Origin of the sequence: Vibrio tubiashii ATCC 19109 (genome assembly GCF_000772105.1) — a bacterium.
In the GTDB taxonomy this organism is placed as follows: Bacteria; Pseudomonadota; Gammaproteobacteria; order Enterobacterales; family Vibrionaceae; genus Vibrio; species Vibrio tubiashii.
The window spans coordinates 2,881,167-3,111,852 of the sequence record NZ_CP009354.1 but is presented as its reverse complement, the minus strand read 5'-3'; the positions used below and the strand labels follow the sequence as shown (position 1 = coordinate 3,111,852).

The following is a 230,686-nucleotide window of genomic DNA, read 5'->3' as shown; positions in this document are numbered from 1 at the left end:
GCGGTGACAAGGCACGTAGACGATCTCGTGGCCATCTTGCGCCAGTTTACGTACCGTAGCGGCATTGGTGATATTCAAGCCTTGGTAAATACGATTCCACAACCAGCCGAGTAGGCGTTCGCCATTCTTTATCAAGGAGTAAGAGAAGTTTGCTGCAATCTCATCCATGATAGCGTGCGCTTCTTTGCGCACTTTTTCAATTGGCACACCTTTAGACTTTGCTTCGTCTTCGATAACTTTTTCAATCGCTTTTGATTTCATCAGACGATTAAATAGTGCTTGTCGACTTGGCAAATTTGGCCCTGAAGCGGCTAGCTTCTGACGAGAAAAGTGGATACGTGCCACGCGTGCCAACTTATGAGCAATCGAAGCATCGGTGCCATGTGAATCCGCCATGTAACGCAGAGAAACCACAGGGCTAATACGCACTAAACAGTCACGACCAGAGAGCAAAACAGCTTTGGCTTTTTGTGGACCGTTTAAAGACTGTAGATAAGGCTTTTGCTGCGATTCTTTACCTGGCTTACGTCCCCAAAGGACCGTTGCAGGGATCATTTGCACATCGAGTTCTGAATCAAACTTGTGCAGTTCAAGCAGATCAGAGAAAAGCGTCACTGATGTGCTAGGTACATCTTGATCGCTGTCCATTACGGTTTGGCGAGCAGAAGTAAAGACGTAGCGGTTAAGTGCTTTGCCGTTGATTTCGACTGGCTCTAGCGGGTCGGGTAAACCAAGTGCAATGACTTGTTTTTGCAGCGCGAGGAGATCAACAGCTGAGCGATATGGCAGAGCGTAAATAATGGGCTTGTTTATATCAATGCTATGATCTTCAATAGGATTTGAAGGAATTGTGGTCCCTTTAACTAACACTGACATAGGCAGTTTTAGTAAGGTGCGCGATAACATTCGTCCAGAAGACATAAGGTTCTTAGCCTCAAAAATAGATGGTTTGCATAAGCACATTTCCATTTCTCTAACTATAGAACTGGGAATGCGCCCAAGCGTGTATTTTTATAGCGGGCAAGGATAACAGAAACTGGTCGAACCTTTTACTTATTATTGATTAGGAAAACGTCAATTTTTAAGTCATCAAGCTATCGAGATAATTAATAAAGAGAAATTAACTTGCCAGACAAAACACTCCATGGATTTAAACGGATTAAAAACGCAACGCAGTACTCCTGCCAAGGTCTCAAGGCTGCATTTAAACATGAACCGGCCTTTCAAGAAGAAGTCGTGTTAGCCGCGATCATGATTCCGGCGGCTTTATTTATTGGTGACAGCCAGTGGGAGAGAATATTGCTGATCGCGACAGTGGTGTTGGTATTGATCGCTGAACTGTTTAATAGTGCGATTGAAGCAGTTGTTGACCGAGTTGGAACGGAGCACCACGAGCTTGCCGGACGGGCGAAAGATATTGGCTCGGCTGCTGTGATGGTGACCATGCTATTAACCGGTTATGTCTGGCTAGAGATCCTGTTTTTTTAACGCGATCGACGTGTAAATTGCTAACTCGCTAAAAAACAAGCAATTGGCTTTTCATTTGAACAATTACTGGATATACTCACAGTTAACTGTATAAAAAGACAGGTGACTTATGAAGCCGTTAACGCCCCGCCAACAACAAGTTTTTGATCTGATCAAAAGCAAAATCGAAGATACTGGTATGCCACCAACACGTGCTGAAATTGCACGCGAACTTGGCTTCCGTTCAGCAAATGCTGCTGAAGAACACCTTAAAGCCCTTGCACGTAAGCAAGCGATTGAAATTATTCCTGGTGCCTCTCGTGGAATCCGTATTCTACTTGAAGATGCTGCCAATGATGATGAAGGACTGCCTCTTATCGGCCAAGTTGCGGCGGGTGAGCCAATCCTTGCTCAGGAGCATGTCGAGACTCATTACCAAGTTGACCCGGGTATGTTCAAGCCTCAAGCTGACTTCTTACTGCGTGTAAATGGCGAAAGTATGAAAGACATCGGTATTATGGATGGCGACTTGCTTGCAGTGCATAAAACTCAAGATGTACGTGATGGTCAGGTTGTCGTTGCACGTGTTGACGATGACGTAACGGTTAAACGTCTAGAGCGTAAAGGTTCGACAGTACTGCTTCATGCTGAGAACGAAGAGTTTGAGCCAATTAAAGTGGATCTGACTAGTCAGCACCTAGCGATTGAAGGTCTAGCGGTAGGCATTATTCGCAACACAGATTGGATGTAACCGACTCTGTTTGAGATTCATTCTCACTTGTTGATTTTGTAACTGATATTCATTATCATCTTTACTCTGGCTACGGAAGGAAGATGATAATGGCCGTCGATCACACATCAGCTAAACATCGCTATCAAATCCCTGCTAATTTATTGCAACCATTATGGCTTCGTAGCCGAGAAAGTTTAGTTGATAATGGATTAGTCTACGACCCGATTGCAGCGCGTGCCTGTCAGCGCTGCCATTTAGCACCAGAATGTCTTTCTGGTGATATTGACCAAAAACAACTCCTTCACGTTACGCTTACTCAGCTGTGCGATCAGCAGGTTTCTGCTTTTATCAAACGTAATCCAGATGGTTGGATCGTCAATGTTGGTGCAGGGTTGGATACGCGTTTTTATCGTGTTGATAACGGCCGATGCAACTGGTTAGAACTCGATGTGACAGAAAATTTGCTCTGGCGTCAGAAACTGTTTCACAGTAGTGAGCGTTATCACCATGTTTGCGGTAGCGTTGATGATGTCAGTTGGTTAGAGCAGTTACCTATTCCAGAAAAAACGCCTGTGATGATAGTGTGTGAGCACGCTTTGCTTGATTGTAGTCAGCAGCAAGTGGCCAAATTCATTCAAGCGCTAGGTTGCCACTTTGACTCAGCACGAGCTTGCGTTGTATTAGCAGGCGATCTCAGTCATTCCAAGCTAGGGCAGAAAATGGGCGCGGGGCAATATGCTCACGGGTACAGCGCACCGGGCGATGCTATGTTAGGCTATTTACCTTGGGCACGCTGGGCGAAAACCTATTCTCCGCTTGATCGCGATTGTGGTCGCTGGAAACTATGGCAACGCTGGCTGACTAAGATGAACTTTTTAAAGCAAAGATTAACGCCGTTATTGGTTCAGCTTCGCTGGTAATCTCGTTACACTTGTCACTCAATTCTAGTCAGAGTGACAACGTGCAAATTCTTCAAACCCTTTCTAACCGCACTGTGCATAAGCAAGTCTTGTTGCTTGCTATTCCTATGGTGCTTTCCAACATCACAGTGCCATTACTTGGACTGGTGGATGCAGCAGTCATCGGTCACCTCGAACATGCGTGGTATCTGGGCGGTGTTGCGCTAGGCAGTACTATGATCAGCGTGACATTTTGGCTGCTAGGCTTTTTGCGTATGTCGACCACTGGGCTTGCTGCCCAATCTTATGGCGCAGAGAGCAAACATCAACTTGGGTTGGTCTTCACCCAAGGCATGACAATGGCTCTTGGTTTTGCTGCCGTTTTTCTTCTCTTCCATCAATCTATTGCGCAGTGGGTATTTAGCTTTAGTGACGCCAGTGAACAGGTAAAGCACTATGGCGCGCAGTACTTCGCTATCCGAGCTTGGAGTGCGCCTGCCGCCTTGGCTAATTTCGTCTTGCTCGGTTGGTTATTAGGTACGCAAAACGCCAAAGCACCGATGTGGATGGTGATCATCGCTAACGTGACCAACATCGTTCTCGACGTACTATTTGTGATCGGATTAGGTTGGAAAGTCGAGGGCGCGGCATTGGCTTCTGTGATTGCTGATTACACCGGAATGAGCTTTGGTCTTATTTGCGTATGGCGTAAATGGACCCGGGATAGCCTACCGCCAGTGTTGAACTTGATTAAAGACACCACCAACGGATTGAGTCGCTTTGTTAAGCTCAATCGAGATATCTTTCTACGTTCACTTTGCTTGCAAGCCACATTTACCTTTATGACCTTTCAAGGAGCGAGTTTCGGCGACGAAATCGTTGCTGCGAATGCTGTGTTGATGAGCTTTCTGATGATGATTTCTTACGGCATGGATGGATTCGCTTACGCGATGGAAGCCATGGTCGGTAAAGCCATTGGCGCGAAAGACCGAGAGCAGCTCAATCAATCGCTGATTGGTACTTTTTTCTGGAGCTTGGTCATCTGTGGATTACTGACTTTAGCATTTGGTCTGATGGGATCGAATCTGATCGGATTGATCACTGATATTGAGGCAGTTCATGTATTGGCGATGGAGTATTTGCCTTGGTTGATTGCCATGCCGCTAGTGTCGATGTGGTGCTTTCTATTTGATGGCATCTTTGTTGGTGCAACAAAAGGTAAAGAGATGCGCAACAGCATGTTCTTATCAACCTGTGCCTTTTTTTCGATTTTCTATTTATCGATGGATTTAGGTAATCACGCTCTGTGGCTAGCAATGTTGAGTTTCATGGCCATGCGCGGTTTAACCTTAGCGATAATCTTAACTCTCCAGTGGCGGAGAAACACTTTTCTCGCCTAAGTAAAAGATACCAGCCGAGTCAACGCACTCGGCTTTTTTAAATCTTCATTTACATTATTACGTATATGTAAAAATGATTTTCAAAAAGGTGGGATTATCAAATTTATATTAGCGCCTAAAATACTCAGCAACAAAACGACGCAGCGCAGTGTGAGTTCCTCAACTACGCTTATGACGTCCCTATATACATAAAATATAAAGGAAGCATCCAATGGCGCTTGAAATCAACCCTGGTCAAACTCACATTAAATCAAAAGCAATGGTGGCGTGGGCTGCTGGTGAACCACTTAAAATGGAAGAGGTTGATGTACAACTTCCTAAAGCTGGAGAAGTGCTAGTACGCATCGTAGCTACTGGTGTTTGTCACACTGACGCATTCACCCTATCTGGTGATGATCCAGAAGGTATCTTCCCTTCAATTCTGGGTCATGAAGGTGGCGGTATCGTCGAAATGGTTGGCGAAGGTGTCACTAGCGTTGAAGTTGGCGATCACGTAATCCCACTTTACACGGCAGAATGTGGCGAATGTAAGTTCTGTAAGTCGGGTAAAACTAACCTATGTCAGGCCGTTCGCGAAACCCAAGGTAAAGGTCTAATGCCAGACGGCACAAGCCGCTTCTCTATTAACGGTGAGACCATCTTCCACTACATGGGCTGCTCTACTTTCTCTGAGTACACGGTTCTTCCAGAGATCTCGCTAGCGAAAGTAAATAAAGAAGCTCCGCTTGAAGAAGTTTGTCTTCTAGGTTGTGGTGTCACAACTGGCATGGGAGCAGTGCTTAACACAGCAAAAGTAGAACAAGGCGACACTGTTGCGGTATTTGGTCTAGGTGGAATCGGCCTATCTGCCATCATTGGCGCGCGTATGGCGGGTGCAAGTCGTATCATTGGCGTTGATATCAACGAGAGTAAATTTGACCTAGCCAAACAACTGGGCGCAACAGATGTTATCAACCCACAGAAATTCGATAAGCCAATCCAAGAAGTTATCGTTGAAATGACAGACGGCGGTGTAGATTACTCATTTGAGTGTATCGGTAACGTTAATGTAATGCGTCAAGCACTTGAGTGTTGTCACAAAGGTTGGGGTGAATCAGTGATCATCGGTGTTGCCGGTGCTGGCCAAGAGATCTCAACTCGTCCATTCCAACTCGTAACTGGTCGTGTATGGCGTGGTAGCGCTTTCGGTGGTGTTAAAGGTCGTTCTGAGCTACCAGAAATCGTAAACCGTTACATGGCGGGTGAATTCGGTCTGCAAGAGTTCATTACTCATACTATGGGTCTGCAAGATGTAAATGAAGCGTTTGAGTTGATGCACAAAGGTGAATCAATCCGTACTGTTCTTCATATGGATAAGTAACTGAGCTAAATAGATAAACACAACGCCCTGATACAAGGGCGTTGTTGTCTTCTGAATTTTTAATCTGGGGTGGTTATGACCATTGAAAACGTAAGCCAAGCCAAAGTATTTGGTGGTTGGCACAAACAGTACACGCATGATTCTAACGTTCTAAACTGCAACATGCGTTTCGCAATTTTTTTGCCACCTAATGCGACCAAAGCCAAACCCGTTCCTGTGCTTTACTGGTTATCTGGTCTAACTTGCACCGACGAAAACTTTATGCAAAAGGCAGGGGCGTTTCGCCGGGCTGCTGAGTTAGGTATTGCCATCGTTGCGCCAGATACTAGCCCTAGAGGTGAAGAGGTCGCAGATGATGAAGGTTACGATCTAGGACAAGGTGCGGGGTTTTATCTTAATGCAACCCAAGAGCCTTGGTCTCGTCACTATCATATGTATGACTATGTCACCCAAGAGCTACCATCTTTGATTGAAGCTAACTTCCCAGTTTCGTCGATTAAGTCCATTGCAGGGCATAGTATGGGCGGACACGGCGCGCTGACTATAGGGCTGAAAAACTCACAGCAGTACCGCTCAATTTCTGCCTTTAGTCCGATCACTAATCCTATGCAGTGTCCTTGGGGGCAAAAAGCGTTTAATGCCTACCTGGGTAATGACTTTGAGGCTTGGCGAGAGTATGACGCCAGTGAGTTATTAAAGCAGGCGCAAGCAAAGCTGCCAATTTTAGTCGACCAAGGCGATGCGGATAACTTTCTGGTTGAGCAACTCAAACCACAAGCATTGATTGCCGCAGCGCAAACCCATGATTCTGACGTTGAAGTGAGAATGCAGTCAGGTTATGACCACAGCTACTATTTCATTTCGAGCTTTATTGATCAGCATCTTGAGTTTCATGCTACTTACCTGAATCAATAATTGATGAAACTAAAAAGCCGCAACTTAATTGAGTTGCGGCTTTTTTCTATTTAGCTGGTGGCTTATTTAAAACAAACGGTTAAGCCCATTAAGTGCAGCTACGCGATAAGCCTCTGCCATAGTTGGGTAGTTGAAAGTGGTGTTGACGAAATACTCGATGGTATTCGCTTCTCCTTTCTGTTCCATAATGGCTTGACCGATGTGGATGATTTCCGCCGCACGCTCACCAAAACAATGAATACCGAGGATCTCTTTCGTTTCGCGGTGGAAGAGAATCTTCAAACTACCAATATCTTTACCCGCGATCTGAGCGCGAGCTAAGTGTTTGAAAGAAGAGCGCCCAACTTCATACGGCACTTTTGCGGCTGTTAACTCTTGCTCTGTTTTGCCCACAGAACTGATCTCTGGAATGGTGTAGATGCCAGTTGGAATATCTTCAATAAGATTGCCGTCCGCTTTGCCTTTGGTGATCGCCTGAGCAACAAAGCGTCCTTGGTCATAAGCGGCACTTGCTAGGCTTGGGTAGCCAATTACGTCACCGACAGCATAAACATGTTCAACTTCGGTTTGATAGTTACCATCGACTTTTAATTGTCCACGAGAATCTGCCTCTAACCCAACCGCTGTGAGGTTCAGTTTATCTGTGTTGCCTGTACGCCCATTGGCGTAGAGGATACAGTCGGCACGCATTTTCTTACCGGATTCAAGATGAACAATGACACCATCTTCTGTTCCTTCAATCTTCTCAAATGTTTCATCGTTGCGAATCACAACGCCACTGTTCCAGAAGTGGTAAGACAAAGCATCTGACACTTCATTATCTAAGAAGGCAAGTAGGCGATCTCGGGTATTGATTAGGTCTGTTTTGACCCCTAAGCCGCGGAAAATCGATGCATACTCACAGCCGATAACACCTGCACCGTAAATGATGATATGACGAGGGTCGTGCTTAAGGCTCAGTATCGAGTCACTGTCATAAATACGCTCGTGCATAAAGTCGACATTGTCTGGTTGGTATGGGCGAGATCCTGTCGCGATAACAAAGCGGTCGGCGCTGTAGGTCTCTTCTGTGCCATCACTTTGCATCACGGCAATGGTATATTTATCGATAAAGCGAGCCGTACCAAAAATCAACGAGCATTGGTTGCGATCATAGAAGCCTTGACGAAGCCTCGTCTGCTTATCAATCACCGATTTGGCATGACCGAGAATGTTGGAAAACGTTGAATGTAGGCTAGTGTTGTTGTGACAAAACAGAGGGTTGTTATTGAACTCAATGATTCGGCTTACTGCGTGACGCAAAGCCTTTGAAGGGATGGTGCCCCAGTGAGTACAGCCACCACCGACACTGCTTTCCTTTTCTACAATGGCAACATTTAAGCCCGCTTTGGTTAATCCCATCGCTGCCCCTTCGCCTCCGGGACCACTACCAATAACGATTACATCAAAGTGGTTGCTCTGGGCCATAGTTTCTTCCTTGTTATAGATTCTTAACATTGCTTTAGCGAGATTTTAACTGATTCCGTTCGGGCGTACACCTAAAGCATACTAGACAGTCGGCGAGATCACGGAGAATCAAGCAAATAGATTAAAGGGTATGTCGTATGTCTCTTATTAGGGTGGAAAAGATTGAATTCTCAACTCAACTCGGTTTAATTGCCACTCGGTCAGCAAAGCACAAGATTATGGCTTATCTCCTTAAGGCAATCGTTGTATATTAATGGCTATCGAAGTTAGAAAAATAGAAAAATAACTATGAAATCCATGGGAATCCGTGCTCAGCAGAAAGAGAAAACGCGTCGCTCTTTGATTGATGCTGCATTCAGTCAGTTAAGTGCTGACCGAAGCTTTTCCAACCTGAGCTTGCGTGAAGTCGCACGAGAGGCGGGTATCGCTCCAACTTCATTCTATCGTCACTTTAAAGATATGGATGAACTAGGTTTGACCATGGTTGATGAAGGGGGCTTGTTGCTGCGTCAGCTAATGCGTCAAGCTCGCCAACGCATCGTCAAAGAGGGCAGTGTGATTCGCACTTCGGTAGAGACCTTTATGGAGTTTATCGAAAGTAGCCCCAACGTTTTCCGACTATTATTACGTGAACGTTCGGGAACCTCATTTGAATTTCGTACTGCCGTTGCTCGTGAGATGCAACACTTTGTCGCCGAGATGACAGAATACCTAATCAGTACTGGTATGGCCCGAGATGAAGCTTTCACTCAAGCAGAGGCGTCGGTCACATTGGTATTCAGCTCTGGCGCGGAAGCTTTAGATTTAAATCGACGTGAACGCGATGAACTTGCCGAACGTCTAATTATGCAATTGCGAATGATAGCCAAAGGGGCTTTCTGGTATCGCAAAGAACGTGAACGTAACCGATTAAAAGGTGGGATAGATTAATGTCGAATGAAACAAACCAAGTTAATCATGGTTCTGAGAAGAAAACACTGGTACTGGCTCTAATTGCGGGTATGTGTGGTGATGCTATGTTGTCATGGCTAACCATGAGTGATGTGCCTTTCTCAATTTTTCCACTGATTGCGCTTGTGCTGTCAGTGCAAGCACTTTACCGAGAGTACCTAAGTAACCCTGTGTCGGAAGATATTCCGCTAGTCGGTCTAGCGTGTTTCTTCGTCGGTGCATTTGGTCACTCAGCATTTGTTAAAGCTCAGTACCCAGATTCTGGCTCTAACATGCTAGCAATCTTTATTACGCTTGGTTTGCTGCTTTGGGTAGCGAAGAAGCTTGGCTTCCTAACAGCGCCAGCGAAGCCAAAAACTGAGTCGTAATGTCAGCTTAGTTAAAGGATACAAAAAACGAGCCTATTGGCTCGTTTTTTTATTTCGTACCTGCGGTTAAGCTTTACGTTCCAGTAGCACACCGGCTTCCATATGGTGGGTGTATGGGAACTGATCGAATAGAGCAAAGCGCGTCACCTTGTGAGTCTCGCACAGCACATCTAAGTTTTCTTTCAGTGTCTCTGGGTTGCACGAGATGTACATAATGCGCTCGTAGCCTTGCACCATCTTACAGGTATCGATATCCATACCTGCACGTGGTGGGTCAACGAAAATGGTATTGCAGTTGTAGCTCTTAAGGTCGACACCCGCATCCTGCAGGCGACGGAACTCGCGCTTGCCTTCAATCGCTTCAGTAAACTCCTCTGCTGAAAGGCGTAGGATCTGCACGTTATCAATCTTGTTGGCTGCAATATTGTATTGCGCTGATACAACAGAAGGTTTAGCCAGCTCTGTTGCGAGTACGCGATCAAAGTTTTGTGCCAGAGCAAGCGAGAAGTTTCCGTTACCACAATAAAGCTCAAGTAGATCACCCGTGCTGTCTTGAGTGCAGTCTACCGCCCACTCCAGCATCTTCTCGGCAACCTTACCATTTGGTTGAGTAAAGCTGTTTTCTACTTGCTGGTAAATGTATGGCTTACCGTTAACATCGAGCTTTTCAATCACGTAGTCGCGATCGAGAACAATCTTCATCTTGCGTGCGCGACCGATAATGTTGAGGTTAAAGCCTTCATCATTCAAACGTTGCTTTAACGCTTTCGCATTGTCAGTCCATTCCTCATCAAGCTGACGATGGTAAAGCAGCGACACTAAGATTTCTCCGCTTAGCGTAGAAAGGAAGTCAACTTGGAATAGCTTACGGCGCAATGAGTCATTGTCTTTCATTGCATCAACAAGCAATGGCATTAAGTCATTAATTAAACGGCTTGCCGCAGGGAACTGATCGACACGGTACTTCTCGCGAGTCTCTTGGTTGAACATGATGTAATAAAGGTCTTCACCTTCATGCCAAACGCGAAATTCTGCACGCATACGGTAGTGTTGCTCTGGAGATTCAAATACTTCCAACTCAGGTACTTGGTAAGGCGCGAACATCTCATTGAGACGGTCGATCTTCTCAGCCAGTTGTTCTTGGTAGCGTTGCGGGTTTACATCAAGAGTCGCCATGATTATTGCCTTAGGTTGGAACCTGTCGAGGTTGTATTTAATTTAAGAGCGCAGATTTTATTCAATCTCAGCGCTATGTCCAGTCTTGTCCCACCAATGCCTTAAAGATAGTGTGTAAATCGCACTTTGGTGGTGCAACTCGCTATATCATATAGATATAAATCCCAAATCTGCTCTGGACAAATAATCCATAGCTTAATAACATCTGCGCCTAGCTGGTGCTTTCTAGATGTATAGATGGCTGAAAAGGGAATCTGGTGTAAATCCAGAACTGACGCGCAGCGGTAAAAGAGAACGAAAACTCAAATGACACTGCATAGAGGACTATGTGGGAAGTCGAGTGAGTAGGTGGCAATGCCGAGCTCTTAAGTCCGAAGACCTGCCAGCAGCTGAGCAGTGGTACTGGAAGCAAGCGCTCCATGCTCGGTAGGACTTACGCGATTTAGGATTATAAAAATGAACCGATCTATTCTAGCGATTGCCGTGGCATCGCTACTTCCGCACGCCTCCCTTTCTTACGCCCAAGAAGCATCTTCTGATGAAACTATGGTGGTCACTGCAAACCGCTTTGAGCAGTCTGTAGATTCAGTACTAGCACCAGTGAGTGTTGTGACACGTGAAGAAATTGAACAACTTCAAGCGAAGAGCTTGATTGATGTACTGAAACGTTTACCTGGCATCGAATACCAACAGTATGGTGGGCGAGGTCAAAGTGCTTCAATTTTTATTCGCGGAACCAATAGTAACCACGCTCTTGTGCTCCTAGATGGTGTTCGTATCAACTCATCTGCTGGTGGAGTGACGCTTAACAAACTACCAATTGGTATTGTTGAAAGATTAGAGGTGCTACGTGGTCCACAAGCAGCTCGCTATGGCTCGGATGCGGTTGGTGGTGTTATCAATATTATTACTCGGGTCTCTGATGTTGAAGAACGTCAAAGTGTCAATGTTGGGGCCGGTAGTAACAATTACAAAGAAGCAAGTGGTTCAGTAAAAACAAAAATTTCTGATTCGTCGAGTTTAATGTTAGGTGGTGCTTTTGAGAGCTCGGATGGCTACGCGTTCAAACCTACGACCAATGATAGTTATGGATACGAAGGCAAAAACATTATTGCTGGGTACGAGAAAATAATTAACGATTCTCTAAAGGCCTATGTATCAGCACTATGGTTTGACAGTCATGCTGAGTATGATTCATTTGGTACCAAGAAAAACTCATTTACAGATAACCAGAACGTAGCAGCGACATTAGAATACAATTCTGGCGCACTTCAATCATCTATACTAGCAAATCATCAAGTTACTAAAAGCTATGACTATTCAAATAGTGAAGGTAAGAATGGTGCGAAAACGCAATCTATTGTTGATTTAACAACAGCTCAATGGGCGAACCTTTATCAACTAAATGAGACAACTTCACTCGGTGGTGGTATTGATTGGCGACGTGAGCACATGCGCGATGGCGCCCTTTATCAATACGGTACCAATGGAAAAAACGATTTTGCTGGTGAAACCCGTGATACTACAGGGCTCTATGCTTCTGGATCTCACTCGTTTGGGAAAGCTGTAGTTGAGGCAAATGCGCGTGTAGATAAGCATGATCGTTACGGTAACCAAAGTACTTGGTCTATCGCAGGGGGGTATCATTTAACAGAGCAATATCTTGTGAAAGCAAGCTATGGCACCGCATTTAAAGCGCCGAGTTATACTTCTCTTGGAGAAAACTCATCATTGAACCCCGAAGAGTCCAAAAATGCCGAAATTGGCTTCGTTGCAAGCTACGATACTTGGCGCTGGAATGCTTCGGTTTATGACAACAAGGTAGATAACTTAATCATTTGGTATCAAGATATTAGCTCACAAAATGTAGATGCTCGTATTCGAGGTATTGAGTTTGATGCTCAGTTTGAGACCGGCTTTCTTTCTCATAACCTAGTTCTAGAGTACAAGAAGCATGAAGACGAAAAAGGTGTTCAATTAGCTCGCCGTGCTAAAGAAAATGTGAAGTGGATTGGTCAGGCTTCGTTTGGTGATGTCGATGCTTCATTGACATATATGTACCTAGGCAAGCGCTTAAATCTACCTACTACAGTCAGCTCTAATGAAGAGTATCTGCCAGCCGTAAATCTGTGGGATCTAGCTATGACCTATTGGGTTTCAGATACACTTCAGCTTAAAGGGCGAGTTGACAACCTGTTTGATGAAAAATATGAAACAGCGAAAGATTATACCGCTCCCGGTCGTACGGTGTACGTAAGTATGAGCTACAAATTCTAGTAGCTTTCTCAAACCGCCTTCGGGCGGTTTTTATTTATCTATATAAGCAAACTATGAAAAAGAACATCATTATTAGCTGGTCGAGCGGCAAAGATTCGACTTTGACCCTAGAAAGGTTGATTGAAAGCGAAGAGTATCAAGTGGTGGGTCTATATACGACCTATGTCAAAGATGAAGTCCCTTTTCAAGCGACCCCTGTTCCTGTGCTTGATATGCAGGCGGAGCTACTTGGGTTACCGTTAATTAAGATCGAAATGCCGCAAGCTTTTCCATCCAATGAAGTTTATCAATCGACGATTATTAAGGCGTTAAAAGAGAGCGGCCTTGCGATTGATGGCGTCGCGTTTGGCGATATGTTCTGTAATGGGATTGAAGCCTATCGTCGTAGCTTTATAGAGCCTGCCGGATGGGAGTGTGTGTTTCCTCTATTAGGGCAGCGAAGTGAAGACTTAGCGCAAGAGATTCTCCAACGAGGAATTAAAACCTTGGTTGTGACAACAGATGGTAATGCATTAACGTCTGACTACTGTGGCAAGTGGTATAGCCAATCCTTTCTCGATAGCTTACCAAATGGTGTTGACCTTTGTGGTGAAGATGGAGAGTTCCATACACTGGTAACAGAGACTCGCAGCTATAAAGGTAAGATTGAGCTAAAGCTAACTCATCAGGAGCGAGGAGAGCGTTTTACTCATCAACGTTATCAAGCGCAATGTTTGCCAAAATAGCCACAGCGAGTATCATTGCCAAGTCGTAAAGTAATGAGCAAATCAAGTGTCCAAGCAACAAGCAAAAATCTTAATCTTTGACTCTGGTGTCGGTGGTCTGTCTGTGTATAAAGAGATACAGGCAAAATTACCTCAGCTTGATTACCTCTATATCTTTGACAACGCCGCTTATCCTTATGGTGAGCTAGAACATGAGACGCTTATTGCTCGTGTTAATACGTTGGTTTCCTCTTTAGTTGAAGAGCATCAAATCGATTTGGTTGTAATTGCCTGCAATACTGCCAGTACCATTGTTCTACCCACGCTACGTGCCAAGCTATCCGTTCCCGTTGTTGGAGTGGTACCTGCCATTAAGCCCGCGTCGAGTCTTGCTAACAAAGCAGTTGGGCTGATTGCCACTCCGGCGACGATAACTCGTCCTTATACCCATGACTTGATCCGTGATTTCTCGCAAAGCAAGCCTGTAGAGCTACTAGGTTCTACTCGTTTGGTGGATATGGCTGAAGAAAAGCTGCGTGGTAAACCGATCGATCTTGCGGAGTTAAAGCAAATTCTCACTCCAATCGACAACAAGGTTGATGTCGCCGTATTAGGCTGTACCCATTTTCCCCTGATTAAACAAGAAATACAGCAGGTGCTTTCTGGCAATGTGGCGCTGGTGGATTCAGGAGAGGCGATTGCTCGTCGAGTGATGGACTTGTTGAAAGATAAAGTGAGTGCAGGGTTAGATGGGAGCGGAACAAGAGAGATTTTCTCAAGTGCTCCCCCTTGGGAAGAGGGAGCGCTGAACATCGCATTACATGAACTTGGTTTTAGCCCTGTTCAATATTATCCGATTGAGATTTAGGATCGTTAGCGATACGAACTTTCAATGTGCGCTGCATATAATCCTTTTCATTAAGTGCCTCTATTGCAGGTTGCGCGTCCGCAGCGGCCATCACAACAAAACCAAAGCCTCTTCTTTTACCTGTTCGTTTATCTTTCATTAAGCGAACAGCAAAAACTTCACCGTGTTTGGCAAACAGCTCTTTCACGTGAGATTCATTAGCCTTATAAGGCAAGTTACCTACATAAAGTGTTTTAGTTGATGGATCGTTTGATTGGTCTTGCTCAATATTGGTGTTGGAAAGTTTAAGAATAAAAGCGGAAGCAAAAACACCCAGAACAAAACTTAAAGCAGGAGAGATTGCTACCTGCGAAAAGATGATTCCGCCCAAAACAGCTAAGGCGACAATCATTAAGGTCGATTTGTTTGAACTCATATTGGAATACAACTTTTAGGTTTAAGAAAAAATAGGTCTACCGTTAACAAAATAGACACATGGATCTTACGTATATGGTTGTAGTTTTTCCAACGTATTGGTGTGACATGACTCAAATGTTGAAATTTTATTCTATTTTCAGGGTTTTGATTTGTTTTTAACCAAACAGAAATTAATTTCAAAAAAAACACTTGTCTTCCTCTCAGACCTCCCTATAATGCCGCCTCACCGACACGGAGTGAGACAAACATCACACGCCGAGTTGGAAAGAGAGAAAAGAAAGTTTGAAAAAATGCTTGACTCTCAAAACGGGAAGCGTAAGATACGCACCCCTAACGACGTGGTGCTGAGCGCAACGGAAGTTAGGAAAAGCTCTTTAAAAATATAGACCTATCAATCTGTGTGGGCACTCGTTGATGATAATCCAAATAGATACTTCGGTATCAATTTAGGTTTCAATGATACGAAGTGACCATTGAATCTTCGGATTCAGCACAGTCAATTCAAACATTACTTATGTAATGTTCAGTATTCATTGAGCCGAACAAAATCTTAAATTGAAGAGTTTGATCATGGCTCAGATTGAACGCTGGCGGCAGGCCTAACACATGCAAGTCGAGCGGAAACGAGTTAACTGAACCTTCGGGGAACGTTAACGGCGTCGAGCGGCGGACGGGTGAGTAATGCCTGGGAAATTGCCCTGATGTGGGGGATAACCATTGGAAACGATGGCTAATACCGCATAATAGCTTCGGCTCAAAGAGGGGGACCTTCGGGCCTCTCGCGTCAGGATATGCCCAGGTGGGATTAGCTAGTTGGTGAGGTAAGGGCTCACCAAGGCGACGATCCCTAGCTGGTCTGAGAGGATGATCAGCCACACTGGAACTGAGACACGGTCCAGACTCCTACGGGAGGCAGCAGTGGGGAATATTGCACAATGGGCGCAAGCCTGATGCAGCCATGCCGCGTGTATGAAGAAGGCCTTCGGGTTGTAAAGTACTTTCAGCAGTGAGGAAGGTGGTAGTGTTAATAGCACTATCATTTGACGTTAGCTGCAGAAGAAGCACCGGCTAACTCCGTGCCAGCAGCCGCGGTAATACGGAGGGTGCGAGCGTTAATCGGAATTACTGGGCGTAAAGCGCATGCAGGTGGTTTGTTAAGTCAGATGTGAAAGCCCGGGGCTCAACCTCGGAATTGCATTTGAAACTGGCAGGCTAGAGTACTGTAGAGGGGGGTAGAATTTCAGGTGTAGCGGTGAAATGCGTAGAGATCTGAAGGAATACCGGTGGCGAAGGCGGCCCCCTGGACAGATACTGACACTCAGATGCGAAAGCGTGGGGAGCAAACAGGATTAGATACCCTGGTAGTCCACGCCGTAAACGATGTCTACTTGGAGGTTGTGGCCTTGAGCCGTGGCTTTCGGAGCTAACGCGTTAAGTAGACCGCCTGGGGAGTACGGTCGCAAGATTAAAACTCAAATGAATTGACGGGGGCCCGCACAAGCGGTGGAGCATGTGGTTTAATTCGATGCAACGCGAAGAACCTTACCTACTCTTGACATCCAGAGAACTTTCCAGAGATGGATTGGTGCCTTCGGGAACTCTGAGACAGGTGCTGCATGGCTGTCGTCAGCTCGTGTTGTGAAATGTTGGGTTAAGTCCCGCAACGAGCGCAACCCTTATCCTTGTTTGCCAGCGAGTAATGTCGGGAACTCCAGGGAGACTGCCGGTGATAAACCGGAGGAAGGTGGGGACGACGTCAAGTCATCATGGCCCTTACGAGTAGGGCTACACACGTGCTACAATGGCGCATACAGAGGGCGGCCAACTTGCGAAAGTGAGCGAATCCCAAAAAGTGCGTCGTAGTCCGGATCGGAGTCTGCAACTCGACTCCGTGAAGTCGGAATCGCTAGTAATCGTGGATCAGAATGCCACGGTGAATACGTTCCCGGGCCTTGTACACACCGCCCGTCACACCATGGGAGTGGGCTGCAAAAGAAGTGGGTAGTTTAACCTTCGGGGGGACGCTCACCACTTTGTGGTTCATGACTGGGGTGAAGTCGTAACAAGGTAGCCCTAGGGGAACCTGGGGCTGGATCACCTCCTTATACGATGATTACTCACGATGAGTGTCCACACAGATTGATATGTCTTATTAAGAGCCCTTATTAGTGTCCCGTTCGTCTAGAGGCCTAGGACACCGCCCTTTCACGGCGGTAACAGGGGTTCGACTCCCCTACGGGATACCATCTTTAAGCGTACTTAGTTAAGTACTTTTAAAAATGGTTACCTCATTGAGGTGATTTGCTCTTTAACAATTTGGAAAGCTGACGAATAACAACAATCCCCATCTCTATGAGATGCGTTGTTATTCAATTAAAAGTTCTCAAATCCTAAAACTATGTTTTAGGTACCAACACACATTCAAGTGTTCTTGGAAATTTGAGTCCGGCAAAATCGTGTCTGCACATGTATAAAAATGCAGACAACTTTGGTTGTTTAAACAGAGACCCTTTGGGGTTGTATGGTTAAGTGACTAAGCGTACACGGTGGATGCCTTGGCAGTCAGAGGCGATGAAAGACGTAGTAACTTGCGATAAGCCCAGATTAGGTAGTAACAACCATTTGAGTCTGGGATTTCTGAATGGGGAAACCCATCTGCATAAGCAGATACTGTTAACTGAATACATAGGTTAACAGGGCGAACCGGGGGAACTGAAACATCTAAGTACCCCGAGGAAAAGAAATCAACCGAGATTCCGAAAGTAGCGGCGAGCGAAATTGGACTAGCCCTTAAGCTTTTAATGAGACAGGTGAATGAGCTGGAAAGCTCAGCGATACAGGGTGATAGCCCCGTAACCGACATCTCATCATCAGTGAAATCGAGTAGGGCGGGACACGTGATATCCTGTCTGAATATGGGGGGACCATCCTCCAAGGCTAAATACTACTGACTGACCGATAGTGAACCAGTACCGTGAGGGAAAGGCGAAAAGAACCCCTGTGAGGGGAGTGAAATAGAACCTGAAACCGTGTACGTACAAGCAGTAGGAGCACCTTCGTGGTGTGACTGCGTACCTTTTGTATAATGGGTCAGCGACTTATATTCAGTAGCAAGGTTAACCATCTAGGGGAGCCGTAGAGAAATCGAGTCTTAACTGGGCGTCGAGTTGCTGGATATAGACCCGAAACCAGGTGATCTAGCCATGGGCAGGTTGAAGGTTGAGTAACATCAACTGGAGGACCGAACCGACTAATGTTGAAAAATTAGCGGATGACTTGTGGCTAGGGGTGAAAGGCCAATCAAACCTGGAGATAGCTGGTTCTCCCCGAAATCTATTTAGGTAGAGCCTCGGACGAATACTACTGGGGGTAGAGCACTGTTAAGGCTAGGGGGTCATCCCGACTTACCAACCCTTTGCAAACTCCGAATACCAGTAAGTACTATCCGGGAGACACACGGCGGGTGCTAACGTCCGTCGTGGAGAGGGAAACAACCCAGACCGCCAGCTAAGGTCCCAAATTATAGCTAAGTGGGAAACGATGTGGGAAGGCTTAGACAGCTAGGATGTTGGCTTAGAAGCAGCCATCATTTAAAGAAAGCGTAATAGCTCACTAGTCGAGTCGGCCTGCGCGGAAGATGTAACGGGGCTAAGCTATAAACCGAAGCTGCGGCAATGCGATTTATCGTATTGGGTAGGGGAGCGTTCTGTAAGCCGTTGAAGGTGGATTGTAAAGTCTGCTGGAGGTATCAGAAGTGCGAATGCTGACATGAGTAACGATAAAGGGGGTGAAAAACCTCCTCGCCGGAAGACCAAGGGTTCCTGTCCAACGTTAATCGGGGCAGGGTAAGTCGACCCCTAAGGCGAGGCCGAAAGGCGTAGTCGATGGGAAACGGGTTAATATTCCCGTACTTCTTACAATTGCGATGGGGGGACGGAGAAGGCTAGGTGGGCCTGGCGACGGTTGTCCAGGTTCAAGTGCGTAGGCTTGAGAGTTAGGTAAATCCGGCTCTCTTTAAGGCTGAGACACGATGTCGAGCTACTACGGTAGTGAAGTCATTGATGCCATGCTTCCAGGAAAAGCCTCTAAGCTTCAGATTGTAAGGAATCGTACCCCAAACCGACACAGGTGGTCGGGTAGAGAATACCAAGGCGCTTGAGAGAACTCGGGTGAAGGAACTAGGCAAAATGGTACCGTAACTTCGGGAGAAGGTACGCTCTTGACGGTGAAGTCCCTTGCGGATGGAGCTATTGAGAGTCGCAGATACCAGGTGGCTGCAACTGTTTATTAAAAACACAGCACTGTGCAAAATCGTAAGATGACGTATACGGTGTGACGCCTGCCCGGTGCCGGAAGGTTAATTGATGGGGTTAGACGTAAGTCGAAGCTCTTGATCGAAGCCCCGGTAAACGGCGGCCGTAACTATAACGGTCCTAAGGTAGCGAAATTCCTTGTCGGGTAAGTTCCGACCTGCACGAATGGCGTAATGATGGCCACGCTGTCTCCACCCGAGACTCAGTGAAATTGAAATCGCTGTGAAGATGCAGTGTACCCGCGGCTAGACGGAAAGACCCCGTGAACCTTTACTACAGCTTGGCACTGAACATTGACCCTACATGTGTAGGATAGGTGGGAGGCTTTGAAACCGGTACGCCAGTATCGGCGGAGCCGTCCTTGAAATACCACCCTTGTAGTGTTGATGTTCTAACTTAGACCCGTTATCCGGGTTGAGGACAGTGCCTGGTGGGTAGTTTGACTGGGGCGGTCTCCTCCCAAAGAGTAACGGAGGAGCACGAAGGTGGGCTAATCACGGTTGGACATCGTGAGGTTAGTGCAATGGCATAAGCCCGCTTGACTGCGAGAATGACAATTCGAGCAGGTGCGAAAGCAGGTCATAGTGATCCGGTGGTTCTGTATGGAAGGGCCATCGCTCAACGGATAAAAGGTACTCCGGGGATAACAGGCTGATACCGCCCAAGAGTTCATATCGACGGCGGTGTTTGGCACCTCGATGTCGGCTCATCACATCCTGGGGCTGAAGTCGGTCCCAAGGGTATGGCTGTTCGCCATTTAAAGTGGTACGCGAGCTGGGTTTAGAACGTCGTGAGACAGTTCGGTCCCTATCTGCCGTGGGCGTTGGAAGATTGAAGGGGGCTGCTCCTAGTACGAGAGGACCGGAGTGGACGAACCTCTGGTGTTCGGGTTGTGTCGCCAGACGCATTGCCCGGTAGCTAAGTTCGGAATCGATAACCGCTGAAAGCATCTAAGCGGGAAGCGAGCCCTGAGATGAGTCTTCCCTGACCCCTTGAGGGTCCTAAAGGGTTGTTCGAGACTAGAACGTTGATAGGCAGGGTGTGTAAGCGTTGTGAGGCGTTGAGCTAACCTGTACTAATTGCCCGTGAGGCTTAACCATACAACACCCAAAGGGTTTTGATGGACTCAAAGCAAGAACTTTGAATGTGTAACTACAGAACTTAAAACAGCTTTCCGAATTAAGAATTTGCTTGGCGACCATAGCGATTTGGACCCACCTGATTCCATGCCGAACTCAGAAGTGAAACGAATTAGCGCCGATGGTAGTGTGGGGCTTCCCCATGTGAGAGTAGGACATCGCCAGGCTCCTATTTATTTTCACTTTTTTAAAAAGTGAAGACAAAAGGTTCGACTTTGTCTGCTTTGTAGACAAGTCACCATAAATCTTTAAGTTTTCTTAGAGTTTTATGTTGACTTACCGAGTCAATAGCGTATTATACGCGTCCTGCTTAAGTGCTAAGGCACTGAAAGCAAAGCTCTTTAACAATATAAACCTATCAATCTGTGTGGGCACTCGTTGATGATAATCCAATTAGAAACTTCGGTTTCAAATTAGGTTTCAATGATACGAAGTGACCATTGAATCTTCGGATTCAGCACAGTCAATTCAAACATTACTTATGTAATGTTCAGTATTCATTGAGCCGACAAAATCTTAAATTGAAGAGTTTGATCATGGCTCAGATTGAACGCTGGCGGCAGGCCTAACACATGCAAGTCGAGCGGAAACGAGTTAACTGAACCTTCGGGGAACGTTAACGGCGTCGAGCGGCGGACGGGTGAGTAATGCCTGGGAAATTGCCCTGATGTGGGGGATAACCATTGGAAACGATGGCTAATACCGCATAATAGCTTCGGCTCAAAGAGGGGGACCTTCGGGCCTCTCGCGTCAGGATATGCCCAGGTGGGATTAGCTAGTTGGTGAGGTAAAGGCTCACCAAGGCGACGATCCCTAGCTGGTCTGAGAGGATGATCAGCCACACTGGAACTGAGACACGGTCCAGACTCCTACGGGAGGCAGCAGTGGGGAATATTGCACAATGGGCGCAAGCCTGATGCAGCCATGCCGCGTGTATGAAGAAGGCCTTCGGGTTGTAAAGTACTTTCAGCAGTGAGGAAGGTTCATGCGTTAATAGCGTATGGATTTGACGTTAGCTGCAGAAGAAGCACCGGCTAACTCCGTGCCAGCAGCCGCGGTAATACGGAGGGTGCGAGCGTTAATCGGAATTACTGGGCGTAAAGCGCATGCAGGTGGTTTGTTAAGTCAGATGTGAAAGCCCGGGGCTCAACCTCGGAATTGCATTTGAAACTGGCAGACTAGAGTACTGTAGAGGGGGGTAGAATTTCAGGTGTAGCGGTGAAATGCGTAGAGATCTGAAGGAATACCGGTGGCGAAGGCGGCCCCCTGGACAGATACTGACACTCAGATGCGAAAGCGTGGGGAGCAAACAGGATTAGATACCCTGGTAGTCCACGCCGTAAACGATGTCTACTTGGAGGTTGTGGCCTTGAGCCGTGGCTTTCGGAGCTAACGCGTTAAGTAGACCGCCTGGGGAGTACGGTCGCAAGATTAAAACTCAAATGAATTGACGGGGGCCCGCACAAGCGGTGGAGCATGTGGTTTAATTCGATGCAACGCGAAGAACCTTACCTACTCTTGACATCCAGAGAACTTTCCAGAGATGGATTGGTGCCTTCGGGAACTCTGAGACAGGTGCTGCATGGCTGTCGTCAGCTCGTGTTGTGAAATGTTGGGTTAAGTCCCGCAACGAGCGCAACCCTTATCCTTGTTTGCCAGCGAGTAATGTCGGGAACTCCAGGGAGACTGCCGGTGATAAACCGGAGGAAGGTGGGGACGACGTCAAGTCATCATGGCCCTTACGAGTAGGGCTACACACGTGCTACAATGGCGCATACAGAGGGCGGCCAACTTGCGAAAGTGAGCGAATCCCAAAAAGTGCGTCGTAGTCCGGATCGGAGTCTGCAACTCGACTCCGTGAAGTCGGAATCGCTAGTAATCGTGGATCAGAATGCCACGGTGAATACGTTCCCGGGCCTTGTACACACCGCCCGTCACACCATGGGAGTGGGCTGCAAAAGAAGTGGGTAGTTTAACCTTCGGGAGGACGCTCACCACTTTGTGGTTCATGACTGGGGTGAAGTCGTAACAAGGTAGCCCTAGGGGAACCTGGGGCTGGATCACCTCCTTATACGATGATTATTGCGATGAGTGTTCACACAGATTGATATGTTTATACACGTTAAGAGACGATACTGGGTCTGTAGCTCAGGTGGTTAGAGCGTTCGCCTGATAAGCGAGAGGTCGGTGGTTCAAGTCCACTCAGACCCACCAATCTTCCTCCCAGAAGAATTGGCACACAGTATCAACACCTGATGGGGCTATAGCTCAGCTGGGAGAGCGCCTGCCTTGCACGCAGGAGGTCAGCAGTTCGATCCTGCTTAGCTCCACCATCTTTAAGCGCATTTGCGTAAGTGTTCTTAAAAATGGTTTCGAAAGAAATCTAGCTCTTTAACAATTTGGAAAGCTGACGAATAACAACAATCCCCATCTCTTTGAGATGCGTTGTTATTCAAATTAAAAGTTCTCAAATCCTAATTCTATGAATTAGGTACCAACACACATTCAAGTGTTCTTGGAAACATCCTTGCGATGTTTAATATTTGAGTCCGGCAAAATCGTGTCTGCACATGTATAAAAATGCAGACAACTTTGGTTGTTTAAACAGAGACCCTTTGGGGTTGTATGGTTAAGTGACTAAGCGTACACGGTGGATGCCTTGGCAGTCAGAGGCGATGAAAGACGTAGTAACTTGCGATAAGCCCAGATTAGGTAGTAACAACCATTTGAGTCTGGGATTTCTGAATGGGGAAACCCAACTGCATAAGCAGTTACTGTTAACTGAATACATAGGTTAACAGGGCGAACCGGGGGAACTGAAACATCTAAGTACCCCGAGGAAAAGAAATCAACCGAGATTCCGAAAGTAGCGGCGAGCGAAATTGGACTAGCCCTTAAGCTTTTAATGAGACAGGTGAATGAGCTGGAAAGCTCAGCGATACAGGGTGATAGCCCCGTAACCGACATCTCATCATCAGTGAAATCGAGTAGGGCGGGACACGTGATATCCTGTCTGAATATGGGGGGACCATCCTCCAAGGCTAAATACTACTGACTGACCGATAGTGAACCAGTACCGTGAGGGAAAGGCGAAAAGAACCCCTGTGAGGGGAGTGAAATAGAACCTGAAACCGTGTACGTACAAGCAGTAGGAGCACCTTCGTGGTGTGACTGCGTACCTTTTGTATAATGGGTCAGCGACTTATATTCAGTAGCAAGGTTAACCATCTAGGGGAGCCGTAGAGAAATCGAGTCTTAACTGGGCGTCGAGTTGCTGGATATAGACCCGAAACCAGGTGATCTAGCCATGGGCAGGTTGAAGGTTGAGTAACATCAACTGGAGGACCGAACCGACTAATGTTGAAAAATTAGCGGATGACTTGTGGCTAGGGGTGAAAGGCCAATCAAACCTGGAGATAGCTGGTTCTCCCCGAAATCTATTTAGGTAGAGCCTCGGACGAATACTACTGGGGGTAGAGCACTGTTAAGGCTAGGGGGTCATCCCGACTTACCAACCCTTTGCAAACTCCGAATACCAGTAAGTACTATCCGGGAGACACACGGCGGGTGCTAACGTCCGTCGTGGAGAGGGAAACAACCCAGACCGCCAGCTAAGGTCCCAAATTATAGCTAAGTGGGAAACGATGTGGGAAGGCTTAGACAGCTAGGATGTTGGCTTAGAAGCAGCCATCATTTAAAGAAAGCGTAATAGCTCACTAGTCGAGTCGGCCTGCGCGGAAGATGTAACGGGGCTAAGCTATAAACCGAAGCTGCGGCAATGCGATTTATCGTATTGGGTAGGGGAGCGTTCTGTAAGCCGTTGAAGGTGGATTGTAAAGTCTGCTGGAGGTATCAGAAGTGCGAATGCTGACATGAGTAACGATAAAGGGGGTGAAAAACCTCCTCGCCGGAAGACCAAGGGTTCCTGTCCAACGTTAATCGGGGCAGGGTAAGTCGACCCCTAAGGCGAGGCCGAAAGGCGTAGTCGATGGGAAACGGGTTAATATTCCCGTACTTCTTACAATTGCGATGGGGGGACGGAGAAGGCTAGGTGGGCCTGGCGACGGTTGTCCAGGTTCAAGTGCGTAGGCTTGAGAGTTAGGTAAATCCGGCTCTCTTTAAGGCTGAGACACGATGTCGAGCTACTACGGTAGTGAAGTCATTGATGCCATGCTTCCAGGAAAAGCCTCTAAGCTTCAGATTGTAAGGAATCGTACCCCAAACCGACACAGGTGGTCGGGTAGAGAATACCAAGGCGCTTGAGAGAACTCGGGTGAAGGAACTAGGCAAAATGGTACCGTAACTTCGGGAGAAGGTACGCTCTTGACGGTGAAGTCCCTTGCGGATGGAGCTATTGAGAGTCGCAGATACCAGGTGGCTGCAACTGTTTATTAAAAACACAGCACTGTGCAAAATCGTAAGATGACGTATACGGTGTGACGCCTGCCCGGTGCCGGAAGGTTAATTGATGGGGTTAGACGTAAGTCGAAGCTCTTGATCGAAGCCCCGGTAAACGGCGGCCGTAACTATAACGGTCCTAAGGTAGCGAAATTCCTTGTCGGGTAAGTTCCGACCTGCACGAATGGCGTAATGATGGCCACGCTGTCTCCACCCGAGACTCAGTGAAATTGAAATCGCTGTGAAGATGCAGTGTACCCGCGGCTAGACGGAAAGACCCCGTGAACCTTTACTACAGCTTGGCACTGAACATTGACCCTACATGTGTAGGATAGGTGGGAGGCTTTGAAACCGGTACGCCAGTATCGGTGGAGCCGTCCTTGAAATACCACCCTTGTAGTGTTGATGTTCTAACTTAGACCCGTTATCCGGGTTGAGGACAGTGCCTGGTGGGTAGTTTGACTGGGGCGGTCTCCTCCCAAAGAGTAACGGAGGAGCACGAAGGTGGGCTAATCACGGTTGGACATCGTGAGGTTAGTGCAATGGCATAAGCCCGCTTGACTGCGAGAATGACAATTCGAGCAGGTGCGAAAGCAGGTCATAGTGATCCGGTGGTTCTGTATGGAAGGGCCATCGCTCAACGGATAAAAGGTACTCCGGGGATAACAGGCTGATACCGCCCAAGAGTTCATATCGACGGCGGTGTTTGGCACCTCGATGTCGGCTCATCACATCCTGGGGCTGAAGTCGGTCCCAAGGGTATGGCTGTTCGCCATTTAAAGTGGTACGCGAGCTGGGTTTAGAACGTCGTGAGACAGTTCGGTCCCTATCTGCCGTGGGCGTTGGAAGATTGAAGGGGGCTGCTCCTAGTACGAGAGGACCGGAGTGGACGAACCTCTGGTGTTCGGGTTGTGTCGCCAGACGCATTGCCCGGTAGCTAAGTTCGGAATCGATAACCGCTGAAAGCATCTAAGCGGGAAGCGAGCCCTGAGATGAGTCTTCCCTGACCCCTTGAGGGTCCTAAAGGGTTGTTCGAGACTAGAACGTTGATAGGCAGGGTGTGTAAGCGTTGTGAGGCGTTGAGCTAACCTGTACTAATTGCCCGTGAGGCTTAACCATACAACACCCAAAGGGTTTTGATGGACTCAAAGCAAGAACTTTGAATGTGTAATTACAGAACTTAAAACAGCTTTCCGAATTAAGAATTTGCTTGGCGACCATAGCGATTTGGACCCACCTGATTCCATGCCGAACTCAGAAGTGAAACGAATTAGCGCCGATGGTAGTGTGGGGCTTCCCCATGTGAGAGTAGGACATCGCCAGGCTTTAAATTTAGACTTAGAGTCTAACCAGTGCGGAGCGGTAGTTCAGTTGGTTAGAATACCGGCCTGTCACGCCGGGGGTCGCGGGTTCGAGTCCCGTCCGCTCCGCCACTTATTCTAGACCTCAGCAGCAATGCTGAGGTCTTTTTGTATCTACGGGATTATTTTGCTCTGCGACCAACGAGTCCCGCTTGCCCGCAAGCCCGGCCGTCAGCCACTTATTTAGAAAGCCTAGTCTTACGACTAGGCTTTCGTCGTTTTAGAAGCCCGTTGCTGACGCAACGGGCTTCTTGCGTTTAGTGGAAAGTGGAACGGGCTACGCCCTATGGAACACTTCGTTTCGGGAAAACGGGAGCGGGCTTCGCCCTGCGAGAGGTGAGTGTTGATACTAAGTTGGTAGAGCCGATGGTTTAGAAGGCGTTGACAGGACTCGTCCCCTAAAAGACACAATCCTCCAGTTCTCCAGTTCTCCAGTTCTCCAGTTCTCCAGTTCTCCAGTTCTCCAGTTCTCCAGTTCTCCAGTTCTCCAGTTCTCCAGTTCTCCAGTTCTCCAGTTCTTCGTAGGACGAACTCCGTTCCCACCTCCTGCTTCTTTACCAAACAAAAAAGGCCAGCAGCTGCTGACCTTCTATGATTTTGATGTTCACCTGTTAAAGAATAATATCTCTTACTTCAGGATCTTTACGCTCTAGGTAGTGAGTCGATTTAATACGACGAATAGTACGGCATCGACCACGAATTAACAGAGTTTCAGTCGTAGCGATATTACCTTGGCGAGAGATACCCTCTAGTAGGTCTCCTTTAGTAATGCCTGTTGCAGAGAATACAACGTTATCGCTACGTGCCATATCTTCCATCTTAAGTACGACATTAGCTTTTACGCCCATTTCTTCACAGCGTTTAAGTTCTGCAGCGCCATAGATGCGGTTTTCTTCACTATCACCTTTCACTTCATGGCGAGGCAGTAGTTGACCATGCATATCACCATCCAGTGCACGAATGACAGCCGCTGAAACAACACCTTCAGGAGCACCACCGATACAGTACATAACGTCCACTTCGCTATCAGGCATACAAGTTAGGATAGAAGCAGCAACATCGCCATCTGGCACAGCAAAGACGCGAACACCCATTGCCTGCATTTCTGCGATCACAGCATCATGACGAGGCTTTGCAAGGGTAATGACCACCAGTGTATCTAAAGTCTTGTTCAGCGCTTGCGCGATGTTCTCTAGGTTCTCTTTGAGTGGTTTATTGAGGTCGATACAGCCTTTTGCACCAGGGCCAACAACTAACTTTTCCATGTACATATCAGGAGCTTTAAGGAAGCTGCCTTTTTCACCAGCTGCAAGTACTGCTAGAGCATTAGATTGACCCATTGCAGTCATACGTGTGCCTTCAATAGGATCAACCGCGATGTCTACCTCATCTCCACCAGTACCTACGTTCTCACCAATGTACAGCATTGGCGCATCGTCGATTTCGCCCTCACCGATCACGATCTCTCCACTGATCTCGGTTTTATTAAGTAAGCTGCGCATGACCTCAACCGCAGCGCCATCTGCTGCGTTCTTATCGCCGCGGCCAAGCCACTTGTAACCTGCTAAAGCTGCACCCTCGGTAACTCGAGAAAATGACATTGCTAAATCGCGTTTCATGAAGACTCCAAAGTGTTAGGAAAGAGAGAAAAACAAAAGCGGCAGGATCTTATCATATCAGAAAGGAAACGTTTGCCTTTTTGCTCGAACAGGCATTGAACTGGATCAATCTAACAGGTTAAATTAACAAATAGATGTCGCTCGCTTGAGGGATGTAAGACCATTGTCAATTTACGCTGTTTTTTTAATCGAATGGCAAAAAAACTACAATATAGGGCGTGTTTATCCGCTCTCGGCTGAGTAGAATGGTTGCAAATGGTTTTGGAACATAGGTGACCAAAACCTTCTCCGAATAATAGATAGGTAGGCTAAGATGTCTTTTGAAGTATTAGAACAACTAGAAGCAAAAATCCAAACTGCAGTAGATACAATTGCTCTTCTACAAATGGAAGTTGAAGAACTGAAAGAAGAGAAAGAAAAGCTAGCGACTGAAGCAAACGAACTACGTAGTAACCGTGAAGAGCTAGAACAAAAAGCTCAGCAAATGCAGCAAGAGCACTCTGCTTGGCAAGAGCGCATCCGTAACCTACTTGGTAAAATGGATGAAGTAGAGTAATCACTACTCGTATTTAAAAAGGCTGAACTCTGGTTCAGCCTTTTTGCTTTCTGGGGACAACAATGACCAAGCAGTAATTGGTCATTTTGGAATACTACCTATGCTTTAGGACGAACGCCTAAAGTGTGGCACAGGGCGTAAGTCATTTCCGCACGGTTGAGGGTGTAGAAATGGAAATCCTTAACCCCTTCACGGCTCAATGTACGCACCATGTCAATTGCTTGGCTTGCTCCAACAAGCTGCCTTGTTGTTGGATCATCATCCAAACCTTCAAACTGCTTAGCCATCCATCCCGGAACTTTAACGTTGTTCTGCGCTGCAAAGCGAGAAGCTTGCTTGAAGTTCGAAACTGGTAAAATACCTGGAACGATTTCTACATCAATGCCTGCCGCCACGCAGCGGTCACGGAATCGCAAGTAACTCTCTACGTCAAAGAAGAACTGAGTGATAGCTCGGTTCGCACCGGCATCTACCTTACGTTTTAAGTTAAGTAGGTCAGCTTGAGCGCTTTTTGCTTCAGGGTGAACTTCAGGGAAAGCAGCAACTGAGATATCGAAGTCATGGCGCTCTTTTAGCAAAGTGACGAGGTCAGAAGCGTACATTTCAGGCTTACCACCACCTGGGGGAATATCACCACGCAGCGCGACAATACTTTGAATACCATTTGCCCAGTAGTCATCAGCGATTCGGACAAGCTCTTCACGTGATGCATCAATACAGGTTAAGTGCGGCGCGGCAACTAGACCTGTTTGATCTTTGATCTCTTTGATAATCGAGTGTGTTCTATCTCGCTCACCGGAGTTAGCACCATAGGTAACCGAAACAAATTTTGGTTGTAGAGTCTTAAGGCGGTGCACAGAGTTCCAAAGTGTTTCTTCCATCTTTTCGCTACTAGGTGGAAAAAACTCAAATGACACATTGATATTGTCAGACAGTTCGGCGATATTCTGATTTAAGGCGTCGATATGACCTGCGTGCGTGTATCCCATCTTACTCTCCCTGTGGCCACTCCGTGCCATAAAACTCTAAAATTCCAAATCGACGTTTAGACGTCTATATGTCTACAGAATGTATTGAATACGATTTAATGTCAATAATGTGATTATGAATATTTTTCAACTTAATCATGAGCTGGCTTCAAGTTTAGTTGAAGTAAATTGATATGGGATTGAAAGAGAATAAAGTAAAAAGGCGCCGAGGAGATCAGCGCCTTTGTGAGTTAGAGTAAACTTGAGAGGAGGTTCAAATCAGATTGAATCGCACCTGCGGTGACTTCTCTGCCTGCGCCAGGGCCTCTGATAACAAGTGGATTGTCTTTATACCACTTACTCTCGATAGCGAATATATTGTCACATGGCAGTAAGTTCGCTAGAGCATGCTCTTTGCTTAGCGCTTCAACACCTACCGTTGCAGTACCATTTTTCTCTAATCTTGCGACATAACGAAGCACTTTGTCTTCGCGCTGAGCTTTCTCAAGGCGCTCTGCGAGCAGTTCACTTAATAGCGCACTCTTATCAAGAAATTCATCTAGGGATAGCTCAGCGAGCTCTGTAGGTACCAAACTTTCAACTTTTACCGCTTCTGGTTCCAATGTAAGGCCTGACTCGCGCGCTAGGATGACGAGTTTACGCATAACGTCTGAACCGTCTAGGTCGCTGCGAGGGTCGGGCTCAGTTAAGCCTTGCTGCCACGCTAGGTCTACCAGCTCAGCAAAAGGAACGCTGCCATCGTATTGCTGGAATAGCCACGAGAGGGTGCCTGAGAAAATACCTGATAATGCGATAATGTCATCGCCGCTTTCTCGTAGGTCTCGAACTGTGTGGTTAATTGGCAGCCCTGCACCAACGGTAGCGTTGTAAAGCCAGTGACGATTGATCTTTGCGAAGGCGTCTTGAACCTGATGGTAGTATTGGCTAGAAGCTGACCCCGCGACTTTATTTGCCGAGATCAAGTGCATGCCTTGCTCCGCAATTTCTAAGTAGCGTTGGGCTAAGGTTTGACTGGCAGTCACATCCAACACAACAAGATCATCATAGCCTTGAATAGCACCGAGTTTTTCAATCCAGTCGTTTCCTTCGTGGCTAATCGCTTCGTCATCGAAATGAGCACCAACTTGGCTTGCATCAATTCCTTTCGGGTCGAACCAATAAGTTTGGCTATCAATCACAGCCACTAACTCAAAGTTCATACCATGACGCTTTTCAAGTTCGCTCTTTTGCTCGGTGAACAGTTCTAACCAGCTTGAGCCGATATTGCCTTTACCACACAGGGCAATAGCGACACGTTTCTGGGCTTGGAACAATTGGCTATGAATAGCTTTAACCAAGGGTTTAGTATCGGTTGTGCGTAAAACGGCAACTAAGCTAAGCCCGGACAATGATTCTGAAATAAACTCGACAGGTGAAGATTTCAGTTGCTGGTAGAAACCATAGCAATGGTTGGCATTCTTGGTTACGCCAGCTCCTACCGCTGCTACCATCGAATAACCTTCTTTAAGCTTAATCTCCGCTTCAATTGCCGCATCTTGTAGATACTCTAAAGCGCCGCCCACTATTTCACTTGTGTAAGCGAGACGTAAGCAATGTTGGTCTGCTTGAGCTTCATAAGTCAGTGGTTCAAGCTGTGCTCGCTTGAGGCTTGCAAGTACCTCATTTTCGACTCGTTGGAAATCATGACCAGAGGTGAAATTGAGTTGAATTAATAGCACTTCATCTAGTGATGAGATGATTTTTGCACCGCGACCAGAGGCAAGCACACGTTCTATGCGTGTAGAACCAGATTCTGGTTGGTAGCTGCAACGAAGATGTAGATCCATCGCACTTTGAGCGACGGGTTGTAACGTACGGCTATGCAGTACAGGGGCAGCAAGTCTAGCAAGCTCACTGGCCTCATCTAAGCGTAATAACGGTAGAAGACAGGCATCTGATACTAACCTTGGGTCCGCGCTGTATACACCTGCTACATCACTCCAAATCGTTACGCGTTTCGCTTCTGCCAGCGCGCCGATAACGGTTGCTGAATAGTCAGAACCATTACGCCCTAGTAACACCGTATGCCCTTGGCTATCTTGAGCCATAAAGCCAGTGATCACCACTCTATGATGAGCGTGTTGCACTAATACTTCTTTAGTGAGCGGGTAAGAAGCACCAAAGTCGACTTCAGGCTGAGTGCCCGCTTCAGCACGTAAAAATGCGCGAGCATCCTGAGCCACAGCAGGTAGAGAGTGTTGATTGAGCAGCGCTGCCAATAGGCGTGAAGACCACACTTCGCCATGACCTAAAACGGCTGCTTTCTCTGCTTCGTTGAGCGGATAAGTCAACTCGCCCAAGGTACTGAACTCATCATTTAAAGTAGCGAGTAGCTGCTGTTTTACTTCTCCTTCAATAAGCGTTTCAATCAGCTCGGTTTGAAACTGGCGCAGTGCTTGAAGTTCTTCGTGAGCAATACGGCCATCTTTGCTGAGGGCTTCGAGAAATGCAATCAGGCGGTTGGTGGTTTTGCCTGCGGCAGAAACAACGATCAGATCTTCTGGTTGTGAGTATTCTTTTAAGATACCGACGACACGGCGGTAGCACTCAGGGTCGGCAAGGCTGCTACCACCAAACTTATGGAGTTGACGTTGAATAGTAGACATTAGAAGGCTTCCTTAGCTTTTGCGAAAGCTTGTTCAAGGTCAGCAATTAAATCTTCTGCATCTTCAAGCCCAACCGACAGGCGCAGCAGTTGTTGGGAAACACCAGCCTCTGCAAGTGCTTCCTCTCCCATTGCCCTATGTGTCATTGAAGCAGGGTGACAGATTAGGCTCTCTACACCGCCGAGAGATTCAGCAAGTGAGAAAAGCTCTAGTTCACCAACAAAGAATTTAAGTTGTTCAAAGCTACCCGCGAATTCGAAGCTGAGCATAGAACCAAAGCCAGTTTGCTGCTTTTTAGCAATCTCATGGCCTGGATGCTCAGGCAGGCTAGGATGATAGATGTTACCGACTAAGTCTTGGGTCTGTAAGAAGTCTAAAATTTGGCGAGAGCTCTCCTCATGCACCTTCATACGTGCCCCCAGAGTACGGATGCCGCGCAATGTCATGTAGCTATCAAATGGTGTGCCTGTTGCACCAATACAGTTACCCCACCAAGCTAGTTCTTCCGCGTGTTCTTCGGTTTTGGTAATGACAACACCGCCAATAACATCAGAGTGGCCATTGATATACTTGGTGGTCGAGTGAATAACAAAGTCGGCGCCAAGGTCTAAAGGCTTTTGGAACACAGGTGTCAAAAAGGTATTGTCGACAGCCACTAGAGCGCCAACTTGTTTAGCTTTCTCACATACGTCCGCGATATCGACGACACGAACTAGCGGGTTAGATGGTGTTTCCAATAGGATCAGTTTAGGCTTTTTAGCTAGGGCTTCGGCAAAAGCTTGTTCGTTAGATTGATCAACAAATAGAACTTTGAAATCACCTTTATTTGCGCGGGTATTGAATAGACGGTAAGTACCACCGTAGCAATCGTGCGGTGCGACGATAAGGTCATCTGGGCCAAGGAAAGCGGATACCCATAGATTAAGTGCCGAAGTACCACAGTTGGTCACGACCGCGCCCTTACCTGACTCAAGTTCAAACAGAGCAGTTTCGAGTAGTCCGCGGTTTGGGTTGCCTGAGCGGGTGTAATCGTACTTTGGTACATCACCAAAGGCAGGAAAGCCATAATTTGTCGAGAGGTAAATAGGTGGAACAACTGCGTGATGTTGAGTGTCGGACTCGATACCAGTACGTACCGCGATTGTGGCTGGTTTGCGGGTGCTCATAAGTGTTTCCTTTCGAACTTTAGTGACTTCTATTTGGGAATACGCTATACCTTTATCTTGTTAGATATATGTTATTCCAATCCCATACCTTTCCACTTTACTTATCATTTTTGTGGACGTCAACACTTCTAGACGTCTATATGTCTTTGCTTGTGGCTATAAATACCGCTAAAATTAGGGATTCTATTTTCAACCATAAAAAATAACGAAAGGTGCGCAATGGCAGATTGGAATGGCGAATACATTAGCCCATATGCTGAGCATGGAAAGAAAAGCGAACAAGTAAAGAAGATTACAGTTTCTATTCCATTGAAAGTATTAAAGGTTTTGACTGATGAGCGTACCCGCCGCCAGATTAATAACCTGCGCCACGCAACAAACAGCGAGCTATTGTGTGAAGCTTTTTTGCATGCATATACCGGGCAGCCACTGCCGACCGATGAAGATTTACGTAAAGACCGCCCAGACGATCTTCCTGCTGAAGTGAAAAAACTGATGACAGAGATGGGAATTGAGTTCGAATCTTTCGACGAATAATAAAAATAGTCGCACCTAATTTTCGCACGCTGACGAAACTGAAATTAAAAAAAACCGCTGTCTTAACAGCGGTTTTTTCGTTCTTGAAGAGATTACTCAGCCAATTTATTCGGCCATGTAGTTTTCTGGCATTTCAATGCGAGCAACACCTGAGTCAACAGCGGCCTGAGCAACGGCTTTAGCAACACGAGGTAGTAGACGCGAATCCATTGGTTTTGGAATGATATAGCCAGGACCAAACGACAGAGCATCAACGCCAGCAGCTGCTAGGACTTCAGCTGGCACTTCTTCTTTCGCTAGTTGGCGAATAGCGTCAACCGCTGCCAGTTTCATCTCATCGTTAATTTCACTTGCGCGCACGTCTAGCGCACCGCGGAAGATGAATGGGAAACACAGCACGTTATTCACTTGGTTAGGGTAATCACTACGACCAGTACCCATGATCAGATCACTACGTACATCGTGAGCAAGTTCAGGTTTGATCTCTGGATCTGGGTTAGAACACGCAAAGACCACAGGTTTGTCTGCCATCAACTGAAGAGCTTCTGGTGAGAGTAGGTTAGGGCCTGATACACCAAGGAACAGGTCAGCACCTTCGATAACGTCTTCTAGTGTGCGCTTATCGGTGTTGTTGGCGAATAGCTGTTTGTATTCGTTAAGATCGTCACGACGAGTGTGGATAACACCTTTACGGTCAAGCATGTAGATTTTCTCACGCATCGCGCCACACTTAATCAGTAGCTCCATACATGCTACTGCTGCTGCACCTGCACCGAGACACACAATCGTTGCGTCTTCTAACTTCTTCCCTTGAAGTTCAATGGCATTAAGCATACCTGCCGCGGTAACAATCGCCGTACCGTGCTGGTCATCGTGGAAAACAGGTACATCACAACGCTCAATCAACTGCTTTTCGATTTCGAAACAGTCTGGCGCTTTGATGTCTTCTAAGTTAATACCGCCAAAAGTATCGGCGATGTTAGCAACGGTATCGACAAACTCTTCGATAGTACGGTGCTTTACTTCAATATCAATTGAATCTAAGCCCGCAAAGCGTTTGAAAAGCAGCGATTTACCTTCCATTACAGGTTTAGATGCTAGAGGACCTAAGTTGCCAAGACCAAGAATCGCCGTACCATTTGAGATAACAGCAACCATGTTGCCTTTTGATGTGTACTTGTAGACGTTGTCAGCGTTTTGTGCGATTTCACGTACAGGCTCTGCTACACCAGGGCTATAGGCTAGAGCAAGATCTTTAGCCGTTTCTGCTGGTGTTGTTAGTGCGACTGCAATTTTACCTGGAGTTGGGTAAGCATGATAATCCAAAGCTTGCTGACGAAATTGTTCTTCTGGGGATACTTCTTGGCGATTGTCGTCTGACATAGGTGTAGGTACTCATTAATAATTATATGGAATGGGGAAATCCATTCTAGAGTAACTAAGTCAAGCTGCCTAGGTCAGAATGCGAGCCGAAGCAATAAAAAGTAGTAAATGACTGGAGATAAGACCAGATGAACAGAGATATGGCTAGAGAATATTAAAATTAATAATAGATTACTCTGCAAAATGGATATTGCGTGAGTGACAGATAACAAAAAAGGACGCCTGAGCGTCCTTTTTAGATTCGGCTAAGAAGAAATTATTTCTTGCTTGATAGAGCACCGAAACGCTTGTTGAAGCGATCAACACGGCCGCCTGTATCAACGATACGTTGCTTACCAGTGTAGAATGGGTGACATTTGTCACATACGTCTAGGTGGATAGACTCTTTAGCTAGAGTTGAGTTGAACTCAAAAGAGTTACCGCAAGAACAAGTCGCTTTTACTGCTTTGTATTCTGGGTGGATACCAGCTTTCATGGGAGAACCTCTAAATATAGGCCGTGTCGCTATCCGATTCTAAGCCGGACACCACACGTAGTTAATAAAAAACCTTTTCGGATACCGCTGCTGTAAAGCTAGCCATATCACTAAGGCGCGATATAGTAATGAATACCTGACTTAGGATCAACCAGTTTAGACCCGAAATCGCTACTTTTTTAGCCTAAGTTATTCTTGATGCTTGAATCACGCTCTCTTTCCACTGCTAGGCTTTTCCCTTAGACTAGCCTACGTAACCTCTCACTTAGCTGTATAGCCTATTATGCGACCAACAATTGCGCGCGTGGCATTGCCTGTGCCTCTCGACAAACAGTTTGATTATCAGATCCCTAACCACCTATTTCCTATCATAGGTGGGCGTGTCTCTGTCCCTTTTGGTCGTCAAACTCTGGTTGGCATTGTCACCGCGTTGGTGAATGAGTCAGAGTTCAGCCTTGATAAGCTTAAGCCGATTAAGCATGTGTTGGATAACCAGCCTGTGTGGCCTGAAAAGCTCTACTCCTTACTCTTTTGGTGTAGTCAGTTTTACCAGTATCCGCTTGGTGACACTTTGTTTAATGCCATGCCAAGTGCACTGCGAAAAGGTAAAGACGCTGATTTCGCGACGCTGGTGGAATGGCAGCTCACCGCGAGTGGTCGCGACCAATTGATGGCGGGTTTCGGCCGCGCGGTTAAACAAGCCAAAGTGATGCATATGCTGGAGTCAGGCTCGATTCCGCATCAGCGTTTTGTCGATGAAGAGATCAGTTCATCTGTGCTAAAGACCTTAGCGGAAAAAGGCTGGATTGAATCGATAGAAAAAAGACCAGTGATTCGTGAGTGGAAACATGACGTTGAAGCTGATGTCGATAAGCCAAAGCTAAACTCTGAGCAGGCGGTGGCGATTGCGACAGTGAATAGTAATGAAGGTTTCGCTTGTTACCTGTTAGAGGGGGTAACGGGATCTGGTAAAACGGAAGTGTACCTCAACCTGATTAAGCCTGTGCTTGAGCAAGGCAGGCAAGCGCTAGTTCTTGTGCCCGAGATAGGGTTAACGCCGCAAACCATTAACCGGTTTAGAAAACGTTTTAATGTTCCAGTTGAGGTAGTGCACTCTGGTTTAAATGATACAGAGCGACTTAACGCTTGGCTTAGCGCGCGTGATAACGCCGCTGGCATTGTGATTGGTACTCGCTCTGCACTGCTCACGCCTTTTGCCAACCTTGGCATTATCATTGTTGATGAAGAGCATGATGCTTCGTATAAGCAGCAAGATAGTCTGCGCTACCATGCGCGTGATGTGGCAGTGATGCGTGCCAACAAAGAGCAGATCCCCATTGTACTTGGCTCAGCCACGCCAGCTTTAGAAACTCTACATAACGCCTTGAGTGGTAAGTACCATCATTTAGTGCTTTCTTCCCGAGCGGGAGCGGCGACGCCAACGACCAACAAAGTGCTCGATGTTAAAGGGCTATATCTAGAAAGTGGTCTTTCTGCGCCACTCATCGCCGAAATGCGCCGCCATTTAAAGGCAGGCAACCAAGTGATGCTGTTTTTAAACCGACGCGGCTTTTCTCCAGCGTTGATGTGTCATGAATGTGGTTGGATTGCGGAATGTAAGCGCTGTGATGCTTACTATACCTATCACCAGAACAGCAATGAAATTCGCTGCCACCACTGTGGCTCACAGCAACCGATTATTCATCAATGTCAGGGCTGTGGTTCCACGCACTTGGTGACAGTAGGTGTGGGAACCGAGCAGTTAGAAAAACAGCTTGCTGAACTCTTTCCTGAGTTTAAAACCATTCGAATTGATCGAGACAGCACTCGCCGAAAAGGCAGCTTAGAGAATGCGCTAGGTGCGATTCGTAATGGTGAGTATCAGATCTTGATTGGTACGCAAATGTTGGCTAAAGGTCATCACTTCCCAGACGTTACTCTGGTAGCACTATTAGATGTGGATGGTTCTCTTTACAGCAGTGATTTCCGTGCGTCTGAGCGTCTGGCACAATTGTTTATACAGGTAGCGGGACGGGCAGGGCGCGCAAGCAAGCCGGGAGAGGTGGTGCTGCAAACCCACCACCCAGAACATAGCCTACTGCAAGCGTTATTAACTAAGAGTTATCGCCACTTCGCCGAAACGGCTTTGCAAGAGAGAAAGCTAGCGCAGTTACCACCGTATTCGTTTCTGACTCTGTTTAAAGCGGAAGCTAACCACTCTCAGCCCGTCGAGGAGTTTCTTCGCCAGGTTCGCCATACACTAGAGGCGCATCCTCTGTTTGATGATTATTGCCAAGTGCTTGGTCCGACACCTGCACCGCTAGCAAAACGCGCGGGTAAGTATCGTTGGCAACTGCTGCTGCAAACCCAAAGCCGCCCTGTGATGCAAAAGTTACTTGCAAGCGCTAAGCCTGCAATCCAAATGTTGCCGAATGCGAAGAAAGTGCGCTGGAGTTTAGATATTGAGCCACAAGATCTGAGCTAATTACATGGTAATTTACCCCCATTTTTTGCGACTTCCTGCGACGGGTAGCTATTGAGTTTCTTCATATTCACACCTTTTTCATTTATTTGTGATTCAGGTCTCCTATTGCCTGCCGATTTTGTTAAATCTCCCGTAACTTTGTGTTTTGAAATGAATAAACTAGGTCTTGTGCAATATGTTGCTCTCAGGCCATAGTGTGTGAGTTAAACGTTTGCTCAGTGCAAATAAATGAGAAGATAGGTATTTTAGCCTACAAGTCGACATCAATTTGGCCGTTCAACCGATGAGATGCATTTCAACTAGAGGCTTAGGTGGCGTTTGAGCTGCCAATTTGGAAATGAAGAGGGTTAATTAAATATGGCGACAATGAAGGATGTTGCCCAGCTTGCGGGAGTTTCAACAGCGACAGTGTCTAGAGCGCTAATGAATCCAGAAAAGGTATCGTCAGCGACAAGGAAAAGAGTCGAAGATGCTGTTTTAGAAGCTGGTTATTCACCAAACTCGTTGGCGCGCAACTTGCGTCGTAACGAATCAAAAACAATCATCGCAATCATTCCAGATATTTGTGATCCCTACTACACCGAGATCATTCGAGGAATTGAAGATGCGGCAATGGAGCACGGATACATCGTTTTGCTTGGCGATAGTGGGCAGCAGAAGAAGCGTGAAAGCTCATTTGTAAACCTAGTATTTACTAAGCAAGCGGATGGTATGTTGCTGCTTGGTACCGATCTTCCTTTTGATGTCAGTAAACCTGAACAAAAGAACTTACCGCCTATGGTAATGGCTTGTGAGTTTGCACCTGAATTAGAACTACCTACTGTACATATCGACAACCTAACTTCTGCCTTTGAAGCGGTTAACTACCTAACGCAGATGGGTCATAAGCGAATTGCACAAATCTCAGGCCCTGAAACAGCGGTACTATGTCAGTTCCGTCATCAAGGTTATCAGCAGGCCCTTAGACGTGCAGGGATCACCATGAACCCGAATTACTGCACTTCCGGTGATTTCACCTTTGAGGCTGGAGCGAAAGCAATCCGCCAATTGCTAGCATTACCAGATGCGCCGACAGCGGTGTTCTGTCATAACGATGCAATGGCGATTGGGGCGATTCAAGAGGCGAAGAAGCTAGGTCTGCGTGTTCCGCAAGACCTCTCCATTGTAGGGTTTGATGATATTCACTTTGCTCAATACTGCGATCCACCGTTAACGACCATTTCTCAGCCTCGCTATGAAATTGGCCGTCAAGCAATGCTTATGATGCTTGAGCTGCTGCGTGGGCATGATGTTCGCGCAGGGTCGAGATTGCTTGAAACCAAGCTGGTGGTACGTGAAAGCGCTGCGCCACCAAGAGTGCTTTAGAGTCCAACCTTTGCAAGCGGCGCATTTTTGATGCGCCGCTTCCATTTCTACTCTGTCATAACTGCACAATCTGCTTTAACATATCGGCAGTGGTAATTGATGGTATTGATGTTTACTAGTGGCGAATCGAGATTACGTAAAAAGAGGCCGTGGCGGAAGTAGCCGCAAGCCTGCAAAGAAAAAGTCTGCCCCACGACGCAAACCTTGGCGAAGTGGTTTACTTGCCATTCTATTGGCGAGCGTATTTGGCTATGGGTTGTATGTTCTGAGTACCGATCCAGAACCGCCTGCACCTGTAGCAGAGTCGGTAAAACCTAAGCCTAAACCAAAACCTCAAGCGAAGTTACCACCTCCTCCGGAAGAGAAATGGGATTACGTCGATACCTTGCCAAGTCGTGAAGTTGAGGTAAAAGCGAAAGAGCAAGTAGTGTCGGAGATTCCATACATAATGCAGTGTGGCGCCTATAAGACTGCTCAGCAGGCTGAAGCGCGTAAGCTGGATATCGCTTTCCAAGGTATTAACAGCAAAATTCGTAAGAAGGAAGGCAGCAGTTGGTATCGTGTGGTGCTTGGCCCATACAAGTTTAAGCGTGATGCTGAACGCGATAAGCACAAACTTCAGCGCGCCAAAATCGAGCCTTGTGCAATCTGGAAAGAAGCGCAGTAAAGATATTAAAGCGAACCCTGATGGGTTCGTTTTTTGGTGTGGATAGCTGGAACGGGCTGCGCCCTACAGAAAACTCGATCGGGCTCCGCCCTGCTAGATAGCTAGGTTAACTCTTTATTGAAGTGTGGCTCAACGTTAGTTATCCATTTATCCAAAATGAAAAAGGATTGAAGCAATACGCCAGTCCTTTAAGATTCTCTAGCTCTCTAGCTCTCTAGCTCTCTAGCTCTCTAGCTCTCTAGCTCTCTAGCTCTCTAGCTCTCTAGCTCCATTACCCCTTGAATTCCTCTTGCTATAACCTCATATAATCTTTAACACTGAGATTAAAACAACTATGAGGCCCTACTCGTGACTACCATTGTATCTGTACGTCGTAACAACAAAGTCGTCATCGCTGGTGATGGACAAGTATCTCTGGGTAACACAGTAATGAAGGGTAATGCTCGTAAAGTGCGTCGCCTGTACAACAATAAGGTGCTCGCTGGCTTTGCTGGTGGTACGGCAGATGCCTTCACGCTGTTTGAAAAGTTTGAAAGCAAACTGCAAATGCACCAAGGTCACTTGACTAAGGCGGCAGTAGAGTTAGCTAAAGACTGGCGTAGTGACCGTGCTTTACGCAAGTTAGAAGCACTATTGGCCGTGGCTGATGAAACTGCATCATTGATCATTACTGGTAACGGTGATGTGGTACAGCCTGAAAACGATCTGATTGCCATTGGCTCTGGCGGTAACTTTGCCCAAGCCGCTGCTACTGCACTATTAGAAAATACCGAATTAGATGCACGTGAAGTCGCAGAAAAATCACTCAAAATTGCCGGTGATATCTGTGTGTTCACCAACCATCACCACACTATCGAAGAACTAGAAATCCCAGCCTCTCAAGCTGAGTAAACGGCTGAACAAGCAAAGATAGTGGCTATAAGAATTTAAGGAAACTGACTATGTCTGAAATGACCCCTCGCGAAATTGTCCATGAGCTTAACCGTCATATTATCGGCCAAGAGAATGCAAAGCGCTCTGTGGCGATTGCGCTGCGTAACCGCTGGCGTCGTATGCAGCTTGAAGAGAGCTTGCGTGTTGAAGTGACACCAAAAAACATTCTCATGATCGGTCCGACCGGTGTGGGCAAAACTGAAATTGCTCGCCGCCTAGCGAAACTAGCGAATGCACCGTTTATCAAGGTTGAAGCGACGAAGTTTACCGAAGTAGGCTACGTAGGTAAGGAAGTGGAAACAATTATCCGCGACCTTACTGATGTTGCAATTAAGATGACTCATCAGCAGGCAATGGAAAAAGTTAAATTCCGCGCTGAAGAGCAAGCTGAAGAGCGTATTCTTGATGCTCTACTACCGCCAGCTCGCGATGCTTGGGGTCAAAACGAGCAGCAAGACGATAGCGCTTCTAATACACGTCAAATCTTCCGCAAGAAGCTTCGTGAAGGCAAGTTAGACGACAAAGAGATCGAAATCGATGTTGCGGCTCCGCAAATGGGTGTCGAGATCATGGCTCCTCCGGGCATGGAAGAGATGACTAACCAGCTTCAAGGTATGTTCCAAAACCTAGCGGGTGATACTAAGAAGAAGCGCAAACTGAAGATCAAAGATGCCTTCAAAGCACTAACCGAAGAAGAAGCGGCTAAGCTTGTGAACCAAGAAGAGCTGAAAGAACAGGCGATCTTTAACGTTGAGAACAACGGTATCGTATTTATCGATGAGATTGATAAGATTTGTAAGCGTGGTGAAAGTTCTGGTCCTGATGTCTCTCGTGAAGGTGTGCAACGTGACCTACTACCACTGATTGAAGGTAGCACAGTTTCAACTAAGCACGGAATGGTGAAAACAGACCACATTCTATTTGTTGCGTCTGGTGCATTCCAAGTGGCTAAGCCATCGGATCTTATCCCTGAGCTGCAAGGCCGCCTACCGATTCGTGTCGAACTAGAAGCGCTTTCAAGTCATGATTTCAAACGTATCCTGACTGAGCCTAAAGCATCACTGACAGAGCAATACGTTGCGCTAATGAAGACAGAAGATGTCGATGTTGAGTTTACTGAAGATGGTATCACTCAAATCGCAGAAGCGGCTTGGACAGTGAATGAGACAACAGAAAACATTGGTGCTCGCCGCTTACACACAGTAATGGAGCGCTTAATGGACGAGATTTCATTCGAAGCCACAGACAAGTCTGGTTCTAAGTTAACCATTGATGCTGCATACGTGAAAGGAAAACTAGGCGATACTATTGAAGATGAAGATCTAAGCCGTTTTATTCTTTAGATCTCCAATAGCTTGTTTAGCCCGCTCAATACGAGCGGGCTTTTTTATATCTAACTCTATGTTTGAATGAGTGTTCTCCCATATCGCTGTTCGAGGTTTGAGCGTATAAGCTGCTGCATCTACCACGGACTTGTATATAAAAGCATCGACTTGAGGTGTCAATTTAGTTTTATTGTCTGTATGATGGCGCGCTTTTATGATCGTCCTCACATTCTAATGCAACTGTTGAGGTAAATTCGTCTACCCGAGTTATTCGGGCAGCAAAAGCGAGACTTACATGTCTAGAGCCAGTTTGGCAGCAGGTGACCCCTGCACTTCTAATGTCGATGATTCGACCTCTTCATATTCTCTATCGAATAAATCAAAAATTGCCGCTCAACTTGAGCTATTTAATCCAGTGTTATGGCTTAGCGGTGGTTTCCTAACCTTGTTTGTCATGCTTGCGCTGATAGATACCCAGTTACTTACGTCTCTGGTGAACAGTGGCTTTGGTTATGCCACGCAGTACTTTGGCGGATATTGGCAGATTCTGATGCTGGCAAACTTTCTCATCGGTTTATATCTAGCTTTTGGTCAAACAGGCTATGTGCGCTTAGGGTCTTTACCCCGCCCTGAGATAGGCACGTTTAAATGGCTATCAATTTTACTTTGTACCTTATTGGCGGGCGGCGGCGTGTTTTGGGCTGCGGCTGAGCCAATTGCTCACTATGTATCTGCGCCGCCGATTTTTGGTCAAGCTCAACCTCGTGATATGGCAATCAATGCGTTATCGCAATCCTTTATGCACTGGGGCTTTCTTGCTTGGGCAATTTTAGGCTCGCTTTCTTCAATTGTTCTAATGCATCTTCATTATGACGAAGGACTGCCGCTCAAACCGCGCACCTTGCTTTACCCAATATTTGGCCAGCGAGTGATTGATGGCAAGCTGGGTAATTTAGTGGATGCTTTAAGTATCATCGCGGTTGCCGCGGGTACCATCGGCCCTATTGGCTTTCTGGGTTTGCAAATTAGCTACGCGGTGAACGAGCTGTTTGGCATCCCAGATGGATTGATGACTCAAACTATTGTCGTTGTACTGGCAATGGCAACGTATACCTTGTCGGCACTGAGTGGCTTAAGCAGGGGGATTCAGATTGTCAGCCGTTACAACATCATCCTGTCATTGGCATTAGTCGTCTTTATCCTGTTTGCTGGACCAACTAGCTTTATCATTGATGGCTATATCCAAGGTATAGGCAATTTGGCAGACAACTTTGTCGCCATGGCGCTCTATCGCGGTGATACAAATTGGTTGAGCTGGTGGACAGTGTTTTTCTGGGGTTGGTTTATCGGCTACGCGCCTATGATGGCGATCTTTATTGCGCGAATTTCCCGTGGCCGTACCATTCGCCAGTTGATTCTAGCGATCAGCATTGCAGCACCATTGATTACCTGTTTCTGGTTTAGCATTGTTGGTGGTAGTGGTTTAGCATTTGAGTTGGCGAACCCAGGCAGTATGAAAGCTGGATTTGAAGGTTTTAATCTTCCTGGCGCGTTGCTAGCCATGACTCAGCAACTGCCTTTCCCTACCTTGATTTCCATTCTATTTTTGATTTTGACCACTACCTTTATCGTCACTACTGGCGATTCAATGACGTATACCATTAGCATGGTTATGACGGGTAACAGCCAACCGAATGCGTTAATTCGTACGTTTTGGGGGCTGGTCATGGGGGCGATTGCGATTGTGCTGATCTCTATGGGAGAAGGTGGTATCTCAGCACTGCAATCCTTTATTGTTATTACCGCTGTGCCAGCTTCATTTATTATTTTGCCCTCACTCTGGGCGGCGCCGCAGTTAGCGCACGAAATGGCCAAGCAACAGAATTTAGTTTAATACCAACCAGATATTTATCCCGATTGGTACGATAAAAAAATCCCTCGCCTTAGCGAGGGATTTTTATTGGTCGTAGCCAAATTAAATCATAAAGATAAAGATGACTGCTAGAGCAGAGATTAATCCTGCAAATGCATAACAGGCGATTTTACCAACCAAACCAGTATGGAACTTTAGGTCATGCATACCATGATGTACACGGTGCATTGCATGCCACATCGGTAGCGCTAGCGTACCAATGATAAATAGAGCGCCAATGATGCTTGTTGCAAAATCAACCACTCGCTCGTAGCTTAGAGTTTCTGCATTGATGATGCCTAGTGGCGCAAGTACACCAAGAACCAGAATCGTCACTGGGGTAATCATGGCAAACCAAGTACCGCCAGCGCCAAACAACCCCCACCAAATTGGTTCATCAGAACGTTTAGGGGCTCTATCTACAGAAAAATTTGGTTTCATAGTCATAGCTCCTTAAACGATTACCAGCACAATAAGAGAAATAAATGCCACGGCTGCCCATTGAGTAAGCACAATGATTTTCTTATCCACTGGCTTACCTTTTAAGCGAATCGGCATTACCTGCGGCATCATGCTGAAGAACGTTTGAGCATGCAGTAGGCTACCCGCAAGCGCAACGATGTTAATCGCTACGACCACTGGATTAGCCATAAACTCAAGCCAGCCTTGCCATGCTTCAGGACCTTTCACTAGTGAACCTAAACCGAAAGTTAGGAAGACAGTAAATAAGATCAGAGGCAGTACAGTCGCTTCGCGAAGCATGTAGAAACGGTAAAAAGGATGATCTTTCCACCAAGTACGTTTTACTTCACGAACGTAAGGTTTACGGTTACTCATTCTTATGCCTCCTCTGCTGTTTTTGCTGGTGTGCCGTCAGGCTTCAGCATAGCAATCACGAAGTCCATAGAAGACTCGACTTTACCTTGGTTTACTGCGGCCGCCGGATCGACGTTCTTCGGACACACTTCAGAACAGTAACCCACGAAGGTACAGCCCCATGCGCCGTTTTCACCATTGATCATCGCCATACGCTCTGCTTTACCATTGTCACGACTATCGAGGTTGTAACGATGGGCAAGAGTCAGTGCAGCAGGGCCGATAAACTCAGGGTTTAGACCAAACTGCGGACACGCTGCGTAACATAGACCACAGTTGATACAACCTGCGAACTGCTTGTACTTAGCCATTTGCTCTGGCGTTTGTAGGTTAGTGCCATCTTCAGGTTTACGATCGTTACCGATGATGTAAGGCTTGATAGCTTCAAGGCGCTCAATGAACGGTGTCATGTCGACAATCAGGTCTTTCTCGATTGGGAAGTTCGCCAGTGGCTCGATCTTCACACCGTTTGGGTAATCGCGCAGGAAGCTTTTACACGCTAGCTTTGGCACGCCGTTAACCATGATGCCGCATGAACCACAGATAGCCATACGACAAGACCAACGGTAAGACAGGTCTTTATCTAGGTTATCCTTGATGTAGCCAAGTGCATCAAGGGTCGACATGGTTTCGTCGAATGGTACTTCAAAGGCTTGGAAATGCGGTTCTGCGTCTTTCTCGGGGTCATAACGCAGAATCTCTACTTTTTGGATGCGATTTGCTGACATTATGCTTGCTCCTCTGCGTTCTTCTGTGCCGCTTTTGCTGCTTCTTCAGCGGCTGCTTTCTCTGCGGCTTCACCGTATAGACGAGCTTTAGGCTGTGACTTAGTGATAGTCACCTTGCTGTAGTCGATAGTTGGCGCTGCATCTGGTTGGAAGAAAGCCAAAGAGTGTTTGAGGAACTCCACGTCATCACGCTCGGTACAACCATCATCTAGACGCTGGTGGGCGCCACGAGACTCTTTACGTAGAATTGCAGAGTGAACCATTGCTTCTGCGACTTCTAGGCCGTAACCGACTTCGATAGCGTACAGAAGGTCAGTGTTGAACACTTTGCCTTTGTCTTTGATGTGGATGCGCTTGTAACGCTCTTTCAACTCAGTGATTTTATCAATGGTGGCTTGCATCAAATCTTCTTGGCGGTAGATACCACAGCCCGCTTCCATGGTATGACCCATTTCAGTGCGGATATCTGCCCAGTTTTCATCGCCTTCTTGGTTCATTAACGCGGCGATACGCTGCTCAACATCTTTAACTTGAGCCGCGATAGACTCTTCGTTCCAGCCTTTGAACTCCGCTGCACGTTTCACCGCTTGTTCACCTGCAACACGGCCGAATACCACAAACTCCGCCAGCGAGTTAGAGCCTAGACGGTTTGCACCGTGCAGACCAACTGACGCACATTCACCGACGGCAAAAAGGCCCTTAATGCGCGTTTCACATTCGCCGTTGGTTTCAATACCACCCATGGTGTAGTGAACAGTAGGACGAATTGGAATCGGCTCTTTTGCAGGATCAACGTTGACGTAAGCTTTCGCTAGCTCACAGATAAACGGTAGACGCTCTTGCAGGTACTCTTCACCAAGGTGGCGAAGGTCTAGATGAACCACATCACCTAGAGGATGTTTGATGGTGTTGCCTTTCTGCTGTTCGTGCCAGAAAGCTTGTGAAACCTTGTCGCGAGGACCAAGTTCCATGTATTTGTTCTTTGGTTGGCCAACTGGAGTTTCAGGACCCATGCCGTAATCTTGTAGGTAACGGTAGCCATTCTTGTTAACGATGATACCGCCTTCACCACGACAACCTTCGGTCATCAGGATACCAGTACCTGGAAGACCAGTTGGGTGGTACTGAACGAATTCCATATCACGTAGAGGTACGCCATGACGATAAGCCATTGCCATACCATCACCTGTTACGATACCACCGTTAGTATTACAGTGGTAAACACGACCTGCGCCACCTGTTGCTAAAACAACAGATTTGGCTTTAATCGTAACGAGTTCACCTTCTGACATATGGATAGCGATAAGACCTTGCACTTCGCCTTCATCGACAAGCAGATCTACCACAAAGTACTCATCAAAGCGTTTGATGTTGTCGTACTTCATTGATGTCTGGAATAGGGTGTGAAGCATATGGAAGCCAGTTTTATCAGCCGCAAACCATGTGCGCTCAACCTTCATACCACCGAATCGGCGTACGTTGACTTCACCGTTTTCTTTACGACTCCATGGGCAGCCCCACTGCTCCATTTGGATCATTTCGCGAGTCGCGTTTTCTACAAAATATTCAACAACGTCCTGTTCACATAGCCAGTCGCCACCGCCAACAGTGTCGTTGAAGTGGTTGTCTAGGCTATCTTCATCCTTGATAACTGCTGCCGAGCCACCCTCCGCTGCGACCGTGTGAGAACGCATTGGATAAACTTTAGAAATCAGTGCGACTTCTAAATCAGGGTTTGCTTCAGCTGCTGCAATAGCAGTGCGAAGACCAGCGCCGCCTGCGCCGATGACTGCGATATCTGTGGTGATAGTTTGCACAGTTATCCTCCAGTGTGAATTTGCGGAGTGTTCCGCTTGTTATAGTTAAATGGGGTAATTCCCCAAAAGTGGTAGGGTTAGTGTAGAAGAGCTAATTTGCAGAAAAATTGATGTATTTAGGTTTTTGCTCCAGTAATGCATTCAAGAGCATAAAAAATATAGGTTATGTGATTGCTATCACGGCAAGAAATGATTGATAGAACAGTAGACAGTAGTGGTTTGTTAAAGCGCTGTTACATGACATTAGCTTGGGCAATATCTAATAGGTGGTCGGTGATATTTTGTGCTGTAATACGTTGAAATCTTGCTTCAGTTAGAAGCTATTTTAGAGGGAGTATTATGCTAGGCAAAGGGCAGTAAACTTGATATTTTCTCAGCCAGATAAAGCAGTGAGATTTTAGTTATGAGTGATCAGTGGCAGCCAACAGCGTCGATAGAGCAACTTAGACAGCGTGCGAACGTGCTTGCGCAAATACGGCGGTTCTTTGCTGAGCGAAACGTGTTGGAGGTTGATACTCCGGCCATAAGCCATGCGACAGTGACGGATATTCACCTACATACTTTTCAGACAGAGTTTATAGGCCCGGGATATGCGGATGGCAGCAAACTCTACTTAATGACTAGCCCTGAATTTCATATGAAGCGATTGCTGGCAGCGGGTAGTGGTTGTATCTATCAGATTAACAAAGCGTTTCGCAACGAAGAGAATGGCCGTTTCCATAACCCAGAGTTCACCATGCTGGAATGGTACCGAGTCGGTTTTGATCACCATAAACTGATGGATGAAATGGACGCTTTACTGCAAGTTGTACTCGAATGTGATCAAGCGGAGCGAATGACCTACCAACAAGCCTTTATCGATGTGCTTGGTGTCTGCCCATTAGAAGGCACAATGGCAGAGTTAAAGCTTGCAGCCGAGAAGCTAGGCTTAAGTGATATTGCGCAGCCAGAGGAAGACCGTGATACCTTGCTTCAACTACTATTTAGTATTGGTGTCGAAGGTAAGATAGGCCAAAGTGCCCCGGCTTTTGTTTACGACTTCCCGGCTTCCCAAGCGGCATTAGCGAAGATCAATAAGCAAGACTCACGTGTTGCTGATCGCTTTGAGGTTTACTTTAAGGGCATAGAATTAGCGAACGGTTTCCATGAGCTTGATGACCCGCAAGAACAACTCAAGCGATTTGAACAAGATAACGCCAAGCGTATTGAGATGGGGCTAAGCCCTCAACCGATCGATCACCATTTAATAGCAGCACTCAAGTCAGGTTTACCTGAATGTGCCGGCGTGGCGCTAGGGGTCGATCGCTTAATCATGCTCGCGATCGGCTGCGATCATATTGATCAGGTCACGGCGTTTCCGTTTCCGATAGCGTAAATAAAAAATGGGCTGCTTGTTAAGAGCAGCCCATTTGATATTAATTCACGCTACTAGGACGCTGATACCAAGGTGATCGCGCATCCGTGCGATCAAACAGGTTGTACTGTTTACGCAGCATTTGCCCACCGTCACGTGTGATCGGCTCCCAAGATATTTGCGCTCGACTCGTGCTTGGTTTGATGGTCATGATGTCCATTGGAATGGAAATATAGAAACCTTTGTTGTAACTCCCCTCACCATACTCTTCTGCGGTGAGATCGGTAAAGGTGGCATAGGCACCAACGATAACGCCGGAGTCGAATTGTTTAGAGAAATCAATTCGCGCACCTACATCTCCACCTAAGAATTTACCGCCACTGACTTTAAACAAGGTGTCCTCAAGTAGCGACCACTGGGGCATGTAGTAGCCTGTAAGGTGGCCCGTGGTACCTTGACTTAACACAAATGCCTGACAGGCAGGTACTGGTTGATTACAAGCTGACTCGTTATAGAAAAAATAATCTTCACTGTATGTGCCAAACCAAGAGTCAGGGTCTCGTTGGCTCACCACGTTTGCATCTAGCCCTATCGCCCAGTTGGCATTCATTGGGCGGTAAAGTACTTCACCACCGACGCCTGCGAACATCATCTCTAGGTATCCGCCATACATTTGGGTATAAACTTCTTCAAAAGGTTGTTCAAACCAAGTGAGCTGGAGGTGATTAAGTCGAACTGGGTTATCGTGTACGTAGGCACGGAACATGGTACGAACACGAGGTGTTGAGTAGTTGCGTACGTGAGGAGAGTTTTCTACGTAGTTAAATTTGTCATAGTTATCAACTAAGTTGAAGTAAACTGAGCCACCAAGCTCAATATTATCTGTTAGCCAGTAATTAGACTTAGCGTTGAGTCCTAGGCTATATAGATAGAATGCTTCAGGGCCGCCAATACTCTGTTTAAGAACAGGATCTATTCCATAATCCCATTGCTCTTTATTGCTCGCTACCGCTGCTTTGGAGATTTCTTCTGGCTCACTATGAGTATAGCTGTCAGTTATTTTGATATCTATAGATTCAAAATTAGCAGCCGCTAAGTACTTTTCTTTGTCGATGGTAGTCTGAGTTAAATCCATACCATCTTGCTGCTCAATGATTTTATATGCTCGAATAGAATCACTAGTGCTGTTTGAGAGAATTGCAGCGGTTCGATCTAAAGCCTCATCTCTGTTGCGATATTTGGTCTGCTGGCCTTTAACAATCACGATGTCATTGTCCAACGAAATCTCGTTGCTATCATAACCCGCATTACTAGCAATTTGCTGCGAGACTTTTTCCCAATCAGTATTTTCATGCTTGACTGGAGCTATGGTTTGCTTAGGTTCATCACGCCAAGTCGCACTGAGGTCATTAAAATTGGTGTAGATATTGAGACCGATTGTGAAGGTATCGCCACGCTGATAACTAAACTTAGCATCCCCCCAATCCCCTAATCGGTAGTTAACGCCGATGTTCCATGGTGTGTGCTGAGGCATTGGTTTATTGCCACGTGTGACAGGGAAATCTTGGCTATAATCATTTCCGTCATATTCAAGCTTTAAACGCAAAGGCTTGTAGGGCGTTTGGTATTCAATGCCACCAAACAAAGCCGCAGGCCCTTTAAACCAACGTTCGTAATCGACATCTCCTCCAGTGCCTTTGAAGTCACCTTCGCGAGTACAATATTTATCGCTGGCTTTACAAAATGGGTTGGTGATATTTCCACTTTGCCCTAAGTACCCCCAGCCTAAGCCAAGAGTGACATCTAAGTTACCAAAACGTTTGGTTGCTGCTATAAATTCACCATCAAAAAGGCCTGTACCACCAAAGTCACGCACACCTACCGAGGTTTCTGGTAGCCAATAACCTTCTTGCCAAAGCCTGAGTTTGAAATCAATGCCTTTATCGGTATACAGGTTATCGCCACTGTAGTTCGGGTCATTACTAAACAGCAAATCAGGTACTCGGGTGTAACGTACCGTTGTTTCTAGCCAACTCATCAGCTGTATTGACGCATTATATTGGTGATAATCTTCGTTAAAGCTTACCCCTATATTGAATTCACCCTCGTCAGCCATTCGACCGCTTGGCATTTGCATTAAGCCAGTGCCACCGAAATCGGTTTGAGACACTTTAAAATCTTGGTTGGCGGAGGCTGAGCTTGAAATGAGACCGAGAGAAATAAAGAGCGAAGTAATAGTGTTCAGTTTCATTATTTATTTCTTCTCCAAGCAAGAAGGGAAACAATATCCTCTTCTAATTGTTTGAGTTGATCTGACGGGTTGTTAAAGCCAAGAAATAGAGTGCTGCCTGATGGGAGTGGGGTCTGCTCGTCGTTCCAATAGGCATAGCCTACTTGCTGGTAATAGCCATCAGGATAAATTATCCAAACAAAGCTATCGCTTGCACTCGAAAGTCGTGGGATGTTTTCTAAGTAGCTGCGAACCGTTTTATTAGGAGCAAGATCGGCCTCTCTAGGTGAGAAGAACAGTCCTTGCATAGCAATCGTGTTAGATTTATCCGAGTATGTGAAAACATACTGCCCTTCTAGTAAAGGGTTCGTTGAAGGCTCAAGCCGTACAACATCGAGATCGAGGGTAAGATTTTCGCGATAGCTAACTTGCCAGCTTTTTACTTGGTCGTTAAGGATCCCTAAACTTTGACGTAATTGCGGCTCGCTACTTTTTAGGTTATGAATCTGATTAAGAACCGCTTGTCGTTTATTATTGGCAATTCTCTGTTTATCCAAGTTATATAGCGCACTGCTTAAGCTGTATGTTCTTGGTGAAGATTGTACGCTGTGTTTATTCGCATCTGTTAGTATTTGCTCTAGACGTACAGGCTTTGCATACTCAAGAGTGGTATTTTCACTGCTGAGCTCTATAGAGGTATTGGCTGCCACTGAAGAAAAACTAAGTAGTGCAGTGAGAAAGATATATTTACTCATTCTGTTCATCCCTTATATGGCTTAAGCACTTCTTGTTCTATGAGTAATTTATTTGGAATTAGCCATTGAGAAGACTTGAATACCTGTCCATTTTTATCGGTCCAGTAGAGACTTTGTGCATTGGTTTTGAGCTGATCAAAAACAAGGTCTTCTGTCCATTTAGTGAGCGTTTTATTCCAAAGAAGAGAAGAGAGTTGTTCTTCTCCTACTCGTTTGGTTGCGATAGTGGCTTGGTAATTAAACTGATAGTTTGGCTGCCAGCTATATACTGCCGACCATTGATAGGACTCTTGGCTAAATTGTCTTATTGAATTAATTTGCTGAATTTCGGCCAAGTTCACATCTGGCAAGTAGAGTGTTTTAACGACACGGCCATTTTCAGTCACGATCATCGCTTGATCGCTTGAAAGCCACTTTAGTTGGGTTTGCTTATTAACTGGATTTTGTTCAACAAAAGCCAACACCATAAATATTTGTGGCCCGCCGTTGATTCGGAAATAACTGCTAGCATAAGGGAGTTTTTCTAGCGCATCTTTTGATAAATGCACATCATCAAAACCCGAAAAAGCTTCGACCAGGGTATCACTAATATCTGTAGTTTTTTGCGCACACCCTAAAAGCAAAATTAAAGTGAGAGTCGAAATTACAATCCGTGTTATTGGCGTCATAATGTGAAGAGGATTCCAAAAAGTATATTGCAAAAAAACACCCTTAGCCTAGCTAAGGGTGTTTGATATAGAGCAGAAGCTATTAGTTAGTTCCGTCTGTACCAGTAGTACCGTCGTTATCTGACGCCGCTACTGCCACTGCTGCTACCGCTACCGCTGCACCAACAGCAATCGCTGTTGTTGTTGCTGCACCGGCTGCTGCAGTGGATGCAGCAGCAGTTGAACCCGCAGCTGAGCCACTAGATGTAGTAGCCGCTGTAGTCTCTTCAGCTGCAGCAAAAGCATTAGTAGAAGCACCCAGTGCAACTAACATAGCTAGAGCAATATTTTTCATGAATAGTTCCTTGTAAATTTACAATTAAACATCGATGTTGAGGTTTGAAAATACTAACCTCATTTAACATTGTATTGGAGATATATTTATCTGTAAAAGGTTATTCTTTGCCTGCCAATACGAGATGGGAAGGATATTGCTAAATTAACACTAACCATTATAATCAGGTTTCTATCACTTCACTCCATTTTAAGTAACTTAAGGTTAATTTATAAAGTGTTCAATACAGGATGTAATAGAATAAAACCATTATGCTTGCCTTTTGTTGCTTTATATTCGTTATCTCATGCTAATATTGGTCAAGCTTCTCCTTGGTTAGAGGCTAACGACCCGTTTATGCGTTCAAGTGTTGTCGCCTTATCTGATGCAGGTATACTCTCTGGCCCAACCAATATTTATCCTTTACGTTGGTCATTAATTAATGATAGGACGGTAACCCCAGATTCGCCTTTAGTGGTTGAACTCTCCCAGTTTCGTTATGGTCAACAAAATGCCCAGCTCAATCGCGGCAATAGACGATTTGCCCTTTCAGGTGGCAACGAACAAACAAGTAACATTTGGTATTCAGATGTAGAGCGAGACAAGTGGGCGGTAGCGGCAAGCTATGAACACCTATCTAACAGCTACGCCTTTCGTCTCAATACAGCCTATTTAAACAGGAATGGGGAGAATGAGTTTTCCTTTCGTGATAGCTATTTCGCTTTTAACGCTGGTGAATTGATGTTGGATGTGGGGTCTACTCCCAGGTGGTGGGGGCAAGGATGGAACCACAACTTAATTTTAGCGACGGATGGTCATGATTTAGACGCCAATGTCAGCTTGATAGGAGAGGCCTCAAACTTTGGTGTTTGGAGTGCTAACCTTTTGTTTTCAAAGTTAGATAACAAAGATTATGACTACCGAGCTTCAGCAAGGTTAGTCAATAAACTCAATTCATGGTTTGAAATAGGTCTTGCGCAGCACTATTGGTTTGAAGTGAAACAACCCCGGGCAGAAGCAAATCCGAACCAACTGGGTTTAGATTTTAAGTTATCTTTGCCTGAGTTTGCAGATGTGTACCATTCAGTCTATGCCGAGTTTGCATCGAGTCAGAAGGCTGAGAGTGATTTCGTCGGTGCAAGTCTATTTGGGTGGAGTGGGCTTAAGGTCATTGGTCGAAATTCTGTACGGTTTTCAATAGAACACCAATCGTTATCCGATCAAGAAAAACGAGCGTTCCAAATGAGCTCGCAGGCACACAACTACTTACAAACAAGTTATCTTATGGATAGTAGTTGGTCTGTGGGTAGCTATATTCAGCTATCAAATGACCACAAACTGTCTCTAGTATATAGTTATCAAAACTTAATCGATAATGCCTTAACAGAGCAGAGTAAATTCCAATTTTCGTATCAATTACCCGCTCTAAGTGGGTTGTTAAAATTTAGCGCAGACGCAGTGTCTCCTGAAGAGCAAAAAACGGACTGGAGCATTTGGTCTAATTATGAGTTCAGGTTTTAACCATTAGCTGTAGCCTTTAATTTAAAAAAGCAAATAGACAGATGAGTAAATCAATAAAATCAATCGGCAAACTAACTGTGCTTGGGCTTATGTCGCTATCTAGCACACTAGTTTCTGCAGCGACACCAACAGCGGCGCAAATCGCTCAATTCCAGTCATTGCCTAAGGCTCAGCAAGAGCAGTTAGCGAGACAAATGGGAGTGGATGTTTCATCATTTACTTCGTCGCAAACAGCGGCCTCAGATGAAAAGTTAAATGAACCTAAAGCGCCGGAACGTGTAACCACAGAGCAGCAGCCTAAACCATTGCCAACTCAATCTACGAAACCAGAAGATTCACTGCCACATTTTGGTTACAACTTTTTTTCAGGTGAAGCGTTAGACTTTACTCCGGTCGATAATCTGCCAGTTCCTCTCAACTATAAAATTGCACCTGGTGATGTTATTCGGCTACAACTGTTTGGTAAATCGTATAATGATTACAAGCTAAAAGTGGACCGCGAAGGAAAAATTACGATTCCAGAGTTTGGCCCTGAATATGTTGCAGGCCAATCATTTGAAGAGCTTAGGAATTATGTCAATTCGTTAACCAAGCGCAAAGCGATCGGGGTTGATGCAGTCGTTTCTCTAAGTGAAATGCGGGCGATTCAGGTATTTGTTACTGGTGATGTGAAACAACCAGGAGCATACAATGTTAATGGCCTAACAACGTTGTCTCAGGTGCTAGTTGCAGCTGGAGGGATAAACCTGTCAGGTAGCTTACGAGATATCCAAGTTAAACACCCTGGTAAGAAGACAATACACTTTGATGCCTATGATTTGATTGTTAGGGGAGACTCAAGCAATGACATACGTCTCCAGTCTGGGGATACAATTCTTATCCCGACTAAGAAATCAAGTGTTTCTATTAGTGGAGAAGTGTTACGCCCAGCTTATTATGAGCTTAAGTCTGACGAAACTTTGCAAGATTTAGTCGAAATTGCAGGTGGTGCACTTCCGACGGCTTACCTGTCAAAAGTGACGATTAAGCGACAAACTGAGACTGGTGTTCAACCTTTAACATTCGATCTTTCTCAGTCAAAAGGCAAAGCCATTAAAATTAAATCTGGCGATGACATTGTTCTATTACCAACCGGTAAGAATATAAAGAATGCAATTGCACTCCGTGGTGAATTGTTTCGTCAAGGGGCTTATCAATATCAATCTGGGTTAAAGATCAGTGATGTCATTAGCCGTGATGACCTAAAGGAAAATGCCGATCTCTCATACTCGCTACTCGTGAGAGAAGTCTCCAATTCAAGTAATATTGAAGTGTGGCAGTTCCAGTTGCAGAACTTAATTGATAACCCGACAGCGCCAGACAATTTTGAATTGCAAAAAGGTGATCAGATTTTTGTCTTCGACAACGGTATAGATGTTAATTATTGGTATCGCGAAGATAAGTCAAATAGCCGTAAAAGAGCTGAATCTCCAAATCGCTTTAAGGACTCTGAGAACTCATCAAAAAGAGTATCTAAGGTAGATGCTCAAACTGGTGCTCTGGTCGAAAAAGAGGTGGCGCAAGAGTTAGCTATTTCTGACATCGATGAATTTGCGGTGGCTGATGAGTTCAAGCTCTCTAGCCGAGAGTCGCTGCTTAAACCGATTATTGAGCGATTAAAGTCTCAAGCGAGCCTAAATGAACAAGCGAAAATTTTCGAAATTTCTGGTGCCGTTAAGTATCCAGGAGTCTACCCTTTAGCAGAAAACTCCAGCTTTGATAGGATAATTGCCGCTACTGGAGGCTTTGCTGAGCAAGCATTTCTATACAGTGCAGAATTGAGTCGTTCTGAAAAGAAGAAAGATGACTATGTGGTCAGCCATATAGAGTTTTCGCCACAAGAAGTGATCGATGGTCAACGCGAGTTAGAGGTTAAACCTCAAGACCGTATAATCGTGAAGACTCAACCAAATTGGCAACGAGGTAATAGCATAGAGTTGCAAGGGGAAGTAGTCTTTCCAGGAACTTATACTTTCCAGAGAGGCGAAACGATCCAAGATGTGATTGAGCGTGCGGGTGGTTTGACTCAATATGCATACCTGCCAGGAGCTGTTTTTAGTCGCGAAAGTTTACGTCGCCAAGAAGAAGAACGATTGAAGTTGCTTAACCTACAGTTAAAGCAAGAGATCGCTAACCTTTCTTTACGTCGTCAAAATGCGAGTGCAACCTATACCACCAGCCCGACTGAGGCTATGAAAATCGCTGATGAACTATCATCTGCAGAAGCAATTGGCAGACTGGTGATTAACTTACCTGAAGCTTTAGCAGGAAACCTCAATGCTGATCTAATGCTGGAGAAAGGGGATAAACTCTATATTCCCGCTAAGCAGCCTATAGTCAGTGTGATGGGAGAAGTGCAGTTTTCTTCCAATCATACATTTACTCCGAACATGACAATTGAAGATTACATATCCTCTGCTGGTGGAACTAAAAAGCAAGCAGATACAGATCGGATCTATGTTGTTCGTGCTGATGGTTCCGTTATGCTACCAAATAGCTCATTCTGGTTTAGCCGTAAATCTCAACCTTTGGAGCCAGGGGATACCATTATAGTCCCTCTGGATACCGATTATCTTGACGGCTTAAGCACATTAACTTCGGCTACCCAAATACTGTATCAAATCGGTGTAGCTTGGAGTGCAGTTAAAAATTAATAGGGATGCTCTCTAATACTAGAGAGCATCGAATGACGAAATAATTATGAACAAACCGATTCTACATGATGGTCATTTTACACAGGTGCAAGACTACCCTGTCGCGCCAGATGAAATAGACCTTAGAGAAATACTTAGTGCTCTATGGCAAGGAAAGTGGACAGTTATTACCACTACTGTGTTGTTTTCTATCGCTGGTGTGTTGTTTGCCTTGTCGAAGCCTAATACTTATCAGGCAACGGCGACATTAGTGGCGGCTAATGGTGAAAAATCAGGTGGTTTGGCCGCAATGGCGAGCCAATTTGGTGGCTTAGCGTCCTTAGCTGGCATCAATGTTGGTGGTGGCAATACAGATGAAAAATCGCTTTCTTTAGCGACACTTGAATCACGGAAGTTTATCAACTCTTTCATCGAAAAGTATGCGATTCTGCCTATTCTTATGGCGTCAGAATCGTGGGATAAAAAAACAAATAAGCTTGTTTTGGACCCTGAGTTATATGATGGAGTTAGTTGGTTGAATGACCCCGATAAACCGGAAGTATCACTCAAACCATCAAATTGGGAAGCATATAAAGCGTTTAGTAAAATTTTGACTGTATCTGAAGCAAAAAATACTGGAATTGTAACGGTTGGTATTACTCATTTATCTCCACATGTTGCCCAACAATGGACACAGTGGTTAGTACAGGAGCTTAATTTGTGGATGAAGCAGGAGTCTTTGTCAGAAACTAACCGTAATATTGAGTATTTAGAACGGCAGTTAGAACGCACTAAAATAGTCGATATGCAGGCGATTTTTTATCAGCTAATCGAGGAGCAAACAAAAACCTTGATGTTAGCTGAAGTAAAAGAAGAGTTTGCGTTTAAAACCATTGACCCTGCTGTTGTACCTGAAGAGAAGGCTGGGCCAAAGCGCGTTCTAATATGTGTATTAGCTACACTGTTGGGAGGAATACTAGGTGTAGCTATAGTTCTGGTTCGCTTCGCTTTTCGCAATAGAGAAAGCGAGTAATATGTACGAATATCGTAAGGTGATTCTCGCCTTGCGATAGTATCCTCGCTATACTTCCAATCTAAATTTTTAGTCTAGAGCTGCTATTCCCTTCATTTTTGAAGCTGCAGCTCTATTATCAAAGAGCACAGGACATGCAAGAGTACATCGCATTTTTTCAAGAGAACATGATTCTTTCTCTGGTATGGGTTGGTTTACTAGTCGCCCTTATCATGAATATCTTTAAATCAACGACAGCTGCATATAAAGAAATCACTGCAGCACAAACTACTCAGCTAATGAACCGTGAAAGTGGTGTTGTTGTTGATATCCGCAGTAAAGATGAGTTCCGTAAAGGTCACATTACCGATGCACTTCACATTTTGCCGTCTGATATCAAAGCAGGTAACTTCGGAAGCCTTGAAAACCACAAATCAGACCCAATCATTGTAGTGTGTAAGACAGGTCAAACGGCTCAAGAGAGCGCTAACCTTCTTGCTAAAGCGGGCTTTGAAAATGTAAGTCTGCTTAAAAATGGTTTGATTGCTTGGAGTGAAGCAAACATGCCTTTAGTTAAAGGTAAGAAGTAATTCAAACACCGAATGCCTTAAACGCTGATTGAAAAATCGGCGTTTGTTTTAGAGAGATGTGAAGAGTTCCACGAAATTCATTGGAACCCTAGTCATAGCAAGCTCTCTCAGTTAGTCTCCAATCAGACTATTTATCGCAGGATTAAAGGATTTTTAAAATGGCTGAAGCAGCACCACAACAAGAAGCACAAAACTTCGCAATTCAACGTATCTTCCTTAAAGACGTATCTTTCGAAGCGCCAAACTCACCAGATATGTTCCAAAAAGAGTGGAATCCAGATGTTAAGCTAGATCTAGACACTCAAAGCCGTGAACTAGGTGAAGGTGTATACGAAGTTGTTCTACGTCTGACTGTAACAGTTAAGAACGCTGAAGAGACTGCGTTCCTATGTGAAGTGCAACAAGGTGGTATCTTTACTGCAGATAAGATGGAAGCTGGGCAACTAGCACATTGCCTAGGTGCATTCTGCCCGAACATCCTATTCCCTTACGCTCGCGAAACTATCTCAAGCCTAGTGGTTAAAGGTACGTTCCCACAACTAAACCTTGCACCAGTTAACTTTGATGCTCTGTTTATGAACTACCTACAGCAGCAAGCTCAGCAAGAAGGTGAAGCTGAAGCGTAATGACTGATTCCTCTGTGTAACAGAGGTGCGGTATAAAATGCACAGAGCGTCTCTATTTGATGCGATGTGCATTTTTTGTTTATAGGATTGGATTCTTGCCACTGATATTTGGTATCGATGCTAAATATCAATGGCAAGATTCTAGTCACCCTAATGACAATCAGGCGGAATAATGAAAGATAAGACCAACAATGCCTACGGGAAAGAAATTGCAATGACCGTACTTGGTGCCGGTTCCTACGGTACTTCGCTTGCTATCTCTTTAGCACGTAATGGTGCCAACGTAGTAATTTGGGGCCATGAACCTGAGCATATGGCTCGTCTGGAAGCAGATCGTGCCAACCACGAGTTTCTACCTGGAATTGAGTTTCCTCAATCATTGATTGTGGAGTCTGACCTTGAGAAGGCAGTGCAAGCAAGTCGTGATCTGCTTGTGGTTGTGCCAAGTCATGTGTTTGGCATTGTGCTAAACAATGTTAAACCGCACTTGAGAGACGACTCGCGTATATGTTGGGCAACCAAAGGGCTAGAGCCAGAAACTGGCCGCCTATTGAAAGAAGTCGCGAATGAAGCGCTAGGTGAAGGCTACTCTCTGGCGGTTTTATCTGGACCTACGTTTGCGAAAGAGCTTGCAATGGGAATGCCGACAGCGATTTCTGTCGCGTCACCAGACAACGACTTTGTGGCTGATCTACAAGAAAAAATCCATTGCAGTAAAACTTTTCGTGTCTACGCAAACAGTGACTTCATTGGTATGCAATTAGGCGGTGCAGTTAAGAACGTGATTGCGATTGGTGCAGGCATGTCTGATGGCATTGGGTTTGGTGCCAATGCGCGTACGGCTTTGATCACTCGCGGTTTAGCAGAGATGACCCGTTTGGGTGCTGCGCTAGGTGCACAGCCAGAGACCTTTATGGGCATGGCAGGATTGGGGGATTTGGTATTAACCTGTACCGATAACCAATCTCGTAACCGTCGCTTTGGTTTAGCTCTCGGTCAGGGTAAAGATGTCGATACTGCGCAAGATGAAATTGGTCAAGTTGTTGAAGGTTATCGCAACACTAAAGAGGTTTACCTATTAGCCGAGCGTATGGGTGTTGAGATGCCAATTGTTGACCAAATATATCAAGTATTGTATCAAGGGAAGGATGCAAACTTAGCGGCGAAAGATTTACTCGCTCGCGATAAGAAAGCGGAAGCATAAAGAACAATAGCAACACTGGACTTTGTATCTAGATACTAGGGATTCAGTACTAGGAAAATTCATGAAACATTGTGAGAAACAGAAGGTTTGGCAAACCATTGTTAAGGAAGCAAGAGAGCTTTCTGAACAAGAGCCAATGTTAGCAAGCTTCTATCATGCCACGATTATTAAGCATGATAGTTTGAGCGCGGCGTTAAGCTATATCTTAGCGAATAAGCTCAATACTGCATCAATGCCAGCGATGGCGGTCAGGGAAGTGGTTGAAGAAGCCCTAAACTCTGACCCTAGCATCAGCGCTGCTGCCGCTTGTGACATATGTGCCACGGTAAACCGAGATCCTGCTGTGGCAATGTATTCAATGCCACTATTGTACTTGAAAGGTTATCACGCCTTGCAAGGCTATCGAGTAGCAAACTGGCTGTGGAAGCAGGGGCGTATTGCGCTCGCTACTTACCTACAAAACCAAATCTCAGTCGCGTGTCAGGTGGATATTCACCCGGCGGCTAAGATTGGTCGCGGTATTATGTTAGACCACGCCACGGGTATCGTGATTGGTGAAACGGCCATTGTAGAGAATGATGTATCTATCCTACAGGACGTGACATTAGGTGGTACTGGTAAAGAGTGCGGCGATCGTCACCCGAAAATCCGTGAAGGTGTGATGATAGGCGCTGGTGCGAAAATTCTCGGTAATATTGAAGTTGGAGAAGGGGCTAAGATTGGCTCTTGTTCCGTGGTACTTCAAGCTGTTCCCGCTCATACCACAGTGGCAGGGGTCCCGGCTAAGATTGTTGGTAGACCTAAGACCGATAAGCCATCTTTGGATATGGACCAACAATTTAATGGTCGTTCACAAAGCTTTATTGGCGGGGATGGGATATAGGAGATAGAACGGACTTCGCCCTGCTAGATAGCTAGGATTGACTCCTTAACTAATTGGCTTAATTTTAGTTATCCAGTTATCCAGTTATCCAGTTATCCAGTTATCCAGTTATCCAGTTATCCAAAACAAAGAGGGTTGGCACTAAGTGCCAACCCTCTATATTTTTCGCTTCTTTTAACCTAGGGCATCAAGCTCAGTTAGAACTTCTTCAGCCCATTCAATCCACGCTTGGCGGATAAGCAGGTTTCTACGTAGCGTTAGGCGCTCTAAACGTTGCTGCTTATCTAGCGTCGCAGTTGTTGAGTAGTACGCGTTTTCGATTTCTTGGTAGTGAGCAACCAGTTTTCGCGATTCTTCAACTAGCTCGGCCAGTTGAGCGCGGTACGGCGCAGATGGCTGTACGGCACAAGCCATAAGCTTGGCTGAAAACTCGTCACGGACGGTTGGGTGAGAGGTTGGTTGGTCAAACCATTCACCTAGTGCAGTGCGACCAGAATCAGTAATAGAGTAAACTTTACGATCTGGTTTACCTTCTTGAGGCTCTAGTACACAGGTTACTAGGTTGTTTTGAGCCATCTTGTTTAACTCGCGATAAACTTGCTGGTGGCTCGCTTTCCAGAAATAGCCGATAGTGGCTGAAAATTCTTTAGTGATATCGTATCCAGTCGCATCGCGTGTGCTTAGAACGGTTAAGATAACGTGTGGTAATGACATGTCTTCAATCCAAATGGTCAATAAACTACTAAATACAACCACTTAATTTCTGTCGTGCTTCTTAATGGCACTGATCATCAGTAGAAAAAGTGGCACCAACAATGTTGGTCATGTCACCTAAAAAAGCCGTTTATCACCTAGGATCGATAGTTAAGGTATCGAAGAGCTGTAGCATGTAGATTTTATATAAGTCGCCACAGCGGTGAAGTAGTATATCTAAATAATAAGCATAAAGTAGAATAGAAGGACAAAATATCCCAAAAAACTGACAAAAATCTCAATAGTGCATCACATTTAGATAATTATTTTGCAGATTGAGTATAAATGTCTCACCTCTGGTTCTACTTCCTATAAGAAATGCTCCGAAAGATATAAAAAAAGGTTGGTGAGTTCACACCAACCTTCTTTATATTCAGCGGAGAATTAGCCTGTATTACGCATACCCGCCGCAATGCCGGCAATGGTAACCATTAAGGCTTCTTCCAGTTCTGGCGCTGCCTGTTCATCTTGGCGAGTACGATAGAGCAGTTCAGCTTGAAGCATGTTCAATGGCTCAACATAGATGTTACGCAGACGAATAGACTCTTGGCCCCATGGGTCGCTTTGCATCAAGTTTTCGTTGTTTTCTACGTTAAGTACTGACTTGATATCTTTTTGCAACTGCTCGCGCAGGCGGTCACCAAGAGGAAGTAAGTTGTTGTCGACCAAGCGCTCATCGTAGTAACGAGAAATCTCTAGATTACACTTGGTGTAAACCATTTCTAGCATACCTAGGCGAGTTGAGAAAAATGGCCACTCACGACACATCTCTTCTAACAGCGCTTGATGCCCTTTATCTACTGAATACTGGATGGCTTCACCGGCACCAAGCCAAGCAGGAAGTACCAGTCGGTTTTGGCTCCATGAGAAGATCCAAGGGATTGCACGTAAGCTTTCTACGCCGCCTTTCGGGTTACGTTTTGCAGGTCTTGAACCTAACGGCAGTTTGCCCAGTTCTAGCTCTGGTGTCGCTTGGCGGAAATAAGGAACAAAGTCTGCTTCACCACGGACCACATTGCGATAAGCTTCACAACTGACTTCAGACAGCACGTTCATCAAGTCACGCCATTCTTGCTTTGGCTCTGGTGGTGGCAGCAGGTTCGCTTCGAGGATCGCACTTGCGTATAAGCTAAAGCTGTTGACCGCCACTTCAGGAAGGCCAAGTTTAAAGCGGATCATCTCACCTTGTTCAGTAACACGTAGACCACCTTTCAAGCTTTTCGGTGGCTGAGATAGTAGTGCCGCGTGTGCAGGAGCACCACCACGACCGATAGTACCGCCACGGCCGTGGAATAGAGTCAGTTCAACGCCTTCTTCTTCGGCTACCTTAACTAGTGATTCCATTGCGTGGTACTGAGCCCAACCTGCCGACATAACGCCCGCATCTTTGGCTGAATCAGAGTAGCCGATCATGACCATTTGATGGTTTTGGATAAAGCCACGGTATAGGTCGATGCCCATCAGCTGCTTGATAACCGACTCAGCATTGTTCAAGTCATCGAGTGTTTCGAACAGAGGACACACGTCCATGCGGTAAGGGCAACCTGATTCTTGCAATAGCAGGTGAACAGCAAGGACATCAGAAGCTGTACGGGCCATTGAGATAACATAAGCACCAAACGCTTCACGTGGCTGAGCAGCAACGATTTTACAAGTATCGAGCACTTCTTTAACCGCTTCTGACGGTTGCCAGTCTCTAGGTAGTAGCGGGCGCTTCGATGCCAATTCATTAGTTAAGAAAGCAACTTTGTCTTGCTCACTCCACTGATCGTAATCGCCAATGCCTAGGTAGCGAGTCAGCTCAGATAGGACATCTGAGTGACGAGTACTCTCTTGGCGAACATCGAGACGAACTAGGTGGACACCGAACGCTTTAATACGGCGCAATGTATCCAGCAGTGAACCGTCAGCAATAATGCCCATGCCACACTCGTGCAGAGATTGGTAACATGCGTATAGCGGTTCCCAAAGCTGCTCGACGCGCTGTAGTGGCGCTTTTACTGCTAGTTTCTGACCGTGGATCTTCGCATCAAGGATCTCTTTGGTTTCATTGAGCAGGGCGCGAAGTTCTTTTAGTACAGCGCGGTAAGGTTCATGCTCATCTTCACCAGCTAGAGAACGCACAGCAGCGTTACACTGAGTCATCGACAGTTCGCTAACCAGCTCATTGATGTCATTTAGGTAAAGGTCAGCCGCCTTCCAGCGTGAAAGAAGCAGAACTTCACGAGTAATGGTATGCGTTACGAATGGGTTGCCATCGCGGTCACCGCCCATCCAAGAAGAAAAATGCACTGGTCGCGCGTCAATCGGCAGACCTTCGCCAAGGTAACCTTCAAGGCGCTGATCAAGTTCGCGCAAAAAGTCAGGTACCGCTTCCCAAAGTGAGTTCTCGACGACAGCAAAGCCCCATTTCGCTTCATCAAGCGGCGTTGGTCGTTGCTTACGAATGGTGTCTGAGTGCCAGCTTTGGGCAATCAATTGCTCTAGGCGGCGTTCTGTTTTCTGACGCTCTTTCGCTGAAAGGTCACCAAGCTCTAACTTAGATAAGCACTTATTGATCTTCACGAGCTTGTGGATCATGGTTCGACGAGTAATTTCGGTCGGGTGCGCTGTCAGTACTAGTTCAATATTAAGCTCGCGCACTGCTTGCGCTGTATCTAACTTGCTAATGTCATTTTGAGCAAGTTTAGAGAATAGGGAGTTAATTGCGTCTGGTTCACAAACATGAGCATCACAGTGGCGAGAGATGGTATGGTACTGCTCTGCCATGTTAGTCAGGTTGAGAAATTGGTTGAATGCGTGAGCAACAGGGGTTAATTGCTCATTTGGCAGGCTTTTAATCTCATCAATCAAGCTATCTCTGTCTTGTTGATTGCCTGCGAGGGCGGACTTAGAAAGTTTACGAATGGTTTCTACTTTCTCTAGAAGTACGTCACCATGTGCATCCTTGATGGTGTTACCGAGCAAGTGTCCTAGCATGCTCACATTGCTTCTGAGCGCAGAGTATTTCTCGTTCATTATCTTCCTGCCTTGTAAAAAAATTACATCCAATGTTCCTTGTTAGGTAGACAATCTAGCGAAAAATATCGCTTCGAGTCAAATACTGTAGGCTAAGTTTGCAATAATTGTGCAAGCTAATGTAACGCTTTGCATGTGATGATAATGACTAAATATGTTGAAATTTTCTTACAGAATGGGAGGGGAACGGACTCCGTCCTATAGAAAACGGGATCGCTACGCTACTGGATAACTGGAGCGGGCTTCGCCGTTCTGGAAAACTAGACTTGATTCTTAACCATAGTGGAGCAACTTTAGTTCTCCAGTTCTCCAGTTCTCCAGTTCTCCAGTTCTCCATAGGGCGTAGCCCGTTCTCGCTCTGTATTTAAAAACAATACTTATGCATCGCTTTCGACAATACATCTATGGTTGGGTCGATAAATTCAAAGGCGAGGAACTCGTCTGGCTGGTGGGCTTGGTCAATGGAGCCAGGGCCTAGAACCAATGTTGGGCACAGCTGCTGCAAGAATGGGGCTTCAGTACAGTAGTTTACTGTTTCAGAACTAGTACCACAGATCTCTTCAACACCACCGATAAATGGATGGTCATGCTGACATTCGTAGCCGGGGATAGGCTCGTGAAGCGGCGTGATCGAGATTCTACCCGGCCACTTGGCTTCGATTTCTTTGAGTGCGCCGCGCAGCATGTTATCTAGTCCATCTAGACTGATTCCCGGCAAAGGACGAACATCGTAATGCAGCTCACAACAGCCACAGATACGGTTAGCGCTGTCACCACCATGAATGTGGCCTAGATTTAACGTCGGGCTAGGAATGGCAAAACCTGGATGATGATACTCTTTAATCAGCTTGACGCGTAGCTGCATTAAGGCAAATAGAACCTCATGCATGATTTCGATAGCATTAACCCCTAAAGCAGGATCAGATGAATGGCCCGATTTGCCGGTTACTCGCACCGCATTGGCGACATGACCTTTATGGCCTCGAATCGGCACTAGGCTAGTTGGTTCGCCGATGATGCAGTAATCCGGTTTAAATGGGGCTGTCTCAGTGAAGTGGCGTGCGCCGAGCATGGTTGTCTCTTCATCACATGTTGCAAGCACATAGAGAGGTTTGGTCTGTTTGCTCCAATCAACTTTTTTAACCGCTTCTATAATAAAGGCAAAAAAGCCTTTCATATCCGCTGTACCCAAGCCATAAAATCGGTTGTTCGCTTCCGTCAACGCGTGAGGCTCGAAATTCCAGCGCCCTTCATCGAACGGTACGGTATCACTGTGCCCTGCCAAAAGCAGTCCGCCTTCACCAGAGCCTTTTTTGGCGATTAGGTTAAATTTGCCCGCTTCTACTTCAGTTAAGTTGACTTCAAAGCCTACGTCTTTCAGCCAAGTCGCTAACTTTTCGATCACTTTTGCGTTGCCTTCATCCCAACTGGAGTCCGTTGAGCTTATAGAAGAGGTAGAAATCAGGCCGCTGTAGACCTCAATAAAACTTGGTAATTGCATATTTAGTTTACATTCCCTGTTGACAGAGTTCGGCTAAGAAGGTAAAACACATATTAAATCACTTTTATTGAATAAAAAACCAATAAGAGCTGAATAATTTAAATTTATAGTCATTATCGAAATGACGTTTTTTACTCGAAATGGATGTCTGAGATGCTCAAAACCACAATCATAGGCGCAAGCGGTTATACCGGAGCAGAGCTTGCTTTGATGGTACATAAACACCCTGAACTTACGCTATCAGGTTTATATGTTTCCGCCAATAGCCTTGATGCAGGTAAAGACATCGCACAGCTTCACGGCAAGCTGGCCGGAATTATTAGTCAACCAGTGCTTCCTCTCAAAGATGTTGAAGCTGTGGCTAATCAAACGGATGTGGTTTTCCTTGCCACTGCGCATGAAGTAAGCCATGACCTAGCGCCGCAGTTTTTAGCGCAAGGTTGTCAGGTCTTTGATTTGTCTGGCGCCTTTCGCGTTAAAAAAGAAGGCTTCTACAGCGAGTTTTATGGTTTTGAACACCAGCATGATGCTTGGTTAGACAACTCAGCCTACGGAATGGCTGAATGGAACGCACAAGCGATTAAACAGAGTCAGCTTATTGCGGTACCAGGCTGTTACCCAACAGCTTCACAGTTAGCGGTTAAGCCTTTACTCGAAGCGGGTTTAGTAGATACGGCTCAATGGCCTGTGATTAATGCCACTAGTGGTGTTTCCGGTGCTGGCAGAAAAGCATCGATGACCAATAGTTTTTGTGAGGTCAGCTTACAGCCATACGGTGTATTTAATCATCGTCATCAGCCGGAAATCGCTAGCCACTTAGGCACAGATGTGATTTTTACCCCGCATCTTGGCAATTTTAAGCGTGGCATTCTCGCCACTATTACGCTCAAGTTGGTGGCTGGTGCATCCGAACAACAAGTTAACACTGCGTTTAACGCGGCTTATGAAAACAAATCGGCAGTGCGTCTATTAGAGTCAGCATTGCCGAATATTCAAGATGTAGAAAATACACCTTTCTGCGATTTAGGTTGGAAGGTTCAAGGCGAGCACGTCATCGTTGTTTCAGCGATCGACAACTTGCTCAAAGGTGCATCAAGTCAAGCGATGCAATGTTTAAACATCCACTACGGATTTCCAGAGCTGACTGCTCTTGTTTAACTGAGCAGAGAAGGAAAAGTAATGACAGATAACAAACTTACTCCATTAGTGATCAAATTAGGCGGTGCTGCACTGTCGTGTTCTGAGACTTTAAGCCAGGTATTCGGTGCTATTGCCCAATACCAAAAGCAAGCTCAGCGACGAATTGTGATCGTTCACGGTGGAGGTTATCTGGTGGACGATCTAATGGCGAAGCTGCAACTTGAGACAATCAAGAAAGAAGGTCTTCGCGTAACCCCTTATGAGCAAATCCCTGTGATTGCAGGCGCGCTAGCCGGAACAGCCAACAAGATGCTGCAAGGCCAAGCGATCAAAGATGGCCTTAATGCAGTTGGTTTGAGTTTAGCGGATGGTGGCTTATGTCATGTCAAAGAGCTAGACCCAGAATTAGGCGCAGTAGGTAAGGCGACGCCAGGAGACTCAACCGTGTTGCAAGCAATTTTGCAAACGGGCGCGCTACCTATCATCAGCTCTATTGGCCTAACCGAGCAAGGCCAGATGATGAATGTCAATGCAGACCAAGCGGCGGTAGCTGTGGCTGGAGCCTTAGATGCTGAACTGGTTCTACTGTCGGATGTTAGCGGTGTACTGGATGGCAAAGGTCATTTAATCAAAAGTCTTGATGAGAAAGAAGCGCAGAACCTCATCAATGGTCATGTGATTACTGACGGCATGATTGTCAAAGTGAACGCGGCACTTGAAGCGGCTAATGACTTGGGTCGACCAATTGAAGTTGCAACATGGCGTTATCCAGAAAAGCTCGCCGAGCTATTTGCCGGACAGAGCATTGGAACCCAGTTTTTACCACAGTAGTTGTTAGTAAAGAATTAGAGCTGAATGCATAGCGCGTTGAGCGATAAAAATAGATTAAACAGGAAGTAACCCGCAGCACTGACCGCCACGCGCAGCGCCGGGATTTGGAGAAAGAAAAATGAGCAAAGTTCAAGTAAATAAAGTAGTTGTCGCATATTCTGGCGGTCTGGATACATCAGTGATCATTCCATGGCTAAAAGAGAATTACGATTGTGAAGTGGTTGCTTTCGTCGCCGATGTCGGTCAAGGCGCGGAAGAGCTAGAAGGCATTGAAGAAAAAGCCAAAGCGTCTGGTGCATCGGAGTGCTACATTGCTGACCTTAAAGAAGAGATGGTGGCAGACTACATCTACCCAACTCTAAAAACAGGTGCTTACTACGAAGGTAAGTACTTACTAGGTACTTCAATGGCTCGTCCAATCATTGCTAAAGCGCAAGTGGAAGTTGCACGTAAGGTTGGTGCTGATGCGCTTTGTCATGGCTGTACCGGTAAAGGTAATGACCAAGTTCGTTTTGAAGGTGCATTTGCGGCACTCGCACCGGACCTACATGTGATTGCCCCTTGGCGTGAGTGGGATCTTGTCAGCCGTGAAGAGTGTCTTGATTACCTAGCTGAGCGTAATATCCCTTGTACTGCATCGTTAACGAAAATTTATTCACGTGATGCGAATGCTTGGCACATCTCGACAGAAGGTGGTGTGTTAGAAGACACTTGGAATGCACCAAACGATGATTGCTGGGCATGGACAGTCGATCCAGAGCAAGCACCTAATGAAGCGGAATTCGTAACGCTAAAAGTTGAAAAAGGCGAAGTGGTAGGTGTTGATGGTGAAAACATGACACCGTACAACGCACTTGTGTACCTGAATGACAAAGGTGTGAAGCATGGTGTTGGACGTATCGATATCGTTGAAAACCGCCTAGTAGGGATGAAGTCTCGTGGTTGTTACGAAACTCCGGGAGGCACTATCATGATGGAAGCGCTTCGCGCAGTAGAGCAGCTTGTGCTAGATAAAACTGCATTTGAGTTCCGTGAAGAGCTTGGTGTAAAAGCTTCTCACCTAGTTTATGACGGTCGTTGGTTTACTCCGCTATGTAAGTCAATTCTGGCGGCATCAGAAGAGCTAGCCCAAGACGTGAATGGTGAAGTCGTGGTTAAGCTATACAAAGGTCAGGCGACAGTGACTCAGAAGCGTTCAGACAACAGCCTTTACTGTGAAGAGTTTGCAACCTTTGGTGAAGATGAAGTTTATGACCAAAGCCACGCTGAAGGCTTTATCCGCCTTTACTCGCTATCAAGTCGTATCCGTGCTCTGAATAGTCAGAAGAAATAATCACTAACGATTAGAAATCTAGAGCCCACTTGGTTAACCAAGTGGGCTTTTTACTTTTCAGAGAAGAGAGTTAGTTTAATAAATTGGTTTTGAATAAATATGTTAAAAAAGTGAATTAATACTTTATTTTTGATTTAATTTGCCGTAACTTTGAACCATCAAACAATACTGAATCTAATTCAGAGTTAACGAAAGCAATTTTACTAACCGGCACGACTAGTGAGCACAGGTAATCAGGAGAAACGCGATGGCATTATGGGGCGGAAGATTTACCCAAGCAGCAGATACGAGATTCAAAGATTTTAACGACTCATTGCGCTTCGATTACCGATTAGCTGAACAAGATATCGTGGGTTCAATCGCTTGGTCAAAGGCTTTACTCTCTGTTGATGTTTTAACGGAACAAGAACAGCAAAAACTAGAGCTTGCTTTGAATGAGCTTAAGCTCGAAGTGATGGAAGACCCACATCAAATCTTGCGTTCAGACGCGGAAGACATCCACTCTTGGGTTGAGCAGCAGTTAATTGGCAAAGTGGGCGATCTTGGTAAAAAGCTTCACACTGGGCGTTCACGTAATGATCAGGTGGCAACCGACCTAAAACTCTGGTGTCGTCAGCAAGGTCAGCAGTTATTGATGGCGCTTGATCGTCTTCAAGCACAAATGGTGTCAGTGGCGAAAGTGCATCAAGACACGGTTTTACCGGGTTACACCCACTTGCAGCGTGCTCAGCCGGTTACATTTGCCCATTGGTGTCTCGCCTATGTAGAAATGTTTGAGCGTGACTACTCACGTTTAGAAGATGCCATTACTCGTCTTGATACGTGTCCTTTAGGTTCTGGAGCCTTGGCGGGTACTGCGTATCCAATCGACCGTGAAAAAGTAGCCCATAACCTTGGCTTCCGTCGTGCGACTCGTAACTCGCTTGATTCAGTGTCAGATCGTGATCATGTGATGGAGCTGATGTCAGTGGCGTCAATCTCAATGTTGCATCTATCTCGTCTTGCTGAAGATATGATCTTCTACAATTCAGGTGAATCCAATTTTATTGAGCTAGCCGATACAGTAACGTCGGGTTCTTCACTGATGCCGCAGAAGAAAAACCCAGATGCTCTTGAGCTTATCCGTGGTAAAACGGGGCGCGTTTATGGCTCTCTAGCTGGCATGATGATGACAGTGAAGGCTTTGCCGCTTGCATACAACAAGGATATGCAAGAAGACAAAGAAGGCTTGTTTGATGCCCTAGATACTTGGAACGACTGTATGGAAATGGCAGCGTTATGTTTCGATGGTATCAAGGTCAACGGTGAGCGTACTCTAGAGGCGGCTAAGCAAGGCTATGCCAATGCCACTGAACTCGCAGATTACCTCGTCGCGAAAAAGATTCCGTTCCGTGAAGCGCACCATATTGTGGGTGTAGCGGTTGTTGGCGCGATAGCTAAAGGTTGTGCACTAGAAGAACTTTCGATTGCTGAGCTAAAAGAGTTCTCACCAGTGATTGAAGAGGATGTCTACGACATATTAACCATCGAGTCTTGCCTGGAAAAACGTAGTGCGCTTGGTGGTGTATCGCCAAAACAGGTTGCTTACGCAGTAGAACAGGCCGAAGGCCGACTGATTAAGCGCGACGCTTCAGCAGTGAATGTGCGTCCGGCTCGTTTAACCGATATCGAATCTTTAGAAGGTATGGTCGCTTATTGGGCGAACATGGGTGAAAATCTACCACGTTCACGTAGTGAGTTAGTGCGTGATATCGGATCTTTTGCCGTGGCAGAGCACAATGGAGAAATTACTGGCTGCGCCTCTTTGTATGTCTATGATTCAGGGTTAGCAGAAGTTCGCTCGTTGGGTGTTGAAGCGGGCTGGCAAGGTCAAGGGCAGGGTAGCGCAATTGTTCAGTATCTGGTTGAGAAGGCGCGTCAGATGGCGATTAAGAAAGTATTCGTTCTTACTCGTACTCCTGAGTTCTTTATGAAGCAATCCTTCTTGCCAACATCGAAGTCCTTGTTACCTGAGAAAGTGCTTAAAGATTGCGACCAGTGCCCAAGACAACACGCATGTGATGAGGTGGCATTAGAAGTGAACCTTGCAGAGCAAGCAATAGCACGGGTAAACGTTGCCTAACTAACTGATTCAGAAAGAACCAAATAAAAGATCAAAAAAGATCGAAGTTTTTGGGAACTATTAAGAAAAAGCCAGGTCTATTAAAGTACCACTGCTTTTTCTTAGAAGAATCTAAGAAGGCCCCAAACCATAATTGGTTTTGGGGCTTTTTTCTTTTTTGCTCTCCATAATCGATGCCATAGCTTCGTTGTCAAAAAAACTCACTGGAATGCCAGCCCAGCTATCAAATAGGCAAGCTATGCTCATAGGATTCGTTTTTTTATCCTCCTTGCTCTGACACCGATTATTTTGAGCAAGTCCGTTTTAACTATTGTTTCTTTTTTTGCGCTTTCGCCAAGGCAAGATGACAAATCGCATCCAGAGATGAAGGAACAGCAAACCGTTGAAGGCAAAGCCTGCCATAATGAGCGCGATAGACTCGATGCTCTGAGGGTTGTCACGAAATGCGAACCACCATACGACCCAACATAACACGGATAAGACAGTGAGCTGATCCATGCAGCGTTGGCATCGGCCTATTTTCTTCCAGAACCAGTCACTATTTTTGCAGTATTTACATGTCATGATTGCGGTTAATTCGGTAACATACGAGGTCTTAGCATATCTCAATTAACCTCAAAGTGATAAACATGATCGAACGTCAACAAACCAAACAACGAATGAGCCGTATTGTAAAGCACAATGGAACTATCTACCTTTGTGGCCAAGTTTGTGCAGACGCAACTAAAGGCATTACTGAACAGACTCAAACCATGCTAGATAAGGTTGAAGAGTTACTGCTAGAAGCGGGCAGTGATAAAGAGCATATGCTTTCAGCGACTATCTACATCAAGGATATGAAAGATTTCCAAGAAATGAATGCTGTTTGGGATGCTTGGGTTCCGGAAGGTCATGCACCTGCTCGCGCATGTGTAACCGCAGATATGGCACGTGAAGCTTTATTGGTTGAAATCTCTGTGATTGCTGCAGAAAAGTAACCGCAAGAACGACGAAAAAAACGAGCTATTTAGCTCGTTTTTTTCTTGAATATTTATTGCTCAGCTACTATTGAGCTAAGTAAGCATCTAGCTCTTCACTGCCACCAATATGCTTACCACCGATAAATACTTGCGGCACTGTTGTGCGGCCAGAAATAGCGCGCAGACTTACTGTTGTCGCATCTTTACCTAGAATGATCTCTTCATATTGAAGGTCGTTGTCAATCAGTGCTTGTTTAGCTTTGACACAGAACGGACAGCCCGGCTTACTAAATACGGTAATCGATTCTTGAGTTTTGAATTCTGGTGCTACGTGTTTAAGCATTGTATCCGCATCAGACACTTTGAACGGGTCGCCCGGCTCGTTTGGTTCAATGAACATCTTATCTACCACACCATTTTTCACTAGCATGCTGTAACGCCATGAGCGTTTGCCAAAGCCTAGGTCATTCTTGTCAACCAACATACCCATGCCGTCAGTGAACTCGCCATTACCATCCGGAATAAAAGTGATGTTTTCTGCTTCTTGGTCTGACTTCCAAGCATTCATTACGAAAGTATCGTTAACAGACATACAGATGATTTCATCAACGCCGTGGTCTTTAAAAACTGAGAACAACTCGTTGTAACGCGGCAGATGGCTAGATGAACAAGTCGGAGTGAAAGCGCCCGGCAAGCTAAACACAATCACGGTTTTATCTTTAAATAGCTCATCACTGGTGACGTTAACCCATGCGTCACCTTGACGAATCGGGAATGTAACTTGCGGTACGTTTTGACCTTCTTTAGATGCAAACATATTGGTTTCCTTAATAGCGGATTATTCTAATTTTATTATGGAGTCTTATCAGTGTAGTGACTGTGCTCTGTCTCGATGGGTTTATTATTGAAGAAATTCTTTGATAGCTCTAATCGTTTAATGTTATGGTTTTGATAGATGATTTCTATCTTAAAGATGGGGAGTAGAGGTAATGAATATTCGTGATTTTGAGTATTTGGTCGCGCTTGCTGAGCACAAACATTTCCGGAAAGCAGCAGAAGCTTGCTTTGTCAGTCAGCCAACACTAAGTGGTCAAATTCGTAAATTGGAAGATGAGCTAGGCACGGCACTTTTAGAGCGTAGTAGTCGCCGAGTACTGTTCACTGATGCGGGCTTACAACTGGTCGATCAAGCTAAGCGTATTCTGTCAGAGGTGAAAACCTTCAAGGATATGGCAAGCGGTCAAGCAGGTGAAATGGTTGGTCCTATGCATATTGGTTTTATTCCAACCGTAGGTCCTTATCTACTGCCGAAAATCATTCCTATGCTCAAAGAAGCTTTTCCTGATCTAGAGCTGTTTTTGCATGAAGCACAAACTCATCAACTGGTTCGTCAGTTAGAAGATGGTAAGTTAGATTGTTTGGTGTTGGCATCGGTTGCGGAAACCGCGCAGTTCAAAGAGATTGAAGTTTACAACGAGCCACTGAGCATCGCAGTGCCTTGTGACCATGAATGGGCCAAGCTAGACCAAGTTGATATGCTCGAGCTCAATGGTAAAACCGTACTGGCGCTTGGAGATGGGCACTGTTTACGCGATCAAGCATTAGGCTTCTGTTTTGCTGCTGGCGCGCAAGACGATGAACGCTTTAAAGCGACCAGCTTAGAAACCCTGCGTAATATGGTGGCCGCAGGCGCGGGCATTACTTTGTTGCCAGAGTTGTCGTTACCGAAAGAAAAAGAGAAAGATGGGGTATGTTATGTCCCAGCTACTAATCCGGTTCCTTCACGCAGTATCGTGTTGGCGTATCGACCAGGCTCTCCGCTAAGGTCTCGCTTTGAACAGTTAGCTCAAGCTATTAAAACTCAGCTTGAAGACAACTGATAAGTTACAGGCAAAAAAAGAGGTTGATGCGAAAACATCAACCTCTTTTCTTTTCGTGCTGTAATACGTTAGAACAGCTCTTCGCCACCATCAGAAGTGTAGATACTGTCAGTAATCTCACTGGTGACGTACTCGGTAGGTTCAGTACCTTCTAAGAAGTATTCAAACATAGAGCTAGAGTCGAACTTATTGGTCAAGAGACCAGAGTCTCGATCAATTCGAACTCGTACTATATTTTGCGGAATCGTTTTGCTTTGCTGAGGAACTCCTGCTAGCGCTGTACGCATAAAGTCGACCCATGCCGGTTGAGCTGTTTTTGCCCCTGCTTCAGCACCGGTAATCTGATCTTTGCCGAGATTACTGTTCGTTTTGGTTCGGCCTAGCTTACGCGTGTGATCATCGAAACCGACCCAAGCGATAGCGACCATTCCTGGGCCATAACCGTTATACCAAGCATCTTTAGAGTCGTTAGTAGTACCGGTTTTACCACCAATGTCGCGACGTTGTAGCTTCTGAGCGCGCCAACCGGTACCGTTCCAACCTGTACCGTCACGCCAGTTACCGCCACCCCAGACATTGCTGTACATCATTTCGCGCATCAAGAATGCAGTTTGCTCTGAGATCACTTGTGGAGCATATTGAGGCTCTTCAGTGACTTCAGTTGTCACATCTTGCTCGGCAAATTCATTGTCACTCGTGACAGCTTGAGTACAGTCTTGATGACAGACGACTTTTGGTGATGCTTCGAATTCTAGGTCACCAAATGGGCCTTCTACCCGGCTGATATAGAAGGGTTCTACATAGTAACCACCATTCGCAAACACTGAGTAGCCTTGAGCCATTTTCATTGGTGTTAAGCTACCCGCTCCAAGAGCAATGGTTTCTGAACGCGGCACTTGGTCTATATCGAAACCAAAGCGTGTTAAGTATTGGCGCGTTTCATCAAGGCCGACTTCACGTAACACGCGCACAGCCATCACGTTCTTCGATTGTGCTAAACCAATACGTAAGCGAGTAGGGCCAATGTAAGTTGGTGGCGAGTTCTTTGGTCGCCAAGCTGTACCTTGACTCTTATCCCATTGGTTAATCGGAGCGTCATTGATCAGGGTCGCGAGTGTTAGCCCCTTATCGATTGCTGCGGCATAAATAAAGGGTTTAATACTTGAACCAACTTGACGTACTGACTGAGTGGCACGGTTAAACTTGTTATGAACAAAGTTAAAACCACCAACTAAAGACAAGACCGCGCCATTTTCAGGGTTCATGGCAACAAATGCGGTGTTCGCATTCGGTACTTGGCTTAGGTGCCAAGCGATGGTTGGCTCTTGGCCTTCAACTGTGCTTTCAACTTCACGCACCCAAATTTGCTCACCTTCAGCTAAGACATCTTTGGCATTGCTTGGTGGTGGGCCCTGGCGATCATCAGTCAGGAATTTACGTGCCCACTTGATGCCATCCCACTCTAACGTGTTGATCCCTTGGTCCTTAACCCAAATGGTTGCTTGTTTGCTATCTACCTTAGTGACAACAGCAGGAACGAGCTGACCATAAGTTGGAACGTTATCGAGCGTTTTATCTATTTTCTGCTCATCAAGGGCTGGTTTGCCTGGCTGCCAGAGAACCTTTTCTGCACCGCGGTAGCCGTGACGCTCATCGTAAGCCAGCAAGTTGTTGATTGCCGATTTGTTTGCGGCTGCTTGAAGCTTTGAATCTACGGTGGTGTAGATGTTCATACCTGAAGTGTACGCTTCTTCCTGACCATAGCGAGCAACCATCCAAGCTCGAGCTAGCTCTGCAACGTATGGAGCACTTAACTCAATTTCTGCACCATGATAGCGAGCAACGATCTCTTCACCACGAGCCTCATCATACTCCGCCTGAGTTATGTATTTCTCGTCAAGCATACGCAGTAGCACGACATTACGACGGTTCGTCGCACGTTCGAGTGAGTAAATAGGGTTCATGGTTGAAGGCGCTTTTGGCATGCCGGCAAGCGTCGCGATTTCACTGAGTGTGAGGTTTTGAAGCTCTTTACCAAAATAGGTTTGCGCTGCGGCACCAAAGCCATAAGAGCGATAGCCTAAGAAGATCTTATTGACGTATAACTCCATGATCTCTTCTTTACTAAGAAGTTGTTCTATATGGATAGCAATAAAGATCTCTTTGATTTTTCGCATGATCTTCTTTTCATTGGAAAGGAAGAAGTTACGAGCTAGCTGCTGAGTAATGGTACTTGCACCTTGCTTGGCCGAGCCTGAAAGAGCAACCACTACGGCCGCACGAGTGATACCGATCGGGTCGATACCTGGGTGATCGTAAAAGCGGCTATCTTCTGTTGCAATTAGCGCCTCGATCAGATGCTGTGGAATATCGTCATAAGCAACGGGGATACGACGTTTCTCACCAAACTGGGAGATCAGTTTACCGTCTTGGCTAAACACCTGCATTGGAGTTTGCAGTTTTACGTCTTTCAATGTGGCTACGTCTGGTAGCTCTGGCTTCACATACAAGTAGAAGCCGAATATCGTACCGACCCCAAGAATTATGCAAATCAATGTGAATATAAGTAGTCGCTTTATGAACTTCACCGGAGATTCCCTGATTGATTGGGTTCACTAAATGTAAACCCTTGTACTTTAAGCTAAAAATCTAGCTCATTTTGTCTATGTGCTTATTTAACCATCAATTTAAGCAAATGAGCTAAGCAAAAAGTACGGAGCTAAGCTGCATGGGTAAATCATTAGTTACAGGCATTGAAATTGGACACCACAGTATTAAAGCGGTGGTTCTCAAGCCAAACAAGGGCACATTTGCTCTTGTCGACTATCGAGAATTGCCAATCGAAGCGGGCATTTTCTCTGATAACCATATGTCAAATTATCAGAAAATTGTAAAGAAACTCAAAGAACTAAGGAAGAGTTTGCCGCGATTTAGTACGAAAGTTGCATTGGCGATACCAGATAATGCGGTAATAAGTAAGGTATTACAGATAGATAGCGGGCTTAGCGACAATGAAATTGAGTATGCTATTTCTGACGCATTTTCCCATCAAACTCCGTTTTCAATTGATGAACTCTACTTAGATTATGTCCCGCTGACCGCGGATAGACAGTCATCGCAAACTCACTACCAAGTATACGCGACGAAAAAAGAGCTGGTTGACCCTAGAGTAGAAGTGTTCAAAAGCGCTGCCTTTCAACCCGTAGTGGTTGATTTACGTGCCCATGCTTTAGTGCATATTTGGCAGCTTGCTGCACGACAACAGGTTAAAGCCGACTGGCTTATGATAGATGTTGGTTTTGACCACGCTTCGTTGTGTATGGACCTTGCTGATAAAGCGCCTTTTTGCAAAGACATCGTTTTGGCAATCCATGAAAAAGAGGTGGATTCAAACCTTTGCTTAAGTCTGGCGCAAAGCCGTGAAGAGTTCACCGCTGAGTTACTAGATAAAATCCAACGCAATTTACAGCTTATTGCTTCAATGCACGGCAAGAGTGTTAAAGGGATTTGGCTGTCAGGTGTAGGGGCTACCATGCCTGCTCTTGCGAATGAAATCAGCACGCGCTTTGCCATTGAGTGTGAGCTTCTTAACCCGCTTACTCTTTTTTCAACAACTAGCCAACAGCCATCCGATAATCTGTTGACCCACGGGCATAGGTTCACATCGGCGGCTGGGATTGCTCTGCGCGCGCTCACTTGGTTGGAGAGTCGTCATGCTGCATAGCATCAATCTATTGCCGTGGCGTGAAGAGCTGCGAGATTATCGCCAAAAGCGCTTTAGACTGCTGATGATGGTTACGCTAATCATTGCTGTGATTATCCAGTGGGGCATCGGCAGTTATATAGAGCAGCAACAGGATCGGCAATCTGAGCGTAATGACTACCTTGTACGTCATGGAGAGCAATTGGACCAACAGCTTAACCAACTGAAAGTCGTCGAACGCGAACATCAAGCTCTACTTACCCGTTTGTCGGTTATTGAGGGGTTGCAGAAAGAGCGCAATAAAACTACAGACTTTATGAATTTATTGCCTGAGCTGATTCCAGCTGGTGTTTACATCGACAAGCTAAAGATCAATGGCCTGCAGGTTGAGCTTGTTGGGATCAGCGATTCAACTTCTCATCTTGCCACCATGCTAGACAACCTCGAAAAATCACCCGCAGTAACTAACGTCGAGATGCATTCCATTGTTCATGGTACGACTCGATTTGCCAGTAAGTACCAATCATATCGTGTCTCTTTTTCTCTTTTAGGAGGTCAGAGTGAATCGCTTTAACCTTGATATTGAAGAGATAGGCGAGTGGCCACTTACTTATCAGCTAGTCGTGATCGCGGTGTTGATGGCGATGTTACAGGGAGGCGGTTATTGGCTTTTGGTTCAGCCTGAGCTTGAACAACTCGATGTTCTTAAACAGCAAGAGCAGCAGCACAAAACCTCAATAGCACTGAAAACGAAAAAAGTGGTGTTGTTACCTAGAATGAAGGCTCAGCTTGATGAGCTGTCACAGCGGTATGACTATCTATCGCGTCAATTACCCGCGCAAAAAGAGCTCGCTTCTATGTTGGCGTCAGTTAATCAGGTCGGCTTACAAAACTCCCTGACTTTTACCCGAATTGATTGGGGACAAAAGCACGATCAAACGTTTCTGTACAAGCTTCCACTCAACATTGAATTGACCGGTGACTATCACGATATCGGCGACTTTTCTGCCGCAATTGCCTCGCTAGCGCGAATGATAAATTTTGATGATGTCTATTGGCACCGTGTCAGTTTAGAAAGTAGCACGCTGCATTTTCGCGTTCGAGCCTACACCTATCAGCTTAAAAGTGAGGTCAAAGATGAAAATTAATCGGCTATTGCCTTTGATTGCTTTGGTGTCTGGCTGCAAGGCAAATCAAGCTCCACTTGAGGAATACTTAGCGCAACTTAAGCGTGATGCTGAAGTGGAGGTGTATGAACTTGCCCCGCTTATAGGTGTTCAAAGCTCCAAATATACTGCCCACCAAGTTAGGCAGCCATTCGAGCTACCCCAAGCTGCACTGTCCATTAACCAGCAAAAGTTAGCAATAGATTGTTGGCAACCTAAACGCAACGCGAGTCAGTTGGCGACTTTTCCGTTGAGCCAATTACGACTAAAAGGCGTGATGAGTCGAGGTGGAAGAAAGTCAGCGCTTATTGAGGCGCCAACCGGTCACTTGGTACAAGTTAACTCAGGCAGTTATCTGGGGCTGAATCATGGTAAGGTCACCAAGGTTACTGATGGCTATGTGTTGGTGCGAGAAGCCATCGCAGACGGTCTCGGATGCTGGCAGTTACGTAATACTAAATTAGCGCTTAAGTAGAGAACGGATAGAGATGAATAGGATAAAAGGATTGGTGGCTTTTACTAGACGCTGTTTGCAATGGCTCACCTTGTTTGTGGTGTTCCTACCCAGTGTTGTTTATGCCCAAGAGCAAAATGACAATCTTCTGCAAGGCTTGGATTTTAAAATCGATGAGCAGCGTAACGCGCAAATTGTCCTAACCTTGTCCGACTCACGTGCTGTGGTCGATATACAAAAAGTGGCGCAGGGGTTAAGTATTACCTTGCCACAAACCCAAGTGACGGAAGCCTTAATTAAGGTATTTGACGTGACCGAGTTTGGTACGGTAGTGCGTGACATTGAAGTCTTTCGCCATCCAGACAAGGTCGAGTTGATAGCGGCAATTAATGGGGACTTTCGTTACCACGATCAACTTGAAGGGACGCGCCTGCAAGTGACCGTGGAAAATAGTAGCGATGGTCAGCAGGTAGACAAAACAAGCCTTCTCGATAAGCCAGGCAAAAAGCTATCACTTAATTTTCAAGATATTCCGGTTAGAAATGTGTTGCAACTGATCGCCCATTACAATGATTTCAACTTGGTTGTTTCCGATTCAGTGACTGGCAATCTGACCTTACGCCTTGAAGAGGTATCATGGCAGAAGGTGCTCGACATCATCTTGCAGGTCAAAGGGTTAGATAAACGTGTTGAAGGAAGCATTGTTTTAGTCGCGCCAAAAGCGGAACTGGATGCTCGTGAGCAGCAGATGCTGGAGAAAGCGCGTTTACAGGAACAGTTAGGGGAACTGTCGTCGGACATCATCCAAGTTAAGTTTGCCAAGGCGGCCGATATTGCTGACTTAATCGATGGGGGCGGAGAGTTTAGCATGCTGTCCCCTCGGGGTTCTTTGAGTGTGGACGAGCGCACCAACACCCTATTGATTCGAGATTTAGAGCAAAATGTCGATGTTATTCGTTCTATTGTCGAATCACTCGATATTCCCGTTAAGCAGGTGCAAATCGAGGCGAGGATTGTCACGGTTAATGAAGGCAACTTGGATGAGCTTGGGGTACGTTGGGGATTTAGTAACACCAACGGCAGTACTTCTACTGGCGCCACTATTGAAGATAACGTATTCGATGTTGTGCCAATCGATGACATGCTTAATGTGAATCTTGGCGCAACTTCTGCCAATGCTTCGACCATCGCATTTCAAGTCGCCAAGCTTGGCTCCGACATGTTGCTTGACCTTGAGTTATCGGCATTACAACGAGAGTCGAAAGCAGAAGTCATCTCAAGTCCGCGTTTGATCACAACCAATAAAAAGCCAGCCTATATTGAGCAGGGCAGCGAGATTCCTTATCTAGAGTCATCTTCAAGTGGGGCAACCAGCGTTTCGTTTAAGAAGGCAGTACTCAGTTTAAAAGTTACGCCACAGATCACCCCTGATAATCGGCTAATTCTGGATTTGAGTGTGACCCAAGATAGGCCAGGTGATGTGGTGAAAACCGGTACCGGAGAAGCGGTGGCGATTAATACCCAAAGAATCGGTACCCAAGTGCTGGTGGAGAATGGAGAAACCGTGGTGCTCGGGGGCATTTTTCAACACAGCGTGACAGATGCGGTCGACAAGGTGCCTTTCTTTGGTGATTTGCCTCTGCTAGGGGCGCTATTTCGTCGTTCTTACCAACAAATGGGCAAAAGCGAACTGTTAATTTTCGTCACCCCAAGGGTAGTGATTGAGTAAGATTTTGGTTAGGGACGAAAATAAATTTGCATTAATGGCACCTTATCTAGATAATTTCGGGTCTTATCACGAATTATCTGTGAGGAATCGGTGCCACAAGCATCTCCATCGCTAGTATCACACTGGCTTTTCTTGTGGCGATGTCATTGAATTAACGTTGTAAATTACTGCTAAACATGGCTGAGAAACGCAATATTTTCCTTGTTGGCCCTATGGGTGCCGGCAAAAGCACAATTGGTAGACACCTAGCTCAACAGCTTCATATGGAGTTTGTTGATTCTGATACCGTTATTGAAGAACGTACTGGCGCAGATATCGCTTGGGTATTTGACGTAGAAGGTGAAGAAGGCTTCCGCGATCGCGAGGAAAAAGTGATTAACGACCTAACGGAAGAGCAAGGTATCGTACTTGCGACCGGTGGTGGTTCAATCAAGAGCAAAGAAAACCGCAATCGTCTTTCTGCACGCGGTATTGTTGTTTACCTTGAAACAACGATTGAAAAGCAGCTTGCTCGCACTAACCGCGACAAGAAGCGACCATTATTACAGACTGATAATCCACGTGACGTGCTTGAATCGCTAGCTGGCGAGCGCAACCCACTTTACGAAGAAATTGCGGATTACACAGTACGTACAGACGATCAAAGTGCAAAAGTGGTAGCCAACCAGATCGTAAAAATGCTAGAAGAACGTTAAGACTTTTTTTAGCAACTGGAGAATACCCATGGAACGGATTACGGTCAGCTTAGATGAGCGTAGCTATCCAATCTCAATTGGTGCCGGATTATTTAATGATCCGGCCCACCTTTCTTTCTTATCGGCAAAACAAAAAGTGGTGGTGATTTCTAATGTCACTGTAGCACCACTGTATGCGGATAAAATCCTCTCTCTTATCGAGCAACAAGGCTGTGAAGCGACAGTTCTTGAGCTGCCTGATGGCGAACAGTACAAATCATTAGACACCTTTAACACCATCATGAGCTTCCTACTTGAAGGCAATTACGCCCGTGATGTGGTGGTAGTTGCGCTCGGTGGTGGCGTGATTGGTGATTTAGTGGGTTTCGCTGCGGCCTGTTACCAGCGCGGTGTCGACTTTATCCAGATCCCGACGACGTTGCTGTCTCAAGTCGACTCATCTGTGGGTGGTAAAACGGCGGTTAACCATAAACTCGGCAAGAACATGATTGGTGCCTTCTACCAACCTAAAGCGGTGGTTATCGATACTGACTGTCTAAAAACTTTACCGCAAAGAGAGTTTGCTGCTGGTATTTCCGAAGTCATCAAGTACGGCATCATCTACGATCAAGACTTCTTTGTCTGGTTAGAAGAAAACCTCGATAAGCTGTATCAACTTGATGAACAAGCTCTGACTTACGCTATTGCTCGCTGCTGTGAGATTAAGGCGGAAGTGGTTGCTCAGGACGAAAAAGAGTCTGGAATTCGCGCATTGCTGAACCTAGGTCATACATTTGGTCATGCGATCGAAGCTGAGTTAGGTTATGGTAATTGGCTACATGGTGAAGCTGTTTCAGCAGGTACGGTGATGGCTGCAAAAACCGCTCAACTTCAAGGCCTTATCAATGAGCAGCAAGTTGAGCGAATTATCTCTATACTGAAAAGAGCCCAGCTACCAGTACATACTCCAGAAACGATGTCATTTGCTGATTTCATGAAGCATATGATGCGTGATAAGAAAGTACTCTCTGGTGAGCTTCGCCTTGTACTCCCTACCAGCATAGGGACTGCTGAAGTAGTTAAAGGTGTTCCAGAATCGATCATTGAACAAGCTATCGACTTCGCGCGCACTGTTTAAATCTTTTTGTTTTGTAGTACCAATCTGACCTTTGCCCCTATGAGGTTAAAGCGTTAGCTTGGTATTACTCGTATTTTCATTGGGATAACGTAATGAGCTTGGCGCATGATCCACGTGTGTTGGAGTTAGATTCACAAACAGAACTGCTAGAACGTTTGCAGCTGTTGACTAATTTTGGCTCGAATTTGGTCACACTTGGTGGTGCATCAGGTGCGGGTAAGACTTGGCTAGCACAATATTATCTAGAAGCTTGGGCGCAAGATAAAAACCAGTCGTTACTGATGTGTTACCCCAACCAAGATGAATCTCAACGTCGCTCAACTATCCTCTCTCAACTTATTTCCGAACCTCTTTTTAATCCGGCTGATTCTCTCGTTGAGTCTTTCACACGCATCATGCAGGGCGAGACCTGTGATGTAGTGATAGCGATCGATGATGCGCATTTGCTGACTGAGTCCTTCGTTTCTGAACTGTGGATGTTGGTACTTGAAGCTCAGGTTAACCCAGGTTGGACTGTGAATGTGCTGTTGTTCGCTCAATCGAACAGTCTAGATGCATTACTGACTCGATTGAGTTATGGTCAAGAACACAAGCCGATTGATCTTGAAATTGAACCACTTAGCCAAGAAGAAGCGGATCGATTCTTTGAACAATTGGTGATTCGGTTTGTCGAAGATGACATGGAAAAGCGCGTTCGAAACGCGTATCGAACGGTTGCTCGTCATCCTGGCGAAATCATGGCTTTAGGGGATCAAAAAGTGGAAAAAAGGATCATTATCCGCTCAATTGTGGGTTCACCAATCAATATTGCACTGTTGGTTATCACGCTACTGGTGTTAATCGGCGGTGGTTACTGGTGGATGATGTCGCAGCCATCGCCAGATGACAAAGCTCAGCAAATCACAGAATCTATCGAACAGACGGCAATACCGACACTATCGGAAGAGAGCGCTAGCCAAGAAAGTACCGCAGCGACAATTGAACCTGAACCTGTGGTTGATCCAACCATGGCGAATGCTGAAGATGACTCGCTCTCGCTACCACCAGATGTGACTGAGCAAATATCGAGTGTTGGCAATACCGATGAGGATCATCAGCGCGTAGTGATTACCTCTGATGTGGTTGATGCACTGATGGAAGGCAAACCTGAGAAGGCGGATACCAGTAAAATCGAACAAGTTGTCGAGCAATCGAAAACTGAGCAGGTTACCGAGCCTCAAGCAGCCGCCTCTTCAGATTCCGCAGCCGTAGCAGAAAGTGCTGCTGAAGAGGAAGTGGCGCCAAGTCCTACCGTAATCAAGTTCTCTTTCACTAAAGATGAGCTGAAAAGCTTTTCTCCACGTAGTTACACTCTCCAGTTAGCGGCAGTGAACTCACTTGAGGAAGTGCAGAATTTTATTGATCGTCACCAGCTCGCCAATCAGGTCTTTATCTATCCAACTCAACGCAATGGGGTGGATTGGTACATAGTGACGTACCAAAACTATCCAACCATTCAAGTGGCACGAGATGCGGTACAAGGGTTGTCTACTGAGCTGCAAAACGTAGAGCCTTGGGCCAAGTCTCTTAGTCAAGTGCAACGAGAGATTGACCGCGGCAATCAAGATAATTAGAAACTGGGTGTAATCCAGAAAATTGTCTGAGATTAATTACAAAATATGTTACATTCCGCAGCCTTAATTTGTGGTTGATAGATAGAGCAGTAGATGAAGAAGCAGCGAGCCTTCCTGAAATGGGCAGGTGGAAAATACGGACTTGTCGAAGATATTCAGCGTCACTTGCCAGAAGCTCGTAAGCTGGTAGAACCGTTCGTAGGTGCTGGGTCTGTATTTCTAAACACTGATTATGATCAGTACTTGCTCGCAGACATCAACCCAGATCTGATAAACTTGTACAACCTCCTCAAAGAAAACCCGCAAGAGTACATTACTGAGGCGAAGCGTTGGTTCTGCCCTGAGAATAATCGCAAAGAGGCTTACCTCGATATTCGCAGCCAGTTCAATGCCACAGATGATGTGATGTATCGTTCTTTGGCTTTCCTGTATATGAACCGCTTTGGTTTTAATGGTTTGTGCCGTTACAACAAAAAAGGCGGCTTTAATGTCCCGTTTGGTTCGTACAAAAAGCCTTATTTCCCGGAAGCTGAGTTAGAGTTCTTTGCCGAAAAAGCGAAGAAAGCGACGTTTGTCTGTGAAGGCTACCACGAGACTTTTAAGCGTGCGCGCAAAGGCAGTGTTGTCTACTGTGATCCGCCGTATGCACCGCTGTCAACGACAGCTAATTTCACCTCGTATGCAGGTAATGGTTTCACTCTCGACGACCAAGCTGCTTTGGCCGATGTGGCTGAGAGAGCGGCGGTTGAGCGTGGAATTCCAGTGCTGATTTCTAACCACGATACCACTTTGACTCGTCGTCTTTATCATGGCGCTGAGCTCAATGTCGTCAAGGTGAAACGCACGATTAGCCGCAATGGTGCAGGGCGTAACAAAGTTGATGAACTTCTTGCGCTATTCAAACCTGTTGAAAGCCAATAATCACATTTCATCACACTTCTCTATCATCTCACCTCTAGCTTAGGTAGAATTGCGCGCAAAGTTTCTTCAGTGTGCAATGATGCCCAATCAATACTAGAGGTCAGGTATGAAAGATTTCCTTATCGCTCCATCAATTCTGTCTGCGGATATGGCTCGCTTAGGCGAAGACGTAGAAAAAGTACTCGCAGCAGGGGCAGATGTGGTTCATTTTGATGTGATGGACAATCACTACGTACCTAACCTAACCTTTGGTGCGCCTATCTGTCAGGCACTGCGTGACTACGGTATTACTGCACCAATCGATGTACACCTTATGGTGAAGCCAGTGGATCGCATTATTCCTGACTTCGCTAAAGCAGGTGCATCTATGATCACTTTCCATATTGAAGCTTCTGAGCACGTTGATCGCACACTTCAGCTTATCAAAGAGCATGGCTGTAAAGCGGGTGTGGTACTCAACCCAGCGACACCGCTGTCTCATCTTGAGTACATCATTGATAAAGTAGACATGATTCTTCTGATGTCAGTGAACCCAGGCTTTGGTGGTCAATCCTTCATTCCAAAAACACTCGATAAGCTACGCGCAGTACGCAAAATGATTGATGAATCTGGTCGCGATATTCGCTTGGAAATTGATGGTGGTGTGAAGGTTGAAAACATCAGAGAGATCGCAGAAGCGGGCGCGGATATGTTCGTCGCAGGTTCGGCTATCTTCAACCAGCCAGATTACAAGCAAGTGATCGATGAAATGCGCGCAGAACTGGCTAAGGTTAACTAATTCAATGAGCAACATTAAGTTAATCGCATTCGATTTAGACGGTACGCTACTTGATAGCGTGCCTGATTTGGCGGTTGCTGCTGACCAAGCGGTACAAGCGCTAGGCTACCCAGCGGTGACAGAAGAGCAAGTGCGTGACTATGTAGGTAACGGCGCTGATGTTCTTATTGGTCGTTCGCTGAGTCGCAGCCTAACGGTCTCACCAGATTTAGACCCTGAATTGCATGCCAAAGCGCGTATTCTGTTTGATGACTACTACGAGCAAAGCGGACACAAGCTCAGCCACCTCTACCCAGCGGTAAAGGAAACCTTGGCAGAGCTGCACGAAGCGGGCTTTACCATGGCGCTAGTGACCAACAAGCCATCGAAGTTTGTCCCTGAGGTTCTGGCGAAGCACGGCATTGATAAGTACTTTGTTGATGTGATAGGTGGCGATACGTTCCCAGAGAAAAAACCTAACCCAATGGCACTAAATTGGCTGCTTGAGAAACATGGCTGTCAGCCACAAGAAATGCTAATGGTGGGTGATTCAAGTAACGATATCAAAGCGGCGAAAAACGCAGGCTGTCACTCGTTTGGTTTGACCTATGGTTACAACCACGGTGAGCCTATTTCTGCTTCTCAACCGAATTATGTCGCAGATACCATCGCAGATTTAGCAGAACTCTTAACGGTTTCAGCTTAATAGCGACAAAAGATCTTTTAAAATACTCGTTAATGAGTACACTGAGTAAACCGTGTGGATAGAAACCACGCGGTTTTTTTCATTATTTAGCATAAGAAGTCAAAGGAATTATTCCCATGAGCAAACCCATCGTATTGAGTGGTGTTCAACCATCAGGTGAACTAAGTATCGGTAACTACTTGGGTGCTCTACGTCAATGGCAGCAGATGCAAGATGATTACGATTGCCAATACTGTGTTGTCGACCTTCACGCAATTACGGTTCGCCAAGATCCGAAAGCGTTACACGAAGCGACTCTAGATGCACTAGCAATCTGTCTTGCAGTTGGTGTTGATCCGCAAAAGAGCACGCTATTTGTTCAGTCACATGTACCAGAGCATGCTCAACTTGGTTGGCTTCTTAACTGTTACACCCAGATGGGTGAACTGGGCCGAATGACTCAGTTTAAAGACAAGTCTGCACGTTATTCGAAAGATGCATCTAGCCAATTTGGTGATGTGAACGTGGGCTTGTTCGACTACCCAGTCTTGATGGCTGCAGATATTCTTCTCTACGGCGCGCACCAAGTGCCTGTCGGTAGTGACCAGAAGCAGCACCTTGAACTAGCGCGTGATATCGCTAACCGCTTCAACAACATCTACTCGCCAGAGCAGCCAATCTTCCAAGTGCCAGAGCCGTACATTCCAACGGTGAATGCACGTGTGATGAGCCTGCAAGATGCAACCAAGAAGATGTCTAAGTCGGACGATAACCGTAAGAACGTGATCACTTTGCTTGAAGAGCCTAAGTCAATCATCAAGAAGATTAACAAAGCTCAAACGGATGCAGAAACGCCACCGCGTATTGCTCATGACTGGGACAACAAAGCCGGTATTTCAAACCTAATGGGTCTTTACTCGGCAGCGACAGGTATGAGCTTTGAAGAGATTGAAGCTAAGTACCAAGGTGTAGAGATGTACGGTCCATTCAAGAAAGATGTCGGTGAAGCGCTCGTTGCAATGCTTGAGCCTATTCAAGCGGAATACCACCGTATCCGCGCTGACCGTGCTTATATGGATCAGGTGATGAAGCAAGGTGCTGAGAAAGCCTCTGCACGCGCAGCAGAAACGCTGAAGAAAGCATACGAAGCAGTAGGTTTCGTGGCACGCCCTTAGGGTAGAGTGGACTTCGTCCTATGGAACGCTGCGCTACTAGAAAACTAGATAGCTAGAGTTGTAAAAGCCGATGCAATAGCATCGGCTTTTTTGAACGATTTGAAATGCTTTACTTTGGGATAACGGAACGGGCTACGCCCTATGGAACGCTTTGCTTAGGGAAAGCGAGATTGAGCATTATCAAAACAAACCGTTGATACTTTAGGGTTGTTGAAAAACGCTAAGTTAGTTATCCAGTTATCCAGTTATCCAGTTATCCAGTTATCCAGTTATCCAGTTATCCAGTTATCCAGCTCTCCGTAGGACGAAGTCCGTTCCCACATCCTGCTTCCGCATTCCGCTTCCCTAACGAAGCGTTCGCTTTGGCTACTGCGCCCCTTCAAAGCCCATTTGGCGCCAAGCTTCAAAAGCGATGATAGCTACGGCATTCGAAAGGTTCAAGCTACGTGCGTCTGGCATCATTGGAATACGAATACGCTGCTCCATTGGCATGCTTTCGATGAGTTCAGCAGGCAAGCCGCGGGTTTCTGGACCGAACAGAAGTACGTCACCTTTCTGGAAGTTGGCATCGACATGATGGCCTGTTGTTTTGGTTGTACAGGCAAAAATTCGGTACTCACCGCGTTCTTTCTCTAGATACTCAACAAATGCTTGGTAGTCTTTATGGCGAGTAACGCGCGCTAGGTCGTGGTAATCCAATCCCGCTCGACGAACTTTCTTCTCTTCCAGATCAAAACCAAGCGGCTCGATAAGGTGAAGGTTGGCACCACAGTTGGCACATAAACGAATAATGTTACCAGTATTCGGGGCAATTTCTGGTTCGTAGAGGGCGATATCAAACATGACTAACTCTTAACGCTGATTGTTCAAAGGCTAGAAAGTATAAGGCGACTCTTGAAAGCCGCCAAGTCTGACGTTATTAGTTTTATATTGTGTATTGCGGTGACTAGGCTAAAGCTGCTGCGTAGTTATCGCTCACGGCATCCCAGTTTACGACATTCCACCAAGCCTCAATGTAGTCAGGGCGGCGGTTTTGGTAGCTGATGTAGTAGGCGTGCTCCCAAACATCGAGCGCCAAAATAGGCTCACCTTGAGCTCCTGCCACGTCCATTAGTGGGTTGTCTTGATTGCTGGTTGACGTAATGACAAGTTGTCCGTCTTTGACGATCAGCCAAGCAAAACCAGAGCCGAAAGTATTAATCGCTGCATCTGTAAATTGCTGTTGGAATGCTTCAAAGCTACCAAAGGTAGACACAATATCCTCGCCGAGTTTTCCTTGAGGAACACCGCCACCATTTGGTTTCATGCAATTCCAATAGAGGATGTGATTGTAGTAACCACCGCCATTATTGCGCACCGCGGGTGGCTGCTGAGAAATGTTGGCAAAGATATCTTTGAGTGTGGTGGACTCTAACTCGGTACCAGAAACTGCAGCGATAAACTTATCAAAATAGGTGCGATGGTGCTTACTGTAGTGCACTTCCATCGTCTTTGCGTCGATGTATGGCTCAAGTGAGTCGTAAGCATAAGGAAGTTCAGGGAAAGTGTGAGACATAGTAAATCCTCCATAATTGAAGGATTTACTTTAAATGATAATGAGATCTATTATCAACTGCCTCTTTTGTAGGGTTATTGCTCCGCACCGAGTGGAAGAGTGATTTCGACTCTTAACCCGCCGAGTTTACTCCGCTTCGCTTCGATGGTTCCGCTATGCTGGCGTATTGCACTTTCCGTGATGGTCAGGCCTAAACCTGTTCCGCCACTGTGTCTATCGCGCGCTGTTGAGACGCGATAAAACGGTCTGAATATCGCATCGAGTTCCTGATCAGGTACGCCTTCACCGTTGTCATCAACCGCAATCATGATTTGTTGGCTAGATTCAGTGAAAGTGACTTCGATGCGGTCTTTACCATAATAGATAGCATTGCGAACAATGTTGTCTAATGCGCTCATCAATAGTTTTGGATTACCTGAAATATTACGTTCAGGAATATCATTGAAGGAGAGGGTTTTAGCCATTTGTTCTGCTTCAAACTGAGCATCCGAGAGGATGGCTTCCCATAAACTCCCCATCGGCTGAGGTTCTCGGGTTAGATGGCTATCAACCTGCATACGAGACAACTCAAGTAGCTCGCCAATCATCTGCTCCAAGCGCTGAGCTTCGGTATCAATACGAACCAGTTCAGGGCTCTCACCTTGTTTTCGAGTCGCGAGGGCATTTGCCATCCGCAGTCGAGTCAGTGGAGAGCGCAGCTCATGGGAAATATCTGATAATAAGCGCTGTTGGCCTGAGATCATTTGATTAACCGCTTCCACCATCTGGTTAAAGCTTGTCCCCGCTTGGCGGAATTCACTGGTGCCTTTTTCAAGAGCAGGGTCAACCACAAATTCCCCTTTGGCGACACGTTTGGCTGCACGTTCCAGTTTACGTGCTGGTTGGCTGAGTGCCCATGCAAGCCACAGTAGCAGAGGAGTGCTGACCAGCATTACTGCAAACAATAACTGGAATGGTCTATCAAACATGCGCAGTAAGAATGGCGGTGGTTGATTCCATTTCACACCGATGTAGAGCAGTAAGTCTTGCTTGGCTAACGTGACAGGCAGTGGACCGGCAAGCATGTAGTGACCATAAAGTTTTTGCTTGGGTTCGCTATCGACTTCGACGCTAGTGATAAAGTTTTGAAGCGCGCGATACTTAAAGTCTTTGTGGTTTTGGGTTGTGAGCAAGTTGCCTTCTAGGTCAGTAACAAAGAAGCGCGGACGAGGATCTCTTGAAGAGCGTTTTCCACCTTCGAGCTTAAACAGAATGCGGGCAAGGTTGGTATCTTTGGCATAGCGCTTCTCGATATTCTGCTTCAGCTCGATCATGCGATCGTAGTGCTCAACTGGAATATCTCGCGCTTTGCGTGGATCGAGATGTGGCAGTGACAGTACCGCCATCAGCACCAAAAACATGGTAAACCAGAATATGGCGAAGATACGCCCATACAAGCTAGTGATCTTAGGTAGGCGCATTAGTCCTCCTCAACCAGTAAGTAGCCGCGTCCACGTAAGGTTTTGATGCGTGATTTGCCATCTTCTCGTTCTGGCAGTTTTTTCCGCAGGTTGGAGACGTGCATATCGATAGCACGATCGAAAGCGGCGAGACGTTTTCCAAGAACATCCAAACTCAACGCTTCTTTGGTTAGGGTTTGCCCAGGATTTTGGATAAAGTGGCTTAACAGAGCGAATTCTGTGGTAGTGAGTTCCATTTGCTCTCCCTGACAGTAAGCTTCCTGTTTACCGGGATACACTTGGATGTCTTGATATTCAATGCAGTCAGAGTTTTTCGAGCTTTTGCTTGCACTATTGCTTTGCGTACGACGTAGGATTGCGCGAATGCGAGCCAGCAGTTCTCTGTCGCTAAAGGGTTTTGGCAGATAATCATCCGCGCCCAGCTCTAAGCCAATGACTCGGTCTATCTCTTCGCCTTTAGCCGTCAGCATTAACACTGGTGTTTCCCAGTTTTCTCGCAGTCTTTTGAGGGTTTCCATTCCGTTGAGCTTAGGCATCATGACATCGAGTAAGATAAGGTCAATCTTGTCATTGAGTTGTGCCAGTCCTTCTTCGCCATTATTTGCCTCAGACACATCAAAGCCTTCAAAGGATAGGACTTCTTTAAGTAAGCTGGTTAGCTCGGTATCGTCGTCAATCAATAAGATATTTGGCATAACAAGGTCTCTACATAAGTTGGATATCTATATATTACTGTTAAATGACCAATTGATTTAGGGTCATTATCGCTCTTTACGATTCTTTACTCTCTCAATACGTTGCTTTACGCAGCAAGTCGTATTCTACACTCAAGCGCTGTGAGAACAGCTCAATCCAATAGACAAAGTGAAAGGTACGATTATGAAAATGACAAAGAAACTAGTAGTAGCGGCAGTTGTTCTTCCTCTAGCACTTGGCACAGCGAGTGCGTTTGCTTTCGGTGGCAAAGATGGTAAGAAAGGTGGTCACGGCGAGTGTGGTGGTGGCTTTGACCGCGGAATCATGCGTCAACTTGACTTAACTGATGCGCAAAAAGACCAGATGAAAGAGATGCGTGAGGCAAGCAAACAGGAAATGAAAGCGGCCTTTAAAGAGAACTTTGAAGCGCGCCATGCAGAGATGCAAGCACAAAAAGAGAAAGTTCAGGCATTGGTTCTAGCGGATAACTTTGACCAAGCGGCGGCAAACGAGCTTGCTAAGTCAATGGTTGAAAAGCAAACGGAACGTAAAGTGAAAATGCTAGAGAAACAGCATCAGATGTTGAGCATCTTAACTCCTGAGCAGAAAACAAAATTTGTTGAGTTGCAACAAGAGCGTTCAGCAAAATGCCAAGAGAAAATGCAAGAGCGTTTTACTCGCTAGAGATAGTATTGAATTAAGGCGGCTTGATAGCCGCCTTTTTTATGCCATTTTTATTCAACAATTGTGAGGTTATACTTAGAAGATGTTTGTTTAATAATCAAAGCACTATGAAACAAGAATATGCTCGCTTAGTCACCATGGCTGCATGGACGGCCACTATTGTTGCGACGCTGCTATTGGTGGTCAAAGTTGGGGCTTGGTGGGTAACGGGTTCAGTCAGCTTACTTGCCTCTTTGATTGACTCGATGCTCGATATCGCGGCATCTCTGGTTAACCTCGTTGTGGTGCGTTACTCCCTTCAGCCTGCTGACCGAGAGCATACCTTCGGCCACGGTAAAGCCGAATCACTAGCAGCGTTGGCACAGGCGATGTTTATTTCTGGCTCCGCTGTATTCCTGATCTTAAATGGTATCGAACGCTTCTTTAGACCGCATGAGTTGCAGTCCCCGGAATACGGCGTTTACGTCAGCTTGTTTGCCATCTTAGTCACCTTTGCCTTGGTTCGTTTCCAAAAGCATGTCGTGAAGAAAACGGGCAGCCAAGCCATAGCTGCAGATTCTCTGCACTATCAATCTGACCTTTATATGAATGCCGCCATTATGCTCGCGCTAGGTTTGAGCTGGTTTGGGGTCACTCAAGCAGACTCAGTTTTTGCCGTCGCAATTGGTGTTTATATCCTCTATAGCGCATTCAAAATGGTGCAAGAGGCGATTCAAACCTTACTCGATCGCAAACTGCCCGACGAAGAGCTGAAAGCAATCCGAGAATGCTGTGTGAAAGTGGAAGGGGTGCTCGGGGTTCATCAACTAAGAACCAGAATGTCAGGGCCAACTCGATTTATTCAGTTGCACTTAGAGTTGGAAGACAATATCCGATTAATTGAAGCGCATCGAATCTCTGACGAAGTCGAAGATAAACTGCTTGAGCTTTATCCACATTCAGATGTACTGATCCATCAGGATCCTTATTCTGTGGTATTAGGGGTAGAAAAAGGACAGAAGTCGCAAGATTGGTAACGCAAAAGTGCCACTTATTGGCTATCTTTTCAGCGATGCTAGTTTTAACTGTGATCCTGATATGTATCAATGATGTCAATGAGCAAAGCTGTAATACTCTTACATAAGTAGAAAAGTTACATAATTTGACGCAAATAAATGTAGTAATCCTAATTAGGAAAGGTAACATATTGCGCAGTTAAAGGAATTAAGTTGGTGGCTTATTGAAAGCGGCTAACGTAAAAATTGAAATAAGATTCCCAAAAATCGAGGGTGAGCATGATTAAGAAGATCGGTGTCTTGACGAGTGGCGGTGACGCACCAGGTATGAACGCGGCAGTTCGCGGTGTGGTTCGCACGGCGTTATCTGAAGGACTAGAAGTTTACGGTGTATTCGATGGTTACTTAGGTCTTTACGAAGATCGTATCGAAAAGCTAGATCGTTCAAGCGTTTCTGATGTAATCAACAAAGGCGGCACGTTCCTAGGCTCTGCGCGTTTCCCTGAGTTCAAAGAAGTGGAAGTGCGTCAGAAAGCGATCGAAAACCTGCAGAAGCATGGTATCGAAGCTTTAGTTGTTGTTGGTGGTGACGGCTCTTACATGGGCGCGAAAAAGCTAACTGAAATGGGTTACCCATGTATCGGTCTACCGGGCACTATCGATAACGATATTGCTGGTACGGATTACACGATTGGCTACCTAACGGCACTGAACACTGTTATCGACGCAATTGACCGTCTACGTGATACTTCATCTTCTCACCAGCGTATCTCGATCGTTGAGATCATGGGTCGTCACTGTGGTGATCTAACGCTAATGTCTGCAATCGCAGGTGGTTGTGAATACATCATCACACCTGAAACGGGTCTGGATAAAGAAAAGCTGATTGGAAATATCCAAGATGGTATCGCTAAAGGTAAGAAGCACGCGATCATTGCTCTGACTGAGCTAATGATGGATGCTAACGAACTAGCGAAAGAGATTGAAGCGGCGACGGGTCGTGAAACTCGCGCTACCGTTCTTGGTCACATCCAACGTGGTGGTCGTCCTACTGCATTTGACCGCGTTCTTGCATCTCGCATGGGTAACTATGCAGTACACCTATTGATGGAAGGTCAAGGTGGTCGTTGTGTGGGTATTCAAAAAGAACAACTTGTTCACCACGATATCATCGACGCTATCGAGAACATGAAACGTCCTGTACGTGAAGACCTATTCAAGGTTGCTGAAGAGCTATTCTAAGCCAGCTTCATATTGAACTAAAAAAGCCAGTTGGGAGACCAACTGGCTTTTTGTTTATTGGTATAAGGCTAGTTGACTAGCATAGTCGATAGCACGTAACCCACTGTCGTTGCGGTAATCACGCCAATAAAGCCTGGCAGCAAGAAGCTGTGGTTGAGCACGTACTTACCAATCTCAGTCGTACCTGAGCGGTCAAAGGTAATCGCCGCAAGATCACTTGGATAGAATGGGAAGAAGAAATACGCATAACAAGCAGGAAGCACACCGATTAGCACTGGTGCTGGAATGCCCATCGCAAAACCCAGTGGCAGCATAATGGTCAGTACCGCTGCTTGGCTCTTCAAGAATACCGACACCACGAACATGGCAATAGCAAACGTCCAAGGATGCGCTGCCACAATATCGCTTACTAGGCTGATCAAGTAGGGCTTGTGGAAACCGATAATGGTGTCACTCATCCACGCAATACCGAAGATAATGATCACCGCGGTCATACCGGCGATAAACACATTACTATGGACGATCTTTTTCGGCTCTACCTTAGTCGTTAACAGAATCAAAGCACCGACGGATAACATCAAGAACTGAATCGCGACCGACATTTTAACGCCGTCTGGTAGCAAGCCGAGATCTTTACCAAACATTGCGACAAAGATAACCGTAGCGATACCGGCTAAGAAGATGCCTAAACCGCGTTTAGCCACTTGTTGGCTGGCAGGTTCACTTTCATCTTGCTGGACTTCATCAATCAGCTGAGCTTTAAACTCGGGGTCTTGGCAACGCTCGATAAAGGCTGGGTCTTGATCCAATTCTTTACCACGTTTCAGGCTCCACAAACAGCCAACCAACACACCAATTAACGTCGCAGGTATGGTCACCAGTAACACGTTCACCAGACTGATATCTAAGTGGTTATCGGCTGCTGTTGCCATTACTACCGCAGCGGCAGCGGCGATCGGGCTAGCCGTAATCCCCATTTGTGATGCAACGGTTGCCATCGCCATCGGGCGCTCAGGACGAATGCCTTTCTTGTAGGCAACATCATAGATAACAGGCAGAAGAGGGTAAACAGAGTGACCCGTGCCGACTAATACCGTCAACGAATAGGTACAAAGTGGACCAAGAAACACGATTTGACTTGGATGCTTACGCAATAATCGCTCAGCAAACTTCACTAACAGCTTGAGGCCACCCGTTGCTTCCAGAGTCGCAGAGGCTGCGACCACAGCGAGAATAATCAGCATAACACTGATCGGTGGTGAACCCGGTGCGACACCAAATACAAACGCGAGAACCGAAACACCTAAGCCCCCGAGCAAACCGAAAGCTATGCCTCCATGGCGGATACCGATAAATATAACCGTCAGAAGCAGGAGCATATGCACGTAAAACATAATCAAACCCTACATTGGTATAAACATAGAGCTATGCTACCCAAAAGTGGTAGATGGAAACGTGACCCTATTTGCTTCTCTTGTTAGAGCAATTGACTATCGAGCTATTCCTTGTTTCGAATCAAAAATTGCACTTTAAACAAAGGCTTTGTGTTGGTTTGCTCGTAGAGATCACGAGTTCAATTTGTTGTCTCTACGTTTTTGGATTTTCTGGTGGACACCACGGCGTAGAGCTTTGATTCGATTTTCCGCTTTATCGACGCCAAGTAGTACGGTGAGTGCAAGTAGCGTGAGTATCACTGATTGTTGCATGTAACCCAGTCCAATCATCATGCCAATGGCAGCCAATACCCATATAACAGCAGCGGAGGTGACACCATGGATTTTGCCATCAAGGGTCATCATTACCCCAGCACCAAGAAATCCTACCCCAGTAATGATCTGACCGAGTACTCGCGCTTGATCTAACGTATTGGGTGAGAGCGAAACTGCCATTGACATAAACAAGTAGGTACCCGAAATCACCAAAATCGAGGTGCGAATTCCAACAGGCTTACCACGTGTTTGCCGTTCAACACCAATAAGAATGCCGTTAACGGCACAACAGAGTAGGGCCCACCAACTGAATGGACCTAGGTCGAGGAATTGTTCGATAGTGGATTGCATGTCTGGTTGCATAGTGACCTCCAAAACGTCGGAGTATGCATAGATTAGACCTGCCTATCGAACAAAAGATTTTTATCTTAAGGACAAAATTAACAACCAGTGGTGGTCAAGTTAATACTGGGTGAGGCGTTTGAGGTTGCTTCGGTATATTGCAGGTAACAGTTAAGAGAAGATTGACGGCGGCTTCCTGGCATGTACAAGATAATTCCATCATTGGCGTTGGTATTACTGAAATACCAATCCGCTCCATCCGCTCCCCATGTTGCGTCATCTATATTCGCATCAAGAATCTTAGACCAAGCATTGGCGTTGTCTGCTTTAGCATAACCATAAACAATACTGACGCTTTCCCCCTCTACAGTGACAGAGCCGCTGGCAGCGGTGTCGAGCCCTGCGATAGCAGAAACGCCAATTAACTGGTCGTTAGCGCCTTGCATTGCCCCTTTTAAACCTTGCAAGGCAGAAGTTCGGGCGTCGCTTTGTAGGTCAAGTAAGCGAGGCAGGGCTGTAACAGCAAGAATACCGAGTACAACGATTACAATGACTAGTTCTATTAGCGTAAAGCCGCGTGTATTTTTCATCATTACTCTAAATGTAGGTCGAGTGGGGTTTTACTTGTGCGCCCACCTATCTCACGAGTTAACTTAGGTACTAGGTAACCTGAGACTCGCTCCATTAGCCCTGCCATGATCGCTTTGGCCTCTTGGTCGGAGATATAAAAGTGTGCAGCGCCTTGTACTTTATCTAGCACGTGAATGTAATAAGGTAAAATGCCAGCATCAAATAAAGCGTTGCTGAGGTCTACCTGAGACTCAATGCTGTCATTGACTCCTTTTAGCATAACACCTTGGTTTAAAAGAGTAACACCTGCTTGCTTAAGGTGGCTTAATCTATCTCTCAGTTCTTGATTTATCTCTTGAGCGTGGTTGATATGCGTGACTAACACCACTTGCAGGCGTGTTTCGTTTAGCATCTGAATCAGCGCTTGAGTGATACGCTCCGGAATGACTACAGGTAAGCGGGAATGAATGCGCAGGCGCTTGATGTGTTTGATATCGGCAATATGATCAATAAGCCACAACAGCTCCTCATCCTTTGCCATTAGCGGGTCACCGCCAGAAAGGATGATTTCATTGATCTCTGGGTGTTGGGCTACATACTCTAAACTTTGCTGCCAAGCCGATTTAGAACCCTTATTTTCGTCATAGGGGAAATGACGGCGAAAACAGTAACGACAGTTAATCGCGCAGCCACCTTTGACGATCATTAACGCGCGGTTGCGGTATTTGTGCAATAAACCTGGGATGGTATTGTTTTGCTCTTCCAGTGGATCATTGGAGTAACCAGGGTGGACTTCAAACTCTTCGCTGAGCGGTAAAACCTGACGTAAAAGCGGGTCGTAAGGATTGCCTTTTTCCATTCTATCAACAAAACTTTGCGGAACACGCTGCGCAAAAAGCTTGCGAGCAGCAAATCCGTCTTGCCATGGCTTAGAATCTATTTCGAGCTGCTCAAGCAGTTTTGCAGGATCAGAGATCCCATTCGCTAGCTGTTTGAGCCAGTTTTGCTCAACAGAAACAACTTTTCGGGTTATGATGTGCGGCATTGAATTTAGCTCTAAGAATGTAAGAGGAAAAAATGGCTACTGTTAGCACCAATGAATTTAAAGGCGGCTTGAAACTAATGCTTGATAACGAGCCTTGCGTTATCTTGGAAAACGAATACGTTAAGCCAGGTAAAGGTCAAGCGTTCAACCGTGTAAAAATTCGTAAGCTTCTTTCTGGTAAAGTGCTAGAGAAAACCTTTAAGTCTGGTGAAACTTGTGAAGTTGCAGACGTAATGGATATCGACCTAGATTATCTATATAACGACGGCGAATTCTACCACTTTATGAACAACGAAACATTTGAGCAGATCGCTGCGGATGTAAAAGCGGTTGGCGAAAACGCTAAGTGGTTGGTAGAAAACAACACTTGTATGCTAACACTATGGAACGGTAACCCAATCGTAGTAACGCCACCAAACTTCGTTGAGCTTGAAGTAACAGATACTGATCCAGGTCTGAAAGGTGATACTCAAGGTACAGGTGGTAAGCCAGCAACACTATCAACAGGTGCTGTTGTTCGCGTTCCTCTATTTATCGCGATTGGCGAAGTGATCAAAGTTGATACTCGCTCTGGTGAGTACGTAGGTCGCGTTAAATAAGCCTAACTTAGGTCAAGTTTTGGAAAAAGGTCACTTCGGTGACCTTTTTTTGTTTTTCACCGATAGGATTGATGTGCCACAATTCTAGTTCAAGTAACTGTGGCTAAACTGGTATCCATGAAACAGTCTCTAACAATATGGCTTGACGCCGCTCGCCCTAAAACCTTGCCTTTGGCTTTGGTCTCTATCTTAACGGGTAGTGTATTGGCGTACTCCACGCATCAGTTTTCACCTGTGGTTGCTTTGCTGGCTTTTCTGACCGCAACGCTGCTACAAATTCTTTCTAACTTAGCCAACGATTATGGCGATGCTGTTAAAGGTACCGATAACGAAAATCGTCTCGGGCCTATGCGTGCGATTCAGTCTGGAGCTGTCACGCAGAAAGACATGAAGCAGGCAATGATCATTAATGTGGTCTTGACTGTGATCGCGGGTCTAACCTTGGTGATGTATGCGCTAGAGAGTCTACAGAGCATTTTAGCTTTCATCGGGCTAGGAGTCTTGGCCATTGTCGCAGCGATCGCATATACCGTGGGTAACAAACCTTATGGTTACGTTGGCTTAGGCGATATTTCCGTGTTTATCTTCTTTGGTTTATTGGGCGTGGCGGGTACTTATTTCCTTCATACCGGCATTGTCGCTCCTCTGCTTATCTTGCCCGCGGTTGGTTGTGGGCTATTGGCTGTCGCTGTACTCAATATCAACAATATGCGCGATATTGAGAATGATGAGGTGTGTGGCAAAAGAACGGTTGCTGTCCGTCTCGGGCAAAAGCGCGCTAAGCAATATCACTTTGCTCTGCTTAGCGGCGCTGTCGTCGCTTTTGCAGCTTACTTAATTCATCAACCGAGCCCAATTTGGATTAGCTTGCCATTTCTACTTAGCCTACTTGTTACCTTTAAACACGGTAAAGCAGTATGGCAGGCCGAAAAGCCAGCGCAAATCGCCCCAATGATGCCGGTGATCGTTAAGTGCTCTATGGTGACTAACTTATTGTTTGCTGGAGTGGTTATAGCTCAAACTCTGGTCAGTTAAATGATACATGTCATTGCAATGACTTAATGACCTTATATACTCGATGGAGATAACGAACGGTATGGGAAGGAATACTATGGAATACAATACCTCTGCCTTGTGCGACATTTATTTAGAGCAAGTAGATGTTGTAGAGCCTATGTTCAGCAACTTTGGTGGTTGTGCATCGTTCGCGGGGCAAATCACGACAGTAAAGTGTTTTGAAGATAATGGCTTGATTCGTGAGATCCTCGAGCAAGACGGTTTGGGCCGTGTGCTGCTTATTGATGGTGGTGGTTCGTTGCGTCGCGCATTGATTGATGCAGAGCTCGCATCGCTTGCGGAAGAAAACGAGTGGGAAGGTATTGTGGTTTATGGCTGTGTTCGTGAAGTCGATGAGCTGGAAGACATGAGTATTGGTATCCAAGCGATTGCTTCTATTCCTGTCGGTGCTATCTCCCAAGGTATTGGAGAAGTGGATGTGCCAGTCAACTTTGGTGGCGTGACCTTCCTTCCTGAAGATTACCTCTACGCTGACAATACCGGCGTGATTCTTTCTCAAGAGCCATTAGATGTAGACTTAGAAGTCGAAGAGGAAGAAGAGATAGCCATCGTCGATTAATCTCTACCTTTCCAGATAGACTGCACCGACTCCAAGAGTCGGTGTTTTGTTTTATGCCGCCGAGGAAAGGTGCTGAGCTCGGAGTTTCAGTGCGTATAAGTAACCACTTGTGCCACCAACAATGTTGCCTACCGCAATACCAATGAATAGCCCTTCAATATCATACAGCTGACCACCCATCCAAGCGCAAGGCAGGGTAAAGAGAAACAGACGCATAAAGCTCCATTGGAATGCCTTAAGCGGTTCATGCAGGGCGTTTAATCCAGAAACCAACATCATCATCACGCCTTGGAAACCATAGCTAAACGGCACGACTAACAAATAGTGCCAAAGCAGATCTTTTACCGCTTGTTCCTGTGAAAACAAAGCTGCGAGTGGAATGCTCAGTGGCACCATCATGATAAAAATGCCGGCCTGAAACACCATCGAGAAACGCATGCTTAAAAACAACCCGGCAAAGCTACGTGCAGGGTTATTGGCGCCCATGTTTTGGGCAATAAATGGTGTTAGGGCTGAAGTTAAAGACATCAAAACCAAGATAAGAATCGATTCGACTCGCTGCGCCGCACCATAAGCGGCGACGGCTGCAGTGCCATGAGTCGAGAGCATCATCATCAAAATCGCCCCCGACAAGGGCGTAAGAGCATTAGACAGAGCAGCCGGTGTGCCGATTTTTAGGATTTGTTGCCAGTCGAGCCAGAGGGTTTTAAAGCAAGGTAGGGCAAGTAATTTCTCTCTTTTAATCAGCACGTAAAGCGAGCCAATTAAGGCGCCGAACCAACTCATTGCACTGGCAATGGCCGCCCCTTGAATGCCCAATTCTGGGAAGGGCCCGTAGCCAAAAATCAATAGCGGATCGAGTACCCCATTGATAAGCCCGGCAAGCATCATGATTTTGGCAGGTGTTTTGGTATCCCCCGTCGCGCGAATGGCACTGTTGCCAGCCATAGGGACGACTAATAGCGGAATCGTTAGGTACCAAATATCCATGTATTGATGAATAAGTGGCAGTAGTGATTGCTCTGCACCAAGAAATAGAAACAGTGGCTCAATGGTAAACAGGCCAAGTGTAGAGGCGAGTGCGACCAGCAATACGGCTAACAGTAAGCCATGAGAAGAAAAGCGCGCAGCGACGATCGATTGACCTTGTCCGAGCAAGCGGCCGATATTGGTCGAGAGCCCCATGCCTATACCCATGGTGATGCAGTTGACTGCAAAGGTCACGGGAAAGGTATAGCTAATCGCAGCGAGCGCTTCGGTACCTAGCAGCGAGATAAAAAACGTATCCACCAAGTTAAACATCAAGATCGCCACCATGCCAAAGGTCATGGGAACGGTCATCTGTCTAAGTACTAGGGGAATCGAACCTGTTAGAAGGCCATGCTTATCCTGCATTCGGTACAACTATCGTTAGTGTGGAAAAGCGTAGGATACTTGATTGATGTGCCAGACACAAAAAAGGCCAGCTTGCGCTGACCTCAATGAGAATTTTTCAAAGTAAGAAGAAAAATTATGCTTTAGCTGCTGCCGCAGCTTTAGCAATTGCTGCGAAGCTCTTAGCATCTAGAGATGCACCACCAACTAGAGCACCGTCGATGTCTGGCTGTGAGAAGTAAGCTTCTGCGTTTTCAGGCTTAACAGAACCACCGTATTGGATGATTACTTGCTCAGCAACTGCTGCATCTTTCTCAGCGATTAGCGCACGGATAGAAGCGTGGATGCGTTGTGCATCTTCAGCTGTTGCTGCTTTACCAGTACCGATAGCCCAGATTGGTTCGTATGCGATGATTGCACCGTTTAGCGCTTCAACACCGTAAGCGTCGATAACTGCATTGATTTGACGTGCACATACTGCTTCAGTTTCGCCTGCTTCGTTTTGAGCTTCAGATTCACCGATACAGAAAACAGGTTTTAGGCCGTTCTCTTTTAGGAAGTTGAATTTCTTAGCGATGAACTCGTCAGATTCGTTGTGGTATTCACGACGCTCAGAGTGACCGATGATGATGTGAGTAGCACCGAAATCTTTTAGCATCTCTGGAGACATATCACCAGTGAATGCACCGCTGTTGTTTAGGTCAGTGTTTTGAGCACCTAGGATGATCTTGTTACCGCCTTTTGCGATTAGCTGTTCAGCTAGATCTAGGTAAAGTGCTGGTGGAGCGACAGCTACGTCAACACCTTCAACGCCTTCAAGTTCAGCGTTAAGACCAGTTAGCAGCTCTTTCACCATTGCTTTGCTGCCGTTAAGCTTCCAGTTACCCATCACTACAGGACGACGCATAGGAATATCTCCGTATTTAATCAATTAATGTAAAAAATCTTCGTAAGAATATAACAGATAAAATAGGGGAGATCATGATTACCGTCATGTCTTATTGGATATCACTCATTGGTTGGAGCTGTGATCGCTCATATCTCACCTTAATCTGCTTTCTATCAGTGATCCATTGAACAGATTGGTGGAAACCCACTCGGAATTCAGCATAGAAATTGGTAATAGTGTTGTGCACTTTTTGTTTATTGTGAAACTCTCTTACATTTGAGGAATACTATGCCGAACCTAGTAATGGAATACTCCAACTCTGTTGACGAACGCGTTAATGTTCAAGGCTTACTTGAAGACTTACATCATGTCGCGTTAACTTGCGGGTTGTTCGATGTGGATTCGGTAAAATCTCGGTCTTTGCGTTGCCATAATTGGCTGGTCGGTGAAGCGGGAGATAGCGTTGACTTTATACATATCAGCTTTGAATTGCTTGATGGCAGAACCGAAGAGCAGAAAAGAGAGTTATCTCGTCAGTTGATGACCGTATTGCAAGATCAGGCGAGTCATGTTCATAGCTTAACGGTTAACATTCGAGATATGGATAAAGCGTGTTTTCAGAAAGTAATTAACTAGTATTTTTGGAGCAAACAGGCTCTAACTTTTTATTTTTTAGGTATAAATGATGTCGATGAAAGATTTACTGTTTTCGTTTCAAGGTCGAATAGGGCGTAAAACCTATTGGATTTGGAACGTGGTTTACTATTTGATGATTGTTGGCTTTGCGATGGGGATGAATGTACTCGCTCCCTCGATCGCACATCTGATTCTACCTGTGTTTCTGATTGTCATTCTGGTTCCTGATCTAGCGATTACCGCTAAACGTTGGCATGACCGTGGTAAATCAAGTTGGTGGCTGCTGCTTAACATCCCACTTGTTATTGGACGAATGACAGTGCCAGTCGGTGATCCTTCACTAGCCGGTCAACCGTCTATGTTGCAAGCCGCGACGTCATTTGCTGCTCTAGTCTGTGGTCTATGGATTTTAGTTGAATGTGGTTTCTTAAAAGGCACGGATGGCGAAAATCAATATGGGCCGGAAGGGAGATAGAACGCTTCGCGTTATGAAAGGACTTCGTCCTCGGGAACGCTTCGCGCCGAGATGCGAGAACGGGCTGCGCCCTATGGATCGCTTCGCTGCTGGAAAACTAGTCTGACAAGCCAGCTTATCCAGTTATTTGTATCCCGCATCCCGTTTCCGTAGCAAGGCGTTCCATACGAAAAGGGTTGACGTTTATCCGCCAACCCTAAACACTCTCCAGCTCTCCAGCTCTCCAGCTCTCCAGCTCTCCAGCTCTCCAGCTCTCCAGCTCTCCAGCTCTCCAGCTCTCCAGCTCTCCAGCTCTCCGTAGGGCGAAGCCCGCTCCCGAATCTTATTTCCCAAGCGCAGCGCTACTTCCTCAGAAAAACTTCTTCCACTTGATGATCCTGACCTTTCTTCAAGATTAAGTGGGCGCGGCCTTTGGTTGGCAGGATATTGGCGTCTAGGTTAACCCCATTGATCGACTGCCAAATACTGTGTGCTTTCTCGATCGCTTTTGGTTCGGTCAACTGCGTGTAGTGACTAAAGTAAGAGCCTGGCTTGGTAAAGGCGCCTTGGCGGAACTTTAAGAAGCGTTCGACATACCACTGCTCTATCACTTCACTTTCTGCGTCGACATAAAGCGAAAAATCCAAGAAATCTGAAACAAAGACGCGATGTGGGTCGTGGGGGTAATCCATCCCGCTTTGCAAGACGTTTAATCCTTCGATGATAAGCACATCAGGTCGGTCGACGGTTTTCAGCTCTTCGGTAATGTCATAGGTGATGTGCGAGTAAACAGGTACTTCGAGGTGTGGTTTTCCGGCCTTAACGTCAGAAACGAACTCGACTAAACGCTTAATATCATAAGATTCAGGGAAGCCTTTGCGATGAAGAATACCGCGTTCATCGAGTACCTTTTTTGGGTAAAGAAACCCGTCAGTAGTCACGAGCTCAACTTTAGGGTGGTTATCCCAGCGTGACAGTAAGGCTTTAAGCAAGCGAGCTGTGGTGCTTTTACCTACCGCGACACTACCGGCAATACCAATGATAAAAGGTGGCGCAGTGCCTTGATTACCGAGGAAGTTATTGAGCACGGAATTACGGCTCTGTCGTGCAGCAACATATAAGTTAAGCAGACGGGCTAAAGGTAAGTAGATCTCTTCTACTTCTTCCATCGTGAGGCTTTCATTCACACCCTGAAGTTCAACCAGATCGGTCTCGGATAATGTCATCGGTACTGAATTGCGTAATTCAGCCCATTGTTGACGATTAAATGAGAGATATGGAGTCATAGTCATCCTAACTTGGTTTCACGATAGAGCAGCGAAAATACAACAACCGAACAAGATTGCAAACGACATCGTCGACATTCGCGTATTTTTTGCCGATAAATTGCGCGAAATTTCAACAAATAAGCCCAATCAGTAGAAAAAGAAGTTTTTTTTTAAATTTACTATTGCAAGGCAGAAAATCATTCAATAGAATGCGCACCACTTATGCCGACTTAGCTCAGTAGGTAGAGCAACTGACTTGTAATCAGTAGGTCACCAGTTCGATTCCGGTAGTCGGCACCATTTTTCCTTTATGAGAAAAGTGGATTGAAAATTTGGAGGGGTTCCCGAGTGGCCAAAGGGATCAGACTGTAAATCTGCTGGCACTGCCTTCGATGGTTCGAATCCGTCCCCCTCCACCATATTCTTAAGGAAATAGCTCACAGAGTTACGTGTTGCGGGCATCGTATAATGGCTATTACCTCAGCCTTCCAAGCTGATGATGCGGGTTCGATTCCCGCTGCCCGCTCCACTCTAATTTGAGTGCTGATATAGCTCAGGTGGTAGAGCGCATCCTTGGTAAGGATGAGGTCGGCAGTTCGAGTCTGCCTATCAGCACCAGCTCTAAGCAATGTTTCCTTTTGATACTTTCTCTTTACTAAACTACGTTTAGTGATTGAGAGAAGTTTATCACCAAGACTTTTTGGTTGCGTGGTCATTCAAGCCACCTAAATCCGTACCTAGAGGGACAACTCATGTCTAAAGAAAAATTTGAACGTACGAAACCGCACGTAAACGTTGGTACTATCGGCCACGTTGACCACGGTAAAACAACTCTAACTGCAGCGATCTGTACTACTCTTTCAAAAGTATACGGCGGTGAAGCGAAAGACTTCGCATCTATCGATAACGCTCCAGAAGAGCGTGAGCGCGGTATCACAATCGCAACTTCTCACGTTGAGTACGACACTCCAACTCGTCACTACGCACACGTAGACTGTCCAGGACACGCGGATTATGTTAAAAACATGATCACAGGTGCTGCACAGATGGACGGTGGTATCCTAGTTGTTGCTGCGACAGATGGCCCAATGCCACAAACTCGTGAGCACATCCTACTAGGCCGTCAGGTTGGTATCCCATACATCATCGTATTCATGAACAAATGTGACATGGTTGACGATGAAGAGCTACTAGAACTAGTAGAAATGGAAGTTCGTGAACTTCTATCTGAGTACGATTTCCCAGGTGATGACCTACCAGTTATCCAAGGTTCTGCACTAGGCGCACTAAACGGCGAAGAGCAGTGGGAAGCGAAGATCGTTGAGCTTGCAGAAGCACTAGATTCTTACATCCCAGAGCCGGAGCGTGCAATCGATCAGCCATTCCTAATGCCTATCGAAGACGTATTCTCTATCCAAGGTCGTGGTACAGTAGTTACTGGTCGTATCGAGCGCGGTATCCTAACTGTAGGTGACGAAGTAGAAATCGTTGGTATCAAAGAGACAACAGTAACGACATGTACTGGTGTTGAAATGTTCCGTAAGCTTCTAGACGAAGGTCGTGCGGGTGAGAACGTTGGTGCACTTCTACGTGGTACTAAGCGTGACGAAGTAGAGCGTGGTCAAGTACTAGCAGCTCCTAAGTCAATCAACCCACACACTAAGTTTGAGTCTGAAGTATACGTACTGTCTAAAGATGAAGGTGGTCGTCACACTCCATTCTTCAAAGGCTACCGTCCACAGTTCTACTTCCGTACAACTGACGTAACTGGTAACATCGAGCTACCAGAAGGCGTAGAAATGGTAATGCCAGGCGATAACATCAAGATGACTGTTGAACTAATCGCTCCAATCGCGATGGACGAAGGTCTACGTTTCGCAATCCGCGAAGGTGGCCGTACAGTTGGTGCTGGTGTTGTTGCTAAGATCTTCGACTAATTCTTCGGAATTAGCTAAAGACTTCGGAAAATCTTTGAATAAGATTTGACGAACCAGTAGCAAAAAGGGCATCATTTGATGCCCTTTTTCTGCACTATACAAAATGTCTGTTGTTTTCTTATTCAGCATGGCATTGAGCAGGATTTTTTGGTTGAGGTGTTGCGTCTCAATCAATAAAAGAGTACGTCAATTTATTTAAATTGTCGTTTCATGGATTTGCCCTGCAACAGCGGGGTTGTTGTCGTCTATATTAAGACTTAGACAGGTTGGTTTTATGAAAGCAAATAATGCTGAAACTCCTGATAGCTCAAATGGCGCAGATATCTTCAAGTGGATTGTCACTTTTGCTCTGCTAGCTGCCGCTGTTGTGGGTAATTACCTGTATGGTGAAATGTCTGTAGTGATTCGCGCTGCAGGTGTTGTTGTACTAATCGCTGCGGCACTTGGTGTTGCTGCTACAACAACTAAGGGTAAAGCTGCGATCGAGTTTGCAAAAGAATCGCGTATGGAAGTACGTAAAGTTGTTTGGCCTACACGCCAAGAAACAATGCAAACGACTTTGATCGTTTTAGCTGTAAGTATTGTAATGGCTCTAGTGCTTTGGGGCATCGACGGCATTATGGTTCGTCTTGTTGCTCTAGCAACTGGGGTATAGAGGGTTTTAATTCATGAGTGAAGCTCCAAAAAAACGCTGGTATGTGGTTCAAGCCTTCTCTGGATTTGAAGGTCGTGTAGCCCAATCTCTTCGTGAGCATATCAAAATGCACAGCATGGAAGAGCTGTTTGGTGAAGTTCTAGTTCCTACTGAAGAAGTAGTGGAAATGCGTGCAGGTCAGCGTCGTAAGTCTGAGCGTAAGTTCTTCCCTGGTTACGTCCTAGTTCAGATGATCATGAACGATGAATCATGGCACTTAGTACGCAGTGTGCCGCGTGTCATGGGCTTCATTGGTGGTACCTCTGATCGTCCAGCTCCTATCACTGATAAAGAAGCTGATGCGATTCTGAACCGTCTTGAGAAAGCGAGCGAAGCACCTCGTCCACGTACTATGTACGAAGCGGGTGAAGTGGTACGCGTTACTGACGGTCCATTTGCTGACTTCAACGGTACTGTTGAAGAAGTGGATTACGATAAGAGCCGCGTGAAGGTGTCTGTATCGATCTTTGGTCGTGCAACACCAGTTGAGCTTGAATTTGGTCAGGTTGAAAAACTTGACTAAGACTCTGTTTTTTAGAGTATAAAAAATCACCTTTTTAGGGTTGTATAAGGCGCGAATTATGACTATAATTTCGCGCCTTATTATTTTGGCTTGTACATAAGTATTGAGCGGAAATAAAAAGTATTTATATCAACGGGGAGCTGATCAGTCGATTAGCGTTTGTACCCAAAATTAGGAATTATCATGGCTAAGAAAGTTGAAGCTTACATCAAGCTACAAGTTGCTGCTGGTATGGCGAACCCGAGTCCACCGGTTGGTCCTGCTCTAGGTCAACACGGTGTGAACATCATGGAATTCTGTAAAGCGTTTAACGCAAAAACAGAATCTGTTGAGAAAGGTCTACCGACTCCAGTTGTTATCACAGTATACAACGACCGTTCTTTCACGTTCGTAACTAAGACTCCACCTGCTGCAGTTCTTCTTAAGAAAGCGGCTGGCGTTAAGTCTGGTTCAGGTCGTCCAAACACTGAAAAAGTGGGTACTGTAACTGACGCTCAGCTTCAGGAAATCGCAGAAACTAAAGCTGCAGATATGACTGGTGCTGACATCGAAGCAATGAAGCGTTCTATCGCTGGTACTGCTCGTTCAATGGGCCTAGTGGTAGAGGGTTAAGATCATGGCAAAACTAACTAAGCGTATGCGCGTTATCCGCGAAAAAGTTGACGTAACTAAAGAATACGAAATCAACGAAGCTGTTGCTCTTCTTCAAGAACTAGCAACTGCTAAATTCGTTGAGTCTGTAGACGTTGCTGTTAACCTAGGCATCGATGCTCGTAAATCTGACCAGAACGTACGTGGTGCAACTGTACTACCTCACGGTACTGGCCGCGAAATCCGCGTTGCAGTGTTCACTCAAGGTGCAAACGCTGAAGCAGCTAAAGAAGCTGGCGCAGACATCGTTGGTATGGAAGATCTTGCTGAGCAAGTTAAGAAAGGCGAAATGAACTTTGACGTAGTTGTTGCTTCTCCAGATGCAATGCGCGTTGTAGGTCAACTAGGTACTATCCTAGGTCCTCGCGGTCTTATGCCAAACCCTAAAGTTGGTACTGTAACTCCTAACGTTGCTGAAGCAGTTAAGAACGCTAAAGCTGGTCAGGTTCGTTACCGTAACGACAAGAACGGCATCATCCACACTACTATCGGTAAAGCAAACTTCTCTGCTGAGCAGATCAAAGAGAACCTAGAAGCTCTTCTAGTTGCTCTGAAGAAAGCTAAGCCGTCTTCTGCTAAGGGTACATTCCTACAGAAGGTTAGCATCTCTACTACAATGGGTGCTGGTGTTGCTGTTGATCAGGCTAGCCTGAACACTCTAGCAAACTAATAAATTTGCTTAGGCGTGGAATTAGTGTATAATTCTGCGCCTAATATTTGTGGTTGGGGCTGAACTTTGGTTCATTAAATTCGTTTGAATTTAGTCTGAATTATGACCCAGTCTCCGTCCAAGACCGTAGGTGTTTGCTTTTTGTAAACTTAATTTCCCTACGTAGATGGTGCCCGAACTGACAGAAAGCTCTATGTAAATAGTTACCTTTCTTCTGGGAAGCACCTCAATAGCTCTCACTGTTGTGATAATAGTGAGTGGTGTAACGACAACCAGGAGTAAATCCAAGATGGCTTTAAACCTTCAAGACAAAAAAGCAATTGTTGCTGAAGTCAACGAAGCTGCCAGCGGTGCACTTTCTGCAGTTGTAGCTGATTCTCGTGGCGTTGAAGTGGGCGCGATGACTTCTCTACGTAAACAAGCTCGTGAAGCGGGTGTTTATGTACGAGTTGTTCGTAACACACTAATGCGTCGTGCGGTAGCTGGTACTGATTACGAGTGTCTAACTGACACTTTCACTGGTCCTACGCTAATCGCATTCTCTAACGAGCACCCAGGTGCTGCAGCGCGTCTTTTCAAAGACTTCGCTAAAGAGAACACTGACTTCGAGATCAAAGCTGCTGCATTTGAAGGCGCGCTAACTGACGCTGAAGTACTAGCGACACTACCAACTTACGACGAAGCAATCGCACGCCTAATGATGTGCATGAAAGAAGCTTCTGCAGGCAAGCTGGTACGTACTATCGCTGCACTACGCGACCAAAAAGAAGAAGCTGCGGCATAAGCCTTGCTTTTTTCTGGTTGCTTAATAAACTTATTGTTGATTTAAAAGAGAATTGTTATGTCTATTACTAACGAGCAAATCCTAGACGCAGTTGCAGAAATGTCTGTAATGCAAGTTGTTGAACTAATCGAAGCGATGGAAGAGAAATTCGGCGTTTCTGCTGCTGCTGCTGTTGTAGCTGGCGGCGCTGCTGGTGGCGAAGCTGCTGCTGAGCAAACTGAGTTCGACGTAATCCTAGAATCTGCTGGCGGCAACAAAGTTGCTGTAATCAAAGCAGTACGTGGCGCAACTGGCCTAGGTCTTAAAGAAGCTAAAGCTCTAGTAGACGGCGCTCCTGCACCTCTTAAAGAAGGCGTAGAGAAAGACGAAGCTGAAGCTCTTAAAGCTCAGCTAGAAGAAGCTGGTGCAAGTGTTACTGTTAAGTAATTATTGCTTAGTTTCTTAGCCTAACGGCTAATGGCTGGTGGTTTTATAACCACCGGCCTTTTTGCGCTGTAGGGGTTGGGTGATTTTTCCGCTGTTTGAGCACCCAGATTCCTAGCAAAAAACATTTCATTAGCTCTTAATGAAATGTCACTACAATCAAACAGATGTTAGTCACTGTCTCATAACTATTGGAGACAGTTTGGGTCACTTATCAGCGAGCTGAGGAACCCCATGGTTTACTCTTATACCGAGAAAAAGCGCATCCGTAAGGACTTTGGTACTCGTCCACAAGTGTTGGACATTCCATACCTGCTATCGATCCAGCTCGATTCGTTCGAAAAATTCATCGAACAGGATCCTGAAGGTCAATACGGTCTTGAAGCTGCTTTCCGTTCTGTATTTCCAATTCAGAGCTACAACGGCAATTCCGAGCTGCAATACGTTAGCTACCGTCTTGGTGAGCCAGTTTTTGACGTTAAAGAATGTCAAATCCGCGGCGTAACTTATTCAAAACCACTACGCGTTAAACTACGCCTAGTTATCTTTGATAAAGACGCGCCAGCAGGTACTGTAAAAGACATTAAAGAACAAGAAGTCTACATGGGCGAAATTCCGCTTATGACAGACAATGGTACCTTCGTAATCAATGGTACCGAGAGGGTTATCGTATCCCAGCTGCACAGAAGCCCAGGTGTATTCTTCGACAGCGATAAGGGTAAGACCCACTCTTCAGGTAAAGTTCTATACAATGCACGCGTAATTCCTTACCGTGGTTCATGGCTTGATTTCGAGTTTGATCCTAAGGATAACCTATACGTACGTATTGACCGCCGTCGTAAGCTACCAGCATCTATCATTCTTCGCGCACTAGGTAAGACGACAGAAGAGATCCTGGACATCTTCTTTGAGAAGGTGAACTTCGAAGTGAAAGATCAAACTCTATTAATGGAGCTTGTTCCTGATCGTCTACGTGGTGAAACTGCGTCATTCGATATTGAAGCAAACGGCAAAACTTACGTTGAAACTGGTCGTCGTGTAACTGCACGCCACATCCGTCAGCTTGAAAAAGATGGCGTTGAGCACATCGAAGTACCTGTCGAGTACATCGTAGGCAAAGTTGCATCGAAAGATTACATCAACGAAGCGACTGGCGAGATCATTGTTGGTGCAAACCAAGAAATCAGCCTAGAAGCTCTAGCTAACCTTTCTCAAGCAGGCCACAAAGCGCTACAGACGTTGTTTACTAACGATCTAGACCACGGTCCGTTCATGTCAGAAACACTACGTATCGACAGCACTGTTGATCGTATTTCTGCATTGGTAGAAATCTACCGCATGATGCGCCCTGGTGAGCCGCCAACGAAAGAAGCTGCTGAAGCACTATTCGAAAGCCTATTCTTCTCAGAAGAGCGTTACGATCTATCGACTGTTGGTCGTATGAAGTTCAACAGCTCTATCGAACGTGAAGATGCTCAAGAGCAAGGCACACTTGACGAAACTGATATCGTTGAAGTGATGAAGAAGCTTATCGCTATCCGTAACGGCATCGGTGAAGTGGACGATATCGACCACCTAGGTAACCGTCGTATCCGTTCTGTTGGCGAAATGGCAGAAAACCAATTCCGCGTTGGTCTAGTACGTGTTGAACGTGCTGTTAAAGAGCGTCTAAGCCTTGGTGATCTTGATGCAATCATGCCTCAAGACCTAATCAACGCTAAGCCTATCTCTGCTGCGGTTAAAGAATTCTTTGGCTCTTCACAGCTGTCACAGTTCATGGACCAAAACAACCCTCTATCAGAAGTAACGCACAAGCGTCGTATCTCTGCATTGGGTCCTGGCGGTCTAACTCGTGAACGTGCTGGCTTCGAAGTACGTGACGTACACGTAACTCACTACGGTCGTCTATGTCCTATCGAAACGCCTGAAGGTCCAAACATCGGTCTGATCAACTCTCTATCTGCGTTTGCGCGTTGTAACGAGTACGGTTTCCTAGAGACTCCATACCGTCGCGTAGTAGATGGCGTAGTAACAGACGAAGTAGATTACCTATCTGCTATTCAGGAAGGTCAGTACGTTATCGCTCAGGCGAACACTGTTCTTACTGAACAAGGCACATTCTCTGAAGAGCTAATCACTGCTCGTCAGAAAGGTGAATCTGGCCTACACCCACGCGAACATGTTGACTACATGGACGTTGCAACTAACCAGGTTGTATCTATCGCTGCATCGCTTATCCCGTTCCTAGAACACGATGATGCGAACCGTGCATTGATGGGTGCGAACATGCAACGTCAGGCAGTTCCAACACTTAAAGCTGACAAGCCTCTAGTTGGTACTGGTATCGAGCGTAACATCGCAGTTGACTCTGGTGTTACAGCGGTAGCGAAACGTGGTGGTGTAATCCAGTCTGTAGATGCTTCTCGTATCGTTGTTAAAGTAAACGAAGACGAGCTGATCCCTGGTGAAGCAGGTATCGATATCTACAACCTAACTAAATACACTCGTTCTAACCAAAATACGTGTATCAACCAGCGTCCATGTGTGATGCCGGGTGAACCAGTTGCACGTGGTGACGTTCTTGCTGATGGTCCTTCAACAGACCTTGGTGAGCTAGCTCTTGGTCAGAACATGCGTATCGCATTCATGCCTTGGAACGGTTACAACTTCGAAGACTCGATCTTAGTATCTGAGCGCGTAGTTCAAGAAGACCGTTTCACTACGATCCACATTCAAGAGCTTTCTTGTGTGGCGCGTGATACTAAGCTTGGTGCTGAAGAAATCACAGCTGACATTCCAAACGTAGGTGAGTCTGCTCTGTCTAAACTAGACGAGTCAGGTATCGTTTACATCGGTGCGGAAGTGAAAGGCGGTGATATCCTTGTAGGTAAAGTAACGCCTAAAGGTGAAACTCAGCTAACTCCTGAAGAGAAGCTTCTACGTGCTATCTTCGGTGAAAAAGCGTCAGACGTTAAAGACACGTCTCTACGCGTACCAAACTCTGTTTCAGGTACAATCATCGACGTTCAAGTATTTACTCGTGACGGTGTTGAAAAAGACAAACGTGCACTTGAAATTGAACAGATGCAGCTTAAAGAAGCGAAGAAAGACCTTACTGAAGAATTCCAGATTCTTGAGGGTGGCCTTCTAAACCGTGTTAAAGCTGTGCTTCTAGACGGTGGTTACACTGAAGCGAAACTAGACGCTATCGATCGTAAGAAGTGGCTAGAGCTAACGCTTGAAGATGATGCTCAACAGACTCAGCTTGAACAGCTAGCAGAGCAGTACGACGAGCTACGTGCTGACTTCGATAAGAAGTTTGAAACTAAGCGTCGTAAGATCACACAAGGTGATGATCTAGCACCTGGCGTACTGAAGATCGTTAAGGTTTACCTAGCGGTTAAACGTCGTATCCAGCCTGGTGATAAGATGGCGGGTCGTCACGGTAACAAGGGTGTAATCTCTAAGATCAACCCTGTTGAAGACATGCCTTACGATGAGAAAGGTCAGCCAGTTGACATCGTACTAAACCCACTGGGTGTACCTTCGCGTATGAACATCGGTCAGATCCTAGAAGTACACTTAGGTCTGGCAGCGAAAGGTATCGGTGACAAGATCAACCAGATGGTGAAAGAGCAGCAAGAGCTAGCTAAGTTCCGTGACTTCCTACAGAAAGTTTACGACCTTGGTGATACTCGTCAGAAAGTAGACGTTGCGTCTCTATCTGATGACGAAGTTCGTACGCTGATCAAGAACCTACGTGGTGGTCTACCGATCGCGACTCCAGTATTTGACGGTGCTTCTGAGCAATCAATCAAAGAGCTATTGAAACTAGGTGACCTACCAGAATCTGGTCAGCTAACGCTGTTTGATGGTCGCACAGGTGATGCGTTTGAGCGTCCTGTAACTGTTGGTTACATGTACATGCTGAAACTGAACCACCTTGTTGATGACAAGATGCACGCTCGTTCAACTGGTTCGTACAGCCTAGTAACTCAGCAACCACTTGGTGGTAAAGCTCAGTTCGGTGGTCAGCGTTTCGGTGAGATGGAAGTATGGGCACTAGAAGCATACGGTGCTGCTTACACGCTTCAAGAAATGCTAACAGTTAAGTCGGATGACGTTAACGGCCGTACTAAGATGTACAAGAACATCGTAGATGGCAACCACAGCATGGAACCTGGCATGCCAGAATCGTTCAACGTACTGTTGAAAGAGATTCGCTCGCTAGGTATCAACATCGAGCTAGAAGACGAAGAGTAATCCCTTCTTTCTTAATTGAGAAAAGCGATTATTTGGTAGAAGGTGCTCACTTTTGCGGGTGAGCCCCTTTTAACTCCTTACAGGAGCTGATTGTGAAAGACTTATTAAACTTTCTAAAAGCGCAGCATAAGACCGAAGAATTTGATGCAATCAAAATCGGTCTATCTTCACCGGACATGATCCGTTCATGGTCTTTCGGTGAAGTTAAAAAACCTGAAACGATCAACTATCGTACGTTCAAGCCTGAGCGTGATGGTCTGTTCTGTGCGCGTATTTTTGGTCCAGTAAAAGACTACGAATGTCTTTGTGGTAAATATAAGCGTCTGAAACACCGTGGTGTTATCTGTGAGAAGTGTGGCGTTGAAGTTACACAAACTAAAGTTCGTCGTGACCGTATGGGCCACATCGAGCTTGCTTCACCAGTTGCTCACATCTGGTTCCTAAAATCACTGCCGTCTCGTATCGGTCTACTAATGGATATCCCTCTACGTGATATCGAACGTGTTCTTTACTTCGAAATGTACGTAGTAACTGAACCGGGTATGACTGATCTAGAAAAATCTCAGATGCTAACTGAAGAAGAGTATCTGGATCGCCTAGAAGAGTGGGGTGATGAGTTCACGGCTAAGATGGGTGCAGAAGCGATCAAAGACCTACTTGCGTCTATGGATCTGCCTGCTGAAATCGAAGAAATGCGTGAAGAGCTTCAGTCTACTAACTCAGAGACTAAGCGTAAGAAGATCACTAAGCGTCTGAAGCTAGTTGAAGCGTTCGTTCAATCTGGTAACAACCCAGAGTGGATGATCCTAACTGTGCTTCCGGTACTTCCGCCAGATCTACGTCCTCTAGTACCACTAGATGGCGGTCGCTTCGCGACTTCTGATCTGAACGATCTATACCGTCGCGTAATCAACCGTAACAACCGTTTGAAGCGTCTACTAGAGCTTGCTGCTCCGGACATCATCGTACGTAACGAAAAGCGTATGCTACAAGAGTCTGTTGATGCACTTCTAGATAACGGTCGTCGCGGTCGCGCGATCACGGGTTCGAACAAGCGTCCTCTGAAATCTCTTGCTGATATGATCAAGGGTAAGCAAGGTCGTTTCCGTCAGAACCTTCTAGGTAAGCGTGTAGACTACTCTGGCCGTTCTGTAATCACAGTAGGTCCATACCTCCGTCTGCACCAGTGTGGTCTTCCTAAGAAGATGGCACTTGAGCTATTCAAACCGTTCATCTACAGCAAGCTAGAGACTCGTGGTCTTGCGACGACAATCAAAGCTGCTAAGAAGATGGTAGAGCGCGAAGAAGCGATCGTTTGGGATATCCTAGACGAAGTAATCCGCGAACACCCAGTACTATTGAACCGTGCACCTACACTTCACCGTCTAGGTATCCAGGCGTTCGAACCAGTACTAATCGAAGGTAAAGCAATTCAGTTACACCCACTTGTGTGTGCGGCGTACAACGCGGACTTCGATGGTGACCAAATGGCGGTACACGTGCCTCTAACTCTAGAAGCACAGCTTGAAGCTCGTACTCTGATGATGTCGACAAACAACATTCTGTCGCCAGCGTCAGGTGATCCGATCATCGTACCTTCACAGGACGTTGTATTGGGTCTTTACTACATGACTCGTGACAAGATCAACGTGAAAGGCGAAGGTATGTACCTTGCTAGCCCAGCTGAGGCTGAGAAGGCATACCGTACTAAGACTGCTGAGCTACACGCTCGCGTTAAAGTTCGTATCACTGAGACTGTTAAAGACGAAGATGGCAACAGCACAACTGAGACTAAGATGGTTGATACAACTATCGGTCGTGCAATGCTATGGCAAATCGTGCCAGCAGGTCTTCCATACAGCATCGTTAACCAAAAGCTAGGTAAGAAGCAGATCTCTCACCTACTTAACGAGGCTTACCGTAAGCTAGGTCTAAAAGACACTGTAATCTTCGCTGACCAAATCATGTACACAGGTTTCGCTTACGCGGCACTTTCTGGTGTATCTGTTGGTATCGACGACATGGTTGTTCCAGCAGCTAAGTACACTGAGATCGAAGAAGCGGAAGCAGAAGTTCGCGAAATCCAAGAGCAGTACCAATCTGGTCTTGTAACTGCGGGTGAGCGCTACAACAAAGTGATCGATATTTGGGCATCGACCAACGATCGCGTAGCTAAGTTGATGATGGAAAACCTATCTTCTGAAACTGTTGTTAACCGCGACGGTGAAGAAGAGCAGCAAGAATCATTCAACAGCATCTACATGATGGCCGACTCGGGCGCACGTGGTTCTGCAGCTCAGATTCGTCAGCTTGCAGGTATGCGTGGTCTGATGGCGCGTCCAGATGGTTCGATCATCGAAACGCCGATCACTGCGAACTTTAAAGAAGGTCTAAACGTACTTCAGTACTTTATCTCAACGCACGGTGCTCGTAAGGGTCTTGCGGATACAGCACTGAAAACAGCGAACTCGGGTTACCTAACTCGTCGTCTAGTAGACGTTGCTCAAGACGTTGTTGTACACGAGCATGACTGTGGCACCCATGAAGGTGTTGACATGATGCCGCACATCGAAGGTGGTGACGTTAAAGTTGCACTTTCTGAGCTGGCTCTTGGTCGTGTAGTTGCAGAAGACGTACTGAAGCCAGGTACTGAAGATGTACTGATCCCACGTAACACTCTAATTGATGAGAAGTGGTGTCAGATCATGGAAGAGAACTCAGTTGACCGCATGAAAGTGCGCTCTGTAGTTACCTGTGATGCAGACTTCGGTTGTTGTGCTCAGTGTTACGGTCGTGACCTAGCACGTGGTCACCTAGTGAACCAAGGTGAAGCAGTGGGCGTTATCGCTGCTCAGTCTATCGGTGAGCCGGGTACACAGCTTACGATGCGTACGTTCCACATCGGTGGTGCGGCATCTACTGCAGCAGCAGAGAACAGCATCCAAGCTAAGACGACTGGTACAGTTAAGCTACACAACGCTAAATTCGTTATCAACAAAGATAAGAAGCTTGTAATCACTTCTCGTGCTTCAGAGCTGACTATCATCGACGAATTTGGTCGTACTAAAGAGAAACACAAACTACCTTACGGTTCTCTACTATCTAAAGGCGACAACGACGCAGTTGAAGCTGGTGAAACAGTAGCGAACTGGGAAGCGCACACTATGCCAATCATCACTGAAGTGGCAGGTCGCATCCAGTTTGTGGACATGATCGATGGCGTTACAGTTTCTCGTCAAACAGATGACCTAACAGGTCTATCTTCAAGCGAAGTAACTGAAGCAGCAGCTCGCCCAGCAGCAGGTAAAGATATGCGTCCAGCTATCAAACTTGTTGATGCGCAAGGTAACGACGTAATGATCCCTGGTACTGAAATGCCAGCTCACTACTTCCTACCTGGTAAAGCGATTGTAAACATCGAAGACGGCGCTGAAGTAGGCGTGGGTGATACTCTATCTCGTATCCCTCAGAAATCTGGCGGTAACAAAGATATCACCGGTGGTCTACCACGCGTAGCTGACCTATTCGAAGCTCGTAAGCCGAAAGAGCCTGCGATTCTTGCTGAGCACACAGGTACTGTAAGCTTCGGTAAAGAAACGAAAGGTAAGCGTCGTCTAGTAATCACTCGTGAAGGCGGTGACGCTTACGAAGAGATGATTCCTAAGCATCGTCAGCTTAACGTATTCGAAGGCGAGAAAGTTGAACGTGGTGACGTGATCGCAGATGGTCCAGAGTCTCCACATGACATTCTACGTCTACGTGGTATCCACGCTGTGACTCAATACATCGCGAACGAAGTTCAAGAAGTATACCGTCTACAAGGCGTTAAGATTAACGATAAGCACATCGAAACTATCGTTCGTCAGATGCTACGTAAGTGTACAATCACGCACGCTGGTGACTCTACAGAGTTCCTAGTGGGTGAGCAGGTTGAATACGCGAACGTTAAGATTGCTAACCGTCAGCTAGAAGCTGAAGGCAAAGAGCTAGTTCGTTTCGAGCGTGAGCTACTTGGTATTACTAAGGCATCTCTAGCGACTGAATCGTTCATCTCTGCGGCATCATTCCAGGAAACAACTCGCGTACTAACAGAAGCTGCGGTTTCTGGTAAGCGTGATGAGCTACGTGGTCTGAAAGAAAACGTAATTGTTGGTCGTCTAATCCCAGCAGGTACAGGTTTCGCTTACCACCAAGATCGTCAAGCTAAGCGTGTAGAAGAGCAAGAAGGTCCTTCAGCTGAACAAGCGACTGACAACCTTGCAGCGCTACTAAACGCAGGTTTCTCTGCAGACGAGTAATCGCTAGCTAAGAAATGACAAAAGGCACCTTCGGGTGCCTTTTTTGTTTTTGGAGAGCGGGAGGCGGGAACGGACTTCGTCCTATGGAAAACGGGATCGGGCTTCGCCCTACGAGAACACTGCGTTCCGAGAATCGAGACCGGACTTCGTCCTTCGAGATTTTAGAACGGACTTCGTCCTATGGATCGCTTCGCTGCTAGAGAACTGGATCGGGCTTCGCCCTTGTGGAAAGAGAGTTGACTCCTCATCCACTACAGAGCAACGTTAGTTATCCAGTTATCCAGTTATCCAGTTATCCAGTTATCCAGTTATCCAGTTATCCAGTTATCCAGTTATCCAGTTATCCAGTTATCCAGTTATCCAGTTATCCAGTTATCCAGTTATCCAGTTATCCAGTTATCCAGTTATCCAAAACGCAAAAGGGTCGACGCAAAACGCCAACCCTTCAAGATTCTCTAGCTCTCTAGCTCTCTAGCTTTTATGCCCCAGGCGGAATCGCCAAGCTATCTGCGATAAGTTGAATCAACTGATCTTCCACTTCAAAGCGCACTTCGAGTAGTTCGCCCACTTTTGACATATCTGCTTCAAAGCTGGGTAGCTCATCATCTGCACTAACGCTGACATACTTATCGTTGAACTCAAGCAAAGGTTCTGTGGTTAAGACGATCTTGGCATAGGTCGCGTCGATTTCGTTGTTAGTCTTAAAACCCGTTGCTTGCCATTTCTTCATCACCATATCGTAGATTTTGAAATGGCCTTCAGAAATGTAATCAACTACATGATCGCAGAATGAACTGATCTGTTTTGGGGAAGGAAGTTCGACGACGTTAGAGTGGCCGTTTGCAGGTTGAAGGGAGCCCAGCTGACAATATTCGACAATCAATGATTGTCTTGTTTCGAGCCAGTGGTCGATGACTTCGCTTGAGCCACCCCATTGTTCTTGTGTTTGTTTGAATTTATTCAGCATGACCATATCCTCATGATCGGATCACTTCTCCGGTGATCATTACGCTTTGACTCCCAAAGCACGTACAGAGTACAACCTCTTGTCCTTACTAGAATTTATAGTCTCAAAATTGACTGACTACAAACTCTGGTATGAATTTAGATTGCCAGTAAAATAGACGAACTGCAAGCGAAGAGGTGAGTCAATGTTGAATAAAAGTGACACAAACCGTACGAAGAATGCTTATTGGTGTGTTGTATCAGGAAGTGATATTTGGCTGCAAAACGGCCAGTTGCCTAAGGGAAGTGCTGAGAGTTTAAACTTACCCTATGAGCAGGCAATTGAAGTCGGAAGATGGGAGAATTACCCGCTGATGTGGCTTAATGAAGCGGATGTGTCTGAGGAGCTTGAGCTGACCTCTTTGCGTGATTGTTTGCATTTTCCAGAGCCGCTATTTCTGTTGATGAGTAAGGCAATTCAGTACGGACATATGAGTCAAAGTCTACGCTTTTGCCCTCAGTGTGGTGGTCGAAATCATCTCAATCACAATCAATTAGCCATGCAGTGTGGTGATTGCCGAACCTTACATTATCCGCGTATCTTCCCTTGTATCATTGTGGCTGTGCGTAACAAGCAGCAAATCTTACTAGCGCAACATCCAAGGCATCGTAATGGGATGTACACCGTCATCGCGGGTTTCCTCGAAGTCGGTGAGACTTTAGAGCAGTGCGTTGCTCGTGAGGTCAAGGAAGAAACCGGAATAGCGGTGACCAACATTCGTTACTTTGGCAGTCAGCCTTGGGCATTTCCGTCGAGCATGATGATGGGCTTTGTCGCCGACTATCAATCGGGTGAGCTAAAACCCGATTACAGTGAGCTTAGCGACGCGCGCTGGTTTGGGATCGAAGAGTTGCCGCCCGTTGCTCCAACCGGAACCATTGCTCGACAATTGATTGAATATACGCTGGATGAGATTAAGCTATCTAGCTGAAATATAGATAAAAAAAACCCTCCAGAAGGAGGGGGTAAGTAAGATGTCGTTATGAGATGCCAAGCACTCTGTGCTCGGTTTATAATTGTAGTTTTCGCTAGCAAACAAATTTTTAACACTGATACTTAGTGGGTGCAAATTAAGCACTGATTTAAAAGTTAATAACTTGATCTAGGTTGCAAAGCACACAGCTTTTGCGAGTCAAACAGTGTTAGAATAGCCGCAACAAAAATGAGCCTAAAAATTGGAAAAACGGAATGACTGAATTAAAGAATGACCGCTATCTTCGTGCGCTACTAAAAGAGCCAGTAGATTACACTCCAGTATGGATGATGCGTCAGGCAGGTCGATACCTTCCAGAGTACAAAGCAACTCGCGCAGAAGCGGGTGACTTTATGTCTTTGTGTAAGAATGCAGAGCTAGCATCAGAAGTAACGCTTCAACCTTTGCGCCGTTTTCCTCTTGATGCCGCGATTCTGTTCTCTGATATCCTAACTATTCCTGACGCAATGGGCCTTGAGCTACGTTTTGCAGCAGGTGAAGGTCCTGTATTTGACAAGCCAATTACCTGTAAAGCGGACGTCGAAAAGATCGGTATCCCAGATCCAGAAGGTGAGCTTAAATACGTAATGAACGCAGTACGTCAGATCCGTAAAGATCTTAATGGTGATGTACCGCTAATCGGTTTCTCTGGCAGCCCATGGACGCTGGCTACTTACATGGTTGAAGGTGGTAGCTCTAAAGCTTTCACTAAGATCAAGAAGATGATGTACGCAGAACCACAAACGCTACACCTGCTATTAGATAAACTAGCAGACAGTGTTATCGAGTACTTAAATGCGCAGATTAAAGCGGGTGCTCAATCTGTTATGGTATTCGATACTTGGGGTGGTGTGCTAACTCCGCGTGACTACAACCTATTCTCACTGCAATACATGCACAAAATCGTAGACGGCCTAATCCGTGAAAACGATGGTCGCCGTGTACCCGTGACTTTATTCACTAAGAACGGTGGTATGTGGCTAGAGCAAATCGCAGCAACGGGTTGTGATGCAGTCGGTCTAGACTGGACAATCAACATCCAAGACGCGGTTAAACGTGTGGGCGATAAAGTGGCACTACAAGGTAACATGGATCCATCTATGCTTTACGCTTCTCCAGAGCGTATCCGTGAAGAAGTCTCAAGCATCCTTGAAGGTTTCGGCGACGCAGGCACGGGTCACGTGTTTAACCTGGGTCACGGCATTCACTTAGATGTGCCGCCAGAAAATGCGGGCGTATTTGTAGAAGCGGTACATGAGTTATCCAAGCCGTACCACAAATAATTGAGTAATTTATGAAAAGCGCCTGATACGACCAGGCGCTTTTTTGTTATAGGTTACACTAGCCGCTATACTGCCGTTAGACATATAGAAAGGAATGCGGATAATTCATGAAAACTCGTGACAAGATAGTGCTAGCTGCACTGGAACAATTTAACCAGCATGGTGAGCGTAATATCACAACCAATCATATTGCCGCACATATCGATATTAGTCCGGGTAACCTGTATTACCACTTCCGTAACAAGCAAGAAATCGTGCGCGAGATCTTCGCTTTATACTCTAATGAACTTCTTGAGCGCTTCACGCCTATTCAAGGTCAGCAAGAGAGCTTAGTTCTTCTCAAGCACTATCTGGATTCGATCTTTACTTTGATGTGGAAGTATCGCTTCTTCTACGCTAATTTGCCGGAGATCCTTCAGCGCGACGAACAGCTACATGAAGAATACATCCAGATTCAAGAAAAGCTACAAACCAATCTCATCAATATCATGCAAGCGTTTGTCGACCTTGAGCTTGTGTCTGTGGAAGATAGTGAGATGAAGTCACTGGTGACCACACTGCATATGATTGCTTCAAGTTGGCTAGGCTACCAAGCTGCTATGTCACCGAAAACAAAGATCACCGAGCAGGTTATCCATCAGGGCATGCTGCAAATGATTTCTGTAGTAAAACCGAAAGCCACGACGCAAGGCTTGGAGCAGCTTCAATTATTGGAAGATGGCGTTAAAGCAATTCATGCTTAGTCATAACTAATTGAAATTGTTCAATCAGTGAGAACCCATTAGAGTATCGAGAGATATTTTAATGGGTTTTGTTTTATGCACTTCGATGTATTCAATGGTGATGCCGATGGGATCATCGCTCTGCTTCAACTCCGCTTAGCTGAACCAAAGGTCGCTGCTTTAGTGACAGGTGTTAAGCGCGATATTCAATTGCTAGATAAGCTAGAGGCGAGCCTTGGTGATTCAGTTACGGTTTTGGATATCTCGATGGAAAAGAACAAGTCCGGCCTAGAAAGACTGTTAGCTATGGGTCTAGACGTGTTCTATGCCGATCACCATAAGTCTGGAGATATTCCGCGTAATGCCAATTTAGACGCCCATATCGACCTAGATGCAAATACCTGTACCGCTTTAATCATTGATGAGTTACTGGATGGACGATATCACGCTTGGGCGATCACGGGAGCCTACGGTGACAATCTGATTGCTAAAGCGGATGCTCTGGCTGACAAAGCGGGTTTGAGTGATGATCAAAAACAACAACTCAAAGAGCTAGGGACACTCATCAACTACAATGGTTACGGTTCAGAGTTAGAAGATCTGCATTTCCATCCTGCAGCACTGTTCCAAGAGCTTTTGGCCTATGATGATCCTTTTGCTGTTATAGCTGATCACAACTCTCCATTTTTATTTTTGCGTGAGGCTTATCAGGCAGATATGGATGGTGCACTGGCGATAAAAGCTAAGTATCGCAGCGCTAAGTTATCTGTCTTTGAATTACCCAATCAGGCGTCATCTCGCAGGATCAGTGGTGTTTATGGTAACCACCTGGCAAATAAAGCGCCAAATTCTGCGCATGCTGTATTAACTGAAAACAGTGATGGAACATATACCGTTTCGCTACGTGCGCCGCTGAACAATAAACAAGGGGCAGGGGATATTTGTACTCAGTTTCCAAGTGGTGGTGGACGAGCAGCCGCTGCAGGAATAAATGCACTACCTAAAGAGCAGTTAAGTGCATTTATTGAGGCGGTTGAGCAATACTATCGCGGGTAAAGTCGTATGGATTGGGCGATCAACGCTAATTGAACGCCACATTGGTTGCTACTAGCGGGTTAGCCAGTTCTTAGGGTTCTGAGTTTTACTGTTACGGCGAATTTCAAAGTAGAGTGATGGGCGTGGTTGGCCTCCGGTATCGCCAGCTAAAGCAATACTTTCACCTGCAATGACTTTATCACCTTCCTTCTTAAGTAGGCTCTGGTTAAAGCCATACAAAGTCATGTCACCCTTACCGTGGTCGAGTAAAACCACTAAGCCGTAGCCGCGTAAGTAGTCAGCAAAGACGACAGTTCCTGAATAAACCGCTTTCACTGATTGACCGTAGTTGGCATTAATTACCATACCTTTCCAATTGATCTGCCCGGTTTGGCGAGAGCCATAGTTGTGCAGAATCTTACCTTTGACCGGCCATGGCAGTTTGCCCTTTTGACGAGCTAGACCATCCATAGGGACGGCGTTGCGCTTAGCGGCTTTAGCTATTTCTGCTTTCAGTCGAGTTTCATTGCGTTGCAGCTCAGAGAGGTAAACCTTGTCATTGGAAATGCTCTTACGTATCTGCGAGACAGTCCCTTTACGTTTAGACTGAGTACTTGCCAGTTGATCGCGTTTGTTGGTCTGCTGTTTTAGCAGGTTGGTGATTTGCTGTTTCTCTAGCTTGAGCTGTTCGCGGCTATCATCTAGCTCATCAACCGTTTTCTCCAGTTCGGCAATGGTAGTCGCTCGTTCCTTAGCAAGGTGTTGGAAATACTGGCTAATTCTATCTTCTTCGACACCTTGGTTAAGAATGTTCGAGGAGGTTTTAGCACGTTGAGTGACGTAATAAGTTTGAATGAGCTCAGCCAACTTATCGCTTTGAGCTTTCTTTTGTTGTTCGAGCTGATCGACTTTAGACTCAAGATTACGGATATTTTTATTCGTATTGGCTAAAGAGGCCTTGGATTCTTTGATCTCTTTCTCTAAACGAGTGATCGTGATTTCTTGAGATTTGAGCGATTTTTGCAGTGAGTCGAGTTTCTTTTGTTGGGAAGACAGTGACTGCTTTTGGCGAGAGATCTCACCGCTGACACCTTTTAGCTCGGAGTTGTTTGCTGCATAGCTAGGAGTGATTGAGTAAGAACAAAGCATCAACCCGAGCGTAAGCCAAACCTTGTTGGTAAACAGAGTCTTTAGTGGGGTGCTAGCCATGTTACAAATTTGCCCTAACTATTTGAGAAGCATCCAGTATACCCAAACCTTTTGATCAGAAGAAAGCGCAATGTCAAAACTTGTTACTGAGCCTCTGAAAACAAAAAGCCCGAGCAATGGCTCGGGCTTTGAAATGCGGGAGTAAAAGTTAATTACTTAACTAGAACTTCACCTGTCATCTCTGCTGGAATTTCCAGACCGACTAGAGAAAGCATTGTTGGAGCTAGGTCAGACAGTTTACCGCCTTCTTTGAACTCAACCTCTTTGTCACCAACGTAGATTAGAGGAACTGGTAGGTTAGTGTGAGCAGTGTGCGTGCCACCTGTCTCTGGGTCTACCATCATTTCCGCGTTACCGTGGTCTGCTGTGATCAGCATTTGGCCACCAACTTCTTCGATAGCAGCCGTTACTTTAGCAACACATGCATCAATTGCTTCGATCGCTTGCTCTGCTGCTTCGTAAACGCCAGTGTGACCAACCATATCTGGGTTAGGGTAGTTACAGATGATAGTGTCGTACTTACCAGATTTGATCGCCGCAACCATCTTCTCTGTGAGTTCTTCTGAGCTCATTTCTGGTTGTAGGTCGTAAGTTGCTACTTTTGGAGAAGCAACAAGTTGACGCTCTTCGCCGTCGAATTCGCTCTCAACACCACCGTTGAAGAAGAACGTAACGTGTGCGTATTTCTCTGTTTCAGAGATACGTAGCTGAGTTTGACCTTGCTTAGATAGCCACTCACCGTAAGTGTTCTCTAGAGACGCTGGTGGGAATGCGATTGCTAGTGGGATGTCAGCTGCGTACTGCGTTAGCATTACGAAGTTGATTGCAGGGAATACAGCGCGCTCGAAGCCGTCGAATGCAGGTACGAAAGTACGTGTGATTTGACGAGCACGGTCAGCACGGTAGTTCATAAAGATTACTGCATCGCCATCTGCGATAACTGCGTCTTCTTGACCTTCAGCTTTGATCGCTGTCGCTTTAACGAACTCATCGTTCTCTTCGCGAGCGTAAGCTGCTTCAAGACCAGCCACTGCTGAGTCAAAAGTAAATTCCGCTTTAGCTTGAGTGAGAAGATCGTAAGCAACTTGTACGCGATCCCAGTTGTTATCACGGTCCATTGCGTAGTAGCGACCTACTAGCGATGCCACGCGGCCTTTGCCTAGTTTAGCGAATAGCTCGTCAAAACGTTTTAGTGAGTTTTCTGCGCTGCGCGGTGGCGTGTCACGACCATCTAGGAAGCAGTGTAGGTAAATCTTCTCTGCGCCACGTGCTGCTGCCATTTCAACGGCTGCGTAGATGTGATCTTCGTGAGAGTGTACGCCACCTGGAGACATTAGGCCCATGATGTGTACTGCTTTTTCAGCTTTAACAGCAGAGTCGATTGCTTCAACTAGAGCAGGAGTCTGTGCAAATTCACCGTCAGCGATAGATTTAGTGATGCGAGTTAGGTCTTGGTATACAACGCGGCCTGCACCGATGTTGGTGTGACCTACTTCAGAGTTACCCATTTGACCATCAGGTAGGCCAACATCCATGCCAGAAGCAGAGATTAGAGTGTTTGGTTTGTTAGCAAACAGGCTATCAAGGAATGGAGTTTTTGCGTTCGCGATCGCGTTGCTTGCTGTATCTTCACGGTGTCCGTAACCGTCAAGAATAACTAGAGCCATAGGCTTCTTAGCTGTCATAGTGATGACCTCGTCAAATTTCAAAGTAACTTTGGAAACTAAATTAGCGTAATTTTACTACACTTTTTAACCAAAACTGTAGGTTAAGATCAAATATTGTTTGTGAAATATTGTTGTTATCTTTCACCTTACTTCCAGTGGGTATTTTCCCAACCACTTATACTAGTCCTTATTTTCTCGCGTAAGGCGAAAATTGACAGTGGGAAATACCTATTACTCTAATAGCCTATGCGACCAAAATTCCTGTCCCTACAACGGCAACGATGGCCCCTATCCATGCAAAGCGGTTAGGGCGCTTACCTGAGTAAATCCAAAGTATAGGTAACAACATAATTGGTGTTGTGGAAGACAAGAGTGCCACCATACCAACATTTCCTTGCTGAAGGGCGTATAGGATCAACGTCATTCCGACCGCCATAGCGAGGAAACCATTGACTGCGGTAATGGAGAAAATTCGCAGGTTCATGGGATGTGTGGCTCGCGCAAGTTTGGCGCCAGTGAGGAAAAACAGACAGTGAGCTGCAAACGCTGTCATCATACGCATGGCCGATGCCGCAACAGGATCGATTGCTGTTTGCATAACAGGTTTAGCAATAATGCCACCGAGTGCTTGGCAAAGTGCTGCTAGTAAACCTAAACCGACCCCGACCCAAATACTGCCTTTGATTGACTCAAGTTGATTATTGGCTTGCCCTTTACGACCAAAAAATATCGCGGTTAACACGCCAGAAAAAACCAAAGCTGATCCCAACAATTCGAGAGATGTCATGGTTTCGCTAAATAGGAAGTAACCTAGTACAGCGGAGAAGACGGCGTGGCAAGAAAAGAGTAGACCAGCTTGTCTTGGTCCCATGCGATTGAGGCAGGCGAATAGGGCAGTATCTCCGATGAAGATACCGATCACGCCAGATAGCATCATGGCGGAAATCGCGCTGGTTTCTACGCTGGCCCAACCGCCAGTAATCAGTGCCATACCCCCTAAAATCACAGAGGTGCAGCCCATACGCCAACGACTATAGGCAAAGGTTCCTAAATGTTGCGCGGGAACAACAGAAAGTAGACTGGCTACCGCCCAAAGAAATGCCGCTGCCAATGCCAGCCATTCATATCCCATTGACACGAAATCCTTGTGAATTTGGAAGAGTAATGGCTGACAATATGCATTAAAAAAAGTTTAAATCATAGGTTAAACCTTAAAGCGTCCCACCTCGCGACGCATGGTTTCTGCAGAGTCACGCATGTTATCGGCACTTTCGCTGCTTTGAAGCGCTTGTGAAGCAAGGACATCAGAAGCATCTTTAATCCCCTGCGTATTGCGACTGATATCTTCACTCACAGCTCGTTGCTCTTCGGCTGCACTCGCAATCTGTAGTGCCATATCATTGATTTCAGTAATCGCGTCAGTGATATGACCCAAGCTATCGGCCGCTTGCTGAGCATAGTCGACACTTGTGTCGGCAAGCGACGTGCTGCTCTGCATGCTGTTAACCGCTAACTGAGTATTGTTTTGCAGCGTCTCGATCATATTGCGGATCTCTTCGGTTGAGCCATGGGTACGCTGGCTCAGCACGCGAACCTCATCCGCAACGACCGCAAAACCGCGCCCTTGCTCACCAGCGCGTGCCGCTTCAATCGCTGCATTAAGCGCCAACAGGTTGGTCTGTTCGGCTATCTCTTGAATAGTAGAAAGGATCTGATTAATGCTTTGAGTGTTACTTTCTAACTCAGAGATCACACCCGCGGCAGCCATTACCTGATCTGCTAGGTCAACGATCGCTTGGCGGTTTTTCTGAATCACTTGTTGGCCGTCCTGACAAGCGGTTGATGAAGTTTGAGAAGCGGCAGCTGTGAGCTCTGCATGGCTTGCGACTTCTGCCGCGGTAGCCGACATCTCATGGATGGCTGTCGCTATCTGGTTAACATCATTTTGTTGCGCCTCAACTTGATGAGAAGCCTGTTGTGATAGTTCATTTGCCTGAACAGCTTGGTTGGCGAGCTTTTCACTGTGGTTGATGATGCCGCTGATCATTGCCTGCATTTGACTCAAGAACTGATTGACATGCTCCGCGACTTCACCGATTTCGTCTCGGCGCTTAATCTCGACGCGCTGGGTCAAATCACCTTCACCTTTAGACAGTTGTGAAAGGGATGCTGACAAGTCTTGTAGCGGTTTAAGCAGTTTAGTAATTGTGTAAGTACTGAATGTGGCAATCACTAAATACAGGATGATGGAAGCGAGTGCCGTAAACTGGATTTGTTCAGTGACGGAAGCGAAGGCGAGATCCTTATCGACCACGATACCTAAAGACCAGTCTGTCGTCGGGACATTGGTAACATAGATAAGCTTGTCACCTTGATCCGGCCAACTAATGGTTGATAGGGCTGATTTGCTGACAAGTTCATTGACCATGTTATGGCTTAGAACAGGGTTTAGAACGGTTAAAGGCTGTTGGCTTAGCTTTTCATCCTGATAGGCAACGATGTTGTTGTTACCATCCACTAAGAAGGTAAAGCCATCGTTATCTAACGTGACATTGAGTACTTCACTGATGATGTTAGTGACGGTTAAATCGGCGGCAAGCACCCCTTTTCTTTCACCGGAAAAGGCTTTGGCAAAACTGACAACAATGCTGCCATCAAAATCCTGATAAGGTTCGGTCAGGATTAGCCCAGAGGCTTTCATGGCATCTTGATACCACGGTCGAGTTCTTGGATCGTAATCGGCAGGCCAGTCTTCGGTTTTATCACCGTAGGCAATGGAGCCGTCATCGAAGCCAGCATAAACGGAAAGAAAATCGCCCGCTCGCTTGGTAATTAGCATTTCACGGTCAGAGTTATCTGACTGGACGATGGTTTTCTCGTTAGCAAGCATCATATCGCTGCGTATGGCTAACCAATCACTAATGTAGCGAGTAGTGGCGTGGCTGACATTGGCCATTTCACTATTTAGGGCTGAGGTGGTTTCTTGTTTTAATTGGCTTACCGAGATCCAAGCTTGAACCCCGCTGACCACTGCGATAACGATTGCAATCGCAATCTGCATTTTTAGTTTTATTGTATTTCTCATTGCCTTTCCTTCATTTACGAGACAATAGATTGAGAAAAGCGGAGTGGAGAGACACTGGGAGAAGGTGTTTGCCATGTGGAGAGCATCAACCGAACCTCGTGGCCACTACCGCCGGATAGAAATCTCACATTGAAAGTGAAATGGATGTTCTTGTTATTATTGAACTGATTTTATAATCCAAAGCGACCAATTTGCTTGATCTATGTACAGGAACACCGACTAACTTACCTATTTAGGGCGAATATTGATTGAACTGTGACCTTCAGTCAATAAATATTAAATGCCATACGGTAATTAAGTAAGTAGCAGTGCTCCGGCATAAACAATTGCTAATCCAATCACACCGATAATTAGCCCGGTTTTGGCCATATCTTTGCTCTCGATAAGACCAGTAGAGTAAGCCAGAGAGTTTGGCGGTGTTGATACTGGTAAAATCATGCCAAGCGATGCAGAGAAGGCGACAACGACCAATAATCCTTGCAGTCCACCGACGCTAGCTAAACTCTCCATGGAAGCCCCAATTGCAGCCGCAATTGGCATTAGCAGGTTAGCAGTCGCGGTGTTGGACATGAAGTTTGCCATTAGCCAGCAGACGATCGACAGAGTAAGAACTACGGCAATTGGCGATAGCGATTCGTAATCAATCGCATGAGCCAGGGCGGCTGCCAATCCGGTTTTATCCAAACCAATACCAATCGCAATACCACCGGCGACTAGCCACAGTACATCCCAGTTAATCAGCTTGAGCTCAGCTTTGCCCATAATGCCAGTGAGCGTGAAAACAGCCAGTGGAATAATGGAAACAACATAGGTGTTCATACCATGCAGTTTGGTCGTCATCCACAATAGGATGGTTGAAGCAAACGTGGCGTAAACCACCATAGCACGCCAGTTCTTTTGGAATTGCCCATCTAATTTAAGCTTCATAGTTTGTTGGGAAGAAGGGAACAGCTTTTGCAGCAGGAACCAAGCGATAGTCAGTTGCACAATCACAAAGGGTAATCCCATCATCATCCAGCTTAAGAAATCGATACTGTTCTCGCCAGTGAGGTACTGAAGTGCGATGGCGTTCGGTGGCGTACCGATTGGAGTCGCAATACCGCCTGTGTTGGCGGCGATTGGGATACACAGTACTAAGGCTTTAATGCCAATATCGCCTTTAGGTGCCGAAGCGACAATTGGGCCAAGTAATGCAAGCATCATTACCGTTGTTGCGGTGTTGGACATAAACATTGAGAACACGGCAGTAATCAACATTAAGCCAAGCATGATGAACTTAGGCTGGTGGCCAAAAGGCTTGAGCAGTACGCGCGCTAAGTTGTTATCGAGCTCATACTTAGAGGCTGCGATCGCAAGGGCAAAACCACCCATAAACAGAATAATGATTGGCGAAGAGAAGGCGCTGAAGATGTCTGTGTAGTTCATCAACTCCCCCAAGTCATGTCCTGCAGGAGGGTTGCGGAATAAATGTAGCCCTTTGTCGGAAATCATTACCAGCTCTAAGGCGATGATCAAAATCGAAGTCGCAAACACTGGGACGGGCTCTAGTACCCAAAGTAGGGCTGCGAGAAGAAAGATGGCCAATAGTCGATGCTGAATCAGGGTCAGATCATCAATAGGGATCCAGTCAATAGGCATAAACAGCACACCGATTGGCAGACCAAAACTGATCAATAGTTTAATGATAATTCCCGATTCTACCTTTGGCATACAATCCTTTACCTCAAAAGTATTAGTGAAGCCACAGATTAGTTCACAATGAATTAAAGGTCTTAGACCAAGTCTAGAATTTTGATAAACAGTTGAAATTGTTGAGGGAGGTTTGCTTTGGGTCAAAAAAAGCCCCGCGATTGCGAGGCTTCAGAGTCGAACGTTGGTGATTATTCCGCTGCTTGTTCTGCTTGAGCGGTATGAGCGTAAGGTGTACCCATTACCGTAGGTTGACCATTTTGCATCGTGTCATCAAATTTCACCGCATCTTTGGCGAATAGGTTGATAACCGTTGAGCCTAGCTTAAAGCGACCCATTTCTTCACCCTTCTTAAGGATTACCGCTTTGTCACCTTCAGCTGGGTAGTCCCATTTGTAAACCGTATTGCCGCGTGGTGGGGTTACTGTGCCAGCCCAAACTTGTTCAATGCTACCAACAATTGTTGCGCCAACAAGCACCTGCGCCATTGGTCCAAACTCTGTATCAAAAATACATACCACACGTTCGTTACGTGCGAACAGGTTTGGTACGTTCTCAGCAGTCAGCGGGTTAACTGAGAATAGATCACCTGGTACATAAATCATCTGACGAAGTGTGCCGTCACATGGCATGTGTACTCGGTGGTAATCACGTGGTGAAAGGTACAGTGTCGCGAATTCACCGTCGGCAAACTCTTGAGCTAATTCTGCATCTCCGCCTAGTAGCTCTTGCGCCGTAAAGTCATGGCCTTTTGCCTGAATCAGTTTGCCATCAGTGATAGGACCAAACTGGCTTACACAAGCGTCTGCTGGGTGCGTGATAACAGTGGCTTCTTCGGTGATTGGGCGTGCGCCATCTTTTAGCTCACGAACAAAAAATTCGTTAAACGTCTTAAAGTGTTTAGGATCAGAATGAAGTGCTTCATCCATGTTAACGTTGTATTGCTTAATAAACCACTTTATGATTGCTGTTGTTAGACCGCCAGCTTTCGCTGAAGCTAGCTTACCCACTAAGCGCGTTAAGCCGTGCTGAGGGATCCAATATTGCAGTCCAACTTTAATCTTATCCATTGTGTTCAATTCCAATGCTATTTTGATGATTGACTATATTCTGGGCGCGAGATGTTACTCAAAATGCGCCCAAAAGTCAGCAGTTGCGAGAGTTTGCTTACAAAATTGCGGTTACAAATCCGCTTTTTTGCTACGAGAGTATTGTCGATTGGCTTTGTTTTCCGCCATGCTTTCGAGGATACGGTGATAGTTTTCAAAGCGTATTTCGTTGATCTCACCATCTTCAACGGCCTGACGCAGTACACATCCTGGGTCGTCATTGTGTTTACAATCACGGAACTTACAGCCACCTAGATAAGGTCTAAATTCAACAAAGGCTTTAGTGACTTCTTCGGCTTCCAAGTGCCACAGACCAAACTCACGAACTCCCGGTGAGTCAATTAGGTCGCCCCCTGTTGGGATATGGTAAAGGCGTGATGCGGTGGTTGTGTGTTGGCCTAGGCCGGAGTTTTCTGAGATCTCGCCTTCCTCAACATTAAATTGAGGCATAAGCGCATTAACTAGACTTGATTTACCGACACCAGACTGACCGACGAAAATATTGATGCGATCTTTCAGCTCAGCTTCGAGCTCTGCAATACCTTCACCGGTTTGCTTACTGACAAACAGCACCTTGTAGCCAATGCGCTCGTATTCGTTTAGCCAAGATTTGTATTCAGCTAGTTGCTCTTGTTCAAGAAGATCGATTTTGTTCAATACTAGCAGCGGTGCAATGCTTAAGGTTTCAGAGGCGACCAAGTAGCGATCAATGATATTGAGCGACAATTCAGGTAAAACTGAAGAAACGATGACCATTTGGTCTACGTTCGCAGCGACAGGTTTTAAACCGTCGTAGTAATCAGGGCGTGTTAAGACTGAAGTTCTTGGCTCGACGGCTTCAACCACACCATTGATGCCTTCCATCGACTCTAGGCCAGGGCGCCAAATAACTTTGTCCCCAGAAACCAGAGATTCGATACCGCGACGAAGATTACAGCGCTGGACTTCTCCGCTTTCGAGATCTTCTATATCTGCGTGTTGTCCAAAACGAGTGATAACCAGGCCTGATTTACTCCCTCCAAGCATAGATTCATCCCACTGGATGGCCTCTTCCTGCTTAAGTTTGCGTTTTTGGTTATGGCGTACACGCCTCACCTGACCTTTGGTTAGCTTTTTCTTTTTAGCCACGTTTCTCTACTTCAGTTGATTAATTTATCGGGTGATACCTGTCTGACAGCGAGTATCTCAATCTATCTTGGGTATCGGAATTTGGGTATAGTACCTCTTTTAGCACAAAACCAATAGGCAACGATTTATGTCCTTTAGCGATCAAAATTTAATTTGGATTGATCTTGAGATGACAGGACTGGACCCAGAAACCCACAAAGTTATCGAAATCGCCACCATAGTGACTGATAGTGAATTGAATATTTTAGCTGAAGGACCTGTACTTGCCATTCATCAGCCAGAAGAAGAGCTGGTTAAAATGGATGAGTGGTGCACAACAACGCATACAGGCAGTGGTTTGGTTAAGCGTGTACGCGAAAGTAAAATCGATGAGCAAGAAGCTATTCGTCAAACGATTGAGTTTTTAGAAAAATGGGTACCTAAAGGTAAATCGCCAATTTGTGGTAACAGTGTTGGTCAAGACAGACGTTTCTTGTACAAGCATATGGCCGAGCTTGAGCAGTATTTCCACTACCGCTACATTGATGTGAGTACGTTGAAAGAACTTACTCGTCGTTGGAAGCCTGAAGTACTCGATGGCTTTTCGAAAACAGGCAGTCACCTTGCGTTAGACGATATTCGAGAGTCGATAGCCGAACTTCAGTACTACCGTAAAACGATTTTCTCAATTTAATCGACTTTAATAACGCCAGCGCATTCGCTGGCGTTTTTGTTTATGGCACGGGGAGGAAAGCAAACTGAGCAACACCATGGACTACCTTGGTAATCCCTCGATTTGTTTTGTCTGCAACGATGAGTGCCATCATATCTTGAATCATGACCATCTTAGTGAATCGGCGGTCAAAGCTGATATCACCGCCATCTTCATCGGTATCATTACTGTAAATCAGCGGGTTTCCATACTGGTCTTTGCGATGATAGAGTCGCCACACGAAGATCTCTATGTTTCGCGCACTGTTATATAAAGACTGCTCATCTAATGAATCGATGATAAAGAACTCTTGCTGGTGGTTGTATGAACGGCGCAGCATCTCTGATAGGCCGACGATAGCGGCAAATACTCGGTCTCCCTGAAAGTTCTCATCAAAACTTAGCAATATTGCATCAATTCCAGTGACGCCATTAAGCTCATCAAAAACTAAAGAGGGAAGTTCGATACTCTCTTCAGAACCAAAAATCTGGGTAATGCGACTTTCTATGGTTGCTTGCGGATTCTTATGCAGTTGAATTGGATTGCGGATGTAGAGTTTTCGTGTCAGCTCCATCATCTGTATCTTTAGCTGTCTCGCATGAACATCCATAACAAAATCAACGTCACTTTTGCCGAGGTTACGCATGGGTTTAGGCATAGAGCCACAACCAACAATTAGCGTAGCGACAAATAAGGGTATGAGCGTTCGAAAAACAATCCTTTGCAACGACATGGACACTGAACCTTAACTAGGAGAAATCTTGTAACCATTGGAACGAGGCTTTTATAGCCAATAGTTATATTAAAATTTGCATTCATCAGCGACATTAAGTCACCAAAATGCAGGTCAATATCCCAATTTGAGCATAGGTGAGGTTACTTTTATGTTATTTAACGAAATGCATTTCGTTTAAATTTCAAGCTGTTTTGATGATTGATGTGCGCTTTTCATCCAAACAGGAAAAAAATGGATTTTTTTTGCATGAAGGACTTGCATCACAAAAAAATGCTCTTATAATTCGCAGCCCTGAACGACGGAAACGTTGTTGATGCGACACTAGCTCAGTTGGTAGAGCGCAACCTTGCCAAGGTTGAGGTCACGAGTTCGAACCTCGTGTGTCGCTCCAAATTTAAAGGCTTTCATCATGCCTTAAATGGTGAATACGGACGCGGGGTGGAGCAGCTTGGTAGCTCGTCGGGCTCATAACCCGAAGGTCGTCGGTTCAAATCCGGCCCCCGCAACCAAATGCGACACTAGCTCAGTTGGTAGAGCGCAACCTTGCCAAGGTTGAGGTCACGAGTTCGAACCTCGTGTGTCGCTCCAAATTTGAAGGCTTTCATCATGCCTTAAATGGTGAATACGGACGCGGGGTGGAGCAGCTTGGTAGCTCGTCGGGCTCATAACCCGAAGGTCGTCGGTTCAAATCCGGCCCCCGCAACCAAATTTTTAGGTGTTGTGATTCGCTAGCTCGTCGGGCTCAGCTATTCATAAAACCTCGCGAAGGTCATCGATTTATATCCGGCCTCGCAACCAAAGCGACACTAGCTCAGTTGGTAGAGCGCAACCTTGCCAAGGTTGAGGTCACGAGTTCGAACCTCGTGTGTCGCTCCAAATTTAAAGCTTTCATTGTGCTTAACAATGATTATGGACGCGGGATGGAGCAGCCTGGTAGCTCGTCGGGCTCATAACCCGAAGGTCGTCGGTTCAAATCCGGCTCCCGCAACCAATTCTCTTATGAGAATATGCGACACTAGCTCAGTTGGTAGAGCGCAACCTTGCCAAGGTTGAGGTCACGAGTTCGAACCTCGTGTGTCGCTCCAAATTTAAAGCTGTCATCGTGCTTAACGGTGAAACAATACGGACGCGGGGTGGAGCAGCTTGGTAGCTCGTCGGGCTCATAACCCGAAGGTCGTCGGTTCAAATCCGGCCCCCGCAACCAAATGCGACACTAGCTCAGTTGGTAGAGCGCAACCTTGCCAAGGTTGAGGTCACGAGTTCGAACCTCGTGTGTCGCTCCAATTTGATAGCCTTCATCGTGCTTAACGGTGACAAAGATGCGACACTAGCTCAGTTGGTAGAGCGCAACCTTGCCAAGGTTGAGGTCACGAGTTCGAACCTCGTGTGTCGCTCCAATTTGATAGCCTTCATCGTGCTTAACGGTGATAAAGATGCAACACCCGCTCAGTTTGATTGAGCGCAACCTTGCCAAGGTTGAGGTCACGCCTTTTTGTTTATGAATAGGGAACCTCGTGTGTCGCTCCAAATCTCCTTCAAATGATTTTCATTTGAATAGACCTTACGGTCACCGCTCTTTAGCTAATGCTGCGAAGCATGAACCCCAAATCAGTAAAAAAAGTCCTCCTAGTTTTTAGGTGGGCATTTTTATGTCTCAATATTAAATCTCAGCACGAGATGTGCTCAGTCAGAATCAATAGCAAGCATTATGTGAGCTAGGGTTTGGCATGTTAGTCAACAGACTTATCCACAGATGTCTAATTGTGGATAACTTGGTGGGTAACCTGATTTTTATTCATGTATAACGCTTGACTAAAACGATCTTTTTGTTTTTGAAACTTTCCTACCTAACTTTAAATTTAATTTAACTTGTTGAATTTTAAGTTATTTTTATGTTTTGCCTAGCTTGGCTTAGTAGGTGTTTACGATCATTAAGTCACTGTTTTTTGATCCTAGTCATTTCTTACCACTGTGATTAACTTCTCCATCTGTAAGAAAATGAGTAATCGTTCTTTCTTTTTTCCACATTTTGGTTTTTGGAGCTAGGTCAAACTCTGAGTGGCTAAGTTCGGCAAGCATTATGCATCGCGTGGTAAGCCTTTTTCGACAATTCTAATCAACCTATTTAGCTTAGTTGATTGTGTTGGGGTTTGAGCTTGTTGTTGTTCTAGAGCCCATTGAATATGTACATCTAAAGTCTCACTCAGGCCGAGGCGATTTTCCAGCGCTTCAATGATGTTGATGGAGTATGGAGCATTTCCCATGGCGACCGACAGGTTTCTTAGCCATTGTAAATGTCCGATACGGCGAATAGCTGAACCTTCCATATTTTTTAAGAAAGTCGCTTCATCCCATTTAAATAGCTCAACGAGATTCGCATTGGTCAATGCCTCTCTACGGTGAAAGTCTGGCTGAGCGGTTAAATCTGAGAAGCGGTTCCAAGGACAAACAAGTTGGCAGTCGTCACAGCCATAGATTCTGTTGCCCATGGCTTTGCGAAACTCTTCTGGGATGACGCCGTCGAATTCAATGGTTAAGTAGGAGATACAGCGCCTTGCGTCGACAATACCATTATCTACGATGGCTTGCGTCGGGCATGAGGTAATACAAGCTTTGCATTTGCCACATTCATCAACGCTGGGTTCGTCGACTGGAAGAGGAAGGTCTATCAGCAACTCACCAAGGAAAAACCATGAGCCACACTCTTTATCTAGAATAAGTGAATGTTTTCCAGTCCAGCCCAATCCGGCTTTCTGCGCCAAAGGCCTTTCAAGTATCGGCGCGGAATCGACAAAAGGTCGGTGGCCAAAGCTGCCAACTTCTTGTTCTATTTTTTGCCCGAGCTTTTTTAACTGGTTGCGGATTAACTTGTGATAATCACGCCCAAGAGAGTAGCGACTTATATAGGCTTGAGTCGGATCCGACAGGTTGGCGGCAAATTGCGCTTCAGGAGGCAGGTAGTTCATACGTACGCTAATGACACGGACAGTACCTGGTAGTAGTTCAGCAGGACGCGCTCTCATCATTCCGTGACGAGCCATCCAGTCCATTTCCCCGTGATAGCCTGCATCAAGCCATTTTTGTAGTTCAGCTTCATGCTCAGAGAGATCTACATCGCAGATGCCAACTTTTTGGAAGCCAAGTTCTTGGCCCCAAATTTTGATCTTGTCTGCGAGCTCTTGGTAGTTCATTCTGATTGCTCCGGGTAAAGGGGGCAGGATCTTAACGGATCTTATATGCAGGATCTAGCCAAGGAAAAGCGAAAAATGGCAAGAAATCGCTGATTTTTCGTTTTACTTACACAAGATCTCTTGTCTCTCAATTCCAACCCAGTTTACTATTCCTGTTCTTTTGATTTTTATATAGTCACAGCGTAGAGATTGATCTTCATGACCACCAAACAATTTGCCCTTAAAGATGAACAAGCAACGATTCAATTAGGGACAGCATTGGCACACTTGTGCTCTCAACAAACCACCATCTACTTACACGGTGATTTGGGTGCAGGTAAAACGACATTTAGTCGTGGTTTTGTTCGCGCGCTTGGTCATGAAGGCAATGTGAAAAGCCCAACTTACACTCTTGTTGAACCTTATCAGCTGGATCAGTGGCAGGTTTACCATTTTGATCTTTACCGTTTAGCGGATCCTGAAGAACTTGAGTTTATGGGGATCCGTGATTACTTCACTTCAGATGCTATCTGTTTGGTGGAGTGGCCTGAGAAAGGACAAGGTCTGCTGCCAGAAGCCGATCTGGATATTGATCTTCGTTATGACGGAGAGGCACGTGTTGTTGTACTGACGGCAAATAATCAGTACGGATGTCAATTATTAGAACAGTTGGAGTTATGTTGAAGAGTACTTTTATAAGAGCTGTTTTCTTTCCATTTCTTCTTGCTCTTACTCTTGCGCCCGGTTTTGCATTCGCAAACGCGCTAGAAGGGATTCGTGTTTGGCCTTCTCCTGATGAGACACGTGTTGTCATCGATCTTTCATCAGAAGCTGACTACAGCTATTTTACGCTCTCTAGTCCAGAGCGTTTAGTCGTTGATTTAAAGAAAACGTCTCTGAGCACTAAGCTGCCTATCAACATCACCGATAGTCCAGTCTTGAAAAAGATCCGTAAAAGCTCTCCGCCCAATAAAGGCACTTATCGTTTGGTGTTTGAGCTAAAACGAAAAGTGACTCCTCAACTGTTTAAGCTTGCACCCACTCCGGGGGGACAGTATGGTCACCGTCTTGTGATCGATATGCCTCATGGCAGTCAGAAGAAAGCAACCTCAACTCCTGCAAAATCAAGCAGCTCAACAACAGTGAGCCGTGATGCTTCTCAGTTGGCCGGAACGGCAGATATCGTGGTGGCGATTGACCCTGGTCATGGTGGTGAAGACCCAGGTTCAATTGGTCCGAGCAAAAAATATGAAAAGCATGCGACCTTAGCAATCTCTAAGAAGATCGTTGCCCAAATCAATGCTGTGCCGGGAATGAAAGCCGTACTGACCCGAGGCGGTGACTACTTTGTCAATTTAAACAAACGTTCAGAGATAGCTCGCCGTAACAAAGCACACTTACTGGTTTCGATTCACGCCGATGGTTTCCATACGCCTCAACCGCGTGGTGGTTCAGTATTTGTCTTGAATACTCGTCGAGCAAACTCGGAGATAGCGCGTTGGGTAGAGAATCATGAGGAACAATCTCAACTACTAGGTGGGGCTGGAGAAGTCCTTTCAAAGAACAATAACGATAGGAATGTCAGTCAGACTCTACTAGATCTACAGTTTAGCCACTCACAAAAAGAAGGTTATAAACTGGCAACGAAGATCCTGCGAGAAATGACGCGAGCGGGTATCAAGCTGCACAAGAAAGATCCGGTTAACGCAAGCTTGGCAGTATTGAAGTCACCAGATATTCCTTCTGTACTCGTTGAGACAGGCTTTATTACTAACCCGACTGAAGAAAGGTTGTTGTTCCAGCGTAGTCACCAAGACAAACTGGCGCGCTCGCTTGCTAAGGCAATTGTCCAGTATTTTGAGGCAAACCCTCCGGAAGGCACTCTGTTTGCTAATCGCGGTAAAACCATCAAGCACAAAGTGGCACGCGGTGAGTCGCTGTCGTTGATAGCCAGCAAGTATGGCACATCGACAAAAGCGATTATGCAGACCAATAAGCTCAAGAGTACCAGTTTAGCCATTGGTCAGATCCTGACGATTCCGGGCTCAAGTAAGTCTATCTCGGTGCCACAAATTAAAAATCCAGTTGAAACTAAGACTCTGACTCACGTAGTACAGCGTGGCGAGTATCTAGGAAAGATCGCAGAGAAGTACAAAGTTTCGGTTGCTGCTATTAAGAAAGAAAATAAGCTCAAGTCCGATACACTAAAACTTGGGCAAAAGTTAAAGATTACTGTGAGTATGAAAGATCAACCACTGCGTAAGCACACAGTTAAGCGTGGTGAGTTCTTGGGTAAAATTGCCAGCAAGTATCAGGTCAGTGTGAACAACATTCGCAAAGCCAATAACTTGCGTTCTGATCAGTTGGCGGTTGGTCAGGTGTTGATCATTCCCCACAACTAGAGTGAGTGCCAGACGTGACGATTAAGATCCTTCCTGCGCGCCTTGCCAACCAAATCGCGGCGGGCGAAGTGGTAGAAAGACCCGCTTCTGTAGTCAAAGAGTTGGTGGAAAATAGCTTAGATTCTGGCGCAACACGCATTGATATTGATATCGAGAAGGGCGGCGCCAAGCTGATCCGTGTGCGCGACAATGGCAAAGGGATCGTCAAAGATGAGTTAAGTCTGGCGTTAAGTCGACATGCGACGTCGAAGATTCACACCCTTGACGATCTGGAAGCGATCATTAGCTTAGGCTTTCGTGGTGAAGCCTTAGCGAGTATCAGTTCTGTTGCTCGTTTAACCATGACCTCACGACCCGCGACGCAAGAGCAAGCATGGTCAGCGTACAGTGAAGGTCGTGAGATGCAGGTTAAGCTTCAGCCTGCTGCTCATCCCATTGGTACCACGGTTGAAGTGCTTGATCTGTTCTTCAATACGCCGGCGAGGCGTAAGTTTCTGCGTACAGAGAAAACTGAATTCACCCATATAGATGAGTTATTGAAACGGATTGCGCTGAGCCGCTTCGACGTCACCATTAATCTCAGACACAACGGCAAACTCATTAAGCAGTATCGCGCGGCGAAAACTGAGGCGCAGGCAGAAAAGCGGATTGCAGCTGTGTGTGGCAACGCCTTTGTGCGTAATATGCTTAAAATAGAGCTAGAGCATCAAGGGCTCAAACTGCATGGTTGGATTACCACGCCAGAGGGCGCTCGTCAGCAAAGCGATCTGCAATACTGTTACGTTAATGGTCGCATGATGCGTGACAAACTGATCAATCACGCGATTCGCCAAAGCTATGAGACTAGCCTGCGCCCTGATCAGTTTGCGACATATGTGCTCTTTATCGAACTCGATCCACATCAAGTCGATGTCAATGTGCACCCTGCCAAGCATGAAGTTCGTTTCCATCAAGCGCGTCTTGTGCATGACTTCATCTACCAAGCGCTGAGTGATGCCTTGGCTCAAAGTGCCCATATTGATAAGCCTGAACAAACCGCGTCTGCATTCCATGTAGAGCAGCCATCAAACCCTACGGATGAGCCAGAGCCCATTTCCGCACCTAGTGAAGTGGCAAATCGTACTTCTCAACAAGAATATCGCGCAATTGAATCAGTGCCTTCTTATCCCGGTAAAGCCGATTATGCCGAAAGTCGAGAGAGTGTGCGTGAAGCGCAGCCAAGAAATGAATGGCAAGAATCTCGCCCGCTAAACAAGCCAAGAGTCACTGAGCGCTATAGCGAACCTGCACCGAGTAAGCAGGAAGTGAAAGCCTATCAGGAATTACTCCAAACGCCGGAGATCGCTGAAGCTGAAGAAGCACAAATTCCAGCGGCAAAGACGAATTCAAATGAACAAGTTGACACTCAGGTTGTCGAATCGTTAGGAAAAGCAATCCATGTCGTACAAGGTCGATATCTTGTGATGGCAGATAAGCAAGGAACGCGTTTAGTTAACCTTGCTAAAGCAGAGTGGCTTAGGGTTAATGGTCAATTGTCGACGCGCGAAGGCAATTTAAAAAGCCAACCGCTGTTAGTTCCATTGTCGGTTAAGTTAGATTACGCTTTGCTGGAAGTTGCGCAAGCGCTTCAGCCAACGCTCGATACATTCGGCATTGAGCTAAAAGCACGCGGTAATAAGGCGCTGATGGTAATGGGGGTGCCCCAACCATTGAGGCAACAAAACTTGCAACAACTGGTGCCAGATCTGCTATCTTACGCGGTCTCGTGCCAAGCCGCTTCACAGCCGCTGTCACATACCCAGTTAGCAAAATGGCTTAGTGATCATATTACTCAGGTAAAAAGTGACTACACTTTGTCGGAAGCCATCCAGATCATTGCTGATGTAGAGCAATTGTGGCAGGGAAGACTTCCACTTAGTGACCAAACCTTTGTTAAGCCAGTAGACTTTTCTGCAACGATTGCAGCGTTAGAATTATGAACAACACAGAATTACCTTTAGCTCTATTTTTAATGGGGCCAACAGCGTCAGGAAAAACGGATCTTGCGATTCGTTTACGCCAGAAATTCCCGGTAGAGATCATTTCAGTTGATTCAGCACTGATCTACAAAGGAATGGATATTGGTACGGCAAAACCTGATGCCGAGGAACAAGCCCAAGCGCCGCATCGCTTGATCGACATTCTTGATCCTAGTGAAGCCTATTCTGCTGCTGATTTTCGTCGTGATGCGCTGAATGAAATGAATAAAATTGTAGAGCAAGGCAAGATCCCACTTCTCGTAGGTGGCACCATGCTTTACTACAAAGCGTTACTGGAAGGGTTATCGCCACTGCCAGCCGCGGATACTGAAATTCGCCAACAGATAGAGCAAGAAGCTTTAGCTTTGGGTTGGGATAAATTACACGATCAGTTAAAAGAAATTGATCCTGTCTCAGCAGAGCGAATCCACCCGAATGATCCACAAAGATTGTCTAGGGCATTGGAAGTTTATCGAATTTCAGGTAAAACTCTTACTGAGTTAACTCAAACTAAGGGCGAAAGCCTGCCGTACCGAGTTAAACAGTTTGCAATAGCTCCCAAGGAAAGGGCAGAGCTCCATCGCCGAATTGAGCTGCGCTACGAGAAGATGATCGAAGCGGGGTTTGAAGATGAAATGCGTGCGCTATATGCTCGCGACGATCTTCACCCAGATCTACCTTCGATTCGTTGTGTAGGTTATAGGCAGATGTGGGACTATTTGGATGGGAACTGCACGTTAGATGAAGCCATTTTTAAGGGCGTCTGTGCAACCCGTCAATTGGCCAAGCGACAAATCACCTGGTTACGCAGCTGGGATGATTTAACTTGGTTAGATAGTGAAAACATTGAACACGCGCTAGAAACTGTCTCAAATGCCATAGCATCTGAAGGTTTTAGCTGTGTATAATGTGATCGCTTTTGCGTGAATGTGCCCTGTAAAGGATCTGTTACTTGAAATTTCGCTTTAAAGCCGTCATAACAAGTAGCGACAGGGTGTTATTTTATTCGTTTAGCTCAGAGCAAAGGCCGCATCTTTTAATGCAGCGCACCACTAGCTAAATAACTAAAACAAAATTACAAAATAAGGAAAATAAAAATGGCTAAGGGGCAATCTCTACAAGACCCATTCTTAAATGCATTACGTCGCGAACGTATTCCAGTATCTATCTACCTTGTAAACGGAATTAAACTACAAGGCCAGATCGAATCATTTGATCAGTTTGTTATCTTGCTGAAAAACACTGTTAACCAAATGGTGTACAAGCACGCTATTTCTACGGTAGTTCCTGCTCGCCCAGTGAGCCACCACAGCGGTGATCGTCCTCAAGGTGATCGTCAGCAAGAGAAATCAGAAGATTAATTCTCTGAATTACCATATTTGTTTGTAAGGAGTTGATTGCTTGTTTGACCGTTATGAAGCCGGTGAGCGAGCCGTACTTGTTCATATCAACTTCACGCAAGAAGGGGAGTGGGAAGATCTCAGCGAATTTGAGATGTTGGTCTCTTCAGCTGGCGTTTCTGCGTTACAAGTTGTAACTGGAAGTCGCCAGTCTCCACACCCTAAATACTATGTCGGAGAGGGTAAGGCTCAAGAGATTGCACAGGCTGTGCAGTTATCTGGCGCTGATATTGTGATTTTTAATCACGCCCTCTCTCCTGCCCAAGAACGTAACCTCGAACAGTTGTGTAAGTGCCGTGTGGTTGACCGTACAGGTCTGATCCTCGATATCTTTGCTCAACGCGCCCGAACTCATGAAGGTAAATTGCAGGTTGAGCTTGCTCAGCTTCGCCATATCTCAACCCGATTGATCCGCGGTTGGACGCACCTTGAAAGACAGAAAGGTGGTATCGGTTTACGTGGTCCAGGTGAAACTCAGTTAGAAACTGACCGACGTCTATTGCGTGATCGTATTAAAGCGATACTGCGCCGTTTAGAGAAAGTAGCTAAACAGCGTGAACAAGGTCGCCGTGCTCGAAATCGAGCGGAAATCCCGACTGTTTCCCTAGTGGGTTATACCAACGCAGGTAAGTCGACCCTATTTAACCGTATTACAGAAGCAGGCGTTTATGCCGCAGACCAGTTGTTTGCTACGCTAGACCCAACTTTACGTAAAATAGAGCTAGCGGATGTTGGCCCGGCAATCTTAGCCGATACGGTAGGGTTTATTCGTCATCTTCCGCACGATCTTGTTGCTGCATTTAAAGCAACACTGCAAGAAACTCAAGAAGCTGACATTTTGTTACATGTTGTAGATGCCAGCGACGACCGTTTTCGTGAGAATATTCAAGCTGTTCATGAAGTGCTAGAAGAGATCGATGCCCACGAGGTACCGTCTCTGGTTGTCATGAACAAGATTGATAATCTAGAAGACCAGAAACCTCGTATAGAACGTGATGAGGAAGGAATTCCTCGCGCAGTTTGGGTTTCTGCAATGGAAGGCATAGGTATTGAGCTGCTGTTTGATGCGTTGACTGAGCGTCTCGCAAGTCAAATGGTTCAGTATCAATTGCGAATCCCGCCACAACATCAAGGGCGAATTCGTAGTACATTCTTCCAGATGAAATGTATTCAACGAGAAGAATATGACCAGGAAGGTAACTTGTTGATTAATGTTCGCATGCAACAAGTGGATTGGTCTAGACTTGAAAAAAGAGAAGGGGCAGTTTTACGTGACTTTATAGTTACTTAAATGACTGCTACAGTATAACGTCATATCAAATGATGGAGCTTTCTAATGGCGTGGAATGAGCCTGGTAATAACAACGGCAACAATGGCCGCGATAATGACCCTTGGGGTAATAACAATCGTGGTAACAAAGGTGGCCGTGATCAAGGACCGCCAGACTTAGACGAAGTATTTAATAAACTGAGTCAGAAACTGGGTGGAAAGTTTGGTGGTGGCAAAGGCGGTAAAGGATCGTCTATTGGCGGTGGCGGAGCACTAGGTTTTGGTGTTATCGCAGCAATCGCAATAGCAATTTGGTTCTTCGCTGGCTTTTACACTATCGGCGAAGCAGAGCGTGGCGTAGTGCTACGTCTCGGTAAATACGATCGCGTTGTCGATCCTGGTCTAAACTGGCGTCCGCGCTTCATTGATGAAGTGTCACCGGTTAACGTACAGGCGATTCGCTCACTACGTTCATCAGGTCTAATGCTGACTAAAGATGAAAACGTAGTTACGGTTGCGATGGATGTTCAGTACCGTGTTGCTGACCCGTACAAATATCTATTCCGCGTAACCAACGCAGACGACAGCTTACGCCAAGCGACCGACTCTGCGCTTCGTGCAGTGATTGGTGACTCTCTGATGGATAGCATCCTGACGACTGGTCGTCAGCAAATTCGTCAAAGCACTCAGGAAACGTTAAATGAAATCGTAGATAGCTACGATATGGGTGTCGTCATTGTTGACGTCAACTTCCAGTCTGCACGTCCACCTGAGCAAGTTAAAGACGCATTCGATGATGCTATCGCAGCGCGTGAGGATGAAGAGCGTTTTGAGCGTGAAGCAGAAGCTTACCGTAACGATATTCTTCCAAAAGCGACGGGTCGAGCTGAGCGTTTGAAGAAAGAGGCACTGGGTTACTCTGAGCGCGTAGTGAATGAAGCACTTGGTCAAGTAGCGCAGTTTGAGAAGCTACTTCCTGAATACCAAGCAGCACCTGAAGTTACTCGTAACCGTCTATACCTAGACACGATGGAAGAAGTCTACAGTAGCACTTCTAAGGTTCTGATTGATTCTGAATCAAGTGGCAACCTGCTTTACTTGCCAATCGATAAGTTGGCTGGTGAAGGTAAGACTCAAACCAAACGTAGCACGAAGTCTTCTTCTGCATACGATCAAATTGAGCTAGAAACTCAGACAAATGAGACAACTTCAGACTCGCAATCTCGTTCAACTGGTTCACGTCAAGGGAGATATTAAGAATGCGTAAGTTAATGATCCCTGTATTAGTCGTTACCATTGTTCTACTGCTAATGTCAGTATTCGTGATTCAAGAAGGCGAGCGTGGATTGGTGATTCGATTTGGTCGTGTTCTTGATGACAACGGTGTGTCGAAGATTTACGAGCCTGGTCTGCATTTCAAGATGCCTCTGTTTGACCGAGTGAAGACGCTAGATGCGCGTATCCAAACAATGGATAGCCGTTCTGACCGTTTCGTAACGTCTGAGAAAAAAGACGTTCTGATCGATACTTACGTTAAATGGCGTATCGCAGACTTCGGTCGTTACTACCTAACCACAGGTGGGGGTAATGCGTTGACAGCTGAAGCGCTACTTGAACGTAAAGTCACCGACGTACTACGTTCTGAAATTGGTGCTCGTGAGATCAAGCAGATTGTTTCTGGCCCGCGTAACAAAGATGTACTTCCTGAGAGTGCAGACAGCGAAGAAGTGACAACTGAAGCCGCTCTAGAAGCGCTAGAAGTTGACGGTGAGCGTGACCAAATTATGGAAAACGTTCTTGTCGGTACTTCAGACAGCGCAATGACAGACTTGGGTGTTGAGATCGTTGATTTCCGTATGAAGAAAATCAACCTACCTGACGAAATCAGTGAGTCTATCTACCGCCGTATGAGAGCTGAGCGTGAATCTGTTGCGCGTAAGCACCGTTCTCAAGGTCGTGAGAAGGCAGAAGTTATTCGTGCACAAGCTGATCTTGAAGTGGCTACAGTTCTAGCAGAAGCAGACAAGACGGCACGTGTAACACGAGGTGAAGCGGATGCGAAATCTGCGAAAATCTACTCGGATGCTTATAACAAAGACCCAGAATTCTTTAGCTTTATGCGTTCTCTTAAAGCTTACGAGAAATCATTCAGCGATAAGAGCGATATCCTAGTATTGGATCCGAAGAGTGACTTCTTCCAGTACATGAATAACGCGACTGGCGCAGAAGCGAAGTAAATAAACTCTGATAGTATAAAGGCTCCTTAATGGAGCCTTTATTTTTTTATGGTAGGAAATCTATGTCGAACTCTCTATGGCTCGCCTTTGGCCTAGTACTTATTGTTGAAGGACTTGGCCCACTGATCGCTCCAAACGGTTGGCGCAATATGGTTGCTCAACTTAGTCAACAGCCAGACAATCAGCTACGTCGAATTGGTGGCTGTTTAGTGGTCGCTGGAGCCGTCATTGCCTATGTGTTTGGCTAGTTTGTAGAGCTTAGTAGTGAGGTGGTGGCGGCTCATTGGCAGGGTTTTCAACGTTTGAGGTGTCCATGTTTTTCACTTTACCCACCACGTATTTCATTTGGTCCTGCATTTTTGAGATCAACAATTGCTGCTGACTAAGCGCATCGTTCAACTCTTCAATGGTCTGCTCTTGGAAAGCCAATTGACACTCTAGGTCATTCACGCGGCTTTCTAATTGTTCAACTCGCTTTTCTGTCATGGCTCACTGATCTTTGCTGTTAATAATCCACATCCCAAGCTTGGGCGATACCAGCCGATGTCCCCGAGATCACTCGGTTTTGGCTATCAAAGGCAGCATCATACACCACTGCGCGTGGAGGGCGAGTATCTTTTAGTGGTTCCGCTTCAAATCCATCGACTCGCTTACCCGTGTGAGTATCCCAAACCATGATCCGGCTCGATGGGGTTCCGGTGACAAGGTATTGACCATCATCTGAAAAGCGAGCGGTTGAGAAAATCAACTGGCGAGAGAAGCTGCGTAACTTAGACATTTCTTCTCCTGTGGTGAGATCCCAAATAATCGCTTGGTTACCTCCGTCGGAAGTGAAAGCGTATTTGCCATCACGCTGTAGGGCGACTCGGTTCACTCTCTGTTCATGTTCAAAGGTTTTTAATATCTGTCCAGTATTGGTATCCCACAGGTGCGCTTTGTAGTCATTACCGCCTGAGAGAGCAAACCGCCCGTTGGGAGAAAGGGCAACCGAGTTGACTTTTTCATTGTGGGCAAGGAACTCTAGGCGGCGACCGGTGACTAAGTTGACGTAGATGGCTTTGCCATTGGATAGACCAAGCAGCACTTGATCGCCATTACTGGCAATATCAACATCGCGGATTAAGCCGTCGGAAATTGACCAAAGTCCTTCAGCTTGTGTCCAGGCCAAGTCCCAGACTGCGAAGTTGATTTGTGTTGCGGTTACCGCGAAGCGGCCATTATCTGAAATTCGGATACGTGAAACGGTACTGGATTGGGGATCTTGAGCGCCCAATGAAGCGAGCTCTTGGCTTTCATCCAGATCCCATAAAACAAGTTGGTGTTCTTTAGAGTAAAGAAGGGCGAAACGAGCATCGCGGCTTAATGCAAAGCTAGTGGTGCCTTTCGGTTCGATAGTCCATCGCTGGCTGTCTTGAGCGGAGAAAAAACACCCATTTAACGCTGTAATGACAATCGTGATGATTATTGAGTTAAAAATTATACGCATTAAGTCCAAATATCCGCTTGTTTACGTTTAATTAAGACGCATATTGGTTATATTGGTACAACATTCAAATGTGTACCAGTGTTTCTTAAAGATTTGTGCACAAAGACAAAAGTCTCAATTGGAGAGTTAAATGAAATCGATTTTTAAAGTGTCACTGCTTGCTGCAACTGTTGCACTCGCTGTTGGCTGTCAAAAAGAAGAAGAACCAAAAGCAGAAACAGCACCAGCGGCAGAGCAAGTGCAAGCAGAAACAGCTAAGACGGTTTCTTTTGCAACAGAAGATGACAAAGCGGCATACGCGATTGGTGTCTCTTTTGCTAACTACCTAAGCACTAGCCTAGACAAGCCAAACGAAATTGGCATCACGCTAAATAAAGATCTTGTTCTTAAAGGTATCGAGCACGTATTTGCCGGTAACCCAGAGCTTAACGAAGAAGAAACTCGCGCGGCACTAGAAGCACTAGACAAGCGTGTTGCTGAAACTATGCAAAAGCAAGCGGCTGAAAAAGCAGCGGCTGCTAAGCAAGAAGGTGCTGATTTCCGCGCTGAGTTTGAAAAGCAAGAAGGTGTTAAGAAGACTGACACTGGTCTACTTTACCAAGTAATGACCCCTGCTGAAGGTGAGCAACCAAAAGATACCGATACAGTTCAAGTACATTACAAAGGTACGTTGATCGATGGTACTCAGTTTGATAGCTCATACGATCGTGGTGAACCAGCGACTTTCCCACTAAACCGCGTTATCCCTGGTTGGACTGAAGGCGTTCAACTAATGCCTGTGGGTTCTAAGTTCAAGTTTGTTATCCCGCCAGAGCTAGCGTACGGCGAACAAGATACGCCAACGATTCCAGCTAACTCAACACTAGTATTTGAAGTTGAGCTGCTAAAAATCGATAACGGTGAAGAAGCTGTTCAGTAAGCCTTAATCACTGATTTTAAAAGGTCTGGTTTTTGCCAGGCCTTTTTTATTGCGAGAAATTGCACAATGTAATAAAGCAATTTTTTGTCCTAAATCACTAGATAGTGGGTTAGCTAGGTGTGCTTATCAAAATTTCTGATAAACTTACACCAATTTGTTGATTTTTCGCGCTAAGGCTTAAAGAAGTGACAACTACAGAAACAGTAAACACGGATATGTTGCTCGAAATGGAATCTGTCAATGTGATGCCATTTAGTGAGCATGACAAAATCATTCTGAGATCTTATGAAGCAGTCGTTGATGGCATTGCGAGCCTAATTGGCCCGTTTTGTGAAATCGTTCTCCACTCACTTGAAGATCTTAATACGTCGGCGATTAAAATTGCCAATGGTGAAAACACGGGTCGTCAGGTTGGTTCACCGATTACGGACTTAGCATTGAAAATGCTGCGTGACATCGAAGGCTCGGAAAGAAACTTCTCTCGTTCGTACTTTACTCGCGCGAAGGGCGGGGTACTGATGAAATCTATTACGGTAGCCATCCGTAATGGGGAAAACCGAGTGATTGGTCTGCTGTGTGTGAACGTCAATCTTGACGCACCATTCTCGCAGGTGCTGCAGTCATTTATGCCAACTGAAGAAGCAAAACAAGCGGCATCATCAGTTAACTTCGCTAGCGATGTCGAAGAACTCGTTGACCAAACCGTTGAGCGCACCATTGAAGAAATCAATGCTGACAAATCCGTTTCGAACAATACTAAGAATCGTCAGATTGTGATGGAGCTGTACGACAAGGGTATCTTTGACATTAAAGATGCGATTAACCGTGTCGCTGACCGCCTCAATATCTCTAAACACACCGTTTACCTCTACATTCGTCAGCGCAAAACTGAGGATGACGAAAAGTGAGTGGTTTGACTTACACCTTGGTGGTGAATGGTCCTGTCTACGGCAGTCAGTCCGCGAGAAGCGCATATCAGTTCGCGAAGGCGCTGATTGCGAAAGGGCATTCATTGGTCAGCGTGTTTTTCTATCAAGATGGTGTAACCAACGGCAGTGCTCTCACAGTACCAGCCAATGATGAGTTCGACTTAGTCACGGCATGGCAAACTTTAGCGGCAGAGCACAATGTGCGTTTGGAAACTTGTGTTGCGGCGGCTCTGCGTCGAGGTGTGGTGAGTCAAGATGAAGCTAGCCAGCATGGTTTGGCGCAAAGCAACTTAGCAGAAGGGTTTCATCAAGCAGGGCTTGGCAGTTTGGCTGAGGCGATGTTAGTTCAAGATCGAGTGGTACAGTTTTGAGTCAGCTAACTTATCTATTCCGTAGTGCACCTCATAGCTCGTCAGCAGGACGTGAAGGGGTTGATGCACTGCTTGCTGCTTCAGCGTACTGTGAAGACATTAGTGTCGTATTTATGGGCGATGGGGTATATCAACTGCTGCTTGGCCAGCAAACCGCGGAGATTCTTAGTAAAGACTACTCACCAATGCTGAAGCTCTTTGACCTTTACGACATCGAGCAAGTCTATGTATGTGAGACCTCGCTATTAGAAAGAGGGCTAGCGCAAGCTGACTTAGTCATTGCGGCTCAGCCACTTGATCCATTAGCGTTGAGTGCTCAACTTCATCAAGCAGATAAAGTCCTTACCTTTTAGGTGTTCTATGTTACATATCGTTAAAACGGTTCAAGCACTAGAAGATGTGAGCCGAGTAGCTACTGAAACAGACAAAGTACTGCTGGTGGAACAGGCTGTCTATGCCGCAAACCCGCAGCACCTTGCTTTTCCTCGTGTGAAAGGACTCAATACATCTGTGCTAGAGGCCGATATTGAGGCACGTGGTATTGCCAATCGAATCAGTCCTTCTATTGTTCGAGTAGACTTTGAAGGCTTTGTTGAACTGACCGTTGAACAGCCCAATTCTGTTACGTGGGAATAGTTTCATTTCCCCACTATCCCGTGTCGTTTTCCTTTTACACTTATTTCGCCAAAATTGAGCAAAAAAGATCCGTATATTTCTTGACACACCTCTCACCTCTGAATAGAATTTTGCGTCCCTAAGTGCCACTGGCAGTTAGGGATAGATTTTTCACAAAGCTTACTTTCAAGTAAATCAGGAGCTAGTTAATGGCAACTATTAACCAGTTGGTACGTAAGCCTCGTGCAAAGCAAGTTGTTAAAAGCAACGTGCCTGCACTAGAAGCGTGTCCACAAAAACGTGGTGTATGTACTCGTGTTTACACTACTACACCTAAAAAACCTAACTCAGCACTTCGTAAAGTATGTCGTGTTCGTCTAACGAACGGCTTCGAAGTGACTTCGTACATCGGTGGTGAAGGTCACAACCTTCAAGAGCACTCAGTTGTTCTAATCCGTGGCGGTCGTGTAAAAGACCTTCCGGGTGTACGTTACCACACAGTTCGCGGCGCACTAGACTGTGCTGGCGTTAACGACCGTAAGCAAGGTCGTTCTAAGTACGGTGTTAAGCGTCCAAAATCTTAATGGTATCCGTTAAGTAAGGCCAAACACTAAATTATTTTTAATTTTTGAAGAAACTGAAAAGTTTTGGATAACCTGAAGAAGACAACGGAGAAAATCCATGCCACGTCGTCGCGTCATCGGTCAGCGTAAGATCCTTCCAGATCCAAAGTTCAAATCTGAACTGCTGGCAAAATTCGTTAACATCCTAATGGTTGACGGTAAGAAATCTACTGCAGAGAAAATTGTTTACACTGCACTAGATGCAATGGCTGAGAAATCTGGTAAAGATCACTTAGCTGTATTTGAAGAAGCTCTTGAAAATGTTCGCCCAGCGGTAGAGGTTAAATCTCGCCGTGTAGGTGGTTCAACTTACCAAGTACCTGTAGAAGTACGTCCGGTTCGCCGTAACGCACTTGCTATGCGTTGGTTGGTTGAAGCTGCGCGCAAGCGTGGTGAAAAATCTATGGCTCAACGCCTAGCTGCTGAAATGCTAGACGCGTCTGAGAACAAAGGTACTGCGGTTAAGAAACGTGAAGACGTTCACCGCATGGCTGACGCAAACAAAGCGTTCGCACATTACCGTTGGTAATACCTTTCAGTGCCGCGGGAACCCTCGCGGCGCTACTCTAGTTCCTATGCGCAAGCCTAGGAACTATTGCTATATCTAGGGCCTGTGAAAATTGGTCTATTATGGATAAAAACTGCCTAGAAATAGCAATAGTCCCTAATTCAAGAGGATTCAATCGTGGCTCGTAAAACACCTATTGAGCGCTACCGTAATATTGGTATCGTCGCTCACGTAGACGCAGGTAAAACAACCACAAGTGAACGTATTCTGTTCTATACTGGTCTTTCTCATAAAATCGGTGAAGTTCACGATGGCGCTGCTACCATGGACTGGATGGAGCAGGAGCAAGAGCGTGGTATCACAATCACCTCTGCGGCAACCACTACTTTCTGGCGTGGTATGGATGCACAATTCCAAGACCACCGCATCAACATTATCGATACTCCTGGACACGTTGATTTCACGATCGAAGTAGAGCGTTCACTGCGCGTACTTGATGGTGCCGTTGTTGTGTTCTGTGGTTCATCGGGTGTTGAACCTCAATCTGAAACTGTATGGCGTCAAGCTGACAAGTACCACGTTCCTCGTATGGTATTTGTTAACAAAATGGACCGTGCAGGTGCTGACTTCCTACGCGTTGTTGATCAAATCAAAAACCGTCTTGGTGCGAACCCTGTTCCTATCCAACTTAACGTTGGTGCGGAAGATGACTTCAAGGGTGTTATTGACCTAATCAAGATGAAAATGATCAACTGGAGTGAAGCTGACCAAGGTACAACTTTCACTTACGAAGATATTCCAGCAGACATGCAAGAGCTTGCTGAAGAGTGGCACAACAACTTAGTTGAGTCAGCGGCAGAAGCTAGCGAAGAGCTAATGGACAAGTATCTTGAAGAAGGCGAACTAACAGAAGCTGAAATCAAGCAAGCACTGCGTACACGCACACTAAATAACGAAATCGTACTAGCTACTTGTGGTAGTGCGTTCAAGAACAAAGGTGTTCAAGCGGTACTCGATGCAGTGGTTGAATTCTTACCATCACCAATCGACGTTCCAGCGATTAAAGGTGTGGATGACAACGAGAAAGAAGTTGAGCGTCATGCCGACGACAACGAACCATTCTCAGCATTAGCATTCAAGATCGCAACTGACCCATTCGTAGGTACGCTGACCTTTATGCGTGTTTACTCTGGTGTGGTGAACTCTGGCGACGCAGTCTACAACTCTGTGAAGCAGAAGAAAGAACGCTTTGGTCGTATCGTACAGATGCACTCAAACAAGCGTGACGAAATTAAAGAAGTTCGCGCGGGCGATATTGCAGCAGCAATCGGCCTTAAAGACGTGACAACAGGTGACACGCTATGTGATCAGAACCACAAAGTGATTCTGGAACGCATGGAGTTCCCTGATCCGGTAATTCAGATCGCGGTAGAGCCTCGCTCTGTTGCCGATCAAGAGAAGATGGGTATTGCACTAGGTAAACTAGCGGCAGAAGATCCATCATTCCGCGTAGAAACGGACGACGAAACAGGTCAGACTCTGATCTCTGGTATGGGTGAGCTTCACCTAGATATCATCGTTGATCGTATGAAACGTGAATTCAGCGTTGACTGTAATGTTGGTAAACCTCAGGTTGCGTACCGTGAAACAATCCGTGGCAGCGCGGAAGTTGAAGGTAAATTTGTACGTCAATCTGGTGGTCGTGGTCAGTATGGTCACGTATGGATCAAACTGGAGCCATCTGAACCTGGCGAAGGTTTTGTCTTTGTTGACGAAATTGTGGGTGGTGTTGTTCCTAAGGAATACATCAGCTCGGTAGCGAAAGGTATCGAAGAGCAAATGAACAGCGGTGTTCTAGCGGGTTATCCTGTACTAGATATTAAAGCCACTCTGTTTGATGGTTCTTACCACGATGTTGACTCTAACGAGATGGCGTTTAAGATCGCTGGCTCGATGGCATTCAAGAAGGGTTCATTAGAAGCACAGCCTGTTCTTCTTGAGCCAATGATGAATGTTGAAGTAACCACTCCTGAAGATTGGATGGGTGATGTTGTTGGTGACCTGAACCGCCGTCGCGGTATGATCGAAGGTATGGACGATGGTGTGGCTGGTATTAAGATCATCCGCGCTCAAGTACCACTATCTGAGATGTTTGGTTACGCAACTGATCTCCGCTCTGCAACTCAAGGCCGTGCGTCTTACTCTATGGAGTTTAACGAGTACGCTGAAGTACCGAAAAACTTTGCAGATAAAATCATGGCGGACCGTGGTTACGTATAAACGCCTTGAACTGAAAAAAAGTCTAGCTTTTTTTAAAGATCAATGCGTCCAAATATTGCGCTGACATGCGTTGGCGCATAAAATAGCAAATTCTGGCGCGTCTCGATCAATTCGGATCGTGGCGAATCATAACTAGGAAGGAACACGATCGTGTCTAAAGAAAAATTTGAACGTACTAAACCGCACGTTAACGTTGGTACTATCGGCCACGTTGACCACGGTAAAACAACTCTAACTGCTGCAATCTGTACTACTCTTTCAAAAGTGTACGGCGGTGAAGCGAAAGACTTCGCATCTATCGATAACGCTCCAGAAGAGCGTGAGCGCGGTATCACAATCGCAACTTCTCACGTTGAGTACGACACTCCAACTCGTCACTACGCACACGTAGACTGTCCAGGACACGCGGATTATGTTAAAAACATGATCACAGGTGCTGCACAGATGGACGGTGGTATCCTAGTTGTTGCTGCGACAGATGGCCCAATGCCACAAACTCGTGAGCACATCCTACTAGGCCGTCAGGTTGGTATCCCATACATCATCGTATTCATGAACAAATGTGACATGGTTGACGATGAAGAGCTACTAGAACTAGTAGAAATGGAAGTTCGTGAACTTCTATCTGAGTACGATTTCCCAGGTGATGACCTACCAGTTATCCAAGGTTCTGCACTAGGCGCACTAAACGGCGAAGAGCAGTGGGAAGCGAAGATCGTTGAGCTTGCAGAAGCACTAGATTCTTACATCCCAGAGCCAGAGCGTGCAATCGATCAGCCATTCCTAATGCCTATCGAAGACGTATTCTCTATCCAAGGTCGTGGTACAGTAGTTACTGGTCGTATCGAGCGCGGTATCCTAACTGTAGGTGACGAAGTAGAAATCGTTGGTATCAAAGAGACAACAGTAACGACATGTACTGGTGTTGAGATGTTCCGTAAGCTTCTAGACGAAGGTCGTGCGGGTGAGAACGTTGGTGCACTTCTACGTGGTACTAAGCGTGACGAAGTAGAGCGTGGTCAAGTACTAGCGGCTCCTAAGTCAATCAACCCACACACTAAGTTCGAATCAGAAGTATACGTACTGTCTAAAGATGAAGGTGGTCGTCACACTCCATTCTTCAAAGGCTACCGTCCACAGTTCTACTTCCGTACAACTGACGTAACTGGTAACATCGAGCTACCAGAAGGCGTAGAAATGGTAATGCCAGGCGATAACATCAAGATGACTGTTGAACTAATCGCTCCAATCGCGATGGACGAAGGTCTACGTTTCGCAATCCGCGAAGGTGGCCGTACAGTTGGTGCTGGTGTTGTTGCTAAGATCTTCGACTAATTCTTCGGAATTAATTGAAATCTTGCACACTTCTTCTTTTTTGAAGAACGCGCATTAGAAAAGGGAAGCTTCGGCTTCCCTTTTTCGTTTTTGGTTATAAGGATTGGTGTGCTTTAACTCCTCTAACTTACTGAAAAGGCTTAATCATTTTTTTATGCTCATTTCTCTGCTGTTTAAGTCCTTGATACTCTTCATCTCTCGCTAGACAGATATAACAAAATGTTCTGATGATTCTCTCAATACAACTGGTAACGATAACAATTCTTGTTTATATTTATTCTCGCAAGTGGTAAGTGGAAGTATTTTTTATGTTCGTATGTCTTTGTCATGGGATTTCAGACAAGAAAATTAGGAAGTTAGCGATTGATGAAGGCGTAACTGATATTAAAGGAATCAAGAAATGCACCGCGCTGGGTAGCCAATGTGGTAAGTGCATTAAGATGACCAAAGAAATTTTAGCCGAAACAGAGTACTTACAAGTGAAACAAGCCAGCTAATTTATAGCTGAGCCTTTTTGACACCTTCTTATTTGGAACTAGATTTATAAGAGCCAAAGAGGAGGGCTTATGTCATGAAAGGCGATCCAATCATAATCCAACATCTCAATAAAGTGCTCGGTAATGAGCTCATCGCTATCAATCAATATTTTCTCCACGCACGAATGTATAAAGACTGGGGTCTTAAGCATTTAGCTGACAAGGAATATCACGAATCAATTGATGAAATGAAACATGCGGATCATTTGATCGAGCGAATCCTATTTCTTGAAGGGCTACCTAACCTGCAAGATCTTGGTAAGCTGATGATCGGTGAAGATGCTAAAGAAATGCTCGAATGCGACTTAAAGCTTGAGATGGCCGCTATTCCAGATTTGAAAAACGCTATTGCCTATGCGGAAGATATTCACGATTACGTCTCTCGCGATCTGTTCCAAGATATCCTAGAAGACGAAGAAGAGCATGTTGATTGGCTTGAGACACAACTTGGCTTGATTGATATGACAGGTATTCAGAACTACCTACAAGCGCAATATGTCGATGAGGATGAAGATTGATTGCATCTTTGCAGAGATAAAAAGACCCCCAATAATTGCTGTCCAACTATTGGGGGTCACTTCATTTAGTCAGGGGTTTTATACTTTGGTTAGCCAAATAAGATTAGACCCCAAGTGACTACCACCAAAGAGAGGGCAACAAATACAGCTGCGGAGCCGATATCCTTCGCACGTCCGCTCAGCTCGTGATACTCGGAGCCCACGCGGTCGACAACCGCCTCTATCGCTGAATTAAGCAATTCAACCAAAACCACAATGAACAGCGTTGCTATCATGACCACTTGCTCAAGTTTTGTCACAGGTAGGAAAAAGGTCGCTGTAGCCATGATGATCAGCAATATCACCTCTTGGCGAAATGCAGCTTCGTAACGCCACGCGGCCGTTAACCCTTTTATTGAGTAACCAGTAGCGTCAATAATTCGTTTGATACCGGTTGCACCTGGCTTCATTGGGTTTCTCCTTGGGTTAAACAAGTGGCAAATATATCAAGCTCTGCGTTGTACTCGCTGGTCTCGATATCCATCAAGCCCAACACAGAGTGGAAGAAGTTATCATGAGATAGCTTTTCATTCGATACTTTCTGCATACATTGTTCATCAAGCTGGTGTTTAGTGACAAATTTGTCTGACATCCAGGTAATCATAGGTACATGAGTCTGATGTTTGGGTGCAATAGAGGCGGGCATACCATGGAGGTAGACACCATTCTCACCTAAAGACTCACCGTGGTCAGAGACGTACAGCATCGCAGTGTTGAACTTGTCGTCATGTGATTTTAGCTTGTCGATTAGCTGGCTTAGTAGATAATCGGTGTAAAGCAGAGAGTTGTCATAAGTGTTCATCAACTCTTCTCGGCTACAATTTTGGATGTCCGCCGTATCACAGGTTGGAGTAAACTTCTTAAATTCTTCAGGGTAGCGTTTATAGTAGGTAGGGCCGTGACTTCCAAGTAGGTGCAGGACAATAACTCCGTCGGTATCCAGTGAGTTAATGTGCTCATCTAACCCTTCAAGCAGAATCCCGTCAAAGCAAGTTCCCCACTGGCAATACTTCTCTTGTACTTTTACTTGTTCGTGGCCATCAATATAGGTAATACGGTCGCACGCACCTTTACAACCACTATTGTTGTTCTTCCATAACACATCGACACCCGCATGATCGAGGATATCAACGACACTATCTTGCCTACGTGCTTTAGAAGCGTTGTAAGAGGATTTGGTCATGTTCGAGAACATGCATGGCACAGATACCGCAGTGCAGGTACCGCAAGAGGTGACGTTAGGGTAATTGATCACACCTTCTTGCTTAGCTAAGAACGCATTGGTTTGTTTTTCGTAGCCATTAAAAGAGGAGTTTTCTGCACGGGCGGTCTCCCCGATCACCAACACAACTAGGTTTTTGCGCGGATTATCTTGGTTACGGTTTACAGCGTCTGTGCCTATTTGAACATAAGGTAGATTGGCTTCGTACCAGCGCTTGTTCACAACGCGCGCTGTGGCCGTTATATAGTTGGTTGGGTTTAAAGCCGATCCAAGCTCGCTGTTGTTGCGTAGCAGTGATGCGTAGTCTTTAAAGTAGACCGAAGCAATACAAGCAACAACTAAGACGGATACCATTAAGCTAGCGAATTTTAGCAGTAGTTCTTTTCCGAGGTGGCGGAATTCAACCTTAACTCGACTAAGCAGCAGTAGCGGTAAGATCGCGAGAGCGAAGTACCAAATGAAGGCTGACATAGAAAGGTAGCTGGTTGCTTCATGAGTATCTGTTTCTATAACACTGACAATCATCCCATAGCTGAGTACGATCCCGTACTGGTGCATCGCGTAAGTGGCAGCGGCGGAGATAAGTATAATCACGCTAACGATAAGGCGATGGATCAAAGGCCAAGTCAGTAGAGTAAAGAGGACATTCATGATCGCCAAGACAACAATGGGCAGTGTGAGCTTTAGCCCCCATGAGGCCTCAGGCATAGTGGCAAAGATTGAATTGACTCGTTCCCAAAGTGCTATGTTTTGAAACAGAGTAAAAAATAGTGCGATTACCAGAGTATAGGTAACGCTGCTCATGCGTATCTTCATTATTATCACCAGTAGGTAAGATGTCATACCAAATGAAATTTGCCGCCATTATCCATATTGGTGATAGAATGTGAAGATGGTTTGATGTCAAGTTTTTGCTAATTAGGCTTAAAGTTAATGGCTGTGAATACGTTGTTTGTTAGTAGGTAAGCTGTCTTAATATTTTACACACCAAGCAATGCCTATTGTCATTGTTCTATATTTCCATGGCAGAGAAAGGCTAGTGTTTCTAGATTATGAAAGATAAACCGGCTAGCTTCTTTTTCTCTTGCTTAAACTGCTTTCTTTCTGTACTATTCGTGCTCCTTAAAACTCGGTCAATTATCTTTAGTTCCTTGCTTCCTCTGGACGACCGGGCCATTTGTGGAAGCTGAATAATCCGTAAGGAGCAACCAATGCGTCATTACGAAATCGTATTCATGGTGCACCCAGATCAAAGCGAGCAAGTTGCTGGCATGATCGAGCGTTACACTGGTTCAATCACTGAAGCTGGCGGTACTATCCACCGTCTAGAAGACTGGGGCCGCCGTCAACTGGCTTACCCAATCAACAAGCTTCACAAAGCTCACTACGTTCTAATGAACGTTGAAGCTGACCAAGCTGTAATTGATGAGCTAGAAACTGCTTTCCGTTTCAACGATGCAGTTCTACGTAACATGATCATGCGTACTAAAGCGGCTATCACTGAGCAATCTATCATGCTTAAGCAGAAAGAAGAGCGTGCTCCTCGTCGCGAAGAGCGTGCTGAAGCTAAGCCAGAAGCAGCTGCTGAGTAATAAATCTTATGACCAATCGAATGGAGCTCTCTGGCACCATTGCCAAACCGCCCATTCGTAGTAAAAGCCCTAGTGGCATAGAACACTGTCGATTTTGGTTAGAGCATCGCTCTACTGTTATCGAAGCTGACTTACCGAGACAAGTTTATTGTCGTATGCCGGTTGTTGTTAGCGGGCAAAGGTCACAAGTATTAACTCAGAATTTAGTACAAGGCAGTAGCATTAAGGTAGGTGGCTTTGTCACTTATCAAACCGGCCGAAATGGCGTTGGTAAATTAGTGCTTCATGCCGACAACATTACTCAAATTTAAGATCAGGAGATAGCCCATGGCTCGTTTCTTCCGTCGTCGTAAATTCTGCCGTTTCACTGCAGAAGGCGTACAAGAGATTGATTACAAAGACGTAGCAACTCTTAAAAACTACATCACTGAAGCTGGTAAAATCGTACCTAGCCGTATTACTGGTACAAGCGCTAAGTACCAACGTCAACTAGCTCGCGCTATCAAGCGTTCACGCTACCTAGCTCTACTTCCGTACACTGACAAGCATCAGTAATCGGTTCGTTTTATAAAGAGGAATTAAACAATGCAAGTTATTCTACTTGATAAAATCGGTAAACTAGGTGCTCTAGGCGAAACTGTAAACGTTAAATCTGGCTACGCTCGTAACTTCCTTATCCCTCAAGGTAAAGCAGTTATGGCTACTAAAGCTAACGTTGAAATGTTCGAAGCACGTCGTGCTGAACTAGAAGCTAAAGCTGCTGAGCAACTAGCTGCTGCAGAAGCACGCGCTGAAAAGATCAACGCTCTTGAAGCTGTTGTTCTAGCGTCTAAAGCTGGTGACGAAGGTAAACTATTCGGTTCTATCGGTACTCGCGACATCGCTGATGCAATCACTGCAGCTGGCGTTGAAGTGGTTAAGAGCGAAGTTCGTCTTCCTGAAGGCGCACTACGTAACATCGGTGAGTTCGAGATCAGCGTTCAACTTCACTCTGAAGTTTTCGCGTCAGTTAACCTACAAGTTGTTGCTGCTGAGTAATTCAGTATCAAGACGTATTTTAAAAGCACCTCTTAGAGGTGCTTTTTTTATATCTGTAGGATAGGAAAGTCAGGGTCCTTGAGGCTAGAAGGCAAATAGTAAATTGACCGAAAACATGCTGTCGGCTTTAAACAGTCCTTCTGGTACTTTATCGTGGTATTGGCGAGAGTAAGCCAGCTTCAGTGCAATCGTTTCTGTAATATTATTGGATACGCTTAAGTCGGTATCTGTTCGGGTGTTACTTCGCCCCGAGACGACAGTGACTGAGGCAGTCACTGAAAGATTTTCTAGCGCTTGCCATTTTGTGTTGAGATTGCCACGAAATATCCCTTCTTGAACCGTATCAGGAAAGATGATGTCGTCATCATCGATTTCATCTTTATTGGGCTCCTGATAGCGAAAACCGGGGCCAAACTCGAACTCCAGTAAGAAGGTTTCTGTGTTGGCAAATTGATAACCCAGACCGCCTGACAAGGTGTAATCTTTAAAGTAAGCGCTGTAACGTGAGTCAACACCATTGAAACTGCCATAAAGATAGGATTTAGGGCCTAACTTGTAGTCGCTCTGGGCGCTGTAACTTGATTGACGTTTATCTTCTTCACCATCTTTGTACAAAAGATAGTACTTCCACTCACCGTTAGTACGGTGGCGGCCTTTGACATACTCAGCACTGAGTCGAGAGTTCAGTGAGCGGGAGTCTGAGTTTCCGCTGTGTGACTGGTAGCCGAACTCAACTTCTGAGCTCCAAGGGGAAGGAAGTTCAATATCCGTTTTGCTATGTCCTTCATCATCGGCATGGGCGAGCATCGAGCTCATAAGACCTGCACTCATTAGCCAAAATTTAGACACTCACTACCTCTATATTGATGAAACGAATGGCGCAATAGTAGATTTAAATTGACTGAATACCGTCAGCAATAGGTTAATTCTACATTAGAACTCTACAAAGTAACGCATTAGTAAAGACAAGCGCTGCATTCTCGTTATAATTAGCGATCTATAGCAAGTTGTTGAGCAAACCCATGGCCGAAGCGAAAGTAGATAATCGAAACAAAAAGTTTAACGATGCACAAGTTGATGCGATAAAAGTTCCTCCCCATTCGTTAGAGGCAGAGCAATCTGTTATCGGTGGTCTACTTCTTGATAATGAACGCTGGGACACCGTTGCAGAACGTGTCGTTGCTAAAGATTTCTATAGTCGTCCGCATCGCTTAATCTTTGAGGGCGTGAAAGCGATTCTTGAAGACAATAAACCGCTCGACCTCATTACTCTGTCAGAATTTCTTGAACTGCGTGAGCAGCTTGAAGACGTGGGTGGTTTTGCTTACCTTGCTGACTTAGTTAAAAACACGCCAAGTGCGGCCAATATCAACGCTTATGCCGAGATTGTTGCCGAGCGTGCTTTGGTTCGCGACCTGATTGGTGTTGCCAACGAAATTGCGGATGCTGGTTATGACCCTCAAGGGCGTGGCTCTGAAGACTTGCTTGATCTTGCTGAAAGTAAAGTTTTTGCCATTGCTGAATCTCGAACTAACGAGAACGAAGGCCCGCAAAACGTCGATAATATCCTAGAGAAAACCCTCGAACGTATCGAATTGCTATACAAAACGCCACAAGATGGTGTAACAGGGGTTGATACCGGTTTTACTGACCTCAACAAGAAAACTGCCGGCCTGCAAGGTTCTGACTTAGTGATTGTTGCCGCGCGTCCATCTATGGGTAAAACCACTTTTGCGATGAACTTGTGTGAAAACGCAGCCATGGTGCAAGAAAAGCCTGTGCTGATTTTCTCGCTAGAGATGCCTGCGGAACAGATCATGATGCGTATGCTGGCATCGCTTTCTCGCGTTGACCAAACCAAGATTCGTACCGGTCAACTTGATGACGAGGATTGGGCGCGTATTTCTTCTACCATGGGTATCCTAATGGAGAAGAAGAACATGTACATCGATGACAGTTCAGGCCTAACACCGACGGAAGTACGTTCTCGTGCTCGCCGTATTGCTCGTGACCACGGCGGTCTATCGATGATCATGGTCGACTATCTTCAGTTAATGCGTGTGCCTGCACTGTCAGATAACCGTACTTTGGAAATCGCCGAGATTTCTCGCTCACTTAAAGCGCTAGCAAAAGAATTGAATGTCCCTGTAGTGGCACTTTCGCAGTTGAACCGTTCCCTAGAGCAACGTGCTGATAAACGCCCGGTCAACTCGGACCTTCGTGAATCAGGCTCTATCGAGCAGGATGCCGACTTGATCATGTTTATCTATCGTGACGAAGTATATAACCCAGACAGTTCAATGAAAGGCACGGCAGAAATCATTCTTGGTAAGCAACGTAACGGTCCTATCGGCTCGGTTCGCTTAACCTTCCAAGGTCAATGGTCACGCTTTGATAACTACGCAGGTCCTGCGTTTGATATGGATGACGAATAACGCATGAGCTACATGAAAGCAGCGACAGCGTTTATTAATCTCGAAGCGTTAGAGCACAACCTAAAACAGATTAAACAGCAAGCTCCAAACAGCAAAGTGATGGCGGTTGTAAAGGCCAATAGCTATGGTCATGGCCTGCGGCACATTGCTAAGAATGCCAAAGGTGCGGATGCTTTTGGTGTTGCTCGTATTGAAGAAGCACTTCAGCTAAGAGCGTGCGGTGTGGTTAAGCCCATTTTATTGCTTGAGGGTTTTTACTCTCAAGGCGACCTGCCTGTTCTGGTTACCAACAATATTCAAACCGTGGTTCACTGCGAAGAGCAGTTACAAGCGCTTGAACAAGCTGAGCTTGAGACGCCAGTGGTTGTTTGGCTCAAGATTGACAGCGGAATGCATCGTCTGGGCGTTAGACCAGAGCAGTACACAGAGTTTGTTACGCGCTTAAAAGCGTGTCGCAATGTCGCTAAGCCGCTACGTTACATGAGCCATTTTGGTTGTGCTGATGAGTTAGATAAAGCGACCACCAATGAGCAAACCGAACTGTTCCTAACTTTGACCGAAGGGTGTGAAGGCGAGCGTTCATTGGCTGCATCAGCTGGACTGCTTGCTTGGCCTGATAGCCAGTTGGATTGGGTTCGCCCTGGGATCATCATGTATGGTGTTTCACCGTTTAATGACAAAACCGCAGAGCAGATGGGCTATCAACCTGTAATGACACTGAAATCGCACCTTATAGCAGTACGTGATGTTAAAGCGGGTGAAAGCGTCGGTTATGGCGGAATTTGGACTAGTGAACGCGATACTAAAGTTGGTGTAATTGCGATTGGCTATGGTGACGGTTACCCAAGAACGGCACCAAATGGCACACCAGTACTGGTCAATGGACGTAAAGTGCCGATTGCAGGTCGAGTCTCAATGGACATGCTCACCGTTGATTTGGGGGCTGATGCACAAGATAAAGTAGGCGATGAAGCCATTCTATGGGGCAAAGATCTCCCCGCAGAAGAGGTGGCTTGCCATATAGGTACCATTGCCTACGAACTGGTGACTAAGCTAACGTCACGTGTTGATATGGAATACTCCAACTGACTATGTACCAAAAAATTACGACAGTGCTGGCCTTAAGTGCCAGCCTTTTTGTTTCAAGCTCTGCGTTAAGTGAAGAGAAAGATTCGGCGTTTTTACCGTTTTACTTTAGCACCGAAACCTTAGGTAACACCGTTGGTATAGCAGGGGTAGCAAAAGGGGTAGGGCAACCACAAGCTGCCTTGTTTGGTGCGGCCTTGTACACGGACAAAAAAAGCTATGTGACGTTTCTTTCCGCTTTTAACTACGCACTGACTGATCAGCTACTAGTTAGCTCCCAACTGTATAAAGCGCAATTTAATCAAAACCCTTATTACATCGGTGATCAAGGCAACAACGATTCAGTCGCGAGTGATAAGACGGTTACTAATGGCTTAGAGCAGAACTACGAGGTTGAGTTTAAGTATCTATTACCATGGGGTAATGTTGCACAAAATGGCCTGCTTGGTGTCTTTCAACCTATTCGTGATGTCAGCTTTGCCTCACCACTTGAGTCTGGTGTGAGCTCCATTAGCCTGACGCCTTTCTATTCCTCTCGCCGTCTAGACATCAATAACACCACTGAAAAATCGACTGGATTTGAACTGATCCTAGATTGGGATAACCGCGACAGCGTGCGTAACCCAACCAAAGGCTCACACACAGCGCTGACGACAACAGTGGGTGCTCATAGTTGGCAAAGCGAAGACCGTTGGACCAAGGTTGAGTTTCAAAACAGTCAATACTTTGCGTTGGGCCCGCTTGGTGAGTTATTTGATCAACAAGTTCTTGCGTTTGATTTTTACACCGCTGATACCCCTAACTGGAACAACGAAAGGCCACCAGAGCAGGAACAGGTTAGTTTAGGTGGATTATATCGATTACGCGGTTACACCAGTGGGAGATTTCACGGACGAAGTGCGGTGCATTATTCCGCTGAGTATCGGGTGATCCCTGAATGGCAACCTCTCGATGAGATCCCACTGCTCAATTACTATGACTTACCGTGGTGGCAATGGGTGTTTTTTGCCGAAGCAGGTCGAGTGGCCGATCAATATGATCTTAAGACACTGCATAAAGATATGAAATGGAATCTAGGTGGAGCGGTTCGTTTCCAAGTAGAAGGGATCGTTGTGCGGGCAGAGTACGCACAAGGTGCTGATGAAGGTACTTTCAGAGTGATGATCAATCAGCCTTTCTAGCTGACTCATTCATCACCATTTTAAGCAAGGGGCGGTCAACTGAATGCCCCTTTCTATTTTCTTCGCTAAGTTACGCTTCTTTCTTAAACTGTCGTAGGTAGCGATAAACAGTATCAGGGGAGATTTCAATCTCTTGTGCTGCTATTGAGACTGCATCTTTAACGTTAAACAACCCTTCATTAAACATTTTACGTACGATTTCTTTGGTGCGTTTCGCTTTGGTTAGTCCCATGCTATCGGCATGTGATTTAAACTTAGAAATCGATGTGGTCAACATATCGTTGGCACTTGGCGAAAAGACTTCCGGCGACTCCGTAATGGTGTCAAAAGAAACCCCAGCAGGTAGCATAGAGCTAATCACTGAATGCATTGGGGCATCCATGTTTGTGTTGATACACAGCATGGCGATAGGGGTGCTGCTGTCGTTAGAAATAATGGTGGTGACTGAACGAATCATTTTTCCGCAAATTGAGCGAGTAAAGTAAGGCTCTGTGACTTGGTTGCCATCTTTCAGTTTTTCTATTGCAAGGTTAGTGATTGGGGCACCAACGGAACGCCCTGTTACATGGCCATTGGCTATTTTGACTATCGATGGATTGTCGATATCTAGTGAATGCAGTGCCACTTCAGTGTGCTCACCATACATTGCTGCAATGCCATCAACAATGTTGTAGGTAGAGCGGATGATAGCCTTATCTGAATCGGTAAGATTAACTAACATTATGTCCTCGAAAAAAGCCATCACAAAAAGTGATGGCTTAACTTAGTGATGGTTTATCATCGTATTATGCTGACATAATTTCAATGATCTGGTTGTCGGTAATGTTCATTCCGAGGCTAATCATTCGACCTACATTGCGAATCGTTGTTTCAATATTGTCGGAAATAACACCTTGGTTAGCAGCTGCGTGATTACGCATTGCCATCATCACAGATTTCACCGCAGCGGTTGTGGAGCTTCCAACTTTCATTGCACAGGTTGCTTTTGCCCCGTCACAAACCATACCTGAGGTATCACTTAGGACGTTCTGAATTGCGTAGCAGCATTGTTCGTAAGTGCCGCCAGCGAGATAAACCATTGCCATCGCTGTTGCAGAACTGGTCACAGTGTTACCACAAAATGCTGACAGCGGTGGATAAAACGACTTCATATAGATGGCACCTAAATGGCTCATCACCAAGGCGCGACAGGTTTTTTCGTCATCTGCGTTTTTATGCTCAGCCATAAAAACAACAGGTACGGTCGCAGCAATACCTTGGTTGCCTGAACCATAGTTACTCATCGCTGGCAGTGATGCGCCTCCCATACGAGCGTCACTCGCTGCTGAAGTATATTTGACGATGTTTTCTGTTAGCGATGTACCGCACATTAACTCGTCGCTATCCATTGAGCGACCAACTTGAAGGCCATATTGGTTGACCATGCCTTCTTGGGATAACGCCATATTGAGGTTTTTCGCCTCAAGCATAAAACTAATGTCAGAGAATGGAACATTGACTGCGAAATCATAAATCTGCTTCATTGAGATATCGACACCTTCACAGATAGAAGCAGTTCCAGCGCAGCTAGCTTCGCTATCAACTTGCATCGCAAAAGTGACTTCACCATTCATACGCTCTTCGACAATACGCGTGTGACCACCACTGATAATAATTTCTGACGTGTTCCCAGCGGCAGTAGCAACCGCACGGCAGAAAATAAAGTCATCGGCTTCAACACGATTAACCGTAATCAACTCTTGATCAATAAGATGCTGAGCTTTATCGACATCTTTTGGAGTGATATTGGCTAACACTTGTAAGTCTGCGTGTGCATCCCCCGCAACATAGCCACAGGCCGCCGCAATGTGTAGGCCTATTTTACCCGTACGTGGGACGAAGACACCCATCGAGTTTTTGTATAGGTTGTCGGAAACACTGATTTCAAGAGATTCAAGTGGTTGATTATCAAGTCGAGCACTTGCAACTGCAGCAGCATAGGCGGCTGAAATTGGTTCAGTACAGCCAAGAGCTGGCTTTACTACAGACTTGATGATCTCGATGTATTTGTTCCATTGCTCTGACATAGTTTTAACCCTTATTTTTTATGAGCGATTGCTTCAACTTCGACTAAGACACCCATAGGTAGATCTTTGACCGCGAAGCAGCTGCGTGCTGGGCAATCGGTTTTGAATACCTCTGCGTAGACTGCATTGAATGCAGCGAAGTCTTCAATATTTGCTAGGTAGCAAGTGGTTTTCAGTACTGTTTCAGCACTACCACCTGCTGCTTCTAGAACAGCCACTAAGTTTTCAAGAGACTTTTTCGATTGTTCAGTAATACCGCCTTCAACTACACCACCAAGCGCTTTGCATACTGGTAATTGACCAGAGGTGAAAATGAGGTTTTCAAATGTCGTACCGTGTGAGTAAGGGCCGATGGCTTCAGGTGCACTTGGTGCGGTTACTAATGATTTCATACTTGTTCCTAATTTAGGTATTACACAATACCTTTATCTTGTTTGTGCGAATAATATTGCAAATTTAGTTGCATTTAACAAGTCTTGGAAATTGATTTAAGTCAATATTGTTTCTGTAAGTTCCTTTTGCTGGAAGGGTTGGTTGTGTTTTTTGATCTTGATTATCTTTTCAAATAATTTTGCATATTTGATGTTGAAAGATTGTTTGATGTGGAATATATTCGCTCAAAACTTACACAGAGACACTGTTATGAAAGGTAAATTAATCAAAGCGGGTTTGACCGCGATTGCTCCACTTTGCTTAGGAGCATTCCCATTTTCATTTATCGTTGGCGCACTGAGTATTCAGTCTGGAATGGATGTCGTACAAAGTACTCTTTGGTCTTTTACTGTATTTGCGGGCTCTGCCCAAATGGTGGCGTTAGGGCTATTGCAAAATGGCGCGAGTATTGCCGTGATCGCTTTAACCACTTTTATTATCAATTTACGCCATGTGCTCTATAGCGCTTCTCTGTCTGAGCATGTCAAACAATACCCACTACATATCCGTTTCTTAATGTCTTATGGGTTAACGGATGAAGTGTATGCCTCAAGCATCACCGAAATGAAAAAAGAGAAAGAAGGTCGGCATTGGTTTTACCTAGCGGTGATGGGAGGCTTCTGGGCTAACTGGGTGCTAGCGAACTGTGCAGGTGCACTCATTGGTGCCTCTTTCCCTGATATTGCCAACTACGGATTAGAGTTTGCGATGGTTGCAGCCTTTATCGCGATTGTTATTCCACAAGTGAGAAGCCGCGAATGTATTGTCGCCGCGCTTGTTGCGACGTTTGCGGGCATCTTGCTTTCTGGTTTGCCTCACTCATTAGGTCTTGTAATCGCTGCTGCTTTAGGGGTGTTTGCTGGCTATCAAATGGATTTATCTACTGAAAAGCAACAACTTGAATCTGAAACAACATTGAAAGCACAAGCTGAGGGCGCATAACATGGAAACATCAACGTTCATTCTACTGACAGTGTCTATGGCGATTGTGACTGTCGCGATTCGCTTTAGTGTGATCGCCTTTGCGGGTTCATTTGAAATGTCTCCGCGCTTAAAGAAAACGCTGCGTTTTGTTCCTGTCACCGTGTTACCTGCCATTATTGCGCTAGAGATTCTGGGTACAGGATCAGAGATTGCCTTTAATTTGGAAAACCCTAAAGTATTGGCAGCCATCGTATGTACTCTAGTTAGCTTAAGATTCGACCTTGTTTGGGTCGTGGTGAGTGGCGTTGCTTCGCTACTTTTGTTCCAAGCGATTCTATAACTTACTTCCAATTACTAACCCTACACCTAAAACGGAGCCAATGGCTCCGTTTTTAAATATGCTTAGTACTGCTCACCTTGTAAGGTCGCGATAATTGTCCGGCTACCGCCGTAATCGCGATGCTCTCCCAAATAGACTCCCTGCCATGTCCCGAGTGCCAGTCTGCCCTGACTAATCGGAATCAGCACACTACAGCCTAATGTCGAGGCTTTAATATGAGCGGGCATATCGTCATCCCCTTCGTAGGTGTGTTTGTAATACGGTGCGCGTTCTGGAACAGAGTGGTTGAAATGCTTTTCCATATCGTGTCTCACGGTTGGGTCAGCGTTTTCATTGATGGTTAAGCTTGCCGAGGTATGCTGAATAAATAGCTGTAATAAACCGACAGAATAGCCAGATATTTGAGGTAATTGTTGTTCAATTTCATCGGTAATGAGATGAAATCCGCGCTGCTTAGCTGGGATTTGAATGATTTTTTGAGTCCACATATGGATGTCTGCTTACAATTTGAACTTGAGCTCTCGTTAAGCTTGCTCTAGGTTAGTGATACAATCCTAAACGCTCATATGACGTTTGTTTAGTTTTGAAGCAGGGAACGTGACCTAACTCAATGTGAGTGAGGGTCGCCTACGTCATAATGTGCGCTTGAAAAAAAATTACAAAGTCTTGTTTTGTGGCATTTTGCCCTAACATACCTAATATTATTATTTTGCTTAATCGGGGATTCCACCAGTTTTCGCTAGGCTGTATGGAATAAAACCTACTGTAACATCGGGATAGTAACCATGTTGAAAAATATCAATCCAACGCAAACACAAGCTTGGAACGCGCTAACAGCGCACTTCGAATCTGCACAAGATATGGATCTAAAAGATCTGTTTGCACAAGATGCAGCACGTTTTGATAAATTCTCTACGCGTTTCGGCAATGACATTCTAGTTGATTACTCTAAAAACCTAATCAATGAAGAAACCATGAAACACCTGTTCGCACTTGCAAACGAAACTGAGCTTAAATCAGCAATCGAAGCGATGTTCAGTGGTGAAGCGATCAACCAAACAGAAGGTCGCGCAGTGCTTCATACTGCACTACGTAACCGTAGCAACAAGCCTGTAATGGTTGGTGGCGAAGATGTGATGCCAGCGGTCAATGCAGTGCTCGAAAAAATGAAATCATTCACTGAGCGTGTTATCGGCGGTGAGTGGAAAGGCTACACAGGCAAAGCGATTACTGACGTTGTGAACATCGGTATCGGTGGTTCTGACCTTGGTCCTTATATGGTGACTGAAGCGCTTGCACCATACACAAACCATCTAAACCTACACTTCGTTTCTAACGTTGATGGCACTCACATCGTAGAGACACTGAAGAAAGTAAACCCAGAAACGACGCTATTCTTGGTTGCATCTAAGACGTTTACTACGCAAGAAACCATGACCAACGCGCACAGTGCTCGTGACTGGTTCCTTGAGTCGGCAGGCGATGAAGCGCACGTTGCTAAGCACTTCGCTGCACTATCAACGAATGCGTCAGCGGTATCTGAATTTGGTATCGATACAGACAACATGTTTGAGTTCTGGGACTGGGTTGGTGGTCGTTACTCATTATGGTCAGCGATCGGTCTGTCAATTGCACTAGCGGTTGGTTACGACAACTTCATTGAGCTACTTGATGGTGCTCATGAGATGGATAACCACTTTGCGTCGACTGAACTAGAAAGTAACATTCCAGTTATCCTTGCTCTTGTTGGTCTATGGTACAACAACTTCCACGGCGCTGAGTCTGAAGCAATCTTGCCATACGATCAGTACATGCACCGTTTTGCTGCTTACTTCCAACAAGGCAACATGGAATCTAACGGTAAGTATGTAGATCGTGACGGTAACGCAGTGACTTACCAAACTGGCCCAATCATTTGGGGTGAGCCAGGTACTAACGGTCAGCACGCGTTCTACCAGCTAATTCACCAAGGCACTAAGCTGATCCCATGTGACTTCATTGCACCAGCAATCAGCCACAACCCTGCAGGCGATCACCACCAGAAGCTAATGTCTAACTTCTTTGCTCAAACAGAAGCACTAGCATTTGGTAAAGATGAAGCAACAGTGAAAGCGGAATTTGCCAAAGCAGGTAAGAGTGAAGAAGAAGCGGCGACGCTAGCACCATTCAAAGTATTTGAAGGTAACCGCCCAACTAACTCTATCCTAGTGAAGCAAATTACTCCGCGTACGCTAGGTAACTTGATTGCGATGTACGAGCACAAGATCTTTGCTCAAGGCGTTATCTGGAATATCTTCAGTTTCGATCAGTGGGGTGTTGAGCTAGGTAAACAGCTAGCTAACCAAATCCTACCTGAGCTTGCTGATGAGTCGGCAATCAGCTCACACGATAGCTCGACGAATGGTCTGATCAACGCATTTAAAGCGTTCAAAGCTTAATAGCCGTCATACTTGAAGCGGCAGCGTTGTTGACTGCGTAAGTTCACCCAAATCGAATAGAGCCCCTATGCTCATTGGGCTGAACTTACTTGTCGCCTAGCTGCCACTCCAATTATTTAGGCTATCCAAATCTTATGACGCCAACCTTAGGGTTGGCGTTTTTGTTTTGGAAAGCGGGAACGCTACGCTTCTGGATAACGGGGTCGGACTTCGTCCTTCGAGAGAAAAGCTGTCATTCCATAGACTGACGAAGGAAGGAGTAGGGAATCTCATAGAGTATTCGACTTGCTTTAAGAGATCCCCAACTCACTCGTTCCTCATTCTCGGGGATGACAAATCAATAGATTTAAATAAGATTTGGGAAGCGGGAACGTTGCGCTTCTGGATGACGGGATCGGGCTTCGCCTTGCTAGAAAACGAGAGTTGACGTCCTGCTAACTTCAAGCAATGATAGCTCTCCAGCTCTCCAGCTCTCCAGCTCTCCAGCTCTCCAGCTCTCCAGCTCTCCTAAACCGTCGTATCCACACTCGGCTGAGCGTCTGTGCTAGCGGTAAATTTCTGGCTCAGTAGGGCAACCATTTGATCGTAATATTGCATGTTGGGTTTGTTACCGAGCAATTTACATAGTTCATTACCAGTTGGGCTGAAACGATAGTAAAGCAAGCGTACACCTTTGCTGTGGGCTTGAAGTGATAGCTTTTTGCCTTGATAAGTGAGGGGGAGTGGAGAGTCGAGCTCAATTTCACCCGATTCTAATTCCGTTCCGTGCATTAAACCGAGTTCAAATAACACAAGCAGACTAGAGTAGGGCAGTTGGAAGTTACCGACGTTGATATTGCCGGTGATATTGCGCTTACCAAAACTGAAAATGCCGCCTTGGGCGCGATAACCGACCAATAACTTGCGGCTGTTATCACCGCCAAAACTACAGGCTAGTGCAGCGGCGCGTTGGAGAATTTGCGCTTCTTTTGGTGTCATGTCTTGCAGGACTTTTAACGCTTTCATTGACGTTGAACCGGGGTTGGTTACTTCGCGTTTTAACACCTGAGCCCATAGGCGTTGCATGGAGTGATTGTGGACTTCTTGCGCCATATCGAAAAAGCGGTACAGCCAGTCTTGGTCAGGGTCACCTGCGGTCTCATCTTTACAAGAGATATGAGCAAGCTTAAGAATTTGTTCGAGATTTTTCTGCCTTAGCTCTTTACGTTTACGCTCACGAATCAGAGCCCGCTCAAGCATACTTTTCTCAGGTTTTTCACTCTGTAGTAGTGCATCTAAGCCATAGGTTTGAGCAATGTTAAGCACGCGACTGGCGCTGTCTTTGATGTAACTCGACTTTTTTTCGTGTCGGTTAGTTTGTTCCGATTGGTGCTCAATGATCACCGGCTTGCTCGTCTCAGACATGCTATTTCCTTAGCCATCAGATGCTTAACGTTAAGTATTAACTGTACCTCGGAACGCGTAAGCCTGCCAGAAAAAGACTGTGAGCCAGTTTATAAAAATATCGCTACCATAAATGATAACAAGTTGTTAAAATTGTTATCGTTAATTTTGAGGGGCTTATGAAGTATTTCAATGAGAATAAACTGAAAAAGCACCTGTCAATTGCCCTACTGTTACTAGTTTACCTAGGTGTACTGAGCTATCTTTCTAGCTATTTGTCCTAAGATTGGCAATTAACAGGCTGCTTATTTTTATTAACAATTAGTAGTCATCGTACTCGGCGATCTCTGTGCCTTGTATGACGTAACCTGTTTGTGCCAATTCATGGCTAACCGTTTCTGTTTTTAGCGTCCCTATCACGTAGACCACATCCCAAAGTTGCTGTACTGGTGCGCCTTTAGGGAAGTTAACATAGATAATTTGGTTTGGTGGTGGCGGTGGCACGTGGATACATGCTCCAAAATATGGCACGAGTAGAAATTCCGTCACCATATTTGCATCCCCTTCAAGAGGAATAACAAAGCCCGGGATCTTCACCTTACTGCCGTTAAGCTCTTGTCTTACACTGCCGACCATGGATTGTTCCATGCTGCCGCCAGAGTGATCGATAGCGGGCATACCATAAGAATCAAACTGATTGCGCTCACTTTCTGGGATGAGATCAATCCACTCCAAAGTAAGTGTATCTTCTGCGTGACTACTGACGCTTGCTAGACCTAAGGTCATCACAGTCATCACTATCATGAGTAGTTTTTTCATAATCTAAACTCTTATTGTCATACCGTCGCTGAGCGATTGTCGATATGCTCTAAATGCGGGAATAAAGCCGATAATAGTACCTGCCAGTTGCACTGCCGCCAACAGCATCCACTCGTAGTGGGATAAAGCGCTCATCTGGACATTGATTCCATAATTCTGCTGGATTAGTGGACCTGCGATAGAGAGCATGGAGTATAGACCGATAGTCCCCACTAGTAAGCCTATAAAAGTCAGCACACTCGCTTCTAAAATTAACAAGCTAAATACATGCCTTGGCCTTGCGCCCATCGCACGAAGAATGGCCATTTCTCGACGGCGCTCTTGCAGACTGGTGAGCAGGCTCGACAACATACCGAGTAAACCCGCGACAACGACAAATATCGATACTGCCATTAACGCTTGTTCCGCAACCGACATCATGCCCCACAGTTCATGTAGAGCAACACCTGGAAGAATAGCGCTGAGCGGTTCTTTTAAGTAGTTGTTTATTTGTCTCTGCAGAGCAAAGGTTTGGATTTTTGAATTAAGACCGAGTAACACCGCTGTAATCTGTTGCGGTTTGAAGTTCATAGACTCGAGCTGTTCAGCCGTCGGGTTATTGCCTAGGTTTGCACCTGACTCCCAGCCCACATGAATCGCTTCAATCGCTTCTAATGAAACGTGAACTGTCTTGTCTACAGGGGTACCTGTAGGCGCTAGGATTCCAACTACTCTAAACGGGGCGTTTTCATGGCGGCTGAAACCGACATCACTGATGCCATGAGCAATGATCATTTCACTTCCCAATTGGTAATTCAGTGTGCGAGCAACGTCTGAACCGATCACAGCATCGAACAAGCCATCAAACTCTTTACCTTGACTAAAAGCTAGGTTTTGCTTCTGGCCATAGCGGTAATGCTCAAAGTAGCTATGGTTGGTTCCCATGACTCGAAAGCCTTTATGGGAGTCGCCCAGTGAAATTGGAATAGCCCACTTTACGGTGCGATGTTGGCTAAATTCTTGGTAACTCTTCCAGTCGATGTTGTTGGTCGCGTTACCGATTCTAAATACCGAATAAAGCAACAGATTCACTTGGCCAGAGCGACCACCGACAATCAAATCAGTACCAGAAATCGTATTGGCAAAACTGTCTTTTGCTTGTGTGCGAATACGCTCGACCCCTAGTAATAAAATGACTGAAATCGCCACCGTTAGAATAGTGAGAATGGCGGTGACTTTACGGTTGCGCACACTTTTCCAAGCTAGGGTAAGTGTCGGTGTCATTGGTGACCTCCTGCTTGGTTTAACTGTTGAAGATTGATGGTGCGATCAAACAACGGTTCTAATGTCGGGTCATGACTGACAAATAGTAGCGTTGAGTCCGCTTGGTTCACTTGGTCAAGTAACAGTTCGATAAAGGCGGTACGGTTGTCGTAATCGAGTGAAGAGGTTGGCTCGTCCGCGATGATGACTTTGGGTTTACCAATTAAGGCTCGTGCTGCCGCGACTCTTTGTTGTTGTCCAATACTGAGTTCAACGACAGGTTTATCGAGCAGTTCAGAGGGTAAGCGCAGTTTTTCGAGCAATTGCTTAGCATTAGAGAGTAAATCTCCGTCCACTTGCTGACGGCGTAAGGTAGAAAACTGACAAGGTAAGGTGACGTTTTCAATCACGCTTAAATAAGGCAGTAAGTTAAACTGCTGAAAGATATAACCGATATGGTTGGCGCGAAATTTGTCTCGTCGGCTACCTGACATTTGCGTCAGGTTTTCGCCTAGTACAGCCACTTGTCCGGAAGTTGCCGTGTTTATCCCTGTGAGTAAGCCAAGCAGTGTTGATTTACCACATCCGCTTGGTCCTTTTATAAATAGGTGTTCACCACGCTTAATCGTGAGAGAAGGAATATCTAATGTGGGATGTTCGTTGCCAGGCCAAGTAAAGGAGACTTGCTCAAGCTCAACGACAGAACAAGAAGGGGAATTGTTCATTGTATGTTTCCAATCATGAGAAAAGTGGCTTAGCCGTTGCTAAGCCACCTTATGAATTACAGTGAAATCTTGCTGTCACCTTTACCAAGCTCTAGTGATGCTTGCTTAGTCTCAGTGAGTACGTTGACTTTCAGCTTCTCAGTGTTTGGGAATTGTGTGAACCATTGAGTATCAATGTTGCTTAATGTGCTGATGTCATCACATGCGTAATGGTATTCAACAGTGAACTCACCATGGCCACCATGCTCTTGGTGGTCGTGACCTTTGTGCTCATCATGATGGTCATGACCTTTATGATCATCGTGGTCATGATCGTGGTCGTGGTTATCCGCTCCTAGCGTGTGGCTCACCGATTGATGCACCACTTTACAACCTGCCGAAGATGCAAGAGTAAATACACTTGAAGCATTATTTAGCTTGGCGATAGCATCTTCTAGTTGGTGTTTCTGCTCATCCGTTTTTGGCGCATGTTCAAAGCCAACCACATCAGCACCTGGAGCAGTTATTTCGATCAGCAGCTCTTTTCCATCTTGAGCGATGTTAAGTTCTACTTCACCATGCACATGAGCACCATGTTGGCGAAAGCCGCCTTCACATGCCTGAGCTATGCCGCTGACTGCCAGAGTAATTCCAAGGGCGATAGGAGTAATATTTTTCATTGTAAGTCCTGATTTTAAATTTGAGTAATGCTGTACTATCCACCTAATGTGAATACGGTTTATTGCAAATGATGAATCAATATCAGGACAGTGGCGGGGAACGCGGCAGGTAAGCAAAGCTCAATGCCTCGGTGTAGTGATAGGTCGCTAGTGGAGCAAAATATTCACTGACAGCTGGTGGAGTGATAACAAGGGATGCTGGGGTTGCACCATGTAGTCCACTGGCAAACAATTGGCAGTGATGCTCTTTGTGATGTGCTGAAGAAAGATCGTACTGGTGATCAATAAACGCAAAGTTTAGCCATAGCACAAGAGCGATTGCTAAAAATGCAAGCGCTGAAGTGCGTTGGATAAGAAAGCGATTTTGAAGCACGATGAAAGCACAATACAGAAAGAGGAGTTGTTATACTATAACAACTCCTCTTCAGGGGGAAGTAAACCAACCTCTGTTTAAAGGTTTTCTTTGACTAGCGTAAGTACTTGTTGAATCTCACTTTCAGTGAGTGCGCCTTCTTTTACAAACAGTACTTTACCTTGTTTATCTTGCACTATGATCGCTGATGACTCTTCAGCCAGTTGCCAAGCGCTAGCTACCGTTCCGTCCTCATCAAGTACCATTGACGACCAAGGGAACTCTTTCTTGCTGTCTTCCGCCGAAGATTTTACAAATGATCCTGTTCCCCAAATTGCATCATCTTGGTTAATGATCGATGTCGTTTGGTAACCTTGTTCTGGGAATTTTGCTTCGGTGATGGCTGACATTAACGGAGCATTGAGTTCTTTTGAGCTGCTGCGTCCCGCAATGGCTTGAATGACGCGAACTTTACCTTGCATATCGGTGGTTGCCCAAGCTTGGAAAGCGGTTTTATCTCCTTGCAGAACAATTTCACCGTGGTTTGCTACCGCCACTTCAGGCACGGCTTGCCCGACAGTGATGTTGTGAGCAAAAGCGAAAGCTGGAGAGCACGCGATTGCTAGAGTAAGAAGGGTTTTATTTTTCATTATGTTATTTCCTTTTGAATGTGCGCAAAAAGTATATACCCAAATTTAAGGTGCGGAGAAAACTCTCTCAGATAACACTGGTCTGATGTCACATTGTTAACAAAATGCTATACATTAAATACGCATCCGGTATAATACCTACGAGTTCTAAGGAATAGAACCAAGCAATCAGTTCGAATTGCATCACAAAAGGATATTGGAGTCGTTATGCTGCGTGAATTTACTATTTATCGTCCTCGTCAAGTTGCACGTTTTGTTAAAACTTTGTTTAAAGGACAGTTTGTTATCTCAGGGGTTGGCAAGTTTACTTTCGATAATGGAAAAGTGTTACTGCCGGATGTGAAAGATCCACAAAAGTTAACCACCTATAAAGAGATCAATCAGGCGATTGCGTTATTGCCAGTCTAAATCTTGGTTCTTTCCAAGCCACGAATTATAGAAAGTCGCCTAGTTGGCGGCTTTTGTCGTTTATAGTCGCTATATCACTGAGTTTTCCTCCACTCACTTATCACTGCTTTACTTTCACTAAGTAAAATTTACACGCCAACAGTTTGAAGTTACGACTATATTGTTAATAAGCAACATTGTGCTTATTGGCAATGTTCGACAACAAAATGTGACTGGTGGCTATGGATCCTCTTTTTATTCTGTTATGTACGCTACTTGTACTCTTGATGCAGGTTGGTTTTCTGTTTCTTGAGGCGGGGACGGTACGTAAAAAAAACACTGCCAATGTGGCAGCCAAAAACCTCATCGATTTAGCGGTGGTCCTGATCCTTTACTGGCTTGTTGGCTATGGTGTCATGTTTGGTGAGTCCATGGATGGCTATCTAGGGACTAGCCATTTTTTACTTGGTCATTTTGAAGGTTTAGATGATGGAGCATTCTTTGTCTTTCAAATGGTGTTCTGTGCGACTTCAGTGACGATCATTTCAGGGGCAATTGCCGAAAGAGGCAGTTTAAAGGGCTACATTGCCTTATCTGTTTTCGTAGCTGCTGTTATTTATCCTGTTATTGGTCATTGGGTATGGAGCGACAATGGATGGCTTGCACAACGAGGCTTCATTGACTTTGCTGGTTCGACAGTGGTTCATTCTGTCGGTGGTTGGGCGGCGTTAGCGGCGATCATGATCATTGGGCCTAGATTGAATCGGTTTGTCGAAGGACATAATTTCAACCACAGCAGCCTAGTACAAAGTGTCGCAGGAGTGGTTTTTCTATGGATAGGTTGGCTTGGGTTTAATGCGGGTAGCTCGCTGCATTTTGACAGTAACGTGTTTAATATTGTCCTCAATACCATTCTAGCGGGTGCGGCTGGTGGCCTTACGTCAGCAATGTACTCTTTACATAAAACCAATAGAGTACATATTCCTAACTTCTACAACGGCATCCTATCAGGGTTAGTCTCTATTACCGCAAGCTGTAATTTTGTTGATGGCCTCTCATCGGTGCTCATTGGCTCACTCGGCGCTTTGATTTCACTGTCGGTTGGTCGACTGTTAGTGATGAAGAAGATTGATGATGTGGTTGATGCTGTACCTGTTCACTTGGCGAGTGGCACCTGGGGTACTATCGCCTTAGCGCTGTTTATTCCTCAATCGGTGATTACAGATACCTTGCTGATGAGCGATAGAATGGAGTTGCTATGGAGCCAGGTCTTTGGTGTCAGTGTCGTCGCCGCTTTTGTATTTCCTCTCTGTTACCTTGTTTTCTCTCTGATAAACAAAGTACTTCCTCTTCGTGTTGGACAAGAAGAGGAGATCGTCGGGTTGAATATTTCGTCTCACCAAGCAAGCAGCGACCTCTATGACCTGGTCACTGTGATGCAAAATCAGGAAGAGAGTGGTGATTTCAGCCAACGTGTCGATTATGACCCAACGTCAGAGATAGGCATGATTGCGCGTCAATACAATCGAGTCCTTTCTCGGTTCGAAACGGCTTTAGTCAAAGCAACCCAAAAACACAGTGCGTTATTGCAAACTAACCAAAGACTGAAATCGATGGAGTCACGCGTACAAAAAAGTGAAAAGCTTTCAAGCCTCGGTCAGATAAGTTCTGGCTTGGTGCGTGAGATAAACGAACCGATTGGTTATGTGCTGAGTAATATCAAAACACTTAAAGACTACAATAAATTTTTTAAATTGTTGGTCACTGAATACAAAGCGTTCGCTGCAACCGTCTCTCAACACCCTGTAGTGGCCAACGAAGTACTGCAACGCATTGATAAAATATGTGAAGAGGAAGATTTAGAATTTGTTCTTGAAGACAGCGAAGAGCTCATCAATGCCACATCAGATGGGGCGAGTAAAATAGAGAAGATATTGTCCAATGTGCGCACATTCTCTGAGTTTGGCGATGAAAAGTTTGAGCTTAAAGACATTAACGTTTTGGTTTCTGCTGCGGTAGAAAAGGTGGCTGCCACTCTGCCGTTGAGCTGCAAATTGCTCGAATCTTACGAGGCAAAATTGCCTATGGTCTCTTGTAGTCCTCATCAAATTGAACAGTTATGCATTAATGTCCTTTCCAATTCAGTTCAAGCTATAGGCGAAGATCGTGGCGCCATTAAAATCACCACTAGTAACGAAGGTAATCAAGTGGTTGTTGCGATTATTGACAGTGGCGTGGGCATCAAAGAAGAGCATCAAGCTAAGGTATTTGAGCCATTCTTCACAACGTTTGGTACGCAAGGTCATGCCGGGTTAGGCTTATCGATATGCTATGGAATCGCCACTAATCATGGGGGCTCGTTAAGCTTATTGAGTAAACAGGCAAAAGGAACCAAAGTGACTTTGCGCCTGCCAATGCCACTTGATGAGTGATAAAGGAGAATACGTATGGCTGATACGGGACTGACGAAGCTGCTGGTCGTCGACGATGAGGTTCAGATTACCAAATCTCTTAGCCGCTTACTGAGAAAAGAGTATCAAGTTATCGCCTTTAACAATCCTCTAGAAGCTTTGGTTTATCTCGGTGAAAATGAAGTCGCGATCATTATGTCTGATATGCGGATGCCCGGTATGGGGGGAGCCCGTTTTTTAAGTGAATCAGTGTTGATCCAACCTCATGCGATACGTATAGCCTTCTCTGGTGGGGTTGATTATCGGACCTTAGTCAGTGCAATTAATGATGGAAAAATTCATCATGTTCTCGCTAAGCCTTGGGATACAGAAGAGCTCAAAAGTTTACTCGCTCAGATGACCACTCAGTTTCAGATGAATATTGGGCTGAAACAACACGCGCAAAAGTTGGATCATGAAAACCGAACTTTTAGCGAAGAAAACAGCCAGTTGTTGGCCTCATCTACCGAAACTCAGATGCAGCTCGTTGAGCTCAAACAGCAATATGAACAACTTTTGTCTCGTTACCAGAGCTTTAGCCAAGACTCTTTGAGAGTGCTGATGGCAGGAGCTGTGGCTCACTCTTGGTATGACGAGTGTGACTTACAACGCGTTGCTTTACATGCTAAGCAATTAGCACTCTCAATGAGCTTACCGCCTAAGGTCGTTAATTTAGTATATCGCTGTGCTCAACTACATCCGATCGGATTGCTGTTCTCATCTTTGAATGAGGCACCTGCCAATTTCGCTAATCATCATTTAGCTCCGTGTTGCTTTGGTTCGCTCGCGTATGACGTTTTGAGTGACAGTCCACATCTGAAAGAGGTAGTGATGGGAATTCGGCATCAAGATGAGAACGTCAACGGCACGGGTTACCCACAGCACCTGACGCTCGCAGATATTCCACTAGTGGCAAGAATTGTTCGCGTCGTGAAAGATTACGATTTTCTAACAGTAACTCATACGGAGCCTCAAAGTCGCTACTCTCCAGCCCAAGCCGCTCATAAACTGCAAGAGTTATCCGATATTCACTACGATGGGGGGATTGTAAAAGCTTACCTAAAAATGGTTTCCTCAAAGCTGCAAAACAATGACAAGACGATGGAATACTCTGTGCCGCTGCGGGAGCTCAAAGTCGGTGATGAGCTTAAACGAGATGTACGCTTGACCAATGGTCAGGTGTTGATTAAACGGGGCAGCATGCTCAATGATGAGATGCTGCAACGTTTGATTGGGCTAGAGAAGCAAAAGCAACATCACTTTGCCTATGTCGTTTAGCTTAGACAAGTGTTATTAGTGTGATTAATTTGGTGGAAAACACACACCTGTTCCCCCGAGGCCACAGTAGCCATTCGGGTTTTTAGCGAGATATTGCTGGTGGTAGTTCTCGGCGTAGTAGTATTTACCTGCGGGTAATATCTCTGTGGTGATGGCGCCATTACCGTCACCGAGTAGCGCTTGATAGGCCTGCTTAGATGCTAGCGCTGCTTGGTATTGTTCGTCGCTGTATACATAGATAGCCGAGCGGTATTGAGTACCGCGGTCATTGCCTTGTCTCATGCCCTGAGTTGGATCGTGCTTTTCCCAAAATGTCTGCAAGAGTTGCTCTAGGCTAATGATACTTGGATCGAAAACGACTCGTACAATCTCTGTATGGCCAGTTTGTCCGCTGCATACTTCTTCATAGGTTGGGTTAGGCGTATAACCTCCTGCGTAGCCAACTGAGGTGCTTACCACGCCATCAAGTTGCCAGAACAGGCGCTCGGCTCCCCAAAAACAGCCCATTCCAAGTAGAATTTTCTCGCAACCTTCTGCGGGTTCTGCAGTCAAACTGGTTTGATTGACGAAATGAATGTCATCGAGTGCAAGTGGCGTCTCTCGTCCTGGAAGAGCTTGTTGGGCGGTAATCATGGTTTGTTTGTCGAGCATCGTGATTTCCTTGTTGGAGTATTTTTTATATAGACCGCCTAATTCACTGTTTTCGTACAGACTTATTATTTTAGTGGCGGTATTATTCCCTTACTTGATGTAGACAGATAATTAAGCATGATCAGCAAACCTTTACCAGTTCTAATCGCACTTGTTTCCTTTGCCCCTTCGGTATGGGCACAAAGTGTCGACCTCTCGATAGAAGGTCTAGAGGGTGAGCTGAATGATAATGTTGAAGCTTACTTATCATCTATTCCTGAAACTGAGTATAAAACCAGTTTACGTTTCCAAGCGCGAATAGAGAAAAATATCATCGAAGCGCTTAACGCTTTAGGTTACTACCACCCGGAGATTGATTTTACTGTCACACCAGATGAATCAGAGTTGATCGTCAATGTGAATCCTGGGCCTGCGGTTATTTTGCAGCAGATCGACATTAAAATTGAAGGTGAAGCGAAAAGTGATCCTCAGTTCAACGCGCTGGTTGAAAACAGTGGCTTAAAACAGGGAGATCGGCTCAATCATAGTCTGTATGACACGTTAAAATCTTCGATTCGCAACCTCGCTTTGCAAAAGGGCTACTTTGAAGGGGACTTTACCGCGAGTCGATTGGAGGTCGCTCCCGACCTCAACCAAGCCTTTATCCACCTTCATTTTGACAGCGGGATGCGTTACCACTTTGGCGCTAATACCATAACCGGCAGCCAAATTGATCAAGATAGGGTCGCGTCTTTATCGCCTTATCAAGCCAGTGACCCTTATCAGGCTTCCAAGGTCGGTGAGTACAACCAGAATCTTTCCAATACAGATTGGTTTTCATCGGTATTCGTTGAGCCTGACCTGAGTAAGATAGGTGAAGGGCGCGAGTTACCTATGAAAGTCTCCCTCGCGCCACAAGCAAGAAATAAACTTGAAACCGGTATCGGTTATGCAACGGATGTTGGTGTTAGAGGTTCACTCAAATGGAAGAAACCTTGGGTGAATAGTCGCGGTCACAGTTTTGATAGTAGTTTGTCTATTTCCAAGCCAGAACAAACCATCACCGCTGGATACCGAATTCCACTCGAAGATGCACTTAATGAGTATTATCGCATCCAATATGGGATGAAAAATCTCAATCAGCGTGATACGAAAAGTCTTGAGTCCAACTTGGCGCTAGAAAGGCACTGGGTGCTTGACAATGGTTGGCACCGCACCCTGTATGTTCGCTACCTGTTGGAGAATTATACCCAAGGTAAACAAGAAGATAGTGCTCAGTTTATGCTACCAGGGATAACTTTTTCTCGCAGCCGAGTTCGAGGTGGTGCGATGCCTACTTGGGGTGATCGACAAAGCTTTACGTTAGAATACGGCGATCCCAATGCGCTCTCAGAGACCCGAGTCACTCGTTTGATTGGTGCGACAACTTGGATTCGTAGTGCTGGAAAAAACCACCGCGGTATATTTAAACTTAACGGTGGCGCCAACTTCTCTGAAGAGTTCAATAAGCTCTCGCCATCGTTACGTTTCTTTGCGGGTGGTGATAATAATCTCCGTGGTTATGGTTATGAGTCTATCTCGCCCAAGGACTCCGACGATAAATTAACCGGTGCCAAATATATGCTGACTAGCTCAATCGAGTATCAATATCGCGTATATGGTGATTGGTGGGGCGCGGCTTTTTACGATATCGGTGATGCGTTTAATGATAAGCCAGATATTAAACGTGGTACGGGTGTCGGTGTGCGCTGGGCTTCCCCTGTAGGCCCTATTCGTCTTGATTTTGCTTGGGGGCTTGATGCAAATAAAGGCGACGAATTTAAGATCCACTTTACTTTAGGACCTGAGCTATGACCCGTGTTGTGATTAAGTGGTCAAAATGGCTTTCACTCACTTTATTCATTTTACTCCTCAGCGTGTTGGTTGCGTTGGGCGGCTTATTGTTTACTAACCCTGGTTTGAACCTTGTTTTGTGGGGGGCTGAGAAGTTTGTTCCTCAGCTTAAAGTTGGATCGAGTCAAGGCGCGATTTTTCCTCGATTTACCCTTAGCAATGTTGTTTTCAAAGATGACAACTTGCACGTCGATACTCAGGCAAGGTTTCTAACGCTTGCCGTCAATGCGACATGCTTTACTGAGCCGGGTGTTTGTATCGATGAACTTGCGATTGATGGTTTGTCATTCTCTATGCCCGAGTTACCGCCAAGTTCATCGCCAGCTCAAGAGCAAGCTGAGGCGTCATCGTCGGCTAAAATTACCTCCCCAATTCCTATCAAGCTAAGTCGATTGGCGTTAAGTGATATCAAGCTGGATATCTTAGGTAATCAGATCTCGTGGGACTCATTGATCTCAGGGGCGTCATTTCAAGGCAATCGCCTGCGTCTCAATGCCACCGAACTTAAAACACCAGTGGTTAAGTTATTGGCAAGTCCGGCTGAAAACGAGCAAACCGCCGCCTCAGAGAATCAAGCGTCAACACCAACAAAGATTGTTCTCCCCAATATCGTAGTGCCGCTGCAAATTGATCTTGTGCGCCTTGATGTTTACGACTTTAAGCTAGATCAAGCAACGCCTGTCATCGTCAATCATTTAGGCTTAGCGGCCAATGCCAAAGATTCTAGAGTGGTGGTCAAGACGCTTGAATTAGATATGCCGCAGGTGACTGGGCAGCTAAAAACCGACATTGATCTGCAAGGTGATTATCCACTCGACTTACAGCTAGATGCGACAATCAAAGAAGAGATGGCTGCAGGACAAACGCTCTCCCTTAAAGCGGATGGCAGTGTGGCGAAGTTGCAGCTCTCAGCTCAATTGTCAGGGTTAGCCAAAGCTTTCCTTGCTGGCGAATTGCAACCACTCAAGCCTGAACTACCTTTTGATTTTACTGTCACCCAAGGTGATCTGCAGTGGCCGTTAAAAGGAAAAGGGGATTACTTTGCCTCGATAGATAAACTTCAAGCTCACGGCTCTCTTAATGGCTATAGCCTGGATCTAGATACCGTTCTTAAAGGGGGACAACTTCCTGATGTCTCTCTCTCGCTGCAAGGCAAAGGTAATCTCTCCCATATCAAATTGAGCCAAGTGGACATTGCCACGCTGGGAGGAACGATCTCTGGTGATATGATGGCTGATTGGCAAGCGCCGATTAATTGGGCAGCAAATTTGACACTCGCTCACATTCAGCCCGGCTTACAGTGGCCTGAAGCTGAAGGCGATATCAGTGGGCAAGTGTCAACCTCCGGCAGTTTGACAGAGCTGGGGGGCTGGCAAGTCGAAGTCCCGAAACTCGATATTGATGGTGTACTGCGTGAATACCCGCTGAATATAGCAGGTAGCGTCAGCACCGCCGATGTGACTGGCAACAATGAGCTCAGTGTTAAAACGCCGCAGCTAGTGCTTTCTCATGGCCCCAACAGTATTAAAGCCAGCGGGAAGCTAGATAAACAGTGGCGAATGGATCTGGAACTCAACTTGCCAGACTTAATTAAATCAGTACCAGACTTAAAAGGACGTGTTGCTGGTGAAGTGGCCCTGCGTGGAGATTTAAAAGCGCCAGATGTGGGGCTAAACCTTGTCGCTAAAGGGATTGATTGGCAACAGCAGGCTCAGATTAGCAAGCTCAGTATGAAGGGGAATATCACACCACTGCCAATGCCAAGCGGTCAATTAGTGCTTAAGGTTAATCAGGCTAAGTATCAAGACAAAGTGATCGATGACGTGAGCTTGAACTTTACTGGCTCTCAGCAAAAGCATCAACTTAACCTGGATGTGAATTCGAATATCGTGTCGACGAGTTTGGCTCTGACAGGCTCACTGACCGATAAACCTGAACTCGTTTGGCAAGGTAAGCTTGAGCGGATGCGACTCTCTTCGCAGCAAGGTGAATGGCGACTGAATCAGCCAACCGCATTAGGTTTTGAAATGGCGACTGAGCAGGTTTCTGTTGCTGCCCACTGTTGGTTGCAAGCCGACTCTTCACTCTGTTTAGAGAAAGATATTAAGGTTGGACAAAGCGGTGAAGCTGCGCTCGAGTTAAGTCAGTTTGATTTTGAGCAGATCAAAACTTTTATTCCTCAGACAACGCAACTCCAAGGGCAAGTAGACGCCAATGTGTGGGCCAAGTGGGGTGATAACCAGCCACCACAAGTAAAGGCTAAGATCGAATTAGCCAAAGGTGAAGTGGTTCAAAAGATTGAACAACCTCTAGAGTTAGGTTGGGAGAGCGCGACACTGACGGCGCAACTTGCAGACAATAAGCTGAGCGCAGAGTGGTTACTTGATGTAACCGATAATGGTGATATTTTTGGTAATGCCACTATTCCTGATGTGCTCAGTGACGACAAGCAAATCGATGGGCGTTTGAAGCTCACCACGTTCAATTTAGACTTCTTAGCCCCACTAGTCGGAGAGTTCAGTAAACTCAAATCGAACATTACCGCCGATCTCGCGATCACAGGCCCGGCAATGCAGCCTAAAGTAAATGGCCAGTTTGTTGTCGATGATATCTTGCTCAAAGGGGATATCTCTCCTGTTGAAGTAGACTCAGGGCGTTTAAACATTAACTTTACTGGTTATGACGCGACCCTGGCTGCCGCTATTCATACTCCAGACGGAAAGCTAGAGCTCGCGGGTGAGGCTGATTGGCAGGACTTGAATGATTGGAGTACCAATGTACGTGTTTTTGCCGAGGAGTTGCTAGTCAACGTGCCGCCTATGGTCAAAATCAAAGTACAACCAGATATGACCATCTCTGCTTCACCTAAATTGGCGCGTATCGATGGCACCATCGCCTTGCCATGGGGACGTGTCGTGGTCGAAGAGTTGCCACCAAGTGCGATTAGCGTCTCCAAAGATCAGGTCATTCTTAATGATCAACTGCAACCTATTGATAAGAAAAACCAAGTGCCTTTCACGGTGCAATCCAATATCAATATTAAGATTGGCGATGATTTTAAGCTCTCTGCGTTTGGTCTAGAGGGGGAGTTAGTTGGTAATCTCAATGTAGCCCAGAGAGACAAAGGGCCTTTTGTTACGGGTGAGGTCAATATCGTTGATGGTTCATACCGCTCGTTTGGCCAAGACCTGTTAATTAAAGAAGGTAAGGTGCTAATGAATGGTCCGGTAGATCAGCCTTACTTGCAAATTACCGCTATTCGCAACCCAGATAACACCAAAGATGATGTGACGGCTGGGGTAAAAGTGACTGGGCCTGTTAGTGAGCCGACAGTGACCATTTTTTCTGAGCCAGCGATGGCGCAGGCGAACGCTTTATCTTATTTGTTACGTGGTCAAGATATTGATGGCGAAACGGGTGGTAATGCCATGACAACAACCTTAATCGGTTTAAGTCTCGCGAAAAGTGGTCGTGTTGTTGGGGAAATTGGCGAAGCCTTTGGGGTACAAGATCTTCAGGTTGATACCGCAGGGTCCGGCAATGATTCTCAAGTGACAGTAAGTGGTTATATTTTGCCCGGCTTAAAGGTTAAGTATGGCGTTGGTATTTTTGAGTCTGTCGGTGAGTTCACCGTGCGCTATCGCTTGATGCAAGACCTCTATGTTGAGGCATTATCTGGCGCGACCAACGCCGTTGATCTTCTGTATCAATTTGAGTTCAATTAGTCGGTAAACATCGAAAGGAGTCGATGTCATGCAACAGTTAGTATTTGTTTATGGCACATTGCGTCAGAGGCAAAGTAATCATCACTTGTTAACGCATTCAGAATGGTTAGGGAAATATGCGACGCCACCCATTTACAGCCTTTATGATCTTGGCGCTTATCCAGCCGTAGTAGATGGGCATAGCGTGATTTATGGTGAAGTCTATCGGGTTGATGACCCGACTTTGCGCCAGTTAGACCTACTGGAAGATGTGCCAATAACCTATCGTCGCGAGCAAATCGACACGCCTTTTGGCTTAGCTTGGATGTATATTTATCAGCAAGCACACCAACTAGAGTCGTTAATTTCCTCCGGTGATTGGTGCCAAAAGGTGTAATACTTACCGATAGCGAATGGGTAACTTGACTAAGGAGAGAGCGATGAAATTACAATTTGTTCTAGTGGCATTAATGTTAGCCGGATGTGCCACGCAACCACCTCCCTTAAGCAATATCGAAGGTGACTGGTCAGATTATGGTAAACAACGTGCCGAGCAAGGCTTTTTGAAACAGTCAGAAACGAAACTCGCCGAGCTAGATAAAGGTGGTGTTTTTAGCCAAGAACTGTATCTCGCATACTCTAATGGCTATGAGCAAGGCAGGGTTGAGTACTGCAACCAAAGTGCTTATATGCTAGGTGTTAAAGGTAAGCCTTACTTAGGAATCTGCCAACGCATCGACCCTTTCTTCCAGCAAGATTATATGTCAGGGCGCCACTCAACCGCTGGTTCAGCCTTTTAAACGTAAAAGAGTCGCGATTAAGCGACTCTTTTGTTTCAGCGTTTGAAGATTAGTTTTCTTCGCGATTCAGCTCTAAAAACTCTTCGACTTGCTTAACCATGTTTTTCGAACCAACAAAGAATGGCACACGTTGGTGCAATTCTGTTGGTTTGATATCCATAATACGCTGAACACCATCAGATGCGACACCACCTGCTTGTTCGATGATGTAAGCCATAGGGTTACATTCGTATAGCAGGCGTAGCTTACCATTTGGATGGCTTTCTGTGCTTGGGTAGAGGTAGATCCCCCCTTTCAGCAGGTTGCGGTGAAAGTCAGCCACCAAAGAACCAATGTAACGTGAAGTGTATGGACGGTTATCACTTGGTGCACTTTCCTGACAGTACTTGATGTACTTCTTCACACCCATAGGGAAGCGAATGTAGTTACCTTCGTTGATCGAGTAGATGCTACCGTCTTCTGGAATCATCATATTTTCGTGCGATAGACAGAAGGTACCTAATGAAGGATCGTAAGTGAAGCCGTTAACACCATTACCTGTTGTGTATACCAACATGGTTGAAGAGCCGTAAATGACATAGCCAGCGGCAACTTGCTTGTGACCAGGCTGAAGAAAATCTTCTTCTGTTGGTGGCGTACCGATTGGTGATACACGGCGATAGATGGAGAAAATAGTACCCACAGAAACGTTAACGTCGATGTTAGAAGAACCATCCAGTGGATCCATTAACACCACGTATTTTGCGTTTTTGTTGAGTTCTTTATTAAACGCTACCGCCTCGTCTTCTTCTTCACTGGCAACACCACATACTTGATCTCGGGCTTCAAGAGCGGCCTTAAATTTGTCGTTCGCGTAGACATCGAGCTTTTGCTGATCTTCACCTTGAACGTTTGCAGTACCAACGGCACCAGTAATATCACCTAGACCGGCCGCGTTAATTTCGCGGTTAACAATTTTTGCAGCAAGGCGAATTGAAGAGAGTAGGGATGATAGATCACCGCTAGCGTGGGGGAAGTCCGCTTGTTTTTCAACAATGAACTCGCCAAGGGTGCGCATTCCAGACATGGTTTTTCCTTTAAAAGTCGCTCATAGATAGGGGGAATGGGATGTCTCGTTCTCTAACGGAGCTTTTATGACTACCCGAGATAAGTGTAAAAGTTAGATCTTTTTATTGGTAATGAACTAACTGTCTTAGATCTCAAATTTTTTAGTAAACTTTCAACAGTTTTCACAGCGATGAGAGCTCAGAGAGCGAACAAAGCGTAATCAGTGAGTCAATTCTCTGTCTAAAGTAGTTCGCTTTTTGCCGTATTGTCGCCATAATGAGTGCAATATTTTCCGCTTAGAACAAGGCTTTTCTATGCATATTCATATACTGGGGATCTGTGGCACTTTTATGGGTGGTGCAGCTGTATTAGCGCGTCAGCTAGGACATAAAGTCACGGGATGTGATGCCAATGTTTATCCGCCCATGAGTACTCTACTCGAATCTCAAGGTATTGAAATTATAGAAGGCTTTGACCCGTCACAACTCGACCCAGCACCAGACTTAGTGGTGATTGGTAATGCGATGAGCCGCGGCAACCCATGTGTCGAATATGTACTGAATAATAACCTGCGTTACACCTCTGGTCCGCAGTGGTTACAAGAGTTCTTACTTCATGACCGTTGGGTATTAGCGGTGTCTGGTACTCATGGAAAAACCACAACGTCCAGTATGTTGGCGTGGATCTTAGAAGACTGTGGCTATAAGCCGGGCTTCTTAGTCGGTGGTGTACTGGGTAACTTCGGTCTCTCAGCCCGTCTTGGTGAAAGCATGTTCTTTGTCGTTGAAGCTGATGAATATGACAGTGCTTTTTTCGATAAGCGTTCTAAGTTTGTCCACTACCACCCTCGCACCTTGGTCATGAACAACCTGGAGTTCGATCATGCTGACATCTTTGACGATCTTGAAGCGATAAAACGTCAGTTTCATCATCTTGTTCGCACAGTGCCGGGCAATGGACGCATTTTTGCACCGAAACAAGATGGTGCGCTACAAGATGTACTTGAGCGCGGCTGTTGGAGCGAAACCGAGTTTAGTGGTGAGCAAGGTGACTGGCAGGCGGAGAAAATAAACATTGATGGTTCGCAGTTCAAAGTACTGTTCCAAGGTGAGCAAGTGGGTATTGTGAGTTGGAACCTAGTTGGTGATCACAATGTAGATAACGCTTTGATGGCGATAGCAGCAGCGCGTCATGTCGGGGTCACCCCAGACCTAGCTTGTGAATCTCTAGCCAAATTCATCAATACCAAACGCCGCTTGGAGCTCAAAGGTGAGGTCAATGGCATCACGGTTTACGACGATTTTGCCCATCATCCGACCGCGATTGAACTGACGCTCGGTGGATTACGTAACAAGGTCGGCGATAGCAAAATTATCGCAGTACTCGAACCGCGCAGCGCTACAATGAAGCGAGGTGTACACAAGGATACGTTGGCCGCGTCGTTACAAAAAGCCGATCAAGTGTTCTTATATCAACCCGACTCGATTGATTGGTCGGTGGAAGATATTGCAGAACAATGTGATCAACCTGCGCGAACCTCAGATAATGTCGATGAGCTAGTGGAGCAAATTGTTGCTAGTGCTAGTTCAGGTGACCAGATTCTGGTTATGAGCAATGGCGGGTTCGAAGGTATTCACAATAAGCTTCTGGCAAAGCTAGAGCAATAGTGTAGTTTTTTAATATGATTAAACAACAAAAAGCCATCACCTTAGCCTTTACCGGTGCCTCTGGTGCTCCTTATGGTTTACGCCTTTTAGAGTGCCTTCTGGCTGCTGATTACCAAGTCTATCTGCTTGTTTCATCCGCTGCGAGAGTGGTGCTTGCAACTGAACATGACCTTAAACTGCCAGCTAATCCTGATTCGGCTAAGCAAACTTTGGTTGAGCATCTCAATTGCGACCCAGACAAGCTGGTTGTATGCGGTAAAGACGATTGGTTCTCTCCGGTAGCATCAGGCTCTGCTGCGCCGAAACAGATGGTCGTCTGTCCTTGTTCTGCAGGAAGTGTTGCGGCGATCGCTCACGGTATGTCTGATAACCTGATTGAACGTGCTGCAGACGTGGTGATGAAAGAGCGCGGCCAACTGCTGCTAGTGGTTCGTGAGACCCCATTCTCTACCCTGCATCTAGAGAATATGCACAAGTTGTCACAAATGGGCGTAACCATCATGCCTGCTGCGCCAGGTTTTTATCATCAACCCAAATCGATAGAGGATCTGGTTGATTTTATGGTCGCGCGTATTCTTGATCATCTAGGAATAGATCAAGGATTGGTCCCTCGCTGGGGCTACGACTCTCGTCAGAGCTGATATGTGAACGGCGCTAGCTATTGAGTCACATAACTATTACAATTCGACCGTTACTCATCGGGGAGCTATTGACCTAATTTATGTTAGCGTCAGCTGAGATCGAGCTATCGCTTGGGACCCGTGTACCTGAACCAGATAATGCTGGCGTAGGAATTGAGTTTGGATTTGAACTCCGCTTCTCAAGCCTGTGCCGCTCAGACAAGGAGAGAGCGAGCAGTGAAAAACACTCTAAGCACCATTTCAATTAGTACCCTAGCGTTAGCAACGCTGGCGACATTCTCAGCGACAGCCACAGAAAACAGTTTAACCGTTTATACCTACGACTCTTTTGCCGCCGATTGGGGCCCAGGTCCTGTTGTAGAAAAAGCGTTTGAAGCGCATTGTGGTTGTGATGTTAATTTCGTCGCGTTGGATGATGGTGTTTCTATCCTTAACCGTCTACGTTTAGAAGGTGACAACAGCAAAGCGGATATCATTTTAGGCTTAGACAACAACCTAATAGCGGAAGCGAAAAAGACAGGTTTGTTGGCTGAACATAGCGTAGACACTAGCAAGGTTTCATTGCCAAATGGGTGGGCAGACAAAACTTTCGTTCCTTATGATTTCGGCTACTTTGCGTTTGTTTACAACAAAGAGAAGCTAGCTAACCCACCAAAAAGCTTGAAAGAGCTGGTGGAGTCTCGCGATGATCTGAAAGTGATCTATCAAGATCCACGTACTTCAACACCAGGGCAAGGTCTGATGCTGTGGATGAAGTCTGTTTACGGAGATGACGTGACTCAGGCTTGGCAAAATCTAGCCAAGAAAACCGTAACTGTGACTAAAGGTTGGTCTGAAGCGTATTCAATGTTCCTCGAAGGTGAGTCTGATCTGGTTCTCTCTTACACCACGTCACCTGCCTATCACTTGATTGCCGAAAGTGACAACAAGTATGCAGCCGCTGATTTTACCGAAGGTCACTACACTCAAGTGGAAGTGGCTGCGAAGGTAAAAGCGTCTAAAAATCAAAAGCTAGCCGATGAGTTTATGAACTTTATTCTTAGTGATGAGTTCCAATCAGCGATGCCAACAGGTAACTGGATGTACCCAGTCACAGACGTTGCACTGCCTGAAGGTTTTGAAACCCTAACTCTTCCAAGCAAGGCTCTGACCTTTAGCGCCGACGAAGTGGCCGAAAATCGTAAATCTTGGATTCGCGAATGGCAAAGTGCGCTGACATTCTAAGAGGCTCTTTTGCGTAATACCCCAAAAATTGGCTTATGGGTCGCGATATTCATCGCGACCTTTGTCGTTTCTGCTCTTGGTGCTTTACTGGTTAACGCGCCATCGCTAGATATCAGTCAGGTGTGGAGTGATCCATACTATCGACATGTCACCAAATTCAGTTTCTATCAGTCTTTTCTCTCTACTTTGCTCAGTGTTGGTTTTGCCATCCCAGTCGCGCATGCGTTATCTCGCCGTCGATTTAGGGGTAAATCCCTGTTACTCAAACTGTTTGCTACCACACTGGTGTTGCCTGTCTTAGTCGGGGTGTTTGGCCTTCTTGCCATTTATGGCAATAGTGGTTTGATTGCTGAATTGTTCAAAAGCCTAGACAGCAAGTTGCCGTTCTCAATATATGGGCTGAATGGGATTTTGTTGGCGCATGTGTTTTTTAATCTTCCTTATGCGACCCGATTGCTGCTGCAGGCATTAGACTCTATTCCACAAGAGCAGCATAAACTGTGCGCCCATCTTGGCATGGGACACAGGGATAAATTTCGCTGGATTGAGTGGCCGCGTCTACGACAGCAATTACCTCATGTCAGTGGCTTGGTGTTCATGCTCTGCTTTACCAGTTTTGCAACCGTAATGGCACTCGGTGGTGGGCCTAAATCAACCACGATTGAGTTGGCCATCTATCAAGCCATTAAGTTTGATTTCGATCTCCAAGCTGGCGCGCTATTGGCTATCTGGCAAATGATGCTGTGTGGTGTGATGGCGCTGACCATTCAACGTTTAGCAAAACCGATTTCAGTCACCTCTGGCTCGCAGACTCAGATTATTTACTTGTCTAAAGACTCGTTTGTTTCTAAGTGTTGGGATTGGGGATGGATAGCCTTTTCAATGCTGCTGGTGCTACCTCCGTTACTGATGGTGCTGCTCAGTGGTCTTAACAGTCACGCGGTTTATGTTTTCACCGATGAGCGCTTTTGGCAGGCGCTATGGGCGTCCGTGAAAGTGGCGACCATGGCAAGTGTGATAGCGGTGATTGCTGGCATTGCCATCTTGTTAACCAGCCGGAGATTGCGCCTTAACTATCGTGAGAAGAGTGCGGATCATATTGAGTTGATTGGCACCATTATTCTTGTCACACCCGGTCTCGTGATTTCCACCGGACTGTTTCTATTGCTGCGCTCATTTACGGATGTATTTAGCTTAGCGCTAGTGGTTGTCGTAGCCGTGAACGCGTTAATGGGTCTGCCATATGTGATTAAAACGCTCTCTCAGCCAATGCTGCATGTTGAGCAGCAGTATCAATATGTTTGTGCCAGTTTAGGCATGAAAGGTTGGAATCGTTTTAAAGTGGTTGAGTGGAAGGCGCTGAAAAAGCCGATGGCTCATGCCTTTGCGATCAGTTTTATGTTTGCGATTGGTGATTTAAGTGCGATTGCACTGTTTGGTAGTCAGGAATTTCGCACCTTGCCACTTTACCTATTCCAACTGCTCGGTAGTTACCAAATGGAATCTGCCGCAGTAGTCTCTGTAACTCTATTGTTCTTGAGCGTCGGCTGTTTCACGCTCATTGAAACCTTATTAAAAGCCAACTCGAAGGTGAATCATGCTGACCTTAAGTAATGTCGATTACTACTATCACAATGAACTGTTTCACTTTGATACTTCGATTTCACCGCAGTCGATTGTTGCCCTGATGGGGCCAAGTGGCGCAGGTAAATCGACATTATTGGCTTTGGTAGCGGGTTTTATTGAGCCGACCGAGGGAGCGATTGAGGTTGAAGGCAGCAATATTGTTGGTAAAGAGCCACATCAACGCCCATTCGCTATGCTGTTTCAAGAGCATAACCTATTTGCTCATTTAACCGTGCGTCAGAATATAGGGCTTGGCTTGCACCCTGGCTTAAAGCTCACTTCCGATCAGCAGGCGCTAGTAGAGCAAGCCGCGCAGCAAGTCGGGGTTGAAGCTTATCTTGATCGATTACCAGAGCAACTTTCCGGTGGTCAGCGTCAACGTGTTGCGTTAGCACGCTGTTTTGTTCAACCGCATAAGATATGGCTGCTCGATGAACCTTTCTCTGCCCTTGATCCTATTCTGCGCGAAGAGATGCTTAACTTGGTAAGCAAGTTAGCTGAAGAGAGGAAAATTACTGTAGTCATGGTGACGCACCATATCAGCGACGCCAAGGCAATTGCCTCTGATTTTATCTTTGTCTCCAATGGCCGAGTCGAAGTCGCGGATAACATTGAACAACTGTCATCGAGTCATGCTAACCAAGCGCTAAGTGATTTTGTTCGTGCGGGGGAGTAGGAGAGGGAACGGACTTCGCCCTATGGAGCGCTTCGCTGCTGGAAAACTAGTCTGACAAGCCAGCGTATCCCGCACCCCGTTTCCGTAGCAAGGCGTTCCAAACAAAAAGGGTTGACGTTCGCACGTCAACCCTCAAAATTCTCCAGCTCTCCAGCTCTCCAGCTCTCCAGCTCTCCAGCTCTCCAGCTCTCCAGCTCTCCAGCTCTCCAGCTCTCCAGCTCTCCAGCTCTCCAGCTCTCCGGCTTAAATCTCTTCTTCGTTTAGCTCTTTTAGCACTTGGAAGATTTCGCGGAATGCTTTTGCAGGCTTACCTGCTTTTTTCTCTTTTGCTGCCTGACGAGCAAGCTGGCGTAAGCGTTGACGATCGGCTGCTGGGTAAAGCTCCATAACATCACCGATTGCGCTATCGCCTTCTTCTACCACGCGGTCACGAAGCTGCTCAAGCTTATGAAGCTCGGCGGTCGCTTGCGAATGCTTGTTACGTACTTTATCCAGTGCTGCTTGCAGTGGTTCAGTCTCTTCGAAACGCATCAGCTTGCCGATGTACTGAAGTTGACGGCGGCGAGCTTCGTTCTTGAAACGTTGCGCGTCCTTAATTGCCTCTGCAAGGTCTTCGCTTAAGGGAAATTTTTCTAGCACGGACGGCTTCAAGCTCGCGAGTTCTTCACCTAGCTTTTGTAGCTCTTCCATGTCGCGTTTCAATTCGGTCTTACTGACCCAAATGATCTCTTCTTCCTCTTCCCATGGCGCTTTTTGATTCTTACGTGCCATTTTTCTGCCTTAATTTGAACATCTATTTCTCTATTTTAACAAGAATCGTGGGGAGAAAGCGAAATTCTTGTTATTCTAAAGGCAATTGATCTTAAGAAATAAAGAAAATATGGACGTAAGACAGCAAGTTGCTCAACAGCGAGTTGAGTTAGAAGCGGCAGTAGCTAAAGCTCTAGAGATGGCAGCAGAGAAATCAGATGCCGCCGAAGTCGCGATCAGCAAGACCACGGGCCTGAGCGTTTCGACTCGTATGTGCGAAGTGGAGAACGTTGAATTTAACAGTGATGGCGCGCTTGGGATTACCGTTTACCGTAATCAGCGCAAAGGCAGTGCATCCACTTCCGATCTGAGTGACAAAGCGATCCAACAAACTGTTCTTGCGGCACTCGATATTGCGCAATACACCTCTGAAGATCCTTATGCTGGTCCTGCTCCAAAAGAGCTAATGGTGCAAGAGGTACCTGATCTAGACCTATTCCACCCTGATACGCCAGATCCAGATTATGCCGCGAAAGTAGCGATTGCAGCCGAGCAACAGGCTCTTTCTTACAGCGATAAGATCAAACAAAGTGATGGCGCGAGTTACGATAGCCATTATGGTTTGAAGGTCTATGGTAATAGCCATGGACTGCTCGCTAGCTATGCTTCTAGCCGTCATAGCACGAGCTGCTGTGTGATTGGTCAGGGCAACAATGGTGAAATGGAGCGTGATTACAGCTACACAGTGGCGCGCCATAAAGATGAGCTTTGGACGCCAGAAACTGTCGGTCAGAAGGCTGCGGAGAAGACCGTTAGTCGTCTGGATGCGCAGAAGCTAAAAACAGGTCAATATCCAGTGATGTTTGCGGCTGATGTAGCCACTGGCCTACTTGGTCACCTAGTGATGGCGATCAGTGGCGGTAACCTTTACCGTAAATCTTCTTTCTTGCTTGATCACCTAGGTAAGCAAGTACTGCCTGAGTGGTTTAATGTTTCAGAACGCCCGCATGTGTTGCGTGGTCTTGCATCAAGCCCATTTGATAGTGAAGGAGTCTTTACCCAAGACCGCGAGATCATTACTGATGGTGTTCTTGCTACTTACCTGCTTACTAGCTACGCGGCGCGTAAAATGGATATGACGCCTACAGGTCACGCGGGTGGTATCCATAACTGGTTTGTGAAATCGACAGGTCAGAACTTTGAGCAAATGTTGAAAGAGCTAGGTACTGGCTTGCTTGTAACAGAAGTGATGGGCCAAGGCGTTAATGTCGTGACTGGCGATTACTCTCGTGGTGCTGCAGGTTTTTGGGTAGAGAACGGTGAAATTCAGTTCCCAGTGTCTGAAATTACCATCGCAAGCAACCTCAAAGATATGTTTAATCAGATTGTTGCAGTTGGCAACGATGTAGAGACTCGCTCGCAGATCCAAACAGGCTCAATCCTGCTTGAATCAATGAAGGTTGCGGGGGAGTAAACAAGGAGCGGACTACGTCCTAAGGATAGCTAGACCGCTTCGCTGCTGGAGAACTAGACTTGACTCTTTTATCGATGTCTTGAAGTTTTAGCCCTCCAGCTCTCCAGCTCTCCAGCTCTCCAAAACGAAAGGGTTGGCAAAAATGCCAACCCTTTAAAGTATCAGCCGAATCCCGAATCCCGAATCCCTTTTATTCCTCAAACAACTCTGTATGCAGCTTCTGAATTGCTTGTTTTGAGACTGACTCGTCAACTAAGAAACAGAGGTTGTGTGGGCTCGCACCGTAGCAGATCATACGCAGGTTGAAATCTTCTAAAGTGCTGAATACTTGCTTTGCATAGCCTTTACTCTCGCTCATATTGTTACCAATCAGAGCAACCAAGCATAGGTTGTGTTCTACTTCGACCGTACATAACTCTTCTAGCTCAATTCTTGCGGCTTCTGGAAGTTGAGGTGCGCCGCCAGCAGTGTCTGTTTGATCCAGAGTGAGCGACACACTGATCTCTGAAGTGGTAATCAAGTCGACCGAGATTTTGTGTTTAGCAAGAATCTCAAACACTTTGGCGAGGAAGCCGTAGGCATGGAACATGTTAGCGCTGCGCAGTGTTACCATAGTTTGGTTACAACGCAGAGCCAGAGCGCGGAATAGTGGTGAGCTTTCTACCTGATGACGAATCCAAGTGCCGCCTTTCTGTGGCTCTTTCGATGATCCGACAAATACAGGAATATCGTGGCGTAGGGCAGGAAGAAGCGTCGATGGGTGGAGAATTTTAGCGCCAAAGTTCGCCATTTCTGACGCTTCACTAAAACTAATTTCAGGAATTGGAGAAGCTTTAGGAGCAATGCGTGGATCTGTGGTGTAAATACCAGGAACGTCTGTCCAAATCTCAAGTCCAGAAGCTTCTACGGCTTCGGCGATTAGGGCTGCACTGTAATCACTACCACCACGACCTAAAGTAGTGGTGTTGCCTTCGGCGTCAGAACCGATAAAGCCTTGAGTAATCACTACTGCATCTTGGCACAGTGGCACCAGTGATTGCTGAGCAAGCTCGCTGATCTGGTCTAGGTGTGGCTCTGCTTTACCGAAATTGTTGTCGGTGCGCAGAATGTCACGAATATCAAAACGTACTGCGCTGATACCGCGCTCTTTCATCAATTGGGTAAGTAGGTGAGTCGACATCAGCTCACCACATGCGACTAGGTGGTCTGTTAGTTTGTGGCTTGCTTGGATCGATGCCGCTTCCGCAAGGCTAGTCACTGTGTCGAGAATCTCGTAAACATCGCTCGCTGCTTGGGTTCCATCTTCAAGCTGTTCGAGTACCGCATCATGAATTTGCGCCAGTTTAGTCAGAATCTCACTACGACGGACTTGGTCTTGTACGCCATTCGCGAGCTCAACCAGCAGGTTAGTGACACCTGAGCAAGCGCTACTCACGACGAGTTTTGTATTTGGATTGCTTTCAATAATTGCAGCACAACGGCTCATTGCCTCAAAGTTAGCAACGCTTGTTCCACCAAATTTAGCTACATTAAAACTGCTCACAGCATTTCTCCCACGACTTCCTAAAATAAAAACTTTTGGTAGCTATACCAACATCCAGTGTTTTGCTTTGATGAAGAGAGTTGAGCGAAAGAGAGGGGGGTCTTTTATATGTATGACTTTCCTCAGAAGCTCATCATCAGACTGGGCTGATGACAGTTGTAGGGATTCAACCCTAGCAACCGACAGATCCAAACCGACACTTCGGATCTACCTCGGCACTACTCCCCCTCAATGTGTTGTATCGGATTTGTGGCTCCACAACACGTCTACCTGGGCAGTGCTCCTCTTCTGCAAAATAATTTGCTATGTGGCATAAATATTCGCCACATATCCGCATTGAACGTTTTTCTGTGAACTATGTCAATGAGAATTTGTAACTTTATGCCTTTTTATAATTAACAAACTTGTGACACTGGTTTGACCTCAATACTTTGGGCTAATTGCTGCCAACAAAGAATTGAATTAAGGTGGGTTTAAGGAAGTAAAGATAGAACAAAAATTATAGTGATATTAAAAAGGAGCTGCCAATGACGATTCAAAGTTTTATCCCCCCTCACCGTATTCTTATGGGACCTGGGCCTTCAGATATATCTCCTCAAGTGTTGCAAGCTTTGAGTCGCCCGACGGTTGGTCACTTAGACCCGTTATTTGTTGGCATGATGGATGAGCTTAAATCGCTGCTCAAGTACGCTTTCCAAACTGATAATGAGTTTACCATTGCCGTTTCTGCGCCAGGGAGTGCAGGGATGGAGACTTGTTTCGTTAACCTGATTGAACCGGGTGAAAAGGTGATCGTTTGTCGCAATGGCGTGTTTGGCGAGCGTATGCGTGAAAATGTTGTACGTGCAGGCGGCATTGCCGAAGTTGTCGATGATGAGTGGGGCGCTCCCGTCTCTGTCGATAAAGTCGAGCAAGCGTTAAAAGATAACCCTGATGCAAAAATCCTAGCTTTTGTTCATGCTGAAACCTCGACGGGTGCGTGCAGTGATGCAGAGGCTTTGGGTAAGTTGGCGAAGCAATATGGCCTACTATCCATTGTGGATGCGGTGACTTCACTTGGTGGGGTACCGCTTAAGGTCGATGAATGGCAACTAGATGCGGTTTATTCAGGCAGTCAGAAGTGTCTTTCTTGTGTTCCGGGTCTTTCTCCGGTGACCTTTTCTCCGGCTGCGATAGAGAAAATTCAAGCACGTACCACACCAGTGCAAAGTTGGTTCCTAGATCAGAGTTTAGTACTTGGCTATTGGAGCGGTGAAGGAAAGCGTAGTTATCACCACACTGCACCCGTCAACAGCTTATATGCTCTGCATGAGTCTCTGTTGATTCTAAAAAATGAAGGGCTAGAAAATGCGTGGCAGCGACATCGAGACATGCATGAGAAACTCAAACAAGGCTTGGAGAAGCTAGGCTTTGAGTTCGTTGTCGAGCAGGGCTCTCGTTTACCTCAGCTCAACGCCATTTATGTTCCGCAAGGTATTGATGAAGCGAAAGTGAGAACTCACCTACTAGAGACTTACAATCTAGAAATTGGTGCTGGTTTAGGCGCTTTAGCCGGTAAAGCGTGGCGTATTGGCTTGATGGGTTACGGTGCTCGCGCTGAAAATGTTGCCTTATGCTTACGAGCACTCGAAGAGGCATTGACGCAATAGCAGTCTCAATAACATATCAATTAATAAGGCGACCTGATGGTCGCCTTAATTATATCTATAGACTCTAGTTAGTCTCTTTTTCACTGTCCGCCTTTAAGGCATCGATATTCGGTGGGATGTACTGCACCTCGGAGAAATCCTGCTCAGGGAATAGGAACTGCGCTTCGCTGCGAATTTGCTCCGCTTTAACACTGTCTCCCAGCCCTTGATAGGCCAAGATCAAATTGTTATAGAAAGCAGGACGAGGTTTATCTTTAATAATCTTCAGTGACCAATCTATGTATGGCTGGATAAACTGGGGATCTTGCTTGTATAAGCCAATATTGAGATAGGTGCTATAGATATCCCAATCGTATCTATCTTTCCAAACCACTGGATTGGTGACTTGGTTGAGTATGTCAGGATCTTTGGGCTGTGAGCGCTCAAACTGGGTAAGCACATAATTGGTATGTAAAGTGGTCAGCATATAAAAGCTTGTCACTATTGGTATGACTAAACTAGACACCCGTAGCGCCGTCTTGGAGATAATACTAAATGGTGCTTGGCGATAACTGCTCGCCCTTTGATCAACCCAGTAGAGCAGAATGACAAAGGTTATCCAGTGAATCGCTGAATGATAAAACGGATACTCAAGCTGACTGTGCAGAACGATGGGAACAAACAAGGCAAACATTGCCAAGCGTGTGCCTTTCTTCGCTTGATAAAGCCTAGCAAGAACAAAAAGCGCCGCGAGTATGATGGCGAGCAGGGGCAGTAAGCCACCTTCAACTCCCCAGTAGAGCAATTCGTTATGTGGATGGTCCATTGCCGCTAAACCAGGTTTATAACTCGGATTTAGCTGGTGTTGTCTCGCCGTGTACACCATATACTCTGGCTCAAATCGACCATAACCATAGCCGGTAAACGGCTTTTCGATCAGCATGTCGAGTGCTTGAGGAAAAGTATATCTTCTCGGGCTCTCTAGATTGCTCTTCTGTTCCACTAAAGAGTCATCTTGCCCGGTCATTAATGGGGTTGAAAAGCCTAGCCCAGTTCCCACAATTATGGCCACTATCCAACCGACAAAGCGTTTTTTGGTTGCAAATCTAAATACGTACGGAATCAAGAGGGCAATAGAAAGAACTGCGGCCAACCAACCTGTGCGCGAAGCCAATACAACCAACAGTGGTACAGTCGCAACGGGCATCAAATACAACAATGCCACTTCACTGACTTTACGTTGGTACTTAGTCGGATGACGGGTGAGTAAATAGCCAGATAGCGCTAATCCTGTGGCTAGAAAACTTGCCATCACATTGGGTTGCTGAAAGATGCCGTAAGGGCGGTTTGAGTCGGTGTTGTAGCCAAAGAAATTGCCCGGCTCTAAGGTCAAATACTGTACCCAGCCGAACATAGCTTCGATAAAGACCGCAATGGTGATAAACCAGAGTAGACGCTGCTTTTGTTTGTTGCTGAAGCGAAATTGCTGTAAGACAACAAACAGAATATAACCTGTCCAAAGACCAGTGAGTTTTCCTAACGATAGCTCAAGATTCGAACCTGAATAGAGCACGGGTAGGGTGAGCATTATACAGCACACAAACAAACCTATTGTGAGCTTGTTGTATCTTAAGCTGCCGTAGCTACCGAGTTGATATAAACCTATCGCAATAGAGAAACTCACCACAAGCCAAGTTGTGGGGTTAAAGGCTAATGCGAGGCCTGCGCCACCCGGATTGGGCATAAAAAAGTGCATCGCTAACAGGAAGAGTATCCCGATAGTGACTAAGAAAGGTCTGGTTAAAGGGATCTTTGGCGCCTTTAATTCAAGCTCTGTCCCTGCTACATGTGTGGTCGCCATAAATCTTGATACCTCAAACAAACAGACCAGCGATCGGATACCAATCAGAATAGTTATCTGGACATCTACTTATCCCGATTGGTATTACACTGGTCTGTGAATTTTACTATTAATTGCTATTTTAACATAGGCTTGAGGAATCGGGCAGTATGAGAGCTTTCGATGAGAGACACATCTTCTGGCGTGCCTTGAGCGATGATTTCACCACCTCCTTGACCACCTTCTGGTCCTAAATCCACAATCCAGTCCGCGGTTTTGATCACATCAAGGTTGTGTTCAATCACGACTACGGTGTTGCCATGGTCACGCAGGCGATGCAGCACCGTGAGTAATTGCTGAATATCGTGGAAGTGTAAGCCTGTTGTTGGCTCATCCAAAATGTATAGGGTTTTACCTGTATCTCGTTTAGACAGTTCACGAGCTAACTTGACACGCTGCGCTTCACCACCGGATAGGGTCGTCGCGGCCTGGCCTAAGCGAATGTAGGATAGACCCACATCCATTAAGGTTTGTAACTTGCGAGCAATCACGGGAACTGGGTCAAAGAACTCGCGTGCATCTTCGACAGTCATTTCCAGCACTTCATCGATTGTCTTGCCTTTGTAGCGAACTTCTAAGGTTTCGCGATTGTAACGCTTGCCCTTACATACATCACATGGCACATAAACATCTGGCAGGAAGTGCATTTCGACTTTAATCACCCCGTCGCCTTGGCAAGCCTCACAACGACCACCGCGTACATTGAAACTAAAGCGACCCGGCTTATAGCCACGAGAACGTGACTCTTGAGTTCCGGCAAATAATTCACGAATTGGGGTAAAAATACCTGTGTAGGTAGCTGGGTTTGAACGAGGTGTACGACCAATCGGGCTCTGGTCGATATCGATTACTTTATCAAAATGCTCCAACCCTTTAATCTTCTTATATGGCGCAGGCATAGCGGTCGTTGCACCGTTTAGCTGAGTATGGGCAATCTTAAAGAAAGTGTCGTTGATAAGGGTTGATTTACCTGAACCAGACACACCGGTAATACAGCTAAATAGACCGACTGGAATCTCTAAAGTGACATCTTTTAAGTTATTGCCTGAAGCGCCAATCAGCTCGACAACCTTCTTGCTGTCTTTAGGCGTACGATTACTTGGGATAGAGATTTCTTTTTTGCCGCTGAGATACTGTCCGGTTACTGAATTCGGGTTGGCAATAATCTCCTCCATTGTCCCTTCTGCAACCACGTTACCACCGTGGACGCCAGCGCCAGGGCCAATATCAATCACGTGATCAGCAATGCGAATGGCATCTTCATCATGCTCAACTACTAACACTGTATTGCCTAGGTCACGTAGGTGAGTCAGAGTTTTAAGTAGGCGTTCGTTATCTCGCTGATGTAGGCCGATTGAAGGCTCATCGAGAACGTACATCACACCAACCAGCCCTGCACCTATCTGGCTCGCAAGACGAATACGTTGAGCTTCACCACCAGATAAGGTCTCTGCACTGCGAGATAGATTTAGGTAGTTCAAGCCGACGTTAACCAGAAACTGCAGGCGATCATTGATCTCCTTCATTACTTTTTCGGCGATCTGAGCGCGTTGTCCTTCAAGTTGCAAAGAAGCAAAGAAGCCTAATGCGTCAGCAATGCTTAGCTCAACAATCTCGGGCAGTGTAGTATCACCAATAAACACATTACGTGCTTCTAGACGCAGGCGACTACCATCACAGCTAGAACAGGTTTTGGTCGAGATATATTTAGCCAAATCTTCACGCACTGCATTGGATTCAGTATCACGATAGCGGCGTTCGAGGGTATTCAATATCCCTTCAAATGGGTGACGTTTAACCCGAATGTCACCACGGTCATTGATGTATTTAAACTCAACTTCAGTACGTCCAGAGCCAGTCAGAATGACATCACGAATTTTCTTTGGCAGTGAGTTAAATGGCGCCTTAAGGTCGAAATCGTAGTGCTCTGCCAGAGAAGAGAGCATCTGGAAGTAGTAATAGTTTTTCTGGTCCCAGCCTCGGATTGCTCCTTCTGCTAGGCTCAATGAATCGTCGACGATCACTCGCGCAGGATCAAAGTACTGCTGAACACCAAGTCCATCACAAGTGTGGCAAGCACCAGCAGGGTTATTGAAGGAAAATAGGCGAGGTTCTAGCTCTTGCATGCTATAGCCACAGTGTGGACAAGCGAAGTTTGCAGAGAAGACGATTTCTTCTCCGTCACCGTCCATAGCAGCAACAACAGCAATACCGCCAGACAGCTCCAGTGCGGTTTCAAACGATTCGGCAAGACGCTGTTGAAGATCACCGCGCACCTTAAAGCGGTCGACAACCACTTCAATGGTGTGCTTTTTATGCAGTTCTAGCGTCGGTGGATCGGAAAGATCACAGGTTTCACCATCAATTCGCGCACGAATAAAACCTTGAGCTGCAAGATTTTCTAGTGTTTTGACGTGCTCACCTTTACGCTCCTTAACGATGGGAGCCAGTAGCATCATCTTGGCACCTTCTGGCAGCTCAAGTACTTTATCCACCATCTGAGAAACGGTTTGGGCAGCTAGTGGAACTTTGTGGTCAGGACAGCGTGGCTCACCAACACGAGCATAGAGTAGTCTTAGATAGTCGTAGACTTCAGTAATGGTACCAACGGTTGAGCGTGGGTTATGCGAGGTTGATTTCTGCTCTATTGAGATCGCTGGAGACAGGCCTTCAATATGGTCAACATCAGGTTTTTCCATTAAAGAGAGGAACTGGCGAGCATAAGCGGATAACGATTCGACGTAGCGACGTTGCCCTTCAGCATACAAGGTATCAAAAGCGAGTGATGACTTACCTGAACCAGATAGACCTGTAATCACGATCAACTTATCACGAGGTATGGTTACGTTAATATTTTTCAGGTTATGGGTGCGGGCACCGCGGACTTCTATCTGATCCATTCTCAACACTCTAGGTAACAACAAGTTGGCTAAGTATTACATAGTGTGAGAATTGTGCAAAGAAATACTGGATAAAAAAACAGTAAAGGAAAAGGCAGCGATTAGGCTGCCTTTAGAAGTGATTGCAATGTCTGAGTGGACTAAGCGTTTTCTTTGGTTGTCTTTTGTTTACCTAACTCAGATTTATGCGCGTCTTTTAAATACATGTTTTCGAAACAGTAGTTCGTCGCTTCGATATAACCCTCGACGCTACCACAGTCAAAGCGTTTTCCTTTGAATTTGTATGCCAATACGCAGCCTGCTTTCGCTTGTTTAAGCAACGCATCTGTAATTTGAATCTCACCACCTTTACCCGGTTCAGTGTTTTCGATCAGTTCAAAAATATCTGGAGTAAGGATATAGCGGCCAATGATGGCTAAGTTGCTTGGTGCTGTGCCTGGTTCTGGCTTTTCAACCATGTCATCGACGCGGAAGATGTCGTCTTTGATCATTTCACCTGAGATGACGCCGTATTTATGGGTCTCATTTTCTGGTACTTCTTGCACTGCGACAATGGAACAACGGAACTGCTTGAACAGTGCTACCATTTGCGCCAAGACCCCTTCTTGTTCGTTGACGCACAAGTCGTCTGCAAGTACGACAGCAAAAGGCTCATCGCCGACTAGCTCTTTGCCGGTCAAAATTGCATGGCCTAAGCCTTTCATCTCGCGCTGACGAATGTAGGTGAAGTTAGCACTCTCGATAATATCGCGAATATCGACTAGCAGTTCTTCTTTGTTGGTACCGCTGATCTGGTGCTCAAGTTCATAGTTCTTGTCGAAGTGATCCATGATTGAGTGCTTGCCACGGCCCGTCACAATACACATCCCATTCATGCCTGCTTGGATAGCTTCCTCGACGCCATATTCAATAAGCGGTTTGTTGACTACCGGCATCATCTCTTTTGGCATTGATTTGGTGGCTGGTAGGAAACGTGTACCGTAACCCGCTGCCGGAAACAGGCATTTTTTAATCATGATTCAACCCTTTGCTATAGATACTTATTCTTTAGTTGGCGCAACAATACCACATGGGAGGTGAATTGTTGATGAACGAGTATCTAGAAAAACAACCAAATATAACCTGGTTTTAGAATTAAGACATTGGCCGCATATGTTGTTTGGCCCAAGCGGCAGCCTGGACACGATTCTTGACGCTTAGTTTCTTAAAAACCTTCTGCAAGTGAGATTTAACGGTGAACTCACTGATAAACATATCGTCTGCGATTTGAGTGTTGGAAGCCCCAGACATTAAACAGCGCAAAATTTGCATTTCTCTAGTGGTTAAGTCGACGGTTGCGGGCGTGGTATGGGTGTCAACAACATTACGGTAGTGGAACAGTAACTGTGCCGTGACTTTTCTTGGCAACCAAGTTTCACCATTGATAACCCCTTCATATCCTTTGACGAGCTGCTCTATGTCTATATCTTGGTAGAAGACAGCTTTCAAATGACCAAATGCCAATAGCTCGTCTGTGGTCAAACGATGAGAGACATTAAAAATGATGGTTTCAAATGATTTGTCTGCCAAAGGGAGTTCACTAATCACGTTTTTAAGTTGGGTATATTCTTGGTAATCAATGATCAAGATGCGATGCTTATACTGCTGTAGGGCGAGTAACAAATCATCGGGTGCCATTGTCGGGATAGCGATCTCCATTTGTCTCTCTAAACGTTCAATGATTGGATTTACAGACTTGTTTTCTGTGAGAAAGTAAATAGTTCGTGCATAGATGTTTTTAGCCATAAGTCCCTCGTTACTGACATTGATTATGTTTTTATTTAGAGTGACTTAAAGGAGAATTATGTGCGAGTTGAGGTGCAAGCTTTGCGTTTTATTTCATATCATTCGGTAATTAACTAATTTCTCAATCTCGATAAGTTTTGAGTTTTCTCTAAAATTACGTCGCGCAGGATATAGCAAGATCTCGATTCTAGACATTGTAGCGACAGAGATTTGTACCGAGCGCAAAGCGTGTTATCCTATTGCGCTATTTCTTAATCAATACCAAAGTTAGACGGAGCGAAACATGGCTAGCCGTGGAGTTAACAAAGTTATTTTAGTCGGTAATCTGGGCTCTGACCCAGAAGTACGTTACATGCCAAGTGGCGGTGCTGTAGCCAATATTACTATCGCGACGTCTGAATCGTGGCGTGATAAAGCCACTGGCGAACAGCGTGAAAAAACGGAATGGCACCGTGTTGCACTATTCGGCAAGTTAGCTGAAGTTGCTGGTGAATATCTACGTAAGGGCTCTCAAGTTTACGTTGAAGGCCAACTTCAAACTCGTAAGTGGCAAGATCAAAGTGGTCAAGATCGCTACACAACAGAAGTTGTCGTTCAAGGCTTTAACGGCGTAATGCAAATGCTTGGTAGCCGTGCTCAAGGCGGAGCTCCAGGTCAAGGTATGGGCCAACAGCAGCAACCTCAACAAGGTGGATGGGGACAACCTCAGCAGCCTGCAATGCAGCATCAACCAGCTCAACAGCCGCAGTCACAACCACAACAAGCTCAGCCTCAGTACAATGAGCCGCCAATGGATTTTGATGACGACATCCCATTCTAAGTGTCTGTTATTGAAAAAAAGCCGCGCAAGTCGCGGCTTTTTTATATAGTAAATAGAGAGCTAAGGCTATTGTTGTCATCAGCTTCTGTTTATTACCAAGTTGATTGTTAGCCTCTTCAATATAAATAAACCGATTGTCTGTTTAGAAAAGGAATTCTCGATTCATGAGGTATACCCCTACCTTAAAGCTCAGTACTCGACTGGTTGCTTTTGTAACCATGATCGTTATTAGTGCAATGTTTATCCTTTTCTTAGGTGGCACCTTATCGTTTAAACGTCTTGGTCAAGAATATCTCGATCAATCTCTTAAAGGCATTGTGGAAGTGCTTGATAAAGAGATGGAAGATCCTGATGCCGCCTACTCGCTGCAAAGATGGATGCCTAAAATGCTTCAAGCGTCTAACATTGTTGAGATGGAACTGCTGTCCGAGTTTGGCGTGATTTACCGTTTTAAAGATACTTCGTCAAAAGTTGACACCGCATTGCTCTACGAAGCTGGGTATACGTTGGAGCGCAATCAAGGTTATCGGATACATTTCAAAGCGGTACCACCCTATATCGGTTATGGCTATTCAATCCAAGCTTTGTGGTCTATCACTCTAGCGGTTGCGTTTATCGTATTTTGCTTGGTGAGGGGGCTCAAATGGCTGAAAGAGCAGTTACATGGCTCCGAGCTACTGGAAGAGCGCGGGAGGATGATTCTCGCCGGAAGAGTAGAAGAGCATTCGGTTGGCGATGATAAAGAGTGGCCATTTACCGCAAGTCAGGCATTAGACCGACTTATTGAAGAGTTGCAAGATGCTCGCCAAGAGCGTAGCCGTTTCGATACCTTTATTCGTAGTCAGACGTTTCTTGATCAGCTAACCGGGGCGGCAAACCGAGTGTTGTTTGATAGCAAGTTAGAAGCGGCACTGTCTGAGCACGGTTCTCGTGGTGGAATACTAATTCTGCGGGTAGATGATTGGGAGCAAATTGAAGAAGACCACGATAAACAGGTAGCGAATGATTTCCTCATCAGTGTCGGTGAAGGGTTGAGTAATGTGATACAGCGTTACCCAGATGTGATCTTGTCGCGTTATTACAGCTCTGACTTTGCGATTTTCGCGCCAAACCTTTCGAGCAAAGAAGTCTCCAATGTGGCAGCCCAATGTCTCAAACAACTTGCTAAGTTAGCACCTCCTTCGCCGTTAGAAAGTGACAACTGGGTGCATATTGGTGTCAGTATGTACCGCGAAGGCGAAAGCCAAGGTCGGGTTCTTGATGAAGCTGAAACAGCATTGAAGAGTGCCCAGTTGCAACGAATCAATACTTGGAGTCGTTTTCAAAAACACGTTAATCAGGATGAAGAGCGCGGCAGTGTTCGTTGGCGCACGCTATTGGATGTCGCGCTACAACCTGATCAACTCTATATCTTTTCCCAGCCCTGCTATTTATTAGATAAACGCAATGAGCCCTCCGTCGAACATTTTGAACTGTTTGCGCGTATTAATGATCCCGAAAAAGGGGTTATAAAGGCTTCTCGTTTTAACTCAGCGGTTGAGTCTATTGGTTATGAGGCAACACTAGATAAAGCTGTGGTGAAAACAATAATTCGCCATATAAGACATTCAAATGATTCAAACAGTTACTCTATTAACCTGCATGTGATACCTTTTGCCGAACGGAGTTTCTTTAAATGGTTTCGTGATGAGTTGCTGCAACTGACTAGCGAGCAAAGAGCTAGGCTATCTTTTGAATTTGCTGAAGCTCGTTTGGTTAAACATTTAGATTATATTCGCCCGGTGGCAAAAATGATTACAGGCTTAGGCAGTCGTGTTGTTGTTGGTCAAGCAGGTCGTTCTATTGTGAGTACTCACTACCTAAAAGAGTTCCCTGTTAGCTACCTGAAGCTACACCGAAGTTTAATTAAGAGAATCGACCAACGTCATGAAAACCAGTTGTTCGTGCGCAGTTTACTCGGGGCATGTGCGGGACTAAAAACTCAGGTTATCGCCGTAGGTGTCGATAATAAGCAAGAGCACAGAACCATGCTTGAGCTTGGTGTTCACGGCATTCAAGGGCGATTTTTGGCGGCGGAGCAGCAGATGTTGCCTAAGCCAAAAGTAGTTGAGCGCAAAGAACCTATGCAGGTTAAGCAGAACAAAGTACAAATTGGACGCCGCAACCGTTGGCGCAAAGCGTAGATATAAAGATGAAGATTCAATCTTTGATAGGAAAGTTTAAAAGCAGCAATCAGGCTACGGCAGGAGTTTGTGTCGTGGTGCAACCTAGTGCGCTTTTTTTCTCTGCTTCAGCAGACTTCTCCTTGCCAACCCAAGTGGCAATTGAAGGTATATCATGGCAAGAGGCGCTACTTAAAACCTTACGTGACGCGAATATTGCCAACATCTCGTTAAAAGTGGTTTTGCACGCCAATATTTATCAAACCTTCCAACTTGATAAGCCCAACATTCCCGCTGAAGAACTGAAAAGTGCACTGCCGTTCCTGGTTAAAGATCTGATCAGTGAGAAGGTCACAGAGATCGTTGCCGATTCTGCCCCTACCACTGTCAACAACAAGCTTCAGGTTTACGTTTTGCAACGCGCAGTGGTTGTTGGGCTTTATGAGTCTTTGCAAGCACTCAAAATAGAGTTATCAGAAGTATTAGTTGAAGACGAAGTTTGGGGACACTCCGCAGGGGATATGACGACCTTCTTGCTACTGCAAAGAAGTAAGCAAGGGTCATTTCGTATTAGCGCGTTTGTTGACTCTCAATGTGCTTTTCAAAGGACGATTCGTGGTGTTGTAGCCCCCTTGACGGGTATGGCGGCTAGCGCGCTACAACTTGATAGTCTTGCTCTAGAGCTGCAGCGTTCCATTGATTATCTCTCCTCCCAGATGCGGGGGGCTTCACTGCACCAGTTACAAGTATGTTGTGATGAGGAAGAGCAGCAACAACTAATACAGAACTTGGGCGATAGCCTAAGTGTAAAAGTCGCCGCGCTTGCCGATGTGGAACAAGAATCTGGTGCTGTGCTAGCGGAAAGTGCTAATAAGCTAGAGCAAGCGGAAATTAACTTATTTCCTGATGACTTAAAGCCGAGCAAAGAGTATTTCACTTTGCAAAACGTAGCGCTGGGTTGGCTTGTCACGGCGCTAATGTTAGGGCTAGGTTATGCCGGACTAAAATATCAGCACAGTCAAATGGACTCTGAGCTTAAAAACTATTTGTCGCAAGAAGCTGAGTTTAAGCAGCAGGCTGAGAGCTTGACTCAACGTGTCGCTCAGCATAAACCGACACCCGCAAAAGTTGCCGCAGTCGCTAGACTTAAGCTAGAGATAGAGGCTAAGCGTAATTCATTGCAAGCGGTTGGCGAGTTCGATGACTCACAACAATTGGGTTACTCAGGGGTGATGCGCTCGTTAGCTCAACTTGGTCGTAATGATATTTCATTAAACTCCATCACCATTAATGCCACTCAATTGGACTTGCATGGCTTAGCGCGTGAAGCGAAAGCCATACCAAACTGGGTCAATCAGTTCAAAACCGAGTTGAACCTTGTTGGGCGAACGTTTGAAAAGCTAAAAATTGGCCGCAATGAGCAGAACATCATTACCTTTGAGCTTAAGACTACTGAGCAGGAGAGTAAATAATGCAGCAGTACTGGCAGCAGTGGTGTGATCGATTTGTCCAACTAAGCGCGAGAGAAAAGGGCTTAATCACAGTCTGTGGTTTTGTGATTATTATCCTTGGGTTGCTGACATTGCTGATTGAACCTGCTTTTGAGCAAAACCGAGCAACCTCACAGCGCATTACCTCGACTAAGCTTAATGTGCAGCGCTTAGAAGCAGATATCTTGCTGATGACCGCAAAGTTGCAAAAAGATCCAGACCAAGAGCTGAATCAAGAGTACAAACAGCTGATGGTAGAGAGCCAAGAACTGTCAACTCAATTGGCTGCGATTGTCGAAAACCTGATTGCGCCGAGTCAAATGGCTCAGCTATTGGAACAAGTACTGGCAGACTCTAAAGGTTTGCACTTAGTCTCTTTAGAGTCTCAAACGGCAGAGCCTATCGTCAGCAATGAAAGCAGTTCAAATTTGGCCAGTTACTATGTACACCCTGTCAGATTAGAGCTGACGGGGAAGTATTTTGCCATTGTCGACTATTTAGAGGCGCTCGAAGCGTTACCAGTAAAATATTATTGGCGCAGCTTTCATTACTCGGTTGAAGAGTACCCAACAGCGCGTTTAGTGCTTGAGGTGTATACCTTAGGAACAAGGCAGGAGTTTATTGGTGGTTAGAACAATCGTTATGTTGCTTACTGTTGGGCTCTCTCTTAATGTCATAGCATCCCAAGACCCAACCGCACCACTGGGCTGGCAGAGCCCTCAGCAGAGCAAATCAACAATAGTAAAGCGTAAGCCAGTGCCTAAGCTACAAAGTATCGTCTGCGAGGAAGCGGGAGGGTGTAGCGCCATTATCAATGGTCAGGTTGTACTTGCTGGAGAGCAAGTGAACGGCTACAAAGTGAGTCAAATAAAACCAGAAGTTGTGACCTTAGTTAGAGGTGGCAAGCAGTGGAAATTAAATCTCTTCTCTCTGGAAGTGAAACAGTAAGGTCAGTGGAAACGTATGCGTAAACTCGCGATAGCAATTACGATTACAAGCTTATTAGCCGGTTGTGCGATGGGACATCGAGATCCTGTCGAGGCGAAAGGTGCAATTAATCAAGCGATTAACGAAAACAATAGCCGTACTCTAGAGACGCTGCCACCTTCGGTTGAAGCTGATCTTATGCCTGAACTTAGCGGTGATGAGACAGCGGTGTCTAAGACCATTAAGCGTTTTAGGATTAAAGCCAACGGTGTTGATGCTAAAGCCTTTTTCGCCAGCTTAGTCAAAGGCACTCAGTACAGTGCGGCCATCCACCCCAATGTTAGTGGCAATATCACCGTTAATCTAAATGACGTCTCTTTAGATGAAGTGTTATCGGTCGTACAAGATATGTATGGCTATGACATCGACAAAGTAGGCAATGTCATTCAGATTTATCCTGCGGGTCTTAGAACGGTGACCATTCCAGTCGACTATCTACAGTTTAAACGCGCGGGTCGCTCCCTCACTTCTATCTCGACAGGGACAATCACTAACACGGATAACAATTCGTCTAATTCAAACTCGTCAAACACGACATCATCGTCGAACTCTAATTCGAACAACCGCAGCAGCAACAATGTGAAGGGCGGAACTGAGATTGAAACAACCAGTGAAAGTGATTTTTGGCCTCAGTTAGAAACGGCAGTCGCACAGTTGATTGGATCAGGTGACGGCCAAAGCGTGGTCGTCACTCCACAAGCCAGTGTGATTACAGTGCGAGCTTTCCCGGATGAAATTAGAGAAGTACGTAACTTTTTGGGTGTATCTCAGCAGCGTATGCATCGCCAAGTAATTTTGGAAGCGAAAATTTTGGAAGTCACATTGAGTGACGGCTATCAGCAAGGGATCAACTGGTCAAAAGCATTCTCATCTAACGGCACCAATTACTCACTCGGCCAGGGCTCGATTGTTAAGAATGCCGCTGGTGCTATCGTGCCGGCTACGCTACCAGGGCTAGACTCAATTGGCACTTTATTGGGTGGTCAGTCGAACTTGGTGATTTCTAGTGGCAGCTTCGAAGCGGTACTGAGCTTTATGGCAACGCAAGGTGATTTGAATGTACTTTCAAGCCCACGAGTGACAGCTTCCAACAACCAAAAAGCGGTTATAAAAGTCGGTACAGATAGTTACTTTGTGACTGATTTTTCATCCAATACCGATACCAGTACTTCGTCGACCAATACCTCGACAGATGTTGAACTGACTCCTTTCTTTTCCGGTATCTCTCTTGACGTTACGCCGCAAATTGATGATCAAGGCAATGTCTTACTGCATGTTCATCCTGCGGTCATTGATGTGAATGAAGAGCGCAAAGAAATCAGCTATGGCAATACCAACCTAACGCTACCTCTAGCAACCAGTTCGATCCGTGAGTCGGATTCAGTGATTCGTGCTCAAGATGGCGATGTGGTTGTGATTGGTGGTTTGATGAAATCCAACACCTTTGATCAAGTATCGAAAGTGCCATTTTTAGGTGATGTACCAGCATTGGGGCACTTATTCCGTAACACGACTAAGTTAACTCAAAAAACGGAACTGGTTATTTTGCTTAAGCCTTCAGTGGTCGGCGTTAACACATGGCAGAAAGAGCTTGAGCGCTCGCGAGATCTATTACAAGAGTGGTTCCCTGACGAGCAGTAGTCACTATGTACCTTGAGCACTTTGGCCTTGAAAGTTTACCTTTTCATCTCACCCCAGATACCGAGATGTTTCTGGGGTTAGCGCCACATTATGAGGCGATTCAAATGGTTAACTCGGCGCTAGAGATGGGCGAAGGCGTGATCAAAGTGACAGGTGAGGTCGGTACTGGCAAAACCATGATTTGCCGCGTACTGGTTAAGTACTTTAAACCGAGTGTACAACTGGTTTTTGTGCCGAATCCTGCCTTGAATGGTAGCCAGTTACGTTTAGCCGTGGCAAGTGAGCTGGGTCTTGAGGCTGATAATGAAGCGACGATTGTGGATGAAATTCAAAAGCGCCTGATTGAACTCAAAAGAGAGCAAAAACAGGTGGTGGTTTTAGTCGATGAAGCGCAGGCATTGAGTGATGACGCATTAGAAGTGCTTAGATTGTTTGGCAACCTAGAAACAGAGCAAGAAAAACTGCTGCAGATCATCTTGCTTGGTCAGCCTGAACTAGATAAACGTTTAGCTAGTCATCACCTAAGGCAGTTCCGTCAGCGAATTACCTTCAGTGCCAAATTGCGTGGGCTAACTTTAGATGAGTGTGTCGCTTATATCGAGAGTCGCTTGAAAAAAGCCGGCGGCAGCGAGAATCTTTTTTTGCTCTCGCACAAAAAGGCAATCTGGCGGGCAAGTAAGGGTTATCCACGTCTGATTAACCAGATTTGCCATAAAGCGCTGCTACTGGCGAGCGGCGACAAACAAGATCAGGTAGCGAATGGTCATTTGTTCGATGCGATTCATGACACTTACGACAGTAGTAAACCGAAATTTAAGAGCCCGCTGTTATGGGGGTGGAGTTAAAGCATGAGTGCGATTAATAGTGCGCTGTCACAACTAGCCGATGACAAGTCCAACTTGGCCAACAAGGGTATTTGCAAAGCGAATGTGCAGCCAGTAAAGCAAAGAGCCGTATTGCCATGGGTGGTAGGAAGCTTCACGCTAAGCTTGGCGGTTGGTGGCTGGGCGCTCTCGCAACAAGCGCCTTCAGAGGTGGTTGTTAGCTCTATCACTCCTACTGACAGCCTGAAACAAGCTGTGGTATCCCCTACGACAAAAGTTGCTGTTGTCGACCAACCTGTTTATCAAACATTAGTAGAAGAGGATGTTTCCCCTCGCTCGAAAACCGCTTCATCGGGTCAACCTCAAGCTAAGCAACAAGCCAAACCGGTTGTGATTGCTAAAGCGGTCACAAGTACACCTGCTTCGATTTCAGAGCCTGCAGCCACTCAAGGTGAAGTGGTGATAGAGCAAGTTGAGTTGACGCCTGAGCAGCTGTCAGCCAAAGCCCAAGAACGGGCGAAAAAGGCGCTCGATAGCAATAACCTCACCGATGCGCTTAATCACTACGCCGAGTCACTGCGTTATACGCCAGCGAATAAACAGGTAAGAAAACGCCTCGCTGCCCTTTACTATGGAAAGGGCGAAGTACGCAAGGCCGCAGATCTTCTGCAAAAGGGGATTGCATTAGACAGCGATGACTCTACTCTGCGCCTCTCTTTAGCCAAAATGTTGATGAAAGAGCAACAAAACGCGGTAGCGCTAACGGTATTAAGCACACTCCCAAATTTAGTTCCCGTTGAGTATCTCTCTCTTCGCGCGGCACTGGCGCAAAAAGAGAAACAAGATCAATTGGCGTTGCAAAGCTACCAACAGCTTGTTCAACGAGAACCTGAAAGTGGACGCTGGTGGATGGGATTAGGCATTCAACAAGAGCGCGCATTTCAGTTAGCGGATGCCAAATCATCTTATTCACAAGCCTTAACGAAGCTGGGTCTATCTAACCAATCGCAACAGTTTATACGTGACCGAATTTCTTTGATTGAGAGCTTAGAGGAGCAGCCGAGTGAAAATTAAACTAAGAAAACGTCTCGGCGACTTACTGGTTGAAGAAGGTATTATTACCGAGCAGCAAGTAGAACAGGCACTTAGCGCGCAAAAATCTACAGGCAGAAAACTAGGGGCAACACTGATAGAGCTCGGAGCTTTGACTGAGCATCAGATGTTGTCATTTTTGTCTCAGCAGCTTGATATCCCATTGATTGATCTCAGTCGAGCTGATGTCGATGTTGAGGCTGTGCAGCTTCTTCCTGAAGTACATGCTAGACGGCTGAGAGCATTAGTGATTGGCCGCCATATGGATACTTTACGCGTTGCGATGAGTGATCCGGCTGATCTATTTGCGCAAGAAGCTTTGTTAGGTCAGCTTGCTCAATATGGTATTGAATTTGTGATCGCACCTGAAAACCAATTAGTGGAAGGGTTCGATCGCTATTATCGCCGTACCAAGGAAATTGCCTCTTTTGCTGAGCAGTTACAGGCTGAGCACCAAGTCACTGAAGCTTTTGATTTCAGTATTGAAGATGACGATAGCGAAGAAGTAACAGTTGTTAAGCTGATTAACTCTTTGTTTGAGGATGCGATTCAAGTTGGAGCATCAGATATTCATATTGAACCCGATTCGAATGTATTGCGCTTACGTCAGCGTATAGATGGTGTTTTACACGAGACACTGCTTAACGAGGTTAATATTGCCTCTGCGTTGGTATTGCGCTTGAAGTTGATGGCCAATCTGGATATTTCAGAAAAGCGCTTGCCGCAAGATGGGCGCTTCAATATTCGCTCAAAAGGTCAGTCGGTTGATATTCGTATGTCGACTATGCCTGTTCAGTATGGCGAATCGGTAGTAATGCGTCTGCTTAACCAATCTTCAGGCGTACGTAAGTTAGAAGAGTCGGGCATTCCTTCTCATTTGCTTGATAAATTAAGACGTCAGCTACGCCGTCCGCACGGTATGATTTTGGTGACTGGGCCAACGGGCTCTGGTAAAACCACCACACTCTATGGCGCATTGAGTGAGCTTAATGAGCCTGGCAAAAAGATTATTACCGCAGAAGATCCTGTCGAATATCGACTGCCACGTGTTAACCAAGTACAGGTTAACCCTAAAATTGATCTTGATTTCTCAACGGTACTGAGAACCTTCCTCCGACAAGACCCGGATATCATTCTTGTTGGTGAGATGCGTGACCAAGAGACGGTCGAAATTGGTTTACGAGCGGCGCTTACAGGTCACTTAGTATTAAGTACTTTACACACTAATGACGCGATTGATAGCGCGCTACGCATGATGGATATGGGTGCTCCGGGATATCTGGTTGCAAGTGCCGTGCGTGCAGTTGTTGCACAACGACTGGTACGTAAAGTTTGTCCTGACTGTAAAACTGAAGAGCAGCTTGACGATGCAAGAGTGCAGTGGCTTGCCCAACGTTTCCCAAATCAAGTCGGGGCGAGCTTTGTTAAAGGCCGCGGTTGTCAGAACTGCAATCTAACCGGATACCGAGGTCGAATTGGTGTATTTGAGATGCTTGAGCTTGAACAAGATATGATGGACATGCTGCGAGCCAATGATGCGGTCGGTTTTTCTCAGGTAGCGCGTCAGTCACCAAACTATAAACCTCTGCTAGCATCAGCGATGGAGTTAGCTTTGCAGGGGACGGTGAGCCTAAGTGAAGTGATGAGTCTCGGTGAAGGTGATTCATCTGGTCACATACAAGCGATTTACATCTAAGGTAAGCGATGAAGAGTTTTCGATACCAAGGACGAAATCTTGATGGCAGTGCGGTTTCAGGGCAGCTAGAAGCCCCCACTCAAGAAGCCGCAGCAGAGCAGCTAATGAGCAAAGGTATTATTCCGATTAATATCTCGGCGCATAGTGGCAAAAGCCCTTTGAATCTTGATCTTAAGGCGCTGTTCACGCCAGCGATTCCTTTAGAGGTGTTGGTGATTTTCTGTCGTCAGCTGTATAGCTTGACCAAAGCAGGTGTTCCTCTGCTGCGATCTATGAAAGGCTTGAGCCAAAATAGCGCCAATAAACAACTGCAATCGGCGCTCGAGGATGTGACTCAAGAACTGACTAATGGTCGCAGCCTGTCGGCCTCAATGCAGTTATTCCCCAAGGTGTTTAGCCCGCTGTTTGTTTCTATGATCCACGTTGGTGAAAATACCGGTCGATTGGATCAAGCGCTACTGCAATTGGCGAACTACTATGAACAGGAAGTAGAGACGCGTAAACGAATAAAAACCGCAATGCGTTATCCGACATTTGTTATCTGCTTTATTGTCATTGCACTGTTTATTCTTAACGTCAAAGTGATTCCGCAGTTTTCCAGTATGTTCTCTCGTTTTGGCGTTGATCTTCCTTTGCCAACTCGCATATTGATCACGACCTCAGAGTTTTTTGTCAATTACTGGGTGATGATGGTGGCAGGAATTGTGGCGGCTTTGTTTGGTTTTCGGGCTTGGTTAAGTACCGAAAATGGAAGAGAAAAGTGGGATAAGTTTCGTTTACGAATGCCTGTAGTGGGCGAGCTGATAAACCGTGCCCAGTTGTCACGCTTTTCTCGTACCTTTGCCCTGATGCTTAAGGCGGGGGTTCCACTAAACCAATCTTTGGCGCTCTCAGCGGAAGCTCTCGGCAATAAATTTCTAGAGAACAGGCTTATAGAGATGAAGTCCTCGATTGAAGCGGGCGGAACCATCTCCTCAACAGCAATAAACAGTGGTGTGTTTACCCCGCTAGTTATTCAGATGATCAGTGTCGGTGAAGAGACGGGGCGCATCGATGAGCTGCTATTAGAAGTGGCGGATTTCTACGACCGCGAAGTCGATTATGATTTGAAAACGCTAACTGCACGGATCGAACCTATCTTGCTTGTGATTGTGGCGGGTATGGTTTTGATTCTGGCTCTAGGTATCTTCCTACCAATGTGGGGAATGTTAGATGCCATTAAAGGCTAATGTGTGATCAGTTATATAGAGCGCTCACGGCTAGCGATTTGGTTACTGGTTATTGTCTGTTTGATTATGAGCTTTATGCTGGTGTGGCAAAGCGTGGTGAAAGAGGCTAATCAATCGGCTTTTTTGCTCGCGAGTCAAAGAATTGTTGAGCGAGCAAGCTACTATAAACAGCAGTGGTTGTTATCTGGTCAACAAAATGAGATAACCATTGAAGGTCGTACGTTGAACTATACTAGTATGGGGTGGATTAAACCTTTGGGTGAAGCACAGCATGTAGATTGCTTATTGTGGCTTGACACTTTATACCCGCAACATGAAGTTTTAGGTAATCAGCCCGTTGCGATTGAAAACAAAACGATAGCGAACAATTATCACTGTGATTATCTGTATAGTAATGACAGATTGATTTCTATCACTTTGATGGATAATAGGTTTATAGCTAAGACGGGTTTCTTAGCTCAGTAGAGTTATTGACACTCTCAATATAGCGAATTAGTACAATTTCCGTATAATGCACTGTACATAACGGTAGGTGATAAATATATGTCAAACAAACAGTCTGGTTTCTCACTAGTTGAGCTCGTAGTGGTTATCGTGGTGGTTGGCCTACTCGCTGTTGCTGCCTTACCGCGTTTCTTAGATGTGACGGATGAAGCGAAAAAAGCCAGTGTTGAAGGTGTCGCAGGTGGCTATGCGACAGGGGTACTCTCTGCACGAGCACAGTGGGAAGCGGAAGCAAGACCTTCTGTGACCATTGATTCCGTTGTACGAAATACGGTAAATTATGATGGTGTTAAGTTTTGGCTGACCAGTACCAGTCAATCTGGCGGTAACTATAGAGATGGTTACCCATTTGCAATTAACACCAATGATACTAATTTCCCTACCGCATTAACTGACACAATTTGTGTTGAGCTGATGGAGAACTTACTGCAAAACCCACCTAAAGTGGGCACGGTAACTCAGGCTCAAGCGGATTCTAATATTAAGTATTCAGCACAAGCTGATAACGCTCAATCTACTTGCACTTATATCCAGCGAGAAGGTAACAGTGAACATCAGTTTGTTTATGAAATTGAAACTGGTCGTGTGACCGTAACTTTGCAGTAGTTCTGCAGCCCACAACATAGAGAGATTTTTACTATGAAAAGACAAGGCGGTTTCACCCTAATTGAACTAGTGGTGGTAATTGTTATTCTAGGTATTCTTGCAGTGACTGCAGCACCGAGATTTTTAAACATTCAAGATGATGCGCGAATTGCTACCCTTGAAGGACTAGCTGGTGCAATGCAAGGTGCGGCAGGTATAGTTTACGGTAAGTCTGCTATTGAAGGAACTGAAGCTACTTCAAGTGCATCAGTGACTATGAGTGGTCAAACAATCAATACTACATTTGGGTACCCTAAAGCCACAGATGCTGATCTATCGGGAATTGTTACCGGTTTGGGTACTAACGAAGATTTTCAGCACATTAAAGCTTATACGGTCGCTAGTGCCGCTGCTTCTTCTTTTGGTATTCCTAATTATGCTACTAACTGTGTTCAGTATATTGAAGCGACAAATGCAAATACGGCTGCAAACGTTTCAGTGATAAGCGGTGCAAACTGTACCAACTAAGTTTAAATAGAGGCCAGCAAACGCTGGCCTTTTTCTTTTCTAAAAGACACCTCTAAGCTCTTCTCATAAATCCTTAAAAAACAACAGCTCTAACCTTATCTGTTATATACTGACTTTAAGTATACGTCCCACGGTAACTGGTTATGGCTAGGCCAAAAGTCTCTGGTTTTACATTGATTGAACTGATCGTCGTTATATTATTAGTGTCGATAGTGTCGGTTTATGCTGCCAGCCGTTATTCTGGCCGCTCTGGTTTCTCTCCTTTTGCTGCGCAAGAGCAAGTGATCTCCGTTATTCGCCAAGTTCAAGTGAATCGCATGCAGTCGAATGTTGATATGGATGCAATTAGCGGTAATACCAATTTTACCCTTAGTCTGCTAGGTAACTGTATTGGCTCCCAAGCAGCTTGTGCTACACGTGACGATGGGCGTAGTGATTGGGTGTCTCTCAATGATGTATCTTTCACTTCCAATGTTGGCGCTCTGGTTAATTTTGATTTGCTAGGCAATCCTGATGGCGTCGCAACTCCGATTAATATACAAATGACCTCGACTGACGGCACTTGTGTTGCTGTACAAATCAATGCAGTAGGTTACGTTTCACCTGCGGGGAGCTGCTAATGACTCAAGCGCGCGGGTTTACACTAATCGAAAGCATTGTTGTCATTGTGGTGATGGGTATTGCCATGCTAACCATTACTAGCTTTTTAGTCCCCCAAGTGTCGCGCAGTGCTGACCCACATTACCAAACGCGAGCCGCTGCCATGGGGCAAAGCGTAATGACACAGATTTTGGCGCGTAAGTTTGATGAAAATAGTGGTGATCAAGGTGGTATACCGCGTTGTTCATCAAGTGATACTGGCGCTGAAGATTGCTCTGGGCCTGGAGCCGCAAGAGCCTTTGGTATAGACACCGATAAAGGTGAAACCAACAACAACCCTAATGCTTATAACGATGTTGATGATTTTCATGGCTGCTGGGAGCCTTTGGCAACTAATGGGTGTCGTGATCTAAACCTATTAGTCGGTGGAAATAGTTACCTTAACTTTCGAGTCGATGTTGATGTTACATATGCGGTAACGAACCAACTTAAACGAATCCGCCTTACGGTGAGTGCTTCTAATCAAACACCGATCGTGCTTTTTGCTTACCGAGGGAACTACTGATGAAAGTGAAAGGTTTTACTTTAATCGAAATGGTTGTGGCCTTGATTGTCGGCGCGATCTTAGTGCTTGGTATTGCCGGTTTTGTTGAGCTCGGTGCTCGCGGTTACAGCGATACGGTTGATAGACAGCGGCTACAGACTCAAGCCAAGTTTATTCTTGAAAAGATGTCTCGTGAAGTGCGCCATGCGGTGCCCAATATGCTCAATAGTGACTTAGCGATTCCTCAGGCAACTAGCTGTATTTCCTTCTTTCCTATTGTCGAGTCAGGCTTTTACGCCCTCTCAGGGGCGGATATTCAGTTTGTCGTTGGGCGTAACGGTGTAACTGTCGCTAACATTAATACACTCAATATGGTGATTAACCCAACTCAGGCTAACCCCACTACTAATGTGTTTGCGTTAACCAATGTCAGCAGTGCGAGTAATACTTTTATATTGCCAGATGCAGCCGCTTCAATCGCTGGTGGTTCAATATCCAATCGCCATTACATCTATAACCCCAATGGAATGGTCAACTATTGTTTGGTTGCGGGTCAGCTACGCCGCAGTGTGAGTGGGGCTAGCGCGTTACCACTATCGGATTCTGGTATAACAGGAGCGCTGACTTATACGCCTGCAACCGTGCAGAACAATGGTATCGTCCAGGTGAATATGACTTTCAACAATGCAGCTGGTGATGAATCAACTAACTTTATACAAGAGATACAGGTGTTAAATGTCCCGTAATAAACAACAGGGTAGTTTATACATAGTCATTATCTTTGTATTGGTAGTGATGGGTTTTCTAGCCTCCACACTGAGCCAGATTAGTTGGTCGAACAGTGACAGTCATGTCAAAGATGTTGTCGGTACTCAGGCCGCGCTGTTAGCACACTCGGGGAATGAGTGGGCGCTAGAACGTATCTATGGAAATACAAGTACCAACTCAGTCAGCACGGAATGTGCCGCTATTAATGGGGTAAGTGTGAATGCGTTTGATACCACGGTTAACTGCCAAGATGTACAGGTGAGTTGTCAGGCGCGTGGAGGGCAATTGGCGGACGGAACGCAAATGTACGTGGTCAGTTCAACCGCGATATGTGGCACTGGTATTGACCAAATGCAGCGCAACCAAGAAGTATGGATCAGGGAGTGAGTATGCGATTCGTGCGGTTTATTTTACTCTTATTAGTAGGTGTACTAGCTTCATCTACGGTATTTGCAGCATGTTCAGTAAAAGGGCAAAAAGACTTTACGGCTTCATTCTCCGTAACTGCTTCAAATAACGTTCAATTTTTTGACATCTGGCAGGGTAAAAAGTTTTATAGATTGTGGTACACGGGTGCTGAGCAATCGGATTCACGTTATATATTTAATGATCAAACGTTAGTAAATGGAAATACCTATGAGATACGAATCACTTATGACTCTTCTCAATCTTGGCTCAGCTACTATCGAAATAGTGGGAGTGGATGGTCTTTAATTGAACAAAAGCAGCAAGCAATTAAAAATGGCAACCATTGGGCGTCTAACTCAAGTGGTATTGGTAATGTAGAATGCGATGAGTCAGTCAATCCTCCTCCATTTGAAGTTAATATTTGTGATTATGTTCCAGATGGCTTACAAACCAACCAATATGCTAACTCACCTAAACGAGCACATGGCGCAATGTTCATGTCAGGCAGTGATAACAAAATTTATCCTCTAAGCAACGACCCTAAGTATTCTTTTGGAATAATTGACCAATCAAGCAGTAACATATGTGTTTTCCCTGATGGAGGTTCCGGAACCTGTAGCTTTGATGCATCTAAAATACACAATACGTTGCCTATGCCTACTCCGAATTATAGTCATGGTAATGATGATCTAACCTGTGATGAAGATGACGTCTGTGACTTAGATAGTGGTTACCATAAAGATATAATTATTAAAGAAGACGCTACTCTGAGACTTTCAGGGGGAGAGTACTGGTTAAATGAGCTTAAGTTTGCAGAAGAAGATGCGAAATTGGAGGTCTTGGCACCAAGTATTGTCCACTATAAAAAAATCCACTTTGAAAAACCTGGAGTGAAGATAAATGAAGGTGGTAGTCCTCACAACCTGTTGTTTATTGGTCATGGCCAAGATGCCAGTATAAGAATGGAAGATGATGAAGGCGAAGACTATAAAATCAAGGCCTTTTTCTATATCGACCCTAGTGCGAGCTCTGGTTTTAACCTTGGGGGTGAGGACGTTGAAATTTACGGAGGTATTACAGCGCACAGTATTTTTATTAGTGGTGAGGACAACAAAATCCACCCTCTGAGTTGTAACCCTCAGCCGACCCCAGAAGTGTCTTCAATCGTAATTAAGCCGTTTAACTATCACCTAACGTGTGAATCAACGCCGAATAATATTGTTGAAGTCCATATGCTAGATAGCAATGGTGCTCCAGTTTCAGGTTTGACGCCAACACTAACACAAGAAAACGGTTCGAATCTTAATATCACTTATATCTCTGAAGCGAATGGTATAGCTAAGTTCAGAGTCACGACCAATACGACTTCAAGCATTGGTAACTACGACCTAAAAGCGAGTCTAACCACTGGCGGAAAGACCTTTACTGATACCGATAAGATTAAGTATGTTCCCTACAAGTTTGAAGTCGATGACCAGTACGTGACTGCTGGAAAGAACTATAAAATACCTGTGAAAGTTAAAGCGTGTAGCAGCAGTGGGCAGCTAATTACACTAGGGTATGCAGGTAGCCCAACAGCCACGTTCAATTATCAAAGACCTACTTCTGCTGCGGTTGTCTCTGGTGATTTGAGCTTTATTGCTAACCTGACCAATTCAAACCGACAGGCCGATATCAATTTTAAAGAGTCTGGACAGATACGTGTCACCATTACCGATAATAGCTTTGTCTGTAATGATGTTCGTTGCCCCGTTGAAGGTGGGGCGCTGAAGGGGCAATTTGATGTTTACTCTCGACCTTGGAAGATTGCCATTTGTGATGTAAAGGAAACGGGTGGCAGTAACAAAGCGAACCCAGCAACGACCACAGGTTCCCCGGGCTTTGTGCCAGGAGGAACGGGATTCTCTGCCACTTATAAACCCATCACACATGGTGATTCCAATGTAGGAGTGAGCGATGAGTGTAATTACTTGTTAACCGGCAACTATAGCCTGGATAATGGCCCTCTCAACTTAGCTTACAGTGTTAGTTATCCAACGACCAGCCCGCAAATCGGAACTGTCACGCCAAGTGTGATCCCTAATTTTAGCAGCGGTAGTGAGACGCAGACGATCAACCATTCATGGACCGAGGTTGGGACATTGAGTCTTCAAACTAGCGCCTCGTACCTCACAATGAGTGTCGATCCTGATACGCAGAACGTTGGGCGTTTCTATCCGAAATACTTCCAAGTGATTAATACGCCAATCTGGAATTACCCTGGGGTTGGAGCGAGTGAGCAAAACTTTGCTTATATGAATCAGCCATTCAATGGCGTTGAGTTTTATGTAGAAGCCCTGAACCTACAGGGTAACTCGGTACAAAACTACGGCAACTTTGTTGCTAGTAATACCGCGGGTTTTGCCTTGTATGAAGCTAACCCTACCTACACCAGTCGTTTTCATTCAGGGACGCCTAGTAAGGCTTGGGCGGTGAGTTCGAACAAGAGTATTGGTACCTTCAAACTAGAGGAAAACTCGCCTTCGACCACCTGTGCGGATGAATTGTGCTGGGCCAAAGCGACGCCTGTTAATGGCTATGAAGATGGACCATTCAATACATCTGGCGGTACTGCTTCGACTATTTCTATTGACGCAGTGAGTGGCAACGCCGACCCTATTGATTATCAATCAAGTGGGCAACCAAGATTGCTGACAAGCCAACCTATTATTTATTTTGGTCGCGCTGTGCTCGATAGTATCGGCGGAGTGGCAAGCAGTACTATGAACATTCCACTCAGAATTGAGTTCTGGAATGGTTCAGGCTTTGTTACCCATAGTGGTGATGATACGACTAACATAGCGGGCGTCAATGTGGTTAGTGATAACCGTACTATTTGGGTCGATAACGGCTCTACACCGGCGAATGTTAACTTAGCGGCTGGCGGTGTGGTTACTGATGGCGCATCTAATTCCATTACGGTTTCACAGTCTGCGGCTGTTGCGGCTGTCAGACAACAAACGCAAGTGTGGTTAGATTTGCACAGAGGAGCAAATATCGTCCCTTGGCTACGATACCGTTGGCAAGACGCTAATCGAACTGAAGTCAATGGGGAAGAAGATCCTTCTACCGTTGTTACTTTTGGTATTTTCCGTGGTAATGATCGAGTGATTTTCCGCGGTGAATCTGGATTAACCGGCCAGTAATTTTTGTCATTTTTTTGCCTATCGTTAGGAATCTGTTAGAAATTGCGTGTTTCAGCCCATGTTTACACTTCAATGCCTTGCTGTGACGGCAAGGCATTGGTACATTTAGTGCAATTTTCTATCTTCTAATTCTTTCAGGACGAGCGAAGAATATGTTCAAAAAACTTCGTGGCATATTTTCTAATGACCTATCAATCGATTTAGGTACTGCCAACACACTTATCTACGTTAAAGGACAGGGTATCGTTCTTGACGAGCCTTCAGTAGTAGCCATCCGCCAAGACCGTAACCGCGCAGGTAAAAGCGTAGCCGCTGTTGGTCATGCTGCTAAACAAATGTTGGGTCGTACTCCGGGGAACATCTCTGCTATCCGTCCAATGAAAGATGGCGTTATCGCTGACTTCTACGTGACTGAAAAAATGCTGCAGCATTTCATCAAGCAAGTACATGACAACAGCGTACTAAAACCAAGCCCTCGCGTATTGGTTTGTGTTCCTTGTGGTTCAACTCAAGTTGAGCGCCGTGCAATTCGCGAATCTGCACTGGGTGCAGGCGCGCGTGAAGTTTACTTAATTGATGAGCCTATGGCGGCGGCTATTGGTGCAGGCTTACGCGTATCAGAGCCGACTGGTTCTATGGTGGTCGATATCGGTGGTGGTACTACTGAAGTCGCGGTTATCTCACTCAACGGCGTGGTTTACTCATCTTCAGTTCGTATCGGCGGTGACCGCTTTGATGAAGCGATCATCAACTATGTTCGTCGTAACTACGGCAGCTTGATTGGTGAAGCGACAGCTGAAAAGATCAAGCACGAGATTGGCTCTGCTTATCCAGGCGATGAAGTAGAAGAGATCGAAGTACGCGGTCGTAACCTAGCTGAAGGTGTGCCACGTAGCTTTAGCCTAAACTCAAACGAAATCCTAGAAGCGCTGCAAGAACCACTAACAGGTATTGTGTCTGCGGTAATGGTTGCATTAGAGCAATGTCCACCAGAGCTAGCATCTGATATTTCAGAAAACGGTATGGTACTGACTGGTGGTGGTGCACTGCTTAAAGATCTTGATCGTCTACTAACAGAAGAAACAGGCATTCCTGTTGTTATCGCTGAAGATCCACTCACGTGTGTTGCTCGTGGTGGCGGTAAGGCGCTTGAGATGATCGACATGCATGGCGGCGATCTATTTAGCGAAGAGTAATTTGAATGATCTTGGCCTAGTGCCAAGATTGGCAAGATAAGGATCTCATATTCCATGAAGCCTATTTTTGGCCGGGGACCTTCACTACAGTTACGCCTGTTTTTTGCCGTTATTCTATCAGCCAGCCTTATGCTGGCTGATAGTCGTTTAGGCACATTTGCTCAAGTTCGTTATCTGCTTAACAGTATGGTTGCGCCTATTCAGTACTTGGCGGATGTCCCTCGCGTGATGTTTGATGGCGCTTATGAGCGTTTCAATATTCGTCAAGACTATATGGAAAGCACGCGCAAGCTGAAAAGAGAAGTGCTGCGTCTTAAAAACGACCTGTTACTGCTTGACCAATATCGCGAAGAAAACCAAAGATTGCGTAAGTTACTCGGTTC

General features: G+C 45.8%; 200 protein-coding genes, 18 tRNA genes, 6 rRNA genes and 3 riboswitches (2 of these 227 only partly in view). Of the genes, 155 read left to right on the top strand and 69 right to left on the bottom strand.

What is annotated here, in order from left to right:
• Positions 1 to 921, bottom strand: partial view of a glycerol-3-phosphate 1-O-acyltransferase PlsB gene (gene plsB / locus IX91_RS14240; protein ID WP_174329858.1) — the 5' end (the start) only. It extends 1,515 nt beyond the left edge of the window; the window shows 921 of its 2,436 coding nt (coding positions 1–921); the start codon lies at positions 919 to 921; its stop codon lies off the left edge, out of view.
• A gap of 204 nt (positions 922 to 1,125) precedes the next feature.
• On the opposite strand from plsB, the gene IX91_RS14235 reads away from it, so the two are divergent.
• The 6 genes from IX91_RS14235 to fghA all read left to right on the top strand — a co-directional run bounded on the left by IX91_RS14235 (position 1,126) and on the right by fghA (position 6,774).
• Complete coding sequence (locus tag IX91_RS14235; RefSeq protein WP_004745054.1) at positions 1,126 to 1,488, top strand: diacylglycerol kinase; 363 nt, start codon at positions 1,126 to 1,128, stop codon at positions 1,486 to 1,488.
• A gap of 109 nt (positions 1,489 to 1,597) precedes the next feature.
• Positions 1,598 to 2,218 (top strand): transcriptional repressor LexA, encoded by a 621-nt coding sequence (lexA, locus tag IX91_RS14230; RefSeq protein ID WP_004745055.1) that lies wholly within the window; start codon positions 1,598 to 1,600, stop codon positions 2,216 to 2,218.
• A gap of 89 nt (positions 2,219 to 2,307) precedes the next feature.
• Positions 2,308 to 3,120 (top strand): class I SAM-dependent methyltransferase, encoded by an 813-nt coding sequence (locus IX91_RS14225; protein ID WP_004745056.1) that lies wholly within the window; start codon positions 2,308 to 2,310, stop codon positions 3,118 to 3,120.
• 41 nt (positions 3,121 to 3,161) lie between these two features.
• A complete protein-coding gene (gene dinF, locus IX91_RS14220) occupies positions 3,162 to 4,499 on the top strand; it encodes an MATE family efflux transporter DinF (protein WP_004745057.1) in 1,338 nt (445 codons plus the stop codon).
• Positions 4,500 to 4,710: 211 nt separating this feature from the next.
• Positions 4,711 to 5,859, top strand: a complete 1,149-nt coding sequence (locus IX91_RS14215; RefSeq protein WP_004745058.1) for an S-(hydroxymethyl)glutathione dehydrogenase/class III alcohol dehydrogenase — start codon at positions 4,711 to 4,713, stop codon at positions 5,857 to 5,859.
• A gap of 75 nt (positions 5,860 to 5,934) precedes the next feature.
• On the top strand, positions 5,935 to 6,774 hold the full coding sequence (gene fghA / locus IX91_RS14210; RefSeq protein WP_004745059.1) for an S-formylglutathione hydrolase: 840 nt from the start codon (positions 5,935 to 5,937) through the stop codon (positions 6,772 to 6,774).
• A 66-nt stretch (positions 6,775 to 6,840) separates the two neighbouring features.
• Here fghA and sthA read toward each other — a convergent pair whose 3' ends face one another.
• Positions 6,841 to 8,241 (bottom strand): Si-specific NAD(P)(+) transhydrogenase, encoded by a 1,401-nt coding sequence (sthA, locus tag IX91_RS14205; protein ID WP_004745060.1) that lies wholly within the window; start codon positions 8,239 to 8,241, stop codon positions 6,841 to 6,843.
• Between the two features lie 288 nt (positions 8,242 to 8,529).
• Between sthA and fabR the strand changes: the two genes are divergently transcribed.
• A complete protein-coding gene (fabR, locus tag IX91_RS14200) occupies positions 8,530 to 9,171 on the top strand; it encodes an HTH-type transcriptional repressor FabR (protein WP_004745061.1) in 642 nt (213 codons plus the stop codon).
• A complete protein-coding gene (locus tag IX91_RS14195; protein WP_004745062.1) occupies positions 9,171 to 9,560 on the top strand; it encodes a YijD family membrane protein in 390 nt (129 codons plus the stop codon). The genes fabR and IX91_RS14195 overlap by 1 nt, the downstream gene beginning before the upstream one ends.
• A 66-nt stretch (positions 9,561 to 9,626) precedes the next feature.
• Here IX91_RS14195 and trmA read toward each other — a convergent pair whose 3' ends face one another.
• Positions 9,627 to 10,736: a tRNA (uridine(54)-C5)-methyltransferase TrmA gene (gene trmA, locus IX91_RS14190; protein ID WP_004745063.1), complete on the bottom strand. Its 1,110-nt coding sequence runs from the start codon at positions 10,734 to 10,736 to the stop codon at positions 9,627 to 9,629.
• Between the two features lie 199 nt (positions 10,737 to 10,935).
• A riboswitch (cobalamin riboswitch) is annotated at positions 10,936 to 11,137 on the top strand.
• Between the two features lie 55 nt (positions 11,138 to 11,192).
• On the opposite strand from trmA, the gene IX91_RS14185 reads away from it, so the two are divergent.
• From IX91_RS14185 to murI, 3 genes are read left to right on the top strand one after another with little or no spacing between them, the layout of a single operon-like run.
• Positions 11,193 to 13,013, top strand: a complete 1,821-nt coding sequence (locus IX91_RS14185) for a TonB-dependent receptor domain-containing protein (RefSeq protein ID WP_004745064.1) — start codon at positions 11,193 to 11,195, stop codon at positions 13,011 to 13,013.
• A 53-nt stretch (positions 13,014 to 13,066) separates the two neighbouring features.
• On the top strand, positions 13,067 to 13,738 hold the full coding sequence (locus IX91_RS14180) for a Dph6-related ATP pyrophosphatase (RefSeq protein ID WP_004745065.1): 672 nt from the start codon (positions 13,067 to 13,069) through the stop codon (positions 13,736 to 13,738).
• Positions 13,739 to 13,784: 46 nt separating this feature from the next.
• Entirely contained in the window at positions 13,785 to 14,585 is an 801-nt protein-coding gene (gene murI, locus IX91_RS14175) for a glutamate racemase (protein WP_004745066.1), read from the top strand.
• Here the strand turns inward: murI and IX91_RS14170 are convergent.
• A complete protein-coding gene (locus IX91_RS14170; protein WP_004745067.1) occupies positions 14,551 to 15,000 on the bottom strand; it encodes an RNA recognition motif domain-containing protein in 450 nt (149 codons plus the stop codon). The two genes, murI and IX91_RS14170, sit on opposite strands and share 35 nt — an antisense overlap.
• Before the next feature lie 554 nt (positions 15,001 to 15,554).
• Between IX91_RS14170 and IX91_RS14165 the strand changes: the two genes are divergently transcribed.
• The 10 genes from IX91_RS14165 (at position 15,555) to IX91_RS14120 (ending at position 26,285) form a co-directional block, all read left to right on the top strand.
• Positions 15,555 to 17,107 (top strand): 16S ribosomal RNA (locus tag IX91_RS14165).
• 65 nt (positions 17,108 to 17,172) lie between these two features.
• Positions 17,173 to 17,248 (top strand) — tRNA-Glu (locus tag IX91_RS14160).
• A gap of 277 nt (positions 17,249 to 17,525) precedes the next feature.
• A 23S ribosomal RNA gene (locus tag IX91_RS14155) occupies positions 17,526 to 20,415 on the top strand.
• A gap of 90 nt (positions 20,416 to 20,505) precedes the next feature.
• Positions 20,506 to 20,621: ribosomal RNA gene (gene rrf / locus IX91_RS14150) — 5S ribosomal RNA — on the top strand.
• 351 nt (positions 20,622 to 20,972) lie between these two features.
• Positions 20,973 to 22,525: ribosomal RNA gene (locus tag IX91_RS14145) — 16S ribosomal RNA — on the top strand.
• A 66-nt stretch (positions 22,526 to 22,591) separates the two neighbouring features.
• Positions 22,592 to 22,668, top strand: a tRNA-Ile gene (locus tag IX91_RS14140).
• A gap of 43 nt (positions 22,669 to 22,711) precedes the next feature.
• Positions 22,712 to 22,787 (top strand) — tRNA-Ala (locus IX91_RS14135).
• 294 nt (positions 22,788 to 23,081) lie between these two features.
• Positions 23,082 to 25,971 (top strand): 23S ribosomal RNA (locus IX91_RS14130).
• Positions 25,972 to 26,061: 90 nt separating this feature from the next.
• Positions 26,062 to 26,177 (top strand): 5S ribosomal RNA (rrf, locus tag IX91_RS14125).
• Together the 16S, 23S and 5S rRNA genes with 4 tRNA genes alongside form the textbook arrangement of a ribosomal RNA operon.
• Before the next feature lie 31 nt (positions 26,178 to 26,208).
• Positions 26,209 to 26,285: transfer RNA gene (locus tag IX91_RS14120), tRNA-Asp, on the top strand.
• 539 nt (positions 26,286 to 26,824) lie between these two features.
• On the opposite strand, the gene glpX is transcribed toward IX91_RS14120, so the two are convergent.
• Positions 26,825 to 27,832 carry a class II fructose-bisphosphatase gene (gene glpX / locus IX91_RS14115; protein ID WP_004743252.1) on the bottom strand — a complete coding sequence of 336 codons (1,008 nt, stop codon included), beginning with the start codon at positions 27,830 to 27,832 and terminating at the stop codon, positions 26,825 to 26,827.
• 313 nt (positions 27,833 to 28,145) lie between these two features.
• On the opposite strand from glpX, the gene zapB reads away from it, so the two are divergent.
• Positions 28,146 to 28,388, top strand: coding sequence for a cell division protein ZapB (gene zapB, locus IX91_RS14110; protein WP_004743253.1), 243 nt, complete (start codon positions 28,146 to 28,148; stop codon positions 28,386 to 28,388).
• 98 nt (positions 28,389 to 28,486) lie between these two features.
• Here the strand turns inward: zapB and metF are convergent, their stop codons facing one another.
• From metF to IX91_RS14095, 3 genes are all read right to left on the bottom strand, one after another.
• A complete protein-coding gene (gene metF / locus IX91_RS14105) occupies positions 28,487 to 29,377 on the bottom strand; it encodes a methylenetetrahydrofolate reductase (protein WP_004743254.1) in 891 nt (296 codons plus the stop codon).
• 230 nt (positions 29,378 to 29,607) lie between these two features.
• Positions 29,608 to 32,022: a bifunctional aspartate kinase/homoserine dehydrogenase II gene (locus IX91_RS14100; protein ID WP_004743255.1), complete on the bottom strand. Its 2,415-nt coding sequence runs from the start codon at positions 32,020 to 32,022 to the stop codon at positions 29,608 to 29,610.
• Entirely contained in the window at positions 32,022 to 33,188 is a 1,167-nt protein-coding gene (locus IX91_RS14095) for an O-succinylhomoserine (thiol)-lyase (RefSeq protein WP_004743256.1), read from the bottom strand. Before IX91_RS14095 ends, IX91_RS14100 begins: the two co-directional genes overlap by 1 nt.
• Before the next feature lie 219 nt (positions 33,189 to 33,407).
• Here IX91_RS14095 and metJ point away from each other — a divergent pair, with 219 nt between their 5' ends.
• Positions 33,408 to 33,725, top strand: coding sequence for a met regulon transcriptional regulator MetJ (gene metJ, locus IX91_RS14090; RefSeq protein ID WP_004743257.1), 318 nt, complete (start codon positions 33,408 to 33,410; stop codon positions 33,723 to 33,725).
• A gap of 105 nt (positions 33,726 to 33,830) precedes the next feature.
• On the opposite strand, the gene IX91_RS14085 is transcribed toward metJ, so the two are convergent.
• Positions 33,831 to 35,108, bottom strand: coding sequence for a malic enzyme-like NAD(P)-binding protein (locus IX91_RS14085; protein ID WP_004743258.1), 1,278 nt, complete (start codon positions 35,106 to 35,108; stop codon positions 33,831 to 33,833).
• A gap of 256 nt (positions 35,109 to 35,364) precedes the next feature.
• Positions 35,365 to 35,583 carry a 50S ribosomal protein L31 gene (gene rpmE / locus IX91_RS14080; RefSeq protein ID WP_004743259.1) on the bottom strand — a complete coding sequence of 73 codons (219 nt, stop codon included), beginning with the start codon at positions 35,581 to 35,583 and terminating at the stop codon, positions 35,365 to 35,367.
• A 283-nt stretch (positions 35,584 to 35,866) separates the two neighbouring features.
• On the opposite strand from rpmE, the gene priA reads away from it, so the two are divergent.
• From priA to IX91_RS14045, 6 genes are all read left to right on the top strand, one after another.
• Positions 35,867 to 38,068 carry a primosomal protein N' gene (gene priA, locus IX91_RS14075; RefSeq protein ID WP_004743260.1) on the top strand — a complete coding sequence of 734 codons (2,202 nt, stop codon included), beginning with the start codon at positions 35,867 to 35,869 and terminating at the stop codon, positions 38,066 to 38,068.
• A 357-nt stretch (positions 38,069 to 38,425) separates the two neighbouring features.
• Entirely contained in the window at positions 38,426 to 39,433 is a 1,008-nt protein-coding gene (cytR, locus tag IX91_RS14070; protein WP_004743261.1) for a DNA-binding transcriptional regulator CytR, read from the top strand.
• A gap of 118 nt (positions 39,434 to 39,551) precedes the next feature.
• Complete coding sequence (gene ftsN / locus IX91_RS14065) at positions 39,552 to 40,100, top strand: cell division protein FtsN (RefSeq protein ID WP_004743262.1); 549 nt, start codon at positions 39,552 to 39,554, stop codon at positions 40,098 to 40,100.
• A gap of 348 nt (positions 40,101 to 40,448) precedes the next feature.
• A complete protein-coding gene (gene hslV, locus IX91_RS14060; protein WP_004743263.1) occupies positions 40,449 to 40,991 on the top strand; it encodes an ATP-dependent protease subunit HslV in 543 nt (180 codons plus the stop codon).
• A gap of 50 nt (positions 40,992 to 41,041) precedes the next feature.
• The gene (gene hslU, locus IX91_RS14055) at positions 41,042 to 42,376 is read left to right on the top strand and encodes an HslU--HslV peptidase ATPase subunit (RefSeq protein ID WP_004743264.1); all 1,335 of its coding nucleotides are present in this window, start codon (positions 41,042 to 41,044) and stop codon (positions 42,374 to 42,376) included.
• A 277-nt stretch (positions 42,377 to 42,653) separates the two neighbouring features.
• Entirely contained in the window at positions 42,654 to 44,252 is a 1,599-nt protein-coding gene (locus tag IX91_RS14045; RefSeq protein WP_004743266.1) for a BCCT family transporter, read from the top strand.
• An 81-nt stretch (positions 44,253 to 44,333) separates the two neighbouring features.
• On the opposite strand, the gene frdD is transcribed toward IX91_RS14045, so the two are convergent.
• Genes frdD through frdA form a run of 4 tightly spaced genes read right to left on the bottom strand, consistent with a single transcriptional unit; the run spans position 44,334 to position 47,691 of the window.
• Positions 44,334 to 44,711 carry a fumarate reductase subunit FrdD gene (frdD, locus tag IX91_RS14040; RefSeq protein ID WP_004743267.1) on the bottom strand — a complete coding sequence of 126 codons (378 nt, stop codon included), beginning with the start codon at positions 44,709 to 44,711 and terminating at the stop codon, positions 44,334 to 44,336.
• Between the two features lie 12 nt (positions 44,712 to 44,723).
• The gene (gene frdC / locus IX91_RS14035; protein WP_004743268.1) at positions 44,724 to 45,107 is read right to left on the bottom strand and encodes a fumarate reductase subunit FrdC; all 384 of its coding nucleotides are present in this window, start codon (positions 45,105 to 45,107) and stop codon (positions 44,724 to 44,726) included.
• A gap of 2 nt (positions 45,108 to 45,109) precedes the next feature.
• Positions 45,110 to 45,874, bottom strand: a complete 765-nt coding sequence (locus tag IX91_RS14030) for a succinate dehydrogenase/fumarate reductase iron-sulfur subunit (protein WP_004743269.1) — start codon at positions 45,872 to 45,874, stop codon at positions 45,110 to 45,112.
• Positions 45,874 to 47,691, bottom strand: a complete 1,818-nt coding sequence (gene frdA / locus IX91_RS14025) for a fumarate reductase (quinol) flavoprotein subunit (RefSeq protein WP_004743270.1) — start codon at positions 47,689 to 47,691, stop codon at positions 45,874 to 45,876. The genes IX91_RS14030 and frdA overlap by 1 nt, the downstream gene beginning before the upstream one ends.
• 403 nt (positions 47,692 to 48,094) lie before the next feature.
• Between frdA and epmA the strand changes: the two genes are divergently transcribed.
• A complete protein-coding gene (gene epmA, locus IX91_RS14020; protein WP_004743271.1) occupies positions 48,095 to 49,066 on the top strand; it encodes an elongation factor P--(R)-beta-lysine ligase in 972 nt (323 codons plus the stop codon).
• Between the two features lie 40 nt (positions 49,067 to 49,106).
• On the opposite strand, the gene IX91_RS14015 is transcribed toward epmA, so the two are convergent.
• From IX91_RS14015 to IX91_RS14000, 4 genes are read right to left on the bottom strand one after another with little or no spacing between them, the layout of a single operon-like run.
• A complete protein-coding gene (locus IX91_RS14015; protein WP_004743272.1) occupies positions 49,107 to 51,296 on the bottom strand; it encodes a YjbH domain-containing protein in 2,190 nt (729 codons plus the stop codon).
• On the bottom strand, positions 51,296 to 52,030 hold the full coding sequence (locus IX91_RS14010) for a capsule biosynthesis GfcC family protein (RefSeq protein WP_004743273.1): 735 nt from the start codon (positions 52,028 to 52,030) through the stop codon (positions 51,296 to 51,298). Before IX91_RS14010 ends, IX91_RS14015 begins: the two co-directional genes overlap by 1 nt.
• Before the next feature lie 5 nt (positions 52,031 to 52,035).
• Complete coding sequence (locus IX91_RS14005) at positions 52,036 to 52,731, bottom strand: YjbF family lipoprotein (protein WP_236642822.1); 696 nt, start codon at positions 52,729 to 52,731, stop codon at positions 52,036 to 52,038.
• 49 nt (positions 52,732 to 52,780) lie between these two features.
• Positions 52,781 to 53,032, bottom strand: a complete 252-nt coding sequence (locus IX91_RS14000) for a hypothetical protein (protein ID WP_004743275.1) — start codon at positions 53,030 to 53,032, stop codon at positions 52,781 to 52,783.
• Positions 53,033 to 53,368: 336 nt separating this feature from the next.
• On the opposite strand from IX91_RS14000, the gene IX91_RS13995 reads away from it, so the two are divergent.
• The 7 genes from IX91_RS13995 (at position 53,369) to cysE (ending at position 61,519) form a co-directional block, all read left to right on the top strand.
• On the top strand, positions 53,369 to 54,532 hold the full coding sequence (locus IX91_RS13995; RefSeq protein WP_236642820.1) for a capsule assembly Wzi family protein: 1,164 nt from the start codon (positions 53,369 to 53,371) through the stop codon (positions 54,530 to 54,532).
• 41 nt (positions 54,533 to 54,573) lie between these two features.
• Positions 54,574 to 57,225 carry an SLBB domain-containing protein gene (locus IX91_RS13990; protein ID WP_004743277.1) on the top strand — a complete coding sequence of 884 codons (2,652 nt, stop codon included), beginning with the start codon at positions 54,574 to 54,576 and terminating at the stop codon, positions 57,223 to 57,225.
• A 46-nt stretch (positions 57,226 to 57,271) separates the two neighbouring features.
• Entirely contained in the window at positions 57,272 to 58,237 is a 966-nt protein-coding gene (locus IX91_RS13985) for a Wzz/FepE/Etk N-terminal domain-containing protein (RefSeq protein WP_004743278.1), read from the top strand.
• A 134-nt stretch (positions 58,238 to 58,371) separates the two neighbouring features.
• On the top strand, positions 58,372 to 58,806 hold the full coding sequence (locus IX91_RS13980; RefSeq protein WP_004743279.1) for a rhodanese-like domain-containing protein: 435 nt from the start codon (positions 58,372 to 58,374) through the stop codon (positions 58,804 to 58,806).
• 158 nt (positions 58,807 to 58,964) lie between these two features.
• Positions 58,965 to 59,432 (top strand): protein-export chaperone SecB, encoded by a 468-nt coding sequence (gene secB, locus IX91_RS13975; protein ID WP_004743280.1) that lies wholly within the window; start codon positions 58,965 to 58,967, stop codon positions 59,430 to 59,432.
• Positions 59,433 to 59,604: 172 nt separating this feature from the next.
• A complete protein-coding gene (gene gpsA, locus IX91_RS13970; protein WP_004743281.1) occupies positions 59,605 to 60,636 on the top strand; it encodes an NAD(P)H-dependent glycerol-3-phosphate dehydrogenase in 1,032 nt (343 codons plus the stop codon).
• Between the two features lie 61 nt (positions 60,637 to 60,697).
• Positions 60,698 to 61,519: a serine O-acetyltransferase gene (cysE, locus tag IX91_RS13965; protein WP_004743282.1), complete on the top strand. Its 822-nt coding sequence runs from the start codon at positions 60,698 to 60,700 to the stop codon at positions 61,517 to 61,519.
• A 174-nt stretch (positions 61,520 to 61,693) separates the two neighbouring features.
• On the opposite strand, the gene IX91_RS13960 is transcribed toward cysE, so the two are convergent.
• The 3 genes from IX91_RS13960 to argE form a co-directional block, all read right to left on the bottom strand.
• Positions 61,694 to 62,233: a PadR family transcriptional regulator gene (locus IX91_RS13960; protein ID WP_004743283.1), complete on the bottom strand. Its 540-nt coding sequence runs from the start codon at positions 62,231 to 62,233 to the stop codon at positions 61,694 to 61,696.
• Positions 62,234 to 62,656: 423 nt separating this feature from the next.
• Positions 62,657 to 65,290: a phosphoenolpyruvate carboxylase gene (gene ppc, locus IX91_RS13955; protein ID WP_004743284.1), complete on the bottom strand. Its 2,634-nt coding sequence runs from the start codon at positions 65,288 to 65,290 to the stop codon at positions 62,657 to 62,659.
• A 364-nt stretch (positions 65,291 to 65,654) separates the two neighbouring features.
• A complete protein-coding gene (gene argE / locus IX91_RS13950) occupies positions 65,655 to 66,791 on the bottom strand; it encodes an acetylornithine deacetylase (RefSeq protein WP_004743285.1) in 1,137 nt (378 codons plus the stop codon).
• A 153-nt stretch (positions 66,792 to 66,944) separates the two neighbouring features.
• Between argE and argC the strand changes: the two genes are divergently transcribed.
• The 4 genes from argC to argH all read left to right on the top strand — a co-directional run bounded on the left by argC (position 66,945) and on the right by argH (position 72,217).
• The gene (gene argC / locus IX91_RS13945) at positions 66,945 to 67,949 is read left to right on the top strand and encodes an N-acetyl-gamma-glutamyl-phosphate reductase (protein ID WP_004743286.1); all 1,005 of its coding nucleotides are present in this window, start codon (positions 66,945 to 66,947) and stop codon (positions 67,947 to 67,949) included.
• A gap of 21 nt (positions 67,950 to 67,970) precedes the next feature.
• A complete protein-coding gene (argB, locus tag IX91_RS13940) occupies positions 67,971 to 68,762 on the top strand; it encodes an acetylglutamate kinase (RefSeq protein ID WP_004743287.1) in 792 nt (263 codons plus the stop codon).
• Between the two features lie 118 nt (positions 68,763 to 68,880).
• Positions 68,881 to 70,095 (top strand): argininosuccinate synthase, encoded by a 1,215-nt coding sequence (locus IX91_RS13935; protein ID WP_004743288.1) that lies wholly within the window; start codon positions 68,881 to 68,883, stop codon positions 70,093 to 70,095.
• A 247-nt stretch (positions 70,096 to 70,342) separates the two neighbouring features.
• The gene (gene argH, locus IX91_RS13930) at positions 70,343 to 72,217 is read left to right on the top strand and encodes an argininosuccinate lyase (RefSeq protein ID WP_004743289.1); all 1,875 of its coding nucleotides are present in this window, start codon (positions 70,343 to 70,345) and stop codon (positions 72,215 to 72,217) included.
• Between the two features lie 303 nt (positions 72,218 to 72,520).
• Here argH and IX91_RS13925 read toward each other — a convergent pair whose 3' ends face one another.
• Complete coding sequence (locus IX91_RS13925; protein ID WP_038197095.1) at positions 72,521 to 72,781, bottom strand: DUF3624 domain-containing protein; 261 nt, start codon at positions 72,779 to 72,781, stop codon at positions 72,521 to 72,523.
• 65 nt (positions 72,782 to 72,846) lie between these two features.
• On the opposite strand from IX91_RS13925, the gene IX91_RS13920 reads away from it, so the two are divergent.
• Entirely contained in the window at positions 72,847 to 73,194 is a 348-nt protein-coding gene (locus IX91_RS13920; RefSeq protein WP_004743292.1) for a RidA family protein, read from the top strand.
• Between the two features lie 67 nt (positions 73,195 to 73,261).
• Here IX91_RS13920 and IX91_RS13915 read toward each other — a convergent pair whose 3' ends face one another.
• Entirely contained in the window at positions 73,262 to 73,993 is a 732-nt protein-coding gene (locus IX91_RS13915) for a glutathione peroxidase (RefSeq protein WP_004743293.1), read from the bottom strand.
• A 172-nt stretch (positions 73,994 to 74,165) separates the two neighbouring features.
• On the opposite strand from IX91_RS13915, the gene oxyR reads away from it, so the two are divergent.
• Entirely contained in the window at positions 74,166 to 75,056 is an 891-nt protein-coding gene (gene oxyR, locus IX91_RS13910) for a DNA-binding transcriptional regulator OxyR (protein WP_004743294.1), read from the top strand.
• 68 nt (positions 75,057 to 75,124) lie between these two features.
• Here the strand turns inward: oxyR and IX91_RS13905 are convergent, their stop codons facing one another.
• Positions 75,125 to 77,644 carry a penicillin-binding protein 1A gene (locus tag IX91_RS13905; protein ID WP_004743295.1) on the bottom strand — a complete coding sequence of 840 codons (2,520 nt, stop codon included), beginning with the start codon at positions 77,642 to 77,644 and terminating at the stop codon, positions 75,125 to 75,127.
• A gap of 140 nt (positions 77,645 to 77,784) precedes the next feature.
• Between IX91_RS13905 and pilM the strand changes: the two genes are divergently transcribed.
• From pilM to trpS, 12 genes are all read left to right on the top strand, one after another.
• On the top strand, positions 77,785 to 78,780 hold the full coding sequence (gene pilM, locus IX91_RS13900) for a type IV pilus assembly protein PilM (RefSeq protein ID WP_004743296.1): 996 nt from the start codon (positions 77,785 to 77,787) through the stop codon (positions 78,778 to 78,780).
• Positions 78,770 to 79,333 (top strand): PilN domain-containing protein, encoded by a 564-nt coding sequence (locus IX91_RS13895; protein ID WP_004743297.1) that lies wholly within the window; start codon positions 78,770 to 78,772, stop codon positions 79,331 to 79,333. The genes pilM and IX91_RS13895 overlap by 11 nt, the downstream gene beginning before the upstream one ends.
• Positions 79,320 to 79,907 (top strand): type IV pilus inner membrane component PilO, encoded by a 588-nt coding sequence (locus IX91_RS13890; protein ID WP_004743298.1) that lies wholly within the window; start codon positions 79,320 to 79,322, stop codon positions 79,905 to 79,907. The genes IX91_RS13895 and IX91_RS13890 overlap by 14 nt, the downstream gene beginning before the upstream one ends.
• Positions 79,897 to 80,400: a pilus assembly protein PilP gene (locus IX91_RS13885; protein WP_004743299.1), complete on the top strand. Its 504-nt coding sequence runs from the start codon at positions 79,897 to 79,899 to the stop codon at positions 80,398 to 80,400. Before IX91_RS13890 ends, IX91_RS13885 begins: the two co-directional genes overlap by 11 nt.
• Positions 80,401 to 80,413: 13 nt before the next feature.
• A complete protein-coding gene (locus IX91_RS13880) occupies positions 80,414 to 82,108 on the top strand; it encodes a type IV pilus secretin PilQ (protein ID WP_050809758.1) in 1,695 nt (564 codons plus the stop codon).
• Between the two features lie 176 nt (positions 82,109 to 82,284).
• On the top strand, positions 82,285 to 82,803 hold the full coding sequence (gene aroK, locus IX91_RS13875) for a shikimate kinase AroK (RefSeq protein ID WP_004743301.1): 519 nt from the start codon (positions 82,285 to 82,287) through the stop codon (positions 82,801 to 82,803).
• Positions 82,804 to 82,831: 28 nt separating this feature from the next.
• A complete protein-coding gene (gene aroB, locus IX91_RS13870) occupies positions 82,832 to 83,920 on the top strand; it encodes a 3-dehydroquinate synthase (RefSeq protein WP_004743302.1) in 1,089 nt (362 codons plus the stop codon).
• A gap of 92 nt (positions 83,921 to 84,012) precedes the next feature.
• Positions 84,013 to 85,533, top strand: coding sequence for an SPOR domain-containing protein (locus tag IX91_RS13865; protein WP_004743303.1), 1,521 nt, complete (start codon positions 84,013 to 84,015; stop codon positions 85,531 to 85,533).
• 93 nt (positions 85,534 to 85,626) lie between these two features.
• A complete protein-coding gene (locus IX91_RS13860) occupies positions 85,627 to 86,454 on the top strand; it encodes a Dam family site-specific DNA-(adenine-N6)-methyltransferase (RefSeq protein WP_004743304.1) in 828 nt (275 codons plus the stop codon).
• Positions 86,455 to 86,560: 106 nt separating this feature from the next.
• Complete coding sequence (gene rpe / locus IX91_RS13855) at positions 86,561 to 87,232, top strand: ribulose-phosphate 3-epimerase (protein ID WP_004743305.1); 672 nt, start codon at positions 86,561 to 86,563, stop codon at positions 87,230 to 87,232.
• 4 nt (positions 87,233 to 87,236) lie between these two features.
• Positions 87,237 to 87,917 carry a phosphoglycolate phosphatase gene (locus tag IX91_RS13850; RefSeq protein WP_004743306.1) on the top strand — a complete coding sequence of 227 codons (681 nt, stop codon included), beginning with the start codon at positions 87,237 to 87,239 and terminating at the stop codon, positions 87,915 to 87,917.
• 116 nt (positions 87,918 to 88,033) lie between these two features.
• Entirely contained in the window at positions 88,034 to 89,071 is a 1,038-nt protein-coding gene (trpS, locus tag IX91_RS13845) for a tryptophan--tRNA ligase (protein WP_004743307.1), read from the top strand.
• Positions 89,072 to 89,437: 366 nt separating this feature from the next.
• Here the strand turns inward: trpS and trmL are convergent, their stop codons facing one another.
• The 4 genes from trmL to IX91_RS13825 form a co-directional block, all read right to left on the bottom strand.
• Positions 89,438 to 89,914 (bottom strand): tRNA (uridine(34)/cytosine(34)/5-carboxymethylaminomethyluridine(34)-2'-O)-methyltransferase TrmL, encoded by a 477-nt coding sequence (gene trmL, locus IX91_RS13840; protein ID WP_004743308.1) that lies wholly within the window; start codon positions 89,912 to 89,914, stop codon positions 89,438 to 89,440.
• Between the two features lie 103 nt (positions 89,915 to 90,017).
• Complete coding sequence (locus IX91_RS13835; RefSeq protein WP_004743309.1) at positions 90,018 to 90,626, bottom strand: superoxide dismutase; 609 nt, start codon at positions 90,624 to 90,626, stop codon at positions 90,018 to 90,020.
• A gap of 74 nt (positions 90,627 to 90,700) precedes the next feature.
• The gene (gene cpxA / locus IX91_RS13830) at positions 90,701 to 92,086 is read right to left on the bottom strand and encodes an envelope stress sensor histidine kinase CpxA (RefSeq protein WP_004743310.1); all 1,386 of its coding nucleotides are present in this window, start codon (positions 92,084 to 92,086) and stop codon (positions 90,701 to 90,703) included.
• Entirely contained in the window at positions 92,086 to 92,781 is a 696-nt protein-coding gene (locus IX91_RS13825) for a response regulator (protein ID WP_004743311.1), read from the bottom strand. The genes cpxA and IX91_RS13825 overlap by 1 nt, the downstream gene beginning before the upstream one ends.
• Positions 92,782 to 92,965: 184 nt before the next feature.
• Between IX91_RS13825 and IX91_RS13820 the strand changes: the two genes are divergently transcribed.
• The 3 genes from IX91_RS13820 to pfkA all read left to right on the top strand — a co-directional run bounded on the left by IX91_RS13820 (position 92,966) and on the right by pfkA (position 95,703).
• Complete coding sequence (locus tag IX91_RS13820; protein ID WP_004743312.1) at positions 92,966 to 93,466, top strand: CpxP family protein; 501 nt, start codon at positions 92,966 to 92,968, stop codon at positions 93,464 to 93,466.
• A gap of 107 nt (positions 93,467 to 93,573) precedes the next feature.
• A complete protein-coding gene (fieF, locus tag IX91_RS13815) occupies positions 93,574 to 94,482 on the top strand; it encodes a CDF family cation-efflux transporter FieF (RefSeq protein WP_004743313.1) in 909 nt (302 codons plus the stop codon).
• 258 nt (positions 94,483 to 94,740) lie between these two features.
• A complete protein-coding gene (pfkA, locus tag IX91_RS13810; RefSeq protein WP_004743314.1) occupies positions 94,741 to 95,703 on the top strand; it encodes a 6-phosphofructokinase in 963 nt (320 codons plus the stop codon).
• Positions 95,704 to 95,771: 68 nt separating this feature from the next.
• Here pfkA and IX91_RS13805 read toward each other — a convergent pair whose 3' ends face one another.
• The 4 genes from IX91_RS13805 to epmB form a co-directional block, all read right to left on the bottom strand.
• Positions 95,772 to 97,097, bottom strand: coding sequence for an anaerobic C4-dicarboxylate transporter (locus IX91_RS13805; protein ID WP_004743315.1), 1,326 nt, complete (start codon positions 97,095 to 97,097; stop codon positions 95,772 to 95,774).
• A 171-nt stretch (positions 97,098 to 97,268) separates the two neighbouring features.
• On the bottom strand, positions 97,269 to 97,763 hold the full coding sequence (locus IX91_RS13800; RefSeq protein ID WP_004743316.1) for an MgtC/SapB family protein: 495 nt from the start codon (positions 97,761 to 97,763) through the stop codon (positions 97,269 to 97,271).
• Between the two features lie 89 nt (positions 97,764 to 97,852).
• Positions 97,853 to 98,347: a type II secretion system protein gene (locus IX91_RS13795; protein ID WP_004743317.1), complete on the bottom strand. Its 495-nt coding sequence runs from the start codon at positions 98,345 to 98,347 to the stop codon at positions 97,853 to 97,855.
• Positions 98,347 to 99,369, bottom strand: a complete 1,023-nt coding sequence (gene epmB, locus IX91_RS13790; protein ID WP_004743318.1) for an EF-P beta-lysylation protein EpmB — start codon at positions 99,367 to 99,369, stop codon at positions 98,347 to 98,349. Before epmB ends, IX91_RS13795 begins: the two co-directional genes overlap by 1 nt.
• Before the next feature lie 32 nt (positions 99,370 to 99,401).
• On the opposite strand from epmB, the gene efp reads away from it, so the two are divergent.
• The 3 genes from efp to rraA all read left to right on the top strand — a co-directional run bounded on the left by efp (position 99,402) and on the right by rraA (position 101,604).
• Positions 99,402 to 99,968, top strand: coding sequence for an elongation factor P (efp, locus tag IX91_RS13785; protein WP_004743319.1), 567 nt, complete (start codon positions 99,402 to 99,404; stop codon positions 99,966 to 99,968).
• 117 nt (positions 99,969 to 100,085) lie between these two features.
• Positions 100,086 to 101,003: a 1,4-dihydroxy-2-naphthoate polyprenyltransferase gene (locus tag IX91_RS13780; protein ID WP_004743320.1), complete on the top strand. Its 918-nt coding sequence runs from the start codon at positions 100,086 to 100,088 to the stop codon at positions 101,001 to 101,003.
• A gap of 76 nt (positions 101,004 to 101,079) precedes the next feature.
• Positions 101,080 to 101,604 carry a ribonuclease E activity regulator RraA gene (gene rraA / locus IX91_RS13775; RefSeq protein WP_004743321.1) on the top strand — a complete coding sequence of 175 codons (525 nt, stop codon included), beginning with the start codon at positions 101,080 to 101,082 and terminating at the stop codon, positions 101,602 to 101,604.
• 51 nt (positions 101,605 to 101,655) lie between these two features.
• Here the strand turns inward: rraA and IX91_RS13770 are convergent, their stop codons facing one another.
• Together IX91_RS13770 and tpiA are read right to left on the bottom strand one after the other, a co-directional pair.
• A complete protein-coding gene (locus IX91_RS13770; RefSeq protein ID WP_174329846.1) occupies positions 101,656 to 102,999 on the bottom strand; it encodes an MATE family efflux transporter in 1,344 nt (447 codons plus the stop codon).
• Between the two features lie 115 nt (positions 103,000 to 103,114).
• Positions 103,115 to 103,885 (bottom strand): triose-phosphate isomerase, encoded by a 771-nt coding sequence (tpiA, locus tag IX91_RS13765; RefSeq protein WP_004743323.1) that lies wholly within the window; start codon positions 103,883 to 103,885, stop codon positions 103,115 to 103,117.
• 270 nt (positions 103,886 to 104,155) lie between these two features.
• On the opposite strand from tpiA, the gene IX91_RS13760 reads away from it, so the two are divergent.
• Positions 104,156 to 104,503, top strand: coding sequence for a 5-carboxymethyl-2-hydroxymuconate Delta-isomerase (locus IX91_RS13760; protein ID WP_004743324.1), 348 nt, complete (start codon positions 104,156 to 104,158; stop codon positions 104,501 to 104,503).
• Positions 104,504 to 104,552: 49 nt separating this feature from the next.
• The gene (locus IX91_RS13755) at positions 104,553 to 104,978 is read left to right on the top strand and encodes a DUF805 domain-containing protein (protein ID WP_004743325.1); all 426 of its coding nucleotides are present in this window, start codon (positions 104,553 to 104,555) and stop codon (positions 104,976 to 104,978) included.
• Positions 104,979 to 105,319: 341 nt separating this feature from the next.
• On the opposite strand, the gene coaA is transcribed toward IX91_RS13755, so the two are convergent.
• Entirely contained in the window at positions 105,320 to 106,243 is a 924-nt protein-coding gene (coaA, locus tag IX91_RS13750) for a type I pantothenate kinase (RefSeq protein WP_004743326.1), read from the bottom strand.
• 206 nt (positions 106,244 to 106,449) lie between these two features.
• On the opposite strand from coaA, the gene IX91_RS13745 reads away from it, so the two are divergent.
• The 13 genes from IX91_RS13745 (at position 106,450) to rpoC (ending at position 120,468) form a co-directional block, all read left to right on the top strand.
• A tRNA-Thr gene (locus IX91_RS13745) sits at positions 106,450 to 106,525 on the top strand.
• A 34-nt stretch (positions 106,526 to 106,559) separates the two neighbouring features.
• Positions 106,560 to 106,644, top strand: a tRNA-Tyr gene (locus IX91_RS13740).
• Between the two features lie 35 nt (positions 106,645 to 106,679).
• Positions 106,680 to 106,754, top strand: a tRNA-Gly gene (locus tag IX91_RS13735).
• Positions 106,755 to 106,767: 13 nt separating this feature from the next.
• A tRNA-Thr gene (locus IX91_RS13730) sits at positions 106,768 to 106,843 on the top strand.
• 134 nt (positions 106,844 to 106,977) lie between these two features.
• On the top strand, positions 106,978 to 108,162 hold the full coding sequence (tuf, locus tag IX91_RS13725) for an elongation factor Tu (RefSeq protein ID WP_038550586.1): 1,185 nt from the start codon (positions 106,978 to 106,980) through the stop codon (positions 108,160 to 108,162).
• A 274-nt stretch (positions 108,163 to 108,436) separates the two neighbouring features.
• A complete protein-coding gene (secE, locus tag IX91_RS13720; RefSeq protein ID WP_004747599.1) occupies positions 108,437 to 108,817 on the top strand; it encodes a preprotein translocase subunit SecE in 381 nt (126 codons plus the stop codon).
• A gap of 13 nt (positions 108,818 to 108,830) precedes the next feature.
• A complete protein-coding gene (nusG, locus tag IX91_RS13715) occupies positions 108,831 to 109,379 on the top strand; it encodes a transcription termination/antitermination protein NusG (RefSeq protein ID WP_004415884.1) in 549 nt (182 codons plus the stop codon).
• A 183-nt stretch (positions 109,380 to 109,562) separates the two neighbouring features.
• Positions 109,563 to 109,991 carry a 50S ribosomal protein L11 gene (rplK, locus tag IX91_RS13710; RefSeq protein ID WP_004747601.1) on the top strand — a complete coding sequence of 143 codons (429 nt, stop codon included), beginning with the start codon at positions 109,563 to 109,565 and terminating at the stop codon, positions 109,989 to 109,991.
• Between the two features lie 4 nt (positions 109,992 to 109,995).
• Complete coding sequence (gene rplA / locus IX91_RS13705; RefSeq protein WP_004747603.1) at positions 109,996 to 110,700, top strand: 50S ribosomal protein L1; 705 nt, start codon at positions 109,996 to 109,998, stop codon at positions 110,698 to 110,700.
• Between the two features lie 289 nt (positions 110,701 to 110,989).
• The gene (rplJ, locus tag IX91_RS13700) at positions 110,990 to 111,484 is read left to right on the top strand and encodes a 50S ribosomal protein L10 (RefSeq protein ID WP_004747610.1); all 495 of its coding nucleotides are present in this window, start codon (positions 110,990 to 110,992) and stop codon (positions 111,482 to 111,484) included.
• A 57-nt stretch (positions 111,485 to 111,541) separates the two neighbouring features.
• Positions 111,542 to 111,910 carry a 50S ribosomal protein L7/L12 gene (gene rplL / locus IX91_RS13695; RefSeq protein ID WP_004747612.1) on the top strand — a complete coding sequence of 123 codons (369 nt, stop codon included), beginning with the start codon at positions 111,542 to 111,544 and terminating at the stop codon, positions 111,908 to 111,910.
• A 231-nt stretch (positions 111,911 to 112,141) separates the two neighbouring features.
• On the top strand, positions 112,142 to 116,170 hold the full coding sequence (gene rpoB / locus IX91_RS13690) for a DNA-directed RNA polymerase subunit beta (protein ID WP_004747613.1): 4,029 nt from the start codon (positions 112,142 to 112,144) through the stop codon (positions 116,168 to 116,170).
• A gap of 92 nt (positions 116,171 to 116,262) precedes the next feature.
• Positions 116,263 to 120,468: a DNA-directed RNA polymerase subunit beta' gene (gene rpoC, locus IX91_RS13685; RefSeq protein ID WP_004747615.1), complete on the top strand. Its 4,206-nt coding sequence runs from the start codon at positions 116,263 to 116,265 to the stop codon at positions 120,466 to 120,468.
• 478 nt (positions 120,469 to 120,946) lie between these two features.
• Here rpoC and IX91_RS13680 read toward each other — a convergent pair whose 3' ends face one another.
• On the bottom strand, positions 120,947 to 121,441 hold the full coding sequence (locus IX91_RS13680; RefSeq protein WP_004747616.1) for an Rsd/AlgQ family anti-sigma factor: 495 nt from the start codon (positions 121,439 to 121,441) through the stop codon (positions 120,947 to 120,949).
• Positions 121,442 to 121,619: 178 nt separating this feature from the next.
• On the opposite strand from IX91_RS13680, the gene nudC reads away from it, so the two are divergent.
• From nudC to IX91_RS13660, 4 genes are all read left to right on the top strand, one after another.
• Complete coding sequence (gene nudC / locus IX91_RS13675; RefSeq protein WP_004747618.1) at positions 121,620 to 122,405, top strand: NAD(+) diphosphatase; 786 nt, start codon at positions 121,620 to 121,622, stop codon at positions 122,403 to 122,405.
• A gap of 257 nt (positions 122,406 to 122,662) precedes the next feature.
• Complete coding sequence (gene hemE, locus IX91_RS13670) at positions 122,663 to 123,730, top strand: uroporphyrinogen decarboxylase (protein WP_004747619.1); 1,068 nt, start codon at positions 122,663 to 122,665, stop codon at positions 123,728 to 123,730.
• 107 nt (positions 123,731 to 123,837) lie between these two features.
• Positions 123,838 to 124,473 (top strand): TetR/AcrR family transcriptional regulator, encoded by a 636-nt coding sequence (locus tag IX91_RS13665; protein ID WP_004747621.1) that lies wholly within the window; start codon positions 123,838 to 123,840, stop codon positions 124,471 to 124,473.
• Positions 124,474 to 124,548: 75 nt separating this feature from the next.
• A complete protein-coding gene (locus IX91_RS13660) occupies positions 124,549 to 125,508 on the top strand; it encodes a DHHA1 domain-containing protein (protein ID WP_004747623.1) in 960 nt (319 codons plus the stop codon).
• Positions 125,509 to 125,559: 51 nt separating this feature from the next.
• Here IX91_RS13660 and IX91_RS13655 read toward each other — a convergent pair whose 3' ends face one another.
• The 7 genes from IX91_RS13655 to rsgA all read right to left on the bottom strand — a co-directional run bounded on the left by IX91_RS13655 (position 125,560) and on the right by rsgA (position 135,374).
• On the bottom strand, positions 125,560 to 126,696 hold the full coding sequence (locus tag IX91_RS13655; protein WP_004747625.1) for a murein hydrolase activator EnvC family protein: 1,137 nt from the start codon (positions 126,694 to 126,696) through the stop codon (positions 125,560 to 125,562).
• A gap of 152 nt (positions 126,697 to 126,848) precedes the next feature.
• Positions 126,849 to 128,381, bottom strand: a complete 1,533-nt coding sequence (gene gpmM / locus IX91_RS13650) for a 2,3-bisphosphoglycerate-independent phosphoglycerate mutase (RefSeq protein ID WP_004747627.1) — start codon at positions 128,379 to 128,381, stop codon at positions 126,849 to 126,851.
• A gap of 226 nt (positions 128,382 to 128,607) precedes the next feature.
• Positions 128,608 to 129,495 carry a DMT family transporter gene (locus tag IX91_RS13645; protein ID WP_004747628.1) on the bottom strand — a complete coding sequence of 296 codons (888 nt, stop codon included), beginning with the start codon at positions 129,493 to 129,495 and terminating at the stop codon, positions 128,608 to 128,610.
• Between the two features lie 72 nt (positions 129,496 to 129,567).
• On the bottom strand, positions 129,568 to 131,448 hold the full coding sequence (locus IX91_RS13640; RefSeq protein ID WP_004747630.1) for a methyl-accepting chemotaxis protein: 1,881 nt from the start codon (positions 131,446 to 131,448) through the stop codon (positions 129,568 to 129,570).
• Positions 131,449 to 131,742: 294 nt separating this feature from the next.
• Positions 131,743 to 133,158, bottom strand: a complete 1,416-nt coding sequence (locus IX91_RS13635; protein ID WP_004747631.1) for an SLC13 family permease — start codon at positions 133,156 to 133,158, stop codon at positions 131,743 to 131,745.
• A gap of 170 nt (positions 133,159 to 133,328) precedes the next feature.
• Complete coding sequence (gene asd / locus IX91_RS13630; protein WP_004747632.1) at positions 133,329 to 134,207, bottom strand: archaetidylserine decarboxylase; 879 nt, start codon at positions 134,205 to 134,207, stop codon at positions 133,329 to 133,331.
• Between the two features lie 111 nt (positions 134,208 to 134,318).
• Positions 134,319 to 135,374, bottom strand: a complete 1,056-nt coding sequence (gene rsgA / locus IX91_RS13625; protein ID WP_004747633.1) for a small ribosomal subunit biogenesis GTPase RsgA — start codon at positions 135,372 to 135,374, stop codon at positions 134,319 to 134,321.
• Positions 135,375 to 135,501: 127 nt separating this feature from the next.
• On the opposite strand from rsgA, the gene orn reads away from it, so the two are divergent.
• Positions 135,502 to 136,047 carry an oligoribonuclease gene (gene orn, locus IX91_RS13620; RefSeq protein ID WP_004747635.1) on the top strand — a complete coding sequence of 182 codons (546 nt, stop codon included), beginning with the start codon at positions 135,502 to 135,504 and terminating at the stop codon, positions 136,045 to 136,047.
• Between the two features lie 40 nt (positions 136,048 to 136,087).
• Here orn and IX91_RS13615 read toward each other — a convergent pair whose 3' ends face one another.
• Positions 136,088 to 136,798, bottom strand: a complete 711-nt coding sequence (locus tag IX91_RS13615; RefSeq protein ID WP_004747637.1) for a hypothetical protein — start codon at positions 136,796 to 136,798, stop codon at positions 136,088 to 136,090.
• A gap of 318 nt (positions 136,799 to 137,116) precedes the next feature.
• Between IX91_RS13615 and IX91_RS13610 the strand changes: the two genes are divergently transcribed.
• The 10 genes from IX91_RS13610 to IX91_RS13565 all read left to right on the top strand — a co-directional run bounded on the left by IX91_RS13610 (position 137,117) and on the right by IX91_RS13565 (position 138,198).
• A tRNA-Gly gene (locus IX91_RS13610) sits at positions 137,117 to 137,192 on the top strand.
• A gap of 41 nt (positions 137,193 to 137,233) precedes the next feature.
• Positions 137,234 to 137,310, top strand: a tRNA-Met gene (locus tag IX91_RS13605).
• Positions 137,311 to 137,313: 3 nt separating this feature from the next.
• Positions 137,314 to 137,389 (top strand) — tRNA-Gly (locus tag IX91_RS13600).
• A 41-nt stretch (positions 137,390 to 137,430) separates the two neighbouring features.
• A tRNA-Met gene (locus tag IX91_RS13595) sits at positions 137,431 to 137,507 on the top strand.
• Positions 137,508 to 137,601: 94 nt separating this feature from the next.
• Positions 137,602 to 137,677, top strand: a tRNA-Gly gene (locus IX91_RS13590).
• 38 nt (positions 137,678 to 137,715) lie between these two features.
• Positions 137,716 to 137,792: transfer RNA gene (locus IX91_RS13585), tRNA-Met, on the top strand.
• 18 nt (positions 137,793 to 137,810) lie between these two features.
• Positions 137,811 to 137,886: transfer RNA gene (locus IX91_RS13580), tRNA-Gly, on the top strand.
• Between the two features lie 42 nt (positions 137,887 to 137,928).
• Positions 137,929 to 138,005 (top strand) — tRNA-Met (locus tag IX91_RS13575).
• Between the two features lie 3 nt (positions 138,006 to 138,008).
• Positions 138,009 to 138,084, top strand: a tRNA-Gly gene (locus IX91_RS13570).
• A gap of 38 nt (positions 138,085 to 138,122) precedes the next feature.
• A tRNA-Gly gene (locus tag IX91_RS13565) sits at positions 138,123 to 138,198 on the top strand.
• Between the two features lie 681 nt (positions 138,199 to 138,879).
• On the opposite strand, the gene queG is transcribed toward IX91_RS13565, so the two are convergent.
• Complete coding sequence (gene queG, locus IX91_RS13560; RefSeq protein ID WP_004743158.1) at positions 138,880 to 139,992, bottom strand: tRNA epoxyqueuosine(34) reductase QueG; 1,113 nt, start codon at positions 139,990 to 139,992, stop codon at positions 138,880 to 138,882.
• Positions 139,993 to 140,190: 198 nt separating this feature from the next.
• On the opposite strand from queG, the gene tsaE reads away from it, so the two are divergent.
• The 9 genes from tsaE (at position 140,191) to IX91_RS13515 (ending at position 149,546) form a co-directional block, all read left to right on the top strand.
• Positions 140,191 to 140,655, top strand: coding sequence for a tRNA (adenosine(37)-N6)-threonylcarbamoyltransferase complex ATPase subunit type 1 TsaE (gene tsaE, locus IX91_RS13555; protein ID WP_004743157.1), 465 nt, complete (start codon positions 140,191 to 140,193; stop codon positions 140,653 to 140,655).
• Positions 140,649 to 142,373, top strand: coding sequence for a LysM peptidoglycan-binding domain-containing protein (locus IX91_RS13550; protein WP_004743156.1), 1,725 nt, complete (start codon positions 140,649 to 140,651; stop codon positions 142,371 to 142,373). Before tsaE ends, IX91_RS13550 begins: the two co-directional genes overlap by 7 nt.
• 14 nt (positions 142,374 to 142,387) lie before the next feature.
• Positions 142,388 to 144,352 carry a DNA mismatch repair endonuclease MutL gene (mutL, locus tag IX91_RS13545; protein ID WP_004743155.1) on the top strand — a complete coding sequence of 655 codons (1,965 nt, stop codon included), beginning with the start codon at positions 142,388 to 142,390 and terminating at the stop codon, positions 144,350 to 144,352.
• Positions 144,349 to 145,299 carry a tRNA (adenosine(37)-N6)-dimethylallyltransferase MiaA gene (gene miaA / locus IX91_RS13540; protein WP_004743154.1) on the top strand — a complete coding sequence of 317 codons (951 nt, stop codon included), beginning with the start codon at positions 144,349 to 144,351 and terminating at the stop codon, positions 145,297 to 145,299. The genes mutL and miaA overlap by 4 nt, the downstream gene beginning before the upstream one ends.
• A 189-nt stretch (positions 145,300 to 145,488) precedes the next feature.
• Entirely contained in the window at positions 145,489 to 145,752 is a 264-nt protein-coding gene (gene hfq, locus IX91_RS13535) for an RNA chaperone Hfq (RefSeq protein WP_004743153.1), read from the top strand.
• A 40-nt stretch (positions 145,753 to 145,792) separates the two neighbouring features.
• Positions 145,793 to 147,082 (top strand): ribosome rescue GTPase HflX, encoded by a 1,290-nt coding sequence (gene hflX / locus IX91_RS13530; RefSeq protein WP_004743152.1) that lies wholly within the window; start codon positions 145,793 to 145,795, stop codon positions 147,080 to 147,082.
• Between the two features lie 45 nt (positions 147,083 to 147,127).
• On the top strand, positions 147,128 to 148,318 hold the full coding sequence (gene hflK / locus IX91_RS13525) for an FtsH protease activity modulator HflK (RefSeq protein WP_004749061.1): 1,191 nt from the start codon (positions 147,128 to 147,130) through the stop codon (positions 148,316 to 148,318).
• A 2-nt stretch (positions 148,319 to 148,320) separates the two neighbouring features.
• Positions 148,321 to 149,298, top strand: coding sequence for a protease modulator HflC (gene hflC, locus IX91_RS13520; RefSeq protein ID WP_004743169.1), 978 nt, complete (start codon positions 148,321 to 148,323; stop codon positions 149,296 to 149,298).
• Between the two features lie 62 nt (positions 149,299 to 149,360).
• Positions 149,361 to 149,546, top strand: coding sequence for a DUF2065 domain-containing protein (locus IX91_RS13515; protein ID WP_004743170.1), 186 nt, complete (start codon positions 149,361 to 149,363; stop codon positions 149,544 to 149,546).
• Positions 149,547 to 149,556: 10 nt separating this feature from the next.
• On the opposite strand, the gene IX91_RS13510 is transcribed toward IX91_RS13515, so the two are convergent.
• Both IX91_RS13510 and IX91_RS13505 read right to left on the bottom strand, forming a co-directional pair.
• Positions 149,557 to 149,784, bottom strand: a complete 228-nt coding sequence (locus IX91_RS13510; protein ID WP_004743171.1) for a SlyX family protein — start codon at positions 149,782 to 149,784, stop codon at positions 149,557 to 149,559.
• A 19-nt stretch (positions 149,785 to 149,803) separates the two neighbouring features.
• Entirely contained in the window at positions 149,804 to 150,784 is a 981-nt protein-coding gene (locus tag IX91_RS13505) for a WD40 repeat domain-containing protein (RefSeq protein ID WP_004743172.1), read from the bottom strand.
• Positions 150,785 to 150,914: 130 nt separating this feature from the next.
• On the opposite strand from IX91_RS13505, the gene fkpA reads away from it, so the two are divergent.
• The 11 genes from fkpA to bfr all read left to right on the top strand — a co-directional run bounded on the left by fkpA (position 150,915) and on the right by bfr (position 159,418).
• Entirely contained in the window at positions 150,915 to 151,703 is a 789-nt protein-coding gene (gene fkpA, locus IX91_RS13500) for an FKBP-type peptidyl-prolyl cis-trans isomerase (RefSeq protein WP_004743173.1), read from the top strand.
• A gap of 185 nt (positions 151,704 to 151,888) precedes the next feature.
• Positions 151,889 to 152,611, top strand: coding sequence for a helix-turn-helix transcriptional regulator (locus IX91_RS13495; protein WP_004743174.1), 723 nt, complete (start codon positions 151,889 to 151,891; stop codon positions 152,609 to 152,611).
• On the top strand, positions 152,608 to 153,003 hold the full coding sequence (gene tusD, locus IX91_RS13490; protein WP_086017180.1) for a sulfurtransferase complex subunit TusD: 396 nt from the start codon (positions 152,608 to 152,610) through the stop codon (positions 153,001 to 153,003). Before IX91_RS13495 ends, tusD begins: the two co-directional genes overlap by 4 nt.
• The gene (tusC, locus tag IX91_RS13485) at positions 153,000 to 153,356 is read left to right on the top strand and encodes a sulfurtransferase complex subunit TusC (protein WP_004743176.1); all 357 of its coding nucleotides are present in this window, start codon (positions 153,000 to 153,002) and stop codon (positions 153,354 to 153,356) included. Before tusD ends, tusC begins: the two co-directional genes overlap by 4 nt.
• Before the next feature lie 7 nt (positions 153,357 to 153,363).
• Entirely contained in the window at positions 153,364 to 153,639 is a 276-nt protein-coding gene (gene tusB, locus IX91_RS13480) for a sulfurtransferase complex subunit TusB (protein ID WP_004743177.1), read from the top strand.
• Positions 153,640 to 153,827: 188 nt separating this feature from the next.
• Positions 153,828 to 154,202, top strand: a complete 375-nt coding sequence (gene rpsL, locus IX91_RS13475) for a 30S ribosomal protein S12 (protein ID WP_004399892.1) — start codon at positions 153,828 to 153,830, stop codon at positions 154,200 to 154,202.
• Positions 154,203 to 154,299: 97 nt separating this feature from the next.
• Positions 154,300 to 154,770 (top strand): 30S ribosomal protein S7, encoded by a 471-nt coding sequence (gene rpsG, locus IX91_RS13470; RefSeq protein WP_004415829.1) that lies wholly within the window; start codon positions 154,300 to 154,302, stop codon positions 154,768 to 154,770.
• 156 nt (positions 154,771 to 154,926) lie between these two features.
• Complete coding sequence (gene fusA / locus IX91_RS13465; RefSeq protein WP_004743178.1) at positions 154,927 to 157,029, top strand: elongation factor G; 2,103 nt, start codon at positions 154,927 to 154,929, stop codon at positions 157,027 to 157,029.
• 150 nt (positions 157,030 to 157,179) lie between these two features.
• Positions 157,180 to 158,364 carry an elongation factor Tu gene (gene tuf, locus IX91_RS13460; protein WP_038550586.1) on the top strand — a complete coding sequence of 395 codons (1,185 nt, stop codon included), beginning with the start codon at positions 157,180 to 157,182 and terminating at the stop codon, positions 158,362 to 158,364.
• 308 nt (positions 158,365 to 158,672) lie between these two features.
• Entirely contained in the window at positions 158,673 to 158,861 is a 189-nt protein-coding gene (locus tag IX91_RS13455; RefSeq protein ID WP_004747097.1) for a (2Fe-2S)-binding protein, read from the top strand.
• A 74-nt stretch (positions 158,862 to 158,935) separates the two neighbouring features.
• The gene (gene bfr, locus IX91_RS13450) at positions 158,936 to 159,418 is read left to right on the top strand and encodes a bacterioferritin (RefSeq protein ID WP_004747099.1); all 483 of its coding nucleotides are present in this window, start codon (positions 158,936 to 158,938) and stop codon (positions 159,416 to 159,418) included.
• 89 nt (positions 159,419 to 159,507) lie between these two features.
• Here bfr and IX91_RS13445 read toward each other — a convergent pair whose 3' ends face one another.
• Positions 159,508 to 159,867 carry a diacylglycerol kinase gene (locus IX91_RS13445; RefSeq protein ID WP_004747100.1) on the bottom strand — a complete coding sequence of 120 codons (360 nt, stop codon included), beginning with the start codon at positions 159,865 to 159,867 and terminating at the stop codon, positions 159,508 to 159,510.
• Positions 159,864 to 161,495, bottom strand: coding sequence for a phosphoethanolamine transferase EptA (gene eptA, locus IX91_RS13440; protein ID WP_038197949.1), 1,632 nt, complete (start codon positions 161,493 to 161,495; stop codon positions 159,864 to 159,866). The genes IX91_RS13445 and eptA overlap by 4 nt, the downstream gene beginning before the upstream one ends.
• A gap of 395 nt (positions 161,496 to 161,890) precedes the next feature.
• Here eptA and rpsF point away from each other — a divergent pair, with 395 nt between their 5' ends.
• From rpsF to rplI, 4 genes are read left to right on the top strand one after another with little or no spacing between them, the layout of a single operon-like run.
• Positions 161,891 to 162,271, top strand: coding sequence for a 30S ribosomal protein S6 (gene rpsF, locus IX91_RS13435; protein WP_004747103.1), 381 nt, complete (start codon positions 161,891 to 161,893; stop codon positions 162,269 to 162,271).
• An 8-nt stretch (positions 162,272 to 162,279) separates the two neighbouring features.
• Positions 162,280 to 162,582: a primosomal replication protein N gene (gene priB, locus IX91_RS13430; protein ID WP_004747105.1), complete on the top strand. Its 303-nt coding sequence runs from the start codon at positions 162,280 to 162,282 to the stop codon at positions 162,580 to 162,582.
• 16 nt (positions 162,583 to 162,598) lie between these two features.
• Positions 162,599 to 162,826 carry a 30S ribosomal protein S18 gene (gene rpsR, locus IX91_RS13425; RefSeq protein WP_000090472.1) on the top strand — a complete coding sequence of 76 codons (228 nt, stop codon included), beginning with the start codon at positions 162,599 to 162,601 and terminating at the stop codon, positions 162,824 to 162,826.
• A 30-nt stretch (positions 162,827 to 162,856) separates the two neighbouring features.
• Positions 162,857 to 163,309 carry a 50S ribosomal protein L9 gene (gene rplI / locus IX91_RS13420; protein ID WP_004747108.1) on the top strand — a complete coding sequence of 151 codons (453 nt, stop codon included), beginning with the start codon at positions 162,857 to 162,859 and terminating at the stop codon, positions 163,307 to 163,309.
• Positions 163,310 to 163,393: 84 nt separating this feature from the next.
• On the opposite strand, the gene IX91_RS13415 is transcribed toward rplI, so the two are convergent.
• Complete coding sequence (locus IX91_RS13415) at positions 163,394 to 164,116, bottom strand: DUF481 domain-containing protein (protein ID WP_050809771.1); 723 nt, start codon at positions 164,114 to 164,116, stop codon at positions 163,394 to 163,396.
• A gap of 215 nt (positions 164,117 to 164,331) precedes the next feature.
• On the opposite strand from IX91_RS13415, the gene IX91_RS13410 reads away from it, so the two are divergent.
• From IX91_RS13410 to IX91_RS13400, 3 genes are read left to right on the top strand one after another with little or no spacing between them, the layout of a single operon-like run.
• The gene (locus tag IX91_RS13410) at positions 164,332 to 165,744 is read left to right on the top strand and encodes a replicative DNA helicase (RefSeq protein WP_004747112.1); all 1,413 of its coding nucleotides are present in this window, start codon (positions 164,332 to 164,334) and stop codon (positions 165,742 to 165,744) included.
• Positions 165,745 to 165,747: 3 nt separating this feature from the next.
• Positions 165,748 to 166,833 carry an alanine racemase gene (gene alr / locus IX91_RS13405; protein WP_198430397.1) on the top strand — a complete coding sequence of 362 codons (1,086 nt, stop codon included), beginning with the start codon at positions 165,748 to 165,750 and terminating at the stop codon, positions 166,831 to 166,833.
• Positions 166,834 to 166,835: 2 nt separating this feature from the next.
• Positions 166,836 to 168,011 (top strand): BamA/TamA family outer membrane protein, encoded by a 1,176-nt coding sequence (locus tag IX91_RS13400; RefSeq protein ID WP_004747116.1) that lies wholly within the window; start codon positions 166,836 to 166,838, stop codon positions 168,009 to 168,011.
• Positions 168,012 to 168,081: 70 nt separating this feature from the next.
• Here the strand turns inward: IX91_RS13400 and IX91_RS13395 are convergent, their stop codons facing one another.
• The 3 genes from IX91_RS13395 to IX91_RS13385 form a co-directional block, all read right to left on the bottom strand.
• Positions 168,082 to 168,732 carry a helix-turn-helix transcriptional regulator gene (locus tag IX91_RS13395; RefSeq protein ID WP_004747118.1) on the bottom strand — a complete coding sequence of 217 codons (651 nt, stop codon included), beginning with the start codon at positions 168,730 to 168,732 and terminating at the stop codon, positions 168,082 to 168,084.
• A gap of 64 nt (positions 168,733 to 168,796) precedes the next feature.
• A complete protein-coding gene (locus IX91_RS13390; RefSeq protein ID WP_004747121.1) occupies positions 168,797 to 170,077 on the bottom strand; it encodes an L-cysteine desulfidase family protein in 1,281 nt (426 codons plus the stop codon).
• 11 nt (positions 170,078 to 170,088) lie between these two features.
• Positions 170,089 to 170,469, bottom strand: a complete 381-nt coding sequence (locus IX91_RS13385; RefSeq protein WP_004747122.1) for a Rid family detoxifying hydrolase — start codon at positions 170,467 to 170,469, stop codon at positions 170,089 to 170,091.
• Between the two features lie 250 nt (positions 170,470 to 170,719).
• Between IX91_RS13385 and IX91_RS13380 the strand changes: the two genes are divergently transcribed.
• Positions 170,720 to 171,451: an AzlC family ABC transporter permease gene (locus tag IX91_RS13380; protein WP_004749944.1), complete on the top strand. Its 732-nt coding sequence runs from the start codon at positions 170,720 to 170,722 to the stop codon at positions 171,449 to 171,451.
• Between the two features lies 1 nt (position 171,452).
• Complete coding sequence (locus IX91_RS13375; RefSeq protein WP_004747125.1) at positions 171,453 to 171,773, top strand: AzlD domain-containing protein; 321 nt, start codon at positions 171,453 to 171,455, stop codon at positions 171,771 to 171,773.
• A gap of 62 nt (positions 171,774 to 171,835) precedes the next feature.
• Here IX91_RS13375 and IX91_RS13370 read toward each other — a convergent pair whose 3' ends face one another.
• Complete coding sequence (locus IX91_RS13370; protein WP_004747127.1) at positions 171,836 to 172,261, bottom strand: secondary thiamine-phosphate synthase enzyme YjbQ; 426 nt, start codon at positions 172,259 to 172,261, stop codon at positions 171,836 to 171,838.
• A gap of 297 nt (positions 172,262 to 172,558) precedes the next feature.
• On the opposite strand from IX91_RS13370, the gene pgi reads away from it, so the two are divergent.
• Complete coding sequence (gene pgi / locus IX91_RS13365; RefSeq protein WP_038197945.1) at positions 172,559 to 174,211, top strand: glucose-6-phosphate isomerase; 1,653 nt, start codon at positions 172,559 to 172,561, stop codon at positions 174,209 to 174,211.
• A gap of 507 nt (positions 174,212 to 174,718) precedes the next feature.
• Here the strand turns inward: pgi and IX91_RS13355 are convergent.
• The 7 genes from IX91_RS13355 to IX91_RS13325 form a co-directional block, all read right to left on the bottom strand.
• Entirely contained in the window at positions 174,719 to 175,615 is an 897-nt protein-coding gene (locus IX91_RS13355; protein WP_004747132.1) for a TIGR03899 family protein, read from the bottom strand.
• Positions 175,616 to 175,915: 300 nt separating this feature from the next.
• The gene (locus tag IX91_RS13350) at positions 175,916 to 176,389 is read right to left on the bottom strand and encodes a DUF3299 domain-containing protein (protein ID WP_415668821.1); all 474 of its coding nucleotides are present in this window, start codon (positions 176,387 to 176,389) and stop codon (positions 175,916 to 175,918) included.
• Positions 176,390 to 176,416: 27 nt separating this feature from the next.
• Complete coding sequence (locus IX91_RS13345) at positions 176,417 to 177,676, bottom strand: ABC transporter permease (protein ID WP_004747136.1); 1,260 nt, start codon at positions 177,674 to 177,676, stop codon at positions 176,417 to 176,419.
• Positions 177,673 to 178,380, bottom strand: coding sequence for an ABC transporter ATP-binding protein (locus IX91_RS13340; protein WP_004747138.1), 708 nt, complete (start codon positions 178,378 to 178,380; stop codon positions 177,673 to 177,675). The genes IX91_RS13345 and IX91_RS13340 overlap by 4 nt, the downstream gene beginning before the upstream one ends.
• A 56-nt stretch (positions 178,381 to 178,436) precedes the next feature.
• On the bottom strand, positions 178,437 to 179,039 hold the full coding sequence (gene zrgA, locus IX91_RS13335) for a zinc uptake protein ZrgA (RefSeq protein ID WP_004747141.1): 603 nt from the start codon (positions 179,037 to 179,039) through the stop codon (positions 178,437 to 178,439).
• Positions 179,040 to 179,121: 82 nt separating this feature from the next.
• Positions 179,122 to 179,412 carry a DUF2607 family protein gene (locus IX91_RS13330; RefSeq protein ID WP_004747142.1) on the bottom strand — a complete coding sequence of 97 codons (291 nt, stop codon included), beginning with the start codon at positions 179,410 to 179,412 and terminating at the stop codon, positions 179,122 to 179,124.
• A 77-nt stretch (positions 179,413 to 179,489) separates the two neighbouring features.
• Positions 179,490 to 180,041, bottom strand: a complete 552-nt coding sequence (locus IX91_RS13325; protein WP_004747145.1) for a YtfJ family protein — start codon at positions 180,039 to 180,041, stop codon at positions 179,490 to 179,492.
• Positions 180,042 to 180,248: 207 nt separating this feature from the next.
• Between IX91_RS13325 and IX91_RS13320 the strand changes: the two genes are divergently transcribed.
• The 3 genes from IX91_RS13320 (at position 180,249) to IX91_RS13310 (ending at position 184,156) form a co-directional block, all read left to right on the top strand.
• The gene (locus IX91_RS13320) at positions 180,249 to 180,449 is read left to right on the top strand and encodes a DUF1107 family protein (protein WP_004747146.1); all 201 of its coding nucleotides are present in this window, start codon (positions 180,249 to 180,251) and stop codon (positions 180,447 to 180,449) included.
• Positions 180,450 to 180,670: 221 nt separating this feature from the next.
• Positions 180,671 to 182,860, top strand: coding sequence for an ammonium transporter (gene amt, locus IX91_RS13315; protein ID WP_004747148.1), 2,190 nt, complete (start codon positions 180,671 to 180,673; stop codon positions 182,858 to 182,860).
• A 15-nt stretch (positions 182,861 to 182,875) separates the two neighbouring features.
• Complete coding sequence (locus IX91_RS13310) at positions 182,876 to 184,156, top strand: HD domain-containing phosphohydrolase (RefSeq protein WP_004747150.1); 1,281 nt, start codon at positions 182,876 to 182,878, stop codon at positions 184,154 to 184,156.
• Positions 184,157 to 184,180: 24 nt separating this feature from the next.
• Here the strand turns inward: IX91_RS13310 and msrA are convergent, their stop codons facing one another.
• Positions 184,181 to 184,807, bottom strand: coding sequence for a peptide-methionine (S)-S-oxide reductase MsrA (msrA, locus tag IX91_RS13305; protein WP_004747153.1), 627 nt, complete (start codon positions 184,805 to 184,807; stop codon positions 184,181 to 184,183).
• A 117-nt stretch (positions 184,808 to 184,924) separates the two neighbouring features.
• On the opposite strand from msrA, the gene tamA reads away from it, so the two are divergent.
• From tamA to IX91_RS13285, 4 genes are read left to right on the top strand one after another with little or no spacing between them, the layout of a single operon-like run.
• Complete coding sequence (gene tamA, locus IX91_RS13300) at positions 184,925 to 186,640, top strand: autotransporter assembly complex protein TamA (RefSeq protein WP_004747154.1); 1,716 nt, start codon at positions 184,925 to 184,927, stop codon at positions 186,638 to 186,640.
• A complete protein-coding gene (gene tamB, locus IX91_RS13295) occupies positions 186,637 to 190,404 on the top strand; it encodes an autotransporter assembly complex protein TamB (RefSeq protein ID WP_004747157.1) in 3,768 nt (1,255 codons plus the stop codon). Before tamA ends, tamB begins: the two co-directional genes overlap by 4 nt.
• 28 nt (positions 190,405 to 190,432) lie before the next feature.
• Positions 190,433 to 190,780 carry a gamma-glutamylcyclotransferase family protein gene (locus IX91_RS13290; RefSeq protein WP_004747158.1) on the top strand — a complete coding sequence of 116 codons (348 nt, stop codon included), beginning with the start codon at positions 190,433 to 190,435 and terminating at the stop codon, positions 190,778 to 190,780.
• Positions 190,781 to 190,823: 43 nt separating this feature from the next.
• Positions 190,824 to 191,183, top strand: a complete 360-nt coding sequence (locus IX91_RS13285; protein ID WP_004747160.1) for a DUF2799 domain-containing protein — start codon at positions 190,824 to 190,826, stop codon at positions 191,181 to 191,183.
• Between the two features lie 49 nt (positions 191,184 to 191,232).
• On the opposite strand, the gene fbp is transcribed toward IX91_RS13285, so the two are convergent.
• On the bottom strand, positions 191,233 to 192,249 hold the full coding sequence (fbp, locus tag IX91_RS13280; RefSeq protein WP_038197930.1) for a class 1 fructose-bisphosphatase: 1,017 nt from the start codon (positions 192,247 to 192,249) through the stop codon (positions 191,233 to 191,235).
• Between the two features lie 295 nt (positions 192,250 to 192,544).
• Here fbp and mpl point away from each other — a divergent pair, with 295 nt between their 5' ends.
• The 5 genes from mpl to thiQ all read left to right on the top strand — a co-directional run bounded on the left by mpl (position 192,545) and on the right by thiQ (position 198,064).
• Entirely contained in the window at positions 192,545 to 193,897 is a 1,353-nt protein-coding gene (mpl, locus tag IX91_RS13275) for a UDP-N-acetylmuramate:L-alanyl-gamma-D-glutamyl-meso-diaminopimelate ligase (RefSeq protein WP_004747163.1), read from the top strand.
• 14 nt (positions 193,898 to 193,911) lie between these two features.
• The gene (locus IX91_RS13270) at positions 193,912 to 194,538 is read left to right on the top strand and encodes a flavin prenyltransferase UbiX (RefSeq protein ID WP_004747165.1); all 627 of its coding nucleotides are present in this window, start codon (positions 193,912 to 193,914) and stop codon (positions 194,536 to 194,538) included.
• Positions 194,539 to 194,586: 48 nt separating this feature from the next.
• A riboswitch (TPP riboswitch) is annotated at positions 194,587 to 194,708 on the top strand.
• Between the two features lie 67 nt (positions 194,709 to 194,775).
• Positions 194,776 to 195,762 (top strand): thiamine ABC transporter substrate binding subunit, encoded by a 987-nt coding sequence (thiB, locus tag IX91_RS13265; RefSeq protein ID WP_408068357.1) that lies wholly within the window; start codon positions 194,776 to 194,778, stop codon positions 195,760 to 195,762.
• A gap of 9 nt (positions 195,763 to 195,771) precedes the next feature.
• Positions 195,772 to 197,376 carry a thiamine/thiamine pyrophosphate ABC transporter permease ThiP gene (thiP, locus tag IX91_RS13260; protein WP_004747168.1) on the top strand — a complete coding sequence of 535 codons (1,605 nt, stop codon included), beginning with the start codon at positions 195,772 to 195,774 and terminating at the stop codon, positions 197,374 to 197,376.
• On the top strand, positions 197,360 to 198,064 hold the full coding sequence (thiQ, locus tag IX91_RS13255) for a thiamine ABC transporter ATP-binding protein (RefSeq protein ID WP_004747171.1): 705 nt from the start codon (positions 197,360 to 197,362) through the stop codon (positions 198,062 to 198,064). Before thiP ends, thiQ begins: the two co-directional genes overlap by 17 nt.
• 243 nt (positions 198,065 to 198,307) lie before the next feature.
• Here thiQ and yjgA read toward each other — a convergent pair whose 3' ends face one another.
• Positions 198,308 to 198,835: a ribosome biogenesis factor YjgA gene (gene yjgA / locus IX91_RS13250; protein ID WP_004747172.1), complete on the bottom strand. Its 528-nt coding sequence runs from the start codon at positions 198,833 to 198,835 to the stop codon at positions 198,308 to 198,310.
• 109 nt (positions 198,836 to 198,944) lie between these two features.
• Here yjgA and pmbA point away from each other — a divergent pair, with 109 nt between their 5' ends.
• Entirely contained in the window at positions 198,945 to 200,288 is a 1,344-nt protein-coding gene (gene pmbA, locus IX91_RS13245; RefSeq protein WP_004747175.1) for a metalloprotease PmbA, read from the top strand.
• A gap of 190 nt (positions 200,289 to 200,478) precedes the next feature.
• On the opposite strand, the gene lysC is transcribed toward pmbA, so the two are convergent.
• A complete protein-coding gene (lysC, locus tag IX91_RS13240) occupies positions 200,479 to 201,831 on the bottom strand; it encodes a lysine-sensitive aspartokinase 3 (RefSeq protein ID WP_004747177.1) in 1,353 nt (450 codons plus the stop codon).
• A gap of 118 nt (positions 201,832 to 201,949) precedes the next feature.
• Positions 201,950 to 202,127, bottom strand: a riboswitch (Lysine riboswitch).
• A gap of 231 nt (positions 202,128 to 202,358) precedes the next feature.
• On the opposite strand from lysC, the gene IX91_RS13235 reads away from it, so the two are divergent.
• On the top strand, positions 202,359 to 203,480 hold the full coding sequence (locus IX91_RS13235) for a pyridoxal-phosphate-dependent aminotransferase family protein (protein ID WP_004747178.1): 1,122 nt from the start codon (positions 202,359 to 202,361) through the stop codon (positions 203,478 to 203,480).
• A gap of 64 nt (positions 203,481 to 203,544) precedes the next feature.
• Here IX91_RS13235 and IX91_RS13230 read toward each other — a convergent pair whose 3' ends face one another.
• From IX91_RS13230 to IX91_RS13215, 4 genes are all read right to left on the bottom strand, one after another.
• Positions 203,545 to 205,320 carry a PglL family O-oligosaccharyltransferase gene (locus tag IX91_RS13230; protein ID WP_004747179.1) on the bottom strand — a complete coding sequence of 592 codons (1,776 nt, stop codon included), beginning with the start codon at positions 205,318 to 205,320 and terminating at the stop codon, positions 203,545 to 203,547.
• A gap of 116 nt (positions 205,321 to 205,436) precedes the next feature.
• On the bottom strand, positions 205,437 to 208,259 hold the full coding sequence (gene uvrA / locus IX91_RS13225; RefSeq protein ID WP_004747181.1) for an excinuclease ABC subunit UvrA: 2,823 nt from the start codon (positions 208,257 to 208,259) through the stop codon (positions 205,437 to 205,439).
• A gap of 140 nt (positions 208,260 to 208,399) precedes the next feature.
• On the bottom strand, positions 208,400 to 209,275 hold the full coding sequence (gene galU, locus IX91_RS13220; RefSeq protein WP_004747183.1) for a UTP--glucose-1-phosphate uridylyltransferase GalU: 876 nt from the start codon (positions 209,273 to 209,275) through the stop codon (positions 208,400 to 208,402).
• 118 nt (positions 209,276 to 209,393) lie between these two features.
• Positions 209,394 to 210,044 (bottom strand): LuxR C-terminal-related transcriptional regulator, encoded by a 651-nt coding sequence (locus IX91_RS13215; protein WP_004747184.1) that lies wholly within the window; start codon positions 210,042 to 210,044, stop codon positions 209,394 to 209,396.
• A 283-nt stretch (positions 210,045 to 210,327) separates the two neighbouring features.
• Here IX91_RS13215 and IX91_RS13210 point away from each other — a divergent pair, with 283 nt between their 5' ends.
• The 20 genes from IX91_RS13210 to mreC form a co-directional block, all read left to right on the top strand.
• On the top strand, positions 210,328 to 210,864 hold the full coding sequence (locus IX91_RS13210; protein ID WP_004747186.1) for a single-stranded DNA-binding protein: 537 nt from the start codon (positions 210,328 to 210,330) through the stop codon (positions 210,862 to 210,864).
• 164 nt (positions 210,865 to 211,028) lie between these two features.
• Positions 211,029 to 213,047: an RNase E specificity factor CsrD gene (csrD, locus tag IX91_RS13205; protein ID WP_004747187.1), complete on the top strand. Its 2,019-nt coding sequence runs from the start codon at positions 211,029 to 211,031 to the stop codon at positions 213,045 to 213,047.
• Between the two features lie 8 nt (positions 213,048 to 213,055).
• Positions 213,056 to 214,498: a hypothetical protein gene (locus tag IX91_RS13200; RefSeq protein ID WP_004747190.1), complete on the top strand. Its 1,443-nt coding sequence runs from the start codon at positions 213,056 to 213,058 to the stop codon at positions 214,496 to 214,498.
• Complete coding sequence (locus IX91_RS13195) at positions 214,498 to 215,148, top strand: type II secretion system protein M (protein ID WP_004747192.1); 651 nt, start codon at positions 214,498 to 214,500, stop codon at positions 215,146 to 215,148. Before IX91_RS13200 ends, IX91_RS13195 begins: the two co-directional genes overlap by 1 nt.
• 10 nt (positions 215,149 to 215,158) lie before the next feature.
• A complete protein-coding gene (locus tag IX91_RS13190) occupies positions 215,159 to 215,464 on the top strand; it encodes an MSHA biogenesis protein MshK (protein ID WP_408068356.1) in 306 nt (101 codons plus the stop codon).
• 15 nt (positions 215,465 to 215,479) lie between these two features.
• Positions 215,480 to 217,144: a pilus (MSHA type) biogenesis protein MshL gene (mshL, locus tag IX91_RS13185; protein ID WP_004747196.1), complete on the top strand. Its 1,665-nt coding sequence runs from the start codon at positions 215,480 to 215,482 to the stop codon at positions 217,142 to 217,144.
• A gap of 5 nt (positions 217,145 to 217,149) precedes the next feature.
• Positions 217,150 to 217,989 (top strand): ExeA family protein, encoded by an 840-nt coding sequence (locus IX91_RS13180; RefSeq protein WP_004747198.1) that lies wholly within the window; start codon positions 217,150 to 217,152, stop codon positions 217,987 to 217,989.
• A 3-nt stretch (positions 217,990 to 217,992) separates the two neighbouring features.
• On the top strand, positions 217,993 to 219,042 hold the full coding sequence (locus IX91_RS13175; protein ID WP_004747200.1) for a tetratricopeptide repeat protein: 1,050 nt from the start codon (positions 217,993 to 217,995) through the stop codon (positions 219,040 to 219,042).
• Complete coding sequence (locus tag IX91_RS13170) at positions 219,032 to 220,756, top strand: GspE/PulE family protein (RefSeq protein ID WP_004747202.1); 1,725 nt, start codon at positions 219,032 to 219,034, stop codon at positions 220,754 to 220,756. The genes IX91_RS13175 and IX91_RS13170 overlap by 11 nt, the downstream gene beginning before the upstream one ends.
• A gap of 8 nt (positions 220,757 to 220,764) precedes the next feature.
• Positions 220,765 to 221,985, top strand: coding sequence for a type II secretion system F family protein (locus IX91_RS13165; RefSeq protein ID WP_004747203.1), 1,221 nt, complete (start codon positions 220,765 to 220,767; stop codon positions 221,983 to 221,985).
• 3 nt (positions 221,986 to 221,988) lie between these two features.
• Positions 221,989 to 222,450: a hypothetical protein gene (locus IX91_RS13160; protein WP_004747205.1), complete on the top strand. Its 462-nt coding sequence runs from the start codon at positions 221,989 to 221,991 to the stop codon at positions 222,448 to 222,450.
• A gap of 78 nt (positions 222,451 to 222,528) precedes the next feature.
• Positions 222,529 to 223,095 carry a prepilin-type N-terminal cleavage/methylation domain-containing protein gene (locus IX91_RS13155; protein ID WP_004747206.1) on the top strand — a complete coding sequence of 189 codons (567 nt, stop codon included), beginning with the start codon at positions 222,529 to 222,531 and terminating at the stop codon, positions 223,093 to 223,095.
• Positions 223,096 to 223,128: 33 nt separating this feature from the next.
• The gene (locus tag IX91_RS13150; RefSeq protein WP_004747208.1) at positions 223,129 to 223,602 is read left to right on the top strand and encodes a type II secretion system protein; all 474 of its coding nucleotides are present in this window, start codon (positions 223,129 to 223,131) and stop codon (positions 223,600 to 223,602) included.
• Between the two features lie 143 nt (positions 223,603 to 223,745).
• Positions 223,746 to 224,222: a type II secretion system protein gene (locus IX91_RS13145; protein WP_004747209.1), complete on the top strand. Its 477-nt coding sequence runs from the start codon at positions 223,746 to 223,748 to the stop codon at positions 224,220 to 224,222.
• Positions 224,222 to 224,767 carry a type IV pilus modification PilV family protein gene (locus tag IX91_RS13140; RefSeq protein WP_004747211.1) on the top strand — a complete coding sequence of 182 codons (546 nt, stop codon included), beginning with the start codon at positions 224,222 to 224,224 and terminating at the stop codon, positions 224,765 to 224,767. Before IX91_RS13145 ends, IX91_RS13140 begins: the two co-directional genes overlap by 1 nt.
• Positions 224,767 to 225,492 carry a PulJ/GspJ family protein gene (locus tag IX91_RS13135; protein WP_004747213.1) on the top strand — a complete coding sequence of 242 codons (726 nt, stop codon included), beginning with the start codon at positions 224,767 to 224,769 and terminating at the stop codon, positions 225,490 to 225,492. Before IX91_RS13140 ends, IX91_RS13135 begins: the two co-directional genes overlap by 1 nt.
• Positions 225,482 to 225,901 (top strand): hypothetical protein, encoded by a 420-nt coding sequence (locus IX91_RS13130; RefSeq protein ID WP_004747215.1) that lies wholly within the window; start codon positions 225,482 to 225,484, stop codon positions 225,899 to 225,901. The genes IX91_RS13135 and IX91_RS13130 overlap by 11 nt, the downstream gene beginning before the upstream one ends.
• 2 nt (positions 225,902 to 225,903) lie before the next feature.
• Positions 225,904 to 229,107: a DUF6701 domain-containing protein gene (locus IX91_RS13125; protein ID WP_004747217.1), complete on the top strand. Its 3,204-nt coding sequence runs from the start codon at positions 225,904 to 225,906 to the stop codon at positions 229,105 to 229,107.
• Between the two features lie 152 nt (positions 229,108 to 229,259).
• Positions 229,260 to 230,303: a rod shape-determining protein gene (locus tag IX91_RS13120; RefSeq protein ID WP_004747218.1), complete on the top strand. Its 1,044-nt coding sequence runs from the start codon at positions 229,260 to 229,262 to the stop codon at positions 230,301 to 230,303.
• 54 nt (positions 230,304 to 230,357) lie between these two features.
• Positions 230,358 to 230,686, top strand: partial view of a rod shape-determining protein MreC gene (gene mreC / locus IX91_RS13115; protein ID WP_004747220.1) — the start only. 544 nt of this gene lie beyond the right edge of the window; only the first 329 of its 873 coding nucleotides appear in the window; the start codon lies at positions 230,358 to 230,360; the stop codon falls past the right edge of the window.

Coding starts and splice junctions, on each gene's coding strand:
- lexA (WP_004745055.1), top strand. CDS start 1,598: ATGAAGCCGTTAACGCCCCGCCAACAACAAGTTTTTGATCTGATCAAA.
- IX91_RS14225 (WP_004745056.1), top strand. CDS start 2,308: ATGGCCGTCGATCACACATCAGCTAAACATCGCTATCAAATCCCTGCT.
- IX91_RS14215 (WP_004745058.1), top strand. CDS start 4,711: ATGGCGCTTGAAATCAACCCTGGTCAAACTCACATTAAATCAAAAGCA.
- fghA (WP_004745059.1), top strand. CDS start 5,935: ATGACCATTGAAAACGTAAGCCAAGCCAAAGTATTTGGTGGTTGGCAC.
- sthA (WP_004745060.1), bottom strand. CDS start 8,241: ATGGCCCAGAGCAACCACTTTGATGTAATCGTTATTGGTAGTGGTCCC.
- fabR (WP_004745061.1), top strand. CDS start 8,530: ATGAAATCCATGGGAATCCGTGCTCAGCAGAAAGAGAAAACGCGTCGC.
- IX91_RS14195 (WP_004745062.1), top strand. CDS start 9,171: ATGTCGAATGAAACAAACCAAGTTAATCATGGTTCTGAGAAGAAAACA.
- trmA (WP_004745063.1), bottom strand. CDS start 10,736: ATGGCGACTCTTGATGTAAACCCGCAACGCTACCAAGAACAACTGGCT.
- IX91_RS14185 (WP_004745064.1), top strand. CDS start 11,193: ATGAACCGATCTATTCTAGCGATTGCCGTGGCATCGCTACTTCCGCAC.
- IX91_RS14180 (WP_004745065.1), top strand. CDS start 13,067: ATGAAAAAGAACATCATTATTAGCTGGTCGAGCGGCAAAGATTCGACT.
- IX91_RS14170 (WP_004745067.1), bottom strand. CDS start 15,000: ATGAGTTCAAACAAATCGACCTTAATGATTGTCGCCTTAGCTGTTTTG.
- glpX (WP_004743252.1), bottom strand. CDS start 27,832: ATGAAACGCGATTTAGCAATGTCATTTTCTCGAGTTACCGAGGGTGCA.
- zapB (WP_004743253.1), top strand. CDS start 28,146: ATGTCTTTTGAAGTATTAGAACAACTAGAAGCAAAAATCCAAACTGCA.
- metF (WP_004743254.1), bottom strand. CDS start 29,377: ATGGGATACACGCACGCAGGTCATATCGACGCCTTAAATCAGAATATC.
- IX91_RS14100 (WP_004743255.1), bottom strand. CDS start 32,022: ATGTCTACTATTCAACGTCAACTCCATAAGTTTGGTGGTAGCAGCCTT.
- IX91_RS14095 (WP_004743256.1), bottom strand. CDS start 33,188: ATGAGCACCCGCAAACCAGCCACAATCGCGGTACGTACTGGTATCGAG.
- metJ (WP_004743257.1), top strand. CDS start 33,408: ATGGCAGATTGGAATGGCGAATACATTAGCCCATATGCTGAGCATGGA.
- IX91_RS14085 (WP_004743258.1), bottom strand. CDS start 35,108: ATGTCAGACGACAATCGCCAAGAAGTATCCCCAGAAGAACAATTTCGT.
- rpmE (WP_004743259.1), bottom strand. CDS start 35,583: ATGAAAGCTGGTATCCACCCAGAATACAAAGCAGTAAAAGCGACTTGT.
- priA (WP_004743260.1), top strand. CDS start 35,867: ATGCGACCAACAATTGCGCGCGTGGCATTGCCTGTGCCTCTCGACAAA.
- cytR (WP_004743261.1), top strand. CDS start 38,426: ATGGCGACAATGAAGGATGTTGCCCAGCTTGCGGGAGTTTCAACAGCG.
- hslU (WP_004743264.1), top strand. CDS start 41,042: ATGTCTGAAATGACCCCTCGCGAAATTGTCCATGAGCTTAACCGTCAT.
- IX91_RS14045 (WP_004743266.1), top strand. CDS start 42,654: ATGTCTAGAGCCAGTTTGGCAGCAGGTGACCCCTGCACTTCTAATGTC.
- frdD (WP_004743267.1), bottom strand. CDS start 44,711: ATGAAACCAAATTTTTCTGTAGATAGAGCCCCTAAACGTTCTGATGAA.
- frdC (WP_004743268.1), bottom strand. CDS start 45,107: ATGAGTAACCGTAAACCTTACGTTCGTGAAGTAAAACGTACTTGGTGG.
- IX91_RS14030 (WP_004743269.1), bottom strand. CDS start 45,874: ATGTCAGCAAATCGCATCCAAAAAGTAGAGATTCTGCGTTATGACCCC.
- epmA (WP_004743271.1), top strand. CDS start 48,095: ATGAGTGATCAGTGGCAGCCAACAGCGTCGATAGAGCAACTTAGACAG.
- IX91_RS14015 (WP_004743272.1), bottom strand. CDS start 51,296: ATGAAACTGAACACTATTACTTCGCTCTTTATTTCTCTCGGTCTCATT.
- IX91_RS14010 (WP_004743273.1), bottom strand. CDS start 52,030: ATGAGTAAATATATCTTTCTCACTGCACTACTTAGTTTTTCTTCAGTG.
- IX91_RS14000 (WP_004743275.1), bottom strand. CDS start 53,032: ATGAAAAATATTGCTCTAGCTATGTTAGTTGCACTGGGTGCTTCTACT.
- IX91_RS13995 (WP_236642820.1), top strand. CDS start 53,369: ATGCGTTCAAGTGTTGTCGCCTTATCTGATGCAGGTATACTCTCTGGC.
- IX91_RS13990 (WP_004743277.1), top strand. CDS start 54,574: ATGAGTAAATCAATAAAATCAATCGGCAAACTAACTGTGCTTGGGCTT.
- IX91_RS13985 (WP_004743278.1), top strand. CDS start 57,272: ATGAACAAACCGATTCTACATGATGGTCATTTTACACAGGTGCAAGAC.
- IX91_RS13980 (WP_004743279.1), top strand. CDS start 58,372: ATGCAAGAGTACATCGCATTTTTTCAAGAGAACATGATTCTTTCTCTG.
- secB (WP_004743280.1), top strand. CDS start 58,965: ATGGCTGAAGCAGCACCACAACAAGAAGCACAAAACTTCGCAATTCAA.
- gpsA (WP_004743281.1), top strand. CDS start 59,605: ATGAAAGATAAGACCAACAATGCCTACGGGAAAGAAATTGCAATGACC.
- cysE (WP_004743282.1), top strand. CDS start 60,698: ATGAAACATTGTGAGAAACAGAAGGTTTGGCAAACCATTGTTAAGGAA.
- IX91_RS13960 (WP_004743283.1), bottom strand. CDS start 62,233: ATGTCATTACCACACGTTATCTTAACCGTTCTAAGCACACGCGATGCG.
- ppc (WP_004743284.1), bottom strand. CDS start 65,290: ATGAACGAGAAATACTCTGCGCTCAGAAGCAATGTGAGCATGCTAGGA.
- argE (WP_004743285.1), bottom strand. CDS start 66,791: ATGCAATTACCAAGTTTTATTGAGGTCTACAGCGGCCTGATTTCTACC.
- argC (WP_004743286.1), top strand. CDS start 66,945: ATGCTCAAAACCACAATCATAGGCGCAAGCGGTTATACCGGAGCAGAG.
- argB (WP_004743287.1), top strand. CDS start 67,971: ATGACAGATAACAAACTTACTCCATTAGTGATCAAATTAGGCGGTGCT.
- IX91_RS13935 (WP_004743288.1), top strand. CDS start 68,881: ATGAGCAAAGTTCAAGTAAATAAAGTAGTTGTCGCATATTCTGGCGGT.
- argH (WP_004743289.1), top strand. CDS start 70,343: ATGGCATTATGGGGCGGAAGATTTACCCAAGCAGCAGATACGAGATTC.
- IX91_RS13925 (WP_038197095.1), bottom strand. CDS start 72,781: ATGACATGTAAATACTGCAAAAATAGTGACTGGTTCTGGAAGAAAATA.
- IX91_RS13920 (WP_004743292.1), top strand. CDS start 72,847: ATGATCGAACGTCAACAAACCAAACAACGAATGAGCCGTATTGTAAAG.
- IX91_RS13915 (WP_004743293.1), bottom strand. CDS start 73,993: ATGTTTGCATCTAAAGAAGGTCAAAACGTACCGCAAGTTACATTCCCG.
- oxyR (WP_004743294.1), top strand. CDS start 74,166: ATGAATATTCGTGATTTTGAGTATTTGGTCGCGCTTGCTGAGCACAAA.
- pilM (WP_004743296.1), top strand. CDS start 77,785: ATGGGTAAATCATTAGTTACAGGCATTGAAATTGGACACCACAGTATT.
- IX91_RS13895 (WP_004743297.1), top strand. CDS start 78,770: ATGCTGCATAGCATCAATCTATTGCCGTGGCGTGAAGAGCTGCGAGAT.
- IX91_RS13885 (WP_004743299.1), top strand. CDS start 79,897: ATGAAAATTAATCGGCTATTGCCTTTGATTGCTTTGGTGTCTGGCTGC.
- IX91_RS13880 (WP_050809758.1), top strand. CDS start 80,414: ATGAATAGGATAAAAGGATTGGTGGCTTTTACTAGACGCTGTTTGCAA.
- aroK (WP_004743301.1), top strand. CDS start 82,285: ATGGCTGAGAAACGCAATATTTTCCTTGTTGGCCCTATGGGTGCCGGC.
- aroB (WP_004743302.1), top strand. CDS start 82,832: ATGGAACGGATTACGGTCAGCTTAGATGAGCGTAGCTATCCAATCTCA.
- IX91_RS13865 (WP_004743303.1), top strand. CDS start 84,013: ATGAGCTTGGCGCATGATCCACGTGTGTTGGAGTTAGATTCACAAACA.
- IX91_RS13860 (WP_004743304.1), top strand. CDS start 85,627: ATGAAGAAGCAGCGAGCCTTCCTGAAATGGGCAGGTGGAAAATACGGA.
- rpe (WP_004743305.1), top strand. CDS start 86,561: ATGAAAGATTTCCTTATCGCTCCATCAATTCTGTCTGCGGATATGGCT.
- IX91_RS13850 (WP_004743306.1), top strand. CDS start 87,237: ATGAGCAACATTAAGTTAATCGCATTCGATTTAGACGGTACGCTACTT.
- trpS (WP_004743307.1), top strand. CDS start 88,034: ATGAGCAAACCCATCGTATTGAGTGGTGTTCAACCATCAGGTGAACTA.
- trmL (WP_004743308.1), bottom strand. CDS start 89,914: ATGTTTGATATCGCCCTCTACGAACCAGAAATTGCCCCGAATACTGGT.
- IX91_RS13835 (WP_004743309.1), bottom strand. CDS start 90,626: ATGTCTCACACTTTCCCTGAACTTCCTTATGCTTACGACTCACTTGAG.
- cpxA (WP_004743310.1), bottom strand. CDS start 92,086: ATGCGCCTACCTAAGATCACTAGCTTGTATGGGCGTATCTTCGCCATA.
- IX91_RS13825 (WP_004743311.1), bottom strand. CDS start 92,781: ATGCCAAATATCTTATTGATTGACGACGATACCGAGCTAACCAGCTTA.
- IX91_RS13820 (WP_004743312.1), top strand. CDS start 92,966: ATGAAAATGACAAAGAAACTAGTAGTAGCGGCAGTTGTTCTTCCTCTA.
- fieF (WP_004743313.1), top strand. CDS start 93,574: ATGAAACAAGAATATGCTCGCTTAGTCACCATGGCTGCATGGACGGCC.
- pfkA (WP_004743314.1), top strand. CDS start 94,741: ATGATTAAGAAGATCGGTGTCTTGACGAGTGGCGGTGACGCACCAGGT.
- IX91_RS13805 (WP_004743315.1), bottom strand. CDS start 97,097: ATGTTTTACGTGCATATGCTCCTGCTTCTGACGGTTATATTTATCGGT.
- IX91_RS13800 (WP_004743316.1), bottom strand. CDS start 97,763: ATGCAATCCACTATCGAACAATTCCTCGACCTAGGTCCATTCAGTTGG.
- IX91_RS13795 (WP_004743317.1), bottom strand. CDS start 98,347: ATGATGAAAAATACACGCGGCTTTACGCTAATAGAACTAGTCATTGTA.
- epmB (WP_004743318.1), bottom strand. CDS start 99,369: ATGCCGCACATCATAACCCGAAAAGTTGTTTCTGTTGAGCAAAACTGG.
- efp (WP_004743319.1), top strand. CDS start 99,402: ATGGCTACTGTTAGCACCAATGAATTTAAAGGCGGCTTGAAACTAATG.
- IX91_RS13780 (WP_004743320.1), top strand. CDS start 100,086: ATGAAACAGTCTCTAACAATATGGCTTGACGCCGCTCGCCCTAAAACC.
- rraA (WP_004743321.1), top strand. CDS start 101,080: ATGGAATACAATACCTCTGCCTTGTGCGACATTTATTTAGAGCAAGTA.
- IX91_RS13770 (WP_174329846.1), bottom strand. CDS start 102,999: ATGCAGGATAAGCATGGCCTTCTAACAGGTTCGATTCCCCTAGTACTT.
- tpiA (WP_004743323.1), bottom strand. CDS start 103,885: ATGCGTCGTCCTGTAGTGATGGGTAACTGGAAGCTTAACGGCAGCAAA.
- IX91_RS13760 (WP_004743324.1), top strand. CDS start 104,156: ATGCCGAACCTAGTAATGGAATACTCCAACTCTGTTGACGAACGCGTT.
- IX91_RS13755 (WP_004743325.1), top strand. CDS start 104,553: ATGTCGATGAAAGATTTACTGTTTTCGTTTCAAGGTCGAATAGGGCGT.
- coaA (WP_004743326.1), bottom strand. CDS start 106,243: ATGACTCCATATCTCTCATTTAATCGTCAACAATGGGCTGAATTACGC.
- tuf (WP_038550586.1), top strand. CDS start 106,978: ATGTCTAAAGAAAAATTTGAACGTACGAAACCGCACGTAAACGTTGGT.
- secE (WP_004747599.1), top strand. CDS start 108,437: ATGAAAGCAAATAATGCTGAAACTCCTGATAGCTCAAATGGCGCAGAT.
- nusG (WP_004415884.1), top strand. CDS start 108,831: ATGAGTGAAGCTCCAAAAAAACGCTGGTATGTGGTTCAAGCCTTCTCT.
- rplK (WP_004747601.1), top strand. CDS start 109,563: ATGGCTAAGAAAGTTGAAGCTTACATCAAGCTACAAGTTGCTGCTGGT.
- rplA (WP_004747603.1), top strand. CDS start 109,996: ATGGCAAAACTAACTAAGCGTATGCGCGTTATCCGCGAAAAAGTTGAC.
- rplJ (WP_004747610.1), top strand. CDS start 110,990: ATGGCTTTAAACCTTCAAGACAAAAAAGCAATTGTTGCTGAAGTCAAC.
- rplL (WP_004747612.1), top strand. CDS start 111,542: ATGTCTATTACTAACGAGCAAATCCTAGACGCAGTTGCAGAAATGTCT.
- rpoB (WP_004747613.1), top strand. CDS start 112,142: ATGGTTTACTCTTATACCGAGAAAAAGCGCATCCGTAAGGACTTTGGT.
- IX91_RS13680 (WP_004747616.1), bottom strand. CDS start 121,441: ATGGTCATGCTGAATAAATTCAAACAAACACAAGAACAATGGGGTGGC.
- nudC (WP_004747618.1), top strand. CDS start 121,620: ATGTTGAATAAAAGTGACACAAACCGTACGAAGAATGCTTATTGGTGT.
- hemE (WP_004747619.1), top strand. CDS start 122,663: ATGACTGAATTAAAGAATGACCGCTATCTTCGTGCGCTACTAAAAGAG.
- IX91_RS13665 (WP_004747621.1), top strand. CDS start 123,838: ATGAAAACTCGTGACAAGATAGTGCTAGCTGCACTGGAACAATTTAAC.
- IX91_RS13660 (WP_004747623.1), top strand. CDS start 124,549: ATGCACTTCGATGTATTCAATGGTGATGCCGATGGGATCATCGCTCTG.
- IX91_RS13655 (WP_004747625.1), bottom strand. CDS start 126,696: ATGGCTAGCACCCCACTAAAGACTCTGTTTACCAACAAGGTTTGGCTT.
- gpmM (WP_004747627.1), bottom strand. CDS start 128,381: ATGACAGCTAAGAAGCCTATGGCTCTAGTTATTCTTGACGGTTACGGA.
- IX91_RS13645 (WP_004747628.1), bottom strand. CDS start 129,495: ATGGGATATGAATGGCTGGCATTGGCAGCGGCATTTCTTTGGGCGGTA.
- IX91_RS13640 (WP_004747630.1), bottom strand. CDS start 131,448: ATGAGAAATACAATAAAACTAAAAATGCAGATTGCGATTGCAATCGTT.
- IX91_RS13635 (WP_004747631.1), bottom strand. CDS start 133,158: ATGCCAAAGGTAGAATCGGGAATTATCATTAAACTATTGATCAGTTTT.
- asd (WP_004747632.1), bottom strand. CDS start 134,207: ATGGATAAGATTAAAGTTGGACTGCAATATTGGATCCCTCAGCACGGC.
- orn (WP_004747635.1), top strand. CDS start 135,502: ATGTCCTTTAGCGATCAAAATTTAATTTGGATTGATCTTGAGATGACA.
- IX91_RS13615 (WP_004747637.1), bottom strand. CDS start 136,798: ATGTCGTTGCAAAGGATTGTTTTTCGAACGCTCATACCCTTATTTGTC.
- queG (WP_004743158.1), bottom strand. CDS start 139,992: ATGAACTACCAAGAGCTCGCAGACAAGATCAAAATTTGGGGCCAAGAA.
- tsaE (WP_004743157.1), top strand. CDS start 140,191: ATGACCACCAAACAATTTGCCCTTAAAGATGAACAAGCAACGATTCAA.
- IX91_RS13550 (WP_004743156.1), top strand. CDS start 140,649: ATGTTGAAGAGTACTTTTATAAGAGCTGTTTTCTTTCCATTTCTTCTT.
- miaA (WP_004743154.1), top strand. CDS start 144,349: ATGAACAACACAGAATTACCTTTAGCTCTATTTTTAATGGGGCCAACA.
- hfq (WP_004743153.1), top strand. CDS start 145,489: ATGGCTAAGGGGCAATCTCTACAAGACCCATTCTTAAATGCATTACGT.
- hflK (WP_004749061.1), top strand. CDS start 147,128: ATGGCGTGGAATGAGCCTGGTAATAACAACGGCAACAATGGCCGCGAT.
- hflC (WP_004743169.1), top strand. CDS start 148,321: ATGCGTAAGTTAATGATCCCTGTATTAGTCGTTACCATTGTTCTACTG.
- IX91_RS13515 (WP_004743170.1), top strand. CDS start 149,361: ATGTCGAACTCTCTATGGCTCGCCTTTGGCCTAGTACTTATTGTTGAA.
- IX91_RS13510 (WP_004743171.1), bottom strand. CDS start 149,784: ATGACAGAAAAGCGAGTTGAACAATTAGAAAGCCGCGTGAATGACCTA.
- IX91_RS13505 (WP_004743172.1), bottom strand. CDS start 150,784: ATGCGTATAATTTTTAACTCAATAATCATCACGATTGTCATTACAGCG.
- fkpA (WP_004743173.1), top strand. CDS start 150,915: ATGAAATCGATTTTTAAAGTGTCACTGCTTGCTGCAACTGTTGCACTC.
- tusB (WP_004743177.1), top strand. CDS start 153,364: ATGTTACATATCGTTAAAACGGTTCAAGCACTAGAAGATGTGAGCCGA.
- rpsL (WP_004399892.1), top strand. CDS start 153,828: ATGGCAACTATTAACCAGTTGGTACGTAAGCCTCGTGCAAAGCAAGTT.
- rpsG (WP_004415829.1), top strand. CDS start 154,300: ATGCCACGTCGTCGCGTCATCGGTCAGCGTAAGATCCTTCCAGATCCA.
- IX91_RS13455 (WP_004747097.1), top strand. CDS start 158,673: ATGTTCGTATGTCTTTGTCATGGGATTTCAGACAAGAAAATTAGGAAG.
- bfr (WP_004747099.1), top strand. CDS start 158,936: ATGAAAGGCGATCCAATCATAATCCAACATCTCAATAAAGTGCTCGGT.
- IX91_RS13445 (WP_004747100.1), bottom strand. CDS start 159,867: ATGAAGCCAGGTGCAACCGGTATCAAACGAATTATTGACGCTACTGGT.
- eptA (WP_038197949.1), bottom strand. CDS start 161,495: ATGAAGATACGCATGAGCAGCGTTACCTATACTCTGGTAATCGCACTA.
- rpsF (WP_004747103.1), top strand. CDS start 161,891: ATGCGTCATTACGAAATCGTATTCATGGTGCACCCAGATCAAAGCGAG.
- priB (WP_004747105.1), top strand. CDS start 162,280: ATGACCAATCGAATGGAGCTCTCTGGCACCATTGCCAAACCGCCCATT.
- rpsR (WP_000090472.1), top strand. CDS start 162,599: ATGGCTCGTTTCTTCCGTCGTCGTAAATTCTGCCGTTTCACTGCAGAA.
- rplI (WP_004747108.1), top strand. CDS start 162,857: ATGCAAGTTATTCTACTTGATAAAATCGGTAAACTAGGTGCTCTAGGC.
- IX91_RS13415 (WP_050809771.1), bottom strand. CDS start 164,116: ATGCTCGCCCATGCCGATGATGAAGGACATAGCAAAACGGATATTGAA.
- IX91_RS13410 (WP_004747112.1), top strand. CDS start 164,332: ATGGCCGAAGCGAAAGTAGATAATCGAAACAAAAAGTTTAACGATGCA.
- alr (WP_198430397.1), top strand. CDS start 165,748: ATGAGCTACATGAAAGCAGCGACAGCGTTTATTAATCTCGAAGCGTTA.
- IX91_RS13400 (WP_004747116.1), top strand. CDS start 166,836: ATGTACCAAAAAATTACGACAGTGCTGGCCTTAAGTGCCAGCCTTTTT.
- IX91_RS13395 (WP_004747118.1), bottom strand. CDS start 168,732: ATGTTAGTTAATCTTACCGATTCAGATAAGGCTATCATCCGCTCTACC.
- IX91_RS13390 (WP_004747121.1), bottom strand. CDS start 170,077: ATGTCAGAGCAATGGAACAAATACATCGAGATCATCAAGTCTGTAGTA.
- IX91_RS13385 (WP_004747122.1), bottom strand. CDS start 170,469: ATGAAATCATTAGTAACCGCACCAAGTGCACCTGAAGCCATCGGCCCT.
- IX91_RS13380 (WP_004749944.1), top strand. CDS start 170,720: ATGAAAGGTAAATTAATCAAAGCGGGTTTGACCGCGATTGCTCCACTT.
- IX91_RS13375 (WP_004747125.1), top strand. CDS start 171,453: ATGGAAACATCAACGTTCATTCTACTGACAGTGTCTATGGCGATTGTG.
- IX91_RS13370 (WP_004747127.1), bottom strand. CDS start 172,261: ATGTGGACTCAAAAAATCATTCAAATCCCAGCTAAGCAGCGCGGATTT.
- pgi (WP_038197945.1), top strand. CDS start 172,559: ATGTTGAAAAATATCAATCCAACGCAAACACAAGCTTGGAACGCGCTA.
- IX91_RS13355 (WP_004747132.1), bottom strand. CDS start 175,615: ATGTCTGAGACGAGCAAGCCGGTGATCATTGAGCACCAATCGGAACAA.
- IX91_RS13350 (WP_415668821.1), bottom strand. CDS start 176,389: ATGACTGTGATGACCTTAGGTCTAGCAAGCGTCAGTAGTCACGCAGAA.
- IX91_RS13345 (WP_004747136.1), bottom strand. CDS start 177,676: ATGACACCGACACTTACCCTAGCTTGGAAAAGTGTGCGCAACCGTAAA.
- IX91_RS13340 (WP_004747138.1), bottom strand. CDS start 178,380: ATGAACAATTCCCCTTCTTGTTCTGTCGTTGAGCTTGAGCAAGTCTCC.
- zrgA (WP_004747141.1), bottom strand. CDS start 179,039: ATGAAAAATATTACTCCTATCGCCCTTGGAATTACTCTGGCAGTCAGC.
- IX91_RS13325 (WP_004747145.1), bottom strand. CDS start 180,041: ATGAAAAATAAAACCCTTCTTACTCTAGCAATCGCGTGCTCTCCAGCT.
- IX91_RS13320 (WP_004747146.1), top strand. CDS start 180,249: ATGCTGCGTGAATTTACTATTTATCGTCCTCGTCAAGTTGCACGTTTT.
- amt (WP_004747148.1), top strand. CDS start 180,671: ATGGATCCTCTTTTTATTCTGTTATGTACGCTACTTGTACTCTTGATG.
- IX91_RS13310 (WP_004747150.1), top strand. CDS start 182,876: ATGGCTGATACGGGACTGACGAAGCTGCTGGTCGTCGACGATGAGGTT.
- msrA (WP_004747153.1), bottom strand. CDS start 184,807: ATGCTCGACAAACAAACCATGATTACCGCCCAACAAGCTCTTCCAGGA.
- tamA (WP_004747154.1), top strand. CDS start 184,925: ATGATCAGCAAACCTTTACCAGTTCTAATCGCACTTGTTTCCTTTGCC.
- tamB (WP_004747157.1), top strand. CDS start 186,637: ATGACCCGTGTTGTGATTAAGTGGTCAAAATGGCTTTCACTCACTTTA.
- IX91_RS13290 (WP_004747158.1), top strand. CDS start 190,433: ATGCAACAGTTAGTATTTGTTTATGGCACATTGCGTCAGAGGCAAAGT.
- IX91_RS13285 (WP_004747160.1), top strand. CDS start 190,824: ATGAAATTACAATTTGTTCTAGTGGCATTAATGTTAGCCGGATGTGCC.
- fbp (WP_038197930.1), bottom strand. CDS start 192,249: ATGTCTGGAATGCGCACCCTTGGCGAGTTCATTGTTGAAAAACAAGCG.
- mpl (WP_004747163.1), top strand. CDS start 192,545: ATGCATATTCATATACTGGGGATCTGTGGCACTTTTATGGGTGGTGCA.
- IX91_RS13270 (WP_004747165.1), top strand. CDS start 193,912: ATGATTAAACAACAAAAAGCCATCACCTTAGCCTTTACCGGTGCCTCT.
- thiQ (WP_004747171.1), top strand. CDS start 197,360: ATGCTGACCTTAAGTAATGTCGATTACTACTATCACAATGAACTGTTT.
- yjgA (WP_004747172.1), bottom strand. CDS start 198,835: ATGGCACGTAAGAATCAAAAAGCGCCATGGGAAGAGGAAGAAGAGATC.
- pmbA (WP_004747175.1), top strand. CDS start 198,945: ATGGACGTAAGACAGCAAGTTGCTCAACAGCGAGTTGAGTTAGAAGCG.
- IX91_RS13235 (WP_004747178.1), top strand. CDS start 202,359: ATGACGATTCAAAGTTTTATCCCCCCTCACCGTATTCTTATGGGACCT.
- IX91_RS13230 (WP_004747179.1), bottom strand. CDS start 205,320: ATGGCGACCACACATGTAGCAGGGACAGAGCTTGAATTAAAGGCGCCA.
- uvrA (WP_004747181.1), bottom strand. CDS start 208,259: ATGGATCAGATAGAAGTCCGCGGTGCCCGCACCCATAACCTGAAAAAT.
- galU (WP_004747183.1), bottom strand. CDS start 209,275: ATGATTAAAAAATGCCTGTTTCCGGCAGCGGGTTACGGTACACGTTTC.
- IX91_RS13215 (WP_004747184.1), bottom strand. CDS start 210,044: ATGGCTAAAAACATCTATGCACGAACTATTTACTTTCTCACAGAAAAC.
- IX91_RS13210 (WP_004747186.1), top strand. CDS start 210,328: ATGGCTAGCCGTGGAGTTAACAAAGTTATTTTAGTCGGTAATCTGGGC.
- csrD (WP_004747187.1), top strand. CDS start 211,029: ATGAGGTATACCCCTACCTTAAAGCTCAGTACTCGACTGGTTGCTTTT.
- IX91_RS13200 (WP_004747190.1), top strand. CDS start 213,056: ATGAAGATTCAATCTTTGATAGGAAAGTTTAAAAGCAGCAATCAGGCT.
- IX91_RS13195 (WP_004747192.1), top strand. CDS start 214,498: ATGCAGCAGTACTGGCAGCAGTGGTGTGATCGATTTGTCCAACTAAGC.
- IX91_RS13190 (WP_408068356.1), top strand. CDS start 215,159: ATGTTGCTTACTGTTGGGCTCTCTCTTAATGTCATAGCATCCCAAGAC.
- mshL (WP_004747196.1), top strand. CDS start 215,480: ATGCGTAAACTCGCGATAGCAATTACGATTACAAGCTTATTAGCCGGT.
- IX91_RS13180 (WP_004747198.1), top strand. CDS start 217,150: ATGTACCTTGAGCACTTTGGCCTTGAAAGTTTACCTTTTCATCTCACC.
- IX91_RS13175 (WP_004747200.1), top strand. CDS start 217,993: ATGAGTGCGATTAATAGTGCGCTGTCACAACTAGCCGATGACAAGTCC.
- IX91_RS13165 (WP_004747203.1), top strand. CDS start 220,765: ATGAAGAGTTTTCGATACCAAGGACGAAATCTTGATGGCAGTGCGGTT.
- IX91_RS13155 (WP_004747206.1), top strand. CDS start 222,529: ATGTCAAACAAACAGTCTGGTTTCTCACTAGTTGAGCTCGTAGTGGTT.
- IX91_RS13150 (WP_004747208.1), top strand. CDS start 223,129: ATGAAAAGACAAGGCGGTTTCACCCTAATTGAACTAGTGGTGGTAATT.
- IX91_RS13145 (WP_004747209.1), top strand. CDS start 223,746: ATGGCTAGGCCAAAAGTCTCTGGTTTTACATTGATTGAACTGATCGTC.
- IX91_RS13140 (WP_004747211.1), top strand. CDS start 224,222: ATGACTCAAGCGCGCGGGTTTACACTAATCGAAAGCATTGTTGTCATT.
- IX91_RS13135 (WP_004747213.1), top strand. CDS start 224,767: ATGAAAGTGAAAGGTTTTACTTTAATCGAAATGGTTGTGGCCTTGATT.
- IX91_RS13130 (WP_004747215.1), top strand. CDS start 225,482: ATGTCCCGTAATAAACAACAGGGTAGTTTATACATAGTCATTATCTTT.
- IX91_RS13125 (WP_004747217.1), top strand. CDS start 225,904: ATGCGATTCGTGCGGTTTATTTTACTCTTATTAGTAGGTGTACTAGCT.
- IX91_RS13120 (WP_004747218.1), top strand. CDS start 229,260: ATGTTCAAAAAACTTCGTGGCATATTTTCTAATGACCTATCAATCGAT.